General features: G+C 72.7%; 178 protein-coding genes, 1 tRNA gene and 4 pseudogenes. 104 read left to right on the top strand and 79 right to left on the bottom strand.

Features of this window, described 5'->3' with window-relative positions; genetic code table 11:
* The first annotated feature begins 235 nt into the window (after nt 1-235).
* The gene (locus ACFYWQ_RS10505; protein WP_389514777.1) at nt 236-1870 is read left to right on the top strand and encodes a PqqD family protein; all 1635 of its coding nucleotides are present in this window, start codon (nt 236-238) and stop codon (nt 1868-1870) included.
* A gap of 9 nt (nt 1871-1879) precedes the next feature.
* Complete coding sequence (locus tag ACFYWQ_RS10500) at nt 1880-2635, top strand: sulfite exporter TauE/SafE family protein (RefSeq protein ID WP_389514776.1); 756 nt, start codon at nt 1880-1882, stop codon at nt 2633-2635.
* Between the two features lie 70 nt (nt 2636-2705).
* On the opposite strand, the gene ACFYWQ_RS10495 is transcribed toward ACFYWQ_RS10500, so the two are convergent.
* Genes ACFYWQ_RS10495 through ACFYWQ_RS10485 form a run of 3 tightly spaced genes read right to left on the bottom strand, consistent with a single transcriptional unit; the run spans nt 2706 to nt 6354 of the window.
* Nucleotides 2706-3944, bottom strand: coding sequence for an acetyl-CoA carboxylase biotin carboxylase subunit family protein (locus ACFYWQ_RS10495; protein WP_389514774.1), 1239 nt, complete (start codon nt 3942-3944; stop codon nt 2706-2708).
* Entirely contained in the window at nt 3944-5245 is a 1302-nt protein-coding gene (locus ACFYWQ_RS10490) for an MFS transporter (RefSeq protein ID WP_389514773.1), read from the bottom strand. Before ACFYWQ_RS10490 ends, ACFYWQ_RS10495 begins: the two co-directional genes overlap by 1 nt.
* The gene (locus ACFYWQ_RS10485) at nt 5242-6354 is read right to left on the bottom strand and encodes an LLM class flavin-dependent oxidoreductase (RefSeq protein ID WP_389514771.1); all 1113 of its coding nucleotides are present in this window, start codon (nt 6352-6354) and stop codon (nt 5242-5244) included. Before ACFYWQ_RS10485 ends, ACFYWQ_RS10490 begins: the two co-directional genes overlap by 4 nt.
* Nucleotides 6355-6558: 204 nt before the next feature.
* Between ACFYWQ_RS10485 and ACFYWQ_RS10480 the strand changes: the two genes are divergently transcribed.
* Nucleotides 6559-7338 carry a thioesterase II family protein gene (locus ACFYWQ_RS10480; protein ID WP_389514769.1) on the top strand — a complete coding sequence of 260 codons (780 nt, stop codon included), beginning with the start codon at nt 6559-6561 and terminating at the stop codon, nt 7336-7338.
* A 194-nt stretch (nt 7339-7532) separates the two neighbouring features.
* Here ACFYWQ_RS10480 and ACFYWQ_RS10475 read toward each other — a convergent pair whose 3' ends face one another.
* On the bottom strand, nt 7533-8462 hold the full coding sequence (locus tag ACFYWQ_RS10475) for a nitrilase-related carbon-nitrogen hydrolase (protein WP_389514767.1): 930 nt from the start codon (nt 8460-8462) through the stop codon (nt 7533-7535).
* A 464-nt stretch (nt 8463-8926) separates the two neighbouring features.
* Between ACFYWQ_RS10475 and ACFYWQ_RS10470 the strand changes: the two genes are divergently transcribed.
* The 4 genes from ACFYWQ_RS10470 to ACFYWQ_RS10455 all read left to right on the top strand — a co-directional run bounded on the left by ACFYWQ_RS10470 (nt 8927) and on the right by ACFYWQ_RS10455 (nt 14161).
* Nucleotides 8927-10753 carry a gamma-glutamyltransferase family protein gene (locus ACFYWQ_RS10470; protein WP_389514765.1) on the top strand — a complete coding sequence of 609 codons (1827 nt, stop codon included), beginning with the start codon at nt 8927-8929 and terminating at the stop codon, nt 10751-10753.
* A gap of 92 nt (nt 10754-10845) precedes the next feature.
* Nucleotides 10846-11712, top strand: coding sequence for an inositol monophosphatase family protein (locus ACFYWQ_RS10465; protein WP_389514763.1), 867 nt, complete (start codon nt 10846-10848; stop codon nt 11710-11712).
* Nucleotides 11713-12193: 481 nt separating this feature from the next.
* On the top strand, nt 12194-13606 hold the full coding sequence (locus ACFYWQ_RS10460; protein WP_389514762.1) for a phytoene desaturase family protein: 1413 nt from the start codon (nt 12194-12196) through the stop codon (nt 13604-13606).
* A gap of 45 nt (nt 13607-13651) precedes the next feature.
* Nucleotides 13652-14161 (top strand): O-acetyl-ADP-ribose deacetylase, encoded by a 510-nt coding sequence (locus tag ACFYWQ_RS10455; RefSeq protein WP_389514761.1) that lies wholly within the window; start codon nt 13652-13654, stop codon nt 14159-14161.
* Nucleotides 14162-14387: 226 nt separating this feature from the next.
* Here ACFYWQ_RS10455 and ACFYWQ_RS10450 read toward each other — a convergent pair whose 3' ends face one another.
* The 3 genes from ACFYWQ_RS10450 to ACFYWQ_RS10440 all read right to left on the bottom strand — a co-directional run bounded on the left by ACFYWQ_RS10450 (nt 14388) and on the right by ACFYWQ_RS10440 (nt 16468).
* Nucleotides 14388-14969, bottom strand: coding sequence for a hypothetical protein (locus ACFYWQ_RS10450; protein WP_389514759.1), 582 nt, complete (start codon nt 14967-14969; stop codon nt 14388-14390).
* A gap of 261 nt (nt 14970-15230) precedes the next feature.
* Complete coding sequence (locus tag ACFYWQ_RS10445) at nt 15231-15755, bottom strand: ricin-type beta-trefoil lectin domain protein (protein ID WP_389514757.1); 525 nt, start codon at nt 15753-15755, stop codon at nt 15231-15233.
* A 92-nt stretch (nt 15756-15847) separates the two neighbouring features.
* On the bottom strand, nt 15848-16468 hold the full coding sequence (locus tag ACFYWQ_RS10440) for a sigma-70 family RNA polymerase sigma factor (RefSeq protein ID WP_389514755.1): 621 nt from the start codon (nt 16466-16468) through the stop codon (nt 15848-15850).
* A 258-nt stretch (nt 16469-16726) separates the two neighbouring features.
* On the opposite strand from ACFYWQ_RS10440, the gene ACFYWQ_RS10435 reads away from it, so the two are divergent.
* From ACFYWQ_RS10435 to ACFYWQ_RS10405, 7 genes are all read left to right on the top strand, one after another.
* On the top strand, nt 16727-17206 hold the full coding sequence (locus ACFYWQ_RS10435; protein ID WP_389514753.1) for an RICIN domain-containing protein: 480 nt from the start codon (nt 16727-16729) through the stop codon (nt 17204-17206).
* Between the two features lie 192 nt (nt 17207-17398).
* Nucleotides 17399-19741: a BTAD domain-containing putative transcriptional regulator gene (locus ACFYWQ_RS10430; RefSeq protein WP_389514751.1), complete on the top strand. Its 2343-nt coding sequence runs from the start codon at nt 17399-17401 to the stop codon at nt 19739-19741.
* A gap of 216 nt (nt 19742-19957) precedes the next feature.
* Nucleotides 19958-21970: an ATP-binding protein gene (locus ACFYWQ_RS10425; protein ID WP_389514749.1), complete on the top strand. Its 2013-nt coding sequence runs from the start codon at nt 19958-19960 to the stop codon at nt 21968-21970.
* 389 nt (nt 21971-22359) lie between these two features.
* Entirely contained in the window at nt 22360-26517 is a 4158-nt protein-coding gene (locus ACFYWQ_RS10420; RefSeq protein ID WP_389515925.1) for a molybdopterin-dependent oxidoreductase, read from the top strand.
* A gap of 164 nt (nt 26518-26681) precedes the next feature.
* Nucleotides 26682-30602 (top strand): glycoside hydrolase family 2 TIM barrel-domain containing protein, encoded by a 3921-nt coding sequence (locus ACFYWQ_RS10415; protein WP_389514747.1) that lies wholly within the window; start codon nt 26682-26684, stop codon nt 30600-30602.
* A gap of 163 nt (nt 30603-30765) precedes the next feature.
* The gene (gene lpdA / locus ACFYWQ_RS10410; protein WP_389514745.1) at nt 30766-32178 is read left to right on the top strand and encodes a dihydrolipoyl dehydrogenase; all 1413 of its coding nucleotides are present in this window, start codon (nt 30766-30768) and stop codon (nt 32176-32178) included.
* Nucleotides 32179-32291: 113 nt separating this feature from the next.
* A complete protein-coding gene (locus ACFYWQ_RS10405; protein WP_389514743.1) occupies nt 32292-32792 on the top strand; it encodes a hypothetical protein in 501 nt (166 codons plus the stop codon).
* A 26-nt stretch (nt 32793-32818) separates the two neighbouring features.
* On the opposite strand, the gene ACFYWQ_RS10400 is transcribed toward ACFYWQ_RS10405, so the two are convergent.
* The gene (locus tag ACFYWQ_RS10400; protein ID WP_389514741.1) at nt 32819-33187 is read right to left on the bottom strand and encodes an ArsR/SmtB family transcription factor; all 369 of its coding nucleotides are present in this window, start codon (nt 33185-33187) and stop codon (nt 32819-32821) included.
* A gap of 35 nt (nt 33188-33222) precedes the next feature.
* On the opposite strand from ACFYWQ_RS10400, the gene ACFYWQ_RS10395 reads away from it, so the two are divergent.
* The 3 genes from ACFYWQ_RS10395 (at nt 33223) to ACFYWQ_RS10385 (ending at nt 37264) form a co-directional block, all read left to right on the top strand.
* Nucleotides 33223-35184 carry a heavy metal translocating P-type ATPase gene (locus tag ACFYWQ_RS10395; protein ID WP_389514739.1) on the top strand — a complete coding sequence of 654 codons (1962 nt, stop codon included), beginning with the start codon at nt 33223-33225 and terminating at the stop codon, nt 35182-35184.
* Nucleotides 35185-35263: 79 nt separating this feature from the next.
* The gene (locus tag ACFYWQ_RS10390; RefSeq protein ID WP_389514737.1) at nt 35264-36760 is read left to right on the top strand and encodes an AlkA N-terminal domain-containing protein; all 1497 of its coding nucleotides are present in this window, start codon (nt 35264-35266) and stop codon (nt 36758-36760) included.
* A 9-nt stretch (nt 36761-36769) separates the two neighbouring features.
* Entirely contained in the window at nt 36770-37264 is a 495-nt protein-coding gene (locus ACFYWQ_RS10385; protein ID WP_389514735.1) for a methylated-DNA--[protein]-cysteine S-methyltransferase, read from the top strand.
* Here the strand turns inward: ACFYWQ_RS10385 and ACFYWQ_RS10380 are convergent.
* Nucleotides 37261-38004 carry an NAD-dependent deacetylase gene (locus ACFYWQ_RS10380; RefSeq protein ID WP_389514734.1) on the bottom strand — a complete coding sequence of 248 codons (744 nt, stop codon included), beginning with the start codon at nt 38002-38004 and terminating at the stop codon, nt 37261-37263. The two genes, ACFYWQ_RS10385 and ACFYWQ_RS10380, sit on opposite strands and share 4 nt — an antisense overlap.
* 244 nt (nt 38005-38248) lie before the next feature.
* On the opposite strand from ACFYWQ_RS10380, the pseudogene ACFYWQ_RS10375 reads away from it, so the two are divergent.
* From ACFYWQ_RS10375 to ACFYWQ_RS10355, 5 genes and pseudogenes are all read left to right on the top strand, one after another.
* Nucleotides 38249-38939 (top strand): annotated as a pseudogene (locus ACFYWQ_RS10375) (RNA-guided endonuclease InsQ/TnpB family protein); the annotation flags it as partial.
* A 161-nt stretch (nt 38940-39100) separates the two neighbouring features.
* A pseudogene (locus ACFYWQ_RS10370) lies at nt 39101-39315 on the top strand (IS5/IS1182 family transposase); the annotation flags it as partial.
* Nucleotides 39287-39703 carry a hypothetical protein gene (locus tag ACFYWQ_RS10365; protein ID WP_389514732.1) on the top strand — a complete coding sequence of 139 codons (417 nt, stop codon included), beginning with the start codon at nt 39287-39289 and terminating at the stop codon, nt 39701-39703. The pseudogene ACFYWQ_RS10370 and the gene ACFYWQ_RS10365, both read left to right, overlap by 29 nt.
* Before the next feature lie 82 nt (nt 39704-39785).
* Nucleotides 39786-41225, top strand: a complete 1440-nt coding sequence (locus ACFYWQ_RS10360) for an MFS transporter (protein WP_389514730.1) — start codon at nt 39786-39788, stop codon at nt 41223-41225.
* Between the two features lie 239 nt (nt 41226-41464).
* Entirely contained in the window at nt 41465-41851 is a 387-nt protein-coding gene (locus ACFYWQ_RS10355) for a hypothetical protein (RefSeq protein ID WP_389514728.1), read from the top strand.
* 213 nt (nt 41852-42064) lie between these two features.
* Here ACFYWQ_RS10355 and ACFYWQ_RS10350 read toward each other — a convergent pair whose 3' ends face one another.
* The 4 genes from ACFYWQ_RS10350 to ACFYWQ_RS10335 are packed head-to-tail and all read right to left on the bottom strand — an operon-like array spanning nt 42065 to nt 48166.
* Nucleotides 42065-42502: a hypothetical protein gene (locus tag ACFYWQ_RS10350; protein WP_389514727.1), complete on the bottom strand. Its 438-nt coding sequence runs from the start codon at nt 42500-42502 to the stop codon at nt 42065-42067.
* A complete protein-coding gene (locus ACFYWQ_RS10345) occupies nt 42502-44637 on the bottom strand; it encodes an integrase (RefSeq protein ID WP_389514724.1) in 2136 nt (711 codons plus the stop codon). The genes ACFYWQ_RS10350 and ACFYWQ_RS10345 overlap by 1 nt, the downstream gene beginning before the upstream one ends.
* Nucleotides 44634-46574, bottom strand: a complete 1941-nt coding sequence (locus tag ACFYWQ_RS10340) for a hypothetical protein (protein ID WP_389514721.1) — start codon at nt 46572-46574, stop codon at nt 44634-44636. Before ACFYWQ_RS10340 ends, ACFYWQ_RS10345 begins: the two co-directional genes overlap by 4 nt.
* Entirely contained in the window at nt 46571-48166 is a 1596-nt protein-coding gene (locus tag ACFYWQ_RS10335) for an integrase (RefSeq protein WP_389514720.1), read from the bottom strand. Before ACFYWQ_RS10335 ends, ACFYWQ_RS10340 begins: the two co-directional genes overlap by 4 nt.
* Nucleotides 48167-48209: 43 nt before the next feature.
* Here ACFYWQ_RS10335 and ACFYWQ_RS10330 point away from each other — a divergent pair.
* Nucleotides 48210-48533: pseudogene (locus ACFYWQ_RS10330) on the top strand (zinc ribbon domain-containing protein); the annotation flags it as partial.
* Between the two features lie 147 nt (nt 48534-48680).
* A complete protein-coding gene (locus ACFYWQ_RS10325) occupies nt 48681-48833 on the top strand; it encodes a DUF2191 domain-containing protein (protein WP_389515923.1) in 153 nt (50 codons plus the stop codon).
* Nucleotides 48834-48855: 22 nt separating this feature from the next.
* Here the strand turns inward: ACFYWQ_RS10325 and ACFYWQ_RS10320 are convergent, their stop codons facing one another.
* Nucleotides 48856-49353 (bottom strand): NUDIX domain-containing protein, encoded by a 498-nt coding sequence (locus ACFYWQ_RS10320; protein ID WP_389514718.1) that lies wholly within the window; start codon nt 49351-49353, stop codon nt 48856-48858.
* Between the two features lie 75 nt (nt 49354-49428).
* Nucleotides 49429-50505, bottom strand: coding sequence for an ADP-ribosylglycohydrolase family protein (locus tag ACFYWQ_RS10315; protein ID WP_389514716.1), 1077 nt, complete (start codon nt 50503-50505; stop codon nt 49429-49431).
* A gap of 196 nt (nt 50506-50701) precedes the next feature.
* On the opposite strand from ACFYWQ_RS10315, the gene ACFYWQ_RS10310 reads away from it, so the two are divergent.
* The gene (locus tag ACFYWQ_RS10310) at nt 50702-51820 is read left to right on the top strand and encodes a glycerate kinase (protein WP_389515922.1); all 1119 of its coding nucleotides are present in this window, start codon (nt 50702-50704) and stop codon (nt 51818-51820) included.
* Between the two features lie 672 nt (nt 51821-52492).
* Here ACFYWQ_RS10310 and pssA read toward each other — a convergent pair.
* The 9 genes from pssA to ACFYWQ_RS10265 all read right to left on the bottom strand — a co-directional run bounded on the left by pssA (nt 52493) and on the right by ACFYWQ_RS10265 (nt 63478).
* On the bottom strand, nt 52493-53311 hold the full coding sequence (gene pssA / locus ACFYWQ_RS10305; RefSeq protein WP_389515920.1) for a CDP-diacylglycerol--serine O-phosphatidyltransferase: 819 nt from the start codon (nt 53309-53311) through the stop codon (nt 52493-52495).
* 22 nt (nt 53312-53333) lie between these two features.
* Nucleotides 53334-53990 (bottom strand): phosphatidylserine decarboxylase, encoded by a 657-nt coding sequence (locus ACFYWQ_RS10300; protein WP_385076175.1) that lies wholly within the window; start codon nt 53988-53990, stop codon nt 53334-53336.
* Between the two features lie 171 nt (nt 53991-54161).
* Complete coding sequence (locus ACFYWQ_RS10295) at nt 54162-55367, bottom strand: acyl-CoA dehydrogenase family protein (protein WP_389514713.1); 1206 nt, start codon at nt 55365-55367, stop codon at nt 54162-54164.
* A complete protein-coding gene (locus tag ACFYWQ_RS10290) occupies nt 55364-55882 on the bottom strand; it encodes a MaoC family dehydratase (RefSeq protein ID WP_389515918.1) in 519 nt (172 codons plus the stop codon). Before ACFYWQ_RS10290 ends, ACFYWQ_RS10295 begins: the two co-directional genes overlap by 4 nt.
* Before the next feature lie 17 nt (nt 55883-55899).
* Nucleotides 55900-56862 (bottom strand): HpcH/HpaI aldolase/citrate lyase family protein, encoded by a 963-nt coding sequence (locus ACFYWQ_RS10285; RefSeq protein WP_389514711.1) that lies wholly within the window; start codon nt 56860-56862, stop codon nt 55900-55902.
* Complete coding sequence (locus tag ACFYWQ_RS10280) at nt 56859-58907, bottom strand: protein meaA (RefSeq protein ID WP_389514709.1); 2049 nt, start codon at nt 58905-58907, stop codon at nt 56859-56861. Before ACFYWQ_RS10280 ends, ACFYWQ_RS10285 begins: the two co-directional genes overlap by 4 nt.
* A gap of 17 nt (nt 58908-58924) precedes the next feature.
* Entirely contained in the window at nt 58925-60262 is a 1338-nt protein-coding gene (gene ccrA, locus ACFYWQ_RS10275; RefSeq protein WP_389515916.1) for a crotonyl-CoA carboxylase/reductase, read from the bottom strand.
* Between the two features lie 461 nt (nt 60263-60723).
* The gene (locus ACFYWQ_RS10270; protein ID WP_389514707.1) at nt 60724-61539 is read right to left on the bottom strand and encodes a TetR family transcriptional regulator; all 816 of its coding nucleotides are present in this window, start codon (nt 61537-61539) and stop codon (nt 60724-60726) included.
* A gap of 136 nt (nt 61540-61675) precedes the next feature.
* The gene (locus ACFYWQ_RS10265; RefSeq protein WP_389514705.1) at nt 61676-63478 is read right to left on the bottom strand and encodes a 3-hydroxyacyl-CoA dehydrogenase family protein; all 1803 of its coding nucleotides are present in this window, start codon (nt 63476-63478) and stop codon (nt 61676-61678) included.
* A 422-nt stretch (nt 63479-63900) separates the two neighbouring features.
* On the opposite strand from ACFYWQ_RS10265, the gene ACFYWQ_RS10260 reads away from it, so the two are divergent.
* On the top strand, nt 63901-64476 hold the full coding sequence (locus tag ACFYWQ_RS10260) for an adenylosuccinate lyase (protein ID WP_389514702.1): 576 nt from the start codon (nt 63901-63903) through the stop codon (nt 64474-64476).
* A 376-nt stretch (nt 64477-64852) separates the two neighbouring features.
* On the opposite strand, the gene ACFYWQ_RS10255 is transcribed toward ACFYWQ_RS10260, so the two are convergent.
* From ACFYWQ_RS10255 to ACFYWQ_RS10245, 3 genes are all read right to left on the bottom strand, one after another.
* Nucleotides 64853-65347, bottom strand: a complete 495-nt coding sequence (locus ACFYWQ_RS10255; protein WP_389515914.1) for a GNAT family N-acetyltransferase — start codon at nt 65345-65347, stop codon at nt 64853-64855.
* Nucleotides 65348-65514: 167 nt separating this feature from the next.
* Nucleotides 65515-67092, bottom strand: a complete 1578-nt coding sequence (locus ACFYWQ_RS10250; RefSeq protein ID WP_389514700.1) for an alpha/beta hydrolase — start codon at nt 67090-67092, stop codon at nt 65515-65517.
* 135 nt (nt 67093-67227) lie between these two features.
* On the bottom strand, nt 67228-68271 hold the full coding sequence (locus tag ACFYWQ_RS10245; protein ID WP_389514698.1) for an Rv2578c family radical SAM protein: 1044 nt from the start codon (nt 68269-68271) through the stop codon (nt 67228-67230).
* Nucleotides 68272-68452: 181 nt separating this feature from the next.
* Here ACFYWQ_RS10245 and ACFYWQ_RS10240 point away from each other — a divergent pair, with 181 nt between their 5' ends.
* The 3 genes from ACFYWQ_RS10240 to ACFYWQ_RS10230 all read left to right on the top strand — a co-directional run bounded on the left by ACFYWQ_RS10240 (nt 68453) and on the right by ACFYWQ_RS10230 (nt 72668).
* Nucleotides 68453-68896, top strand: a complete 444-nt coding sequence (locus tag ACFYWQ_RS10240) for an SRPBCC family protein (RefSeq protein ID WP_389514696.1) — start codon at nt 68453-68455, stop codon at nt 68894-68896.
* Between the two features lie 313 nt (nt 68897-69209).
* Entirely contained in the window at nt 69210-71753 is a 2544-nt protein-coding gene (locus tag ACFYWQ_RS10235) for a SpoIIE family protein phosphatase (RefSeq protein WP_389514694.1), read from the top strand.
* Nucleotides 71754-71942: 189 nt separating this feature from the next.
* Nucleotides 71943-72668 carry a methyltransferase domain-containing protein gene (locus ACFYWQ_RS10230; RefSeq protein ID WP_389514692.1) on the top strand — a complete coding sequence of 242 codons (726 nt, stop codon included), beginning with the start codon at nt 71943-71945 and terminating at the stop codon, nt 72666-72668.
* Between the two features lie 146 nt (nt 72669-72814).
* On the opposite strand, the gene ACFYWQ_RS10225 is transcribed toward ACFYWQ_RS10230, so the two are convergent.
* Complete coding sequence (locus tag ACFYWQ_RS10225) at nt 72815-75184, bottom strand: hypothetical protein (protein ID WP_389514690.1); 2370 nt, start codon at nt 75182-75184, stop codon at nt 72815-72817.
* A 3-nt stretch (nt 75185-75187) separates the two neighbouring features.
* The gene (locus ACFYWQ_RS10220) at nt 75188-76120 is read right to left on the bottom strand and encodes a hypothetical protein (RefSeq protein WP_389514688.1); all 933 of its coding nucleotides are present in this window, start codon (nt 76118-76120) and stop codon (nt 75188-75190) included.
* Between the two features lie 251 nt (nt 76121-76371).
* Here ACFYWQ_RS10220 and ACFYWQ_RS10215 point away from each other — a divergent pair, with 251 nt between their 5' ends.
* The 6 genes from ACFYWQ_RS10215 to ACFYWQ_RS10190 all read left to right on the top strand — a co-directional run bounded on the left by ACFYWQ_RS10215 (nt 76372) and on the right by ACFYWQ_RS10190 (nt 82690).
* Entirely contained in the window at nt 76372-76557 is a 186-nt protein-coding gene (locus ACFYWQ_RS10215; RefSeq protein ID WP_389514687.1) for a hypothetical protein, read from the top strand.
* A 322-nt stretch (nt 76558-76879) separates the two neighbouring features.
* Nucleotides 76880-77713 (top strand): M55 family metallopeptidase, encoded by an 834-nt coding sequence (locus tag ACFYWQ_RS10210; RefSeq protein WP_389514685.1) that lies wholly within the window; start codon nt 76880-76882, stop codon nt 77711-77713.
* Entirely contained in the window at nt 77706-79010 is a 1305-nt protein-coding gene (locus ACFYWQ_RS10205; RefSeq protein WP_389514683.1) for a M20/M25/M40 family metallo-hydrolase, read from the top strand. The genes ACFYWQ_RS10210 and ACFYWQ_RS10205 overlap by 8 nt, the downstream gene beginning before the upstream one ends.
* Nucleotides 79011-79026: 16 nt before the next feature.
* On the top strand, nt 79027-81018 hold the full coding sequence (locus ACFYWQ_RS10200) for a prolyl oligopeptidase family serine peptidase (RefSeq protein WP_389514682.1): 1992 nt from the start codon (nt 79027-79029) through the stop codon (nt 81016-81018).
* Nucleotides 81015-81935 carry an LD-carboxypeptidase gene (locus tag ACFYWQ_RS10195; RefSeq protein WP_389514680.1) on the top strand — a complete coding sequence of 307 codons (921 nt, stop codon included), beginning with the start codon at nt 81015-81017 and terminating at the stop codon, nt 81933-81935. The genes ACFYWQ_RS10200 and ACFYWQ_RS10195 overlap by 4 nt, the downstream gene beginning before the upstream one ends.
* A gap of 194 nt (nt 81936-82129) precedes the next feature.
* Nucleotides 82130-82690: a GNAT family N-acetyltransferase gene (locus ACFYWQ_RS10190; RefSeq protein WP_389514679.1), complete on the top strand. Its 561-nt coding sequence runs from the start codon at nt 82130-82132 to the stop codon at nt 82688-82690.
* Between the two features lie 36 nt (nt 82691-82726).
* On the opposite strand, the gene ACFYWQ_RS10185 is transcribed toward ACFYWQ_RS10190, so the two are convergent.
* Nucleotides 82727-83083, bottom strand: a complete 357-nt coding sequence (locus ACFYWQ_RS10185; protein ID WP_389514677.1) for a VOC family protein — start codon at nt 83081-83083, stop codon at nt 82727-82729.
* A gap of 10 nt (nt 83084-83093) precedes the next feature.
* Nucleotides 83094-83798, bottom strand: coding sequence for a hemerythrin domain-containing protein (locus ACFYWQ_RS10180; RefSeq protein ID WP_389514675.1), 705 nt, complete (start codon nt 83796-83798; stop codon nt 83094-83096).
* Between the two features lie 193 nt (nt 83799-83991).
* On the opposite strand from ACFYWQ_RS10180, the gene ACFYWQ_RS10175 reads away from it, so the two are divergent.
* The 15 genes from ACFYWQ_RS10175 to ACFYWQ_RS10105 all read left to right on the top strand — a co-directional run bounded on the left by ACFYWQ_RS10175 (nt 83992) and on the right by ACFYWQ_RS10105 (nt 96600).
* Nucleotides 83992-84465 carry a phage holin family protein gene (locus ACFYWQ_RS10175; RefSeq protein ID WP_389514673.1) on the top strand — a complete coding sequence of 158 codons (474 nt, stop codon included), beginning with the start codon at nt 83992-83994 and terminating at the stop codon, nt 84463-84465.
* A 51-nt stretch (nt 84466-84516) separates the two neighbouring features.
* The gene (locus ACFYWQ_RS10170) at nt 84517-85536 is read left to right on the top strand and encodes an SDR family oxidoreductase (RefSeq protein WP_389515912.1); all 1020 of its coding nucleotides are present in this window, start codon (nt 84517-84519) and stop codon (nt 85534-85536) included.
* Between the two features lie 601 nt (nt 85537-86137).
* Nucleotides 86138-88129, top strand: a complete 1992-nt coding sequence (locus ACFYWQ_RS10165) for an FAD-dependent oxidoreductase (RefSeq protein ID WP_389514671.1) — start codon at nt 86138-86140, stop codon at nt 88127-88129.
* 4 nt (nt 88130-88133) lie between these two features.
* Nucleotides 88134-89981, top strand: coding sequence for a transketolase (locus tag ACFYWQ_RS10160; RefSeq protein ID WP_389514670.1), 1848 nt, complete (start codon nt 88134-88136; stop codon nt 89979-89981).
* Nucleotides 89978-90916, top strand: coding sequence for a non-homologous end-joining DNA ligase (gene ligD, locus ACFYWQ_RS10155; RefSeq protein ID WP_389514668.1), 939 nt, complete (start codon nt 89978-89980; stop codon nt 90914-90916). The genes ACFYWQ_RS10160 and ligD overlap by 4 nt, the downstream gene beginning before the upstream one ends.
* A gap of 104 nt (nt 90917-91020) precedes the next feature.
* The gene (locus ACFYWQ_RS10150) at nt 91021-91479 is read left to right on the top strand and encodes a gas vesicle protein (RefSeq protein ID WP_389514666.1); all 459 of its coding nucleotides are present in this window, start codon (nt 91021-91023) and stop codon (nt 91477-91479) included.
* Between the two features lie 58 nt (nt 91480-91537).
* A complete protein-coding gene (locus ACFYWQ_RS10145) occupies nt 91538-91960 on the top strand; it encodes a gas vesicle structural protein GvpA (protein ID WP_389514664.1) in 423 nt (140 codons plus the stop codon).
* Nucleotides 91957-92712, top strand: a complete 756-nt coding sequence (locus ACFYWQ_RS10140) for a GvpL/GvpF family gas vesicle protein (RefSeq protein ID WP_389514661.1) — start codon at nt 91957-91959, stop codon at nt 92710-92712. Before ACFYWQ_RS10145 ends, ACFYWQ_RS10140 begins: the two co-directional genes overlap by 4 nt.
* Nucleotides 92713-92748: 36 nt before the next feature.
* The gene (locus ACFYWQ_RS10135) at nt 92749-93009 is read left to right on the top strand and encodes a gas vesicle protein GvpG (RefSeq protein ID WP_389514659.1); all 261 of its coding nucleotides are present in this window, start codon (nt 92749-92751) and stop codon (nt 93007-93009) included.
* Entirely contained in the window at nt 93006-93710 is a 705-nt protein-coding gene (locus ACFYWQ_RS10130; RefSeq protein ID WP_389514657.1) for a DNA primase, read from the top strand. The genes ACFYWQ_RS10135 and ACFYWQ_RS10130 overlap by 4 nt, the downstream gene beginning before the upstream one ends.
* Nucleotides 93707-94876: an SRPBCC family protein gene (locus tag ACFYWQ_RS10125; RefSeq protein WP_389514656.1), complete on the top strand. Its 1170-nt coding sequence runs from the start codon at nt 93707-93709 to the stop codon at nt 94874-94876. Before ACFYWQ_RS10130 ends, ACFYWQ_RS10125 begins: the two co-directional genes overlap by 4 nt.
* On the top strand, nt 94873-95214 hold the full coding sequence (locus tag ACFYWQ_RS10120) for a gas vesicle protein (protein ID WP_389514655.1): 342 nt from the start codon (nt 94873-94875) through the stop codon (nt 95212-95214). The genes ACFYWQ_RS10125 and ACFYWQ_RS10120 overlap by 4 nt, the downstream gene beginning before the upstream one ends.
* Nucleotides 95211-96047: a GvpL/GvpF family gas vesicle protein gene (locus ACFYWQ_RS10115; RefSeq protein ID WP_389514653.1), complete on the top strand. Its 837-nt coding sequence runs from the start codon at nt 95211-95213 to the stop codon at nt 96045-96047. Before ACFYWQ_RS10120 ends, ACFYWQ_RS10115 begins: the two co-directional genes overlap by 4 nt.
* Nucleotides 96044-96232 (top strand): gas vesicle protein, encoded by a 189-nt coding sequence (locus ACFYWQ_RS10110; RefSeq protein WP_389514651.1) that lies wholly within the window; start codon nt 96044-96046, stop codon nt 96230-96232. Before ACFYWQ_RS10115 ends, ACFYWQ_RS10110 begins: the two co-directional genes overlap by 4 nt.
* Nucleotides 96229-96600: a gas vesicle protein K gene (locus ACFYWQ_RS10105; protein WP_389514650.1), complete on the top strand. Its 372-nt coding sequence runs from the start codon at nt 96229-96231 to the stop codon at nt 96598-96600. The genes ACFYWQ_RS10110 and ACFYWQ_RS10105 overlap by 4 nt, the downstream gene beginning before the upstream one ends.
* Before the next feature lie 65 nt (nt 96601-96665).
* Here ACFYWQ_RS10105 and ACFYWQ_RS10100 read toward each other — a convergent pair whose 3' ends face one another.
* Nucleotides 96666-97487: a class I SAM-dependent methyltransferase gene (locus ACFYWQ_RS10100; RefSeq protein WP_389514648.1), complete on the bottom strand. Its 822-nt coding sequence runs from the start codon at nt 97485-97487 to the stop codon at nt 96666-96668.
* A gap of 354 nt (nt 97488-97841) precedes the next feature.
* Between ACFYWQ_RS10100 and ACFYWQ_RS10095 the strand changes: the two genes are divergently transcribed.
* A complete protein-coding gene (locus ACFYWQ_RS10095; protein ID WP_389514646.1) occupies nt 97842-98561 on the top strand; it encodes a histidine phosphatase family protein in 720 nt (239 codons plus the stop codon).
* Nucleotides 98562-98681: 120 nt separating this feature from the next.
* Nucleotides 98682-100301 carry an ABC-F family ATP-binding cassette domain-containing protein gene (locus ACFYWQ_RS10090; RefSeq protein ID WP_389514644.1) on the top strand — a complete coding sequence of 540 codons (1620 nt, stop codon included), beginning with the start codon at nt 98682-98684 and terminating at the stop codon, nt 100299-100301.
* A 245-nt stretch (nt 100302-100546) separates the two neighbouring features.
* Here the strand turns inward: ACFYWQ_RS10090 and ACFYWQ_RS10085 are convergent, their stop codons facing one another.
* Entirely contained in the window at nt 100547-101650 is a 1104-nt protein-coding gene (locus ACFYWQ_RS10085; protein ID WP_389514642.1) for a Vms1/Ankzf1 family peptidyl-tRNA hydrolase, read from the bottom strand.
* A gap of 58 nt (nt 101651-101708) precedes the next feature.
* Between ACFYWQ_RS10085 and ACFYWQ_RS10080 the strand changes: the two genes are divergently transcribed.
* Entirely contained in the window at nt 101709-102047 is a 339-nt protein-coding gene (locus ACFYWQ_RS10080; RefSeq protein WP_389514640.1) for a DUF6158 family protein, read from the top strand.
* 90 nt (nt 102048-102137) lie between these two features.
* On the opposite strand, the gene ACFYWQ_RS10075 is transcribed toward ACFYWQ_RS10080, so the two are convergent.
* From ACFYWQ_RS10075 to ACFYWQ_RS10065, 3 genes are all read right to left on the bottom strand, one after another.
* A complete protein-coding gene (locus tag ACFYWQ_RS10075) occupies nt 102138-102680 on the bottom strand; it encodes a type 1 glutamine amidotransferase domain-containing protein (protein WP_389514638.1) in 543 nt (180 codons plus the stop codon).
* An 81-nt stretch (nt 102681-102761) separates the two neighbouring features.
* Nucleotides 102762-103139: a DUF2795 domain-containing protein gene (locus ACFYWQ_RS10070; RefSeq protein WP_389514636.1), complete on the bottom strand. Its 378-nt coding sequence runs from the start codon at nt 103137-103139 to the stop codon at nt 102762-102764.
* A gap of 123 nt (nt 103140-103262) precedes the next feature.
* On the bottom strand, nt 103263-105068 hold the full coding sequence (locus ACFYWQ_RS10065; protein WP_389514635.1) for a thiamine pyrophosphate-requiring protein: 1806 nt from the start codon (nt 105066-105068) through the stop codon (nt 103263-103265).
* Nucleotides 105069-105354: 286 nt separating this feature from the next.
* Here ACFYWQ_RS10065 and ACFYWQ_RS10060 point away from each other — a divergent pair, with 286 nt between their 5' ends.
* The 4 genes from ACFYWQ_RS10060 to ACFYWQ_RS10045 all read left to right on the top strand — a co-directional run bounded on the left by ACFYWQ_RS10060 (nt 105355) and on the right by ACFYWQ_RS10045 (nt 110254).
* The gene (locus ACFYWQ_RS10060; protein ID WP_389514633.1) at nt 105355-106149 is read left to right on the top strand and encodes an RNA polymerase sigma factor SigF; all 795 of its coding nucleotides are present in this window, start codon (nt 105355-105357) and stop codon (nt 106147-106149) included.
* Nucleotides 106150-106356: 207 nt separating this feature from the next.
* A complete protein-coding gene (locus ACFYWQ_RS10055; RefSeq protein WP_389514631.1) occupies nt 106357-107646 on the top strand; it encodes a hypothetical protein in 1290 nt (429 codons plus the stop codon).
* 230 nt (nt 107647-107876) lie between these two features.
* Nucleotides 107877-109124, top strand: a complete 1248-nt coding sequence (locus ACFYWQ_RS10050) for an aminotransferase class I/II-fold pyridoxal phosphate-dependent enzyme (protein WP_389514629.1) — start codon at nt 107877-107879, stop codon at nt 109122-109124.
* Nucleotides 109121-110254, top strand: a complete 1134-nt coding sequence (locus tag ACFYWQ_RS10045; RefSeq protein ID WP_389514628.1) for an MBL fold metallo-hydrolase — start codon at nt 109121-109123, stop codon at nt 110252-110254. Before ACFYWQ_RS10050 ends, ACFYWQ_RS10045 begins: the two co-directional genes overlap by 4 nt.
* A 74-nt stretch (nt 110255-110328) precedes the next feature.
* Here ACFYWQ_RS10045 and ACFYWQ_RS10040 read toward each other — a convergent pair whose 3' ends face one another.
* Together ACFYWQ_RS10040 and ACFYWQ_RS10035 are read right to left on the bottom strand one after the other, a co-directional pair.
* Entirely contained in the window at nt 110329-110961 is a 633-nt protein-coding gene (locus ACFYWQ_RS10040; protein WP_389515910.1) for a DedA family protein, read from the bottom strand.
* 20 nt (nt 110962-110981) lie between these two features.
* Nucleotides 110982-111755 (bottom strand): MBL fold metallo-hydrolase, encoded by a 774-nt coding sequence (locus ACFYWQ_RS10035; protein WP_389514626.1) that lies wholly within the window; start codon nt 111753-111755, stop codon nt 110982-110984.
* Nucleotides 111756-111839: 84 nt separating this feature from the next.
* Between ACFYWQ_RS10035 and ACFYWQ_RS10030 the strand changes: the two genes are divergently transcribed.
* Together ACFYWQ_RS10030 and ACFYWQ_RS10025 are read left to right on the top strand one after the other, a co-directional pair.
* Nucleotides 111840-112241, top strand: coding sequence for a hypothetical protein (locus tag ACFYWQ_RS10030; RefSeq protein WP_389514625.1), 402 nt, complete (start codon nt 111840-111842; stop codon nt 112239-112241).
* An 84-nt stretch (nt 112242-112325) separates the two neighbouring features.
* Nucleotides 112326-114413, top strand: a complete 2088-nt coding sequence (locus ACFYWQ_RS10025) for a phage holin family protein (RefSeq protein ID WP_389514624.1) — start codon at nt 112326-112328, stop codon at nt 114411-114413.
* A gap of 6 nt (nt 114414-114419) precedes the next feature.
* Here ACFYWQ_RS10025 and ACFYWQ_RS10020 read toward each other — a convergent pair whose 3' ends face one another.
* Together ACFYWQ_RS10020 and ACFYWQ_RS10015 are read right to left on the bottom strand one after the other, a co-directional pair.
* On the bottom strand, nt 114420-116951 hold the full coding sequence (locus tag ACFYWQ_RS10020; RefSeq protein WP_389514622.1) for a VWA domain-containing protein: 2532 nt from the start codon (nt 116949-116951) through the stop codon (nt 114420-114422).
* A complete protein-coding gene (locus ACFYWQ_RS10015) occupies nt 116941-117711 on the bottom strand; it encodes a hypothetical protein (protein ID WP_389514621.1) in 771 nt (256 codons plus the stop codon). Before ACFYWQ_RS10015 ends, ACFYWQ_RS10020 begins: the two co-directional genes overlap by 11 nt.
* A gap of 211 nt (nt 117712-117922) precedes the next feature.
* Between ACFYWQ_RS10015 and ACFYWQ_RS10010 the strand changes: the two genes are divergently transcribed.
* Nucleotides 117923-118351, top strand: coding sequence for an OsmC family protein (locus ACFYWQ_RS10010; RefSeq protein WP_389514620.1), 429 nt, complete (start codon nt 117923-117925; stop codon nt 118349-118351).
* A gap of 301 nt (nt 118352-118652) precedes the next feature.
* Entirely contained in the window at nt 118653-120530 is a 1878-nt protein-coding gene (dnaK, locus tag ACFYWQ_RS10005) for a molecular chaperone DnaK (protein WP_389514617.1), read from the top strand.
* 30 nt (nt 120531-120560) lie between these two features.
* On the opposite strand, the gene narI is transcribed toward dnaK, so the two are convergent.
* From narI to ACFYWQ_RS09970, 7 genes are all read right to left on the bottom strand, one after another.
* The gene (gene narI / locus ACFYWQ_RS10000) at nt 120561-121283 is read right to left on the bottom strand and encodes a respiratory nitrate reductase subunit gamma (protein ID WP_389514614.1); all 723 of its coding nucleotides are present in this window, start codon (nt 121281-121283) and stop codon (nt 120561-120563) included.
* On the bottom strand, nt 121280-121774 hold the full coding sequence (gene narJ / locus ACFYWQ_RS09995; protein WP_389514613.1) for a nitrate reductase molybdenum cofactor assembly chaperone: 495 nt from the start codon (nt 121772-121774) through the stop codon (nt 121280-121282). Before narJ ends, narI begins: the two co-directional genes overlap by 4 nt.
* Nucleotides 121774-123369, bottom strand: a complete 1596-nt coding sequence (narH, locus tag ACFYWQ_RS09990) for a nitrate reductase subunit beta (protein WP_389514611.1) — start codon at nt 123367-123369, stop codon at nt 121774-121776. The genes narJ and narH overlap by 1 nt, the downstream gene beginning before the upstream one ends.
* On the bottom strand, nt 123369-127064 hold the full coding sequence (locus ACFYWQ_RS09985; protein WP_389514609.1) for a nitrate reductase subunit alpha: 3696 nt from the start codon (nt 127062-127064) through the stop codon (nt 123369-123371). The genes narH and ACFYWQ_RS09985 overlap by 1 nt, the downstream gene beginning before the upstream one ends.
* 246 nt (nt 127065-127310) lie before the next feature.
* Nucleotides 127311-128129, bottom strand: a complete 819-nt coding sequence (locus ACFYWQ_RS09980) for an SAM-dependent methyltransferase (RefSeq protein ID WP_389514607.1) — start codon at nt 128127-128129, stop codon at nt 127311-127313.
* Between the two features lie 44 nt (nt 128130-128173).
* Nucleotides 128174-129037, bottom strand: a complete 864-nt coding sequence (locus tag ACFYWQ_RS09975) for a helix-turn-helix domain-containing protein (RefSeq protein WP_389514606.1) — start codon at nt 129035-129037, stop codon at nt 128174-128176.
* Between the two features lie 79 nt (nt 129038-129116).
* Nucleotides 129117-130013 (bottom strand): helix-turn-helix domain-containing protein, encoded by an 897-nt coding sequence (locus tag ACFYWQ_RS09970; protein WP_389514604.1) that lies wholly within the window; start codon nt 130011-130013, stop codon nt 129117-129119.
* Nucleotides 130014-130189: 176 nt separating this feature from the next.
* Here ACFYWQ_RS09970 and ACFYWQ_RS09965 point away from each other — a divergent pair, with 176 nt between their 5' ends.
* From ACFYWQ_RS09965 to ACFYWQ_RS09955, 3 genes are all read left to right on the top strand, one after another.
* Entirely contained in the window at nt 130190-130495 is a 306-nt protein-coding gene (locus ACFYWQ_RS09965) for a 4a-hydroxytetrahydrobiopterin dehydratase (protein ID WP_389514602.1), read from the top strand.
* 41 nt (nt 130496-130536) lie between these two features.
* Complete coding sequence (locus tag ACFYWQ_RS09960) at nt 130537-131298, top strand: methyltransferase domain-containing protein (RefSeq protein ID WP_389514600.1); 762 nt, start codon at nt 130537-130539, stop codon at nt 131296-131298.
* 263 nt (nt 131299-131561) lie between these two features.
* Nucleotides 131562-133463, top strand: coding sequence for a rhamnogalacturonan lyase (locus tag ACFYWQ_RS09955; protein WP_389514598.1), 1902 nt, complete (start codon nt 131562-131564; stop codon nt 133461-133463).
* Nucleotides 133464-133548: 85 nt separating this feature from the next.
* On the opposite strand, the gene ACFYWQ_RS09950 is transcribed toward ACFYWQ_RS09955, so the two are convergent.
* Together ACFYWQ_RS09950 and ACFYWQ_RS09945 are read right to left on the bottom strand one after the other, a co-directional pair.
* Nucleotides 133549-136218, bottom strand: a complete 2670-nt coding sequence (locus tag ACFYWQ_RS09950; RefSeq protein ID WP_389514596.1) for a cellulose binding domain-containing protein — start codon at nt 136216-136218, stop codon at nt 133549-133551.
* A gap of 166 nt (nt 136219-136384) precedes the next feature.
* Entirely contained in the window at nt 136385-139300 is a 2916-nt protein-coding gene (locus ACFYWQ_RS09945; RefSeq protein ID WP_389514594.1) for a glycoside hydrolase family 48 protein, read from the bottom strand.
* 264 nt (nt 139301-139564) lie between these two features.
* Here ACFYWQ_RS09945 and ACFYWQ_RS09940 point away from each other — a divergent pair, with 264 nt between their 5' ends.
* The 3 genes from ACFYWQ_RS09940 (at nt 139565) to ACFYWQ_RS09930 (ending at nt 144107) form a co-directional block, all read left to right on the top strand.
* Entirely contained in the window at nt 139565-141097 is a 1533-nt protein-coding gene (locus tag ACFYWQ_RS09940) for a cellulase family glycosylhydrolase (RefSeq protein WP_389514592.1), read from the top strand.
* A gap of 145 nt (nt 141098-141242) precedes the next feature.
* Nucleotides 141243-142961 carry a glycoside hydrolase family 6 protein gene (locus ACFYWQ_RS09935; protein WP_389514590.1) on the top strand — a complete coding sequence of 573 codons (1719 nt, stop codon included), beginning with the start codon at nt 141243-141245 and terminating at the stop codon, nt 142959-142961.
* 153 nt (nt 142962-143114) lie between these two features.
* Nucleotides 143115-144107 (top strand): class I SAM-dependent methyltransferase, encoded by a 993-nt coding sequence (locus tag ACFYWQ_RS09930; protein WP_389514588.1) that lies wholly within the window; start codon nt 143115-143117, stop codon nt 144105-144107.
* 94 nt (nt 144108-144201) lie between these two features.
* Here the strand turns inward: ACFYWQ_RS09930 and ACFYWQ_RS09925 are convergent, their stop codons facing one another.
* The 3 genes from ACFYWQ_RS09925 to ACFYWQ_RS09915 all read right to left on the bottom strand — a co-directional run bounded on the left by ACFYWQ_RS09925 (nt 144202) and on the right by ACFYWQ_RS09915 (nt 148193).
* On the bottom strand, nt 144202-145038 hold the full coding sequence (locus ACFYWQ_RS09925; protein WP_389514586.1) for an aldo/keto reductase: 837 nt from the start codon (nt 145036-145038) through the stop codon (nt 144202-144204).
* A 130-nt stretch (nt 145039-145168) separates the two neighbouring features.
* Nucleotides 145169-146995, bottom strand: coding sequence for an AMP-dependent synthetase/ligase (locus tag ACFYWQ_RS09920; protein WP_389515907.1), 1827 nt, complete (start codon nt 146993-146995; stop codon nt 145169-145171).
* 289 nt (nt 146996-147284) lie between these two features.
* Entirely contained in the window at nt 147285-148193 is a 909-nt protein-coding gene (locus tag ACFYWQ_RS09915; RefSeq protein WP_389514584.1) for a LysR substrate-binding domain-containing protein, read from the bottom strand.
* Nucleotides 148194-148337: 144 nt separating this feature from the next.
* On the opposite strand from ACFYWQ_RS09915, the gene ACFYWQ_RS09910 reads away from it, so the two are divergent.
* Nucleotides 148338-149393, top strand: a complete 1056-nt coding sequence (locus ACFYWQ_RS09910; protein WP_389514582.1) for a bile acid:sodium symporter family protein — start codon at nt 148338-148340, stop codon at nt 149391-149393.
* A 320-nt stretch (nt 149394-149713) separates the two neighbouring features.
* Nucleotides 149714-150241: an isochorismatase family protein gene (locus tag ACFYWQ_RS09905; protein WP_389514579.1), complete on the top strand. Its 528-nt coding sequence runs from the start codon at nt 149714-149716 to the stop codon at nt 150239-150241.
* Between the two features lie 112 nt (nt 150242-150353).
* On the opposite strand, the gene fdhD is transcribed toward ACFYWQ_RS09905, so the two are convergent.
* From fdhD to ACFYWQ_RS09880, 5 genes are read right to left on the bottom strand one after another with little or no spacing between them, the layout of a single operon-like run.
* Entirely contained in the window at nt 150354-151202 is an 849-nt protein-coding gene (gene fdhD, locus ACFYWQ_RS09900) for a formate dehydrogenase accessory sulfurtransferase FdhD (protein ID WP_389514577.1), read from the bottom strand.
* A gap of 7 nt (nt 151203-151209) precedes the next feature.
* Complete coding sequence (locus ACFYWQ_RS09895; RefSeq protein ID WP_389514575.1) at nt 151210-152070, bottom strand: 2Fe-2S iron-sulfur cluster-binding protein; 861 nt, start codon at nt 152068-152070, stop codon at nt 151210-151212.
* Complete coding sequence (locus ACFYWQ_RS09890) at nt 152067-153884, bottom strand: NADH-ubiquinone oxidoreductase-F iron-sulfur binding region domain-containing protein (RefSeq protein WP_389514574.1); 1818 nt, start codon at nt 153882-153884, stop codon at nt 152067-152069. The genes ACFYWQ_RS09895 and ACFYWQ_RS09890 overlap by 4 nt, the downstream gene beginning before the upstream one ends.
* A gap of 4 nt (nt 153885-153888) precedes the next feature.
* On the bottom strand, nt 153889-155814 hold the full coding sequence (locus ACFYWQ_RS09885; RefSeq protein ID WP_389514573.1) for a molybdopterin oxidoreductase family protein: 1926 nt from the start codon (nt 155812-155814) through the stop codon (nt 153889-153891).
* Nucleotides 155811-156782 (bottom strand): 2-dehydropantoate 2-reductase, encoded by a 972-nt coding sequence (locus tag ACFYWQ_RS09880; protein WP_389514572.1) that lies wholly within the window; start codon nt 156780-156782, stop codon nt 155811-155813. Before ACFYWQ_RS09880 ends, ACFYWQ_RS09885 begins: the two co-directional genes overlap by 4 nt.
* 226 nt (nt 156783-157008) lie before the next feature.
* On the opposite strand from ACFYWQ_RS09880, the gene ACFYWQ_RS09875 reads away from it, so the two are divergent.
* From ACFYWQ_RS09875 to ACFYWQ_RS09860, 4 genes are all read left to right on the top strand, one after another.
* On the top strand, nt 157009-158355 hold the full coding sequence (locus ACFYWQ_RS09875) for an OFA family MFS transporter (RefSeq protein ID WP_389514570.1): 1347 nt from the start codon (nt 157009-157011) through the stop codon (nt 158353-158355).
* On the top strand, nt 158315-158494 hold the full coding sequence (locus ACFYWQ_RS09870; RefSeq protein ID WP_389514569.1) for a hypothetical protein: 180 nt from the start codon (nt 158315-158317) through the stop codon (nt 158492-158494). The genes ACFYWQ_RS09875 and ACFYWQ_RS09870 overlap by 41 nt, the downstream gene beginning before the upstream one ends.
* A gap of 196 nt (nt 158495-158690) precedes the next feature.
* Nucleotides 158691-159638 (top strand): beta-ketoacyl-ACP synthase III, encoded by a 948-nt coding sequence (locus tag ACFYWQ_RS09865; RefSeq protein WP_389514567.1) that lies wholly within the window; start codon nt 158691-158693, stop codon nt 159636-159638.
* 155 nt (nt 159639-159793) lie between these two features.
* Nucleotides 159794-160471 carry a GntR family transcriptional regulator gene (locus ACFYWQ_RS09860; RefSeq protein WP_389514565.1) on the top strand — a complete coding sequence of 226 codons (678 nt, stop codon included), beginning with the start codon at nt 159794-159796 and terminating at the stop codon, nt 160469-160471.
* Nucleotides 160472-160679: 208 nt separating this feature from the next.
* Here the strand turns inward: ACFYWQ_RS09860 and ACFYWQ_RS09855 are convergent, their stop codons facing one another.
* From ACFYWQ_RS09855 to ACFYWQ_RS09840, 4 genes are all read right to left on the bottom strand, one after another.
* Nucleotides 160680-162068 carry an OFA family MFS transporter gene (locus tag ACFYWQ_RS09855; RefSeq protein WP_389514563.1) on the bottom strand — a complete coding sequence of 463 codons (1389 nt, stop codon included), beginning with the start codon at nt 162066-162068 and terminating at the stop codon, nt 160680-160682.
* 123 nt (nt 162069-162191) lie between these two features.
* Nucleotides 162192-164336, bottom strand: a complete 2145-nt coding sequence (locus tag ACFYWQ_RS09850; RefSeq protein ID WP_389514561.1) for an acetate--CoA ligase family protein — start codon at nt 164334-164336, stop codon at nt 162192-162194.
* Between the two features lie 4 nt (nt 164337-164340).
* Entirely contained in the window at nt 164341-165570 is a 1230-nt protein-coding gene (gene frc / locus ACFYWQ_RS09845) for a formyl-CoA transferase (RefSeq protein ID WP_389514559.1), read from the bottom strand.
* A 12-nt stretch (nt 165571-165582) separates the two neighbouring features.
* Entirely contained in the window at nt 165583-167265 is a 1683-nt protein-coding gene (locus ACFYWQ_RS09840; RefSeq protein ID WP_389514557.1) for a thiamine pyrophosphate-binding protein, read from the bottom strand.
* 319 nt (nt 167266-167584) lie between these two features.
* Here ACFYWQ_RS09840 and sucC point away from each other — a divergent pair, with 319 nt between their 5' ends.
* The 10 genes from sucC (at nt 167585) to ACFYWQ_RS09790 (ending at nt 177280) form a co-directional block, all read left to right on the top strand.
* Nucleotides 167585-168715 carry an ADP-forming succinate--CoA ligase subunit beta gene (gene sucC, locus ACFYWQ_RS09835; RefSeq protein WP_389514555.1) on the top strand — a complete coding sequence of 377 codons (1131 nt, stop codon included), beginning with the start codon at nt 167585-167587 and terminating at the stop codon, nt 168713-168715.
* 14 nt (nt 168716-168729) lie between these two features.
* Nucleotides 168730-169626 carry a succinate--CoA ligase subunit alpha gene (gene sucD, locus ACFYWQ_RS09830; RefSeq protein ID WP_389514553.1) on the top strand — a complete coding sequence of 299 codons (897 nt, stop codon included), beginning with the start codon at nt 168730-168732 and terminating at the stop codon, nt 169624-169626.
* Between the two features lie 122 nt (nt 169627-169748).
* Nucleotides 169749-171314 carry an aldehyde dehydrogenase family protein gene (locus ACFYWQ_RS09825; protein ID WP_389514551.1) on the top strand — a complete coding sequence of 522 codons (1566 nt, stop codon included), beginning with the start codon at nt 169749-169751 and terminating at the stop codon, nt 171312-171314.
* 175 nt (nt 171315-171489) lie between these two features.
* A tRNA-Leu gene (locus ACFYWQ_RS09820) sits at nt 171490-171574 on the top strand.
* Nucleotides 171575-172022: 448 nt separating this feature from the next.
* A complete protein-coding gene (locus tag ACFYWQ_RS09815) occupies nt 172023-173192 on the top strand; it encodes an ATP-binding protein (RefSeq protein WP_389514549.1) in 1170 nt (389 codons plus the stop codon).
* Nucleotides 173189-173590: a roadblock/LC7 domain-containing protein gene (locus ACFYWQ_RS09810; RefSeq protein WP_389514548.1), complete on the top strand. Its 402-nt coding sequence runs from the start codon at nt 173189-173191 to the stop codon at nt 173588-173590. Before ACFYWQ_RS09815 ends, ACFYWQ_RS09810 begins: the two co-directional genes overlap by 4 nt.
* Nucleotides 173587-173964 (top strand): DUF742 domain-containing protein, encoded by a 378-nt coding sequence (locus ACFYWQ_RS09805; RefSeq protein ID WP_385069113.1) that lies wholly within the window; start codon nt 173587-173589, stop codon nt 173962-173964. Before ACFYWQ_RS09810 ends, ACFYWQ_RS09805 begins: the two co-directional genes overlap by 4 nt.
* The gene (locus ACFYWQ_RS09800; RefSeq protein WP_389514546.1) at nt 173939-174532 is read left to right on the top strand and encodes an ATP/GTP-binding protein; all 594 of its coding nucleotides are present in this window, start codon (nt 173939-173941) and stop codon (nt 174530-174532) included. The genes ACFYWQ_RS09805 and ACFYWQ_RS09800 overlap by 26 nt, the downstream gene beginning before the upstream one ends.
* 9 nt (nt 174533-174541) lie before the next feature.
* Complete coding sequence (locus ACFYWQ_RS09795; RefSeq protein ID WP_389514544.1) at nt 174542-175888, top strand: cytochrome P450; 1347 nt, start codon at nt 174542-174544, stop codon at nt 175886-175888.
* Between the two features lie 222 nt (nt 175889-176110).
* Nucleotides 176111-177280, top strand: a complete 1170-nt coding sequence (locus ACFYWQ_RS09790) for a tryptophan dimethylallyltransferase family protein (RefSeq protein WP_389514543.1) — start codon at nt 176111-176113, stop codon at nt 177278-177280.
* Nucleotides 177281-177606: 326 nt separating this feature from the next.
* On the opposite strand, the gene ACFYWQ_RS09785 is transcribed toward ACFYWQ_RS09790, so the two are convergent.
* A complete protein-coding gene (locus tag ACFYWQ_RS09785; RefSeq protein WP_389514541.1) occupies nt 177607-178893 on the bottom strand; it encodes a flavin-containing monooxygenase in 1287 nt (428 codons plus the stop codon).
* Between the two features lie 150 nt (nt 178894-179043).
* Nucleotides 179044-179856: a hypothetical protein gene (locus ACFYWQ_RS09780; protein WP_389515905.1), complete on the bottom strand. Its 813-nt coding sequence runs from the start codon at nt 179854-179856 to the stop codon at nt 179044-179046.
* A 478-nt stretch (nt 179857-180334) separates the two neighbouring features.
* On the opposite strand from ACFYWQ_RS09780, the gene ACFYWQ_RS09775 reads away from it, so the two are divergent.
* Together ACFYWQ_RS09775 and fusA are read left to right on the top strand one after the other, a co-directional pair.
* Entirely contained in the window at nt 180335-181072 is a 738-nt protein-coding gene (locus ACFYWQ_RS09775) for a DNA polymerase beta superfamily protein (protein WP_389514539.1), read from the top strand.
* Nucleotides 181073-181463: 391 nt separating this feature from the next.
* Nucleotides 181464-183563 (top strand): elongation factor G, encoded by a 2100-nt coding sequence (fusA, locus tag ACFYWQ_RS09770; RefSeq protein ID WP_389514536.1) that lies wholly within the window; start codon nt 181464-181466, stop codon nt 183561-183563.
* A gap of 63 nt (nt 183564-183626) precedes the next feature.
* Here fusA and ACFYWQ_RS09765 read toward each other — a convergent pair whose 3' ends face one another.
* Nucleotides 183627-184709: a hypothetical protein gene (locus ACFYWQ_RS09765; RefSeq protein ID WP_389514534.1), complete on the bottom strand. Its 1083-nt coding sequence runs from the start codon at nt 184707-184709 to the stop codon at nt 183627-183629.
* A gap of 192 nt (nt 184710-184901) precedes the next feature.
* Nucleotides 184902-185708 (bottom strand): N-formylglutamate amidohydrolase, encoded by an 807-nt coding sequence (locus ACFYWQ_RS09760; RefSeq protein WP_389514532.1) that lies wholly within the window; start codon nt 185706-185708, stop codon nt 184902-184904.
* 278 nt (nt 185709-185986) lie between these two features.
* Between ACFYWQ_RS09760 and ACFYWQ_RS09755 the strand changes: the two genes are divergently transcribed.
* Nucleotides 185987-187957, top strand: a complete 1971-nt coding sequence (locus ACFYWQ_RS09755; RefSeq protein WP_389514530.1) for a DUF262 domain-containing protein — start codon at nt 185987-185989, stop codon at nt 187955-187957.
* 142 nt (nt 187958-188099) lie between these two features.
* A complete protein-coding gene (locus ACFYWQ_RS09750; RefSeq protein WP_389514528.1) occupies nt 188100-189410 on the top strand; it encodes a hypothetical protein in 1311 nt (436 codons plus the stop codon).
* A gap of 311 nt (nt 189411-189721) precedes the next feature.
* Here the strand turns inward: ACFYWQ_RS09750 and ACFYWQ_RS09745 are convergent, their stop codons facing one another.
* The 4 genes from ACFYWQ_RS09745 to ACFYWQ_RS09730 form a co-directional block, all read right to left on the bottom strand.
* Entirely contained in the window at nt 189722-190987 is a 1266-nt protein-coding gene (locus tag ACFYWQ_RS09745; protein ID WP_389514526.1) for a hypothetical protein, read from the bottom strand.
* 100 nt (nt 190988-191087) lie between these two features.
* The gene (locus tag ACFYWQ_RS09740) at nt 191088-193235 is read right to left on the bottom strand and encodes a UvrD-helicase domain-containing protein (protein ID WP_389514524.1); all 2148 of its coding nucleotides are present in this window, start codon (nt 193233-193235) and stop codon (nt 191088-191090) included.
* 49 nt (nt 193236-193284) lie between these two features.
* Nucleotides 193285-194892 (bottom strand): protein kinase, encoded by a 1608-nt coding sequence (locus tag ACFYWQ_RS09735; RefSeq protein WP_389514522.1) that lies wholly within the window; start codon nt 194890-194892, stop codon nt 193285-193287.
* Nucleotides 194893-195001: 109 nt separating this feature from the next.
* The gene (locus ACFYWQ_RS09730) at nt 195002-195457 is read right to left on the bottom strand and encodes an ATP-binding protein (protein ID WP_389514520.1); all 456 of its coding nucleotides are present in this window, start codon (nt 195455-195457) and stop codon (nt 195002-195004) included.
* Nucleotides 195458-195578: 121 nt separating this feature from the next.
* Between ACFYWQ_RS09730 and ACFYWQ_RS09725 the strand changes: the two genes are divergently transcribed.
* Nucleotides 195579-196433: a helix-turn-helix domain-containing protein gene (locus ACFYWQ_RS09725; RefSeq protein WP_389514518.1), complete on the top strand. Its 855-nt coding sequence runs from the start codon at nt 195579-195581 to the stop codon at nt 196431-196433.
* Nucleotides 196430-196633, top strand: a complete 204-nt coding sequence (locus ACFYWQ_RS09720; protein ID WP_389514517.1) for a DUF397 domain-containing protein — start codon at nt 196430-196432, stop codon at nt 196631-196633. The genes ACFYWQ_RS09725 and ACFYWQ_RS09720 overlap by 4 nt, the downstream gene beginning before the upstream one ends.
* 62 nt (nt 196634-196695) lie before the next feature.
* Here ACFYWQ_RS09720 and ACFYWQ_RS09715 read toward each other — a convergent pair whose 3' ends face one another.
* From ACFYWQ_RS09715 to ACFYWQ_RS09700, 4 genes are all read right to left on the bottom strand, one after another.
* A complete protein-coding gene (locus tag ACFYWQ_RS09715) occupies nt 196696-199878 on the bottom strand; it encodes a type I restriction endonuclease subunit R (protein WP_389514515.1) in 3183 nt (1060 codons plus the stop codon).
* Nucleotides 199875-201113 (bottom strand): restriction endonuclease subunit S, encoded by a 1239-nt coding sequence (locus tag ACFYWQ_RS09710; protein WP_389514514.1) that lies wholly within the window; start codon nt 201111-201113, stop codon nt 199875-199877. The genes ACFYWQ_RS09715 and ACFYWQ_RS09710 overlap by 4 nt, the downstream gene beginning before the upstream one ends.
* On the bottom strand, nt 201110-203101 hold the full coding sequence (locus ACFYWQ_RS09705; RefSeq protein ID WP_389514512.1) for an N-6 DNA methylase: 1992 nt from the start codon (nt 203099-203101) through the stop codon (nt 201110-201112). The genes ACFYWQ_RS09710 and ACFYWQ_RS09705 overlap by 4 nt, the downstream gene beginning before the upstream one ends.
* Nucleotides 203102-203207: 106 nt before the next feature.
* Nucleotides 203208-205376 carry an N-6 DNA methylase gene (locus tag ACFYWQ_RS09700; RefSeq protein WP_389514510.1) on the bottom strand — a complete coding sequence of 723 codons (2169 nt, stop codon included), beginning with the start codon at nt 205374-205376 and terminating at the stop codon, nt 203208-203210.
* 254 nt (nt 205377-205630) lie between these two features.
* On the opposite strand from ACFYWQ_RS09700, the gene ACFYWQ_RS09695 reads away from it, so the two are divergent.
* The 5 genes from ACFYWQ_RS09695 (at nt 205631) to ACFYWQ_RS09675 (ending at nt 212416) form a co-directional block, all read left to right on the top strand.
* Complete coding sequence (locus tag ACFYWQ_RS09695) at nt 205631-206863, top strand: hypothetical protein (RefSeq protein WP_389514508.1); 1233 nt, start codon at nt 205631-205633, stop codon at nt 206861-206863.
* A 111-nt stretch (nt 206864-206974) separates the two neighbouring features.
* Nucleotides 206975-207598: a hypothetical protein gene (locus ACFYWQ_RS09690; protein WP_389514506.1), complete on the top strand. Its 624-nt coding sequence runs from the start codon at nt 206975-206977 to the stop codon at nt 207596-207598.
* Between the two features lie 170 nt (nt 207599-207768).
* On the top strand, nt 207769-209547 hold the full coding sequence (locus ACFYWQ_RS09685) for a hypothetical protein (RefSeq protein WP_389514504.1): 1779 nt from the start codon (nt 207769-207771) through the stop codon (nt 209545-209547).
* 272 nt (nt 209548-209819) lie between these two features.
* Complete coding sequence (locus ACFYWQ_RS09680; RefSeq protein WP_389514502.1) at nt 209820-210353, top strand: hypothetical protein; 534 nt, start codon at nt 209820-209822, stop codon at nt 210351-210353.
* Complete coding sequence (locus tag ACFYWQ_RS09675) at nt 210350-212416, top strand: Hsp70 family protein (RefSeq protein WP_389514499.1); 2067 nt, start codon at nt 210350-210352, stop codon at nt 212414-212416. The genes ACFYWQ_RS09680 and ACFYWQ_RS09675 overlap by 4 nt, the downstream gene beginning before the upstream one ends.
* A 522-nt stretch (nt 212417-212938) precedes the next feature.
* On the opposite strand, the gene ACFYWQ_RS09670 is transcribed toward ACFYWQ_RS09675, so the two are convergent.
* Entirely contained in the window at nt 212939-213661 is a 723-nt protein-coding gene (locus tag ACFYWQ_RS09670) for a tyrosine-type recombinase/integrase (protein ID WP_389514496.1), read from the bottom strand.
* 265 nt (nt 213662-213926) lie between these two features.
* Between ACFYWQ_RS09670 and ACFYWQ_RS09665 the strand changes: the two genes are divergently transcribed.
* The 3 genes from ACFYWQ_RS09665 to ACFYWQ_RS09655 are packed head-to-tail and all read left to right on the top strand — an operon-like array spanning nt 213927 to nt 217905.
* Entirely contained in the window at nt 213927-214439 is a 513-nt protein-coding gene (locus ACFYWQ_RS09665) for a GNAT family N-acetyltransferase (protein WP_389515903.1), read from the top strand.
* 7 nt (nt 214440-214446) lie between these two features.
* Complete coding sequence (locus tag ACFYWQ_RS09660) at nt 214447-215955, top strand: ABC transporter substrate-binding protein (RefSeq protein ID WP_389514494.1); 1509 nt, start codon at nt 214447-214449, stop codon at nt 215953-215955.
* 3 nt (nt 215956-215958) lie between these two features.
* The gene (locus tag ACFYWQ_RS09655) at nt 215959-217905 is read left to right on the top strand and encodes an ABC transporter permease subunit (RefSeq protein WP_389514492.1); all 1947 of its coding nucleotides are present in this window, start codon (nt 215959-215961) and stop codon (nt 217903-217905) included.
* A gap of 72 nt (nt 217906-217977) precedes the next feature.
* On the opposite strand, the gene ACFYWQ_RS09650 is transcribed toward ACFYWQ_RS09655, so the two are convergent.
* Nucleotides 217978-218769: a CDP-alcohol phosphatidyltransferase family protein gene (locus ACFYWQ_RS09650; RefSeq protein WP_389514490.1), complete on the bottom strand. Its 792-nt coding sequence runs from the start codon at nt 218767-218769 to the stop codon at nt 217978-217980.
* Between the two features lie 105 nt (nt 218770-218874).
* Here ACFYWQ_RS09650 and ACFYWQ_RS09645 point away from each other — a divergent pair, with 105 nt between their 5' ends.
* The 5 genes from ACFYWQ_RS09645 to ACFYWQ_RS09625 all read left to right on the top strand — a co-directional run bounded on the left by ACFYWQ_RS09645 (nt 218875) and on the right by ACFYWQ_RS09625 (nt 224859).
* Nucleotides 218875-219858: a zinc-binding alcohol dehydrogenase gene (locus ACFYWQ_RS09645; protein WP_389514488.1), complete on the top strand. Its 984-nt coding sequence runs from the start codon at nt 218875-218877 to the stop codon at nt 219856-219858.
* Between the two features lie 228 nt (nt 219859-220086).
* A complete protein-coding gene (locus ACFYWQ_RS09640; RefSeq protein ID WP_389514486.1) occupies nt 220087-220485 on the top strand; it encodes a 6-pyruvoyl tetrahydropterin synthase family protein in 399 nt (132 codons plus the stop codon).
* The gene (locus ACFYWQ_RS09635; RefSeq protein WP_389514484.1) at nt 220482-221708 is read left to right on the top strand and encodes a glycosyltransferase family 4 protein; all 1227 of its coding nucleotides are present in this window, start codon (nt 220482-220484) and stop codon (nt 221706-221708) included. Before ACFYWQ_RS09640 ends, ACFYWQ_RS09635 begins: the two co-directional genes overlap by 4 nt.
* Nucleotides 221709-222172: 464 nt before the next feature.
* On the top strand, nt 222173-223105 hold the full coding sequence (locus tag ACFYWQ_RS09630; protein ID WP_389515901.1) for an SAM-dependent methyltransferase: 933 nt from the start codon (nt 222173-222175) through the stop codon (nt 223103-223105).
* 428 nt (nt 223106-223533) lie between these two features.
* Nucleotides 223534-224859: a YbhN family protein gene (locus tag ACFYWQ_RS09625; RefSeq protein ID WP_389515900.1), complete on the top strand. Its 1326-nt coding sequence runs from the start codon at nt 223534-223536 to the stop codon at nt 224857-224859.
* On the opposite strand, the pseudogene ACFYWQ_RS09620 reads toward ACFYWQ_RS09625, so the two are convergent.
* Nucleotides 224832-225491: pseudogene (locus tag ACFYWQ_RS09620) on the bottom strand (creatininase family protein); the annotation flags it as partial. The gene ACFYWQ_RS09625 and the pseudogene ACFYWQ_RS09620 sit on opposite strands and share 28 nt — an antisense overlap.
* Before the next feature lie 45 nt (nt 225492-225536).
* Between ACFYWQ_RS09620 and ribA the strand changes: the two are divergent.
* A complete protein-coding gene (ribA, locus tag ACFYWQ_RS09615; protein ID WP_389514482.1) occupies nt 225537-226196 on the top strand; it encodes a GTP cyclohydrolase II in 660 nt (219 codons plus the stop codon).
* A gap of 110 nt (nt 226197-226306) precedes the next feature.
* Here the strand turns inward: ribA and ACFYWQ_RS09610 are convergent, their stop codons facing one another.
* Genes ACFYWQ_RS09610 through ACFYWQ_RS09600 form a run of 3 tightly spaced genes read right to left on the bottom strand, consistent with a single transcriptional unit; the run spans nt 226307 to nt 229705 of the window.
* Entirely contained in the window at nt 226307-227536 is a 1230-nt protein-coding gene (locus ACFYWQ_RS09610; protein ID WP_389514480.1) for a serine hydrolase domain-containing protein, read from the bottom strand.
* Between the two features lie 58 nt (nt 227537-227594).
* Nucleotides 227595-229115, bottom strand: a complete 1521-nt coding sequence (locus ACFYWQ_RS09605; protein ID WP_389514478.1) for an MFS transporter — start codon at nt 229113-229115, stop codon at nt 227595-227597.
* Nucleotides 229112-229705, bottom strand: a complete 594-nt coding sequence (locus ACFYWQ_RS09600) for a TetR/AcrR family transcriptional regulator (RefSeq protein WP_389514476.1) — start codon at nt 229703-229705, stop codon at nt 229112-229114. Before ACFYWQ_RS09600 ends, ACFYWQ_RS09605 begins: the two co-directional genes overlap by 4 nt.
* A gap of 140 nt (nt 229706-229845) precedes the next feature.
* Between ACFYWQ_RS09600 and ACFYWQ_RS09595 the strand changes: the two genes are divergently transcribed.
* Nucleotides 229846-230295: a PPOX class F420-dependent oxidoreductase gene (locus tag ACFYWQ_RS09595; protein WP_389514474.1), complete on the top strand. Its 450-nt coding sequence runs from the start codon at nt 229846-229848 to the stop codon at nt 230293-230295.
* Nucleotides 230296-230686 lie beyond the last annotated feature (391 nt).

Genomic DNA, 230686 nt, shown 5'->3' with positions numbered 1-230686 from the left:
GCAAGGTAACACGGTGATCACGACGCCTGGAAGTGTCTCTCTCAGAGAGTGAGACGGCTATTGCGTCGTCCCTGGTGGTGGCGGCTCACTGTGGACAGGGCTTGGTCAACATGCGTTATTCTCCGGCGCGTTGGCGGGACAAGGGCACGAGGATTCGGTGACCCTTTGTCTCGCGTTTGTGTATTCGGCGAGGGCCTGTAGGGTCGCGCCTTCCTGGGAACGGAAAGGAACACATTTGTCCGCCGTAACGGGCACCACCGCCAACGAGACAGCTGATACCGGGACAGTCGATACCGGGACAGCCGAGACAACCGAGACGGCCGAGACCTTCGCGACCGAAAAGCCGGACGGGCCCCGCACAACGCCCGCCGCCACCCAGGAATTGCGCGCCGCGACCCTGCGCGAGCTGCGCCGGTGGATGGTGTCCTCGGGGCACTGGGACGAGGTCGAGCGGTGCGTGCCGAAACTCCGCGCCCAGCTGGAGCGGATCGGCCCGCTGGACGAGCGCGTCGTCATGGTCGCCTACGGCGGGGGCAAGGACAGCGCGTACACCACCGCCTTCGTGCGGTCCATGCAGCTACGCCTGTTCGAACTGGCCGGAACGACCTTCCGGTTGCGCGTGGTGACGATGCGTCACGCGGGCACACCGGGCGCCGTGATGCGCAACATCGACCGCACCTACAACGCCCTGAACCTGCCGGCCGACCCCGACTGCGAGCAGTTCCTCATCGACGGCGACGAGATCACGCCGTTCCATGTCGACCTGCCGCAGCGCGACCACGTCATCGCCCGCAACCGCCTGGACGTCCTCGTCACCGGCCACCGCACGCTCGGCGACGGCCGTCCCACCTTCTGCAACGCCTGCAACCTCAGTGCCGCGCACGCCTTCGGCCTCGGGGCCGCGCACGACGGCGGCGTCGACCTCATCATCACCGGCGACTCCCCCTACGAGCAGCGCACCTACCTGGTGTGGATCCACCGCCTCGCCGAACGACTGGGCGTTGCTCCACAGGGCGCCGAACGCACCGGATTCCGCGGTGTGCTGAAGGCCACGGACAACATCGGGCGGGCCTGGTTCGAGGACATCTACGGCAAGGACGCCACGGACCTGGTCGAGGAACGCCGCGTCCACCACGACATCCCCGACCATATGCGCTTCTTCTCCATCTACGACGACACGGAGTACGCGTCCGGCGACCACTGGGAGCTGCTCACCGACTACCTGGGCTTCCAGTTCGACGATGTGGCCTTCAGCTTCTCCGAATCGGACTGCGGCAACCCGGCGCTCATGGCGCACATCCGCGGCCTCAAGTGCGAGCGCGTGTACGGCCGCAGCTACGCGGAGGGCCTCGACGAGTACGTGGCCTTCGGCAAGCAGCTGATGGTGAAGAAGGAGTTCCCCGAACACCTGATAGAGATGATCTCCGCTCGGTACGAGGGTGAGGGGGCCGTCGAGCGCATGCGGGCCGCCATGGACGCGTACGCCCTGGACAACTTCGGCATCACCGAGGAGCAGCTGGCCTGCATGGTGCGCTCGCCGTTCACGGACGGCGCGGCCGGCCTCGCCGACTACCTCAAGGCCGAGCAGCCGCACCTGGAGGGGGAAACGGGACGCCTGACCGAGCTGGTCAACGGCTCGGCGCCGCGGGACGACGCCGACGCGCGGCTGGTCGCCGAGCTGGAGCGGTTCAGCGGTCTGTCGCTCGCCCAGCTGGGCGTCCTGGCGACCAGCACCGGACGCCCACTCACCGGTATCGGCCAGTCGCAGCCGGTCGACCTCATCCTGGAGGGCGACCCGCACAAGCTTCGTATCTCCACCCGGCACACCCCCGACGGACAGCCCGTCGAGGAACTCATCTCCGGCAGGTAGGCACAGCACATGGACGTCGTGGAGGCGGGGGCCATCGGGGCCGCCGCGATCGCCGCGGGCACCGTCAACGCGGTGGTCGGCTCCGGAACCCTCATCACCTTCCCCACCCTGCTGGCCTTCGGCTACCCGCCGGTCCTGGCCAACGTCTCCAACAGCATCGGCCTGGTGCCGGGCACCCTCAGTGCCGCGTACGGCTATCGCCGTGAACTCCGCGGCCAGCTGCGGAGGGTACTGAGATTCGGGGCGGGCTCCCTGCTCGGCGGCGTGCTGGGCGCGCTGCTCCTGCTGAAGCTGCCGTCGGGCGCCTTCGACGCGGTGGTGCCCGTCCTGATCCTCGCCGGCTGCGTGCTCGTCCTGTTCCAGCCGCGCCTCAACGCGTGGCTGAAGAAGCGGGAGAGCGTCGGCGACGGCGACGGCGGGCTGCCGCTGTGGCTGGGCGTGTTCGGCACCGGCGTCTACGGCGGCTACTTCGGCGCCGCCCAAGGCGTCATCCTCATGGGCGTGTTCGGGACGTTCCTCAAGGACGATCTACAGCGTCTCAACGCGGTGAAGAACGTCCTCGCGTCGATCGTCAACGGCGTCTCGGCCGTCGTGTTCATCGCCGTCACCCACGTCGACTGGGCGGCAGCCGTGGTGATCGCGGTCGGCTCCACGGTCGGCGGCCTGGTCGGCGCCCGGGTGGGCCGCAAGCTGCCGCCGACGGCGCTGCGGGGGTTCATCGTGGCGGTGGGCATCACTGCGGCGACGGTACTGGCGCTCACGTAGCCGGTCGGACCACAGGGCCGGGGCGGTGCCCCTGCGGTCGTGCGACCACAGGGACACCGCCCCGGGTCCGTCACGCGGGCTCGGTCCGCAGCCGGAACGCCTCCGTGATCCGGTGGATGTCGGCTGTCACTCGGTCCTGGTCCTCGTGCAGCAGGATGTACCGCCCGGCGTGCAGCGCGTCATAGGAACCACCCGGCTCGAGGACCGACCCGACAGGCGGCACGAGTTCCCGCCACACCGTCGGCACCGCGTCCTTCAACGTGGTCACCTCGACGACCCGCGCCGGAAGCTCGGCCGGCTTCGGAATGACCAGCCAACCCCCGCTGGTCTCAGCGGCCTTGGCGGGCACGTCGATCCTCTCGCCCGCCAGTGAACGCAGCCACACCTCGTACAGATTGACCCCGAAGAGCCGGTTCACCACATACGGCACCTCGGAGCCGCCGACCCGTCCTCCGATCTCCAGGAAGACCAGCTCACCGGAGTCGGTCACGAACAGCTCCAGGTGGAAGGGCGTGGTGCGAAGGCCGAGAGCACGTACGCATTCACGCGCGAACTCCTCGATACGGAGGCGCAGGTCGCTCTCGTTCAGGACCACGGAGCCGAGCGGGGCGCCCGCACCGAAGGAAAGGCAGTCGTTGACGTACGCGGACGCCACCTGGAAAGGGACACCGCTCTCGTCGTCCGCATATCCGTCCACATGGTGGATGTGCCCGGGGACGAACTCCTCGATCTCGTACCGGCTCAGGTCGAGCGAAGGCAGCAGCTCCCGCAGTGCCGTCTCGTCGTCGACGCGGTGCACGCCGATGCTGGCCGCACCGTCGACCGGCTTGAGGATCAGCGGGTATCCGCAGCCGGCGGCGAAGGACAGCGCGTCCTCGGCGTCCGTGCAGCGCGCGAAGCGCGGCACCCGCACCCCCGCCTCGGCGAGGACCTCCTTCATACGGACCTTGTCGCGATAGACGGCCACCTCGTCCGGCGTCGGCCCGGGAATGCCGAGGTCCTGCCGCACGCGGGCGGCGATCTCCAGAGTGAACTCGGACAGCGCGATCAGCTGGTCGACGGGGCCGACCTTCTCCGTGATCTCGACGAGACAGGAGCGCAGCACCTCCACGTCGTTCACGTCGGCGACCCGCACCATGTGAGCGATCTTCGCCGGATCGACGAGCACGCCGTCCGCACCAGGACCGTCCACGACGTAACTCACCCGGTGGGCATCGTGGTTGATGAACTCCTCATAGCGGGTCAGCTCGTTGTCCCAACGCACCCCGTCCTGGAATCGGGGCCAGCGGTTGACGAGAACTATATGCATCAGTGCACCTCGGTTCCGATCGGTTCTTCGTCCGTGCTGCCGCCCTCGGCAGCTGTGCGCTCCTGGTCCGCGAGCGCCCGCCGGAAGCTGCTCATGGTCCAGGGCAGCAGCACTCCACCCACCACCGTGAGCGCGAGCGTGAGCAGCACGATGAGCCGCTGCGGCCCGACGCGGTCGCCGATGAGGCCGATGAGGACGCCGGCCAGCGGCATGGACAGCAGATTCAGGAGGTAGAAAGGGCCCATGACCTTTCCCAGGTGTTCCCGGGGAATGACCTTGATCCGCTGGGTACGGTTGAAGACGTTGTAGAGGGCGGCGCCGGTCATCGTCGCGACGTACGCGATCGCGTACACCACGAAGGAATGCGCGCCGCCCGTCGTGAGCAGTGCCGCGCACACGAGCGCGAAACCGGCGACGCCGAGGGCGTGCACATGGAATTTCCGCAGCACGAACGGAATCAGCGCGAGATTGATCAGTCCGATGATTCCGACGACCGTGTTCAGCATCCCGTACGCGGTGTCCGACGCCTTCAGCTCGCCGGTGGCGATGGCGGCGTTCGCGCTCATCATCGTGGCGACCACGAGATTGATGGCGAAGTTCAGGATTCCGATGAGGAACACGGGCTTGTTGTGCACCAGGAGGTGCCAGCCGAGACCGAGTTCGGCAAGGGTCGCGCGGGCGCCGCCGTTACCGCGCTGCCACTCCTGGCGAGGCAGCGGCAACCAGCAGACGGCGGCCAGCGCGAACACGAGGGCGGCGAGCGCGAGCAGCCACAGCTTGCCGAGGGTGACGACGGCGGTGGCGGCCAGCGCCGGGCCGAGCGCCATCGCGAGCAGTTCCATGTTCTGTACGAGGGACTGCGTCGTCGCGAGCTTCTCGCCCTGCGCCACCTGCGGCACCATCTTCTCGATGGACATCCGCACCGGCGCCACGAGCACGGACAGCAGAGCCCCGTTGACCATCAGGATCGCGGTCGTCCAGCCGGGCATCGCAAAGCACAGCGCGACGGCGCACAGCAGCACGAGCGCACGCCCCGAGGTGACCCGGGAGAACAGCCGCGCACCCCCGTCCCGGTCGGCGATCAGACCGGCGAAGGGGTACGCGATGAGGCTCGGCAGCCACTCCAGGGCGAACGCGAAGCCGAGCGTCGACACGTCCCGCGTGTCCTGGAAGATCAGCAGCGGCACGGCGAACAGCACCACCTGCTCGGCGATCAGGCCGAGCAGCACGCCGAGCCCGAACAGGCCGCGGTGCAGCCGCCGCGCGCGGGTCTCGGGCGCGGCGGCGGGGGCGGAGGTCACTTGTGCCCTGCCCCGGCCGGCCGCGCGTCACCGTCGGCCTCGTCGGACCCCTGCGCCGCCCGCTCCAGGTCCCGGATCAGCGGAAGCACCCGCGTATAGAAGGTCCGCATCTCGTCGCGCGTGGGCCACCCCGAGAAGATGAACTCGCTGATGCCGGACGCCTTGTACGCGTACAGATAGCGGGCCACCTCCTCGTGGCTGCCGACGACGCACAGCGCGGGCCCGCCGCGGTAGGCGACGGCGCCGGAGTACAGGTACGGGGACAACCAGTCGCCCTGCGCCTTCTCGGCGAGCCGGAAGGAGTTCTTCACCGCCTGGGAGTCGGACGCGGCGACGAAGCTCGTCACCCACGCCTTGTGGTCCTCGTCGGGGTCGCGCATCGTCTCGGCGAGATCGGCGAGCGCCTCCTCGCGGGTGTCGCGCGACAGGACGTGCATACGGGTACCGACGCGGCAGCCGCCCGCCAGGACGGGCGCGACGGCGTCCGCGAGGCCCTCCGGGGTGTCGCCGTAGCGCAGCCAGCAGTCGCCGTGCTCGATCGCGGTCTTCTGGGCGACCCCGGAGGCACCGCTGATGTAGATGTAGGGGCGGCCGCCGTCCTTGTAGCCGAGGCCGAGTTGCGCCTCGTCGATGCGGTAGTGCCTGCCGTGGTGAGTGAGGGGCTTCTCGCCCTTCCAGAAGCGGTGCAGAACGTCGAGGAATTCGTTGGAGCGTTCATAGCGCTCGTCGTGCGCCAGGTAGTCCCCGTAATAAGCCTGTTCGGCGGGGGAGATGCCCGCGACGAGATTCAGGGATATCCGCCCGTCCCCCATCCATGAAATCGTGTTCACGACCTGGGTGAACAGAGTGGGCGGAATGAGGCCCGGACGGTATGCCAGGATGAACTTGACCTTCTCGGTCTCCCGGACGAGGGCGCCGATCATCGGCAGAGGATCGGGCATGTGGTAGCTGATGCCCATCAGCAGGGAGTCGACACCGAGTTGCTCGGCTTCTTGTGCGAAGTCGACGATCCCGTCGAAGTCGAGCTCGCCCTGCCGGTATTTCTCGGTTGCCTTCTGCTGGCCACTGTCCAGGGGGGAACACCAGTGGAACTTCAGCGCTTCCTGCACACCTGATCCCGTTCTGATCCGATTCGTTGGATTCACGACAGCGAGGCTTGGGAGCCTGGCACGGCCCTGTAACGGGCGTCAAGATCGATCCACTATATGGGAGACTCCGAACTGCCCTGGCTTCATTGGCGGTTGGCGCGACGGCGTGCAATAGCATCGGCCGGAAATTGCCTTGTCCACCCGCTGCCCTCCGGAGGAGGCCACGTGACGTCCACCCCCGCCGGCCCGCTGTCCGACGCCTGGCTCAAGCGGTACCGTCCCGCCGTCGCCCCCCGTGCCCGCCTGGTGTGCCTGCCGCACGGCGGCGGCACCGCGGCCTTCTTCCGCCCCTGGGCGGAGCTGCTGCCCGCGGACGTCGAGCTGGTCGCCGTCCAGTACCCCGGCCGTCACGACCGCCTCACGGAGGACTGCGTCACGTCCATGGAAGCCATGGCGGACGCCGTCACCGCCGCCGTCGAGCCCGTCCTCGACCGCCCCTTCGCGCTGTTCGGCCACAGTATGGGGGCCACGATCGGCTACGAGGTGGTGCTCCGTCTGGAGGCGCGACAGGCCCCACCGGTGCGGCTGTTCGCCTCCGGGCAGCGTGCTCCGCGGGCGCGCCGCGCCACGGAACCGCGGCTGCACCTCATGGACGACTCCGCGATGCTCGCCGGGGTCGGCGCGTTCGGCGGCATGTACGAGACGCTGCTGGCCGACCCGGACCTGGCCGAGTTCATCCTGCCCTCGCTCCGGGGCGACCTGCGGCTGATGGAGACGTATCTGCCCGTGCCCGGACGGCAGGTATCGGTTCCGGTCACGGCGTGCACCGGGGACGCGGACCCCGGGGTGAGTGTCGCGGAGGCGGCGGCGTGGGAGCGGATGACGACGGGGGAGTTCGAGCTGAGGACGTACACGGGCGGCCACTTCTTCTTGATGGAGCATCAGAAAAGCCTCGTGGCGGACCTGTTGGCGGCTCTGACCGACCCCGCGTCGGCGGTCACGTGATGCGCCACGATCTGCGTGATCGGTGTCGTGTCGTTCCCTCCCCCCCCGTGGTGACGACTCCCCACCGGGCGATGGCCGTCAGGGGTACCGGTGACCGTGCTCGAACTCGTGTGATCCGCGCGGCCAGGTCGTGGAGCGATCACCACGCCCGGCACACTCGGTCGTCCAGGGCCGAGATCCGCTTCCGCGCGACGTCAGGCTTCCGAGGTGACGGTGGCGCGGGCCGATGCGTCGACGTGGAGGGTGAAGACGTCGGGGCGGGCGTAGTGGCCGGTCGGGTCGAAGTCGAAGCGGGCGCGGGCCAGGTCGTCGAGGTCGAGTTCGGCGGTCAGGATGCCCTCACCACCGCGCAGCGGACCGGCCAGGACCTCACCGAGCGGCGAGATGATGACGGAGCCGCCGGCGATCAGGACCGTGTCGGGTTCATCGCCCTGGACCGGGTGGAGGTCGTCGGGCAGGGCATCGCGGCGCATGTACTGGTTGGCGCTGAGGACGAAGGCGCGGCCCTCCAGCGCGACGTGCCGCATGGTGGCCTGCCAGGCGTCGCGGTCGTCGACGGTCGGGGCGCACCACAGGTCGACGCCCTTGGCGTACATCGCCGTACGGAACAACGGCATGTAGTTCTCCCAGCAGATGGCCGCGCCCAGGCGGACCGTGCCGGTGTCGATGACGGGGAGAGTGGACCCGTCACCCTGGCCCCACAGGTAGCGTTCGGCCGCGGTGGGCATCAGCTTGCGGTGCAGGCCCAGGTAGCCGGCCGGCCCGAGGAACAGTGCGACGCAGTACAGGGTGCCCCCATGGCGCTCGACCGCGCCGACGACAGCGTGACAGCCCAGTTCACCGGTGAGGGCGGCCAGGGCGGCGACCTCGGGACCGGGGATGTCGATGGCGGCGGCGTGGTAGCGGCGGAACAGGTCACGGCCGGCCGGGGTGCGGCTGCCGACGGTGATGCCGAAGTCCAGGCCCTTGGGATAGCCGCCGAGGAACGCCTCGGGGAGGACGACGACCTCGGCACGGTGGTCGACCGCGGCTTCCCGGATCAGTTCCTCGGCGCGGGCCAGCGCGGCGGGCGTATCGAACAGAGGGGCGGCGGCCTGTACGACGGCGGCGGTCACAGAGGTCATGCCATCGAGGCTAGGGCCTGTCCGGCGGACTGATCGCGTCACTGCGCGGCAGCTTCGGGGGAACAGGCCCGTCACCCCTGGCGGCATACCTCACGCATCGTCACGGCCAGCCGTCGGCCTGTGCCCGGAAAGAGTCCGGGTCGCTCTCCACAGGGAGGACGCACACCACATGACCGCCGGGCACTCGCAGCCCGCGGCATTCCTGCTACTGCCAGACCTGCTCGGCACCCGGAGCGATCAGGCCCGTGGTCTCCGCCTCGATGTCGTCGGTCTCGATGGCCAGGTGAGTGCCGTGCCTCCGGGGCGAGTCGGGTGCTCGTCCGACCGCGCGGGGCGATGATCGATAGCCTCCGGGGAGAGCGGATGGAGGACGGCTCCGGTCCGGACTCCCCAGATGTCCCACAGGACGTGTCCTGAGCGCCGACGCGCCTGGACGAAGCGCACACAGCGAGGTGAGAGGCCGTATGTTCACCACCCGACCCACGCTCCAGGGCACCTTCGGCATGGTGTCCTCCACCCACTGGCTGGCCTCCCAGACGGCGATGGCCGTCCTGGAGGACGGCGGGAACGCCTACGACGCCGCCGTGGCCGGGGCGTTCGTGCTGCACGTCGTGGAACCCCACCTCAACGGGCCGGCCGGCGAGGTCCCCATCCTGCTGGCCCCGGCCGGCGGCGAGGTGCGGGTGCTGTGCGGGCAGGGTGTCGCCCCGGCCGGGGCGACCGTCGCCCACTACCGCGGACTCGGCCTGGACCTCGTGCCCGGCACCGGGCCGCTCGCGGCCGCCGTCCCCGGCGCGTTCGACGCCTGGATGCTCCTGCTGCGCGACCACGGCACCAAGCCCCTCCCCGACGTCCTGAAATACGCCATCGGGTACGCCGAGGACGGGCACCCGCCCGTGGAGAACGTGGGCGCGACGGTCGAGACCGTACGGGAGCTGTTCGAGACGGAGTGGACCTCGTCGGCGCGGGTGTACCTCCCGGACGGCACGGCGCCCCGCCCCGGCCGGCTGCTGCGCAATCCCGCCCTCGCCGCCACCTGGCGGCGGCTGCTCGCCGAGACCGCCTCCGCGGGGGACCGGGAGGCACGGATCGAGGCCGCGCGGGAGGTCTGGCGGACCGGGTTCATCGCCGAGGCACTGGTCCGCCAGGCCGCCCGGCCCACCCTGGACACCAGCGGCGCGCACCACACCGGCACCCTCACGGCCGCCGACCTCGCCGGCTGGTCCGCCACGTACGAGACGCCCGCCACGTACGACTGGAACGGCTGGACCCTGTGCAAGGCCGGACCCTGGAGCCAGGGCCCGGCCCTCCTCCAGCAGCTCGCCCTGCTCCCGCCCGACCTGCCCGCGTACGGTTCCGCCGACTACGTCCACCTGCTCGTCGAGGGCTGCAAGCTCGCCATGGCCGACCGGGAGGCCTGGTACGGGGACGCGGCCGCGACACCGCTGGCGGAACTGCTGTCCGCGCCGTACAACACCGGCCGGCGCCGGCTGATCGGGGACCGGGCGTCCTACGAACTGCGGCCGGGCAGCCCCGGCGGGCGCGTCCCCCGGCTGAGCGCGCACGCGGACGTGGTGGTCGCCGACGAGCCCGGGTTCAGCCCGATGGGCACCGGCGAGCCGACGGTCGCCAAGGCGCCGACCTCGCCGGTGCCGGGCGAGCCCGACGTGAGCGCCGCGGGGGCCACCCGCGGCGACACCTGCCACCTGGACGTCGTCGACCGCTGGGGCAACATGGTCGCGGCCACCCCCAGCGGCGGCTGGCTCCAGTCCAACCCGGTCGTGCCCGAGCTGGGCTTCCCGCTCGGCACCCGGCTCCAGATGACCTGGCTGGAGGAGGGCCTGCCGAACTCGCTCACCCCCGGCCGCCGGCCCCGCACCACCCTCACCCCGTCGATCGCGCTGCGCGACGGCGTCCCGGTCCTCGCCTTCGGCACACCCGGCGGCGACCAGCAGGACCAGTGGCAACTGCACTTCTTCCTGGCCGTCGCCCTCCGCCCGCCCGTGCGCGGCGGACTCGACCTCCAGGGCGCCGTCGACGCCCCGAACTGGCACACCGACGCCTTCCCCGGCTCCTTCTACCCGCGCGGTATGCGGCCGGGCAGCGTGACCGTCGAGTCGCGCGTGCCGGACGGCGTCGTCGAGGAGCTGCGGCGGCGCGGCCACGACGTCACCGTCGGCGACCCCTGGTCCGAGGGACGGCTGTGCGCCGTCGCCCGCGACCCGGCCACCGGGATCCTGTCGGCGGCGGCCAACCCGCGGGGGATGCAGGGGTACGCGGTGGGGCGGTGAGCAGGCCCACCCGTGCCCGCTGTTCATCCTCCTTCCACCCGCCGTGCACGGCGGGGGCGGGCGATGTCAGGGCGGCGTGCTCTCATGGAGACATGATCGACGACAAGGAAACCATCGACGAGTTTCTCGCCCGCCACTCGGCCGACGTGGAGGAGGCGGTCCGCAAGGCCGCCGCGACCGAGATCATGCCCCGCTTCCGGCAGCTCGCCACGCACGAGGTCGACCAGAAGAGCGGCCCCCACGACCTGGTCACGGACGCGGACCGCAACGCCGAGCGGTACCTCACCGAGGTGCTCGCCGCCCTGCTGCCCGGCTCGGTCGTCGTCGGCGAGGAGGCGGTGCACGCCAACCCCGTGACGTACGAGGCGCTCCAGGGTGACGCCCCGGTCTGGATCGTCGACCCGGTCGACGGCACCCGGCAGTTCGTGCACGGCGAGGACGGCTTCTGCACGCTGGTCGCGCTCGCCCGGCACGGCGTCGTGCTCGCCTCGTGGACGTACGCCGCGGCCCGCGACCTGCTCGCCACGGCCGTGCGCGGCGCGGGTGCCTTCCTGGACGGCGAGCGGCTGTTCGCCGGGCCCCCGGCCGCCGGACGCGACCTGACGGTCGCCACCTCCCACCCCGACTTCACCACCGACGAGCAGAAGCACGCCCTGCTCGGCCTGCGGACGGCCGGCGTCGCGCCCCGCCCCTGCGGATCGGCGGGCCTCGAGTACCTGGCCGTCGCCCGGGGCGAGCTGGACTGCACGGCATTCTCCTGGGAAGCGGCTTGGGATCACGCGGCCGGCCTGCTCATGGTCGAGGAGGCGGGCGGCGCCCACCTCACCCTCACCGGCGAACCGTTCCGGATCACCGGCGGCAACAGCCTGCCGTTCACGGCGGCCCGGGACGCGGCGACGGCACGACGGGTCGCGGGCCTGCTGGCGGGGACGGGGGCGGGGACGGGGACACGGTCCTGACGGTGCCGGAGCTTCGGGTCCGCGGGTCCCGGGGCCTCGGGTTCCCTCGGGTCCGCGGGTTCCGGGGTCTCAGGCCCCCTCGGGTCCGCGGGTTCCGGGGTCTCAGGCCCCCCGCGGGCCCGCGGGTTCCGGGGTCTCAGGCCCCCGGGGCCCTGGGAGCAGCGTGGCCCGGGCTGCCGGGCATCATCGGCGGACCGAGCGGGCCGAGCGGGCCGAGCGGACCGGGCGGACTGAGCGGACTGAGCGGACCGGGCTGCCGGGCATCATCGGCGGACCGGGCGGGCCGAGCGGATGGTGTGGACCGGGCGGACCGAGCGGGCCGAGCGGATGGTGTGGACCGGGCGGACCGGGCGGACGGTGTGGACCGGGCGTCCGGATGAGCCCCCGGTGGTCCGAACCCCCCGGCGCCGCAGGCGCTGTCGTACCCCCGGCATATCCTGGCCCCGGAGGCCACCGGCTGACGAAGGGGTCCGAAGTGCCGATGCTTGATGTGGCAGTGGTGGGGGCGGGGCCGAACGGCCTGACCGCCGCCGTGGAGCTGGCCCGGCGAGGATTCTCCGTCGCCCTCTTCGAGGCCCGGGACACCGTCGGCGGGGGAGCCCGCACCGAGGAGCTCACCCTCCCCGGGTTCCGCCACGACCCGTGTTCCGCCGCGCACCCCCTCGGCATCAACTCACCCGCCTTCCGTGCCCTGCCCCTGGAGCGCTACGGCCTGGAGTGGCTCCACTCCGACCTGGCGATGGCGCACCCCTTCCCCGACGGCACGGCCGCCGTGCTGTCCCGCTCGGTCTCCGAGACGGCGGCGTCCTTCGGACCGCGCGACGCGGGCGCCTACCGCAGGCTCGTCGAGCCGTTCCTGGCGCGGTGGGACACGCTCGTCCGGGACTTCATGTCCCTGCCGCTGACCGCTCTGCCCCGCGATCCGGTGACCCTGGCCCGGTTCGGGCTCGCCGGCCTGCCCCCGTCCACCTGGCTGACCCGCCGCTTCCGCGACGAACCCGCCAAGACGCTCTTCGCCGGTCTCGTCGCCCACATCATGGCCCCCCTGGGCGGCCTCGCCACCGGCGCCGTCGGCCTGGTCTTCGCCCTCGCCGGGCACGCCCGCGGCTGGCCGGTGCCCCGCGGCGGCTCCCAGGCCATCTCCGACGCCCTCGCCGGCCACCTGAAGGACCTCGGCGGCGCCCTCCACACCGACTACGAGGTCAAGCGGCTCGACGACCTCCCCCCGGCCCGCGCCTACGTCTTCGACACCTCGCCCACCGCCCTCGCCCGTATCGCCGGCCTCGGCCGCTTCTACGACGGCTACCGGTACGGCCCCGGCGTGTTCAAGATCGACTACGCGCTGGACGGACCCGTCCCCTGGACCGCGCCGGAGGCGCGCGCCGCCACCACGGTCCAGATCGGCGCGGACAGCGCGGAGATCGGCGCCGCCCTGCGCGCCGCCTCCAGGGAGGGACGCGCACCGGAGCGCCCCTTCATGATCACGGTGCAGCCCGGCGTCGTCGACCCCACCCGCGCCCCGGCCGGCAAGCAGGTCTTCTGGGCCTACGCCCACGTCCCCAACGGCTGGACCGGTGACCTCACCGACGTCATGGAACGCCAACTGGAGCGGTTCGCCCCGGGCTTCCGCGACCTCGTCCTCGCCCGCGCGGTCGCCGGCCCCGCCGAACTCGCCGCCCGCAACGCCAACTACGTCGGCGGGGACATCGGCTCCGGCGCCGCCTCGGGCCTCCAGCTCCTGCTGCGCCCCCGGCTGTCCCTGTTCCCCTACTCCACACCCCACCCGGCCGTGTTCATCTGCTCCTCGGCCACCCCGCCCGGCCCGGGCGTCCACGGCATGTCCGGCCACAACGCGGCGAAAGCCGTTTGGCGGCGGCTGCGCCGACAGGCGTAGCGTCCGGTCCCCCGGCGCCGCGCACCGACAGAGAGGCAGCCCTGCATGACCACGATCACGCTCGTCCAGGGAGACATCACCGCCCAGTCCGTGGACGCCGTCGTCAACGCCGCCAACTCCTCGCTGCTCGGCGGCAGCGGGGTCGACGGCGCCATCCACCGGCGCGGCGGCCCCGCGATCCTCGAGGAGTGCCGCAAGCTCCGCGCCTCCTCGTACGGCAGGGGCCTGCCCACCGGCCAGGCGGTCGCCACCACGGCCGGCGCGCTGGACGCGCGCTGGGTCATCCACACCGTCGGCCCGGTGTACGAGGCCGACGGCGGCGATCCCTCGCTGCTCGCCTCCTGCCACCGGGAGTCGCTCCGCGTGGCCGACGAACTGGGCGCGCGGACGGTCGCCTTCCCGGCCATCTCCACCGGCGTCTACGGCTGGCCGATGGAGGACGCCGCCCGCATCGCGGTCACGACCGTGCGCGCGACGGAGACGGCGGTCGAGGAGGTCAGGTTCGTCCTCTTCGACGAGCGCGCGTACGCGGCGTTCGCCGCGCAGGTCGGCTGAGCCCCCCGGGCCCTTCCGGCCCCCCGGGCCCTTCCGGCCCCCCGGGCCCTTCCGGCCCCCCGGGCCCTTCCGGCCCCCCCGGGCCCTTCCGGCCCCCCGGGCCCTTCCGGCCCCCCGGGCCCTTCCGGCCCAGGGGGCGGCTCGTCCTTTCTCTAGGCGACGGTCAGGGTGAGCGCCCCGGTGTACGTGGAGCCCGGGGTGATGGCGGTGACGGTGCCGTCGACGGTCAGGGTGACGCGCTTGCCGCGCGGCGGCCGCACCGACGCGTCCTCGGCGAGGCGTTCTTCGCGCAGGCGTCGGTGAGCCGGCCGCCGCGTACGCCCGACAGCACCGAGTTCTCACGGCCCACGCCGGACGCCCCGACGTACAGGCCCTGGCGGAGGTGGAACGTCGCCCCGAAGAAGGTCTCCAGGTGGTCGACCGCCGGGGTGAGGACGACGTCCCCGCGATACGCGCCGGCCGGGATCACCGTCGCGTGACCGTACGTGCCGTCCAGGACGGACCCCGTCTCCACACCGTCCACGGTCAGCGTCAGGGTGTGGCCGTCCGGAGCGGTGAGGACGGCGCCGTCCTCCACGACGAGTTCGTCGAGCCTGGTGATCCCGGTGACCTCCCAGGTCTCGCCGGCGGAGACCGTCCTGCTCCGTCCGCCCGCACCGGAGGGCGTCGCCGCCCGGGCGGCGGCCGGTGCGATCAGGGAGGGCGCCGCGGCGAGGCCTCCGAGGGCGAGCAGCACCCTCACCCGGGTCCTCATCGTCACCTGCCGCTGGGCCGGCGTCTCGTCCACGGCCGATGTGCTTCTTGACATGTGCAACTCCTCAACAGCCCACGGACGTGCGTGGGTTGATCGGGTGGCTGGCGGTGTGAACGGGAGTGAAGCAGCGATGGCGGGAGCGCAGAAGGCGGTGACGGCTGTGAATCGTCGCGGGAGCCATGGCCGATCGGCATGCAAACCATCACGAGCGGCGTCCCGGGCCGCGGCGGGAGGAGCCCGGGGTTCTGGTTCCCGGTGCCGCCGGGCGGTCCCGGCGGAACGGCGCGCACGCGTCGCGTCCCGCCGGGACGGGCCTCAGGTCCGCGAGACCACGTTGAGCTGCCACTTCTGGTAGCCGCCGCCGTTGCAGGCCAGCGTGTAGGCCTCGTACGACCAGTTGCTGTCGAGGCAGAGGCCGGGCTCGACGGCGCTGCGCCGGGCGTCACCGTCCTTGACCCACTCGTCGCCGGGCACCTGGCCGCACCAGTCCGACGATTCCGTGAAGGCGTCACCTCCGCCCCACACGGCCCCCAGGCACCGGCCGGTGGCGACCTGGCGGATGGTGTTCGCGTACGTACCGGTGTAGGTGAACACCCACTGCTGGTACGGGTTGCTCTTGGTGGGGTCGCAGACCGACATGTACACGGAGCCGGCGGCGTTGCCGTCGAGGCACAGCCCGGTCTGCTTGTTCTGGTAGGTGCCCGTCACGGTGGTGTCGGCGGCGTGGGCCGGCGTGGCGGGCACGGCGAGGGCCAGCGCGCCGAGCAGGGCGGCCGCACCGGCCAGTCCTGCGCGGCCGCCGGCGCCGGCCGGCCTCCTGGCTGGCTTGGACAGTTTCATCTCGTACTCTCCGAAGAGTGCCGGCCGGGCGGGGGCGACCCGCTCCGGCAAGATCATTGCGTAGACAGCTACGAGGAGATCGGCGACTCGGTTCAGGCGTGGATCCCCCGGTCCCGCAGCGCGTTGCCCAGGGCCCGCACGGCGTAGTACGTGCGGGATTTGACGGTGCCCTGGGCGATCCCGAGGACTTCGGACGTCTCGGCGACGCTGTGGCCCAGGAAGTACATGTGATGGAGGATCTGCCGCTGCTGGGCGGTCAGGTCGTGCAGCGCGTCCGTGACGACGTGCCGGGTCAGGACCCGCTCGGCCCCGTCGCCGACGGGGATGACGACATGGTCGAGGGGGCAGGCGGTGACCGGCCGGACGAGGCTCGCCCGGCGTTCGTCGATCACCAGGTTCCGGACGACGGTGAACAGCCACGGGCGCAGGCCCCCGTCCTGCCGGCCGAGCACCCCGATGTGCCGCCAGGCCCGGACCGCGGCCTCCTGGAGGATGTCCTCGGCCCGGTCCCGGTCGCCGCCCAGCAGACGTGCCGCGAAACGCGTGAGTACGCCGCCGTACTCCTCGTAGATCATGCGGACGAAGCGTTCGCAGTCCGTGCCGGCGGGGTCGGTGGGGGCGGTGGGGTCGGCGGGCGTCCGGCCCCGGAGGTGCCTGGGGGCGGGTGCGACGGAGACGGGGCCGTCCTGCCGGGCATCCGTGGCTTGCCTCATGGCGCTGTGACTCCCCGTTCTCCGCCGTGCTCTACGCGCGTCCGACCCGCCCGTCGCCGGTCGGCGGGGGCGTCGTCAGTGTCGGGGCGGCGCCTTGGCCGGTTCTTGCCGACGCCTTGCCGCGGGACGGTGAACCGACGCGGGACGGTGAACCGACGCGGGACGGTGAACCGACGCGGGCGGTGGCTCGTGGTGACAGTGCCGGGTGCCGCTCCCGGGCCTGGTGCAGGCCGACGGCAGCCGGAGGAAAGGATGATCGTGCGCAAGTCGAGTTCCGTCCTGGCGGCCGTCGCCGCCCTGGGCGCTCTCACCGCGGCCGTGCCGACCGCCCACGCCGTGGACTTCCCCTCCCAGGCCCACACCTTCAGGAACCTCAGCACCGGCACGTGCATGGGGGAGTCCGGCAAGCAGCTCCGGCTGTACGACTGCTACGGCACCGACCCGATCACCTGGCAGATCCGGGAGACGGCCAGCGGCGACATGTTCAGGAACACCGCCAGCACCTCCTGTCTGGACACCGACGGCACCAACGTCTACCTCTCCGACTGCAACACCTCGGACCTCGGGCAGCGGTGGTACATCCGCGACTGCGGCGCCAGCGTCTTCAGCAGGCTGGCCGAGGAACGCGGTCTCGGCAGCTACCTGACCGGCTGGAACGCCGGCACGGTCTCCGTCACCGGCTACACCGGGAACAAGTCCTCCTGGCACACCAGCGGCTGGACCTGCGAACAGGGCTGAGCGGCACAGGACACGGCCCGGCCGGCCCGGCACGACCGCCCGCCGGGCCGGCCGGCGTCATGCCCCGAACGAGCACAAGTGAGCGCGGAATGAGCAGGGTTCGGTCTGTCGACCGGGCACCTGTGTACGTGAGGGTGGCACCGAAGCTAGAGAGGTGCCTCCGTGGAATTTCGGTTGCTGGGCCCTCTGGAAGTGCAGCGAGGCGCAGAGGTGCTCGACCTGGGGCCGCCCAAACGGCGTGCCCTGCTCCTGCGGCTGCTTCTGGAGAACGGCCACACCGTTGGTGTCGAACGACTCTGTGACGATCTGTGGGACGGCCGCCCACCCGCCGGTGCCGTGTCGTCGGTGCACGCGCACGTCAGCCGGCTGCGTGCCGTGCTCGAGCCCGGCCGGGCGCGCCGGGAGCCGGCCGAGGTGCTCCGCAGCGTCCCCACCGGTTACGCCCTGCGCCTGCCTCCCGAGGCGCTGGACTCGGCGCGGTTCGAGCGGGCCGTGCAGCACGCGCACGCGCTCGCGGCCCGTGGCCGCGCCGGTGAGGCCCTCCGGGAGACCGAAGGGGCGCTCGGCCTGTGGCGGGGCACCCCGCTCGTGGACGCCTCCCGCCACCGGTTCGCCGAGGGGGAGGCCGGCCGGCTCGAAGGGCTGAAGCTGTCCGCCGAGGAACTGCGCACCAGCTTGCTGCTCCAGGAGGGCCGGACCGCTCAGGCGATCATCGCCGCGGAGCGGCTCATCGAACGCGATCCCCTGCGGGAGGCGTCGTGGGCCGTGCTCATGAGGGCGCTGTACCTCGCGGGGCGGCACGCGGAGGCACTGCGACGGTACGAGACGGTACGCACCCTGCTCGCCCGCGACCTCGGCCTCGAACCGGGGCCCGCGTTGCGCGAGACCCAGCTGGCCGTACTCCGGCACGACACGACGAGGCTGGGGCCGCCGACCCGGCCCGGCACGCCCGCGGCCCCTGGCGCGCCTGCGGCAGTGCCCACGGCCCCTGCCGTACCTGCGGCGCCGGGTGTGTTTGCGGCGCGGGGTGTGCCCGCGGCGCCCGCTGTGCCTGCGGCCCCGGTTGTGCTTGTGGCGCCCGCCGTGCCTACGGCGCCGGGTGTGCCCACGACCTCCGCCGTGCCTGCGGCGCCCGCCGTGCCTGCGGCGCCCGCCGTGCCTACGGCGCCGGGTGTGCCCACGACCTCCGCCGCGCCTGCGGCGCCCGCCGTGCCTGCGGCGCCGGGTGTGCCCACGACCTCCGCCGCGCCTACGGCCCCCGCTGTGCCTATAGCCCCCGCTGTGCCCACCGCCCCCGCCGCGCCCGCGGCCTCCGCTGTGCCCCCGACCCCCGCCGCGCCCACGCCCCCCACCGTTCCCACAGCGTGGCCGGCCGGCACCCGTTGGTCGTTGCCGGGAAGGGAGCGGGACCTGGATCGGCTGGGCGGGATGTTGCGGGATGCCGCTGCCGGGCGGACCGGGTGGGCGGTGGTCTCCGGGGAGCCGGGGGCCGGGAAGACCCGGGTCGCCGAGGAACTGGCCCGGCGGGCGGCCGACACCGGGTACGAGGTCCGGTGGACGCGGTGCGCGGGGGAAGGCCACCGGGGGGCGGGCCTGCCGGCCGTCGGACTGCGCCCGCTCACCGGGACGACGGAGCCGACGGCCGAGGACGCGGCGCGACCCGCGCCCACGCTGTGCATCGTCGAGGACGTCCATCTGGCGTCCGCCGGGACACGGACCCTCCTGTCCTTCGCCGCGCGGACCCTGCGCGACGCCCCGCTGCTCGTCCTGTGCACCGTGGCGGACGAACCCGGCCCCGCCACCGAGCGGCTCCTTGCGGAGCTGGCGGGACGCGATGCCGAGCGGATACGGCTCGCCCCGCTGACGGAGGCCGCCGTACGGCGCGTCGTCCTCGCCACCGCGGACGACGGAGCCGTGGCGGAGGACAGAGCGCGGGAGTTCCTCGGCCTGAGCGGCGGGAACCCCTTCCTGCTCACCCAGTTGCTGAAGCAGGCCGTGGACCCCCGGGTCTCCCGGGCGGGGGGACGCGCCCCCGTGCCGCCGGCCGTGCAGAGCGTGGTCCGGGTCCGGCTCGCCGAGCTGTCACCCGCCGCCCGCCGGGTCGTCGACACCGCGGCCGTGCTCGGCGACCGGCCCGACATGGGGCTCGTGGCCCGGCTCACCGGGCTGCCGGCCGGCCAGGTGCTCGAACTGGCGGACCAGGCCGTCGCGGCGCGCCTGCTGTCGTGGAGCGAGGAGCTGCCGCCGTACGAGACGGGCGGCTACCGCTTTCCCGCCGGGGTGCTGCGGCGCGGCGTACTCGCCGACCTCGGACCGGCCCGCCGTCAGTCGCTGCACACCGAAGCCGCCCGCCTGCTCGCGGCGCGGACGGTCCGGAACGACACGGAGGGCCCGGCCGTCACGCCCGTCACGGCCACCACAGCCGGCCCGGTCCGTGCGGTGCCGACCGGGCCGGCCCTGCCCGCGGCGACACCGGGAAGGACCAGACGGCCGTTGTCTTGTACGGCGGGACGGAGAGCGGTCCGCGGCAGGTGACACGGCCCGGTGACACGGCCTGGGGAGTCGGCCGCCGCGGCTCCGGCGGCCGGGCCGGCCGGCCCCTGACCCACCGCACGCCGCGAGCCCGCCCCTGACGCATCGGCACCCGGTGCTGCTGCGAGCCGTCCGGGCCGGTGCACCTAGGATACGGCCGTGGAAACTCACTCCAGGAACCTGGCGAATCGTCTGCAGGCAGCGCGGAGCAGGACTTTCGTGGGACGGGCCCTGGAACTGGGCCGGTTCCGGGCGGCGCTCGGCGGCGATCCGGGAGCCGCCCCGGTCCTCTACGTCCACGGCCCCGGCGGGGTCGGCAAGTCGACGTTGCTCAGGCGCTTCGAGGACGAGGCGCGGCAGGCCGGCCGCAGGACCGCCTGGGTGGACGGCCGCCAGGTGAACCCGTCCCCGGCCGGGTTCGAGGCCGAGGCGGGCGAGGCCGTCACGGGCGCGGGCGTCGTGCTGTTCGTCGACGGCTTCGAACGCTGCCAGGGACTCGAGGGATGGCTGCGGGACCGGTTCCTGCCCGCACTGCGCGAGGACGCCGTCGTCGTCCTGGCGGGACGGCGCCCGCCGAGCGCCGAGTGGCTGTGCGACCTGGCCTGGAGCGATCTGCTGGAGGTGCTCCAGCTCGGCTCGCTGGACCCGCGGACGGCCGCCGCGCTGCTCGAGCGGCGCGGTGTGGCCCCGGCGCAGCACGAGGCCCTGCTCGCCTTCGCGGGCGGGCACCCGCTCGCGCTGAGCCTGGCGGCCTCCGTCTCACTGGCCGGCTCCGCCGACACGTCGGAGTGGACCCCCGGCCCCGACGTGATCGCCACCCTGCTCTCCGTGCTCGTCGGGGAGCTGCCGTCGCGCAGCCACCGGCTGGCACTGGAGACCGCGGCCCACGCCCTGACGACGACCGAGCCCCTGCTGGGCGCGGTGGTCGGGGAGAGCGAGGCCGCCGAGATGTTCACCTGGCTGCGCGAGCTGCCGTTCAGCGGGTACGGGAGGCAGGGCCTGTTCCTGCACGAACTGGTGAGCGAGGTCCTCGACCACGACTTCCGCTGGCGCGACCTGGACAACTACGAGCAGATGCACGTCCGCACCGGCCACTACCTGCTGCAACGGGTCAGGACCGCCTCCGAGGCCGAGGCCATGAACGCGGTCCGGGCGCTCACCTACCTCAAGCGCTACGGACCGATGGCGCCGTACTTCCGGAAGATCGACCGGGAGGGGGACGTGTACGAGGACGTCCTGCGCCCGGACGACCACGAGCAGGCCGTCCGGATGACCGTGGAGACCGAAGGAGAGCGCTCCGCGGACGTCGTCCGCTTCTGGCTCCGGGAGCAGCCCGGTGCGTTCCGCATGTACCGCAGCGCGCAGACCGGGGAACTCGTCGCCTTCATGCTGTGGCTCCGGCTGACCGACCCGGAGGTGGGCAGCGACCTGGACCCGGTCGTCGCGGAGGCCTGGGCCGGCGTGGCGCGGAAGGGTCCGCTGCTGCCGGACCAGCACATGCTGATGAGCCGCTTCATGATCTACCCGGGGGCGTACGGCCAGATATCCACCGTCGGCCACCTGATGCAGCTGCGGATCTGCGGGGACTGGATCCGCTCCCGGGGCCTGGCGTGGTCGTTCATCACCTCACCGGACGCGGAGCTGTGGGGCCCCCTGATGGACCACCTCGGCCACGAGGAGCTGTTCCGGACTCCCTGGGACCACGACCGCGTCTTCACCACGTACGCCTGCGACTGGCGGGTGACACCGCTGGAGATCTGGTTCGACCGCACCCAGCCCGGAGCGCTCACCGAGACGCCGTCCGCGCCGGCCGTGGACGGGCCGCCGCACAGGACGTTGTCGAGGGAGGAGTTCGAGACGGCCGTGCGCCAGGCGCTGCGGGATCTGCACCGGTCGGACGCCCTGCGCGCCAGCGCCCTGTTCGACAGCCGTCTGGCCGCGCGTTCCGGCTGGACGGAGCGGGAGGACGCGGCGGAGGAGCTGCGGCGCACCCTGGTGAGCGCGGTGGACGAGCTGCGGCGCGACCCGCGGTCGGGCAAGTCCCACCGGGCCCTCGCCACCACCTACCTGAGCAAGGCCTCCACCCAGGAGGCGGCCGCGGCCCGGCTGGGGCTCCCGTACAGCACCTACCGCCGGCACCTCGCCGAAGGGCACAAGCGCCTGTGCGAGGTGCTGTGGCACTGGGAACTCGGCGGAGCCCCGGTGGACGACGGCCGCCCCGCACCCGTGTGACCCGTACGCGTGCGACCGGCACCCGTGCGACCCGTACACGCGTGACCGGCACCCGTGCGACCGGCACCCGTGCGACCCGTACACGCGTGACCCGCGTCCGTGCCACCCGTACCCGCATGACCCGCACCCGTGCGACCCGGACACATGTGAACCGCCCCGCTCACACGCCCCGTCTCACACCCGCCCGCCCCCGGCTGTGCGCCCGCCTTAACCCCCGGCGACCCGTCCGGGAGACGCCTGCGTAATGCGCGGTTCGTACCGTCGCAGAGGCTCTCACCAGGCCGATCGTCAGAAAGGGGGCGCCCGTGGCCGTGCCGGACCCGCGGACCGACAGCGCGACGGAGACGAAGGTGCGCACGGTCTGCTCGTACTGCGGCGTGGGCTGCGGCATGCTCCTGGACATCCGCACCGGACCGGACGGACGCCGTACGGTCCTGAAGGCGTCCGGGGACAAGCAGCACCCCGCGAACTTCGGCCGGCTGTGCACCAAGGGCGCGACCACCGCCGACATGCTCGCCGCCCCCGGCCGGCTGACCACCGCCCTGGTCCGCCACGAGCGCGGGGAGGAGCCGGAGCCCGCCCCCGTGGCCGCGGCCGTCGCCGAGACGGCCCGGCGGCTGCGCGCGATCGTCGACGAGCACGGGCCCGACGCGGTCGCCCTCTACGTCTCCGGCCAGATGAGCCTGGAGGCGCAGTACCTGGCGAACAAGCTGGTCAAGGGGTATCTGCGCAGCAACCAGATCGAGTCGAACTCCCGGCTGTGCATGGCCAGCGCCGGCACCGGCTACAAGCTGTCCCTCGGCGCCGACGGGCCGCCCGGCTCGTACGAGGACCTCGACACGGCGGACGTCTTCCTGGTCATCGGGTCCAACATGGCCGACTGCCACCCGATCCTCTTCCTGCGGATGATGGACCGGGTGAAGGCCGGGGCGAAACTGATCGTCGTCGACCCGCGCCGCACCGCCACCGCCGCCAAGGCCGATCTCTTCCTCCAGGTCAGGTCCGGCACCGACCTCGCCCTCCTGAACGGCCTGCTGCACCTGCTGCACGCCGACGGCCACACCGACCCCGACTTCGTCGCCGCGTACACCGAGGGCTGGGAGGCGATGCCGGAGTTCCTCGCCGACTACCCGCCCGCGACCGTCGCCGAGATCACCGGCATCCCCGAGGCCGACCTGCGCGAGGCCGCCCGGCTGATCGGCGAGGCGGGGGAGTGGACGAGCTGCTGGACGATGGGCCTCAACCAGTCCACGCACGGCACCTGGAACACCAACGCCCTGGTCAACCTGCACCTCGCGACCGGCAAGATCTGCCGGCCGGGCAGCGGCCCGTTCTCCCTCACCGGGCAGCCCAACGCCATGGGCGGGCGCGAGATGGGCTACATGGGGCCGGGGCTCCCCGGCCAGCGGTCCGTCCTCGTCGACGCCGACCGTGCCTTCGTCGAGGAGCTGTGGGGACTGGAACCGGGCACGATCCGCGCCGACGGCGTCGGCAAGGGCACCGTCGAGATGTTCCGGAGGATGGCCGACGGCGAGATCAAGGCCTGTTGGATCATCTGCACCAACCCGGTCGCCTCCGTCGCCAACCGCAGGACGGTCATCGAGGGCCTGGAGGCCGCGGAGTTCGTCGTCGCCCAGGACGTCTTCGCCGACACCGAGACCAACGCGTACGCCGACGTGGTCCTGCCCGGCGCCCTGTGGACGGAGACCGAGGGCGTCCTCATCAACAGCGAGCGCAACCTCACCCTCGCCCGGCCCGCCGCCGACCCGCCCGGCGAGGCGACCGCCGACTGGCGCCTGATCGCCGGCGTCGCCCGCGCGATGGGCTACGAGGACGGCTTCGCCTACGACAGCGCGGAGGAGATCTTCGAGGAGATCAAACGCGCCCACAACCCGCAGACCGGCTACGACCTGCGCGGAGTGACCTACGAGCGGCTGCGCGCCACCCCGGTGCAGTGGCCCGCCGCCACCCCCGACGGCCCCGACCGCAACCCGATCCGGTACGTGAACGAAGACGGCTCGCTCACCTTCCCCACCGTGAGCGGCCGCGCCGTCTTCCACGCCCGCCCACACGTCCCGCCCGCCGAGATGCCGGACGACGACTACCCGTTCGTCCTCAACACGGGCCGTCTCCAGCACCAGTGGCACACCCTGACCAAGACCGCGAAGGTGGCCAAGCTCAACAAGCTGGACCCGGGCCCCTTCGTCGAGCTGCACCCCGAGGACGCCGCCGGGCTCGGGATCGCCGACGGTGACTCGGTGGAGGTCGCCTCCCGGCGCGGCCGGGCCGTGCTGCCCGCCGTCGTCACCGACCGGGTGCTGCCGGGCTCCTGCTTCGCGCCGTTCCACTGGAACGACCTGTTCGGCGAGTACCTCAGCGTCAACGCGGTCACCGGTGACGCCGTCGACCCGCTCTCCTTCCAGCCCGAACTGAAGGTGTGCGCGGTGTCGCTGACCAAGGTGTCCACACCGGTGACCGTACGGACCGCGACGGCGCCGGCCGCGGCGGCCGCACCGGGCCTACCGGGCGCGGCGGGCCTACCGGCCGCACCGGGCCTACCGGCCGCACCGGGCCTACCGGCCGCACCGGGCCTACCGGCCGTCGCGGCGCCGGCGACCGGCGCGCGGGTACTCGTCCCGACCGCCGTCCAGCCCGCCTCCTCCGCCGCCGCCGTCTTCGGCCTGGACCCCGCCCCGCCGCCCGTCCTGAGCGAACGGGAGCGGCAGTACCTGGTCGGCTTCCTCGCCGGCATCCCGGCCGGCGCCCCCGGCGTCCCCGTCCTCCCCCCGGACGCCCCGTTCAGCCCCGAGCACGCCCTGTGGGTCAACGGCACCCTGGCCGGCATGTACTCCCGCACCGCCCCCGACGCCGGCTCCGAGCCGCCCGCCGGGCGCCGGATCGTCATCCTGTGGGCGTCGCAGACCGGCAACGCCGAGGACTTCGCCACCACCACCGCCGAACGGCTCACCGCCGGCGGCCACAGCACCTCCCTCGTCGCCATGGACGAGGCCGACCCCGCCGCCCTGCCCGCGGGCGCCGACCTGCTGCTCATCACCAGCACCTTCGGCGACGGCGACGCCCCCGACAACGGCGCCGGCTTCTGGGACGGCCTGACCACCCTCGACGCCGGGCGCCTCGCGGGCCGCCGCTACGCCGTGCTGGCCTTCGGGGACTCCTCCTACGACGACTTCTGCGGGCACGGCCGCCGCCTGGACAGCCGTATGGACGAGCTGGGCGCGGTACGGCTGGCGCCGCGCACCGACTGCGAACCGGACTACGAGCCGCAGGCCGAGGCCTGGCTGGACCAGGTGCTCACCGCACTCAAGGACGCCACGGAACCGGCCCCGGCCCAGGTCCCGCCCTCCCCGGCCCCCGCCCCCGCCCAGGCGGCTCCCTCCCCGGCCCCCGCCGCGCCCCGCGCCAAGCGGCCCGCCCCCGTCGCCGCCCGCCTCACCGGCAACCGCCTGCTGAGCCTGCCCGGCTCCGGCAAGGAGGTGCGCCGCTTCACCTTCGACACCCGCGACAGCGACACCCCGCTCCTCTACGAGGCCGGCGACGCCCTCGGCGTACGGCCCCTGAACTCCCCGGCGCTGGTGGCGGAGTGGCTGGCCGTCACCGGCCTGGACGCGGACGCCGCCGTGCGGGTGAACGGCGTCGGCGAGGTCGCCCTCGGCGATGCCCTGCTGCGCCACCTCGACATCACCCGGATCTCCCCGGCCCTGCTGCGCTTCACCGCCGACCGCGCCCGCGACCCGCGCGAGCTGCGCAAGCTGATGCGCCCGGACAACAAGGACGAGCTGGCGAAGTGGTCCTGGGGCCGGCAGGCCGTGGACGTGGCCGCCGAGTTCGGCATCCGGGCCCGGGCGCAGGAGTGGACCGAGACACTGGGCCGCCTCCAGCCCCGTCTGTACTCCATCTCGTCCAGCCCGCTCACCGACCCCCACCTGGTCTCCCTCACGGTCTCGGTCGTCCGGTACGAGAACCTGGCCGGCCGGCCCCGCCAGGGCGTCTGCTCGCCCTTCCTCGCGGACGCCGGGCCCGGCACCGAGGTCCCGGTGCACGTGCAGCGCTCCCCGCACTTCCGGCCGCCCGCCGACCCGGCGGTGCCGATGGTGATGGTGGGCCCCGGCACCGGCGTCGCCCCGTTCGTCGGCTTCCTGGAGGAGCGCCGGGCGCGCGGGCACCGGGCGCCGAACTGGCTGTTCTTCGGCGAACAGCACCGGGCGACGGACTTCTACTACGAGCAGGAGCTGACCGCCTTCCTGGCCGACGGCACCCTCGGCCGCCTGGACACGGCCTTCTCCCGCGACCAGCGGGCCAAGGTGTACGTGCAGGACCGGATGCGCGAGCACGGCTCCCAGCTGTGGTCCTGGCTCCGGGACGGCGCCCACTTCTACGTGTGCGGCGACGCCTCCCGCATGGCCAAGGACGTCGACCGGGCGCTGCGCGACATCGCCGTCGTCCACGGCGGCCTGGGGGAGGAGGAGGCCGCGGCCTACGTCAAGCAGCTCGCCTCGGACAAGCGGTACGTGCGGGACGTGTACTGACGGGCGGGCGGGCGCCTTCCCGAGGCCGGTGCCAAGGGGTGGCACGCGTCGATATTCGGGCGTGTCCGGCGCGTCACTGTTCGGATGATCGACGGGGATGGACAAGATCTGACGCACCCTCCGTCCCGTGCAGTCGCACGGTTCACCCGAGGAAGGTCATGGTCATGTCGCACCCGCACGTGTCGTCCATGGACCGGCCGGACCGCCCCCAGCGGGCGGTCGTCAGCCGTCGCCGTCTCCTCGAAGGATCCGCCGCCGTCCTCGGCGCGCTCGCCCTCTCCGCCCCCTCCACCGCCCACCGGGCCGCCGCGGCGGACCCGGCCCCGGAGTGGAACGGCCGTATCGACGTCTTCCGCCTCGGCACCGAACCCCCGCACACCACCCTCATGCCGTACGCCGGCCTCGACCAGGCCCTCGCCGCCGACCGCACCCGCTCCCCGTACCGGCTCGACCTCGACGGGACCTGGAGATTCGCCTACGCCGAACGCCCCGACGAGCGGGACGCCGACTTCCACCGCACCGACCTCGACGACAGCTCCTGGGACACGATCCCCGTCCCCTCCGTCTGGCAGCTGCACGGTCACGACCGCCCCATCTACCTCAACATCACCTACCCCTACTGGGGCCCCAACGGCCTGGGCGAGGAACCGCAGCCCCCCGCCGCGCCCACCCGCTACAACCCCGTCGGCCAGTACCGGCGCACCTTCACCGTGCCCGGGGAGTGGGCCGGCCGGCGCACCTTCCTGCACTTCGAGGGCGTCAAGTCCGCGCACTACGTCTGGATCAACGGCGAGCTGGCCGGCTACCACGAGGACTCCTACACCCCCGCCGAGTACGACATCACCGACCGCCTCCGGCCGGGCACCAACCAGATCGCCGTGGAGGTCTACCGCTACTCCGACGGGGACTGGCTGGAGGACCAGGACATGATCCGGCTGAGCGGCATCTTCCGCTCGGTCTACCTGTTCTCCACCCCGCCCGTGCACCTGCGGGACTTCAAGCTGGACACCCCGCTCGGCGACGGCCACACCTCCGCGGAGCTGTCGGTCACGGCGAGCGTGCGGGACTACGGGCGCGGCGCGGGCGGCCCGGCGGGGGAGGGGGCCGGCGCGCGGTACACCGTCGACACCCTCCTGTACGACGCCGACGGCCATCCGGTGTGGTCCCGCCCGCTCCAGCAGCCCGTCGACCTCGCCCCCGGCGGCGAGACGACCGTCCGGGCGGCGAAGGCCGTACCCGCACCCCGCCTCTGGTCGGCGGAGCACCCGTACCTGTACACCGCCGTCCTGCGGCTGCGCGACCCCGCCGGCCGGGTCGTCGAGACGCTGTCGCACCGGGTCGGCCTGCGCGAGTTCGCCCTGAAGGACGGGCTGATGCGGATCAACGGCCGGCCCGTCTCCTTCCGCGGCACCAACCGGCACGAGATGCACCCGGCCCGCGGCACCGCCCTCACCCGCGCGGACCTCGTCGAGGACATCGGGCTCATCAAGCGCCTGAACATCAACTCCGTGCGCACCTCCCACTACCCCAACAACCCGCACTGGTACGAACTCGCCGACGAGTACGGCCTCTACCTCGTGGACGAGACCAACCTGGAGACGCACGGCATCCGCTCCCGGTACCCCGGCGACCACCCCGACTGGACCGCCGCCTGCGTGGCCCGCGCCCAGAACATGGTCCACCGCGACAAGAACCACGCCTCGGTCGTCCTGTGGTCCCTCGGCAACGAGGCCGGCGCCGGCCGCACCTTCACCGCCATGTACGACTGGATCCGCTCCCACGACCCCACCCGCGTCATCCAGTACGAGGGCGACGACAGCCCCGGCGTCAGCGACATCCGCTCCCGTATGTACGAGACACCCGCCCGGGTCGAGCAGCGCGCCGAGGACGCCACGGACACCCGCCCGTACGTCATGATCGAGTACTCCCACGCGATGGGGAACTCCAACGGCAACCTCAAGACGTACTGGGACGTCGTCCGCCGCCACGACGTCCTCCAGGGCGGCTGGATCTGGGACTTCGTCGACCAGTCCCTGTACTGGCCCACCCCCGTGCGCACCCTGTTCACCGAGACCGGCCCCGGCCGGCTGCGCGGCGAGCTGATGGCCTCCAGCGGCACCTTCGACCGGACCCGGGGGGTCTCCGGCGCCACCGTCTTCGCCCGCGACCCGAGCCTGGACCTCACCGGGTCCCTCACCCTGGAGGCCTGGGTCACCCCGCACGTCACCGGCTACCACCAGCCGATCATCGCCAAGGGCGACACCCAGTACGCGCTGAAGCAGACCGGCCGCACCCTGGCGTTCTTCGTCCACGACGGCAGCGGGTGGATCACCGCGAGCTGGGCCCTGCCCGACGACTGGACCGGCCGCGAACACCATGTCGCGGGCGTCTTCGACGCCGACGCGGGCACCCTCACCCTCCACGTCGACGGCGTGGTCCGGGCCACCCGCGCCACCGATCGCCGCCCCGCCGTCAACACCGCTCCCCTCGCGCTCGGCAACGACACCGACAACCACACCCGCGAGTTCAGCGGCACCATCCGCCGGGCCCGCGTCCACGCCCGCGCCCTCACCGCCGCCGAACTCGCCGACGACGGCCGCGGCCCCGGCGACGACGGCGTGCGGTTCTGGTTCGACGCGGCCACCGTCGCCGTGGCGGAGGAACGGCCGCGCGAGAAGACCTTCCTCGCCTACGGCGGCGACTGGGGCGACCTGCCCAACGACGGCGCCTTCGTCGCGGACGGCATCGTCACCGCCGACCGGGGCCACACCGGCAAGGCCGCCGAGGTCAAGCGGGTCTACCAGGCGATCGGCGCGGCACCCGTGCCCGGCCGCCCGGCGGGCACGGTCACGCTGACCAACGAGTACCTCTTCACCGACCTCAGGGACTTCCGCGGACGGTGGACCCTCGTCGCCGACGGCACGGCGGTGCGCCACGGCGAACTGACCCGCGGCCAGCTGGACGTGCCGCCCCTGACCGCCAAGGACATCACCGTCCCCGTACGGCTCCCGGCCGCCCCCGACCCCGGCACCGAGTTCTTCCTTACGCTCTCCTTCACCCTGCGGGAGTCCACCCCGTGGGCGCGGGCCGGCTTCGAGGTGGCCCGCCACCAGATCCCGCTCGACGCCGGCAGCCCGGCCGTGACACCGGTGCCCCTGGCGCGCGTCCCCGCCCTCACCCACCACGACGGCCCCACCGAGGTCACCGTCACCGGCCGGGACTTCTCCGTCACCGTCGACAAGCGCACCGGCGTCATCACCTCCTACGAGGCCGCCGGCACCTCCCTGATCGTCTCCGGCCCCGCGCCCAACTTCTGGAGGGCGCCCACCGACAACGACAAGGGCAACGGCCAGCACACCCGCAACCGGACCTGGCGCGACGCCGGCGCGCGCCGCACCGTGACCCACGTCGGCGTGCGCGCCCTGCGGGACCGGGCCGTGCAGATCACGGTCGCCGGCACGCTCCCGACGGCCGTGACGTCGGCGTACAGCACCACCTACACCGTTTTCGGCAACGCCGAGATCAAGGTCGACCACACCCTGCACCCGGGCGCCGTGAGCCTGCCGTACCTGCCGGAGGTGGGCAGCCTGCTGTTCCTGCCCGCCCGGCTGGAGCACCTGCACTACTACGGGCGCGGCCCCGAGGAGAACCACTGGGACCGCAACAACGGCACCGACGTCGGCCGGTACTCGGGGACCGTCTCCGGGCAGTGGACCCCCTACATCCGCCCGCAGGAGAACGGCAACAAGACCGACGTCCGCTGGGTCGCCCTCACCGACCGCGACGGTGTCGGCCTGCTGGCCACGGGCGAGCCCCTGCTGGAGGTCAACGCCTCCCACTTCACCCCCGAGGACCTGTCGGCCGGGGTCCGCCACGACTACCAGCTCACCCCGCGCGAGGAGGTCGTGCTGCGGCTGAGCCACCGCCAGATGGGCGTCGGCGGCGACAACAGCTGGGGCGCCCACACCCACGACGAGTACAAGCTGTTCGCCGACCACGACTACGCCTACACCTACCGGCTGCGGCCCCTGACCGACGTCGGCCGGGCGACGGCGCTCTCCCGCACCCCCACCGCGGGGGAGTGACCCCGCGTCCGCCGGTGCCGTTCCCCGTCCGTGGTCCGTGGTCCGTGGTCCGTGGTCCGTGTGACGCCGTCCACACCGGATGATCTCTGTGGCGACGGGAGGGGAAGAGCGGAACAATCCAGCACGGAACGGGTAACGGAATCGACGGAAGAGGGAACCTCCCATGGCCGAGCAGGACGAACGCTTCGACGTCGTGGTCCTCGGTGCCGGCCCCGGCGGCTACGTCGCCGCGGTCCGCGCCGCCCAGCTGGGCAGACGTGTCGCCGTCGTCGAGGAGAAGTACTGGGGCGGCGTCTGCCTGAACGTGGGCTGCATCCCCACCAAGGCCCTCCTGCGCAACGCCGAGCTCGCCCACCTCCTCACCCACGAGGCGAAGACCTTCGGCATCCGGTTCGACGGCCAGGTCTCCTTCGACTACGGCGAGGCGTTCCGCCGCAGCCGCAAGGTCGCGGACGGCCGGGTCAAGGGCGTCCACTACCTGATGAAGAAGAACAAGATCACCGAGTTCGACGGCCGCGGCACCTTCCTCGACCCGCACACCCTCCAGGTCGCCGGCTACGACGGCGAGACCCGCACGATCGGCTTCGACCACTGCGTCATCGCCACCGGCGCCACCCCCAAGCTCCTCCCGGGCACCCGCCGCACCTCCCGCGTGGTGACGTACGAGGAGCAGATCCTCGCCGAGGACCTCCCGGAGTCGATCGTCATCGCGGGCGCCGGCGCGATCGGCGTCGAGTTCGCCTACGTACTGCACAACTACGGTGTGAAGGTCACCGTCGTGGAGTTCCTGGACCGCATGGCCCCGCTGGAGGACGCCGAGGTCTCCGCCGAACTCGCCCGGCAGTACCGCAGGCTGGGCATCGACGTGCTCACCTCCACCCGCGTCGACGCCATCGACGAGTCCGGCCCCCGGGTCCGCGTCACCGTCACCGGCAAGGACGGCGCCCAGCACGTCCTGGAGACCGACAAGGTCCTCCAGGCGATCGGCTTCGCCCCGAACGTGACCGGCTACGGCCTGGAGAACACCGGCGTCCGCGTCACCGAGCGCGGCGCGATCGACGTCGACGGCCGCTGCCGCACCTCCGTCCCGCACCTGTACGCCATCGGCGACGTCACCGCGAAGCTGATGCTCGCGCACGCCGCCGAGGCGATGGGCGTGATCGCCGCCGAGACCCTCGCGGACGCCGAGACCATGGAGCTCGACTACGCCATGATCCCCCGGGCCACCTTCTGCCAACCCCAGATCGCCAGCTTCGGCTACACCGAGGCCCAGGCCCGTGACCTCGGGTACGACGTCAAGGTCGCGAAGTTCCCCTTCAGCGCCAACGGCAAGTCCCACGGCCTCGGCGACACCACCGGCTTCGTCAAGCTGATCAGCGACGCGACGCACGGCGAGCTCATCGGCGGCCACCTCATCGGCCCCGACGTCACCGAGCTGCTGCCCGAGCTGACCCTGGCCCAGCAGTGGGACCTCACCGTCCACGAGGTCGCCCGCAACGTCCACGCCCACCCGACCCTGAGCGAGGCCGTCAAGGAGGCCGTCCACGGCCTCGCCGGCCACATGATCAACATGTGAGGGCGGCGCGGCCGGGCCGTTCACCCGGACGGCCCGGCCGCGCTCGCACCCGACGGACGTCCGGGGTGTCCTGCAAGGGAGCCCACGGAGCCCCACGGAAGGGACGTCCGGCCATGACCTCCCACCCCGGCCCGAGCCCGGACCGCCCGAGCCCGGACCCCCCGGCCCCGGGCGCCGGCCCGCAGGGCGAGATCGGCACCGCCTGGTCCGCCCCGCGCGGCGGCCCCCGCCGGCCCTCCCCGCGCGACGCCCGGATCGCCGGCGGGGTCGCCTTCGCCGGCGTCCTGCTGCTGTGCGGTGGCGTCCTCTCCGTCCTCCAGGGCATCGCCGCGCTGGCCGGGGACGAGGTCTACGCCCGCATCGGCTCCTACGTCTACGCGCTGAGCCTCACCGCCTGGGGCGCCGTCCACGTCGTCCTCGGCGTCCTCGCCGCCGTCACCGGCGCCGGTCTGCTCAGGGGCGCCGCCTGGGCCCGCTACCCGGGCGTCTTCCTGGCCGCGCTCGGCCTGGTCGCCCAGTTCCTGTTCCTGCCCTACGAGCCGCTCTGGTCGATCGTGATCATGGCGGTGGACGTGTACGTGATCTGGGCGCTGACCGCGCGGACGGCGGGATAGGGCCGAGGGGGAGGGGGCGTCCGCCCCTACAGGTCCTCCTGCTCGGCGGTGTCGCTGATGCCCAGCCGCAGATGCTCCACGTGGTAGACGGCCTGGTCGAGGAGTTCGGCGACATGGTGGTCGTGCAGCGCGTAGACGACCGAGCGGCCGCGCCGCTCGCCCACCACCAGGCCCAGGTTGCGCAGCAGCCGCAACTGGTGCGAGCACGCCGACTGCTCCATCCCCACCTCGGCCGCCAGCTCCGTCGCGGGCAGCGGCCCTTCCCGCAGCCGGGCGAGGATCAGCAGGCGTGAGGGGGTGGACAGGGCCTGGAGGGTGGTGGCCACCTTGGCCGCGTTGCCCGCGTCCAGACGGACGCGCTCGGTGGCTGCGGGGGTGACGGCTCCATGACCCATGCGGGCCATCTTACCCATCGTATATGAACGAATGAATGACTCTTCATGTGTTCCTGTATCGTGGCCGCGTGCCCACCACCACCCTGACCTCCACCCTGACCTCCCCGCCGTCCACCGCGACCGCCCCGGCGCCCCCGCGCCGCCGCACCCGGATCCTCGCCCTCCCCGAGGCCCGCTGGGCCCTCGCCGCCACCCTCGCCTTCCTGCTGGGCCTCGCGCTGGACCTCGGCGGCGCACCGGCCTGGGCGTCCGCCGTCCCCTACGCGGTCGCCTACGTCACCGGCGGCTGGGAACCCGCCCTCGAAGGCCTGCGGGCGCTGCGCGGGAAGACCCTCGACGTCGACCTGCTGATGATCGTCGCCGCGCTCGGCGCCGCCGCCATCGGCCAGGTCCTCGACGGCGCCCTCCTCATCGTCATCTTCGCCACCTCCGGCGCCCTGGAGGCCCTGGCCACCGCCCGCACCGCCGACTCCGTCCGCGGCCTCCTCGACCTCGCCCCCGACACCGCGACCCGGCTCACCGACGGCGGCGAGGAGACCGTCCCCGCCGCCGAACTCGCCGTCGGCGACCTGCTGCTGATCCGCCCGGGCGAACGCGTCGGCGCCGACGGCCGGGTCGTCGACGGCGTCAGCGAGGCCGACCAGGCGACCATCACCGGCGAACCCCTGCCCGTCGTCAAGCGCCCCGGCGACGAGGTCTTCGCCGGCACCCTCAACGGCACCGGGGCCCTCCGCGTCCGCGTCGCACGCGACCCCGCCGACTCGGTCGTCGCCCGCATCGTCACCCTGGTCGAGGAGGCCTCCCGCACCAAGGCGCCCACCCAGCTCTTCGTCGAGCGGATCGAACAGCGCTACGCCGTCGCCGTCGTGACCGCCACCCTCGCCGTCTTCGCCGTGCCGCTCGCCTTCGGCGCGCAGCTCACCGACGCCCTGCTGCGCGCCATGACCTTCATGATCGTCGCCTCGCCGTGCGCCGTCGTCCTCGCCACCATGCCGCCCCTGCTGTCCGCCATCGCCACCGCCGGCCGCCACGGCGTCCTGGTCAAGTCCGCGGTCGCCATGGAACGCCTCGGCGAAATCGACACCGCGGCCCTCGACAAGACCGGCACCCTCACCGAGGGCGCCCCCGAGGTCACGGCCGTCACCCCGCTGCCCGGCTCCGGCGTCGACGAGGACACCCTCCTCGCCCTCGCCGCGGCCGCCGAGCACCCCAGCGAGCATCCGCTGGCCCGCGCCGTCGTGGCGGCGGCACGCGGGCGGGGCCTGCGGATCGCCCCCGCCGAGGACTTCACGGCGACGCCCGGACAGGGGGTCACGGCCCTCGTCGGGGGCCGCCCGGTCACCGTGGGCCGGGCGGACACCGGCCATGCCCCGGCAGGCCCCGGGGCGGAGGGGACCGCGGTCCTGGTGCGCGTCGACGGCGCCCCCGCCGGCACCCTCACCCTCACCGACCGCCTGCGCCCCGCCGCCCCCGCCGCCACCGCGGCGCTCACCGCCCTCACCGGCACCGCCCCGGTCCTTCTCACCGGCGACAACGCGCGGGCCGCCGCCCGCGTCGCCGACGCCACCGGCATCACGGACGTCCGCGCCGGCCTGCTCCCGCAGGACAAGGCCGAGGCGGTGCGGGAGCTCCAGCTCTCCGGCCGCAGGGTGCTGTTCGTCGGGGACGGCGTCAACGACGCGCCCGCGCTCGCCGCCGCCCACGCGGGCCTGGCCATGGGCCGGGCCGGTTCCGACCTGGCCCTGGAGACCGCGGACGCCGTCGTCGTCCGCGACGACCTCACCACCGTCCCGGCCGTCGTACGGCTGTCGCGGACCGCGCGCCGGCTGGTGGTGCAGAACCTGGTGATCGCGGGGACGTTCATCACCGGCCTGGTGCTCTGGGACCTCGTCGGCCACCTGCCGCTGCCGCTCGGGGTGGCCGGGCACGAGGGGTCGACCGTGCTGGTCGGACTCAACGGGCTGCGGCTGCTGCGGGACCGCGCCTGGCAGGGGTGACCCACGAAGGCCCCGGCCGGGGCGGCTCGATGTCGGATTCTCGCCAGCGCCGCCCCGGCCGGTGGCCGATGCTGAAGGCATGCGGAACGGGATGCACACCGACCGGGAGCGCTGCCTGCGCGCCGTGCGGTCGAAGGACGCGCGGTTCGACGGCTGGTTCTTCACGGCGGTCTCGACCACCGGGATCTACTGCCGGCCCAGCTGCCCGGTCGTGGCGCCCAAGCCGGAGAACATGACCTTCCACCCGAGCGCCGCCGCCTGCCAGCAGGCCGGTTTCCGCGCCTGCAAGCGGTGCCGGCCCGACACCAGCCCGGGTTCCCCGGAGTGGAACCACCGCGCCGACCTCGTCGCCCGCGCCATGCGGCTCGTCGCCGACGGCGTCGTCGACCGCGAAGGGGTGCCCGGACTCGCCGCCCGCCTCGGCTACAGCACCCGCCAGGTGGAACGCCAGCTCCTCGCCGAACTCGGCGCCGGCCCCCTCGCCCTGGCCCGCGCCCAGCGCGCCCAGACCGCCCGCCTCCTCATCGAGACCAGCGAACTGCCCATGGCGGACGTGGCGTTCGCCGCCGGCTTCGCCTCCGTCCGCACCTTCAACGACACCGTGCGCGACGTGTTCGCGCTCTCCCCGAGCGACCTGCGCGCCCGCGTCCCGAAGAAGAGCGGCGCCCCGCGCCCGGCGTCCCCCACCGCCGGGACGCTCCACCTCCGCCTGCCGTTCCGCGCCCCCCTCCACCCCGACAACCTCTTCGGCCACCTCGCCGCGACCGGCGTGCCCGGGGTGGAGGAGTGGCGGGACGGGGCCTTCCGGCGCACGCTGCGCCTGCCGTACGGGCACGGCGTCGTGGCGCTCACCCCGCACCCCGACCACATCGGCTGCCGGCTCACCCTCACCGACCTGCGCGACCTCACCGTCGCCATCAGCCGCTGCCGGCGCCTGCTCGACCTGGACGCCGACCCGGTCGCCGTCGACGACCACCTGCGCACCGACCCGCGGCTCGCACCGCTGGTCGACAAGGCACCCGGCCGCCGCGTCCCGCGCACGGTGGACGAGGCGGAGTTCGCCGTCCGGGCGGTCCTGGGCCAGCAGGTGTCCACGGCGGCCGCCCGCACCCACGCGGCCCGCCTGGTCACCGCCCACGGCGACCCCGTCGACGACCCCGACGGCGGCCTCACCCACCTCTTCCCCACCCCCGAGGCCCTCGCCGCGCTCGACCCCGCGACCCTGGCGATGCCCCGCACCCGCCGCACCACCGTCACCACCCTCGTACGGCACCTCGCCGAGGGGTCCCTGCACCTCGGCGTGGAGAGCGACTGGGCCGAGGCCCGCGCCCGCCTGCTGTCCCTCCCCGGCTTCGGCCCCTGGACCGCCGACGTCATCGCCCTGCGCGCCCTCGGCGACCCCGACGCCTTCCTCCCCACCGACCTGGGCGTCCGCCGCGCCGCCCGGGAACTGGGCCTGCCCTCCACCCCGGCGGCGCTCACGGCCCGCGCGGCGGCCTGGCGCCCCTGGCGGGCCTACGCGGTCCAGTACCTGTGGGCGACCGACAGCCACCCCATCAACCTCCTGCCCGTCTGAGGAACCCCGATGCACACCCCCACCACACGGCACACGCTCGTCGACAGCCCCTACGGCCCCCTCACCCTCGTCGCCGACGACGGAGTCCTGTGCGGCCTCTATATGACCGAACAACGCCACCGCCCACCGCAGGAGACCTTCGGCCCCCGCGACGACACCCTCTTCACCGAGGCCCGGCAGCAACTGGAGGCGTACTTCGACGGCGAGCTGAGGCACTTCACCCTCCGGCTCCGCCTGCACGGCACCCCGTTCCAACGCGCGGTCTGGGCCGAACTCCAGCACATCCCCTACGGCGAGACCCGCACCTACGGCGAACTCGCCCGGGCCCTCGGCACCCCGACCGCCTCCCGCGCCGTCGGCCTCGCCAACGGCAGGAACCCCGTCGGCATCGTCGTCCCCTGCCACCGCGTCGTCGGCGCCGACGGCAGCCTCACCGGCTACGGCGGCGGCCTCGCCCGCAAACACCGCCTCCTGTCCTTCGAAAGCGGCACGTCCCTCTTCTAGGTCCCGTCGTCCTGACCTCGGCCCAGTTCCCGCAGCAGCCTGGGCAGCGCGGTCCCGATCGGCTCCCGTACGACCTCGTCGGCGATCCCGTCGTACGGTGTCGGCTCGGCGTTGACGATGATCAGGCGGGCGCCGTGGTCGGCGGCGACGCCCGTGAGACCCGCCGCCGGATGGACCTGGAGGCTGGTGCCGACGGCGAGGAACACCTGGCACGCCTTGCTGATCGCGACGGCGTCACCGAGGACCACCGGGTCGAGGCGTTCGCCGAACATCACGGTCGCCGACTTCAGGATGCCGCCGCATCCGAGGCACGGAGGATCGTCCTCACCGGCCTCCACGCGCGCGAGCGCGTCCCGCATCGGCCCGCGCGCGTGGCACCGGGTGCACACCACGCCGTGCGCGGAGCCGTGCAGTTCGAGCACCTTGCGGGCGGGCATCCCGGCGCGCTGGTGCAGTCCGTCCACGTTCTGCGTGATCACCCGCACCGGCACCCCGGACCGTTCCAGTTCGGCCACCGCCCGGTGCGCCGCGTTCGGCTCGGCCCGCAGGGCGTGGCTCTCACGGCGCATCTGCCAGGACCGCCGCCGGATCTCCGGATCCCGCATGTAGTGCTCGTACGTGACGAGCTTCTCCGCCTCCGGATCCCGCCGCCACAGCCCGTCGGGCCCGCGGTAGTCGGGGATGCCGGAGTCCGTGGAGACGCCGGCGCCGCTGAGGAGGGCGACGAGGGGTTTGGCCATGCCGCCGAGGGTAGGGCGGCAGATCCGGCGTCGGCGAACGGATATCGGGCGGGCGGCGAGCGGTGCTACCCGGATTCATTCGCAGTGCTCCGGCCTTCAGGCCGGGGGTGAAGCGAATCTTGTGGTCGCGATGCGGAGCGTCGCGGTGGCGTTCCGGAGGAGCCGGACTCTGCTTCGTGACGGTGACGTGTCGCTCACATGTTCTCGGTGACGACGTGGGTTCGACATGCATAGTGTGATCGTCATGCAGCTCCGGTACGCCTTCAGGTTGTACCCCGACGCCGTTCAGCAGGCCGCGCTGGCCAGGGCCTTCGGGTGCGCGCGGGTCGTGTTCAACGACGCCGTGCGTGCCCGTGAAGACGCCCGCAGGGACGGGCGGCCGTTCCCGACAGCCGGTCAGCTGTCCAGGTGCCTGATCACGGAGGCCAAGCGGACGGCCGAGCGGTCCTGGCTGGGCGAGGTCTCCGCCGTCGTCCTCCAGCAGTCCCTGCGGGACGCCGACGCCGCCTACAAGAACTTCTTCGCCTCCCTCAAGGGCACCCGCAAGGGCCCGAAGCTCGGCGCACCCCGCTTCAAATCCCGCAAGGACAAACGGCAGTCGGTGCGGTTCACCGCCAACGCCCGCTGGAACATCACCGGCGGTGGCCGTCTGAGCCTGCCGAAGATCGGCGCGGTGAAGGCTGAAGAAGGCCCAGCGGGAGCTGTCCCGCAAGCAGATGGGATCAAAGAACCGGGCCAGGGCCCGCCTGAAGGTCGCCCGCGCCCATGCGAAGGTGGCCGATGCGCGTCGTGAGTTCCACCACCAGCTCTCCACCCGACTGATCTCCGAGAATCAAGGGATCGCTGTGGAGGACCTGTCGGTGGCGGGACTGGCCCGCACGAGGCTGGCCAAATCCGTCCATGATGCGGGCTGGGCGTCGTTCATCGGCATGCTGGACAATTCACTAGTCAAGTCCCCTGTCGGACATGGTGTTGTCGGATGCCGGGGACGTGAGGTGCTCGGCGACCCACTGGCCGGCGGCCGTGAGCAGGGCGGCTACGTCGTCGCCGGTGATGGACACGGTCTGGATGTTGCGGGCGTCGACCTTGATCTAATAAACGGCTGATCAGGTGGGCCGTGGACGGCACCTGGGAACGCATCCTCGCCGCAGTTCTGGCAGTAGCCGACGGTGCTGACGACATCGGCTGGACCGTGTCGGTGGACTCCACCGTCTGCCGGGCTCACCAGCACGCCGCCGGTGCCAGGAAAAAGGGGCCTCAGGCCGGGCTGAACCCGACGACCATGCCCTCGGACGTTCCCGAGGCGGCCTGCACCTTCGAGGAACGGTTCTGCGCGGCCACCGTGGGCCGGCTGTCGGCGGCGACCCGGTCCTGGCTGGACGACCTGATCGCCGAGGACACCGACACGGACGCGGACAGCGCGGGTGGCGGGGGCACGTTCTTCACCGAGCTGAAGGCGGACCCGGGTGCGCTGGGGCTGGACAGCCTGCTGGCGGAGGTGCACAAGCTCCAGCGGGTGCGCGGGCTTCACAGGCCGCAGCGACGCGTGAGCCCCGACACATGCTTGATATTTCAACTTTTCCGCGTAAGGTGGGAAGCGTCGAAAAGCCATGAGGTAGTCCTGCTGGTTCGCTTGGGCTTTAACGGGCGTGTGCGCCCACTACATGGCACGGGATTCTTCCTACGCCGCGACAGCTGACGACCTATCGAATCGATGGTCGGGCAGGCTGTTGCGGTCTCGCCTTTTCCGGGCCGTGCTCCTCCCGACCGAGGAGCACTTCATGCATCAAGCAACCGTTTCCCCTCCCGACCGGCAGGTCGGTGAAGCACGCCGATGGCTGCCCCTGACCGTGCTGCTGATCCCCGCGGCGCTCACTCTTCTCAGCGTCACGAGCATCAACGTGGCACTGCCCTCGATCCGTACCGGCCTGGACGCGGGCACCGTCGGCCAGTCCCTGGTCCTGACGGTCTACGCTCTCACCTTCGCGCTCGTCCTGCTCCCCGCGGGACGCCTGGGTGACCAGTACGGGCACAAGAAGGTCTTCGTCGCGGGCGTGGTCATCTTCACCATCGCGAGCGCCTGGTGCGCCCTGGCGCCGGACATCACCCAGCTCGTCGCAGGCCGCGCCCTCGCCGGCATAGGCGGCGGCCTGGCCATGACACCGGTGACCGCGCTGATCCAGCTCCTGTACAAGGGACCGGAGCGCGCTCGCCCCTTCGGCATCATGGGTGCCGTCTTCGGAGCGTCGAGTGCGGCTGGACCGCTGTTGGGCGGCCTGCTGATCCAGAGTGGCGGAGACATCGGCTGGCGCCTGGTCTTCCTGGTCAACGTCCCCTTCGGCATCCTGGCGGCGGCCCTGGGCGCCAATGTCCTGCCCGCCTCTCAGCCGCGGGGGGTCCGTGGCAGCGACCCGGTCGGCCTGCTGCTGTTCACCGCCGGCATCGTCGCCACGATGCTGCCGTTCTCGCTCGGTGACGGGATCACCCCGTTGAACGTCGTTCTGCTTGTGGTGGGTCTGGCCCTGCTGGCCCTCTTCGCCGTGGTGCAGCGGCGCCGGGAGCGTGCCGAGAAGTTCGCCGTGGTTCCTCTGCGTCTGTTCCAGCAGCGTGCCCTGCCGATCGGTGTCGCCACGACGTTCCTCGGCTTCGCGGGCTTCACCGCATCGTTTTTGATGCTGGCCATGCTGTGGCAGGACGCCCTCGGCCACGACGCGCTGTCGGCCGGGCTGCTGGTCATGCCCTTCGCCCTGGGCAGCGTGATCAGCGCGATCAACACCCAGCGCCTGACCCAGCGCTTCGGCATCCGCATCGTCACCGCGGGCCTCACCATGATCACCGCAGGTCTCGCGGCCGTCGGGATCCTCGTGCTCACCGTCCCCGCCGCATCCCTCGGCTTCGCTCTCATGCTCGTGCCGCTGCTGGTGACCGGTCTCGGTGTCGGCCTGTACGTCGGGCCCAACACCAACGCCTCCTTCGTCCAGACCGAAGGCCGCGACGCAGGAGTGGCCAGCGCACTGGTCACCACCGCCCAGCGCTGCGGCACCGCCGTCGGCATCGGCCTGCTCTCCGCCCTCTTCACCACACTGCCCGGCGGCCCCACCAACCTCCACAACCAGGCCATCGCAGCCTTCGTCACCGCCGGCTTCGCCGCAGCGGCAGCACTCCTGATGATCGCCACCCGACGCAGTTCACTGGCCCCGGGCACTCAGCAGACGCACTGAGGGCACAACGGCGCCCACCGCGGGACCCCCGACCGGTCCCCGCGCTCGGCCCGGCAGATACTCTGCCGGGCCGGCCGCGCCCCTCCCGCCGGCCTCAGCCCGCGATGCTCCCGGGGCAGCCGACGGGCGAACTTCGCCGCCAGTCCATTCAATGGAATACGACACCTGTGCCGACACGTACGGGAAGCGTGCGGACGCCGCAGGTGAGACCACCCCCGGCATGGGAAAGGACCATCCAGATGACGCGTGTCCTGCTGATCGGCCAGGTGCCCGAGACAGTGGACTTCACCGCCCCGGACCTGCCCTACGGATTCACCGTGGACACCATCAAGGACAGCCTCACGGTAAGCCTGAAACAGCTCACCGACCGCGGCTGGGACGGCGACCTGCTCCAGGTCATGCCCGACGAAACCGCCGCCCCGCGCATCGGGGAATGGCTCCAGGCTCACGAGCCATACGACTGCATCGTCATCGGCGCAGGCATCCGCCTGCCCCCCAAGAACCTGCTGTTCTTCGAGAACGTCATCAACGCCGTCCACCGATCGGCCCCCCACAGCACCATCGGCTTCAACACGCGCCCAGAAGAGACCGCCGATGCCGCAGCCCGGCTACTGGAACAGCAGTAACAGGGAGCCGTGCGGAGGGTGGCCCCGCATCGGGCGCGCGAGACACCCCCTTTTGCCTCGCGCGCCTCTCACCCCCTCGGCCACGCGGGCTCCATACGCGCGGGCGTTCCGCCGACAGCGGACCCGCCAGCGGGCCAGCACGCCGATGCGGGGCCGGTCGGCGTGCCCGTAGGTACCGAGCGGACGTCCGCTCCTGGGCTCCAGACGAGGTGGTCAGGAGCAGGTGAAGCCGTCCTGGCGCCGCCGCTCGGCGAGCGCAGTGACACCTCCCTGCCGACGACCGGGACTGCGAAGGGCTTCGTTCTCGATGGACAGCTCGGTGACGGCGCGGCGTAGGAACGCGGTGGTGCGGCGCTCGGCGGCCAGCTCATCCTTGGCCTGCTGCAGTTCCTCCCGTGTCTTCTCCAACTCGCGGGCCATGGCGGCCATCGCCTCGGGCACCGCTTCACGGGCCCGGACCTGAGCCTGGTAGGACTCCACGAGGTCGGCGTGCTGGTAGACGACATCACGGCGCAGTCCGGCTTCGACGGCGAGTTCGCTGGTGGTCAGCTTGCCCGTCCTGGAACGCAGCGGGGTGCCGGTCAGCAGCCGCTCGGCGGCCGCGGCGATCGCGGCCCGGTCGGCGGCTCCATCGCGGCGTTTACCGCCCATCAGATCGCTCCCGTCGTCGTGCTGCCCAGGTCTGTGCGGTCGGCCTGGTGCTGGTCGATGATGCCGCGGGTGCGGGTGGCCTGCGCCGCTGCTCTCTCCTGCCGCGGGCGCGGGACCAGCGGGTCGCCGGCCGCGGCCTCCTGACGGGCCAGGCGGTCGTACAGGACGTCGATGTCACGGTCGGTGTAGGCGAGGTTGGGGCATGCGGGCCGGCACTCGGCTTCGTCGGGGCCGTCGGAGGGCAGCCCGGCCTCCAGGCGAATCCGGCGGCACACGGCGGTCTCGGCACGGTAGACGCACGTCATGGCCCGGCCGTGGTGGATGGCGGGGTCGGCGCTGGCCAGGAGGCGTTCGACGTTGCGGACTGTGTTCACCACGCGGCCGGCGAACGGCGCCGCCCGGACAAGGCGCCGCCGGTACTCGTCGGCCGCAGGGCCGCTGACGTGCTCGCCGGCGTCGAGGGCTGCCAGGTCGTCCTCGATCTGGTCGATGACCATCTCCAGCCGCTCGACCGCCACGTCGTCGAGCCAGCCGGATTCAGCCTGGCCCGCGTAGCCGGCCGTTACCCGGGTGCGGACATGGCCGTACTGAAGGCCGCAGGCGATCAGGCCGCCGGGCTTGCGGACCACGAAGTACGCCAGCGTCCGCCGAAACCTTGAGGCGTGCAGGTTGCGTCCGGTGGGGTCCGGCGGGATCACCGGCTGACCGCCGGGCCGGTGGAAGGCGGCGTTGACCCAGTCGACAAACGCCTTCAGATTCCGGTTGAGGTCATGGGTAGTCGCGGCCCGCTGCTCACGCAGGCGTCGGGTCACCTGCCACCGCGCGGCGGGAAAGAGCAGCGGGTAGTCGGCGAGTTCCTCCAGCACACCAATCGCGGTGGCCACCGGCCCTACAACGGTCCATGTCCGCGTGACGGCCTCGGGCTCCTCAGGGTCGCGGCCGCCGCCCTTGCTGGGTCGGCCGTGCACGCTGAGGACCTCACCGTCGGTCGTCAGGCAGCCGCGGCGCAGACCGAGAGCCTCACCCGGGCGCATGCCCGACAGGTAGGCGATGACGATGAAGCACGCGGTCGCCAAATGCGTCACCATGTGGGACAGCTCGCGCACGCCGATCGGCTCGGTGCGCCACGGCGCCCCGTGCAAAAGGGCGGTGATGCCGCCGAGCGGGGCGTCCGGCGCGATCGGCACGCCGAGGTCTTGCGCGAGGTGGAGGATCCCGGGGGCTACCCGGCGGACGCGGTCCTTGTGGGTGCCCAGCAGCCGTGCGAGGTGAGGGACGTCGAGCACGATGCCGCCGTGCTCGCTTCTCTTGCCGGGCAGGCTGCCGCCGGATGCGGCCAGCTGCCGCATGTAGGCGTCGGCCCGTTCCGTGATGGGGGTGGCTCGTCCTGGGGTGAAGGAGTTCGTCACCGGGTGCGTGCCGTTCATGAGGTGGCGGTACTCGGTGAGCGCGCCGTGGATGTCGGGCGCGAAGTCCTCCACCATCCGCAGGGACCAGCCCAGCAGGGCCTCCATCGTCTCCGGTGGGATCAGCGGTGTGCGGTTGTGCCGGGTCTTCACCACGGCGTCAGCCAGTTCCAGGCTGGAGGCGGTGCCGAAGGGGCGGGGCCCCGAGATGCGGCACGGCGCCGGCAAATGGTCCTGGTACGCCCACAGCACGCGGACGGCATGCAGGAGATGGGCCCGCCGGCCGGGGCTGCGGGCCAGGTCGAGCACGTGGAGGCGATAGCGGTCGAGGTCGTCCTCGGTGATGTCGGACAGGGTCCGTACGCGCTGGGTGACCAGCCACTGGGTGAAGACCAGGAGGTCGTCCTTCCAACTGCGCAGCGTCCCCAAGGCGGCCGATTCTCCTGGCGGGCCCAGGGTCAGCACCGGGGGGCGAGGGTGGTCCAGCACGGCGAGAGCGAAGGCTTTGATGGGGCGCCGGAACCTGCGCGGGAACTTCGCCCAGTGCAGGCACCGCCCGACCCAGTGGTCATCGGTCTGCGCGTGGTCCAGCATCCAGACCTCGTCCGCGAAGCGGGACAGCTCGGCCCGGACCACCCCGGTCCGCAGCTTCCTGCCCCGCAGGACGATCGTGTCGGGAGCCGGCCACGGCACCCTGGCATCGGACGGCGCGGTGGGGGTGTCGATCACAGGTTCAGTCGTCCTTCCAGCAGGTCGTCGGCCAGGCGCCGGTCGTCCTCGGTGAGCTGTTCGCGGGCCCGGTCCCGGTCCGCGCCGGTGTAGTGCGGCGGCTCGAGCAGGTGCGTCAGCCGGGCGAAGGCGTCCCCGTACCGGAAGGCCCACACCTCTGGGTCCATGTGGCTGCGCAGCTGCCCGAGCCGGTCGTGGACGTAGACCTGGACGGGCAGGTGATGGGGCAGTGCGCGGGCGTTGCGGCAGCCCAGGCATGCGAGGAACGAGGCGGTGCACGGGTCGCCCGCCGGTGTGTCCGGGTCGTCGCGGTGGTCGGTGCAGCTCGCCAGAACCGTGTCCTGCTCGCCGGCGAGGACGCCCTTGAGTGCGGTGACGTCCACGCCCATCTCAGCTGCCGCTCGCTCCGGCTGCGCTGCGGCCATCGCCAGGAAGTCCGCACCGAACACCGGCACCTGCTGAAGGGCGCGGGCCTTGGCGACCTGCCCTTCCAGCGCGGACTGGACGATGGCGCGGCCTTCGCGCTGCACTGCGGGGCTGCGTTTGAGGTAGCGGTCGTTGAGGGTGCGACTCGAGTGCGCGACCGGGCGCCGCAGGCGCTCCAGCGCGGTCTGCCGCAGCCGCAGAACGTCCACGCTCGGCTTGCCCTCGCCTCCCTGGCCCGGGCAGGGCGCCGGGTGGGCACCGCTGGCCGGCGCCTTCTCCTCCTGGCCCGTGATGGATGAGTTGGCTCGGCGGCGGGGCAGCAACGGGAAGCCGCAGCCGGATGCCCAGTCGGTGGTGTGACCGGAGGTGACGCCCGCGGCCCACCGGCCGAGGCTTGTCTTCGACGTCCGCACGTAGCCGAATGCCATGCCGTGGCCGCCATGGCGCCGCGACAGCTCGGTCAGCTCCAGCAGCAGCAGGTAGACCCGCAGCGGGGAGCGGAACAGCCTCACCTCGCTGTCCTCACCCTCGACGAGCAGGCCGGCCAGGCTCTCGGGGAACTCCTCCACCGGCGTGACCATGTACTCGCGGTCCGGCCCGCGCCGGGGCTTGGTCCCCTCCACCAGCGCGAGCGGCGGGCCGTGCCCGGTGCCCCCGTCCGGGCGGACGTGCGCGGCCGGCCACGTGGCCAAGGTGCCGAAGTTCTCGCCGGTCATGTCGACCAGCAGCAGCGAGAACGCCGCCGCCTCCAGCCGGGTCAGGCACAGCCGGTGCAGCAATCCCGTGACGCCGCCGAACCGCGCCAGCCACTTCATCGGCTGCCCCGTCGCATCGCGGCGCGGCACATCTCCGGTCCGGTCGATCACGTCTAAGGCGAAGCCGAGCCGCTCCTCGGGCACACCGGCTGCGAGCTCGCGCCGGCGGTAGCGGCCCAGCAGCTCCTGGCTGGAGCGGATCCGGTCCCGGGCGGCGCGAACGTCGTGGCGGACGGCGGTCAGGATCTGCTGACGCTCGGCATCGCTGTACGCCAGCACCGCCTCCGTCTCCCGCTCCGGCAGCCTCCCCTGCAGGATCGCTGTCCGGACGGCCGCCTGGAGCCGGGGCGCCGAGCGCATCAGCGTGCGCAGCCGCCAGGCGGACGGCAGCTGGGACCCCGGAGTGAGCGACAGCTTGAAAGCGGAAATATGGACCGTGGAGATCTCCTCCGGCCGCTGCGGCGCATCGTCCCGCTTCCCCAGGAACGTCGCGAACCGCACCAGCATCGTGTAGTAGGACTCCGCCGTCTTGGTGCTCTTCACGCCGGTGCGCGGGCCGGTCGCCGCGGCGAACACCTCGGCCAGCCACCGCTGGAGCTCGCCCGCGACCGGCACGAACCCGAAGTCGAAGACCCGTGAGCGCCGGCCCTTCTCCTCCGTGAACCTCACCGTGCACTCGGTGTCGGTGACGACCAGCCGCTCGGGAGGTTGCCAGCCCGCGCCGGGTAGCGACGCGCGACGCCCGCGCCGGCTCACGACCGCACCTGCCCAACTCGCCGCCCCGAGGCATCCGCGCCGACCCGGCGCAGGACACGGTCACTCGTCGCGCCGATCCGCTCCGCCAGCCGGCTGACAGCGGCGTGCTCATCGTCGTCCAACAACGACATCAGATAGTCCCTCTCCAGCGCGGTGAAGGGCTCCAGATACCAGTCCTTCGTCGTCTGCGGGTTGGCATGTCCAAGGAGGCCGGCCAGCTGGAACCAAACGTCGCCGAACTGGTCCCGGAACTCCCGCAGCTCGGCCTCGGAGAAGCCCTCCACGCGCCGGTTCCACACCAGCGACAAGATCGAGAACCAGCGCAGGGCGAAGGAATGCCGGCACATGTGCGGGCGGCAGAACAGCGGCACCGTGCCCCGGCCGCCCGCACGCTCCCACGCCGCGGCGACGCGCTTGTTGGCCTCGGTGAACCGCTTCTCCCAGCTGTGCGCCAGCATCGGCATCCCGTTCACCCCCAGCCAGACCGCGAGCGGTTCCAGGCCCCGGGGCGTCTGCCGGAACAACAGCAGCCGCTCCTCCGCATCCAGCGCGTCCAGGGACAAGACGCTGCTGCCCTCGGCCGTCAGGACGGTCAGCGTCCGGGCCTGCGCACTGAACCGCGTGACGATCTTCAGCCCGACCACCCGCTCGTAGCGGCCCGCCCGCCGTGCCCGGCGGACCGCCTCCGCCCGGGAACCCTCGATCGGGTCCATGTAGCCCGCGACCGACTGCACGACACCAGCCGGAACCCGGTACTCGCGTCCCTCCCGCTTGCCCTTCGCACACGCACGCGCCAGGTACGCCCGGGGAAACCGGCCGACGGCGTCCACGGACGACAGCTCCACATCCAGCACGCTGCCCCACTCCGCCAGCCGCAGCCCCGTCCCGTACAGGCCGTCGACGAACGAACAGTCCCGGTCCTCATGGGCGCCCCGCCACCCGTCGGCCCTCAACCCGTCGAAGCCGTAGCCGCGAAACCCGATGTCCCGCCACTGCTCGAAGGCGCCCCGCAGCAGCCACTTCACCCGCCGACGGGTCGAGCCGGCCGGGCGCGCGGGGTCGCGCCGCCCCTGGGCGGGAGAGGTGTCGACCGGGTCGGCGGTGCCCAGGATGTCACCGGTCACCACCGGGTTGATGCAGCCGTAGAGAGGCCCCGCCCACGAGTAGAAGGAGTTCAGCGCCGCCCGGTCGGTGTCGAACGACGTGGGCTCGATGCGCTCGTCGTTGGAGACGTCGGTGATCCGCCAGAACTTGAAGTCCGTGTAGTCCTCGCCCGTCGCCTCGTCCCACGAGACGCCAACGGTGTCGAGGAAGCCGAGCCACACCGCGAGCGAGTAGGCGTACCGACGCCAGGTCGACGGCTGCTTCGAGACGATCTTGCTCTTACGGAAGTAGAGGTTGATCCGCGGATCGGGCAGCCGCTCGTCCGCCGGGATCAGAAACGGGGTCCGATGGCGAGCGCCGTTCCTCCGGGCCCGCGCTAGGACGTCGCCGACCTCGTCCGCCAGACAGTCACCAGCCGTGGGCAAAGGGCGCTTCAGGTCGTAGAACTCAACAAGCCAGCCACCACTCCCGACGCCCACCCAGGCCACCACCGCTCCTCGGAATCCGACAACTTCCGAGAGAGTAGAGAAGGAGTACAAAGCACAACGGTACGGCCGCACCCTGGTCACCATCGGCCGGTTCGAGCCGACGAGTCAGGTCTGTTCTGCCTGCGGCGTCAAGGACGGGCCCAAACCCCTGAACGTGAGGGAGTGGACCTGCAGTGCCTGCGGCACTGTCCACGACCGGGACCACAACGCCGCACTCAACATCAAAACGGCCGCCGGACTGGCGGTATCGGCCTGCGGAGCGCCGGTAAGACCAGGAGCGATCCCGGCACAGCGCGAAGAAACAGGAAGCCACGGATTCCCGACCGGAAACCGTGCCGCGATGGGGGCACCCCCTGCTCGAACGTAGTTGAGAGCTTGGGGGAGGCACAGCAACCAGTCAGGGAAGGCCAGAATCCTCGCCCTTCAGGGCGAGGAGCATGTCAACGTCCCGCCATGGCCAAGGTCGGTCGAGGTCGTCGCTGTCTCCCTCGATGCCGAGCTGGTCGTCGAGGTCATGGTGCTCACCGGCGTGGGCAACCCCCAGGACGCCGTCGAAGTCGTCGTGCGCGACTACATCGCCCGCGGGCACCGCACCGAGGCGCGGACGGCCACGCGGGACGAGGCGCTGCGGGCGGTGGACGCGAAACCGCGCGACGTGGAGGGCTGATCCTCCAGCGGTACGGCTACGGCTACGCCACCCGGTGGCCGTTCTCCAGCTCGGCCGTGCCCGAGCCGTCCGCCAGGACGTCCAGCGCGGCCAGCACGCGCAGGCCCAGCGAGCCCCGCAGGTGGTCGGTGATCTCCGCGCGCGGCACCAGCCGCCAGGACAGCAGCTCCTCCTCCTGCAACCGGATCGCCTTGAGGTCGTCGTCGGTGAGGACCCCGCCGTCGTAGACGTACGCCACCAGGGGCGGCCGGTTCGTGCCGTGCGCCCAGTCCACCGTGAGCAGCCGGCCGGGTTCGCGGTCCAGGCCGATCTCCTCCAGCGTCTCGCGGCGGGCCGCCTGCCGCGGGGTCTCGCCGTCGTCGGACTCGATCGTGCCGCCCGGCAGCGTCCACCCCTCGCGGTAGTTCGGCTCGACCAGGAGCACCCGCCCCTCGCCGTCCCGGAACAGCACCGCGGCGCCGGCCAGGACGCGGGGGAGGGAGGCGATGTAGGCGGCGAAGGAAGTCTCAGCAGTGGTCATCCTGGAAGGGTAACCAGGCCCCGCGCCTCCCACCCGGCTCACTGCGCGGCGCACGGGAGCGGGGGACGGCCCCGGTCACGGCGTGTCCGCCCCCACCAGCCGCAGCGTCCGTTCCGCCAGCTCACTGATCCGCACCCCGTCGAAACCGAACACCGCGCTGCGCACGGTGTCCTCCAGGGGTCCCGTCCACTGGCCGGGGATGGCCCGCGCGCCGGTCAGGACCCCGGCGACCGAACCGGCCGTCGCCCCGTTGGAGTCGGTGTCCAGGCCGCCGCGGACGGTGAGGGCGATGGTGCGCGTGAAGTCGCCGTCGCCGTAGAGGAGCCCGGCGGTGAGGACGGCCGCGTTGGGGACCGTGTGGATCCAGCCGAGGCCCGCCGTCTCCTCCGCGACCGTGGTCAGCGTGTCCTCCCAGGACAGGCGGGTGTCGTGCAGGGAGACGACACGGCGTACCGTGCGGGCGAGCCGGCAGCTCGCCGGGATCACGGCCAGCGCCTCCTCGACGGCGTGCCGGACCGTCGGCGCCGTGAACGCCGCCGAGACCAGCGCCGCCGCCCACATCGCGCCGTACACACCGTTGCCGGTGTGGGACAGCACGGCGTCGCGGCGCGCCAGCGCGGCGGCCCGGTACGGAACGCCGGGGCAGGTCCAGCCGTAGACGTCGGCGCGGATGAGAGCGCCGATCCACTCCTGGTAGGGGTTGTCGTACGTCGCCGTCAGCGGCGGTTTCAGCCCGTTGGCGAGGTTGCGGTACGCGGCCCGCTCCGCCGTGAACGTCTGGAGGTACGGCAGCCGCAGCAGCCACTGCTCGCCGACCCGCTCGGTGCTGAAGCCGAAGCCGTACGTCTCCAGCAGGTCCAGGCCGAGGATGGCGTAGTCGACGTCGTCGTCGCGGCAGCTGCCGTGGATGCGGCCGCGCACGCACTGCCGCCACTCGGGGCGCAGCGGCGCGTCGTCGTCCCCGGGGGCCGGCGCCGGCAGGTAGTCGGTGAGCGGCAGGGCGCCGGCCCGCCGCAGGTAGCGGTCGATGCGCTCGCGCGTCCACACGTCGCCCTGCTCGACCGGTTTGCCGAGCATGTTGCCGGCGATCCGGCCGAGCCAGCCGCCGAGGACGCGGTCGGCGAGCTCGTGATCGGTGCCCACTGGGGTCATGGCTGCGGAGTACCCGTTTCCGGCGCCGCCCTGCGCCGCCGTGCGGCTCCGTCGCTGTTCGAGGGCCGGGCGGGGCATGACGGCGGGGGTGTCCTGAGGTTAAGGTCACTGCGGCGCGACTGGTCCCGATGTGCGAGGGGCCCGGAGAGCAAGGGGATGCAAGGTGGCGGACGCTGCAGCGCAGGGCACGCACAGGGTGCTCGTGGCCGCGGACAAGTTCAAGGGCTCGTTGACGGCCGTGGAGGTCGCCGAGCGGGTGACGGCCGGGCTGCGCCGGGTCGTGCCGGAGGCCGAGGTCGAGGCCCTGCCGGTCGCCGACGGCGGCGACGGCACGGTCGACGCGGCGGTCGCGGCCGGATTCGAACGCCGGGAGGTGCGGGTCGCCGGGCCCCTCGGCCACGAGGTCACCGCCGCGTTCGCGCTGCGCGGTGACACCGCGGTCGTGGAGATGGCCGAGGCGAGCGGCCTCCAGCGCCTTCCGGCCGGGGTGTTCGCCCCGCTGACGGCCTCCACGTACGGCTCCGGGGAGCTGCTGCGGGCCGCGCTGGACGCCGGCGCCCGCACGATCGTGTTCGGGGTCGGCGGCAGCGCCACCACCGACGGTGGCGCGGGCATGCTGTCCGCGCTGGGGGCCCGGCTCCTGGACGAGGAGGGCGAGCCGGTCGCGCCGGGCGGCGGTGGCCTCACCGACCTGGCCCGCGTGGACCTGTCGGGCCTCGACCCCCGGCTGTCCTCCGTCGAGCTGGTCCTCGCCAGCGACGTCGACAACCCGCTGACCGGCCCGAAGGGCGCCCCCGCGGTGTACGGGCCGCAGAAGGGTGCTTCCCCGGACGACGTCGACACGCTGGACGCGGCGCTCGCGCGGTACGCGAAGGTGCTGGAGGCCGCGGTCGGCCCGAAGGCCGCGGAGTACGCCGCCGCGCCCGGCGCGGGTGCCGCGGGCGGGATCGGCTACGGAGCGCTCCTGCTCGGTGCCCGCTTCCGCGCCGGGATCGAGGTCATGCTCGACGTGCTGGGGTTCGCGCCGGCGCTGGAGCGGGCGGATCTGGTGATCACCGGCGAGGGTTCCCTGGACGCGCAGACCCTGCACGGCAAGGCGCCCGCGGGTGTCGCCGCCGCCGCTCGCGCGGCCGGCAAGGAGGTCGTGGCCGTCTGCGGCCGTCTCGCCCTGCCGCCGGAGGCGCTGGGGCGGGCCGGGATCCGGCGGGCCTATCCGCTGACGGAGGCCGAGCCGGATGTCGCCCGCTGCATCGCGGAGGCCGGGCCGATCCTGGAGCGGGTCGCCGAGCGGATCGCCCGGGACTTCCTGGTCTGACCCGCCAGGGGGCTCCGCCCCCTGGACCCCCGTCGGCCCTGAACGGGCCTCGTCCTCAATCGCCGGACGGGCTGGGTGGGGTCTGCCGGGCCCCGTCTCCCAGCGCCGCCGGACGGGGTGGCTCGGCGCGAATGGCCCCCTCTCTCCCAGCGCGGCCGGACGGGCTGGGTGGGGTCTGCCGGGCCTCGTTCCTCAGCGCCGCCGGACGGGGTGGCTCGGCGCGAATGGCCCCCTGTCTCCCAGCGCGGCCGGACGGGCTGGGTGGGTCCGGACGGGCCTCGTCCCTCAGCGCCGCCGGACGGGGTGGCTCGGCGCGAATGGCCCCCTCTCTCCCAGCGCCGCCGGACGGGCTGGGTGGGACCTGCCGGGCCTCGTTCCTCAGCGCCGCCGGACGGGGTGGCTCGGCGCGAACGGCCCTGTCTCCCAGCGCGGCCGGACGGGCTGGGTGGGTCCGGACGGGCCTCGTCCCTAGCGCCGCCGGACGGGCTGGGTGGGACCTGCCGGGCCCCGTCCCCCCGCGCCGCCGGACGGGGTGGCTCGGCGCGAACGGCCCTGTCTCCCAGCGCGGCCGGACGGGCCGGGTGGGTCCGGACGGGCCCCGTCCCCCCGCGCCGCCGGACATGCGAAGGGCCCCGGACCCCACCCGGGTCCGGGGCCCCACTCGGTTGAGCGTCAGGGCAGCTGTGCTGCCCGTGCCTCGCGTCGGTTGTCGCGGAAGTTGTTCACCCGGCGGGCCGTGGCGAACAGCGGGATGACCGCGCCCATGACCAGCTGGAGGGCGCAGCCCGTCTGGAGGAGGAGCTGGCCGCTCGGGGCGTCGAAGGCCCACCCCGCCAGCAGACCCATCGACAGGACGATCCACGAGAGCATCGCGCCGGCGAGGCGGCCCCGCGGCTTCGGGTACTCCACCCGGCTCACCATCAGCCAGGCGGTCCCCAGGATGGCCAGGAGCGTCGCCACGAAGGGCAGCTCCAGCAGCACGATCGAGACGACCGTCAGCGCGCCGAACGGGGAGGGCATGCCCTGGAACATGCCGTCCTTCATCGTCACGCACGAGAAGCGGGCGAGCCGCAGCACCACCGCCAGCAGCACCACGATCGCGCCGACCGCCGCCACCCGCTGGTGGGCGTCGTCGGCGACCATGCCGTAGACCAGGACGAAGTAGGCCGGGGCGAGGCCGAAGCTGATCAGGTCGGAGAGGTTGTCCAGCTCCGCGCCCATGGGCGAGGAGCGCAGCTTGCGCGCCACCAGACCGTCGAAGAGGTCGAAGACCGCCGCGCACAGCATCAGGATGACCGCCGTGGCCGCGCTGTGGCGGGCCATGCCGGATTCCTGGCTGCCGGTGAGGTGCGGGATCAGGATGCCGGTGGTGGTGAAGTACACCGCCATGAAGCCGCACGTGGCGTTGCCGAGGGTGAGGGTGTCCGCTATCGACAGCCGGAGAGAGAGGGGCATCTCCTCCTCTTCGTCCACCTCGTCGGCCTCGGGCACCCAGCCCGCCTGGGTCTCGGGGTCAATCACGGTCAATGCGAGTCACCCCAGCCACGGTCTTCTGCCCGACCTCGACCGCGATCTCCACGCCCTCGGGCAGGTAGATGTCGACGCGCGAGCCGAAGCGGATCAGACCGATCCGGTCGCCCTGCTCGACCTTCGTGCCCTCCGGGACGTAGGGGACGATACGGCGGGCGACGGCGCCGGCGATCTGGATCATCTCGATGTCACCGAGCTCGGTGTCGAAGTGCCAGACGACGCGCTCGTTGTTCTCGCTCTCCTTGTTGAACGCCGGCACGAACCCGCCCGGGATGTGCTCGACCGACGTCACCGTGCCGGCCAGCGGCGCGCGGTTGACGTGGACGTTGAGCGGGCTCATGAAGATCGCGACGCGGGTCCGTCCGTCCTTCCACGGCATGATGCTCTGCACCACTCCGTCGGCGGGGGAGATGACCCGGCCCTGCGCGATCTCACGCTCGGGGTCGCGGAAGAACCACAGCATGCCCGCGGCGAGAGCGGTGGCGGGTACGGCGACGGCCTTGGCGACACCCGAGCGGCGGGCGCGGACCAGGCTGACGGCTGCGGTGGCGACGGTCGGAAGGAGCCACGGCGATGCTCCGCGCGCAAGGCGTACGCCGGCCAGGCTGTCGCGAGGTGCAGAGGTTTGGCTGTGGGGCATGGATGACCTTCGTAGCGGATGATGCCGCGCTTCGACGGGGGGACGGCGGCTTTCCCGCGATCGTAGCGGTTCTGTGTGGCAACTGGGCAAGCCAGGAAGCCGAGTCGGCGGCGGGGACGAGTTGACGGGGTGTGATCTTCTTCTCGAAGAAAACACCCCCAACCCGGACATCTAGCCTTGGAACTTATACTCCTCGAGCAGCCTGCGCCCGATGATCATTTTCTGGATCTCGGCGGTACCTTCACCGATCAGCAGCATCGGGGCCTCGCGGTAGAGGCGCTCGATCTCGTACTCCTTGGAGAAGCCGTAGCCGCCGTGGATCCGGAAGGAGTCCTCCACGACCTCCTTGCAGTACTCGGAGGCGAGGTACTTCGCCATCCCTGCCTCTAGGTCGTTTCGTTCACCCGAGTCCTTTTTGCGAGCCGCGTTGACCATCATGGCATGGGCGGCCTCGACCTTGGTAGCCATCTCGGCCAGCTTGAACTGGATGGCCTGGTGCTGCGCGATCGGCCGGCCGAACGTGTGCCGCTGCTGGGCGTACCGCACGCCCAGCTCGAACGCGCGCTGCGCGACGCCGCAGCCGCGCGCCGCGACGTTGACCCGGCCCACCTCCACGCCGTCCATCATTTGGTAAAAACCTCGCCCCGTCACCCCTCCGAGCACGCGGTTCTCCGGAACCCGCAGGCCGTCCATGATCAGCTCGGTGGTGTCGACGCCCTTGTACCCCATCTTGTCGATCTTGCCCGGGATGGTGAGGCCGGGGCGGACCTCGCCGAAGCCGGGCTCCTTCTCCACCAGGAAGGTCGTCATCGACTTGTGGGGGGCGGTGCCCTCGGGGTGTCCTTCGTCACTGCGGACGAGGACGGCGACGAGAGAGGACGTGCCGCCGTTGGTCAGCCACATCTTCTGGCCGTTCAGGACGTACGCGTCGCCGTCCTTCACCGCCTTCGACGTGATCGCCGACACATCGGAGCCCAGAGCGGGCTCCGACATCGAGAACGCGCCGCGGACGTCCCCGGCGGCCATCCTCGGCAGGAAGTGGTCCTTCTGCTCCTGCGTGCCGTGCTGCTTGAGCATGTACGCCACGATGAAGTGCGTGTTGATGATGCCGGAGACGGACATCCAGCCGCGGGCGATCTCCTCCACGCACAGCGCGTACGTCAGGAGCGACTCGCCCAGACCCCCGTACTCCTCGGGGATCATCAGGCCGAACAGGCCCAGCTCGTTCAGGCCGTCGACGATCTGCTGGGGGTACTCGTCGCGGTGCTCCAGCTCGGTGGCGACCGGGATGATCTCCTTGTCCACGAAGTCGCGGACGGTGGAGAGGATCTCCTCCTGGACGTCCGTGAGACCCGCGGTCCGGGCGAGACGGCTCATTTCCGCTTCTCCTGCGTCTTCGGCTCGGGGCGGCCGGGCTGCTCTCCGCCGCGCTCCTTGATGTACGTCTCGGTCGGCACCATCACCTTGCGGCGGAACACGCACACCAGCGTGCCGTCCTGCTTGTGGCCCCGGGTCTCGACGTGGACGATCCCGCGGTCGTCCTTCGACCTCGACGGCCACTTGTCCAGCACGGTCGTCTCGCCGTAGATCGTGTCGCCGTGGAAGGTCGGCGCCACGTGCTTCAGCGACTCGATCTCCAGATTGGCGATCGCCTTGCCGGAGACGTCCGGGACGGACATGCCGAGCAGCAGCGAGTAGACGTAGTTGCCGACGACGACGTTCTTGCCGAAGTCCGTCGTCCGCTCCGCGTAGTGCGCGTCCAGGTGGAGCGGGTGGTGGTTCATGGTGAGGAGGCAGAAGAGGTGGTCGTCGTACTCCGTGACCGTCTTGCCCGGCCAGTGCTTGTAGACGGCACCGACCTCGAACTCCTCGTAGGTGCGCCCGAACTGCATCGCGCTCACGGCCCTTTCTAGTCGGCGGGGATCTCGAACGTGCTGGTGCGCCGCATGCCGGCGGCGCGTCCCTTGCCCGCGATGACCAGGGCCATCTTGCGGCTGGCCTCGTCGATCATCTCGTCGCCGAGCATCGCGGAGCCCTTCTTGCCGCCCGCCTCGGACGTGCAGTACTCGTACGCGTCCAGGATCAGCTCGGCGTGGTCGTAGTCCTCCTGGGAGGGGGAGAAGACCTCGTTGGCGGCGTCCACCTGGCCGGGGTGCAGCACCCACTTGCCGTCGAAGCCGAGCGCCGCGGCGCGGCCGGCCACCTCGCGGAAGCCGTCGACGTTGCGGATCTGGAGGTAGGGGCCGTCGATGGCCTGGAGGTCGTTGGCGCGGGCGGCCATCAGGATCTTCATCAGGATGTAGTGGTAGGCGTCCGCCGGGTAGCCGGGCGGCTGCTCGCCCACGACCAGCGACTTCATGTTGATCGACGCCATGAAGTCGGCGGGGCCGAAGATGATCGTCTCGGTGCGCGGGGAGGCCTGCGCGATCTCGTTGACGTTGTTCAGGCCCTGTGCGTTCTCGATCTGCGCCTCGATGCCGATCCGGCCGACCTCGAAGCCCATCGTCTTCTCGATCTGGGTGAGGAGGAGGTCCAGGGCGACGACCTGCTGGGCGTTCTGCACCTTCGGCAGCATGATGCAGTCGAGGTTCTGCCCGGCGCCCTCGACGACGGTCACGACGTCGCGGTACGTCCACTCCGTCGTCCAGTCGTTGACGCGGACCACGCGCGTCTTGCCCGTCCAGTCGCCCTCGTTGAGGAACTTGACGATGGTGTGCCGCGCCTCGGGCTTGGCGAGCGGGGCGCACGCGTCCTCCAGGTCGAGGAAGACCTGGTCCGCCGGGAGGCCCTGTGCCTTCTCCAGGAAGCGGGGGTTCGAGCCCGGCACGGCCAGACAGGAACGCCGGGGGCGAAGACGGTTGACGGTCGTCATGCGGGGACCTCCAGGGGGTCGAGCTTGTTCGCTTTCCGGATCTCGTCGACGATGCGGCCGATGATCCCGGTGATGTCGAAGTCCTTCGGGGTGAAGACGGCGGCGACTCCGGCGGCCCTCAGCTGCTCGGCGTCCCCCTTCGGGATGATGCCACCGGCGATCACCGGGATATCTGTGGCACCGGCCACACGCAGCCGGTCCAGCACGTCCGGGACGAGCCGGGCGTGCGATCCGGAGAGGACGGAGAGGCCGACCGCGTGCACGTCCTCGGCGAGGGCGGCGTCCACGATCTGCTCGGGGGTGAGCCGGATGCCCTGGTAGACGACCTCGAACCCGGCGTCCCGGGCCCGGACGGCGATCTGCTCGGCGCCGTTGGAGTGCCCGTCCAGACCGGGCTTGCCGACCAGGAAGCGCAGCTTGCCCACGCCGAGGTCGGCCGCCGTCCGCTCCACCGCGCGGCGCACCCCGGACAGGGCCGAGCCGTCCTGCGCGGCCACGGCGACCGGCGCCGACGACACGCCCGTCGGGGCCCGGAACTCGCCGAACACCTCCCGCAGCGCGCCCGCCCACTCGCCGGTGGTGACGCCGGCGCGGGCGCACTCCAGGGTGGCCTCCATGAGGTTGTCGGTGCCCTTGGCCGCCTCCTTCAGCCGCTCCAGCGCCTTGCAGGGGCGGGGGTGGTTGAACGGCGGCTGGTAGCGGGTGTCGCGCCAGTTCCGGAGCGAGGCGACGACACGGGCCTCGACGGCCGGGTCGACCGTCTGGACCGCGGTGTCGAGGTCGGCCGTCAGCGGGTTCGGCTCGGTCGTCTCGAAGACGTTGACGCCCACGATCTTCTCCTGGCCGGACTCGATCCGGGCCCGGCGCTCGGCGTGCGAGGCGACCAGCCGCGACTTCAGGTAGCCGGACTCGACGGCGGCCATCGCCCCGCCCATCTCCTGGATCCGCTCGATCTCCGCGAGGGACTCCTCGACCAGCCGGTCCACCTTCGCCTCGATCACCTTCGAGCCCTCGAAGAGGTCGTCGTACTCCAGCAGGTCGCTCTCGTGGGCGAGGACCTGCTGGATGCGCAGCGACCACTGCTGGTCCCAGGGGCGGGGCAGGCCCAGCGCCTCGTTCCAGGCGGGCAGCTGCACGGCACGCGCGCGGGCGTCCTTGGAGAGGGTCACCGCCAGCATCTCCAGCACGATCCGCTGGACGTTGTTCTCCGGCTGCGCCTCGGTCAGCCCGAGGGAGTTGACCTGGACTCCGTAGCGGAAGCGGCGGTGCTTGGGGTTCTCGATGCCGTACCGCTCGCGGGTGATCCGGTCCCAGATACGGCCGAAGGCGCGCATCTTGCACATCTCCTCGACGAAGCGGACGCCCGCGTTGACGAAGAAGGAGATCCGGCCGACGACGTCGCCCATGCGGTCCTGGGGCACCTGGCCGCCGTCGCGCACGGCGTCGAGGACGGCGACGGCGGTGGACATCGCGTACGCGATCTCCTGGACCGGTGTGGCCCCGGCCTCCTGGAGGTGGTAGCTGCAGATGTTGATCGGGTTCCACCTCGGCAGGTGGGCGACCGTGTACGCGATCATGTCCGTCGTCAGGCGCAGGCTCGGCCCCGGCGGGAACACATGGGTCCCGCGGGAGAGGTACTCCTTGACGATGTCGTTCTGGGTCGTGCCCTGGAGCCGCGTGAGGTCCGCGCCCTGCTCCTCCGCGACGACCTGGTAGAGCGCCAGCAGCCACATGGCGGTGGCGTTGATGGTCATCGAGGTGTTCATCCGCTCCAGGGGGATGTCCTGGAACAGCCGGCGCATGTCACCGAGGTGCGCGACCGGCACGCCCACCCGGCCGACCTCGCCGCGGGCGAGGACGTGGTCGGAGTCGTAGCCGGTCTGGGTCGGCAGGTCGAACGCGACCGACAGACCGGTCTGGCCCTTGGCGAGGTTGCGCCGGTACAGCTCGTTGGACGCCTCGGCCGTGGAGTGACCGGCGTACGTGCGCATGAGCCACGGCCGGTCCTTCTCCCGCTGCCCGTCGGCAGGCTGACGCTCAGTCATCGATGACCTCGGATGTCTCAGATGTTCCGGAAGCGGTTGATGGCGTCGACGTGCTGCGCGCGCTTCTCCGCGTCCCGCACGCCCAAGCCCTCCTCGGGGGCCAGGCAGAGCACGCCGACCTTGCCCTGGTGGAGGTTGCGGTGCACGTCGTGGGCGGCCTGGCCGGTGTCCTCCAGGGAGTACACCTTCGACAGCGTCGGGTGGATCTTCCCCTTGGCGACGAGGCGGTTGGCCTCCCAGGCCTCGCGGTAGTTGGCGAAGTGGGAGCCGATGATCCGCTTCAGGGACATCCACAGGTACCGGTTGTCGTACTCGTGCAGGTAGCCCGAGGTGGAGGCGCAGGTGGTGATGGTGCCGCCCTTGCGGGTGACGTAGACGGACGCGCCGAAGGTCTCGCGGCCGGGGTGCTCGAAGACGATGTCGATGTCCTCGCCGCCGGTCAGCTCGCGGATGCGCTTGCCGAAGCGCTTCCACTCCTTGGGGTCCTGGGTCCGCTCGTCCTTCCAGAACCGGTAGCCCTCGGCGTTGCGGTCGATGACCGCCTCGGCGCCCATGGACCGGCAGATCGCCGCCTTCTGCTCATTGCTGACGACACAGATCGGGGTGGCGCCGCCGGCGAGCGCGAACTGCGTGGCGTAACTGCCGAGTCCGCCGCTCGCGCCCCAGATGAGGACGTTGTCGCCCTGCTTCATGCCGGCGCCGTTGCGGGAGACGAGCTGCCGGTAGGCGGTGGAGTTGACGAGCCCGGGGGCCGCCGCCTCCTCCCACGACAGGTGGTCCGGCTTGGGCATCAGCTGGTTGGACTTGACCAGCGCGATCTCCGCCAGGCCGCCGAAGTTGGTCTCGAAGCCCCAGATCCGCTGCTCGGGGTCGAGCATGGTGTCGTTGTGGCCGTCGCTCGACTCCAGCTCGACGGACAGGCAGTGCGCGACGACCTCGTCCCCGGGCTTCCAGGCGTTGACGCCGGGGCCGGTGCGCAGCACGACGCCCGCGAGGTCGGAGCCGATGATGTGGTACGGCAGGTCGTGCCGCTTCGTGAGCTCGCTGAGCCTGCCGTAGCGCTCCAGGAAGCCGAAGGTCGACAGCGGCTCGAAGATCGAGGTCCACACGGAGTTGTAGTTGACCGAGGAGGCCATGACGGCCACCAGGGCCTCGCCGGGGCCGAGTTCCGGCACCGGCACGTCGTCCAGGTGGATCGACTTGCGGGGGTCCTTGTCGCGGGTCGCGAGGCCCGCGAACATCTCCGTCTCGTCCTTGTGCACGGTGATCGCCCGGTACGACTCGGGGAGCGGCAGGGCGGCGAAGTCGGCGGACGTGGAGTCCGGTGACTGGATCGCGTCCAGGATGTCCTTCACGGTCACGGTGTTGCCTCCGGCGATGAGCGCCCCGAGGGAAGGGCGCTGAGGGTTGCGTCGGTGCTGCTGAGGGGTGAGGGCGGGCCGTCGGTTCGGCGGGTGGTGCGGTCCGGCAGCGCGGGGTGGCGCGGGAGGGTGCCTGTGACGCAGGCGTCCGGGCGCGCGAGCCGTGGGCTTGCGGGGACAGCCGGCGTACGTCTGGTCTCTGCACGCCGGCCGCCCGGACACCTTCAACGTATGACACCGCGTGTCACCCCGCAAGGCACTGAGTGCCAAAAATCGCTCTCAGATGAAATCTTTACGTAACAAATGAGCGATGATCGATCGAACGGGCCCGGAAATCCGCGCGAAAACCTGCCCCGACATGCCAAAACGGCCACCCGGGCGGGTGGCCGTCGTCACAGTGACCGGCGGTGCCGGAGCGCCCTCAGCGCTCCGTCAGTGCTCTCTCAGAGCTCCCCTCAGCGCTCCTTGAGGGCCTGCTCGATGGTCCGCATCACCTCGTCCAGCGGGGCGTCGGTGCGGGCGACCGTCACCAGCACCTCGCCCTGCGCGGAGACCGCGGCGGGAGCCGTCCTGGGGGCCGCCGAGCCGCCCCGCCCGGCCCCGATGCCCGTCCCGAACGTCTTGCGGACGATCGCGAAGGCGTGGTCGAGCTGGGCCTCCACGTCGCCCTGGCCGCCGGCCCTGAGCCAGCGCCGCAGTACGTGGTTGTGGGCGGTGACCACGGCGGAGGCGGCGACCTCGGCCAGCAGCGGGTCGTCGTTGGCGTCGTCGTCGTGGGCGTGCTCGTCGAAGTGGCCGAGGAGGTAGCGGGTGAAGAGGCGCTCGTAGCGGGCCACCGACGCGATCTCGGCCTCGCGCAGGGTGGGCACCTCGCGCGTGAGCTTGTAGCGGGCGACCGAGATCTCCGGCCGGGCCGCGTACATCGTCATCACTTCCTTGATCCCGCGGCACACCGTGTCGAGCGGGTGCTCGTGCGCGGGAGCCGCGTTCAGCACCGCCTCGGCGCGGATCAGCGTGTCGTCGTGGTCGGGGAAGATCGCCTCTTCCTTGGAGCGGAAGTGGCGGAAGAAGGTGCGGCGGGCGACCCCGGCCGCGGCCGCGATCTCGTCGACGGTGGTCGCCTCGTACCCCTTGGTCGCGAACAGCTCCATGGCCGCGGCCGCCAGTTCCCGGCGCATCTTGAGCCGTTGGGCCGCCGCGCGGGAGCCTGCGGCACTTTCCGGCGCGTCGGGCGTGGCGGGGGTACGTGAGGACTTGGCGGGCTGGGACATGCCCTGAACGTACTGCATGTGCGCAGCTCGGCGCGCCTGTGCGCGGTTTCCCCCGCCCCGGGCGGGCGGGGCGGGGGCCGCCGGTTCCAGCAGGCCGCCCCAGTCCTCACCGGCCCGGAACCAGTCGCCGACGCCGTCAGCGGCGGGCATACTCGCGGAAGCCGCGGCCCGTCTTGCGGCCGAGGCAGCCCGCGGCCACCAGGTGCTCCAGCAGCGGCGCCGGGGCCAGTCCCGGGTCCCGGAACTCGCGGTGCAGGACCTTCTCGATGGCCAGCGAGACGTCCAGCCCGACCACGTCGAGCAGCTCGAAGGGGCCCATGGGGTAGCCGCCGCCCAGCCTCATCGCCGCGTCGATGTCGTCGAGGGACGCGTAGTGCTCCTGCACCATCTTGATCGCGTTGTTGAGGTACGGGAACAGCAGCGCGTTCACGATGAAGCCGGCCCGGTCCCCGCAGTCGACGGCGTGCTTCCCGATCTTCCCGCACACCTCGTGGACCGTCGCGTGGACGTCCTCGCCGGTCAGGACCGTGCGGACCACCTCGACCAGCTTCATCGCGGGCGCCGGGTTGAAGAAGTGCATGCCGATCACGTCCTGCGGACGGGAGGTGGCGCGGGCCAGGGCGACGACCGGCAGCGAGGAGGTCGTCGTGGCGAGCACCGCGCCGGGCCTGCACACCTTGTCCAGCGCCGCGAACAGCTGCCGCTTGACGTCCAGGTCCTCGGCGACCGCCTCGACGGCCAGGTCGACGTCGGCGAAGGCGTCGTAGCCGCCGGCCGGGGTGATCCGCTCCAGGGCCTGCGCGGCGGCCTCGGCGGTGAGCCGGCCCTTGTCGACGGAACGGGACAGCGACTTCCCGACGCGGGCCTTCGCGGCCTGCGCCTTCTCCTCGCTGCGGGCGGCCAGCACGACGTCGAACCCCGCCTTGGCGAAGACCTCGGCGATGCCCGAGGCCATCGTGCCGGAGCCGGCGACACCGACGGCGCGCACCGCGCGCCCGGGGACACCGCTCCCGTCCGGGGCGGGCGTCGACGCGTCCGGCACGACCGCCGCGCCGCCCGGCGCCTCGTACGTGTAGAAGCCGCGGCCCGACTTGCGGCCGGTCAGACCGGCCTCGCTGAGCTGCCGCAGGATCGGCGCGGGGGCGTGCAGCCGGTCGTGGGAGGCGGCGTACATGGCCTCCAGGACCGTCCGCGCGGTGTCGACGCCGATCAGGTCGAGCAGGGCCAGCGGGCCCATCGGCAGGCCGCAGCCCAGCCGCATCGCGGCGTCGATGTCCTCGCGGGAGGCGTACTTCGCCTCGTACATCGCGGCGGCCTGGTTGAGGTAGCCGAACAGCAGCCCGTCGGCGACGAACCCCGGCCGGTCGCCGACCGCGACGGGCTCCTTGCCGAGGTCCAGCGCGAGATCGGTGACGGCGGTGACGGCGGCCGGCGCGGTCAGCACCGAGGAGACGACCTCGACCAGCTTCATCGCCGGCGCCGGGTTGAAGAAGTGCAGCCCCAGCACCCGCTCGGGACGCGCCGACTCCGCGGCGAGCCGGGTGACGGACAGCGCGTTGGTCCCGGTCGCCAGGATCGCCCCGGGCCGCACGATCCCGTCCAGCTCCCGGAAGACCTGCTGCTTGATCTCGTACGACTCCGGCACCACCTCGATGACCAGGTCGGCGTCGGCCGCCGCGCCCAGGTCGGTGGAGGTGCGGACCCGGGCGAGGGCGTCCGCGCGCTCCCGCTCGGTCAGCCGGCCGCGCGCCACGGCACGGGCGGTGGAGGCCTCCAGGGCGGCGCCGCACCGCGCCGCCTGGGCCTCGCTGATGTCGATGCCGATCACCTCGCGGCCGGCCTTGGCCAGGACCTCGGTGATGCCGGTGCCCATGGTGCCGAGGCCGACCACGGCGATCGTCCGCAGCGGGGACGGGGCGGGGGACAGGGGAGTGGCCATCGCGGGACTCCAGAAAATGAGGGTGACGACGGGGAACGCGCCCGTGCGCCGAGGGCTCCGGGAACTCCGGAGGGGCCTGGGCGCGACGGGTGCGGAAGGAATGCGGGTGGAGTGCGGGTGGTGCCGGGCTACGAGCGCACACGCCCGGGGCCGTCGCTGCGGACGCGCACGCGTCCGAGCACGGTGATGACCGACCGGCCCTGTCCCGGGACCGGGTCGTACAGGAGGTACCTCGTACAGGAGGTACGAGGAGTACCGAACCGACTGCTCCCGTCGGCGGCTGCGTCACCAGGCCGCCACGAGGGGTTCCGCGAGTGGGTAACTCGCTCGTCTGAGCCTAACCGGCGGGTAACGAGCGCGCCAGCCCTCGGAGTTTGTGATGTACGTCCCGCCGCCGCGTGCCTGTGCCTAGGCTCGGGAGCATGGACGAGGAGTCGCGATCCCTCACGGAGCGTCTGCGGCAGGAGTCGGGGGACTCCGCCGAGTTCGGGCGCCTGGCGGCGACCGACGACCGCGACGCGCTCGCCGAGGTGCTCACCGCCGCCGGGCAGCCCCTGTGGGCCCGGGAGATGGCCGCGTTCCGGCTGGGCGTCGCGGGGGACCGGCGGGCCTTCGAGGCGCTCGTCCTCCTCCTCAACCACCGCGACCCGCCGCGCTGCGCCTCCGCCGCCCACGCCCTGGCCCGCCTCGGCGACCCCCGCACCGCCCGCGCCGCCGCCGCCCTCGCCACCAACGAACTGCGCGTCGCGTACGCCCTGCACCCGGTGCGGCTGCTGGTGGAGCTGCGCGCGCCCGAGTCGGTGCCCGCACTGATCACGACGCTGCGGCGCCGGCTGAGTCCGCACGACCCCTACCGGCGGGTGGCGCTCGCCTGCGTGGACGGCCTAGGCACCCTCGGCGACGACCGGGCCCGACCCGTCCTGACCGACGCCCTCGCCCATCCGGCCCTGGCGGAGGCGGCGGTACGGGCGCTGGCACGGATCGCGCGCCGGGGGTGAGGGGGGTTCGTGCGGGGTGTTGGTGGGCGGTGGGGTGGGCGGTGCGGTGTGTGGGGCACTGCGGGCCGTGGGGGCTGGTCGCGCAGTTCCCCGCGCCCCTGGGGGGTCGGGGTGGCGGTCCGTCAGGGGGCTGGGCGGGGTGGTGTGCTGGGTGGTGCGCTGCGGGTCGTGGGGCTGGTCGCGCAGTTCCCCGCGCCCCTGGGGGGTTGGGGTGGCGGTCCGTCAGGGGGCTGGCGGGGTGGTGTGCTGGGTGGTGCGCTGCGGGTCGTGGGGCTGGTCGCGCAGTTTCCCGCGCCCCTGGGGGGTTGGGGTGACTGTCCGTCGGAGAAGTGCGGGTGGTTCCCCGGGCCACTGAGCGGGTTGCTCTGGGGTTTGCTCAGAAGTCGATCACGTAGCGGACCTCCGGTACCGGCACGCCGTTCACCTCGGTGGGTTCCTCGGTGCCGTCGGGGTGGAAGCCGGCGTGGGTGTAGAAGGCGCGGGCGCGGGTGTTGGCGCGGAGGACCCAGAGGTACATGCGCCGGTGGCCGTCGGCCGTGGTCCGGCGTACCGCCTCGGTGAGCAGGGCCCGTCCGAGGCCGGTGCCGATGCGGGCGGGGTCGACGTAGAGCGCGTACAACTCGGCGTCCGACGTGCGGTGTCCGCCCTCGCGGTAGGGGCCGTGCGCGGCCCAGCCCACCACCTGGCCGGCCTGCTCGGCGACCAGGTTCACCACACTGCCGTCGCCCTGGGCGAACCGGGCCCGGCGCCGCTCGGCGTCCTCGGTGACGCTCAGGGCGTCCAGGTAGGACTGCGGCATCAGACCGCGGTAGGCGCTCCGCCAGCCGCGGACGCGGATCTCGGAGACGCGCGCGCAGTCGTCGAGCGTCATCGCGCGGACGAGCGCGGCGGTCACCGGCTCACCACCGCGAACGCCCCGGCGACACCGTCGGGGGCGGGGATCCTGGTCGGCTCACTCATGGGTGTCGGCTCACTCATGGGTTCATGCTGGACCAGGGCTCCGGCACCGCCCCCGGCGGGGCGCTGTGCGGTGGGTGTTCAGGGGCGGAAGCCGAGTAGTCCGTGGAGTGTTGCGCCGCGGGTCGAGCCCGTGGCGGCCTTCGCGCTCAGCGGCTCGGGGTCCGGCAGTGCGGCGCACACCGCGTCGACCGAGCCGGTGCCGTGCGGCACCGTGCCGTCCGTCAGGTACGCCGCCAGGTGCTTGTCCAGGCAGGTGTTCCCGCTCAGCGTGATGCCGTGGTTCCCGCCGCCCTCCTCGACGACGAGGCGGGAGCCGCGCAGCAGGGAACGGACCGTCGTGGCGCCCTGGTACGGGGTGGCCGCGTCGTCCGTCGCCTGGAACAGCAGGACCGGGGGCAGCTTGCCGTTCCTGATGTTCACCGGGCCCAGCGAGCGCGTCGGCCAGAACGCGCACGGCGCGTTGTACCAGGCGTTGTTCCACGTCATGAACGGTGCCTTCCGGTGCACCGCCCAGTTGTCCGAGCGCCACTCGTCCCAGTCCCGCGGCCAGGAGGCGTCACGGCACTGCACCGAGGTGTAGACGCTGTAGCCGTTCTCCCCGGAGGCGTCGACCGCGGCGAAGTTCTCGTACGCCTCGACCAGCGGGTCGGCGTCGGCGGTGGTGACGTACGCGGCGAACGCCTCGGCGAGGTAGGGCCAGTAGCCGTTGTAGTAGCCGCCCGGCAGGAAGGTGTCCTCCAGTTCGGCGGCCCCCACCTTGCCGCCCGCCGGCCGCTTCGCCAGCGCCGCCCGCATCGCGTACCACTTCGCCTCGATCGCCTCGGGGTCGGTGCCGAGGCCGTACGTGGCGTCGTGCCGGGCGATCCACGCCATCAGGGCCCGGTGGCGGCCGTCGAAGGCGACGTCCTGGGCGAGGTTGTCCTCGTACCACACACCGGTGGGGTCGACGACGGAGTCGAGGACGAGCCGCCGCACCCGCTCCGGGTACAGCTTGGCGTACACGGCGCCCAGATAGGTGCCGTAGGAGTAGCCGAAGTAGTTCAGCTGCCGCGTTCCGACGGCCCGGCGGATGGCGTCCATGTCCCGTACGGCGTCGAGGGTGTCGATGTACGGCAGCACGCTCGCGTACTTCTTGCCGCAGGACTCGGCGAACGACTTGGCGCGCTTGAGGTTGGCCCGCTCGACCGCCCCGGTGGCCGGCCGCGAGTCGGGGCGCACCGGGGTGAAGTGGCCCGGCGCGCAGTTCAGCGCCGGCGTGCTCCTGCCCACTCCGCGCGGGTCGAAGCCGATGACGTCGTACTGGGCCGCCACCTCCTTCGGCAGCGCCGACGCGACGAAGCCGGCGAGCGTCAGCCCGCTGCCGCCGGGCCCGCCGGGGTTCACCAGCAGCGGCCCCTGGTACGTCGTCGCGGTGTGCGGTACGCGGGACAGCGCCAGCGTGATCTTCTTCCCGCCCGGCTTGGCGTGGTCGAGCGGCACCTTCAGGGACGCGCACTGAAGCGTCGGGTAGTCGGTGGTGGCGCACTTCTTCCAGGTGAGCGCCGCCGTTCGGGCGGTGTCCGCGGGATGCGACGGGCCGGCGGCGGCGGGTGCGGCGGTGATCGTCCCGGCCACGACGGCGGCGGCAGCGCACAGCACGGCTGCGCGTTCTCTCATCAGGTCCTCCCAGGACGGAGGTCGACGGACCGCGGTGGTCACGGCCCTCGGCGCATCGTCCCGGAGAGAGCGCCCGTAAGAACCCGTTCTGCCGATTGTTGACCCGATTGCGTCGCGGGATGCCCCCGGACGCGCTCAGATCAGGCTGAGTTGGGTCGGCCCCGACCCGGCGGGCCGCTCCGCCGGTGCGGGCGGCCGGATCCTGCGGGGCAGGCCCGCGCGCGTGGGGCCGATCCCGTACTCCTCCGCCAGTTCGTGGACCTGACGGGTGATCCGGCGCTGGTACCACGTCGGGGCGTAGGCGCCGTCCGCGTACAGCCGCTCGTAGCGGCGCACCAGGTGCGGGTGGTGCCGCCCGAGCCAGGCCATGAACCACTCGCGGGCGCCGGGCCGCAGATGCAGCACCAGCGGGGTGACGGAGGTCGCCCCGGCCGCGGCGATCGCCCGGACGGTGTCGCGCAGTTGCGCCGGCCCGTCGCCGAGGAAGGGGATCACCGGCGCCATCAGCACCCCGCAGCCGATGCCGTGCCCGGCGAGGGTGCGCACGACGTCCAGGCGGCGCTCGGGGGACGGTGTGCCCGGCTCCACGGTGCGCCACAGCTCGGTGTCGGTGAAGCCGACCGACACGGAGATCCCCACGTCGGTCACCTCGGCGGCCTGCTTCAGCAGGTCGAGGTCGCGCAGGATCAGGGTGCCCTTCGTCAGGATCGAGAAGGGGTTCGCGCGGTCGCGCAGGGCCGCCAGGATGCCGGGCATCAACCGGTAGCGGCCCTCGGCGCGCTGGTAGCAGTCGACGTTGGTGCCCATCGCGACGTGCTCACCGTGCCAGCGGGGCGAGGCCAGCTGGCGGCGCAGCAGCTCCGGCGCGTTCACCTTGACGACGATCTGGGTGTCGAAGCCGACGCCGGTGTCCAGGTCCAGGTAGCCGTGGGTCTTGCGGGCGAAGCAGTACACGCACGCGTGCGTGCAGCCGCGGTAGGGGTTGACCGTCCATTCGAACGGCATGCGCGAGGCGCCCGGCACCCGGTTGAGGACCGAGCGGGCCCGCACCTCGTGGAAGGTGATCCCGCGGAACTCGGGGGTGTCGAAGGTGCGGGTGGTGACCGCGTCCGCACCGAACAGCGCGGCGTCCGCCGCCCGGTCGTGGCGGGACTCCACGGTGAGGTTCTCCCAGCGCATGACGCCTCCTCGGTAGCGCTGCGCCCACAATAGAACAAGTGTTCCCATGATCGTGCGACGGCCCTTTCCGACCGTCCCGCGACCGCTTGCGCAACCCCGATTTGGGCGGCCGGGACCCGGGGTGGTTGGCTTGCCCCCACACCCGAGGAACCTTGAGCACCACGGACCTGGAGGAACAGCAATGGCGCAGGTCGAAGCCACCACCGAGCGGGTCGTCGCGGCGGACCCGGAGACGGTGTTCGACACGCTCGCGGACTACAGCGGTACGCGTGCGAACCTGCTGCCCGAGCACTTCAGCGAGTACGAGGTGCGCGAGGGCGGCGACGGTGAGGGCACCCTCGTCCACTGGAAGCTCCAAGCCACCAGCAAGCGCGTCCGCGACTGCCTCCTGGAGGTCACCGAGCCCACCGACGGGGAGCTCGTCGAGAAGGACCGCAACTCCTCGATGGTCACCGTCTGGCGCGTCACCCCGGCCGGCGAGGGCAAGTCCCGCGTCGTCGTCACCACCACCTGGACCGGCGCCGGCGGCATCGGCGGCTTCTTCGAGAGGACCTTCGCCCCCAAGGGCCTCGGCCGGATCTACGACGTGCTCCTCGCCAACCTCGCCACCGAGGTCGAGAAGTAGCCCCATACGGTCGAGGGCCCGGCACGCCACGGCGGTCGGGCCCTTTCGCCGTTTCGGCCGTTCTCCCTCCGGACCGAACCGGACGCGACCGAACCGGACGCGACCGAACCGGACGCGACCGGACCGGACGCGACCGGACCGGACGTGACCGGACCTGATGGAACCGGACCTGACCGGACAGGGCCCCCTCTGTACCCGTCGTCGCCGCGGTGAAACCAATTCCAGGATTGCCGCACATGCCCGGCGACGTGCGCCGTACGGTGGTGGCTGCGGGGACGGATCTTGCACAGCTCTGGGGAGAGAGGTCTGGGCCATGGACCGTGGCACCGACAGGGGCACGCCTCCCAGCCGCGGAGCCGACAGCGGTACGGCGGCCGGTCCCGCCGATGCCGGACGCGTCCCGCTCGCCGTGGTCGTGGTCGACCGCGACGGCCTCGTCTCCCACTGGAGCAGCGGCGCCCGCCGCCTCTTCGGCGTCCCCAAGGACGAGGCGATCGGCCAGGACGCGATCGACCTCCTGCCCGTCTCCGGCGCCCTCCCCGAGGACGACGAGGACCTCCCGTACGACAGTGACCTCCCGTACGCGCAGGACGCGGCCGCCGACGGACTCGGCCCGGGGCTGGGCGACTCCCTCGACGGCGGATTCGGCTACCCGGCCGCGGGACGGGCCCGGCTGACGGTGCCCGGGCGAAGAAGCGAGACGGGGGTTCCCCCGCCCGCGGGGTGCGGGAGGGACCGCGTCGACGTGCTGTGGTGGGCGTACCCGCTCGTCGGACCGGGCCGGGAGCGGCTGCTCGTGCTGGCCGCCGACGCCCGGGCCCTGTACCACCGGGAACAGGCGGACGGTCCGCTCGTCGAGCGCATCGCACCCGGCTTCGCCCTGCACACCGACTTCCCCGGCGCCGCCGACCTCGCCCGCCGGCTCCCCGAGATCCTGCCCAGCATGAGCGTCGGCGAGAGCGCCCGCATCGTCGGCCAGGTCCTCGAACTCGGCTATCCCGTCCTGGAGTTCAGCCAGAACGACCGGGTGCCCGTCACCCCCGACTGGGGTGTGGCCCGGCGCGCCGAACGCAGGGCCCGCCGCGAGCGCGCCGCCCGTGCCGCCGCCGAGGGCCTGCCCGCGCCGGCGGACCTCGACGACGAGGGCGAGGACCTCGACGACGAGGGCGAGGACCTCGAACACGCGGCCGTCCGCGAACGCCTGGAGTTCCTCAACGAGGTCAGCGGCCGCATCGGCACCTCCCTCGACCTCTCCCGCACGATCGCAGAGGTCAGCAAGGCCGTCGTCCCCCGCTTCACCGATGTCGCCGGCACCTATCTGCGGGAACAGGTCGTCGCCGGCGAGGGCTTCCCCGAGGGGGTGCCGGACACCACCACCCTGTGGCACCGGGTCGCCGTGGAGCACACCGACGAACCCGGCCGCTGGGACGACGTGGTCCCCGTCGGCGAGGCCATGCCCTTCCCGGCGGACACCCCGTTCTTCCGGTGCATGACCACGGGCGAGCCGGTCCTCGTGCCGCGCGTCGGCGAGCGGATGGGCCACGCCATCGCCTCGCAGTTCGAGAAGCGCGACATCCGGCCCCTGATCACCGGCCGCTCCCTGCTCGTCGTCCCGCTCAAGGCCCGCGACGTCGTCCTCGGCTTCATGATCCTGCTGCGGCACCCCGAGCGCGCCGAGTTCGACGACATGGACCGGGTCACCGGCGCCGAACTCGCCGCCCGCGCGGGCCTCGTGCTCGACAACGCCCGGATGTACACCTACCAGGAGAGCGTCGCCGAGGCCCTCCAGGACAGCATGCTGCCGCGCATCCCGCCGCGCAGGACCGGCTGCGACATCGCCACCCGCTATCTGCCGGGCACCCTGCTCGGACGGGTCGGCGGCGACTGGTTCGACTCGGTCAAACTGCCCGGCGCCCGCACCGCCCTCGTCGTCGGCGACGTCATGGGGCACGGCCTCGACTCCGCCGCCATGATGGGCCAGTTGCGTACGGCGGTGCAGACCATGGCCGCCCTCGACCTGCCGCCCGCCCAGCTCCTGCGCAACCTCGACGACCTCGCCCAGCGCCTGGGCGACACCTACCTCGCGACCTGTCTGTACGCCGTCTACGACCCGGTCGCGGGCGAACTCCACCTCGCCAACGCGGGCCACATCCCCCCGGTGCTGGTCCGGGCCGGCGACGGCCGCAGCGAACTGCTCGACCTGCCCACGGGCGCGCCGATCGGCGTCGGCGGCGTGCCGTTCGAGGCGGTCCGCGTCCGGGTGGAACCCGGCGACCGGCTCGTGATGTGCACCGACGGCCTGGTCGAGGTGCGCGGCGAGGACATCGGCGTGCGCCTGGCGGCCCTGTGCGCGTCCGCCGCGCATCCGGCCGCCTCCATGGACGACGCCTGCGACACCATCGTCCGCGCCCTCAACCCGCGGGGCGGCCGCAAGGACGACGTGGCCCTGCTCATGGCACGCCTCAACGGCATCGCTGCCGGCGACGTCGCCGAGTGGACCTTCCCCCTCGACCCGCGCGAGGCGGCCCGGGCCCGCGCGGTGGTGCGCGAGCAGCTCCACGACTGGGGGCTGTCCGGCCTCGCGCACCCCGCCGAGCTGATGGTCAGCGAACTGGTCACCAACGCGCTGCGGCACTCCCACGGCCGGCCCGTCGCCCTGCGGCTCGTCCGCGGGGACACCCTGCTGTGCGAGGTGGACGACGACGACCACGAGCTGCCGACCCTGCTGAGCGCCGGGCCCGGCGACGAGGCGGGACGGGGGCTGCGCGTGGTGAGCACGCTGGCCCGCGAGTGGGGCTCCAGCCGCACGGCCGACGGCAAGTCGGTCCGCTTCGAACTGACGCTGCCCCGGCGCTGACGCCGGCCGGAGAGCGCCGAAGGCACGGCGGGCGCGCTCCGGCCTGCCCCCTGCACACCCCGGCGCGCTCCGGGCGTACGGGCGGGGCGTGGCGGATCACCTGGTGCGCTTGTCCGTGCTCCCGGGGAGCGATACACCGTACTGGCCCGTCACTACGGCGGATCGGCCTCGTATGCAGGGGAGTTGGGCATGAGCGTGACGCGTCGGTACCGGGAGGCCTGGGAGGGCTTCTGGCGCGAGGCCCCCGGGGAGGCGGGCGGGGTGTTCTGGGACGCCGACCCGGCGGTGACCGCCGCCCACCACCTCGCCCACTTCGAGCCCCGGCTCGTCGACCCCAACCTGCCGCTGATCGACCTGGGCTGCGGCAACGGCACCCAGACCCGCTTCCTCGCCGACCGCTTCCCCCAGGTCGTCGGCGCCGACCTGGCCGCCGCGGCCCTGGACCACGCCCGCCGCGCCGACCCCGCCGGGCAGGCGGCGTACCGGCTGCTGGACGCCGCCGAACAGGGCGCGGCCGAGGCGCTGCACGCCGAACTCGGCGACGCCAACGTCTACATGAGAGGCGTCCTGCACCAGTGCGAGCCCGACGACCGGCAGCCGCTGGTGGACGGGATCGCCACGCTCCTCGGCGGCCGCGGCCGGGCCTTCCTCGTCGAGCTGGCCGAGGCGGCCCGCCCGGTCCTCGCGAGCCTGGCCGAGGGCCCCGACGGACCGCCCCCGAAGCTGGAGCCGGTCCTCCGGCACGGCATCGCCCCCGGCGAGGTCGCCGACGACGCGGTGCCCGTCTACCTGGGCGCCGCGGGACTCTCCGTCCTCGCCGCCGGGGACCTCCCCCTCACCACCACGGAGTTCCTGCCCGACGGCACCCGGATAGCGCTGCCGTCGAAGTGGATCGTCGCCGGCCGGACGGCCTGAGGGGGCACCTCCCCGCGGGGTGCCCCTCGCCCGCCGACGGCCCCAGGCGACGGCCCCAGGCGACGGCCCCAGGCGGCGGCCTCGGGCGGCGGCCTCAGGTGGCGGCCTCAGGTGGCGGCCTCGGGCGGCGGCCCCGGGCGACGGTCTCAGGTGGCGGCCTCGGACTCCATGCAGTCCCAGGCGGCGCGCCAGCTGCGGAACGCCCCCGTCCGGTCGAGGGCGTGGAAGACCCTGCCCTGACCGCGGGTGCCTCCGCGCGGCGGCGGCACGGACACCCGGCCGAGGAGGCCGGCGTCCCAGTTGCGGGAACGCAGGTACCGGGTGGCCGCGACGGTGTCCAGTTCGATGCGGCGGAAGCCGTCGTGGACCGGGAGCGCCGCGTAGACGTCGGGGCTGGGCACGAGGTGGCCGAGGGCGGACAGTTCCGCGGCCGCGTTGTCGTCGCTCACCTCGACGGCCGGGATGCCGCCGTCGCTGAGGAAGCCGATCCACAGGGCGAGCTGGGTGGTCTCGGGGCCGTCGGCCTGCGCGGTGATCTCCGTGAGCCGCAGCAGTTCCCGGTAGGTGCCGAGGACGGCTTCCGGACCGAGGCTCGCCTCGGGGATCGGCGGCCCCGCCCGGTCCGCGCGCACCCCGGTGAGGTCGTCGACCGTGGCCAGCCCGGCCAGGAGGGCGGTGCGGGCGCCGAGCTGGGCGCGCAGGTACAGCCGGGTCGTCTGCACCAGCCAGCGCCGGGTGCTGATGCCCGGCCGGTCGCTCTCGTCCTCCGTCCACCAGACCTTCGTCCGGGGCAGCGGGCGGGCCGCGCCGAGCCGCTCCAGCCGGTGCCGGGTCCGCGCCGCCCAGTGGTGGGCGTAGCGGGCGTGCACCCAGGCGGGCGTGGCCAGCCGGTCGCCGTGGGCGAGCGCCTCCTCCAGCCACTTCACCCAGATCCCGGTGATGCACAGCGCGTGCTGGTGGCCCGCCTCCAGCAGCTCCAGCTCGTCGGTGACGAGGCCGGCCCGGCGGAGGTTCTCCAGGTCGAAGTGGCCCAGCATCGCCCAGTGGAGGGCCGTGTGCCGGTGGCCGTTCTTGTTGGCGGCGACGGCCTTCCCCCGGTGGCGGTGGGTGGCGTACCCGCGATGGGAGCCGCTGGGGAAGCGGGTGATCACCTGCTGGAGCCGTTCGAGCAGGCCCGCCTGTCCGCCCGTTCTGCCGGAGTAGTGGACGGCGTCCCACTCGACGCTCTGGTCGGCGCGGGCCAGCGCCCGCCGTTCGTGCGGGGGGAACGGGGAGTCGGGGTCGTCGAGCGGGCCGAGCTGCCGGCGGAGCTCGATGTACTGGGTGATGGTCCCGGACCGGAACAGGGGCTGGTTGCGGGAGAGGGTGGCCAGCTCGCACAGGGCGCGGACGGAGACCGGCCCGTCCAGCGCCCGCCAGTCGGCGGAGACGTTCCCGGGCCGGTCGAGCGTCGGCCGGGGCGGGGCGACCAGGTCGTGCAGGGCCTTCATCTCCGCCGCCGACAGGGTGAGCGCCAGGTCCTTGCGGGACCCCGCGCGGGCGGTGCCTCCCAGGACCGTGGTGGCGACGTACGAGGCGATCTCGCCCACCAGGAGGTCGGGGGAGCAGGTCAGCCGGTGGAAGGCCAGCGCCAGGGCGGCGGCCCCCGCCTCCCGGAACAGGTCGGCGCCCTTGAAGGCGGACGGGCGGGCCAGGACGGCGGGCGCGTCGGTGGCGCCGAGGAACAGCGCGGGCGGCCGCCAGGCGGCGACGACGTCGTGCTGGAGGAAGCTGCGCGCCCGGACGCCGTTCTTCAGCCCCGGTACGACGGCCGTCGCGCCGGCCTGCCGGACGAACCGGGTGAGATCCAGGTAGCGGTCCGCCTCCCGCAGCGCCCACGCGCGGCCGATGAGGGTCAGCGTCCGCGGGGTGACGGTCTCCCGGCCCCGCGGGGAGAGCCGGTCCATGACGCGTTCCGCCGCGTCCGTCAGGGCGCGCAGGTCCCACGGCGGCGGCCAGTCGGCGGGCGCGTCGCACCAGTACGGGTAGTCCTCCGCGGGCGGCGCCACGTGGCCGCGGCCCGCCCCGGCCCACTCCCGGTCGCACCAGCGCTGCACCTCCGTCAGGGCGACCGACGCGACCTTGGCCCGCCAGGCGGCGACGTTCCCGCTGTCGGTGCGCCGTTCACCGCCCTCCGCCAGGCGGTCCGGCACGGGGTAGTGGGACAGGCCGACGGCCGCCCGTACGGACGCGGCGACCGCCGGCGCCGTGTGCCCCTTGCGCAGGCCCGCCGCGTCGCCCCGGCGCACGAACCCGGCCACCGCCCGCTCCAGGCACCCCCGCACCCGGTGCAGGCCGTCCGCGCGCCAGCCCCGCGCGTCGACCAGCCCGATCGCGCACGGCCCGAGCCCCGCCAGCTCCGTCGCGGCGAGGCCCTTGCCGGCCATCAGGTCCTCGAAGACCCGCATCAGCCGTACGACGTGATCGGGTGTCACCCGCCCGGCGGCCGGTAACCGGCCGCCGTGTCCCGCTGTCATGCGTTACTCCTCCGCCTCGCACGCGACGACCAGGGCGTGGGCGGAGAGGATCGTGGAGCGCAGTTCCTGGAGGTACCAGGGAGCGTCGAAGACACGCCGCGACAGGTGCGGGGGCGTGCCGACGGTCTCGATCTCGCTGTGGAACGGCAGCCCCAGGACCCGTACGGCGTCCATGTGCTGGTACGGCGCGTAGATGTGGGTGGTGACCAGCAGCACCCGTCGGGCGTCCAGACGGACGTCCCGGGCGAACTGGCGGTAGGTGTCGGCCGTGTTGGCGTTGCGGGACGGGTCGCTGCTGCGGGCGGCGTACAGGCGCACTCCCGGCTTGCCCGGCCGCTCCCCGCGCAACTGCGCCAGGCGCGGGGCCGCCTGGGGGTCGCCGTCCACGGTGATGCCCCACGGCGCGGCCGGGGGGAACTCGGCGTCGGCGAGGGCCCGCAGCATGTCCACCTCGGTGCCGGCGCCCGGGGCGAACTCCCGGGCGTCGTCCCGCTCGCCCTCCAGCAGCGCCCGGAAGGAGCCCATGAAGCAGACCTCGTCGGCGGTGAGGGCACCGTGTCCCAGCAGGCTCGCCGCGTACTCGGCCCGGCTGCGGCAGCTGGTCGACAGCCCGCCCAGGACCAGGACCCAGTCGAAGTGGCCGCCGGTGACGGGGGCAGGCTCCACCAGTCCCAACTGTCCGGCGAGGGCCAGGATCCGGTCCGTGGGCAGCGTCCCGTCGTCGGCGGCGATCGCCAGCCGGCTGTCTCCCTTGCGGAGGTTCCAGACCTCCGAGAACGCCTCCAGGCTCGCCAGCCGTTCGCGCGGTCCGCCCCGGGCGGGCCAGTCGCCGTCGAACATCTCGACCAGTTCGCGCAGCGCGGGCGAGGCCAGCAGGTCGTGGACCGGGCCGAGCGGGTCACGGTCGGTGCGGTACACCAGTGCGGTCGTCGTCACAACTCTCCTTCTGCCGGCGCGGGCCTGCCGTCCGCGCGTCCCCGGCGGCCGTCCGGCCGCCGGGGCACAGTGTGGGCGCCCGGCCGGTGCGGATGGGCCGAAGCGGGAAAGAGGGGCGTGTTTCTCGGAACAAGGCCTCCCTGGTCCGCGGAACGGGCCGGACGATCTCCCGCGGCGTGAAAGGCGCCGCCGGGTGCGGGACGTTGCCTCCTGCCGGCCCCGACGCCGGCCCGAGTGGAGGGAAGGACCCCATGGAAGCCCACCGCCCCGACGGCGAACCGGCCGCGGTCTCGCTGTTCCTGATGACGATGACGGCCCTCGTCCTGCACCGGCAGGGCTGGAGCTGGGAGGAGATCCGCGCGGCCTTCGACGCGCTCACCGCCGCCGTGACGCTGTGGCTGACCACGCAGGACGAGCAGGGCGAGCAGGACACGTGAGCACCGCGGGCACCCGCCGTACCGGTACGGGCGCCCCGGCCCGGTGCGGGTGCCCCGGCCGGTTCGAGCGCCCCGGCCGGTTCGGTCGCTCCGGCCGGCCGGAGCGCTTCGCGCGGGTCCGGGTGCGCAGCGTCATGACGGCGCGTTCGGCCGGATGCGTCATCGGTGTCCCCCCGTGTGAGGCCGGTCACGGCTCGGAGGGCGAGAGTAGCGCCGACGGCGGGAAACGGGCCCTTCGCGTCTTCTCTTGGCATATGCCGATACAGGGGGCATGTTCCGGTGGACGCGGCACGGGCCCGCACATCACGTAACGTGACACGGCATGAAGATCCTCATCAGCGCCGACATGGAGGGCGCCACCGGCGTCACCTGGCCGGCCGACGTGCTGCCGGGGACGCCGCAGTGGGAGCGGTGCCGTGCCCTGTTCACCTCGGACGTCGACGCCGCCGTCCGCGGCTTCTACGACGGCGGCGCCGACGAGGTCCTGGTCAACGAGGCGCACTGGACCATGCGCAACCTGCTCCTCGAACGGCTCGACGAGCGGGCGCAGATGCTCACCGGGCGGCACAAGGCGCTGTCCATGGTGGAGGGCGTCCAGCACGGCGACGTCGACGCCGTCGCGTTCGTCGGCTACCACGCCGGCGCCGGCATGGAGGGCGTCCTCGCCCACACCTACCTCGCCAACTCCATCACCGGGGTGTGGCTGGACGGCGTACGGGCCAGCGAGGGGCTGCTCAACGCGCGGGTCGTCGCCGAGTACGGGGTGCCGGTGGTGCTGGTCACCGGGGACGACGTGGCCTGCGAGGACGCGCTCGGGTACGCGCCGGAGGCGCTGAAGGTGGCGGTCAAGGACCATGTGTCGCGGTACGCGGCCGTGTGCCGGACGCCGGCCCGCACCGCGGCCGACATCCGCGCGGCCGCGAAGGACGCCGCGCGGCTCGCCGTCCGCCACGAGCCGGTGCAGGCCGGGCCGTTCACGGTCGCCGTCGAGTTCGACGCCGAACACCTCGCGATGGCCGCCACCGTCGTACCGGGCGTCGCCCGGACCGGCGAGCGCAAGGTGGCGTACACCAGCGGCACCATGTACGAGGGGATCCGCACGTTCAAGGCCGTCACGACGATCGTCTCGGCCGCGATGGAGGAGCAGTATGGCTGACGCCCGGTCGTACGACGAGGTCGTGCGGTTCACCTCCGACCTCATCCGGATCGACACCACCAACCGGGGCGGCGGGGACTGCCGGGAGCGGCCCGCCGCCGAGTACGCGGCCGCGCTGCTCGCGGAGGCGGGCGTCGAACCGGTGCTCCTCGAACGCACCCCGGGCCGCACCAACGTCGTCGCGCGGATCGAGGGCACCGACCCGTCCGCGGACGCGCTGCTCGTCCACGGTCACCTCGACGTCGTGCCCGCCGAGGCCGCCGACTGGACCGTGCACCCCTTCTCCGGCGAGGTGCGCGACGGGGTGGTGTGGGGCCGGGGCGCGGTCGACATGAAGAACATGGACGCGATGATCCTCGCCGTCGTCCGCTCCTGGGCCCGCGCCGGCGTCCGCCCCCGGCGCGACCTCGTCGTCGCCTTCACCGCCGACGAGGAGGCCAGCGCCGAGGACGGCGCCGGCTTCCTCGCCGACGAGCACGCCCACCTCTTCGAGGGCTGTACGGAGGCCGTCGGCGAGTCCGGCGCGTTCACCTTCCACGACGGCGCCGGACGCGAGATCTACCCCATCGCGGCGGGCGAGCGCGGCACCGGCTGGCTCCGGCTGACCGCGCGCGGCCGGGCCGGGCACGGCTCCAAGGTCAACCGGGAGAACGCGGTGACCCGCCTCGCCGCCGCGGTCACCCGCATCGGCGAGTACGAGTGGCCGCCGCGCCTCACCCCGACCGTGCGGGCCGCGCTCACCGAACTCGCCGTCCTCTACGGCATCGACCCCTGCCTCGACGACGTCGACACCCTGCTGGACAAGCTAGGGCCGGCCGCCGAGCTGGTCGCGGCGACCGTCCGCAACAGCGCCAACCCGACCATGCTGGAAGCCGGTTACAAGGTCAACGTGATCCCCGGGGAGGCCGTCGCCCACGTCGACGGACGCTTCCTGCCGGGCGGCGAGGACGAGTTCCGCGCGACCCTCGACGACCTCACCGGCCCCGATGTCGACTGGGAGTACGTGCACCGCACGGCCGCCCTCCAGGCACCCCTGGACTCGCCCACGTTCGCCGGGATGCGCGCCGCCGTCGAGGAGTTCGCGCCCGAGGGGCACGTGGTGCCGTACTGCATGTCCGGCGGCACGGACGCCAAGCAGTTCTCGCGGCTCGGCATCACCGGCTACGGCTTCGCGCCGCTGCGGCTGCCCGAGGGCTTCGACTACCAGGCCCTCTTCCACGGCGTCGACGAACGCGTCCCCGTCGACGCCCTCCACTTCGGCGTCCGCGTCCTCGACCGCTTCCTGCGGACGGCCTGAGAGCGCGGGGGAGAGCGTGCAGATCCTGCCGTACGGCTCCTGGCCCTCGCCCCTCGACGCGGGCCTCGCCGCCGCGCACGACGGGCGGCCCGAGTACGTCGGCTTCGTCGGCGACGAGGTGTGGTGGACGGCGCCCCGGCCCGCCGAGGGCGGCCGGCGCACCCTCGTGCGCCGACGCGCCGACGGCGGCGAGGAACCGGTCCTGCCCGCGCCCTGGAACGTCCGCAGCCGGGTCATGGAGTACGGCGGCCGGCCCTGGGCCGGCGTGCCGCACGGGGAAGGGCCCCTCGTGGTGTTCACGCACTTCGACGACCAGCGGCTGTACGCCGTCGAACCCGGCGCCACACCCCGGCCGCTGACCCCGGTCTCGGCGGTGGGCGGCGGACTGCGCTGGGCGGAGCCCCGGGTGCTGCCGGAGCGGGGCGAGGTGTGGTGCGTGCTGGAGGAGTTCACCGGCGACGGGCCCACCGACGTCCGCCGCGTCCTGGCCGCCGTACCGCTGGACGGATCGGCCGCGGACGACCGGCGGGCCGTGCGCGAACTCACCGACGGGCGGCGGCGGTTCGTCACCGGGGCGCGGCTCTCCCCGGACGGCCGGCGGGCCGCCTGGCTGGCCTGGGACCATCCGTGGATGCCGTGGGACGGTACCGAGGCCGTCGTCGCCGAGGTCGGCGCCGACGGGACGTTCGGCCCGGAACAGGTCGTGGCGGGCGGGCCGCGGGAGTCGGTGGCCCAGGTCGACTGGTCGGCGGACGGCCGTCTGCTCCACACCAGCGACCGCACGGGCTGGTGGAACCTGTACCGCGACCACGAGCCGGTCTGCCCCCGCGCGGAGGAGTTCGCCGGTCCCCTGTGGAAACTGGGCCTGTCCTGGTTCGCCCCGCTGGACGGCGGACTCGTCGCCGTCCTCCACGGCCGCGGACCGGCCCGCCTCGGCGTCCTCGACCCGGAGACCGGCGAGGTCGTCGACGCGGCCGGGCCGTGGACCGAGTTCGCGCCCACGCTCGCCGCGTACGGCGAGCGAAGCGAGATGGGGGCACCCCCGCCCGGAGGGTGGGGGAGCGTCGTCGCCGTCGGGGCGAGCCCGCGCAGCGCCCACGAGGTGGTCGAACTGGACGTCCGCACGGGCCACACCCGGGTCGTCGGCGCCGCCCACGAGGACACCGTCGACCCCGCCTACTACCCCGAACCCCGGATCCGCACCTTCGCCGGCCCCGGCGGCCGGGAGGTCCACGCCCACGTCCACCCGCCCCACCACCCCGGCTGCGCCGCCCCGGACGCCGAACTGCCCCCGTACGTCGTACGGGCGCACGGCGGCCCCACCGACCGCTCCCCGCTCGTGCTGGACCTGGAGATCGCCTACTTCACCTCCCGCGGCATCGGCGTCGCCGAGGTGAACTACGGCGGGTCGACCGGCTACGGGCGGGAGTACCGGGACCGGCTGCGGGAGCAGTGGGGCGTGGTCGACGTCGAGGACTGCGCGGCCGTCGCCCTCGCCCTCGCCGAGGAGGGCACCGCCGACCGGCGGCGGCTGGCGATCCGCGGCGGCAGCGCCGGCGGCTGGACCGCCGCCGCCTCCCTGGCCGGCACCGACGTCTACGCCTGCGGCACCCTCGCCTACCCGGTCCTCGACCTGGTGGCCTGGGCGACGGGCGGGACCCACGACTTCGAGTCCCGCTACCTCGACACCCTCGTCGGGCCGCTCGCCGAGGTGCCCGCCCGCTACACCGAACGCTCGCCCGCCGAGCACGCCGACCGGATCGGCGTGCCGTTCCTGCTGCTCCAGGGCCTGGACGACCCGATCTGCCCGCCCGCCCAGGCCGAACGCCTGCTGGCCCGCCTCGCGGGACGCCCCGTGCCGCACGCCTACCTCGCCTTCGAGGGGGAGGGGCACGGCTTCCGGCGGGCCACGACGATGGTGCGCGCCCTGGAGGCCGAGCTCTCCCTGTACGCTCAGGTGTTCGGGCTGCGTCCGCCCGGCATCCCGACCCTGGAGTTCACGCAGTGAAGGACCTCGTGCGGCCCGCCCGGCTCGCCCCCGGCGCCCGGGTCGCCGTCGTCGCACCCAGCGGACCCGTCGCCGAGGAACGGCTCCAGGCCGGCCTCGACGTCCTGCGCGGCTGGGACCTCGACCCGCGGGCCGCCCCGCACGTGCTCGACCGCCACGGCACGCTCGGCCACCTCGCGGGCACCGACGCGGACCGGGCCGCCGACCTCCAACGGGCCTGGTGCGACCCGGCCGTCGACGCGGTCATCTGCGCGCGCGGCGGCTACGGGGCCCAGCGCATGGTCGACCTGCTCGACTGGGACGCCATGCGGGCGGCCGGCCCCAAGGTGTTCGTCGGCTTCAGCGACGCGACCACGCTCCACGAGGCGTTCGCCGTCCGCCTCGGCCTGGTCACCCTGTACGGGCCCGTCGCCGGCGGCGACCTGGCCAAGGACGCCCGCGCCCAGGACCACCTGAAGGCCACCCTGTTCGCCCCCGAGACCGTCCGCACACTCACCTCCTCCGGCATCGGCCTGGCACCCGGCCGCGCCCGGGGCGTCACCCTCGGCGGCTGCCTCACCCTGCTCGCCACCGGCCAGGGCACCCCGCACACCCGGCCCGGCGCCCGCGGCGGGCTGCTCCTGCTGGAGGACGTGGGGGAGCAGCCCTACCGCGTGGACCGGACGCTCACCCACCTGCTGCGCACCGGCTGGCTGGACGGCGTCGCGGGCGTCGCGCTCGGCTCCTGGGACCGCTGTGGGCCCTACGAGCACCTGCGGCCGGTCCTCGCCGACCGGCTCGGCGGGCTCGGGGTGCCCGTCGTGGAGGAACTCGGCTTCGGACACTGCGAGGGAGCGCTCACCGTGCCCTTCGGGGTGCACGCCGAACTGGACGCCGACGCGGGCACGCTCACCCTCGACGAGCCCGCCCTGCGGTGACCGAGGGCCGCGCCGCCCCGCAGGGCGGACGGGAGTCCGACGACAGGACCCGGGCCTGACGACAGGAGCCGGGTCTGACGACAGGACCCGGGTCTGACGACAGGAGCCAGGCCCGGCGACAGGAGCCAGGCCCGGCGACAGGACCCAGGCCCGGCGGCGGAGCGCCACGGCCGCCCCCGTCGTAGGCTGGGCCGGTGCCGCACACCGCTTCCCGCTACCTCGCCGAGGGCCCCCGCGTGGGCGTACGCCACTTCACCTACGCGGACGGTGCCGAGTTCACCGCGCGGGTCCGCGAGAGCAAGGACCTGCACCACCCGTGGCTGTTCCCGCCGGCCACCACCCACGCGTACACCGCGTACGCCGGCCGGCTCATCGAGGACCCCACGAAGGCCGGCTTCCTCGTGTGCACGCTGGACGACGACGCCATCGCCGGCTTCATCAACATCAACAACATCGTCGAGGGCGGCTTCCAGTGCGGTGCGCTGGGCTACGGCGCCTTCGCGCACGCCGCCGGACGCGGACTGATGCGCGAAGGGCTCGACCTCGTGGTGGGACACGCGTTCGGGCCGCTGCGGCTGCACCGGCTGGAGATCAACGTGCAGCCCGGCAACGCCGCCTCCATCGCCCTCGCCCGGGCCTGCGGCTTCCGCCGGGAGGGCTTCTCCCCGAAGATGATCTACATAGACGGGGAGTGGCGGGACCACGAGCGGTGGGCGCTCACCGTCGAGATGTGGACCTGCCGGCCTTCCGGCTGACCGTCCCGGCCCGGCCGGTCCCGAGCGCTGCCCGCGTCACGGCCGGCGGTCGGCGGTCTCGGCGTACTCGTAGACCGAACCGTCCGGGTGCAGGGCGATCAGATTGCGCCCCACCGGCGTCGCCAACGGCCCCGCGAGCACGTCCGCCCCCAGCTCGGTGAGCCGCTTGTACGCCTCGTCGACGTCCGTGACCGCGATCGTCGCCGTGACCTTGCGCAGCACCTCCAGCTCGCTCTCCGGCCCGCTCATCAGCAGGAAGCAGCCGACCGCCGCCACCTCCACGCCACCGCGCCCGAACCGCAGTGCCGGGGCGCCGGCCAGACGCTCGTAGAAGGGGACGGCGGCCTCGAGATCGTCGACGCAGACACGCAGCGTGGCTCCCAGGATGTCCATGGCGAGGAGCCTAGTGCGGGCGGCCCGCGGGGGAGGATCCTTCACGCCATCCCCGCGCCGTCCGGCCGTCCCGCGCACGCGGGCCGCCCGCCCGCGGCCCCGCGGCCGCCGCCGCGCGCCCGGGACCGGTGTCCGTGAGCCCGGGACCTGTGTCCGTGCCCGGACCGCCCCGCCCGCCGCCGGTGTCCGTGCCCCGGCCGCCCGGCGCGGGGCCGGCGTCCGGCTCCGGACCGCCTCGCGCGGCGCCGGTGACCGTGACCGGATGCGGCCGGGTGGGCACGAGCGCGTCGGCCGCGCGGACGGCGTGGGCCAGCGTCGCCAGCCCGCCCCCGTCCGCGACCTGGTCGAGCCGCGGGAACTCGTACCGCTCCTCGGCGGCGGCGTGCGCCAGCACCTCCCGGCGCAGGGCCGCGAGCAGACCGGGGAACGCGGGCGAGTCCGGCTCCACGGCGTCCAGGCGGGCCAGCGCCCGCCCGGCCCGCGCCTCCTCCGCGATCCGCCTCGCGGCGAGGCGCGCACCACCGCGCACATGTCTGCGCACGAACGGGTGGACGACCTCCTCCTCGACGGTCTCGTGCACCGCGAGCAGCCGGACCAGGTACTGGAAGGCGCGCCTGCGCTCCTCGCCCCCGGCCCGCGCCACCTCCTCGAACAGCTTTCGGATACGCGCGTGCTGCTCCACCAGCAGCTCCACCACGTCGCTTCGCTCGGACATCGACCTGGGCTCTCTCCTGAGACGGTGAACCGCGCCTGCCGGTGCGCACGGCGCACGACGCACGGCGCACGGCGCACGGCGCACGACGCACGACGTACGGCGCACGACGTACGGCGCACGGGCGCACCGGGCCGTCGGGTGCCCCCGCGGCCCGCCGGCGTTATGCGCCCGAGGCCCCGGGTACCCGCATTCCATGGAGCGCATCGATCACCTGGAGCATCTGGACAAGCATCTCGTCGACGAACTGGCGCAGGTGGCACGCGAGACCATCCGCGAGGAGCTGCGCGAGCAGACCCGCAAGCAGCGCCGCACGGCCATGCTGTACGCCGCGTCCGGCGCCCTCGCCCTGTACGCGGGTGCCGCCGTCGCGCTGGCCGTGGGGCTGGGGCTCGCCACGGGACTGCCGGACTGGGCCGCCGCGCTGATCACCGCGGCGATCCTCGGCGTCCTGGCGTACGTGCTGCGCGGCGCCGCCAGGCCGCACCGGCACCCGGCCCACCACGAGGCCGCGGCGTCGGCCGCGCACGGCCCCACGGCCGCCGGGGCGACCCCCACCGGGCCGGCCGGCGGCCTCGGCATGCCGTACCCGCCCATGCCGCCCACCCCGCCCGGCGCGGCACCGCGCCCCGGTGACACCGACCCCGAGTCGCCGCACCACCGGGCGTGATGCCGGGTGCGGACGCGCGGGACGACAGCGGCCGGCCGGGGACGGGCCGTGGTGGTGACCGGGGCCAGCGGCGGCGTCGGCCGGGCCACGGCCCGTGCATTCGCCGCGCGCGGCGACCGGGTCGCCCTCCTCGCCCGGGGCCGTGAGGGCCTCGCCGCCGCGGCGGACGACGTGCAGCGCGCCGGCGGTGAGGCGCTCGTCGTGAGCGTCGACATGGCCGACGCCAAGGCGGTCGAGGACGCGGCGCAGAAGGTCGCGGACGCGTTCGGCCGCATCGACGTGTGGGTCAACAACGCCTTCTCCGGCGTGTTCGCCCCCTTCACGGAGATCACCCCCGACGAGTTCCGCCGGGTGACCGAAGTGACCTACCTGGGCTACGTGTTCGGCACGCGTGCCGCCCTGCGCCACATGCTGCCGCGCGACCGCGGCACGATCGTGCAGGTCGGCTCCGCGCTCGCCTACCGCGGGGTGCCGTTGCAGTCGGCGTACTGCGGCGCCAAGCACGCCATCCAGGGGTTCAACGAGTCGCTGCGCTGCGAACTGCTGCACGGCGGCAGCCGGGTGCGTACGACGATGGTGCAGCTGCCCGCCGTCAACACCCCCCAGTTCGACTGGGTGGTGAACCGCATGCCGGGGCGGCCCCGGCCCGTGGCGCCCGTGTACCAGCCGGAGGTCGCCGCGCGGGCCGTCGTGCATGCCGCGGGACACGCGCGGCGGCGGGAGTACTGGGTGGGCGCCTCCACGGCGGCGACCCTGATCGCCAACGCCGTCGCCCCCGGGTTCCTCGACCGCTACCTGGCCCGGACGGGCTTCGACGCGCAACAGGAACCGCGGGACCGGCACGGCCGGGAGACCGAGTCCGCGGCCGGCGGGCCCGGCAACCTGTGGAACCCGGCCGACGGCCCCCACGGACACGACTTCGGCGCCCACGGCCGTTTCGACGAGGAGTCCGCCACCCGGGACCCGCAGGAGTGGCTCTCCCGCAACCGGAACCGGATGGGCGCCGGGCTGCTGGCCGCGGGCGTGGCCGCGGCACTCACCGCGAGCCTGCGGCGACGCGACCGGGCCTGACGCGCGGCACCCGGCGCGCGGCGCCCGACCCCCGTGGCGCCGGGTACGGGGCGCCCGGCCCCGTGGTGCCTGGTGCGTCGCGCCCGACTCGCGCGGCGCTCGGCGCGCGGCGCCCGGCCCCGTGGCGCCCGGTAGGGGGCGCCCGGCCCCGTGGCGCCCGCCACGACGTGCCCGTACTCCCGCGACGCTCGGCAGATGCCGCCTGAGCCCGTGGTGCCCGGTCCGCGCCCGACTCGCGCGGCGTCCGGCCCCGTGGTGCCTGCCACGAAGTGCCTGCCCGTACTCCTGCGGTGCCCGGCACGTGCCGCCTGGCCCCGTGGCGCGCGGTACGCGGCGCCCGCCCCACCCGCGGTGCCCGGCGCGCGCCCGACACCCGCCCCCGCCCGCCGTGGCCCGAACACCTCCGCCGATGTGCCGGTCGGCGCCGGGGCCCGGCCGGCGCCCCGGTGCCCGACGGCGCGGCCCGGAGAACCGGTGGGTGTGCGTCCCCGCGCCGGGGTCCCGGACGTTTGGCGGCCCTGGCCAGGGGGACGCGGAAAGCCTCGTACGACACGCTCCCCGCGCCGTGAGGGCGTGGGGAACCCCAGCCGGAGGCGAACCCGTGAGTCGACCCCGCATCGTGATCGTCGGAGCCGGTTTCGCCGGGTACCGGACGGCCCGCACCCTGACGCGGGCGGCCCGCGGCCGGGCCGACATCACCCTGCTGAACCCCACCGACTACTTCCTGTACCTGCCCCTGCTGCCCCAGGTGGCCGCCGGCATCCTCGAACCCCGCCGGGTCACCGTCTCCCTCACCGGCACCCTGCCGGGGGTGCGGCTGGTGCTCGGCGAGGCCGACCGCATCGACCTCGACGGACGCACCGTCGGGTACACCGGCCCCGAGGGCGAACCGGGCACGCTCGCCTACGACCGGCTGGTGCTCGCCGCGGGCAGCGTCAACAAGCTGCTGCCCATCCCCGGCGTCGCCGAGCACGCGCACGGCTTCCGCGGTCTGCCCGAGGCGCTGTACCTGCGCGACCACGTCACCCGCCAGACGGAGCTCGCCGCCGTCGCCGACAGCGCCGCGGAGTGCGCGGCGCGCTGCACGTTCGTGGTGGTCGGGGCCGGCTACACCGGCACCGAGGTCGCCGCGCAGGGGCAGCTGTTCACCGACGCGCTGGCCCGCGCGCACCCGCCGGCCACGGGGATGCGGCCGCGCTGGCTGCTCCTCGACGTCGCCGAGCGGGTCCTGCCCGAGCTGGACGAACGGCTCTCGCGCACCGCCGACCGGGTGCTGCGCGAGCGGGGCGTCGACGTGCGCACGGGCACCTCCGTGAAGGAGGCCACCCGCGACGGGGTCCTGCTCACCGACGGCGCGTTCGTCGACACCCGCACCCTGGTGTGGTGCGTGGGCGTACGGCCCGATCCGCTCGCCGAGTCCCTGGGACTGCCGATGGAACGCGGCCGGCTCCTCGTCGAGCCCACGCTCCGGGTGCCGGGCCGGCCGGAGGTGTTCGCCTGCGGTGACGCGGCCGCCGTGCCCGACCTGGAGAAGCCGGGACAGTACACGCCGATGACCGCCCAGCACGCCTGGCGGCAGGGCAGGGCCGCCGGGCACAACATCGCGGCCTCCCTGACCGGCGGAACGCTGCGGCCCTACCGGCACAAGGACAAGGGCTTCGTCGTCGACCTCGGCGGGGTCAAGGCCGCCGCCAACCCGCTCGGCGTCCCGCTCTCCGGGCTGCCGGCCGGCGCGGTCACCCGCGGCTACCACCTCGCCGCCATGCCCGGCAACCGCGTCCGCGTCGCCGCCGACTGGCTGCTGGACGCCGTCCTGCCGCGCCAGGCCGTCCAGTTGGGCCTCGTCCGCTCGTGGGCGGTGCCGCTGGACACGGCGTCGCCGGAACTGACCCGCGTCCCCGACCGGCCCGGACACCGTGCCTCGGCTTCCTCCGGACCGGGGGCCGCCCTCGCCCCGGAGGCGGGCGGCGACACGGGCACGGGGGGCGACGACGGCACCGCGGCGGTCGTCGCGCCGACCCCGGAACCGGCGAAGCACCCGACGCACGGGGAGCCCGTGCGGCATCCGGCACCCGGGGAGCCCGCGGGGCACCGGGCCGGCACGGGCCCGGCCCCCGGCGGTGAGCGGCCCGGTCCGGCAGCGGACCGGGACACCACCGCGGCGGAATCCGCTGCCGGCCCCGATTCCGCCCCCGGTCCGGGCCTTGATTCCGCCCCCGGTCCGGGCCTCGATTCCGCCCCCGGTCCGGGCCCCGACCCCGGCCCCGGCCCCGGTCCGGGCCCCGATTCCGGCCCCGGCTCCGATCTCGGCCCCGCCTCCGCGCCAGCCCGGCAGGCGGGCGGCGACACGGGCACGGGGCGCGACGACGGCACCGCGGCGGTCGTCGCGCCGACCCCGGAACCGGCGAAGCACCCGACGCACGAGGAGCCCGCCAGGCGTCCCCCGCACGAGGAGCCCCCGGCGCCGCGCCCCTCCGACAGCCGCCGGTCCGGGGCGCGTCCCGGCGGGCACGATCCCGCCCCCGGTCCCGTGCGCCGAGCCGACCCCGCCCCCGACGCCTCCCCGCGAGCCTCCTCGGAAGGAGACCAGTAACCCGATGGACACCGCCGAACTCACCGCCCTCGGACAGCAGTTGCGCGTGGACAGCGTCCGCGCCTCCGCCGCCGCGGGCTCCGGGCACCCGACGTCCTCCATGTCCGCCGCCGACCTGATGGCCGTACTGCTGGCGAACCACCTCCACTACGACTTCGACCGCCCCGCCCACCCGGGCAACGACCGCTTCGTCCTGTCCAAGGGCCACGCCTCCCCGCTGCTGTACGCGGCCTACAAGGCGGCCGGCGCCCTGGGAGACGACGAGCTGCTCACCTTCCGCACGCTCGGCAGCCGGCTCGAAGGGCACCCCACGCCGCAGCGGCTGCCCTGGGTGGAGACCGCCACCGGCTCGCTCGGACAGGGTCTGCCGGTGGGCGTCGGCATCGCGCTGGCGGTGCAGCGGCTGGAGCACTCCGAGGCGCGCGTGTGGGTGCTGTGCGGGGACAGCGAACTGGCCGAGGGCTCGGTGTGGGAGGCCGCCGAGCACGCGGGCCACGAGCACCTGGACAACCTCACCGCGATCGTCGACGTCAACCGGCTCGGCCAGCGCGGCCCGACCCGGCACGGCCACGACCTCGACGCCTACGCCCGCCGCTTCCAGGCCTTCGGCTGGCACACCGTCGAGCTCGACGGCCACGACGTCGACGCCGTCGACCGCGCCTACGGCGAGGCCCGGTCCACGAAGGGCCAGCCCACCGCGATCCTCGCCCGCACCCTCAAGGGCAAGGGCGTCGAGGCCGTCGAGGACCGCGAGGGCCTGCACGGCAAGCCGCTGAAGGAACCCGAGGAGGCGATCGCCGAACTCGGCGGCCCCCGTGACCTGCGCGTCCGGGTGCACGAGCCGTCCGCGGCCCGCATGCTGCACTCCGTCTCCACGGGCCCGCTCGACCTGCCCCGCTGGGAGCGGGGCGAGGAGGTCGCCACCCGCGACGCCTACGGCCGGGCCCTGGCCGCCCTCGGCACCGCCCGCTCCGACGTCGTCGCCCTCGACGGCGAGGTGAGCGACTCCACCCGCGCCGAGTTCTTCGCCAAGGACCACCCCGAGCGGTTCTTCGAGTGCTACATCGCCGAGCAGCAGCTCGTGGCCGCCGCGGTCGGCCTCTCGACGCGCGGCTGGGTGCCGTACGCGTCCACGTTCGCGGCCTTCCTGAGCCGCGCGTACGACTTCGTGCGCATGGCATCGATCAGCGGGGCCGGGATCAACCTGGTCGGCTCGCACGCCGGGGTCTCCATCGGGCAGGACGGGCCCTCGCAGATGGGGCTGGAGGACCTGGCGATGTTCCGGGCCGTGCACGGCTCGACGGTGCTGTACCCGTGCGACGCCCACCAGACCGCCCGTCTGGTCGCCGCCATGGCCGGCCTGGACGGCATCCGCTACCTGCGCACCTCGCGCGGCGACGCCCCCGTGCTCTACGGGCCCGACGAGGAGTTCCCGGTGGGCGGCAGCAAGGTGCTGCGCTCCTCCGGACGGGACCGGCTGACACTGGTCGCCGCCGGCGTCACCGTGCACGAGGCGCTGAAGGCCGCCGACGCCCTGGCCGGGGAGGACATCCCGGTGCGCGTGATCGACCTGTACTCGGTCAAGCCCGTCGACCGGGTCACCCTGCGGCGGGCCGCGGAGGAGACCGGCTGCCTGGTGACCGTGGAGGACCACCACGCGGAGGGCGGCCTCGGCGACGCCGTCCTGGAGGCCTTCACCGACGGCCGGCCGGTGCCCCGCCTGGCGCGCCTGGCCGTACGGACGATGCCGGGCTCGGCGAGCCCGGACGAACAGCTGCACGCGGCCGGGATCGACGCCGAGTCGATCGCCGCCTCCGCCCGGCTGCTGGTGGAGACGGCGGTCGTGCCGTGACGGCGGGCGACGGCCCCGGCATCCGCAGGGTGCGCGCGGGCCGCCGCACCGTCGAGGTGCACCGGCCGGACAAGGTGCTCTTTCCCGGCGAGGGGAACGCGAGGGAGTACACCAAGGGCGACCTCGTCGCCTACTACCGGTCGGTGGCCGCGTTCATGCTGCCGCACCTGCGCGGCCGGCCCCTGATGCTGGAGCGGCACCCCGACGGCGTCGACGGCCCGCGCTTCATGCAGAAGAACACCCCCGAGCACTACCCGGAGTGGATCACCAGGGTGGAGCTGCCGAAGGAGGACGGCACCGTCCTCCACACCGTCTGCGACGACTCCGCCGGCCTCGTCCTCCTCGCCGACCAGGCCTGCGTCACCCTGCACCGCTGGCTGTCGCGGGCCGGCCACCCGCACCGCCCGGACGTGATGGTCTTCGACCTCGACCCCGGGGGCGAGGACTTCGGCGCCGTCCGCGAGGCCGCCCGGTTGACGGGCGACCTGCTCGACGAGCTCCGGCTGCCGTCGGCGCCGATGACGACCGGCTCACGCGGCCTGCACGTCGTCGTCCCCCTCGACGGCCGGCACGACTTCGACGAGGTCCGCGCCTTCGCCCGGGACGCCGCCGGCCTGCTCGCCGCCGAACACCCCGACCGGCTGACCACCGAGGCCCGCAAGAAGGACCGCGGCGGCCGCCTCTACCTCGACGTGCAGCGCAACGCGTACGCGCAGACCGCCGTCGCCCCCTACTCCGTGCGCGCCCTTCCCGGCGCGCCCGTCGCCACGCCGATCACCTGGGAGCAGCTCGACGACCCCGCCCTCGGCCCGCGCCGCTGGACCGTCGCGGACGCCGTCGAGCAGGCCCGTACGAACCCGTGGTCGGGCGTGACCGGCCGCCGCGGCCGTGCCCTGGGGCCGGCCCGGCGCCGCCTCGACGCCCTGCGTGGTTGATACACCGACCGGCGGTACGCAGCCCGTCCGCCCGGCGGCGCAGACGCATGCGTTCGTGAAGGTTTGGCCAAGGACCTACCGGCCACCCGGAGGAAGAGGTGGTCATGGCGAACACAAGACACACAGGGCATTCGCAGACTGCACGGAAGCCGAACGACTCGGAACCGAACGACCCGGAGCCGAACGACTCGGAACGGGACGAATCGGAACCGGATGACTCGGAGTCGAACGACTCGAACGACTCGAACGACAACGACTCGAACGACAAGGACGAGGAAGTGGCGGACGACCGGCCCAAGCCCATGGAGATCCTGCGCGAGGCGCGCAGCCAGCTCACGGAGCTGACCGGCATGACCGCCGAGAGCGTCTCGTCCTTCGAGCAGACGGAGGACGGCTGGTCGCTGGAGGTCGAGGTGCTGGAGCTCGCCAGGGTTCCGGACACGATGAGCCTGATGGCGAGCTACCAGGTCGACCTCGACCCGCAGGGACAGCTCACCGGCTACCGGCGGGTCCGCCGCTACGAACGCGGGCGGGCCGACGCACATCGGCCCGGCGGCCGTTAGGCCGCACGCCCGCAGCCACACCAGAACACCATCCACAAGACAAGGAGGCGCGGTCGGTATGACCGTTGTTCCGGCAACACAGTCCGGCGGCGGGGGCGGCAGCAGCGGCCTCTACGACGTGCTGGAGCTCGTCCTGGACAGGGGACTCGTCATCGACGCGTTCGTGCGGGTCTCCCTGGTGGGCATCGAGATCCTGAAGATCGACGTCCGGGTCGTCGTGGCCAGCGTCGACACCTACCTCCGCTTCGCCGAGGCGTGCAACCGCCTCGACCTGGAGGCCGGCCCGCGCAAGAGCCCGGGGCTGCCCGACGTCGTCGGCCAGATCACCGAGTCCGGCGCGCGCGGCAAGTCCAAGGGCGCACTCTCCGGTGCCGCCGAGACCATCTCCGGCGCCTTCAAGCAGGCCCGTGAGGAGAGCCAGGCCGAGCGGCCGCGTGCCCGCCGGTCCACCTCCTCCCGCAGGAAGGAGGACGAGGAGTGAGCACGTACGTCTACGGCATCACCGCGAGCTCGCAGACGACGCTCCCCGAGGGGCTGGCCGGCGTGGGCGAGCCGCCCACTCCCGTGCGCGTGCTGACCGAGGGCGGGCTGGCGGCGATCGTCAGCGACGCGCCGGAGGACCTGCGGCCCAAGCGCAGGGAACTGCTCGCCCACCAGAACGTCCTCGCCGAGGCCGGCGCGGAGGGCTGTGTGCTGCCCATGCGGTTCGGCAGCGTCGCCCCCGACGACGCGGCCGTCACCGGGGTGCTCGCCGAGCGCGCCGAACACTACGAGGAGCGCCTGCGGGCCCTCGACGGCAAGGTCGAGTACAACGTGAAGGCCACCCACATCGAGGAGGCCGTGCTGCACCAGGTCATGGCGGAGAGCCCCGAGCTGCGGGCCCTCGCCGAGGCCAACCGGCAGGCCGGCGGCGGCACGTACGAGCAGCGGCTCCAGCTCGGCGAGATGGTGGCCGCCGCGGTGAAGGCCCGTGAGGCCCAGGACGCGGCCGAGGTGCAGCAGGCCCTGGAGCCGCTGGCCGCCGCCGTCAGCGTCGGCCCGGAGTCCTCGGGCTGGCTGGCCAACGTCTCGTTCCTGGTGGCACGGGACCGGGCCGCGGAGTTCGCGAACGCGGTGGAGGACCTGCGCAAGGAGCGGCCGCACCTCGACGTGCGCCTCAACGGCCCGCTGCCGCCGTACAGCTTCGTCGAGCCCGGCCCGGCCCAGCCCGCGGGGACGACGGCCGTGGACTGACACGGAACACGCACGGAACGAGCGGAGGTGCGGGAGATGGGGCTGATCTCGGAGGTGCTGCTGTTGCCGTTCGCACCGGTGCGCGGCAGCGGATGGGTGATCGGGCAGGTGCTCCGCGAGGCGGAGCGGATCTATTACGACCCTGCCACGGTCCGGGCCGAACTCTCCCGCCTGGAGGAGCAGTTGGAGGCCGGTGAGATCACGGAGGAGGAGTTCGACCAGAGGGAGGACGAACTCCTCGACCGGCTGGAGATCGCCACGCGCCGTAGCGCGGGAACGGACGGGACGGCACGATGAACCGAGTGGGACTGGGCCTCGCGATAGGGGCCGGATACGCCCTCGGGCGTACGAAGAAGATGAAGCTGGCGCTCGCCGTCGGCTCCATGGTGGCGGGGAAGCGGCTGAACCTGACCCCGCGGGCGGTGGCCGACCTGCTGTCGCAGCAACTGCGGGACAACCCCCAGTTCAAGGAGATCGGCGACCAGCTCCGCCAGGATCTGCGGGGCGTCGGCAAGGCCGCCTCCGGCGCCATGGTCGAGCGGCAGGTCAACGCGATCGCCGACCGGCTGCACGGCCGTACCGCCCAGGTCCGCGACCAGTTGTCGGGCGTCGTCCCGGACGTGCCCGGCACGCGCGGGCGGCGGGACGACGAGGACGAGTACGACGAGGACGACACGTACGACGAGGACGAGTACGAGGAGCCCGAGGAAGAGGAACCCGAGGAAGAGGAGCCCGAGGAAGAGGGGCCGGAGGCAGAGGAGCCGGAGGACGAGGGCGGTGAGCCGCCGCGGAAGAAGGCGGCGGCGAAGAAGGTCCCCGCGCCTCAGGCCCCCGAGAAGCGGGCTCCGGAGAAGAGGGCCGCCAAGAAGGCCCCGGCCAAGAAGGCCCCTGTCAAGAAGGCGCCGGCGCTGGCCGCGAAGAAGACCGCCGCGGCCAAGAAGGCGGCGGCGAGGACGGTCTCCCGCGCCCGAGGAGCGAAGGGAGGCGGTGAGCGATGACCGAGACCCTGGGTTCCGCGAAGTCCGCCGCGGGCAAGGCGACCGGCGGCAATCCGCTCGCCGGCGTCGCGCAGAGCGAGGCCGCCGAGCGGCTGAAGGCGGAGGTGCAGGAGTACCTCGCCGCCCAGGCCCAGCGCATGCTGGTCGGCGTCGGCCGCAAGCTCGGCGAGACCACCGGCAAGCTGAACGACATCGCCGAGGGCAAGAGCCCCGGCTTCGCCAAGCTGGCCCTGGACGGCGGCCGCAAGCTGGCCGAGGGCAAGGGCCCGCTGCGCACCGCGCTGGAACTCGGCGCCTCCCGCGCCAAGGACAGCGTGACCGGCGCGCTGAAGAACCTCGGCGCCGGCGGCAAGAGCAAGCGCAAGCGCAGCGCGGGCAAGAAGCCCACCGTCATCCTGGAGCAGATCGACGTCGGCGTGCCGCTGCGCACGGCCTACGACCAGTGGACCCAGTACCAGGACTTCAGCACCTTCGCCAAGGGCGTCAAGAGCGCGAGCCGCGCCGACGACACCACCAGCGACTGGCAGGTGAAGGTCTGGTGGTCCAACCGCAGCTGGAAGGCGAAGACCACCGAGCAGGTCCCGGACGACCGGATCTCCTGGGCCTCCGAGGGCGCCAAGGGCACCACGAAGGGGGTCGTCTCCTTCCACCGGCTGGCCGACAACCTCACCCGCGTCCTGCTGGTCATCGAGTACTACCCCACGGGGTTCTTCGAGAAGACCGGCAACATCTGGCGCGCCCAGGGCCGCCGTGCCCGCCTCGACCTGAAGAACTTCGCCCGCTTCATCACCCTGAAGGGGGAGGCGGACGCGGCCTGGCGCGGTGAGATCCGCGACGGCGAGGTCGTCCGCTCCCACGAGGACGCCCTCGCGGAGGAAGAGCAGGGCGAGGAGCGCGAGGAGGAGGAACGCGGCGGCAGGGAACGCGGCGAGGAGGAGGAAGCTCCTTACGCCGAGGAGGAGACCGGCGAGGCCGAGGAGGAGACCGGCGAGGCCGAGGAGGACGAGGGCGAGGAGTACGAGGAGGAGCCCGGGTCCGAGTACGACGAGGAGCCCGAGGAGGAGTACGAGGAGCGGGAGCCCGAGGGCGACGAGCGGTACGCCGAGGACGAGGAAGAGTACGAGGACGAAGAGGCGGCGCGTGAGAAGGGCGGGAGCCGTCGATGAGCATGCCGAGCCGGATGCCGGAGCCGTACGGCCAGGGCAGCGGGGCCAACCTCGCCGACATCCTGGAACGTGTCCTGGACAAGGGCATCGTCATCGCCGGCGACATCCGGATCAACCTGCTCGACATCGAACTGCTCACGATCAAGCTCCGTCTCATCGTCGCCTCGGTCGACAAGGCCAAGGAGATGGGCATCGACTGGTGGGAGACCGACCCGGCGCTGTCCAGCCGCGCCCGCCGCGACGAACTCGCGCGTGAGAACGCCGAGTTGCGTGAGCGGCTGGCGCGGCTGGAGGAACTGGAGCCCGGTCGGACCCGTGCGCGGGAGGAGTCCCCATGACCGCACTGCGGTACGTGTACGCCGTCTGCCGCCCCTTCGGCGCGCCCCTCCAGGCCGAGCTGACGGGGGTCGGCGGCGCGCCCGCCAAGCTGGTGCACCACCACGGTCTCGTCGCGGTCGTCAGCGCCGTGCCGGAGCGTGACTTCGCCGAGGAGCCGCTGCGCGCGCACCTGGAGGACCTGGACTGGCTCTCCGCGACCGCCCGGGGCCACCAGCAGGTGATCGACGCGCTCACGGCGGTCACCACGCCGCTGCCGCTCCGGCTGGCGACCGTCTTCCGCGACGACAGCGGCGTCCGCGTGATGATCGAGGAGCGCGAGGAGGACTTCCGGCGCACCCTCGACCGGCTGGAGGGCCGGGTGGAGTGGGGGGTGAAGGTGTACGTCGAGACCGGGAGCGACGCCCGGGAGGACACGGCGGCCCCGGCTCCGGCGAAGCCCGCCTCGGGCCGGGACTACCTGATGCAGCGCCGCCGGCGCGCCAGGGCGGACGACGACGCCTGGCAGCGGGCCGAGCGGTTCGCCGCCCGGCTGCACTCGCTGCTCTCCGAGCGGGCCGACGCCGCCCGTCTCCACCCGCCGCAGAACCCGGCCCTGTCCCGGGCCTCCGGCAAGAACGTACTGAACGCCGCCTACCTGGTTCCGCGCGGGCAGTCGGAGGAGTTCGTGGAGATCGTGGACCGTACGAAGGGCGAGGAATCCGGCATGCGGGTGGAGCTCACCGGACCGTGGGCGGCCTATTCCTTCGTGGACCCCGACGTCGCGGAAGGCGGCGGGAGCGGCGGGGAGAGCGGGACGGCCACCGACCGGGACACCGAGGAGGAGCGGTCATGACCGTCGTGGAACGGCGTGAGATCGCGCTCGTCGACCTGCTCGACCGGCTGCTGGCCGGCGGGGTCGTCATCACGGGCGACATCACCCTGCGCATCGCGGACGTGGACCTGGTCCGGATCGACCTGAACGCCCTCATCAGTTCCGTGAACAGGAACGTCGCGTCGCCCTGGGAGGAGTCGGCGTGACCGCTCCCGACACGCCCGACGCACCGAAGTCCCCGGGCACGCCCGACGGGCCCGGCAGGGGCGCGCCCGACGGGGCCGCTCCGGCGCGCCCGCGGCGCAACCGGCTCGACCTCGAACCCGACACCGTCGAGCGCGACCTGGTCAAACTCGTCCTCACCGTCGTCGAGCTGCTGCGCCAGCTGATGGAACGGCAGGCGCTGCGCCGCTTCGACGAGGGCGATCTGAGCGAGGAGCAGGAGGAACGCATCGGGCTCACCCTGATGCTGCTGGACGACCGCATGGCCGAGCTGCGTGACCGCTACGGCCTGCGGCCCGAGGACCTCAACCTGGACCTCGGGCCGCTCGGACCGCTGCTTCCCCGGGAGTGACACGGCCTCCCCGGGAGTGACACGGCCTCCCCGGGAGTGACAGGCCCCCGGGTCTCATCCGCGGATCAGACGTCTTTCCGGCACAGCACCTCTCCGTGCAGGACGGCGAACCAGCCGTCCTCCCGCTCTCCCCAGGCCCGCCAGGCCTCCGCCACCGCCCGCAGCCGCTCCTCGGTGGCGTGGCCGCCGCTGACGGCGCGCTCGGCGTAGGCGGAGGCGACGGTCCGGTCGGCCCACAGCCCGCTCCACCACGCCCGCTCCTCGGGGGTGCTGAACGTCCAGGTGCCCGAGGTGGCCGTGACGTCGGTGAAGCCGGCCGCCAGCGCCCAGGACTTCAGGCGCCGGCCGGCGTCCGGCTCACCGCCGTTGGCGCGGGCCACCCGCTGGTACAGCTCCTGCCAGTCGTCCAGGCCGGGCGAGGCGGGGTACCAGGTCATGGCCGCGTAGTCGGAGTCCCGTACGGCGACGAACCCGCCGGGCCGGGTGACGCGCCGCATCTCGCGCAGCGCCTGCACCGGGTCGCCGACGTGCTGGAGGACCTGGTGGGCGTGGACCACGCAGAACGTGTCGTCGGGGTAGTCCAGGGCGTGGACGTCGGCGACCGCGAAGTCGGTGTTGGTCAGGCCGCGCTCCGCGGCGGTGGCCCGCGCCCGGTCCAGGATGTCCGGGGCGTGGTCGACGCCGGTGACGCGCCCGTCGGGGACCAGGGCCGCCAGGTCGGCGGTGATGGTGCCCGGACCGCAGCCGACGTCCAGGATCTTCATGTGGGGTTTCAGCGAGCCGAGCAGGTAGGCCGCGGAGTTGGCGGCGGTTCGCCAGGTGTGCGAGCGGAGCACCGACTCGTGGTGCCCGTGGGTGTAGACGGCGGTCTCCCGTGCTTTCGGCATGGCTGTGCCCCTTCTCGACGGACCGGTCCCCGGGCTCCGGGGAGTCCGGGGGCGACACCGTCACCGTACGCGCCCAACCGAATGATGAGACAGCTTGTCCTGCAATATGGACTGATGGTGCCTCAGGTAAGCCTGACGGAACGTCAATTACGGTTGCTAGTAGGTTGGTTAAGCGTCAGCGTCTCGGGCGGCTCGGCGAGCGGCCGGTCGCCTGCGCGTGCTGGCCGGGGGCCGGATCCTGGGCCTGGGGCGGTCGGGCCGACGTCGGGGTGTCAGGGCGCGCGGGTACCCTGGGGTGGCCGTTTCCCGCCCGGCGACGCGGGGCGGCGCGCCGACGACCCGGAGGCCGACCGCATGCGCCTGATCCTCGTCCGCCACGGCGAGACGCCCTCCAACGTGGACCACCTGCTGGACACCGCCGTCCCCGGGCCGGGACTGACCGCGCTCGGCGAGCGGCAGGCCGCCGCGCTGCCCGAGGTCCTCGCAGGGGAGGACATCGAGGCCCTCTACGCCTCCACCCTCGTGCGCACCCAGCTCACGGCCGCCCCGCTGGCCGCCGCCCGCGGCCTCGACGTACGCGTGCGCGACGGGCTGCGGGAGATCTCCGCGGGCGACCTGGAGATGCTGCCGGGCGACCTCGGACACGGCGAGCTCTACCTGCGCACCGCCCTGGCCTGGGCCGCCGGGAACACCGGGCTGCACATGCCGGGCGGGGAGAGCGGCGCCGAGTTCCTCGCCCGCTACGACGCCGTCGTCGCCGAGGCCGCCGACAGCGGCGCCGCCTGCGTCGCCCTGGTCGGCCACGGCGCCGCCATCCGTACCTGGACGGCCGCCCGCGCCCACAACGTCGACATCCCCTTCGCCGCCGCCCGCCGGCTGGCCAATACCGGCGTGGTCGTCCTGGAAGGCTCCCCGGCCGACGGCTGGAAGGCCCTGACCTGGGCGGGCGCGACCGTCGCCCCCGAGGGCGAGCCCGGACCGACGGGCGAGCCGGTGGGCGACGGCGGACCGACGGGCGAGCCGGTGGGCGACGGCGGGCCGACGGGCGAGCCGGTGGGCTGGACGGGCGGATAAGCCTCTGCCTTCCCCCCCCCTCGCGCCGGCCGACGGCCTCCCCGTGCCGGCCGGTACGGGCGCGGTCCGCGGCCCTATGCGTTTGCCGTCGCCCGCGGGCGGCCCGCAGAATGCCTCTTCATGGGACATCTGGAAGCCGCGCACCTCGAGTACCACCTCCCCGACGGGAGGACGCTGCTCGGCGATGTGTCCTTCCGGGTGGGAGAGGGCGCCGTCGTGGCCCTCGTCGGGCCCAACGGCGCCGGCAAGACCACCCTGCTGCGGCTGGTCTCCGGCGAGCTGAAGCCGCACGGCGGTACCGTCACCGTCAGCGGCGGGCTCGGCGTGATGCGCCAGTTCGTCGGCTCCGTACGGGACGAGACGACCGTACGGGACCTGCTGGTGTCGGTCGCGCCGCCCCGCATCCGCGAGGCCGCACACGCCGTCGACCGGGCCGAGCACGCCCTCATGACCGTCGACGACGAGGCCGCGCAGCTCGCGTACGCGCAGGCCCTCGCCGACTGGGCCGAGGCCCGCGGATACGAGGCGGAGACGCTGTGGGACGTGTGCACCACGGCCGCGCTCGGCGTGCCGTACGAGAAGGCGCAGTGGCGGCAGGTGCGCACCCTGTCCGGCGGTGAGCAGAAGCGGCTGGTGCTGGAGGCGCTGCTGCGTGGCACCGACGAGGTGCTGCTGCTCGACGAGCCCGACAACTACCTCGACGTGCCGGGCAAGCGCTGGCTGGAGGAGCGGCTGAAGGAGACCCGCAAGACGGTCCTCTTCGTCTCCCACGACCGCGAACTCCTCTCCCGCGCCGCCGAGAAGATCGTCTCCGTCGAGCCGGGGCCCGCCGGCGCCGACGCCTGGGTGCACGGCGGCGGCTTCGCCACCTACCACGAGGCGCGCCGCGAACGCTTCGCCCGCTTCGAGGAACTGCGCCGGCGCTGGGACGAGAAGCACGCCCAGCTGAAGAAGCTCGTCCTGAACCTCCGTCAGGCCGCCGCCGTCAGCCACGAGATGGCCTCCCGCTACCAGGCCGCCCAGACCCGGCTGCGCAAGTTCGAGGAGGCGGGCCCGCCGCCCGAGCCGCCCCGCGAACAGGACATCACCATGCGCCTCAAGGGCGGCCGCACCGGCGTCCGGGCCGTCACCTGCCGGGGACTCGAACTGACCGGCCTGATGCACCCCTTCGACCTGGAGGTCTTCTACGGCGAACGCGTCGCCGTCCTCGGCTCCAACGGCTCCGGGAAGTCGCACTTCCTGCGCCTGCTGGCCGGGGAGGAGGTGGCGCACACCGGGGAGTGGAAGCTCGGCGCGCGGGTCGTCCCCGGGCACTTCGCCCAGACCCACGCCCACCCCGAACTCCAGGGTCGCACCCTCCTCGACATCCTGTGGCAGGAGCACTCCCAGGACCGGGGCGCGGCCATGTCCCGGCTGCGCCGCTACGAGCTCACCCAGCAGGCCGAGCAGTCCTTCGACCGGCTCTCCGGCGGCCAGCAGGCACGCTTCCAGATCCTCCTGCTGGAGCTGCGGGGCGCCACCGCCCTGCTGCTCGACGAGCCGACCGACAACCTCGACCTGGAGTCCGCCGAAGCCCTCCAGGAGGGCCTGGAAGCCTTCGACGGCACGGTCCTCGCCGTCACCCACGACCGCTGGTTCGCCCGCTCCTTCGACCGCTACCTGGTCTTCGGCAGCGACGGCCGGGTCCGGGAGACCCCGGAGCCGGTGTGGGACGAGCGGCGCGTGGAGCGGGCCCGCTGACCCCACGCCGCACGGGGCGGCGGTGCCACTGCCCCACGGGCCCCCGGGCGGAACGTCTCTTCCGCCCCCGGGCGGGACGTCACCTGCCCCACGGGCCCCCGGGCGGAACGTCTCTTCCGCCCCCGGGCGGGACGTCACCTGCCCCACGGGCCCCCGGGCGGAACGTCTCTTCCGCCCCCGAGCGGGACGTCACCTGCCCCACGGGCCCCCGGGCGGTACCTTCCTTCCACCCCCCGGACGGAACGTCACTTCCAGCGCAGCAGCGCGCCCAGGCCGCCCACCGGGGCCTCCTCGCCCGCCGCGGGGACGACGAGCACGGGCGCGTCGGTGGCGACCGCCGAGCGGATCAGCGCGTCGTCCGCCCGGGCCGCCCATGAGTTCTGCTCGCCGAGCGCCCTGAGCTCCGTGCGGCGCACGGCCACCTGGTCCGGGTCCTCGCCGATCCACACCTCGCGGTGGTTGTCCGGGCCGTCGACGCGGATCAGCAACTCGTCGATCCGGTGCTCCCGGGCCGCCTCGACCAGCGCGGGCACGCCCTCCACGGCCCCGGTACGCCCTTCGTCGTCCGGTGCGCGGGCGGCCAGGAACCGGTCCAGCTCGGCTTCCGCCCGCCGCCGGGTGTGCTCCGTCCGGGCCTGCTCGACGTCCTCGTCCAGCAGCCGGCTGCCCGCGCCGTGCCGGGCCTCGACCACGCGGTCCCGGAGCCGCTGCGGCAGCCGCTCGTGCACGGCCCGCACCTCCCGGTCGTCACCGACCAGGACCAGCAGGTCGGCCCCGGTCTCCTCCTGGCAGTCGGAGAGCGCGGCGGCGACCTCCCCCGCGTTGTGCTCCCAGGTGTTCTCCACCTTCAGCTGGAAGTGCCGCTCGGACCAGTCGGCGGTCGACGTGCGGTGCAGCGGGTGCTGCCGGCCGGCGACGGACCCCGCCTCCTCCCGGCCCAGCCCGCTGCGCAGCTCGAAGTCGGCGCCCCGGCGGTCGACGTACGCCACCACGCACACCGGGTCCTGCCCGGCCAGCTCCAGCAGCGGGGCCACCCGGGGCAGGGGCGCCCACTCGGCCGTGTCGCCCTGCGGGGGCCGGGCCAGCGGCGGGTCGAGGACGACGCGCCCGGCGCGGGCGAACAGCGCGCGCCCGTTCGGCTCGGAGGAGTGGCGCAGGTCGTCGATCGCGCTCTCCACGGCCCGGCAGGTGGCGTCGTCCGCGCCCTGCTCCGCGAGCCGCCGCGCCATCGCCGCGGCCGTGAGATGCCGTTCATGGGGGGTGCTCTCCGTGTGCCGGGAGGTGTCGACGTACACAGAGGCCCAGGGACCGGAATGTTCGTACAGTGGATGCAGGAATCGGAGATCCATGGCTCCCTCCCGGAGGCCGCTCGAGGGTCGGTGTTCCGCACGCGGGTACCCGAACCCCATGGACGAACACGACGAGTGGGGCACGACCATGACCGGAGTCGACCCGGACCGGCTGGACGACCAGCAGCTCATGAAGGAGCTGGAGACGATCCACCGCACGCGCCACGACACCCTGCTGTACGGCTCGAACGACGCGCTGCGCGCCCACAACGACCGCATGGCCCAGCTGGAGGGCGAGTACCTGCGCCGGAATCCGCGCCGCTCCGTCGCCGCGAGCCGCACCCGCGAGGGCGCCCGGGAACGCGACGCCGCCGACGCCCCGGCCGACGCGGGCGGTGGCCGGACCCCGGTCGGCAAGTGGGGGCCGGGCAGAACGGACGGCCCCGGCGGGGCCTGAGCCCACCGGGGCCGTTCCGGCAACCGATCCATATCCCCCGGCCGGCCAGTCGGCCGGGGGACCGGGACCGGTGGGCGTACGCGTACGCCCTCAGCCGGCCTCCCGCGCGAACACCTCCAGGTACGTCTCGCAGAACGCCTTCAGGTCGTCCGGCTTGCGGCTGGTCACCAGCTTGTTCGGCCCGTGGTCGCACACCTTGACCTGCTCGTCCACCCAGGTGGCGCCCGCGTTGCCGAGATCGGTGCGCAGGCTCGGCCACGAGGTCAGCACGCGGCCGCGGACCACGTCCGCCTCGACGAGCGTCCACGGGGCGTGGCAGATCGCCGCGACCGGGCGGCCCTGCTCGAAGAAGTCCCGGACGAACGCCACGGCCCGCTCGTCGGTGCGCAGGAAGTCCGGGTTGGCGACACCGCCCGGCAGGACCAGCCCGCCGAAGGAGTCCGCGGAGGCCTCGCCGACGACCTCGTCCACCGTGAAGGTGTCCGCCTTGTCGAGGTGGTGGAAGGCCTGCACCTCACCGGAGGCCGTCGACACCAGGACGGGCTCGTGGCCGGCGTCCACCGCGGCCTGCCACGGATCGGTCAGCTCGACCTGCTCGACGCCCTCGGGCGCGGTCAGAAACGCGATACGCATGATCGTTCAACGTCCTTTCCTGGCGTGCCGGGGGCGGTGACACCCCCGGCACGGTGCTTCCTGTGGCCCGGTCACGGCCCGTCAGCCGCCCCTGACCAGCGTCTCGGACAGCTCCTGCACGTTCGCGAAGCGCGGCTCGCGCGGCAGCCGCCGTACCGCCGCCACGAGGGCGTCCGGCGCGTTCTTGCGGCGCAGGATCCGGGCGAGGTCCTCCGCGCCCGCGGGGAAGGAACTGCGGCCCAGGATGCGGGCCAGCTCCAGCCGTACGGTCTCCAACGACGCCCGGGGGGTTCCCGGCACCACCGGACCGCCCCAGACCTCCGGGTCGTCCTCGGCGGACGGCTCCGGGTCGTGCCACTCCTCGGACCGCGTGGGGTGCCCGGACCTGAGCAGACCCTGCAGTTCGTGCTTCATCTCGTCGTCCCGGTGGACGCTCAGCCGGTCACTGCCTCGCTGCATGTCTCCCTCCAGACCTTAGGGGTCGGCCCCCCGCGTACCCGAGGGGCGGCGGCCGACACCGGATGCGGCCCGCCGATGTCCCCCGCGCCCCGTCCCCCGTCCCCGTGCCCGGGTGGGGGACGGCTACCGCTTCTCCCGGCCCGCGCTCGGCAGGAACTCCTGCACCTTCGCCTTGAGGCCCTGCCTGATCACCGGGCCCCGGTCCGCGTCGCCCCTGAGGAGCGACGTGGCCGTCGCCTCCATCTGCTCCCAGGTCGCGTGCGGCGGGACGGGCGGCACGGCCGGGTCGGTGAGGAACTCCACGACCGCGGGCCCGTCCGCCTCCAGCGCCGTCCGCCAGCCCGCCTCGACGTCCTCCGGCCTCTCCACGCGTACGCCGGTCAGGCCCAGGGAACGGGCGAACGCCGCGTACTGCACGTCCGGGAGCCGCTGCGAGGGCAGGAAGGACGGGGCGCCTCCCATGGCGCGCATCTCCCAGGTGACCTGGTTGAGGTCGCGGTTGTTCCACACGGCGACGACCAGCCGCCGGTCCAGCCAGCGGTCCTTGTACTTCGCCGCCGTGATCAGCTCCGCGAGCCCGTTCATCTGCATCGCCCCGTCCCCGACCAGCGCGATCACCGGCCGGTCCGGGTGCGCGAACTTCGCGCCGATCGCGTACGGCACCGCGCAGCCCATCGTCGCGAGCGTCCCGGACAGCGAGCCGCGCATCCCGGCCCGCAGCGTCAGGTGCCGCGCGTACCAGTTCGCCACCGAGCCCGAGTCGCAGGTGACGATCGCGTCGGCCGGCAGCAGCCCGTCCAGCGTCCGGGCGACGTACTCCGGGTTGACCGGGTCGGCCGACAGCTCCGCCCGCCGCTCCATCACCTCGCGCCAGTGCCGTACGTTGTCGCACACCGTCTCGTACCACTCGCGGCCGCGCTCCTCGCCCGACGTCAGCATCGGGATCAGCCGGCGCAGCGTCTCCCGGGCGTCGCCGACCAGGTTCACCTCGTACGGGTAGCGCATCCCGACCATGCGCGGATCGATGTCGATCTGGACACCGCGCGCCCTGCCGAACTCCGGCAGGAACTGCGTGTACGGGAACGACGAGCCGATCGTCAGCAACGTGTCGCAGTCCCGCATCAGCTCGTACGACGGGCGGGTGCCGAGCAGCCCGATCGAGCCGGTGACGTAGGGGAGTTCGTCGCCGACGACGTCCTTGCCGAGGAGCGCCTTGGCCACGCCCGCGCCGAGCAGTCCGGCGATCCGCTCCACCTCCGCGCGCGCCCCGGCCGCGCCCTGGCCGACCAGGATCGCCACCTTGTCCCCGGCGTCGAGGATCTCCGCCGCCCGCCGCAGCGACTCCTCCGACGGGACGGTCGTCCACTCGCTCCGGTCGAGGCTGGAGGGAACCATCCTGAACGCGTGCGTGGGGGCCGAGTAGTCCAGTTCCTGGACGTCGCCGGGGATGACGACGGCGGTCGGGCAGCGGCGCGCGTACGCGGTGCGGATCGCCCGGTCCAGCACGTTCGGCAGCTGCTCGGGGACCGTGACCGTCTCCACGAACCCCGCGGTGACGTCCTGGAACAGCGTGTGCAGGTCGACCTCCTGCTGGTAGGAGCCGCCCATCGCGGTGCGGTGCGTCTGGCCGACGATCGCCAGCACCGGCACATGGTCCAGCTTGGCGTCGTACAGCCCGTTGAGGAGGTGGACGGCACCCGGTCCGGACGTCGCCGCGCACACCCCGAGACGGCCGCTGAACTTGGCGTATCCGACCGCCTGGAGCGCCGACATCTCCTCGTGCCGCGACTGCACGAACCGCGGCCGGTCGTCGGCCCGGCCCCAGGCGGCGAGCAGGCCGTTGATGCCGTCGCCGGGGTAGCCGAAGACCTGCTCCACGCCCCACGCGCGCAGCCGTCGCAGGACGTGGTCGGAGACCGTGGTGCTCATGGACGGGACCTCCCGGGCATCGGGAACGAGGGCATGGGGGCGTACGGCGTGACCCCTGTCGGATCACCCGCCGGGCCCTCGGAAAACCTCGGCGGTGTGTGAGGGCGGGGGCCTCGGCGGTGTTTGCGGGCGGGGGCGCAGGGCAGGCGCACACCCAGTGCTTCGGACCGGAGGCACGTCCGGGGGCCACCGCGAGGCCGCGGCCCCGGCAGGCCCGTCCGGCCGCTGTCGCGCGCTCCCGCGCCGACCGGCCACCACAGAGCACTTCAGGGAGTTGCTACGCATCATGCCGAACCGAGCGAGCGCGAGGCACCACCCGCACGACGACGCCCCCGACACCGACCGGGCCTTCCGCCGGCTCGCCGCCCTGCCGCCGGGCCCCCCGCGCGACACGCTGCGCGCCGAGATCGTCGAGGCCTGGCTGCCGATGGCGGACCGCCTCGCCGGACGCTTCCGCAGCCGCGGCGAGAGCTACGAGGACCTGCGGCAGGTCGCCGCCCTCGGCCTGGTCAAGGCCGTCGACCGCTACGACCCCGACCGCGGCCACGCCTTCGAGAGCTACGCCGTCCCCACCGTCAGCGGGGAGATCAAGCGCCATTTCCGGGACCACCTGTGGACGCTGCACGTCCCGCGCCGCGTCCAGGACCTGCGCAACCGGGTCCGGGTCGCCTGCCAGGACCTGTCCCAGACGGTCCCCGGACGCCGCCCCACCGACGCCGAGATCGCCGAGTGCGCGCAGCTGAGCGAGGAGGAGGTGCGGGAAGGGCTGGAGGCGCTGGAGAGCTTCACCGCGCTGTCCCTGGACGCCGAGGTGCCCGGCGGCGACACCGGCCACTCCCTGGGCGACGCGCTGGGGGAGCCCGACCCCGCCCTCGACACGGTGGTCGACCGGGAGGCCGTGAAACCGCGCCTCGCCGCGCTGTCGGAGCGCGAGCGGACCATCCTCTACCTGCGGTTCTTCGGGGACATGACGCAGAGCCGGATCGCCGAGCAGCTCGGCATCTCGCAGATGCACGTGTCCCGGCTGATCAACCGCTGCTGCGCCCGGTTGCGGGAGCAGGTCCTGAAGGACGCGGCGTAGACGACGCGGCATAGACGACGCGGCATAGACGACGCGGCGTGGACACGGACACGGGTCCGCCACGGTTCCGCACGCAACCTCACCCGGTCGGCGGGCCCTTCTCCCGCCAATGGCGGGCGGCCGCGCGCGGCGGCGGGCGGTGCGGGCTGTCATGGCCGTGGGGCATGGACGTCGTGTCCCGCAGCCGCAGGCCGAAGGAGCCGCCCCATGCGCCGCACCGCCCGTGTCCTGTCCGTCGCCGCCCTCGCCGGTGCCGTGCTGGCCGGTGCCGCCCCGGCCGTCTCCGCGGATCCGACGGCCGGGACAGGACCGGCCACGGCCGCCCCGGACGGCAGCGTCACCGTCTCCGTCTCCGTCACCTGCGACCCCCTCGGCGCTCCCGCCCCCGCCACCCTGGCGGCCACCTCGGACGCCTTCGCCGAAGGCACCGTCCGGCTGAGCCTCATACCCGGCAGCGGCGAACCGACCGGCCCCGTCTACCGCGGCACCGCCCGGATCGCCTCCGCCGGCGCACCCGACGCGCCGGAGGAGACGGCCTCCGCCGGCACCGCCCGGATCGCCCGCGCCGGCACACCCGACGGGCCGGAGGAGACGGCCTCCGCCGGCTCCGCTCGGATCGCCCGCGCCGGCGCACTCGACGGGCCGGAGGAGGCGGCCTCAGCCGGCTCCGCCCGGATCGCCCGCGCCGGCACACCCGACGCGCCGGCGCAGACGGCCTCCGCCGGCTCCGCCCGGACCGTCCACGGCACCTGCCCGGCACCACCCGGCGGGCAGCCCGCGCCGTGGAGCGCCACCCTCGACGTCACCCGGGCCGAGAGCGGCGACGAACCGGCCTGCACCCCGTCCCCGGACAGCGCCTGCGACACCACCGAGCAGGCCTGCACCCCGTCCCGGGACGGCGCCTGCGACACCGGGCCGGCCTGCGCCCCCTCCCAGGGCGCCGACTGCGACAGCGGCGCCAAGGCGGGGTGCGCCCCGTCCCAGGGCGAGGAATGCGAGATCGGCGGCAAAACGGCGTGCGCCCCGTCCCAGGGCGTCGACTGTGACAGTGGCGGCGAGCCGGAGTGTGCCCCCGCCCAGGGCGAGGAATGCGAGATCGGTGGCAAACCGGCCTGCGCCCCGTCCCAGGGCGCCGATTGCGACAGTGGCGGCGAGCCGGAGTGTGCCCCCGCCCCCGCCCCCGCCCCCGTCCGTGGCGCGGAGTGCGACGGCGGCACGGCGTGCGCGGCGCCGGAGCACGGCACCTCGTGCGCACCGGACGACCCCTGTGCGAAGGGCCACGACGAGGGCTGTGCCGGCGCGGAACCCTCCTGCCCGCGCGGCCACGACGACCCCTCCTGCGGGCCGCCCTCCGTCCAGCACGGCGTCCGGGCCGGGGCCGGCGGCGCGTTCGGCGTCTCCGTGCCCGCCCTGGCCGCCGGAGGGCTGCTGATCGCCGGCGCGCTCGGCGCCGCCGGGCACCGGCTGTGCCGCCGCGGCCCGCGGGAGGACGCCTGACACCGCGTGCGGGCCGCCCCGCGCCGCGCTGTGACCGGCGCGACCCCGGCCGACGGTCATGGGCGGACGCCCCGCGGGGTACTCAGAGCCCGAGAGCACACCCGGCCCCGTCCGGGACGTCACGCACCACCCGGCACGCGGGCCGGCGGACGGTCCCCGCGCCGAGGGGCGGGACACCCACCGGCCGGCGACAGTACAGGGCACCAGGGACGGACTGCGCGGAGGACCACATGCGGCGGACGGAACCGGGAGGGCACGGGCCCGTCCGCTACGGCCCGCAGCTCCCCCCGGACGGACTGCCCGTACCGCCCGGCCTCGCCGAGGTGCTCGCCGCCTCCGCCACCCGCGCCGAAGGCGAACCCGTCGGCGGCGGGACCGCCCTGCGCGAGGCCGCCTGCGGCTACTGGGAGCGGCGCGGCACGCCCACCGTCCCCGGGCGGGTGGTGGCCGGCCCCGGCGCCCCCGCGCTGCTGCTCGCGCTGACCGCCGCCGTCGGCGGTGACGTCCTCGTGCCGAGGCCCTGCGCGGCCTGGTGGGTGCCGGACGCCCGTCTGCTGGGAAGACCCGTCTTCCATGTGGCGACGCCCGCGGAGTGCGGAGGCGTTCCGGACCCGTTCGCCCTGCTGGAGACCGTGCGCCGGGTCCGGGAGGAGGGCGGTGACCCGCGGCTGCTGGTGCTGTCCGTCGCCGACGACCCCACCGCCACCGTCGCCCCGCCCGAGGTGCTGCACGAGGCCGTGGAGGCCGCCGCCGAGGAGGGCCTGCACCTCGTCAGCGACGAGACCTGGCGCGACACCCTGCACGCCCCGCACGACACCGTGCTGGTCAGCCCCGCCGAGATGCTGCCCGAGCGGGTCACCGTCGTCAGCGACCTCGCCGGCGCCCTGCTGCCCTCGGGCTGGCCGGCCGCCGTCGCCCGCTTCCCCGGCACGGCCGACGGGGACGCCCTCCACGCGCGCGTGCTCGACGTCCTCACCGCCCTCGACGCCCGCGTCGCCGCGCCGGTCGCCGCGGCCGCCGCCCACGCCCTGACCGAGCCGGAACCCCTCACCGCGCGCGTGCGGGACGCCGTACGCCTGCACGCGCGCGTGGCCGCCGCCGCGCATGCCGCCGTGGAGGCGGCGGGCGCCCTCGCCCGGCCGCCGCGGGCCGGCCGGCACCTGTACGTCGACCTCGCGCCCCTGCGCCCGGCGCTGTCCGCGCGGGGCGTCGGTGACGCGCAGGACCTGGAGGACCTCCTCACCGCCCGGCTCGGCATGCCCGCGCCGGGCGGTCACCGCTTCGGGGACGACCTCGGGGCGCTGCGCGTCCGGCTGTCCACCGGCGACCTGCTGGGCGGCACGGACGCGGAGCGCGCGCGCTGCCTCACGTCGCCCACCCCGTGGGAACTGCCCCACGTGCAACGCGCGTTGACCCTCCTGAGGTCGGTCTTCGACGATCTCCGTGACGAAGCTCAGCGATGGGAGCCTCCTCGATGACGCAGCAGTCCGAGTCGACCACCACCACCCCGGGTGCCACGGCCACGGGTCCGACCGCCACCGCGAGCACCACCGTGGTGACCGCGCCCGTACGGGAAGCCGGCCCCCCGGCCCCGGCGAGGCCCGGGCACCCGGGGACCGTCCCGCCGGCGTCCCCCGTCCCGCCGCTCGCCGAGCCGCGCCCGCTGGGCGAGCCGCGGATGTGGCCGCGCACCTTCCACGACCGGTTGACCGCACCGCTGCCCGGCCTCAAGTCCCTCGCCCGGTTCGCCCGCGAGGGCTCCGTACGCCCCGGCAAGGAGGGGCTCGCCGACATCTCCCGGGTGCCGGTCGCGCCCGGCCCGCTGCCCCGCGTGGACGCCCGTACCGTCGCCGTCACCTGGGCCGGACACGCCAGTTGGGTGGTCCGCGTCGGCGGTCTGACCGTCCTGACCGACCCGGTCTGGTCCCGCCGGATCCTCGGCACGCCGGCCCGCATCACGCCCGTCGGCGTCCCCTGGGAGGCGCTGCCGCCCATCGACGCGGTCGTCATCAGCCACAACCACTACGACCACCTGGACGCGCCCACCCTGCGCCGGCTCCCGCGCGACACGCCCCTGTTCGTGCCGGCCGGGCTCGGCCGCTGGTGCCGGCGGCGCCGCTTCACCCGCGTCACCGAGCTCGACTGGTGGGAGGCGGCCGAACTGTCCGGCGTCCGCTTCGACTTCGTCCCCGCCCACCACTGGTCCAAGCGCACCCTCACCGACACCTGCCGCTCGCTGTGGGGCGGTTGGGTGCTGACCGCCCCCGACGGGCGGCGCGTCTACTTCGCGGGCGACACCGGGTACGGCCACTGGTTCTCCCGCATCGGCCGGCGCCACCCCGGCATCGACCTCGCCCTGCTGCCGATCGGAGCCTACGACCCCCGCTGGTGGCTCAGCGACGTCCACTGCGACCCGGAGGAGGCGGTGCGGGCGGCGCGGGACCTGGGGGCGCGCCGGATGGCCCCCATGCACTGGGGGACGTTCGTGCTCTCCGCCGAGCCGGTCCTCGAACCCCTCACCCGGGTGCGGGCCGCCTGGGAGGCGGCGGGCCGGGCCCGCGAGGACCTGTGGGACCTGCCGGTGGGAGGCTCCCGGATCCTGGACTGAGAGTTCCCCGTCCAGACCTGCCGTTCCCCGTCCAGGCCCGCCGTTCCCCGTCCAGGCCCGCCGTCCCCTCCCCCTCAGGCCGCCTTCGTCCTCCGGACCCGGCGCCACACGCTCGGGGCCGCGCTGATCAGCACGGTCAGCGCGACCGCGGCGACCACGCCCTCCCACGGCTCGGGGAACAGCGAACCGCCCAGGATGCCGATCAGCTGGTACGTCACCGTCCAGGCCAGACAGGCCGGCAGGTTGCCCCGCGCGAAGCGGCGCAGCGGCCACTCGGCCAGCAGGCAGGCCAGCATCACCGGTATCCGGCCCGCCGGCACCAGCCGGGACAGCACCAGCACCGCCGTGCCGTGGCCGGCGAGTTTGGCCTGCGCCTGTCCGAGGCGCTCCTCCGGCGCCCGCGACCGGATCGCCTCCAGCCAGCGCGAGCCGTTCTTCGACGTCAGCCCGCGCCGCCCAAGCCAGTACAGCGCCACGTCCCCCAGGAAGGCCGCCAGCGACGCCGTCAGGAACAGCAGCGCCAGCGAGAACGGCGCCGTCTGGTGGAAGGCGACCACGGCCGCCGTACTCACCAGCGCCCCGGTCGGCACCACCGGCACCAGCGCGCCGATCAGCACCAGCAGGAACAGTGACGGATAGCCCAGCGCCTGCTGCGTGGACTCCGTGGGGATGACGGTGACGACCGACGCCGACGCCGATGCCGATATCGATACCGACAGCGACGGCGTCACGACGCGGCCTCCAGGCGCACGCTCTCCCCGTGCCCGAGCCGGTGCACGGCCACCTCCGGCGCCCGCTGCGCAGCCCGGCGCACGAACTCGTCACCCGGCGCATGGAATTCATGGGGGCGCACGGCGTCCAGCCCGATGGGCCAGTACGTGCCGTAGTGCACCGGCACCGCGCTCCGCGGCGCCAGCCGGGCCAGCGCCTCGGCCGCGCGCCCGGCGTCCAGGTGCCCCTCCCCGAGGTACGGCCCCCACCCGCCGACCGGCAGCAGCGCCACGTCGACCGGGCCGACCTCCTCGGCCATGTCCTCGAACAGTCCCGTGTCGCCCGCGAAGTACGTGCGGGCCGCGCCCTCGACGACGTACCCGAGGGCGGGGCAGCGGTGCGGTCCCACCGGCAGCCGCCGTCCGTCGTGCAGCGCCGGCACGGCCCGTATCCGCACGTCACCGACGGACGTCTCCTCGCCCGGCGCCATCTCGCCCAGCCGCAGGTGCGTCAGGCGCCGCAGACCGGGCACGGCGCGCGGCGCGCCCCGGGGCACCAGCAGGCGCGTGCCCGGCGCGAGGCGCGCCAGCGAGGGCACGTGCAGATGGTCGGAGTGCAGGTGCGACACGAGCACCACGTCCGCGCGCCGGGCGTCGGGCGGCGGCAGCGCACCCCGGCGGCGGCGCAGATGCGCCAGCCTGCGGGCGAACAGGGGATCGGTGAGCACACGGACGTCCGAATCCTCGACCGTGCAGGTGGCGTGACCCCACCAGGTGACCTCCACCGGCACCTCTTTGCCTCCTTCGCGCGACTCCCCCGAAGCCTACGGGCAGGGGTAGGGTCGGCGGCGAAACCTGGAGGTGAGGGGGACGCCATGGGACCTGTGCGGGTCACGGCGATCGCGAGTCTGACGCCGCTGGAGGAGCTGGACGACGATCCCTTCCTGGTGGACTCCCGCGGCCAGCACGCGATGTGCGCGCGGTGGGCCGCGGAGCGCGGCTACGCCGTCAGCCGCGAACTGCTCGTGCGGGGCCTGCGGGCCGACCACGACGTGCTGTGGGACGGCGTCCGGCCCGGCGTCGACCTGTTCGTCGCGCCCAGCCGGCGGGTGCTGGAGAGCGCCCTGTCCTCGGTGGAGGAGTTCCTCGCGGAGTGCGCGCGGCGCGGGGTGCGGGTCGAGACGGTGGGCTGCGCGGAACCCGCCTACGACGCGCAGATGAAGGCCCGGGTGCACCGCAGGCTGTCGATGCCGACGGCCGGGTACGACGGAGGCTGACCCCGCCCGGGACGGCCACGGCGGTGTGGCAGGGTGGAGACGGCCCCCGCGCGTGACGGGGCCGGATGGCGAGGTGTTCGGGGCGTGGGTGCAGGGCGTTGGCGGCGGGCGGTCGGTCAGGCCGGGCGGAGCGTCGCGGTGTGGGGGGTGTCCACGGTCACGATGCTCGTCCTCGCGGGGATCCTCCCGGACTTCAGACTCCAGTCGCCCGACGGCGACAGCGCCACCACCATCGCCGTCACCGCGGCCGCCGGCGCGGGCGTGTTCGGTCTGCTGTCGGCCCTGGTGTGGCCCCTCCTGGTCCGCCTGCTGCTGCTCGTGCCGGCCCTCGTCCTCGGCCTGCTGGTGTTCTTCCTCAACGGCTCGCTGCTCCTGCTCGCCCTGCGGCTGAACCCCTCCGGGCAGAGCGAGGCGGCGCCCGAGACCGCCGTCATCGTCGCCGCCGTGATGTCCGCCGTCGCCTCCGCGACCGGGGGCGCCCTCGCCGTCCGCGACGACGACGCCTACCGGCACCGCCTGTACCGCCTCGCCGACCGCCGCCGCCGGGGCGGCCCGGCCTGCCCGGCCGCCCCCGGCACCGTCTTCCTCCAGCTCGACGGCGTCGGCCACGACGTCCTCCTCACCGCCGTCGGCAAGGGGCTCATGCCGACGGCCGCCCGCTGGCTCGGCCACAGCCCGCGGCAGGGCCCGCCCGCCCGGCCCACCCACCGCCTCACCCCCTGGCGCACCGACTGGTCCAGCCAGACCGGCGCGAGCCAGCTCGGCATCCTGCACGGCAGCAACCACGACGTGCCCGCCTTCCGCTGGTACGAGAAGGACACCCGGGAGGTGATGGTCTGCAACCGCCCCACCAGCGCCGCCGAACTCCAGCGCCGCGCGGTCGAGCGCACCGGCGACGGCGGACTGCTCTCCGCCGACGGCGCCAGCCGCGGCAACCTCTTCGGCGGCGGCGCGGGCGAACAGGCCCTGGTGCTGTCCATCGCGGCCCGCCGGCGCTCCCGCGCGACCCGCTCCCGCGCCGGCTACTTCGCGTACTTCTCCGACCCCGCCAACGCCGTCCGCACCGCCCTGTCGTTCGTCGCGGACGTCGTCCGCGAGATCGGCCAGTCCACCCGGGCCCGGCTGCGCAAGGAGCGCCCGCGCGTCGCCCGCGGCGGGCTCTACCCCTTCGTCCGCGCCTTCGCCACCGTCGTCGAACGGGACGTCGTGGTCGCCGCCGTGACGGGCGACATGCTCGCCGGCCGCAGCGCCGTCTACGCCGACCTCGTCGCCTACGACGAGGTCGCCCACCACTCCGGCCCGCTCGGCCGCGACGCCGAGCAGGTCCTCACCCGCCTCGACCGGGCGCTGGCGCTCGTCGAGAAGGTCGCCGAGCACGCGCCGCGGCCGTACCGGATCGTCGTCCTGTCCGACCACGGCCAGAGCCCCGGCGAGACCTTCCGCTCCCGCTACGGCCTCACCCTCGCCGATCTGGTGCGGGCCGGCTGCGGGCTGCCCGTGCCGCGCCGGGCGGAGCGCACCCGCAGCGGCGCCGAGGCGCGCGCCGCGGTCCGGGCGGCCCTGCGCCGGCCGGTGGAGGAGGGCGGTGAGCAGCACCGCCCGTCCCGCCGCTCGGAGCCGGTCGTGCTGGCCTCCGGCAACCTCGGCCTGGTCTCCTTCCCCGACGTGCCGCACCGGATGAGCAAGGAGGAGATCGACGCCCGGCACCCCGCCCTGCTCTCCACGCTCGCCAACCACCCCGGCATAGGCTTCCTCCTCGTCCGCAGCGAGGAGCACGGCGGCGTGGTGCTCGGCGCGCACGGGGCGCAGATCCCCGTGGACCGGCTCGACGAGGAGCCCGGTCCGCTCGCCGTGTTCGGCCCCGGGGCCGCCGAGGCGGTCCGGCGCACGCACTCCTTCCCGCACGCCGCCGACATCATGGTCAACTCCTTCCACGACCCCGCGGACGGCGAGGTCCTCGCCTTCGAGGAGCAGATCGGCTCCCACGGCGGTCTGGGCGGTGCCCAGGCCAAGCCGTTCCTGCTGTCCCCGCTGTCCCTGTCCGCCCCGGTCACCGACGGCGAGGACCTGACCGGCGCCGAGCACGTCCACCGCGTCCTGCGCCGCTGGCTGCGCGAGTCCGACGGTCCCCAGGTGCCCCTGCGCACGGTCCGGGAGGAGCGCGCCGCCTGAGGGGACTCAGTGGCGGGCCCGGTGGCCGGAGCGGACCCGCCCGAAGGCGTTCATGACCTGGACCGCGGGTGCGGTGCCGCCCATGGCGGAGTCGGTGAACGCGATCGTGCTGCCCAGCGAGTCGGCCAGCGACATGAACTTGCGCAGGGTCACCTTGTCGTCCCGGAACTCGGGGGCGGGCAGGTGGGAGTAGGCGGCGTCCAGCGCGCGGAGATGGCCCTGGAGCCGTGCCTTGGCCGCCTCCCTGTCGTGCTCGTACAGGTCGTCCAGCGCGTGGAAGGTCACCTCGCTGGTCCACAGGCCGACCCCGTGCACCAGCACCGTCTCCGGCGCCAGGGTGGCGTCCAGCGCCAGGTCGATCTCGTGCCGGCGTCCCTGCCGGGCGAGGGTGTCCACGTACTGCACGGTCGCCCTGCCGAGGGAGGCCGTCTCCCGGTCCGCCGGTACCCGCACCTCCAGGACGACCCAGTACGTCTCGTCGAAGGCGAGGTCGGGCGCGAAGATCCTGATGCCCTTCTCGCCGGTGATGATGTCGGGCAGCGCCTCGGCACCGTAGTCGCTCCGGGCCCGGTCGGCGGCCTGCCGGGCCTCCTGGAACACCGCGGCGCGCTCCCGCGGATCGGTCACCGGGTCGTGCGCGTACACGTGCCGGATCTCCACCGCCGGGTCGATGTCCAGACGGAGCTGGAGGTCGATGGCGGCGAGATGGTCGCGCCGGTTCAGATCCCCCAGCAGGTCGGCCCGCACCTGCTCGGGCCGGGTGACGAAGGCCGAATGGCCGCCGGCCAGGCCGGCGAGCGCCGCCAGCTCCGGCATCCGCGCGTCCGAGCCGAAGCCGAAGCAGGACAGGGTGAGGTCGCCGCGGATCTTCGCGGCGATGTTGGTGCGGATCCTCACCCAGTCCCGTTCGCCCGACGTCGGATCGCCGTCGGAGAAGAGGTACAGGCAGTTCACGGAGCGTCCGCTCACCGCGTTGCGGCTGATCTCGTCGATGCCGTACTGCACCCCGAGGTTGATGTCCGTGCCGCCCTCGGCGTAGAGGGCGGACACGGCCGAGGTGAAGCGGCCGGAGCGTTCCAGCTCCTCCTTCGGCGCCGCGGGCAGCAGGGTCCGCACCCGGTGGTCGAAGGTGATGATGCCCAGGCAGTCGGCGGGCCGCAGCTGGGCGTAGATGGTGTGCAGGGCCGATCTGACGGTGTCGAGCTTCTCCCCGTGCATCGAGCTGCTGGTGTCCACGACGAAGACGAAGTTGACCGGCAGCGGCTGGGCGGCGGGGGCCGGGTCCGTCGGCGTCGGACCCGCCCTGAGGGCGACCTCGACGAAGTGCGTCGTCGCCTCGTTCGCCTTGAAGCCGCCGGTCACGGCGGCGAGTCCGTGACTGACGCCGAGGGCCTCTCCCGGCCCGGGGCCGGGCACCCCCGCGTCCCGGGACACCAGGAAGTCGTCGAACCGGATCTGGTCCTGCCCGACGATCACCCCCTGCTCGATGAGCTCCTTCACCCCGAGCACGGAGCGGGTGCCGAAGGCGTTGTTGCGACGGACGTAGAGGCCGTCGTGGGGGAGGGGGCGGGAGGTGTCGCGGGGGGCGGGGGGAGGGGTACGGGGAGGGGAACCGCCGATCCTGAGCGCGTCGAACGAGGGGGAAGGAGCGGAACGGCCGATGGAAGACCGGTGCTCCAGGGCCGCCGGAGGAGCCTGCAAGCGCTCTTCGTGCTCACTGCCGGGGCGACGCATCAGCCTGTCCCCCACCTTCCGCATCTTCGGCGCCGCCTCGTCGCCTGCCGTCAGCGGGGTGGTGTCGCCCAGGATGCGGCGGGAAAGGACGGGGAGATCGCCGTGCGGGCCGAGGACCATGTGACGTCGCGGCGGCCACCACGGGCGCAGGACGAGACCCTGCCGCAGCCAGTGCCAGAGCAGGGCGTCGGAACTGCCCGCGGGCGGAGACGTGAGACGGGGATGGACGACGACCGTGGGGACGTCCGGCGGACCGAGCCGCGCCGTGCTGAGGGCGCGGAGGCGCCAGACCTGGTGCATGCCCGTGATGACTTCCGTGCGGTGCAGACCCTGCGCCTGGGCGAACGCCAGGCAGTCCGCCTCCCGGGACCGGTGCCGGAGGCGCGGGAGCCGCACCCGCGCCTCCGGGCGCGGCCAGTCGGCGAGCAGGAACGCCGGCTCGGCCGGCGGCGGTCCGGGCACCGGCCTCGGCGCGGTCCCGTCGGCCTCGCACATCACCAGGACGGTCCGGGCGCGCAGGAGGTGCCACAGCACACCGTCGGGCTGCGGGGCCGTCGCCGGGGGTTCGTCGCCGGCGTGGACGAGGACCGCGGCGCCGGGGTGCGCCGCCAGGTGGGCCTCGACCTCCTCGGGCGTCCGGGCGATCACGGGCGGGGCCGGTAACCCGGGCCACAGGGGATGCCGCAGCGCCGCCGGACCGCTCGCGTCGAACGTCGCGGCATCGATGTGCGGCCCCACGTACAGCACCGCCGGTCTCGTGGCGGAGCCGCCGCCCCCGCTCCCGTCCCCCGTCTCAGTCCGCATGAACATCCTCCGTACTCCGTGTGGGAAGCGGACACCGCGTCTCGAAGCGGGTCCGGGTGAGCATCCCGTCGTCGAACATGTTCTCGGCCCGCAGGCGGCGCAGCCATGCGTCCAGGTCGGCGCTGAGTCCTGTGTTCTCCTCCGCCAGCCGCACCGCCCGGTCACGCCGGACCGGGTCGTTGGCGAGCAGCAGGAGCATGATCTTCAGGGCGAGGCCGTGCGGACTGCGCGCGTCGAGCGTCAGGGCCTCGTCGGTGTACCCGGAGGCCACCTGGAGGTTGCCGCGGGCCAGGGCGATCCGGGCTTTCCAGTACCAGAACGCCTCCGACTCCCGGTCCAGGTGCGAGGCCTCCAGCGCGCGTTCCGCCGCGTCCGGCTCACCCCGCTCCACATGCCTGCGGACGGTGGTCAGCGACCGCACGGCACCGTCGGCGGGGGCGGGCCGGGCGCCGCCCCGGGTCATCCGGGCCGCGAGGAAGAGCACGGCCAGCAGGAACAGCAGGAGCATCCCGACCAGCACGACGAACTGCCGGACGCCCTTGCTCTCGGCCAGCGTGGCGAAGATTCCGAGGATCGCGACGGCGAAGGTGAGCACGATGACGGCGCCGAAGAGCGCGGTCGCCTGGGTCGCGGTGAGCGCGCGGAACATCCGGTTGCGGATGATGTCGCGCACGAAGTCCCGGTAGAGCAGGTACAGCACACCGAGTGCGACCCCACCAAATCCCGCGATCCCCCCGAGGACTTGGAAGAGTTCGAGCATGGAAGGGACTGTAGGGCCTCGCCGCCGTGCCCGTCAGGAGTTCCGTCGGCTGTGATCCGTCGGTGGCTGTGATCCGTCGGTGGCCGTGATCCGTCGTCGTCGCGTCCGGTGTCCGTGGCGTGCGGCGGGCCGAGGTGTGATCGGATGGGGCCGGGCACCCGGCGACGGGACCGCCCGGCCGTCATCGTCCGTCTGGGAAAGGAAATCCGCCGTGGCCACCACGCGCTCCGCACACACCGTCTGGGAAGGCAGCCTGACCGAGGGCAACGGTGTCATCGCCTTCGACTCCTCCGGGGCCATCGGCGAGCAGCCCGTGACCTGGGCCGCCCGCAGCCAGGAGGCCAACGGGAAGACCAGCCCCGAGGAGCTGATCGCGGCCGCCCACTCCAGTTGCTTCTCGATGGCCTTCTCGCACGCCCTCACCGGCGCGGGCAACCCGCCCACCAAGCTCGTCACCTCGGCCGACGTCACCTTCCAGCCGGGTGAGGGCATCACCGGCATCCACCTGACCGTGGAGGGCACCGTGCCCGGCCTCGACGAGGAGGCGTTCGTCGCCGCCGCCGAGGACGCCAAGGTCAACTGCCCGGTCAGCCAGGCCCTGAAGGCCGTACCGATCACGCTGTCGGCGAAGCTCGCCTGAGCCGGTCCGGCACGGCATCCCCCGGGGGGGGGGGGGGGGGGGGGGGGGGGGGGGGGGGGCCCCCCCCCCCCGCCCCCCCCCCCCCCCCCCCCCCCCCCCGCCCCCCCCCCCCCCCCCCCGGGCCCCCCGGCCCCCCCCCCCGCCCCCCCGCGCCCCCCGCCCGGCCCGCCCCCCCCCCCCCCCCCCCCCCCCCCCCCCCCCCCCCCCGTCCGGGTTCCCGCCCGCTCCCATTGACAGGAGCCCGCGCACGTTCTGTGCTGGAAGTCCAGAGCGCGGGGCTCCCTGGCGGAAGGGGACAGCGATGGGACGTCCGGTCGGTGTCGATCTCGGCACCACGAACTCGGTGGTGGCCGTCCTGGAGGGCGGCGAGCCCACGGTCATCGCCAACGCGGAGGGCGCCAGGACCACACCGTCGGTCGTGGCCTTCGCCAAGAACGGCGAGGTGCTCGTCGGCGAGGTCGCCAAGCGGCAGGCCGTGACCAACGTCGACCGCACCGCCCGCTCGGTCAAGCGCCACATGGGCGACGCGCACTGGCGCTTCCCGGACCGGGGCGACGTGGACGGCACCCGGTACCGCGCCCAGGAGCTGTCCGCCCGCGTCCTCCAGAAACTGAAGCGGGACGCCGAGTCCTACCTCGGCGAGGACGTCACCGACGCGGTGATCACGGTGCCCGCCTACTTCGACGACGCCCAGCGGCAGGCCACGAAGGAGGCCGGGGAGATCGCCGGCCTGAAGGTCCTGCGGATCATCAACGAGCCCACCGCCGCCGCCCTCGCCTACGGCCTCGACCGGGGCGAGGAGCAGACCGTCCTCGTCTTCGACCTCGGCGGCGGCACCTTCGACGTCTCCCTCCTGGAGATCGGCGACGGCGTCATCGAGGTCAAGGCCACCAACGGCGACACCCACCTCGGCGGGGACGACTGGGACCAGCGGATCGTCGAGCACCTGGTGAAGAAGTTCAAAGGACAGTACGGCATCGACCTCGGCACCGACCGGATGGCGCTGCAACGGCTGCGCGAGGGCGCCGAGAAGGCGAAGATCGAGCTGTCCAGCTCCTCCGAGACGACGATCAACCTCCCCTACGTCACCGCCACCGCCGAGGGCCCCCTCCACCTCGACGAGAAACTGACCCGCGCCCAGTTCCAGGAGCTCACGGCCGACCTGCTGGACCGCTGCCGCAGGCCCTTCCACCAGGCCGTCGAGGACGCGGGCGTCAAGCTGTCCGCGATCGACCACGTCATCCTCGTCGGCGGCTCGACCCGGATGCCCGCCGTGACGGAGCTGGTGCGGGAGCTGACCGGCAAGGACCCGCACAAGGGCGTCAACCCCGACGAGGTGGTGGCCGTCGGCGCCGCCCTCCAGGCGGGCGTCCTGCGCGGCGACGTCAAGGACGTGCTGCTCCTCGACGTCACCCCGCTGTCCCTCGGCATCGAGACCAAGGGCGGCATCATGACGAAGCTGATCGAGCGCAACACCACGATCCCCACCCGCCGTTCGGAGATCTTCACCACCGCCGCCGACAACCAGCCCTCGGTCGGCATCCAGGTCTACCAGGGCGAACGCGAGATCGCCGCGTACAACAAGAAGCTCGGCGTCTTCGACCTGACGGGCCTGCCGCCGGCCCCGCGCGGGGTACCGCAGATCGAGGTGGCCTTCGACATCGACGCCAACGGGATCATGCACGTCTCCGCCAAGGACCTCGCCACCGGCCGGGAGCAGAAGATGACGGTGACCGGCGGCTCGGCGCTCCCGAAGGACGACATCGACCGCATGATGCGGGAGGCCGAGCAGTACGCCGAGGAGGACCGCAAGCGCCGGGAGGGGGCCGAGACCCGCAACCAGGCCGAGCAACTCGTCTACCAGACGGAGAAGTTCCTCCGCGACAACGCCGACCGGATCCCCGCCGACACCCGGTCCGAGGTCGAGTCGGCCGCCGCCGAGCTGAAGGCCCTGCTGGAGCGGAACGCCGACACGGCGGCCCTGCGCGACGGCGTCGACAAGCTCGCCACGGTCAGCCAGCGCATGGGCCAGGCGATGTACGAGCAGGCCGGGCGGCAGCCGACGGCCGACGGCACCGGGCACGGCGGCCCGCCCCGGGACGAGGACACCGTCGTGGACGCGGAGATCGTCGACGACGACAAGGACACCGGCCGGGACGCCCGCGGCCCGGCCGCGTAGCAGCCGGCCGGCCGGCCCGGAGCCGGGCTCCTACGACCCGGCCCGCTCCCAGCCCCGCCGGTCCGGGCGCGGCCCCAGCCGCTCGGGGTCGCGCGAGCGGTAGACGACGTACGGCCGGAACAGGTACTGCACCGGCGCGCTGAACATGTGCACCAGCCGGGTGTACGGCACCAGCGCGATCAGCACCATGCCCACCACGGCGTGCACCCGGTACAGCACCGGCACGCCCGCCATCGCTCCGGTGTCCGGGCTGAGCGTGAACAGGCTGCGCGACCAGGGCGCGAGGGAGGTCCGGTAGTCGTAGCCGGTGCCGGAGGAGTGGGCGAGCTTGGCGGCCATGCCCAGCACGATCGCGGCGAGCAGCACCAGGTACATGAGCTTGTCGTTGGCGGTCGTCGCGCGGAACACGGGCGCGTTCGTGCGGCGCCGGTAGACCAGGGCCGCGATCCCGGCGACCGCGAGCGCCCCGGCCGCCGTGCCGCCGTACAGCGAGAACAGGTGGTAGGCCCGCTCGTCCACGCCGAGCGCGTCCGTCCACGACTCCGGCACGAACAGCCCGATCAGATGGCCGGCGAGGACGAACAGGATGCCGTAGTGGAACACCGGGGAGGCGATGTTCAGCAGCTTCGACTCGTACACCTGGGAGGACCGGCTCGTCCAGCCGAACCGGTCGTAGCGGTGCCGCCACACCAGCCCGGCGACCAGGAGCACGAACGCGACGTAGGGCAGGACGCCCCAGAGGAAGAAGGTCATCGGCGGGCTCCGGCGGGTGCGGGCGGCAGGGTGGCGCACACCGCGTCCAGCACGCACGCGTACGGCGTGCCGGCGGCGGTGAGCCGGGAGCGCAGCCGCTCCAGGGCGTCGCGGTGCTCGACGAGCGGCCCGGTGTCGCCGGTGCGCGAGGTGAACTCCAGGACCGCGGGCAGGAAGTCGGGCAGTTCCTCCCCGGTGAACTCCAGGCCGTGGGCCCGGTAGAGGTCCTTGAACCGGACCAGCGACATCCCGCGCCGCCGGGTGTCGCCGTCGCTCCACCAGCTCAGGTACAGGCTGTGCCGGTTCCTGAAGTCGAAGACCTCCACGTAGTGCGCCTGGAGGTCCCGCTGCGGCGTCACGGCCGCGTGGTCGGTGAACCCCCGCAGCTGCGGGGCCGCCTCGCGCAGCAGCGGCAGCCGGGCCCGGAAGTCGTCGTCCGGGTAGGTCAGGCAGAGCGCCGCCGCCTGGTACAGCACCTCGAAACCGGGCATCAGACCTCCCTCTCGTCGTCCGCGGTCTGCCGTCTGCGCAGGATGTGGAAGTTCTCCACCGGCACCAGCGGCAGCCTCCTGCGTCCGGAGTCCTGCCCGAACGGCCCGTCGCCGCCCATGCCGGGCCCGCCGTCGTGGTCGAGGCTGCACGCGTCGGGCAGCGCCGACTCCTCCAGCCGCCGGGCGTCGCCGACGGCCGCGGTGGGGATCACGTACCGCTCGTCGTACTTGGCGATGGCCAGCAGCCGGTACATGTCCTCGACCTCCTCGGGCCGCATGCCGACGGCGGCCGCGACGCCCGGGTCGGGCTCCTCGCCGAGGTTGACCGCCCGCATGTGGGAGCGCATCGCGGCGAGCTTCTCCAGACAGGCCCGCACCGGGGCGGTGTCGCCCGCGGTGAACAGCTCCGCCAGGTACTCCAGCGGGATGCGCAGCGTGTCGATCGCCCCGAAGAGGTTGCCCAGGTCCTCGCCGTCGTGGCCGGTCTCCGTCAGCGCGTCCACCACCGGCGACAGCGGCGGGATGTACCAGACCATCGGCAGGGTCCGGTACTCCGGGTGCAGCGGCAGCGCCACCCGGTACGTGGAGACCAGCGCGTGCACGGGGGAGCGGCGGGCCGCCTCCAGCCAGTCGTACGGGATCCCCGCCCGCTCGGCGGCCCGCCGCACGCCCGGATCCTCCGGGTCGAGGAACACGTCCAACTGGGCCCGGTACAGGTCCTGTTCGTCCGGGACGGACGCGGCGGCCGTCACCTTGTCGGCGTCGTACAGCACCACGCCCAGGTACCGCAGCCGCCCCACGCAGGTCTCCGAGCAGACCGTCGGCAGGCCCGCCTCCAGACGCGGGTAGCACAGCGTGCACTTCTCCGCCTTGCCGGTGCGGTGGTTGAAGTACACCTTCTTGTACGGGCATCCGGTCACGCACATCCGCCAGCCCCGGCAGCGGTCCTGGTCGACCAGGACGATGCCGTCCTCGGTGCGCTTGTACATCGCGCCGGACGGACAGGACGCCACGCACGACGGGTTCAGGCAGTGCTCGCAGATGCGCGGCAGGTAGAACATGAACGTCTGCTCGTAGGCGAACCGCACCTTGTCGGAGGCCTGCCGGCGGGTGCGCTCGACCATCGGGTCCAGCTCGCCGTACGCGGGGGCGCCGCCGAGGTCGTCGTCCCAGTTCGACGACCACTCGATCTCCATCGGCCTGCCGTCCAGCTGGGAGACGGGCCGCGCGACGGGGTAGTCGTCGCCGAGCGGGGCGTCGGTGAGGGTGCGGTAGTCGTACGTCCAGGGCTCGTAGTAGTCCTTGATCTCCGGGAGCCTGGGGTTGGCGAAGATCCCGGCGAGCTTGCGCAGCCGCCCGCCCGCCTTCGGCCGCAGCGCACCGCGCCGGTTCAGCTCCCAGCCGCCGCGCCACCGCTCCTGGTCCTCGTAGCGGCGCGGGTACCCCTGGCCGGGGCGGGTCTCGACGTTGTTGAACCAGACGTACTCCATGCCGCGCCGGTTGGTCCACGTCTGCTTGCAGGTGACCGAGCAGGTGTGGCAGCCGATGCACTTGTCGAGGTTCATCACCATCGCGATCTGGGCCATCGGGCGCATCAGTACTCGACCTCCTGGGTGCGGCGGCGGATCACCGTCACCTCGTCGCGCTGGTTGCCGGTCGGCCCCAGGTAGTTGAACGCCCAGGACAACTGGGCGTAGCCGCCGATGAGATGGGTCGGTTTGAGCAGGAGGCGGGTGAGCGAGTTGTGGATCCCGCCGCGCATCCCGGTCGTCTCCGCGCGCGGGACGCCCACCGTGCGCTCCTGCGCGTGGTGCATGTACACCGTGCCGGCCGGCATGCGGTGCGAGACGACCGCGCGGGCCACGACCACCCCGTTGCGGTTGACCGCCTCGACCCAGTCGTCGTCCCGCACACCGATGGCGTCCGCGTCCCGCGGGGACATCCAGATGTTCTGGCCGCCGCGGGACAGGGAGAGCATGAACAGGTTGTCCTGGTACTCGGAGTGGATCGACCACTTGCTGTGCGGCGTGAGGTAGCGGACCGTCACCTCGCGGTGGCCGTCCGGACCGAGACGGGGTTCGCCGAACAGCCTGTTCATGTCCAGCGGCGGCCGGTACACCGGGAGCGCCTCGCCCAGCTCGTGGATCCAGTCGTGGTCGAGGAAGAAGTGCTGCCGTCCGGTGAGGGTGTGCCACGGCTTGCCGTGCTCGGTGTTGAGGGTGAACGCCGTGTACCGGCGGCCGCCCGCCTCGCTGCCCGACCACTCCGGCGACGTGATCACCGGTACCGGCGCCGCCTGCGTGTCCGCGTACGTGACCCGTCGGCCCTCGTGCTCGGCGGCCAGGTGGGCCATGTCCCGTCCGGTGCGCTCGGCCAGCGTGCGGAAGCCCTGGACGGCGAGGCGGCCGTTGGTCGTGCCCGACAGGGCGAGGACCGTGTTCGCCGCCTTCACCGCCGTGTCCAGCAGGGGGCGTCCGTCGGCCGGGCCGCCGCGCACCGCGCCGTTCAGCTCCCGCAGCCGCGCGACCTCCTCGTCCGGGCGCAGGGTGACGCCCTTGGTGGCCAGGCCCAGCTCCTCCGCCAGCGGTCCCAGCGCCGCGAACTTCGCGCCCACCGCCGTGTAGTCCCGCTCCACGACCGTCAGGTGCGGCAGCGTCCTGCCCGGCACCGGGTCGCACTCGCCGCGCTTCCAGTCCCGGACGACCCCGCCGGGCTGGGCGGTCTCCCCGGGGGTGTCGTGCTGCAACGGCGACGCCACCAGGTCCCGGCGCACGCCCAGATGGTCCACGGCCAGCTCGCTCAGCCGCTCCGCCAGCGCCTTGAACGTCTCGAAGTCGGTGCGCGCCTGCCACGGCGGGTCCACAGCGGGGGTGAAGGCGTGCACGTACGGGTGCAGGTCGGTCGACGACAGGTCGTGCTTCTCGTACCAGGTCGCCGCCGGCAGGACCACGTCCGACAGCAGCGTGGAGGAGGTCTGCCGGAAGTCCAGCGACAGCAGCAGGTCGAGCTTGCCCTCGGGCGCCTCCTCGCGCCAGGTCACGTCCCGGGGCCGCACCGCCTCGGGCGCCTCCTCGGCGCGCAGCGAGGAGTGCGTGCCCAGCAGGTGCCGGGTGAAGTACTCGGCGCCCTTGGCCGACGAGCCGAGCAGATTGGCCCGCCACAGGGTCAGCACGCGCGGCCAGTTCTCCGGCGCGTCCGGGTCCTCGCAGGCGAACCGCAGCGTCCCGGCGCGCAGCCCGGCCACCGCCCCGGCCACCGGGTCGCCGGACGCCTCGCCCAGCTCCAGCGGGTTGCGGTCGAACGTCGGGTACGACGGCATCCACCCCGCCCGCGCCGACAGGGCGACGCAGTCCGCGGCCGTCATGCCCCGCAGCCGCCCCTCGCCCAGCGGGGAGGCCAGCACGTCGGCCGTGAACCGGTCGTAGCGCCACTGGTCGGTGTGCAGGAACCAGTACGCGGTGCCGATCATCTGCCGGGGCGGGCGCGCCCAGTCGGAGGCGGCGGCCAGCGTCGCCCAGCCGGTCAGCGGCCGGCACTTCTCCTGGCCCACGTAGTGCGCCCAGCCGCCCCCGTTGCGGCCCTGGCAGCCCGTCAGCTGGAGCAGGGCGAGGAAGGCGCGGTAGATGGTCTCGGAGTGGAACCAGTGGTTGGTGCCGGCGCCCATCAGGATCATGCAGCGGCCCTTCGACCGCTCCGCCGTGCGCGCGAACTCCCGGGCGATCCGCACGCAGGCGGCCGCCGGGACGGAGGTGTGCGCCTGCTGCCAGGCGGGGGTGCCGGGGGCGTCCGCGTCCTCGTACGACGCGGGCCAGCGGCCGGGCAGACCGGGCCGTCCCACGCCGTACTGCGCGAGCAGCAGGTCGAAGACCGTGGTGACCAGGGGACCGTCCGGACCGCCGAGCCGCACGGCCGGCACCCCCCGCCGGACGACGTCCCCGCGCCCCTGCCCGTGCTCCCCGCCCTCGGTGTCGAAGCGGGGCAGCAGCACCTCGACGCCCTCGGCGCCCTCGTGGCCGAAGAGGCTCAGCCGGGGCCGGACGTCCCCCAGGCCGAGGTTCCAGCGGCCCTTGCCGGCCTCCGTCCAGCGGAAGCCGAGGGAGCCGTTCGGGACCACCGCCCGGCCGGTCGCGCCGTCCAGGACGACCGTCTTCCACTCGGCGCCCTCCTCGCCGTCCCCGAGGTCGGCGGCGCGCAGGAACTTCGCCGGCACCCACGCGCCGTCCCGCCCGGTCAGCGTCACCAGGAACGGCAGGTCCGTGAACCGCTCCACGTACTCGGTGAAGAACGGCGTCTCGCGGTCGACGAAGAACTCCTTGAGGACCACATGGCCCATCGCCAGCGCGAGCGCCCCGTCCGTGCCGGGGTGCGGGTGCAGCCACTCGTCGGCGAACTTGGCGTTGTCGGCGTAGTCGGGCGCCACGACCACGACCTTCTGGCCGCGGTACCGGGCCTCCGCCATCCAGTGCGCGTCCGGGGTGCGGGTCACCGGGACGTTCGAGCCCCACATCACCAGGTACGCCGCGTCCCACCAGTCGCCCGACTCCGGGACGTCCGTCTGGTCGCCGAAGACCTGCGGGGAGGCGACGGGCAGATCGGCGTACCAGTCGTAGAACGACAGCATCGGCGCGCCGATCAGCGCGTGGAAGCGGGCGCCGGCCGCGTGGGAGACCATCGACATCGCGGGGATGGGGGAGAACCCGGCGATGCGGTCGGGGCCGTACGCCTTGATGGTGTGGACGTGGGCGGCGGCGACGAGTTCCACGGCCTCGTCCCAGTCCGCCCGCACCATGCCGCCCTTGCCGCGCGCCCGCTGGTAGTGGCGGCGGCGCCCGGGGTCGCTCTGGATGTCCGCCCAGGCCAGCACCGGGTCTCGCAGCCGCCGCTTGGCCTCCCGGTACATCTCCAGCAGCACGCCCCGCACGTACGGGTGGCGGACCCGGGTCGGCGAGTAGGTGTACCAGGAGAACGCGGCGCCGCGCGGGCAGCCCCGGGGCTCGTACTCGGGCCGGTCCGGGCCCACCGACGGATAGTCCGTCTCCTGCGTCTCCCAGGTGATGATGCCGTCCTTGACGTACACCTTCCAGCGGCAGGAACCGGTGCAGTTCACGCCGTGCGTGGAGTTCACGACCTTGTCGTGGCTCCACCGGTCCCGGTAGAACGCGTCCGCCTCCCGGCCGCCGGCCAGCCCGACGCTGTGCAGGTCGGGGGCGGTCGTGCCGGGCCGGAAGAACCGGCCGAGGCGCAGCAGGGCCGCGCCCGGCTCGGCGGGCGGTGTCCGCGTGTCGGTCACGTGCGCTCCCTTGCTCGCCCCGTGTCTCGAACCTAGGGGCGGGCGCGGGAGCGCACCCGTTCACGGCGCCCGTACGGGTCACCCGGCAGGGGCGCGCCGAGGGCACGCGGTACCGGGCGCGTCAGGGCACGCGGTACCGGCGCCCGTACGGGTCACCCGGCAGGGGCGCGCCGAGGGCACGCGGTACCGGCGCCTCTGCGGGTCACCCGGTACCGGCGCCCCTACGGGTCACCCGGTACCGGTGCCTCAGGGCTTGCGGGCGACCCCCGCGTACACCGGCACGATGCCCTCGGCCTGGACGGCCACGTCCTCCGGCTCCGGCCGCCAGCCCGAGACCGGGATGACACCCGGGCCCAGCAGCTCCAGGCCCTCGAAGAAGCGGGAGAACTCCGCCAGCGAGCGCGGGTGGAAGGGGGTGCCGCTCTGCCGGAAGCTGTCCGCCGCCTTCGCGATGGCCTCCGGGTTCAGATCGGGGGTGACCTGCGACAGGATCAGGTGACTGCCCGGCGCGAGCGCCGCCACGTACGTCCGGAGCAGCCCGTACACGTCGTCGCCGGCCGGGTCGTCGTCCAGGTAGTGGGTGAGCGCCACCAGCGACAGGGCGACCGGCCGGCCGAGGTCCAGGGACTCGGCCGCCCGGCCCAGCAGGGTGTCCAGGTCGCGGACGTCGGCGTGCACGTACCGGGTGGACCCCTCGGGGGAACCGTGCAGCAGCGCCTCCGCGTGCCGCAGCACGATCGGGTCGTTGTCCGCGTACACCACCCGCGACTCCGGGGCCACGCCCTGCGCCACCTGGTGCAGGTTGGGCTCGGTGGGGATGCCGGTCCCGATGTCCAGGAACTGGCGCACCCCGGCCTCGGCGACGGCCCGCACGGCCCGGTGCATGAACCGGCGGTTGGCGCGCGCCCCGCGCACCACCGTGCCGTCCACGGCGAGGATCCGCCGGGCCAGCTGCTCGTCCACGGGGTAGTTGTCCTTGCCGCCCAGCCACCAGTCGTACACGCGCGCCGGATGCGGCCTGCTGGTGTCGACGCGGACGGGTGCTGCGGACTCGGATCCGGTCATGCGCGGTCTTCTCCTGGTGGTGGGGTCGGTGGTGACGGCCGTGCTCACACGCTTCCGCGGAGCTCCCGCAGCAGCGTGACGGTGCGCTGTGTCGACGAGGCGTGCGCCGTCATGTGGTCGAGGACCTCCAGGTGCAGGGAGACCTCCTTGCGCGAGTCGAGGTACAGGGCGCCGGACAGGTACTCGGTGACGACCATGTCCGGCAGCTCGGGCTCGGCGAAGCGGAAGAGCGAGAACGGCGCGGACGTCCCCGGGTGCGGGCCGTCGGCCAGCTCGGCGACCTGCAACGTGATCCGGTCCCGGTCGGCGAACTCCAGCAGCTTGTCGAACTGCTCGTACATCACCGAGGGGTCGACGCCCACCGGGCGGCGCAGCACGGTCTCGTCCATCACCACCCACAGGTGCGGCGGGTTCGGGCCGTCCAGCAGCCGCTGCCGGGCCATGCGCAGCGACACGTGCCGCTCGATCGCCTCCGGGCTCCTCCGCCCGACCGTCCCGGCCTCCAGCACGGCCCGCGCGTACGCCTCGGTCTGCAACAGGCCCGGCACGAAGTGCGGTTCGTACGAGCGGATCATCCGTGCCGCGCCCTCCAGGCTCACGTACAGGCTGAACCACTCCGGGAGCACGTCGTGGAAGCGCTGCCACCAGCCGGGCCGGTTCGCCTCCTCGGCGAGCGCGACGAACGCGGCGGTCTCCTCCTCGGACACCCCGTACGTCTCCAGCAGCACCTGCACGTACGGGATCTTCAGCGCGACCTCGGCCGTCTCCATGCGCCGCACGGTCGCCTGGGCCACGCGCAGCGCGCGGGCCGCCTCGTCCCGGCCGACACCGGCCGCCTCGCGCAGCTCCTGAAGCCGTCTGCCGAGTACCACCTGGCCCACTGTGGGCGCGGGCCGTCGTTCACTCACGCCACGTCTCCCCTACGTGTCGAGGCACGCGGGCCAGTGTGCCATGCCGCGGCGGCGCTGCCACACGAACCACGGCGGCTCAGCCGGACAGCGCGCGCAGGTACGCGGCCGTCGCCGGGTCGGCCGGGAGGAACGTCTCGATGGCCAGTTCGGCGACGGTCACGTCCATGGGGGTGTTGAACGTGGAGATGGAGGAGACGAACGACAGCGTCCGCCCCCCGTGCTCGATCCGCAGCGGCAGCGCGACGTACGGCACCGGCCCGTCCGGCCCGTCCGGCCCGTCCGGCCCGTCCGGCCCGTCCGGCCCGTCCGGCCCGTCCGGTTCGCACGGGTCGGCGGTCTCCGGCACCGGGTAGGCGGCGACCTCCTCGTACAGCTCCCGCAGCGGGGCGGAGCGGCGCAGGGCGATCTGGCGCTCCATCTGGGCCAGCAGGTGCCGCCGCCACTGCGGCAGGTTGCGGATGCGGGGCGCGAGGCCCCGCGGGTGGAGGGTCAGGCGCATCGCGTTCAGCGGCGGCGTGAGCAGGGACTCGGCGACGCCCTCCAGCAGCATGGTGATCCCGCGGTTGGCCGCCTGCACGGTGTACAGGGCGTCCACCACCAGCGCCGGGTACGGCTCGTAGCCCCGGAGCAGGCGCTCCACGCCCGCGCGCAGCCCGTGCAGCGCCGGGTCGTCCCACGGGGTCTCGCGGTAGCGCGGGGCGTAGCCCGCCGCCAGCAGCAGCGCGTTGCGCTCGCGCACCGGGACGTCGAGGTGCTCGGCGAGCCGCAGCACCATCTCCTCACTGGGCCGGGAGCGGCCGGTCTCGACGAAGCTGATGTGCCGGGCCGAGGAGTCCGCGCGCAGGGCCAGCTCCAGCTGGCTGAGCCGCCGCCGTTCCCGCCAGGCCCGCAGCAGCGGACCCGCGCCCAGGCCGGACGGGACGGCGGGGGAGGAGGCGGCGGGGGAGCCGGTGCCGGTCTCGACGGTCGTCATGCCGGTGACCGTAGCCGAGGGGCGGCGTCCCGTACGAGGCGTACGGGACGGCCCGGCCACGGCGCCGACGGGCAGGCGTGGCCCGCCGGACGTCCGGGAACCCTCTGACCAGGGCCGCCACGCCTCTCCTGTGGCAGGCTGGACAGGTACGCGACACCCCTGAAGGGAGCCGGCGCATGGCCGTGGAACCGCTGTCGCAGGAGGAGATCGAGGACCGGCTGGCCGAGCTGCCCGGCTGGTCCTACGACGCCGGCCGCCTCACCCGCGCCTACCGGCTCGCCTCCCACTTCGCCGCCGCCGCCCTGGTCGTCCACGTGGCGCAGGTCCAGGACGAGCTCGACCACCACTCCGACCTCACCCTCGGCTACCGCACGGTGTCCGTCGCCGTGCACACGCACAGCGCGGGCGGCGCCGTCACCGAGCTCGACTTCCGGCTCGCCCGCCGGGTGGAGGACCTCGCCCCGGGCCACGGGGCCCACTGACCCGCGCGACGGACCGGACGGAGCGGAGACGGGGAGCGGGCGTGCTGGACTACGAAGAGGAAGCCGGACGCTACGACGCCTCCCGCGGCGGCGAGCCCCGGGCGGCCGCCGCCGCGGAGGCCGTCCTCGGCCTGATCCCGGCCCCGGCCCGCAGTCTGCTCGACGTCGCCTGCGGCACGGGCATCGTCACCCGCAGGCTGGCGGCCGGACGCGACGGCCTGCGGGTGACCGGCGTCGACCTGGCGTCCGAGATGGTCCGCCAGGCCGCCGTACGCCTGCCCGGCGCCGTCGTCCGCTCCGACAGCCGCCGACTGCCCTTCCGCGCCGACGCGTTCGACGCGGTCAGCAGCGTCTGGCTGCTGCACCTGCCGGAGGCCGACGCGGACGTGCGCCGGATCGTCGGCGAGTGCGCCCGGGTGCTGCGGCCCGGCGGTGTCTGGGTCACCACGGTCGACAAGGCCGCCGCGCACAACGTCGGCAGCGACATCGACGCCGTCCTCGCCTCCCGGCCGCCCCGGGCCGCCCGCGACGAGGCGTCCCGCGTCGAGGCCCACGCCGTCGCGTGCGGCCTGGTCCCGGCCGGGCGGGCCCGCTTCCCCGGCCGGGGACAGGGCCGCTCGCCGCGCCGTACGGTCGCCGACCTGCGGCGCGGCTGGTTCGTCACGCTGCCGCCCGGGGAGCCGCTGGCGGACCGGTTCGCCGAGCGGCTGGCCCGGCTCCCCGACCAGGACCGCCCCCGCCCGGACCCCGTGTTCACCCTCCGCGCGTTCCGCAAACCGGCCGCGCAGCCGGACGAGGCCTGACCCCGGTGCCCGGCGCCCCGCGGAGTGTTCCGGGCCGCCGGTTGCCGCACGGCGGGCTCTCGTGGAGTGTTCCGGCCGCCGGTTGCCGCGCCGCCAGGCCCCGCGGAACGCTCCGCCCCCACCTCGCCGTGCCGCCGGCCCCGACCGGCGCGACGGCACCGTCACCTCCCGGACGGCAACCCGCCGTACCCCGGCAACCCCGCGCCCCCCGGCGGCAACTGACGGGTGACAACCTGTCCGCCCCCCGCCGGGAGGTACCCCCCGTGCAGCACCCGCACCCGCACCCGCCGCCGCGTCCGGTTCCGCACCGCAAACGGCGCCGCGGCGCGGTCCTCGCCGCCGCGGCCGCCGTGACCGCGCTGGTCGCGGCCGGTCTCACCACCCTCTCCACGGACATCGCCGAGGCGGCCACGGCCCGCCAGGTCGAGGCCCTCGACCGCGGTGTCGTGAGCGTGCACACCGACAGCGGCAACCTGGTCAGCTGGCGCTGGCTGGGCACCGACCCGGACGACATCTCCTTCAACGTCTACCGGGCCGGCACCAAGGTCAACTCCACCCCGATCACCGGCTCCACCAACTACTTCCACTCCGGCGCGCCCGCCCAGGCCGACTACACGGTCCGCGCGATCGTGGGCGGCGTGGAACAGTCCGACTCCGTGCACGCGGTCCAACTCCGTTCCGGCTACACGGACGTGCCCATCACCGCCCCCACCGGCGGCACCACCCCCGACGGCGTCGCCTACACCTACGAGGCCAACGACGCCTCCGTCGCCGACCTCGACGGCGACGGGGCACTGGACTTCGTACTGAAGTGGCAGCCGACGAACGCCAAGGACAACTCGCAGTCCGGCTACACCGGCAGTACCGTCATCGACGGCATCAAGCTCGACGGCACCCGCCTGTGGCGCATCGACCTGGGCCGCAACATCCGCTCCGGCGCCCACTACACGCAGTTCCAGGCGTACGACTACGACGGCGACGGCAGGGCCGAGGTGGCCATGAAGACCGCCGACGGCACGGTCGACGGCACCGGCGCGGTCATCGGCAGCTCGTCCGTCGACTACCGCAACTCCAGCGGCTACGTCCTGTCCGGCCCCGAGTACCTGACCATGTTCGACGGGGAGACCGGCAAGGCCCTGGGCACGGTCGACTACGTCCCGGCCCGCGGCACGGTCTCGTCGTGGGGCGACTCCTACGGCAACCGCGTCGACCGCTTCCTCGCGGGCACCGCGTACCTGGACGGCGTCCGCCCGTCGCTGATCATGGCGCGCGGTTACTACACCCGCACGGTGATCGCGGCCTGGGACTGGCGGAACGGCGCCTTCACCCGCCGCTGGACCTTCGACACCAACTCCTCCACCAACACGGGCAAGGGGTACGACGGCCAGGGCTCGCACAGCCTGTCCGTCGGGGACGTCGACAGCGACGGCAAGGACGAGATCGTCTACGGCGCGATGGCCGTCGACGACAACGGGAACGGCCTGTGGACCACGAAGACCGGCCACGGTGACGCCCAGCACCTGGGCGACCTGGACCCGTCGACGTCGGGCCTGGAGTACTTCAAGGTCTCGGAGTCGACCTCCCAGCCGGCCGAGCTGTACATCGACCCGGCGACCGGCGCGATCCGCTGGCAGCTGTCGGCGTGCTGCGACAACGGCCGGGGCGTCGCCGGCGACATCTACGCCGGCAACGACGGCGCCGAGGTCTGGTCGGCCTCCGACACGTACATCCGCGACGAGGCCGGCGCCACCAAGGGCCGCGAGCCGTCCTCCGTCAACTTCCTGTCCTGGTGGGACGGCGACACCGTGCGCGAACTCCTCGACGGCACGAACATCGACAAGTACGGCACCTCCTCCGACACCCGCCTGCTGACCGGCTCCGGCGTCCACTCCAACAACAGCACCAAGGCCACGCCGTCCCTCTCCGGCGACATCCTCGGCGACTGGCGCGAGGAGGTCGTCTGGCCGACGACGAACAACACGGCCCTGCGGATCTACTCGACCCCGATCGAGACCAGCACCAAGATCACGACCCTGCTGCACGACACGATGTACCGCACCGGCCTCGCCTGGCAGAACACCGCCTACAACCAGCCCCCGCACCCGAGCTTCTTCCTCGGCGACGGGATGGCCACGGCCCCGCGGCCGGCGGTCTACACCCCCTGACCGCACAGGGGCGCGTGCCGCATCCGGCACGCGCCCCCTTCGGGTCGGCCGACCGTGCAGGGTCAGCAGACCAGACCCTGCACGGTCAGCTCACCGTGCAGCTCTGCTCGCCCAGCTTGAACGCCGCCGGTTCCGCGTTCGTCCCCGACCAGCTCCCGGTGAAGCCGAAGCCCACCGACGAGCCCGCCGCCACGTTCGCGTTCCAGCCGACGTTCGTCGCCGTCACCGCCGCACCCGACTGGGTGTGCGCGGCGTTCCAGATCTGCGAGACGGTCTGCCCGTTCGGGAACGTCCAGCCGAGGCTCCAGCCGGACCACGCGCTCGTCCCCGTGTTGGTGAGCTTCACGTCCGCCTGGAAACCGCCCGACCACTGGTTGACGATGCTGTACGTCACGGCGCAGGCGCCCGTCGGCGTCGGATCCGTACCGCCGCCGCCGTCCCCGCCGCCGTCCCCGCCCCCGGTGTCGGAGGTGTCGCCGTAGACGACGCCGCGGCCGTTGGTCGAGACGTAGACCCGGCCGTAGACCCTCGGGTCGCCGGTGATCGCCGCGCCGGTCCAGCCCCACTGGTGGGCGTCGTCGTTGATCCTGGTCCAGGTGGCGCCCTGGTCCGTGGAGCGGAAGATGCCGCGCACGCCGGCGATCTTCGCGCTGGTGTAGAGGGTCTGGTAGGACGCCCCGGACGCGGCCTTGCCGAAGCCGATCGTGTCGGCCTGTTCGACGTTCGACAGCTTGGCGAAGGTCGCGCCGCCGTCGGTGGAGTGCCACAGCCCGTACGCCCCGTCGCTCGCCCCGCCGGCCAGCCACACGTCGCCCTCCACCCCGGGCAGCGCCTTGAACCGCACGCTGTCACCGCTGGGCAGGCCCGTCGCCGAGGACGCGGTGAAGGTCGCGCCGCCGTCCGTGCTGACGTAGAACTTCCCCGACTTGAAGCCGTAGAAGGTCAACGGGTCGACGCGGTCCGACTCCACGGTCGCGCCGGCCGGGATGCCGCTCGACGCCGACCACGACGAGCCGAAACCGGTGGTGTACTGGACGCCCGTGCCCGCCGGGCTCCACACGAAGCGGCTCCCGTCCGCGGCCGCGGCCACGGTCCCGCCGCCGCTCACGCCCGAGGGGTCCGTCCCCGCGAACCAGTTGGCGCCGTTGTCCGTCGAGAACGCCACGTGCGGTCCCGAGTCCAGGTTGCCGACCCGCACCACCGTGTTCGGGTTGGACTCGGCGAAGTCCAGGCTCGTCGTCGACGTGAAGTTCGGCGAGGTGAACATCATCGACGGGACCGTCGTCAGGTCCGTGTGCCGGAACCCGCCGACGTCACCGAGGGCGCTCAGCAGCGGCGCCCCGGACGGCGGGGAGGCGAGGTCGTTGACCGCGGTCTCCTCCAGGCCCCGCACCATCGGCTTGATGGTGAACTGGGAGCCGCTGTCCCAGTTCGTGAGGTTCTCCGTGCCGTAGACCGTCGCCCCCGTCCCGTACATCATCCGGTTCGAGTCGAACGGGTCGATCTCCAGCGACTCCGTCATCCACCCCAGCTTCGGCGTCTGCTCGGGCGGCGAGGGGTTCGCGCCCCAGGTCAGCCAGGGCGAGGAGGAGACGTCCATTGTGTAGCGGTTGGCGCGGTTGGGGTACGAGGTGTAGTCCCACGCCTTCGTCCAGGTGCCGCCGCTGTCCGTGGAGCGGAAGATCTGGGTGTCCGGCCACCAGGAGCTGTAGGCGGTGGCCATGACGGTGCCGGGGTTCTGCCGGTCGACGGTCAGCCCGCTGAAACCGTAGTAGGTGTCGGCCTCCGCCACCGGGCTGATGTCCGTCCAGGTGCCGGTCGCCGTCGCGTACCGGAACAGCCGGCCCTTGCCGCCGTCGTAGGGGCCGCCCTTGTCGCTGTAGGCGAGGTAGAGGTAGCCGTTCTCCGCGTCGAGCACGCCCTTGTGCGCCAGGTAGCCGGTGGGCTGACCGGCCAGCCTGCTCCAGGTCGCGCCCCCGTCCGTCGACCGGTACACCGCGTTCTGGAGGTCCGCCACCCCGACGTAGATCGTCTGCGTGGCGGTGCCGGAGCCGCCCGTGGACTCGTCGAAGGTGACCCAGACGATGCCCTGCTTGTCGCTCGCGTAGCCGGAGGTGTCGGTCGCGTCCTGGACGTAGTTGCCGACGTTGGGGAAGTTCGTCACCTGCGACCAGGTGACGCCCGAGTCGGTCGACCGCCACAGGCCCTTGCCGCTGGGCGCGCCCAGGTAGAGCACGCTGTTGCGGTTCGGGTCCACCGCGAGCCGCTCGCCCATGCCCCGGCCGGGCATGTTGCCGCCCAGCTTGAACGGCAGGTCCGTCTTCTGCCAGCTCGCGCCCCGGTCGGCGGAGCGCAGCACGGCGCCGTTGCCCGGGTCCCAGCTGTTGGTGTACGTGCCGACGGCGGCGTAGACGTTGTCCGGGTCGACGGAGTCGGAGGCCAGGCTCACCACGCCCGTGTGCCCCCAGTCCGCCCAGCCGACCGAGTCCAGCAGCGGTGTCCACGTCTGGGTCGACTCCGCCCAGCGGTAGGCGCCGCCGATGTCGGTGCGCGCGTAGGCGAGGTCCTTCTCGGTGCGGTTGAAGACGATCCCGGGGACGAAGCCGCCGCCGTCGATCCGGGCGTTCTTCCAGGTGTACGACTCTGCCGCCACGGTGACGTCCGGGCCGGTGTCGGCCGCCAGTGCGGGCGGGGTGCCCGCGAGCAGGCCGGCGGCGAGCGCCAGGACGGCGGTCAGGATGCGGGTTCTTCGCACGGTGGGGTCCTTCCTCGTGAGGCCATGTGGAGCCATGGGGGGAGGAGGTGCGGGGAGGAGGTGCGAGGAGCAGGTGCGCCGAGCGGGTGCGGGGAGGAGCGACGACCGGGCGGTCCCCTGTGCGGTGGGGACCGCCCGGCGCGGTACGCGAAGCCTTAGCGGGGGCTTATTCGAGAAGCTCCGCGTACGAGCCCATGGCCAGGGCGATGTCCGCCTGGGCCCAGAACCGGTGGTACGTGAACACGGGCGCGGCTCCGCCCGCGAGATAGCTCTCGATCGTCGACCAGTTCGGGTCGTCCTCGTAGAAGGACCTGATCGAGTCGAAGGTCGAGGAGGAGTTCACCGCGTCGCCGTTCGGCATGGTGCCGGTCCAGCCGCTCGGGACGTACACGGCGTCGTCGAAGCGGTTGTAGTCGGCGCGGGTCTCCGGGACGGCGATGCCCAGGCTGTCCTGGTGGTTGTCCCACATGCCGTCGAGGAGGGCCTTGGCCGTCGTCGCGGCCTCGGTGTCACCGGAGCGGTCGGCGTAGTACGTCAGGGTCTTGGCGTACGCGGCGGCCACACCGACGTCGTTGGTGTAGTCGGCGACGGTGACGTGCAGCCCGCTGTTGGCCCCCGGGCTGGCGGCGTTCCAGGTGTCGGGCTGGCCCGACCACTGGAGCGTGGAGGGGATCAGATAGGTGCCGTCCGGGTTCACGGTGGTCTCGGACAGCGCCCAGTCGACCCACTTGTCGAGGACCGTCTTGGCGTCCGCGTCGCCGGTCTGCTGGTAGTACTCGGCGACCCGCTCCATCGACCACGCCTGGAAGCCGAACCACTGGTTGGACGGCGGGTCGTGGTAGACGGGCTGCTGGTCGTAGTACATGCCGTAGAACGTCGACGTGCCGGCCGGCGGGGTCGCGTAGCGGCCCGCCCAGCTGTTGGTCGCGCCGCCCGCGATGGCGCCCTCGGACGACTGGAGCCAGCGGTAGAACTCCAGCTGCCGGTCCAGCGACTGGGCCCAGTCCGCCTGGCCCGTCGCCGACTTGGGCTTCAGGTCGGCGTAGCTGCTGAGCGCGTAGGCGGCCAGCGGGTTCTGGTAGCCGCCGTGGGTGTGGCTGGAGCCGATCCGCCAGGCCCATCCGGCGCTGGTGTCGGTGGCGCCGCCCCAGGCGTAGTACCAGGACAGCAGGTAGTGCGAGGCGTCCTTGCCGGTGCCCGCGGGGCAGGCGGAGGTGCCGACGCAGTTGCCGACCTTCTTGAAGTACTTGTCGTACATCGCGTAGCGCAGGTAGTCGCCCATCTTGGCCGCCTTGGCGACGGTGGCCGAGACCTGGCTGCCCTGGCCCTGCTGCTCGGCCCAGACGTCCGCCCAGTACGCGGCCTGCACGGCCCGGGCGTCGGCGTCCGGCGCGTTGGTGAACTTCCACTGCTTGGCGTAGGAGGCGTCACCGGTGAACAGGTCCAGGTACCCGTTCGTCCCGCCGTACGTGAAGTTGTCGCAGGTCGGCTGGGGCACCGTCTCCCACACCGACTCCTGCGCGCCGCGCTGGAAGGTGTTGATGTAGGAGGGGCCGGTGTCGGAGGGACCGGCCTCGCACTTGCCGGGCGAGTTGCCGTAGCCGTAGACGTTGTCGACGTCCTGGAGCCAGTGCATGCCGTAGACGTCGTCCGTGCCGTACGCGGTCTCCAGCTCGGCGGCGATCGGGTCCGTGCCCACCGCCACCGTCCCGTCCAGCTGCGCCGGGTACTCCTGCGGCGTGTCCAGTTCCGGCGCGTAGGTCGCCGGCTTGGACGCGTTGTAGAAGGAGTTCGTCGGCTGGTCGGCGTGGGTGGGGATCATGTACTTCTCCATGATCTCCCAGGCGCCGTTGAACCGGGTCCAGTCGCCCGTGACCTTGCCGTACATGGCCTGGAGCCACAGCAGGTAGCTGTAGGCCTCCGAGGTGGTCTCGTGACCGTGGTCGGGGGCCTCGACGATCAGCGTCTCCACCGAGTGGTAGGGGATGCCCTCGGGGGAGAAGTAGCCGTTCGCCGGGTCGGTGATCTTGCCGTAGAGCTCCAGGAAGCGGGCGTCGTACTCCTGCGACGCGGCGATCTGGGTGACGGTGACCGAGGCCTTCGCGTGCCCGGTGGCCGTCGACTCGAAGGTCGCCGAGCCGGTGCCGGACGCGTCGCCCGTGATGGTCACCTTCTGGGCGGTGCTCCAGTTCGACGGCGTGAAGGTGAGGCTCGCGCCGCCGGTCACCGTCAGGCCCGTGTTCCCGCTCGTCCGGGCGGTCGTCACGGTCACGTTCGCCGACGGCTGCGTCGACAGCTTCACCTCGTACGAACCCGTCGCGCCCTGCTGCACGGCGAGCTGGGTTGCCGAGGCGACCACGGCCGGTCCCGAGGCGACCGTGATGCCGACCGGCGCGGAGGACGCGGACGCGCCCAGGCTGTCGTACGCCTTCGCCAGCAGGGAATGACTGCCCACGGTCAAGCCAGAGGCGGAGAGCGAGAACGGCGCGCTGGTGTCGGTGCCGAGCAGGGCCGTGTCGTCGTAGAACTCGACCTTGGTGACGGTCGCGCCGTCGGCGGCCGCCGCGGTGGCCGCGAGCGGCACCGCGTCGCCCTGGGTGTAGACGGCACCGGCCGCCGGGCTGGTCAGCACGGTGACGGGGGGCTGGTGGGCGCCGGTGCACACGGTGCCGTTGACGGAGAAGCTCGTGGGAGCGGCGTTGGTGCCGCTGTAGGTGAACTGAGCGCCCGCGGTGACCGCCGCGCCGGCGGCGACCGTCCCGTTGTACGAGGCGTTGTTCACGGTGATCTGCTGACCGGACTGCGACCAGGTGCCGTTCCAGCCGTTGGTCAGCTTCTGGTTGCCCGTGTAGGCGTACGTCAGGGTCCAGCCGCTGATCGGGTCCGTGCCCCGGTTGGTGAGGGTCAGTTCGGCGGTGAAGCCGGAGCCCCAGTCGTTGGTCTTGTAGTCCACGCTGCACTGGACCGCCGCCGCCTGGGCGGGGGTCGTGCCGGTGGTCAGCATGGCCACGGGAAGCGTGAGGGCCGCCACGACGGCGGTCCACAGGCGCCGCGCCGCGCGGCGTCTGCGTGAGGGATCCATGGTGCTGGTTCCTCCTTGCGGCTCGGAGAAGGGGGAGGAGCAACAAGCCTTGAACCAGTGGGAGCGCTCCCATAGTGGAGAGGGGGTGGAGTGCGGTCAAGGTGCTTGAAGAGTCGAAAAGATTCGACGGAAGGAAGTTGAGGGAAAGTCAGCACCTCCCTTGTTCTTTGCCGACGCTTGGCGCTAGCTTCATTGACACCAGTGGGAGCGATTCCATCAGTCGGCGCGTCCGTCACGACGTGCCCGAGCTGCAAGGAGTCGCTCATGCGACACCCCCCGCGTTCAGTACTTTTAGCCGTCACCGGCACGGTCGCCCTGAGCCTGGGCGCCACCCTGCCGGTCGTGACGGCACAAGGAGCCACGCCCGCGTGCACGGTGGAGTACTCGGTCACCGGCCAGTGGGACGCCGGCTTCCAGGGGGCCGTGACCGTCACGAACAACGCGGCCGCCGTGAGCGGTTGGAGCCTCGGCTTCGACTTCGCGAACGGCCAGACGCTCACGCAGGGCTGGAACGCCAAGTGGTCCCAGTCCGGCACGACCGTCACCGCGGTGAACGAGAGCTACAACGGCACGCTCGGCACCGGCGCGAGCGTCAGCGCCGGGTTCCTGGCCACCTGGTCGGGGACCAACGCCGTACCGACCGCGTTCCGCCTCAACGGCACCACCTGCAACGTCGACACCGACCCCACACCCACACCCACCTCCACCTCCTCCTCCACGTCCACCCCGACCCCTACCCCGACCTCCACCTCCACCCCGACCGATCCGCCGGACACCGGTGACGAGCCGCCCGTGCTGCGCGTCTCCGGGAACCAGCTCGTGGACGCCGACGGCACCACCCGTCGTCTGCTCGGCGTCAACCGTTCCGGCGGCGAGTTCATGTGCGTGCAGGGCCGCGGTATCTTCGACGGCCCCGTCGACGACGCCGCCGTCCAGGCGATCGCCGACTGGAACGCCAACACCGTCCGCATCCCCCTGAACGAGGAGTGCTGGCTGGGCCTGTCCAACATCCCGACCGAGTACGGCGGGGCGCGGTACATCGCCGCGGTCGAGGACCTGGTGGCCCGTGTCGAGGCGCACGGCATGACACCGATACTCGAACTGCACTGGTCCTGGGGCCAGTACACGGGCAACTCGGCCGGCTGCTCCGACGTGCACGCCTCCTGCCAGAAGCCGATGCCGAACATGCAGTACACACCGGCGTTCTGGACCTCGGTGGCCGACACCTTCAAGGACGACCCGGCGGTGGTGTTCGACCTGTTCAACGAGCCCTACCCGGACCGCGCGACGGCCACGACCGCCGAGGCGTGGCAGTGCTGGCGGGACGGCGGCACCTGCTCCGGCATCGGGTACGAGGTCGCCGGCATGCAGGACCTCGTCGACGCCGTACGGTCCACCGGCGCCACCAACCTGATCCTCGCCGGGGGACTCGCCTACTCCAACGACCTCAGCCAGTGGCCGGCCCACCGGCCCACCGATCCGGCGGGCAACCTCGCCGCCGCCTGGCACGTGTACAACTTCAACTCCTGTGCCAGTGAGAGCTGCTGGAACTCCACGCTCGCCCCGGTCGCCGCCCAGGTTCCGCTGGTGGCGGGGGAGATCGGGGAGAACACCTGCTCACACGGTTTCGTCGACCAGGTCATGCAGTGGTTCGACGACCGCGACCTGTCGTACCTGGGCTGGACCTGGAACACCTGGGACTGCTCCTCGGGTCCGTCCCTGATCTCCGACTACGACGGGACGCCCACGGCGTACGGCATCGGGCTGCGCGACCATCTGCGCGCCCTGAACGGATGACACACCCGTACGGCACGAGATCCGCGCCGCACGCCATCCGCACCACCCGCACCTCCGCACCGCACGCGCACCTGCACACCTGCACATCCGCACACACGCATATCCGCACCGCACGAGATCCGCAACGAGAGGGAAACCCGCACTCATGAGCCGCAGCAGAACAGCGATACTCGCCGCGCTGGCGCTGGTCGCCGGTGCCTCCGGGACGGCACTCGCGGTCGTCCCCGGAGACGTCGGCATCGCCGCCGTCCCCTGCTCCGTCGCCTACCAGGTGCAGAACGACTGGGGCAGTGGATTCACCGCCAACGTCACCGTCACCAACAACTCCACCGCGAAGTCCAGCTGGTCGGTGAACTGGTCGTACGCCGGCAACCAGAAGATCACCAACGGCTGGAACGCCAAGATCACCCAGTCCGGGACGGCCGTCACCGCCGCCAACGAGAGCTACAACGGCGCCCTGGCGACCGGCGGGTCGGTCAGCTTCGGCTTCCAGGGCACCTACAGCGGCACCAACGCCGTCCCGACCACGTTCACCCTCGACGGCGTGACCTGCAACGTCGACGACGGCGGCACCGACCCCACCGACCCCACGGACCCGACCGACCCGACCGACCCCGCCGACAACCCCTACACCGGCGCCAAGGTGTACGTGAACCCCGAGTGGTCCGCGAAGGCCGCCGCCGAGACGGGCGGCAGCCGCATCTCCAACCAGCCCACGGGCGTGTGGCTCGACCGGATCGCCGCCATCGAGGGCGTGAACGGCGGCATGGGCCTGCGGGACCACCTCGACGCGGCCCTGGAGCAGCAGGGCTCGGACGAGGAGGTCGTCCAGCTGGTGATCTACGACCTGCCTGGCCGTGACTGCGCCGCCCTGGCCTCCAACGGCGAGCTGGGCCCGACGGAGATCGACCGCTACAAGAGCGAGTTCATCGACCCGATCGCGGAGATCCTCGCCGACCCGGCGTACGCCTCGCTGCGGATCGTCACCACCATCGAGATCGACTCGCTGCCCAACCTGGTCACCAACACCGGCAGCCGGGCGACCGCGACCGCGGCCTGCGACACCATGCTGGCCAACGGCAACTACGTGAAGGGCGTCGGCTACGCGCTGAGCCAGCTCGGCGCGATCCCCAACGTCTACAACTACATCGACGCCGGTCACCACGGCTGGCTCGGCTGGGACGACAACTTCGCGCCGTCCGCCCAGCTCTTCTACCAGGCCGCCAACGCCGAGGGCGCCACCGTCGACGACGTCCACGGCTTCATCACCAACACGGCGAACTACAGCGCCCTGAAGGAGAACAACTTCACCATCAACGACACCGTCAACGGCACGTCGGTGCGCCAGTCGAAGTGGGTCGACTGGAACCGCTACGTCGACGAGCTGTCGTACGCGCAGGCCTTCCGCAACCAGCTGGTGACGGCCGGCTTCGACTCCGGCATCGGCATGCTGATCGACACCTCCCGCAACGGCTGGGGCGGCACCGCCCGGCCCACCGGCCCGGGCGCCACGACCACCGTCGACACCTACGTCGACGGCGGCCGCTACGACCGCCGCATCCACATCGGCAACTGGTGCAACCAGGCCGGAGCCGGCCTCGGTGAGCGTCCGCAGGCCGCCCCGGCGACCGGGATCGACGCCTACGTCTGGATGAAGCCGCCGGGCGAGTCCGACGGCTCCAGCACGGCGATCGAGAACGACGAGGGCAAGGGTTTCGACCGCATGTGCGACCCGACGTACACGGGCAACGCCCGCAACGGCAACAACCTCTCGGGCTCCCTGGCGGGCGCCCCGCTCTCCGGCCACTGGTTCTCCGCGCAGTTCCAGCAGCTGATGCAGAACGCCTACCCGCCGCTGTCCTGACCGGGTGACAGCGGGCGGAGCTCCCGCCGGAACCGTCACCGACGGTCCGGTGGGAGCTCCGCCCCCGTTTTTTTGCCGTAACGGCAACAGCGGTGGCCTCCGCCCGGTGCGTCGGCGCACGCTGTCGGCACACCGGAGGAGAGGCTGACCACCATGGCGCACCAGCAGCACGGACACCACTGCCACCACGGCCACCAGGGCGACGCCGCCCACGGCCCGGACCACCCGGACCGGCCGGAGGACCACCCGGACCGGCCGCACGGCGGGCACGGGCACCACCACGGGCACGGCCAGGACACCGACATCGACTGGGCCGAGATGGCCGAGCACCTGGAGACGCAGGCCGAACTCTTCACGCCCCTGTACGAGCGGGCCCTGTCCTGGCTGGGCAGGGAGGTGACCGAGCCGGGGCTGATCGTCGACGTGGGCAGCGGCCCCGGGGTCGTCTCGTGTCTGTTCGCCGAGACGTTCCCCGGCGCGCGGGTGGTGGCCGTCGACGGTTCGGCGCCGCTCCTGGAGCGGGCCCGGGCGCGGGCCGGCCGGCTCGGCCACGGGGACCGGTTCGACACCCTGGCCGGTGACCTCCCCGGTGTCCTCGCCGAGCTGGACTACCCGGCCGACCTGCTGTGGGCCGGCCGCAGCCTGCACCACCTCGGCGACCAGCGCGCCGCCCTCGCCGCGTTCGCCGAGCGGCTCGCGCCCGGCGGCACGCTGGCGATCATGGAGGGCGGGCTGCCGTCCCGGTTCCTCCCCCGCGACCTGGGCATCGGCCGCCCCGGCCTGGAGGCGCGGCTCGACGCGCTGGAGGCGGAGTGGTTCGCCCGGATGCGGGCCGACCTGCCCGGCTCCGTCGCGGTGACCGAGGACTGGGCGGCCCTGCTGGGCGCCGCGGGTCTGAAGCAGGCCCGCTCCCGCACCTTCCTCCTCGACCTGCCCGCCCCGGCCTCCGACCGGGCCCGCGCCTACATCGCCGCCTCCCTCGGCCGGCTGCGCGACGGCTTCGGCGAGGTGCTCGACGCCGACGACCGCGCCGTCCTGGACCGGCTGCTCGACCCGGCCGACCCCGCGGGCCTGCACCGCAGGCCGGACGTGTTCGTCCTGGCGGCCCACACCGTGCACACGGCGGTCAGGCCGGTCCAGGGCTGAGCGACCGGTCCGGGGGGTGCGCCGGACGCGTCCCCGGACGACCGGTCCGGGGGCGCGCCGAACACGTCCCCCGGACCGGTGGTGGCGGGTCCGCTCAGACCACGTCGAACGCGGCCGGGTCCGGGCCGATGCGCCGGTCCTCGTTCAGCGCGCTGATCGCCGCCAGGTCCTCGGTGTCCAGGCTGAAGTCGAACACCTCGATGTTCTCCTTGATCCGGGACGGGGTCACGGACTTGGGGATCACGACGTTGCCGGTCTGGAGGTGCCAGCGCAGCACGACCTGGGCCGGGGTGCGGTCGTGCTTCCGCGCGATGGCGACGATCGCCGGGACCTCCAGCAGGCCCTTGCCCTGGCCGAGCGGCGACCAGGCCTCGGTGGCGATGCCCTGCTCCGCGTGGAACTCCCGCGCGGCGTGCTGCTGGAGGTGCGGGTGGAGCTCGATCTGGTTGACGGCCGGGATGACCGACGTCTCGCCGATCAGCCGCTCCAGGTGCTCGGGGAGGAAGTTGGAGACGCCGATGGCCCGGACGCGGCCGTCCGCGAGGAGCTTCTCGAACGCCTTGTAGGTGTCGACGTACGTGCCCCGGGCCGGCAGCGGCCAGTGGATCAGGTACAGGTCGACGTAGTCCAGGCCCAGCTTCTCCAGGGAGGTGTCGAACGCGCGGAGCGTCGCGTCGTAGCCCTGGTCGCTGTTCCAGAGCTTGGTGGTGAGGAAGATGTCCTCGCGGGGCACACCGGAGGAGGTGATCGCCTTGCCGGTGCCCTCTTCGTTGCCGTAGATCGCCGCTGTGTCGATGCTGCGGTACCCGGCCTCCAGGGCGGTGGTGACCGCCCGCTCCGCCTCGGCGTCCGGCACCTGCCAGACGCCGAACCCCAGCTGGGGCATCTCGACGCCGTTGTTGAGGGTGATCGGGGGGACCTTGCTGCTCACGAGCTCTCGATCCTTCGGTTGTCCGTCAAATGTTCCTCCCATCGTCAACGATCACGAGGCGGGATGCATTCCTGACCCCCGGATTCGTCGCCGTGGCGCGTGTCGTCCCGCTCCTCGCGCCCGCGGGGCCTCAGGTGCGGTACAGGGCGTCGACCTCGGCGGCGTAGGTGTGCTCGATGGCCCTGCGCTTCAGCTTCAGGGACGGGGTGAGCAGACCGTGCTCCTCGGTGAAGGGCTGCGCGAGGATACGGAAGGTGCGGATCGACTCCGCCTGGGAGACCTGGGTGTTGGCGGCGACCACGGCGCGGCGCACCTCCGTCTCCAGGTCGCGGTCGCGCACCAGCTCGGCCAGCTTCATCCGCGGCTTGCGGCGCATGTGGAGCCAGTGCTCGACGGCCTCCTGGTCGAGGGTGACCAGGGCGGCGACGAACGGCCGGTCGTTGCCGACGACGATGCACTGGTTGACCAGCGGATGGTCGCGGACGCGTTCCTCCAGCAGCCCCGGCGAGACGCTCTTGCCGCCGGAGGTGACGAGGATCTCCTTCTTGCGGCCGGTGATGGTGAGGTAGCCGTCCTCGTCGAGGACGCCGAGGTCGCCGGTGGCCAGCCAGCCGTCGTGCAGGGCCTCGTCGGTGGCCTTGGGGTTGTTGAGGTAGCCCTGGAAGACGTGGTCGCCGCGCAGCCAGATCTCGCCGTCGTCCGCGATGTGCACGGCCGTGCCGGGGATGGCCCGGCCGACGGTGCCGTAGCGGGTGCGGCCGGGCGGGTTCGCGGTCGCGGCCGCCGTGGACTCGGTCAGGCCGTAGCCCTCGTAGATCTGCACGCCCGCGCCGGCGAAGAACAGCCCCATCCGGCGGTCCATGGCCGAGCCGCCCGACATGGCGTGCCGGACCCGGCCGCCCATCGCCGCGCGGACCTTGGAGTAGACGACCTTGTCGAAGAACTGGTGCTGCATCCGCAGCCCCGCCGACGGGCCGGGCCCGGTGCCCCACGCCTTCGCCTCCACGGCCTCCGCGTAGTCCACCGCCACGTCCACGGCCTTCTCGAACGGGCCCGCCCTGCCCTCCCGCTCGGCCTTGCGGCGGGCCGCGTTGAACACCTTCTCGAAGATGTACGGCACGGCCAGGAAGAACGTCGGCCGGAACGCGGCGAGGTCGGGCAGCAGGGCGGCCGCGTGCAGCTGGGGCTGGTGGCCGAAGCGGACCTTGCCGCGGATCGCGGCGATCTGCACCATCCGCCCGAAGACGTGCGCGAGCGGCAGGAACAGCAGGGTCGCCGCCTCGTCGCCCTTCCTGGAGTGGAACACCGGCTCCCAGCGCTCGATGACGGTGTCCGCCTCGAACATGAAGTTGCCGTGCGAGACGACACACCCCTTGGGCCGGCCGGTCGTGCCGGAGGTGTAGATGACGGTGGCGACCGAGTCGGGGGTGACCGCCTCCCGGTGCCGGTGCACGACGTCGTCGTCGATGGCGGCGCCCGCGTCGTACAGCTCCTGCACGCAGCCGGAGTCCAGCTGCCACAGGCGCCGCAGGCCGGGCAGCCGGTCGATGACGGTGGCGATGGTCATCGCGTGGTCCTCGTGCTCGACGACCGCGGCCGTGACCTCCGCGTCGTGGAGCATCCAGAAGCACTGTTCGGCCGAGGAGGTCGGGTAGACGGGGACGACCTGGGCGCCGATGGTCCACAGCGCGAAGTCGAAGAGGGTCCACTCGTAGCGGGTACGGGACATGATCGCGACGCGGTCGCCGAACCGGATGCCCTGGGAGAGCAGGCCCTTGGCGAGGGCGAGGACCTCGTCGCGGAACTCCGCCGCGGTCACGTCCCGCCACTCGCCCCGTTCGTCCTTGCGGCCGAGCGCGATGTGGCGGGGGTCGTCCTGGGCGTGCCGGAAGACCACGTCGGCCAGACCGCCCACCGGCGGTGCCGACGCCGTCGCAGGAGTGGTGAACTCGCGCAAATCCCGCACCCCGCTTCCCATGGCCCCGCAGCGCCGTGAAAGCTACCCCACGCCGGGTCGGGGCGGGAGGGGTGCGGACGGTGGACGGCGCTCTCGTCGGCGCTGGTCAGTGCAGGAAAAAGGGCTCACATGCGGAAGGGTCGGACAGAAAACTGACCGTTGAGTAAGGTTCGGGGCCGTAATCTCCACCGAATCTGCCCGACCCGGTCACCGGGCCCGACGCCCCTCCGGAAGGGCCCGCGCCGCGCACGCCCCCGCTCCCCGAACAGCGCGGGAACGCCCGATTCCGTCACGGCGGCCCGGACCGGCCCGGTGGGGCGGTGCGCGGGCCCGTACCCCGCCGGTGCAGCCGGTCGCCGCCCGCCAGGACCGCCGCCGCCAGGGCGTCCGCCGCGCCCTGCGCGGACGTCCGGCGCCGGCCGTGCACCAGGACGAAGTCCACCCGGCCCAGCTCCGGCAGCCCCGACCGCTCGGGAACCCGGACCAGACCGGGCGGGATCAGCCCCCGCGTGTGCGCCATCACCCCGAGGCCCGCCCGCGCCGCCGCGACCAGACCGTTGAGGCTGCCGCTCGTGCACGCGATCCGCCACGCCCGCCCCTGCCGCTCCAGCGCCTCCAGCGCGCGGGCCCGGGTGATGCCCGGCGGCGGGTACACGATGAGCGGCACCGGGCGGTCGGCGTCCAGCCGCAGCCGTTCCGCGCCGATCCACACCAGCTCGTCGGTCCGGACCAGCTCCCCGCGCGGGTCCTCGGGCCGCCGCTTGGCCAGCACCAGGTCCAGCTTCCCGGCCGCCAGCTGCTCGTGCAGCGTGCCGGACAGCTCCACCGTCAGCTCCAGGTCGACCTCGGGATGGTCGTGCCGGAAGCCCTCGAGGATCTCCGGCAGCCGCGTCAGCACGAAGTCCTCGGAGGCGCCGAACCGCAGCCGGCCGCGCAGCCGCGTACCGGTGAAGAACGCTGTGGCCTGCTCGTGCACCTCCAGGAGCCGGCGTGCGAAGCCGAGCATCGCCTCGCCGTCCTCCGTCAGCTCCACCGAGTGCGTGTCGCGCGTGAACAGCGTCCGGCCCGTCGCGTCCTCCAGGCGCCGCACGTGCTGACTGACCGTGGACTGGCGCAGCCCGAGCCGCCGCGCGGCCTGCGTGAAGCTCAGGGTCTGCGCGACCGCCAGGAAGGTGCGCAGGTGGGAGGGGTCGTACACACCGACCACCGTACTCGCTCATCGCGGGCGGCGATAACAGTCAGAGCGGTATGACGGATTCCCGATCACGGCGGCGAGGAGCACGATGGAGGGGGGCCCTCCGGGCCGCCGCACCGATGGCAGCGAACGAGCAAGTGGAGCACCGTGAAACGCCTGGGATGGCCGAGCTGGATGCCGATCGACCCGTACATCCTGCTGCTGCTCGGGACGGTGGGCCTCGCCGCGCTCCTGCCGGCCCGCGGCACCGGCGCCGACGTGGCCTCCGGCGCCTCCACGGCCGCCATCGCCTTCCTCTTCTTCCTCTACGGCGCCCGCCTGTCCACCCGGGAGGCGCTGGACGGGCTGAAGCACTGGCGGCTGCACGTCACCGTCCTCGCCTGCACCTTCGTGGTCTTCCCGCTGCTCGGGCTGGCCGCCCGCGGCCTCGTCCCGGTGTTCCTCACCGAGCCGCTCTACCAGGGACTGCTCTTCCTCACCCTCGTCCCCTCGACCATCCAGTCGTCCATCGCCTTCACCTCCATCGCCCGCGGCAACGTGCCCGCCGCGATCTGCGCGGGCTCCTTCTCGTCCCTCGTCGGCATCGTCGTCACCCCGCTGCTCGCGGCCGCGCTGCTCGGCAGCACCGCCGGCGGCTTCGCCGCGGACTCCCTCGCCGAGATCGTGCTGCAACTGCTCGTCCCGTTCGTCTCCGGACAGCTGCTGCGGCGCTGGATCGGCGGGTTCGTCGCCCGGCACAAGAAGGCCCTCGGCTACGTCGACCGCGGCTCGATCCTCCTCGTCGTCTACACCGCGTTCAGCGAGGGCGTGGTCCAGGGCATCTGGCATCAGGTCCGCCCCGTCCGGCTCGCCGGACTCCTGGCCGTCGAGACCGTCCTGCTCGCCGTCATGCTGGCGCTGACCTGGTACGGGGCCAAGGCGCTGCGCTTCGGCCGGGAGGACCGCATCGCGATCCAGTTCGCCGGTTCCAAGAAGTCCCTCGCCTCCGGGCTGCCCATGGCGAGCGTTCTGTTCGGCGCGCACGCCTCCCTGGCGGTGCTGCCGCTGATGCTCTTCCACCAGATGCAGCTCATGGTCTGCGCGGTGATCGCCAAACGCCGCTCGCACGACCCGGCCCCGGACCCGGCCCCGGAATCCGGCTCCGCCCCACCCACGGCCACCGCGCCACGCCCCGCGGTCGACGCGGGCCCCCGCCGCGGCTGAGCGGAGCCCGGCGGCCGCCGGATCCGGCCGTACGGTCACCCCGTCCCGGCGACCGTGGCAGCCGGTCCGGCCGTGCGGTCACCCGATTCCGGCGACCGTGGCGGCAGGCGGGAGGACACCGCCCCAGGGGCGCGGGGAACTGCGCGACCAGCCACCCACGACCCGCACCCGCGCGCGACACGACCACAAGCCCCCCACACCTGGCGATCGACAACGGCGGCCCGCCGGAGGCCAGTGCGCGCCCGGCGCGCGCGCCCCGTTCACGGACCCGTCGGGCACGATTTCCCGTACGGACGGCTGACGGCGGATAACGTTCCGTCATGACCGCACCCCACGCGCTCGACCCCACGCGCACCGCGCTCGTCCTCGTCGATCTGATGGACCGGATCGTCGCGCTGCCCCTGGAGCCCCGCAAGGGCACCGACGTGCTGGACGCCGCCGGGGAACTGGCGGACGCGTTCCGGGCGGCCGGCGCCCTCGTCGTCCTCGTCCGCGTCGAGCGCCCCGGCGTCGCCGACCAGCCGCCCGGCAGCGACCTGGTGCACGGGCTGCTGCGCGACGGCGACGTGGAGGTCGTCAAACGGACCGTCGGCGGCTTCCAGGGCACGGGCCTGGACGACCGGCTGCGCCGGCGCGGCGTCACGACCCTGGTGTTCGGCGGCATCGCCACCAACCTCGGTGTCGAGTCCACCGCCCGCGCCGCCGCCGACCTCGGCTACGGCCTGGTCTTCGTCGAGGACGCGATGGCCGCGCTCACCGCTGCCGAGCACGAGGCGTCCGTACGGCTGGACTTCCCCCGGCTGGGCACGGTCGTGCGGGCCGGAGAGGTGCGGTTCACGGCCCGCTGAGGGCGCCGCCGACCGGTCCGGCGGGGTTTGCCGGGGCCGAGACGGGGCCCCTGCGGCGCAGGGGGCGCTCCCCGCCGGTCGGGGCCCCGCCGCCGTGCCGCGGGCGGCCGCCTCAGCCCCGTGCGGCCGCGGTCCGCAGGGCGATGCGGTCCTCACCCGCGTACACGTTCATGGAGCTGCCCCGCAGGAAGCCCACCAGCGTCAGCCCGGTCTCCGCGGCCAGGTCCACCGCCAGCGAGGAGGGCGCCGAGACCGCCGCCAGCACCGGGATGCCCGCCATCACCGCCTTCTGCGCCAGTTCGAAGGAGGCCCGCCCCGACACCAGCAGGATCGTCCGGGACAGCGGCAGACCGCCGTCGCGCAGGGCGCGCCCGACCAGCTTGTCGACCGCGTTGTGCCGGCCGACGTCCTCCCGGACGTCCAGCACCTCGCCGTCCTCGGAGAACAGGGCCGCCGCGTGCAGCCCCCCTGTCCGGTCGAAGACCCGCTGGGCGGCGCGCAGCCGGTCGGGGAGCTCCGCCAGCAGCTCCGGCGTGACCCGGACCGGGGGCGTGTCGGCGATGGGCCAGCGCGCCGTCGTACGGACCGCGTCCAGGCTCGCCTTGCCGCACAGGCCGCAGGAGGACGTGGTGTAGACGTTCCGTTCGAGGGTGATGTCGGGGAGCGTGACGCCGGGGGCGGTCCGTACGTCGACGACGTTGTAGGTGTTCACGCCGTCCGCCGTCGCCCCGGCGCAGTAGACGATGTTCAGGAGGTCGTCCGCGGAGGCCAGGACGCCCTCGCTGACCAGGAATCCGGCGGCGAGGGCGAAGTCGTCACCGGGCGTGCGCATGGTGATGGCGAGCGGTTTGCCGTTGAGCCGGATCTCCAGCGGCTCCTCCGCGACGAGCGTGTCCGGCCGGCTGGAGACCGCCCCGTCGCGTATCCGCAGCACCTTGCGTCGTTCGGTGACTCGTCCCATGTCGTGATCAGCCCCGGTTCTGTACGTGCTGGTAGCCGAAGCGGCCCTTGATGCAGAGATTGCCGTGGGTCACCGGGTTGTCGTGCGGTGAGGTGACCTTCACGATCTCATTGTCCTGCACATGGAGCGTGAGGTTGCAGCCCACCCCGCAGTAGGCGCACACGGTGGTCGTCCGGGTCTGCGCGGATTCATCCCAAGTGCCCGCCGCCCGTCGGTCGAACTCCGGCTTGGACGACAGCGCCCCCGTCGGGCAGACCTCGACGCAGTTCCCGCAGTAGACGCACGCCGAGTCGGTCAGCGGCGCGTCGTGCTCGACGGCGATCCGGGCGTCGAAGCCACGCCCCGCGACGGAGATCGCGAAGGTGTTCTGCCACTGGTCACCGCAGGCGTCGACGCACTTGTAGCAGAGGATGCACTTGTCGTAGTCACGGACGTAGAGGTCGTTGTCGACCCGGGGCTCCTCGTTCAGCCGGGCCGCGTCCGGACCGAACCGGTCCGGCTTCGCCTCGTACTCCTTCACCCATTCCGCAACCATTGGTGTCGTGGACAGGTCGACCGACGAAGCGAGGAGTTCGAGGACGATCCTGCGGCTGTGCCGGACGCGTTCGGTGCCGGTGCGGACCTCCATGCCGGGCTCCGCCCTGCGGGAGCACGCCGGGACCAGGGTGCGCGCGCCCTCCACCTCCACGACGCAGAGGCGGCAGGCGTTCTTCGGCGTGAGCGTGTCCCCGTGGCAGAGGGTCGGCACGTCCTTCCCGGCCGCCCGGCACGCGTCGAGGATCGTCGCGCCCTCGGGCGCGCGCACCGGCTCGCCGTCGAGGGTGAACTCCAGCAGCCGGCGCGGGATCCCCAGTGGTGTCACGGTCATTCGTACGCCCCCAAGCGGTCGATGGCGGATTCCACGGCGTTCCACGCGGTCTGGCCCAGACCGCAGATCGAGGCGTCCCGCATCGCCCGGCCGACCTCCCGCAGCAGGGCGATGTCGTCGGCGGCGGCCGCGCCCGTGCGCTCCACGATCCGGTGCAGCGCCTCCTCCTGGCGGACGGTCCCCACCCGGCACGGCACGCACTGCCCGCACGACTCGTCCCGGAAGAACTCCGCGATGCGCAGCAGCAGCCGGGGGAGCGGGACGGTGTCGTCGAAGGCCATCACCACCCCCGAGCCCAGCGTCGTGCCCGCCTCCCGCGTGCCCTCGAACGTGAGCGGGACGTCCGTCTCGTCGGGCCGTACGAAGCCGCCGGCCGCCCCGCCGAGCAGCACCGCCCGCAGCCCGTCGCGGACACCGGCCCGCGCCAGCAGCTCGCCCAGCGTCGCGCCGAACGGCAGCTCGTACACGCCCGGCCGCCGTACGCTGCCCGACACGCAGAACAGTTTGGGGCCGGTGGACCTCCCCGTGCCGACCGCCGCGTACGCCGGCGCGCCCATGGTCAGCACCGGCAGGACGTTGACCAGCGTCTCCACGTTGTTGGCCACCGTCGGCTTGCCGAACAGGCCCTTCTCCACCGGGAACGGCGGCTTGGAGCGCGGCTCGCCCCGCCGGCCCTCCAGGGAGTTGAACAGGGCGGTCTCCTCGCCGCAGATGTAGGCGCCCGCGCCGCGGCGGATCTCGATGTCGAAGGCGTAGCCCTGGCCGAGGACGTCGTCGCCGAGCAGTCCCCGCTCCCGCGCCCGGTCGACGGCGTGCCCCATGCGCTCGATCGCCCGCGGGTACTCGCCGCGCACGTACAGGTAGCCCCGGTGCGCGCCGACCGCGTACCCGGCGATCGTCATCGCCTCGACGAGCGCGTACGGGTCGCCCTCCATCAGCACCCGGTCCTTGAAGGTGCCCGGCTCGGATTCGTCGGCGTTGCACACCACGTAGTGCGGGTGGTCCGGCTGGGACGCGGTGGCCTGCCACTTGCGGCCGGTGGGGAAGGCGGCGCCCCCGCGCCCCACCAGCCCCGAGTCGGTGACCTCCCGGATGACGCCGGCGGGACCGAGCGCGAAGGCGCGGCGCAGCGCCGCGTACCCGCCGTGGGCGCGGTAGTCGTCGAGGGAGGCGGGGTCCACCACGCCGACGCGGCGCAGCAGCACCAGCCCCTCCTCGCCCGCCTGCGGGACCGCGGCCCGCGCGGGCGGCTCCTCGGGCGCGGAGTCCGGCGCGGTCGCGGCGAGCACGGCCTCCCGCACGGTCGCCGGTGCCGACACCGCCGTACGCGCCGGGTCGCCCGCCCTGATCGCGAGGGCGGCCGGGGCGCGTTCGCACAGGCCGAGGCAGGGGCTGCGCTCGACGTGGACGTCCGGGCCGAGGGCGGACTCGGCGCCGGCGCACAGCTCGCGGGCGCCGGCGGCGGTGCAGGCGAGGTCCGTGCACACGTGCAGGACCGTCGCGGGGCGGGGCCGGACGGAGAACATGGCGTAGAAGGTGGCGACGCCGTACGCCTCCGCGGGCGGTACGGTCAGACGGCGGCAGAGGTAGGCGAGGGCGCCCTCGCTGATCCAGCCGACCCGGTCGTTGATCGCGTGCAGCCCCGGCAGCAGCAGGTCGCGGCGGTCGCGGGCCGCCCGCCCGCCGCGCGCCCACCGGAGGTCCGCGTCGGACCGGTCCGCGCCCTCCCACGACGAGCCGGGAGGGCCCAGCAGGGCGTCGACGGCCGCCCGTTCGTCGTCGGTCGGCTTGCTGTCGCCGAAGTGCAGGTCCACCGCGTCACCTCACACCGTTCGGGGCCGGGAGCTTCTCGATCCGGATCGCCGACGCCTTGAACTCCGCCGTCCCCGCGATCGGGCAGTTCGCCTCGATCGTCAGCCGGTTGGTGTCCACCTCGTCCGGGAAGTGCATGGTCATGAAGGCCAGTCCGGGCCGCAGCGCGGTGTCGATCCACACCGGCGCCACCACGGATCCGCGCCGGGACGTCACCCGCACCCGTTCGCCGACCGCGACACCGAAGCGCTCCGCGTCCTCCGGGCACAGCTCGACGAACTCGCCGCGCCGCAGCGGGGAGGCGTAACCCCCGCTCTGCACCCCGGTGTTGTAGGAGTCCAGCCGCCTGCCGGTGGTGAGCCGGACCGGGTACTCCTCGTCGGTCAGGTCGACCGGCGGATCGTGCCGCACGAGCCCGAACGGCGCCCGCGGGCCGCGCTGTGCGGGTTCGGACTCCCACAACCGGCCGTGCAGGAAGGTCGGTTCGAGCCGTTCGGTGCTCGGGCACGGCCACTGGATGCCCTGGTGCTCCTCCAGCCGCTCGTACGTCATGCCGTAGTGGTCCGGGGAGACCGACCGCAGCTCGTTCCAGACGGTCTCGGCGTCGGCGTACTTCCAGTCGTGGCCGAGCCGGGCCGCCAGGTCGCAGAGGATGTCGATGTCCTCGCGCGCCTCGCCGGGGGGCGTCACGGCGCGGCGCACGCGCTGCACCCGCCGCTCGCTGTTGGTGGTCGTGCCCTCGGTCTCCGCCCATCCCGCGGTGGCGGGCAGCACGACGTCCGCCAGCTCGGCCGTCCTGGTGAGGAAGATGTCCTGCACGACGAGGAAGTCGAGGGCGTTCAGCCGCCGTACGGCCTGCTCGCTGTCGGCCTCCGACTGCGCCGGGTTCTCGCCGATGCAGTAGACGGCCCTCAGCGAGCCCTCCTCCATCGCCTCGAACATCTCCGTCAGGTTCATCCCGTAGTGCGGCTCGATGACGGTGTCCCAGGCCGTCTCGAACTTCAGCCGGGCGTCGGGGTCGAGGATGTCCTGGAAGCCGGGCAGGCGGTTGGGGATGGCGCCCATGTCGCCGCCGCCCTGCACGTTGTTCTGGCCGCGCAGCGGCTGGAGTCCCGAGCCGAGGCGCCCCACGTGCCCGGTGAGCAGGGAGAGGTTGATCAGCGCGCGGACGTTGTCGGTGCCGTTGTGGTGCTCGGTGATGCCGAGGGTCCAGCACAACTGGGCCCGCTCGGCCCGGGCGTAGGCGTGCGCCAGCTCCCGGATCGCGGCGGCCGGGACGCCCGTCACCTTCGAGGCCAGCGACAGCGTCCACGGCTCGACCAGCGCCCGGTACTCCTCGAAGCCGCTGGTCGCCCGCTCGATGAACGTCCGGTTCGCCAGACCGGCGTGGATGATCTCGCGGCCGATCGCGTGGGCCATCGGGATGTCGGTGCCGACGTCGAGGCCGAGCCAGCTCTCCGCCCACTCGGCGGTGGACGTCCGCCGCGGGTCGACCGCGTACATCCGGGCGCCGTTGCGGATGCCCCTCAGCACGTGCTGGAAGAAGATCGGATGCGCGAACCGGGCGTTGGAGCCCCACATCACGATGACGTCCGTGTGCTCGATCTCCTCGTACGACGACGTCCCCCCGCCGGAGCCGAACGCGGCCGACAGACCGGCGACGCTCGGCGCGTGACACGTCCGGTTGCAGGAGTCGACGTTGTTGGTGCCCATGACGACCCGGGCGAACTTCTGCGCCACGTAGTTCATCTCGTTGGTGGCGCGGGCGCAGGAGAACATGCCGAACGCGCCGCGCGCGGCGGCCAGGCCGCGCGCCGCCCGGTCCAGCGCCTCCTCCCAGCTCGCCTGCCGGAAGGGCTCGTCGCGGGAGTCGCGGACGAGCGGGTGGGTGAGCCGGGCGTAGGTCTTGGGGGTCCGGTCGCGTTTCCTCATGCGGCGCTCCTCAGCGCGAGCAGGTCCGAGATGGCGTGCACGGTGCGCAGGGTGGGCACCTCCACGCCGGTGATCTCCGCCAACTCGACGACCGCCGCGAGGAGGACGTCCAGTTCGAGCGGTTTGCCGCGCTCCAGGTCCTGGAGCGTGGAGGTGCGGTGGTCGCCGACGCGCTCCGCGCCCGCGAGCCGGCGCTCGATGGAGACGCCCACCTCGCAGCCGAGGGCCTCGGCGACGGCGAGCGTCTCGCGCATCATCGTCTCGATGACCCGCCGGGTGCCGCCGTGCAGGCACATCTGCCGCATGGTCGCGCGGGCGAGCGCGCTGATCGGGTTGAAGGAGATGTTGCCGAGCAGTTTGAGCCAGATGTCGTTGCGCAGGTCGGGCTCCACCGGGCACTTCAGCCCGCCCGCCGTCATGGCCCCGCTGAACTCCAGACAGCGCGCCGAGACGCTGCGGTCGGGCTCGCCGACGGAGAACCGGGTGCCCTCCAAGTGCCGTACGACGCCGGGGGCTTCGAGTTCGGTGGCGGCGTACACCACGCAGCCGACGGCCCGTTCGGGCGCGAGCACCGCACTGACCGCGCCGCCCGGGTCCACGCTCTCGACGCGGTGGCCGTCGTGGGGTCCGCCGTGCCGGTGGAAGTACCACCAGGGGATGCCGTTCTGGGCGGCGACCACCGCGGTGGTGCCGTGCAGCAGGGGCTCGATCAGCGGCCCGCACGCCGCGTACGAGTGGGCCTTGAGGCCCAGGAGGACGAAGTCGGCCGGGCCGATCTCGGCCGGGTCGTCGGTGGCGTGGGCGCGGGCGGTGAAGTCGCCCCGCTCGCTGAGCACCCGCACCCCGTGCCGCCTCATGGCCGCGAGATGCGGTCCACGGGCGACGAGGTGCACGTCGGCGCCGGCGCGATGGAGCGCGGCACCGACGTAGGCGCCGATCGCACCGGCGCCGAGGACTGCGACTTTCATGACGGTGGAGCTCCGTTCGGTCGAGGGTACCGAGGAACTGCCGAACGCTGTCGACTGAATATTGTCTACAGTATGGCGGTAGGGGCGGCAAGGGTCGGCGCAGCACCTGGGGAAAGCTTGGAAACCGGCCGGTCCGACCGTTCGGCGCACCCGGGGTACCGCTCACCGCACCCGCCCGACGCGCCTCCTTCTCAACTGCCGGAATCCTTCCTACCGTTCCGGACTCATGAGTCCCCCCGTCGCACCGCCCGGCTGGAGCCGCTGGCTCGTCCCCCCGGCCGCGCTCTCGGTCCACCTCTCCATCGGGCAGGCCTACGCCTGGTCCGTCTTCAAGCCACCGCTGGAGTCCGCGCTCGGCCTCACCGGCACCCAGAGCGCGCTGCCCTTCCAGCTCGCCATCGTCATGCTCGGCCTGTCCGCCGCGTTCGGCGGCACCCTCGTCGAACGCAACGGCCCGCGCTGGGCGATGACCGTCGCCCTGGTCTGCTTCTCGTCCGGCTTCCTGATCTCCGCGCTCGGCGCCGCCACCGAGCAGTACGGGCTGATCGTCCTCGGCTACGGCTTCGTCGGCGGCATCGGCCTGGGCATCGGCTACATCTCACCCGTCTCCACCCTGATCAAGTGGTTCCCGGACCGGCCCGGCATGGCCACCGGCATCGCCATCATGGGCTTCGGCGGCGGCGCGCTCATCGCCTCCCCCTGGTCGGCGCAGATGCTGGAGTCGTTCGGCGCCGACCCCTCCGGGATCGCGCTGGCCTTCCTCGTCCACGGGCTGGCGTACGCGGTCTTCATGACCCTGGGCGTGCTGCTGGTGCGCGTCCCGCGGGCCGCCGAGCCGGCCGCCGGCGCCGGGGCGGGCGCCCCGCGAGGCGTGCAGGTCTCGGCCCGCAGCGCCGTGCGCACCCCCCAGTTCTGGTGCCTTTGGGTCGTGCTCTGCACGAACGTGACCGCCGGCATCGGCATCCTGGAGAAGGCCGCCCCGATGATCACGGACTTCTTCGCCGACAGCTCCACCCCCGTCTCCGTGACGGCCGCGGCCGGCTTCGTCGCCCTGCTGTCGGCGGCCAACATGGCGGGCCGCATCGGCTGGTCGTCCAGTTCCGACCTGATCGGACGCAAGAACGTCTACCGCGTGTACCTGGGCGTCGGCGCCCTGATGTACGCCCTGATCGCCCTGTTCGGGGACTCCTCCAAGCCGCTGTTCGTCCTGTGCGCGCTGGTGATCCTCTCCTTCTACGGCGGCGGCTTCGCCACGATCCCCGCCTACCTCAAGGACCTGTTCGGCACCTACCAGGTCGGCGCGATCCACGGGCGGCTGCTCACCGCCTGGTCCACCGCGGGCGTCCTCGGCCCGCTGATCGTGAACTGGATCGCCGACCGGCAGGAGGAGGCCGGCCGGCACGGCGCGTCCCTCTACACCCTGTCCCTGTTCATCATGATCGGGCTGCTCGCCGTCGGCTTCGTCGCCAACGAACTCGTCCGGCCCGTCCACGCCCGCCACCACCACGTCCCCGCCCCGAGAGAGGCCGCCGATGCCGCCCGAGCCCAGCCCCAGCAGCCCGAGTCCGCCTGACCTCCCCGGCTCCGGACCCCGCCCGGACGGAGGGACCCCCCTGCCGCTGGTCGCCTTCGTGTGGCTGTGGGTGGGGGCGCCCCTCGCCTACGGCCTCTACGAGCTCGTACGCAAGGCGACGCAGCTGTTCACCGGGTAGGCGGGCGGCGGGCAGCGGGCGGCGGGCGGCGGCCGACCGTCGCCCGTTCGGGGGATGGACTGATCGGGTGTCCGACGGTTATAGGGAAGCCGACAACCCGGACGCCCGTTTCCTGTCGCTTCACGCGCCCTCGTACCCGTGAGTCACTGATCAGACTGGTGGATCCCGCTACCCGAGGCACCGAGGGGATCACCCAATGACTGGCTCGCGCATCGCCGCCGTCGGCCACTACCAGCCCGCGAGGATCCTCACCAACGAGGACCTGGCGGGCCTGGTCGACACCAGTGACGAGTGGATCAGGAGCCGGGTGGGCATCCGCACGCGCCACATCGCCGGCCCCGACGAACCCGTGGACGAGCTCGCCGCGCACGCCGCCGCCAAGGCCCTTGCGGCCGCCGGGCTCACGCCCGCCGACATCGACCTGGTGCTGGTCGCGACCTCCACCGCCGTCGACCGCTCACCCAACATGGCCGCCCGGGTCGCCGCCCGCCTGGGCGTGCCGAGCCCGGCCGCCATGGACGTCAACGTCGTGTGCGCCGGGTTCACCCACGCGCTGGCCACCGCCGACCACACCGTACGGGCGGGCGCCGCGAGCCGGGCGCTGGTCATCGGCGCCGACAAGATGTCCGAGGTCACCGACTGGACCGACCGCACCACCTGCGTCCTCGTCGGCGACGGGGCCGGCGCCGCCGTGGTCGAGGCCTGTCCGGCCGGCGCCGAGCCCGGCATCGCCCCCGTGCTGTGGGGATCGGTGCCCGAGATGGGACACGCGGTGCGCATCGAGGGGCAGCCCGCCCGGTTCGCCCAGGAGGGACAGAGCGTCTACCGCTGGGCCACCACCCGGCTGCCCCCGCTCGCCCGCGAGGCGTGCGAGCGCGCCGGACTCACCCCGGCGGACCTCGCCGCCGTGGTCCTGCACCAGGCGAACCTGCGCATCATCGAACCCCTCGCCGCGAAGATCGGCGCCGTGAACGCCGTCGTCGCCCGGGACGTCACCGACTCCGGCAACACCTCCGCCGCCAGCATCCCCCTCGCCTTCTCCAAGCTGGTCGAGCAGGGCGCGATCTCCACCGGCGACCCCGTGCTGCTGTTCGGCTTCGGCGGGAACCTGTCGTACGCCGGGCAGGTCGTGCGCTGCCCGTGAGCGCGGGGGGCCGCCACCGAGGGGCGCACGGCCCGGTGTGACGAGGGCGACTGTTCCCGGCCCTGGCTACAGTGAGCCGTAGACTGTAGACGAAAGACAATCGATACTGGCTTTCCGGCCGCCGGCCCCGGCGCTGCCCAGGAGGGGGACCGACGATGTTGTCGACAGGACTGCCGCAGGGTGCGGTGCCCAGGCTCGAACGCCCCGGCCCGCTGCGCGAGCGCGTCTACGAAGCCCTGCTCGAACTCATCACCACCCGCGCCCTGCAACCCGGCCAGCACCTCGTCGAGAGCGAACTCGCCGGGCACCTCGGCGTCTCCCGCCAGCCCGTGCGCGAGGCCCTGCAACGGCTGAACACCGAGGGGTGGGTCGACCTGCGGCCCGCCCAGGGCGCGTTCGTGCACGTGCCCACCGAGGAGGAGGCCGACCAGCTCCTCACCGTGCGCACCCTGCTGGAGGCCGAGGCGGCCCGGCTCGCCGCCGCGCACGCAGACCCGGCCGGCGTCGACGCCCTGAACGAACTGCTCGCCCAGGGCATGGGAGCCGTCGCCTCCGACGACGTGGACGCCGCCGTCGCCCTCAACGCCCGTTTCCACGCCAAGGTGATGGAACTCGCGGGCAACGCGGTCCTCGCCGAACTGGCGGCGCAGGTCGACCGGCGGGTCCGCTGGTACTACACGCCCGTCGCCCGGCAGCGCGGACAGCAGTCCTGGGAGGAGCACCGCGACCTCATCGCCGCCATCGCGGACGGCGACGAACAGCGCGCCACCCGGCTCATGCGCGAGCACACGGAGCACACGCGCCGCTCGTACCACGCCCGCCAGGAGGCATAGCCCGGCGGACGGGCCCCCGCCCGCCGGGCTACACGCCTCGCGGGCGGGCCCCCGCCCGTGCCGACGCCCTCGAGGCGGCCCTCCCCGTGCCCGGGGGAGGGCCGCCTCGAGGGAACGGCCGTGCCGGTCTCAGCCGGACCGGTGGTGGGGACGGTGCGCGGCGACGGGGTCCGCCGGCGGTCCGTTCGCGACGGGACCGTACGTCATGTCACGCGGTCTCCTCCCCGAGCGGCTGCGGGTTGGGGACGACCTTGCGGGCCTGCGGCCGGCCCGGGGCCTTCAGGAAGAGCGCCAGCACCGCGGAGGCCAGCCCGATCGAGCCGGCGATCACGAACGCGCCCTCGTAGTCCCACGCGCCGACCACGACCGCGCCCATGCCGGAACCCACGAGACCCGAGATGAGCTTCGAGCTGTAGACCATCCCGTAGTTGGAGGCGTTGTTGTTCTCCCCGAAGTAGTCCGCCGTCATGGCCGCGAACAGCGGGAAGATCGCGCCGCCCCCGAAGCCGGACACCATGGAGCAGAACAGGAAGAACGGCATGCTGCCCATCTGCCCGGAGACCAGCACCCCGAACTGGGCGGTGCCGAGCACCAGACAGACGATGATCAGCGTGTTGCGGCGGCCGAACCGGTCGGAGATCCAGCCGATCACCCCGCGCCCGGTGCCGTTGACGATCGCCTTCAGGGACATCGCCGTGGCCACGATCCCGCCGGCGAAGCCCATGTCCTTGCCGAACGGCACCTGGAAGGCGATGCCGAAGATGTTGATGCCGGCCGTGCACAGCAGACAGAACCACATCATCCACAGGACGGGGGTACGGGAAGCCTCCCTCGGGGTGTACTGCTTGACCGCCGGCGGGTTCTTCTCCAGCGCCCGGCGGATCTTCGGGTCGTCGGTCATCCGGAGCGGATCGACGTGCGCGGGCCACCAGTTCTTCGGCGGGTCCTTGAAGAACCAGCCGGCGACGGCGACGACCGAGCAGCAGATCAGACCGACCGTCACCAGGACGCCCTGGTAGTTGCCCAGGTCCATGTACGAGGTGAACAGGAACACGAAGGGCACCGAGCCGTAGGCGAAACCGCCGTTGACCATGCCGGTCTTGCCGCCCTTGCGTTCCGGGTACCACTTGCCGACCATGTTCACGCAGGTCGCGTAGACGAGGCCGGCGCCGATGCCGCTGAACATGCCGAAGCCTATGTAGGCGACGATCACGTGCGGCGCGAACGCCAGCGACAGATAGCCGCAGACCGTGCCCAGCGCGCCCAGCATCATCGCGTACCGGGCGGGGAGCCTGCCGCTCTCCCGCAGCTGCCCGGCGGGGAAGGCGACGGCCGCCTGGAAGAAGACCCAGACGCCCATCAGCCAGAAGATGTGCCCGCTGTTCCACAGGTGGGCCTCGTGCAGGGTGTCCTCGGCCGAGGTGAACGCGTACTCCGAGGAGCTGATGCCCAGCATGCCCATCCACGGGAAGAGCACCATGGTCCAGCGCGGCCGTCCCATGATGTCCCGGTCGGTCTCACCGATCCGGTACACCCGGCCGTTGCGGTCCGCCACCTCCCGGTAGGGAAGTGACGTCGAGAAGTCGGTGGTTGTCATGTGTGTCGCACCCCTTGCGTCGAAAGATCTGGCCAGCGCCCCCTGTCCCATGCCTTTCGTGTGCGCACTGGGTCCCGGGGCCGGCCGACGCGCACCGTCGGCCGGCCCCGCACCGTGATCACGTCATGAACCGCCCCCCAACAACCCCGCCGCGCGCGCCCACCGGTACTTGGCGCCGAGCACGGCCACCGGCTTCTCGGTCGTGTACGGGTACGCGACGACGCCCCGCTCGTACAGGTACTGGCAGGCCTCCTCGACCTCCACGTCCCCCGCGAGCGACGCCACCACGGGCTTGACGACGCCGCGCTCGCGGAACTCGGCCACCACACGCGCGGTGAGCTCCGCGAAGACCATCGGCGGGGTGACGATGGTGTGCCAGTAGCCGAGGACGAGCGCGTGGACGCGCGGGTCCTCCAGGCCCAGCCGGATCGTCGCCTCGTACGTCGACGGCGGCTCGCCGCCCGTGATGTCGACCGGGTTGCCCGCCGCCCCGAACGGCGGGATGAACGCCCGGAACGACGCGTCCAGGTCCGGCGGGATCTCCATCAGCGTGAGGCCGTTGTCGGTCACCGCGTCGGACAGCAGCACCCCGCTGCCGCCCGCGCCCGTGATGATCACGACGTTGTCCCCCCGGGGGGTGGGCAGCACCGGCAACGCGCGCGCGTACTCCAGCATGTCGTTCAGGCCGGGCGCCCGGATGACACCGGCCTGCCGCAGGATGTCGTCGTACACGGCGTCGTCGCCCGCGAGGGCCCCGGTGTGCGATCCGGCGGCCTTCGCCCCCGCCGCCGTGCGCCCCGCCTTCAGGACGACGACCGGCTTCCTCGGCACGGTCGCCCGCGCGGCCTCCACGAAGGCGCGCCCGTCCTTGAGGTCCTCCAGGTGCATGGCGATGCACTCGGTGCGCGGGTCCTCGCCGAACCAGGTCAGCAGGTCGTCCTCGTCCAGGTCCGACTTGTTGCCGAGGCCCACGATCGCCGACACGCCCGTCTTCGTGGTCCGCGCGAACCCCAGGATGGCCATCCCGATGCCACCGGACTGCGAGGTCAGCGCCACCCCGCCCTTGACGTCGTACGGCGTGCAGAACGTGGCGCACAGGTCCTGCCAGGTCGAGTAGTAGCCGTAGATGTTTGGCCCGAGCAGCCGGACGCCGTGCCGTTCGGCGATCGCCACGATCTCCGCCTGGAGCCCGTGCTCGCCGGTCTCCGCGAACCCGGAGGGGATCAGCACGGCGTTCGGGATCCCCTTGCGCCCCACCTCCTCCAAAGCGGAGGCCACGAACCGGGCGGGGATCGCGAAGACCGCCACATCCACCTCACCGGGAACGTCGGTGACACTCTTGTACGCCTTGCGGCCGAGGATGTCATCGGCCCGCGGGTTCACCGGGTGGATGTCCCCGGCGAAACCGCCGTCGACGAGGTTGCGCATCACCGAGTTGCCGATCTTGCCCTGCTCGTTGGAGGCGCCGATCACGGCGACCGACGACGGCTGCATCAGCCGGCGCATCGAGGTGAGGATCTCCTCGCGCGAGTACGTCCGCCGCGGCTTCGGAACGGACCGCGCGAGGATGACCCGGATGTCGGCGGCGACCGCCCCCTCCGGCGTCGCGATCACCGGGTTGAGGTCCACCTCCGCGATCTCCGGGAAGTCCGCGACGAGTTGGGACACCCGCCGGATCTGCTCGGCGACCGCCCACCGGTCCACGGCCGGCGCGCCGCGCACCCCGCGCAGGATCTCCGCCGACCGGATCGAGTCCAGCATCGACAGCGCCTCGTCGGCGTCCACGGGCGCGAGCCGGAACGTGACGTCCTTGAGGACCTCCACCAGCACCCCGCCGAGCCCGAAGGCCACGACCTTCCCGAACGTCGGGTCCGTCACCGCGCCGACGATGACCTCCTGCCCCCGGGGCAGCAGCTCCTGCACCTGGACGCCGTCGATCCGGGCGTCCGCGTCGTACGCCCGCGCGTTCTCCACGATGCGGTGGAACGCCGCCCGTACGTCCGCGGCCCCCTCGACCCCGACGATCACACCGCCCGCGTCGGTCTTGTGCAGGATGTCCGGTGAGACGATCTTCATCACCACGGGTCCGCCGAAGCGCGCCGCGGACGCCACGGCCTCCTCGACGTCCCGCGCCAGCTCCTCGCCCGGTACGGCGATCCCGTACGCGTCCGCGACCACCTTGCCCTCGGGCGCGGTCAGCGCGGTCCGCCCCTCGGCGCGCACCGCGTCGAGCAGTGCGCGCACCCGCAGCACCCGGTCCTCGGCCATCACGTCAGATCACCCCGTTCGACTTGAGCAGGCGCAGTTCCTCGTCCCCGAGGCCGAGTTCGCCGACGTAGACCTCTTCGTTGTGCTCGCCCAGCAGCGGCGAACCGCTCACCTCGACGGGGGAGTCGGAGAGCTTGAGCGGGCTGCCGACGGTCACGAACTCGCCCCGCTGGGGGTGGGGGACGCGCACCACCATCTCGTTGGCGGCCAGCGACGCGTCCTCGATGATCTCCTTGGTGGACAGGATCGGCCCGCACGGGATGTCGTGGGCGTTGAGCCGCTCCAGCACCTCCCACTTGGGCAGCGTCGAGGACCACTCCTCGATCAGCTGGAACATCTTGTTCAGCTGGGGCAGCCGGGCCTCCGGCGTCGCCCACTCGGGGTCGTCGGCCAGTTCGGGCCGGCCGATGAGCTCGCTGAGCGGCCGCCAGCCGACGGGCTGCACGATGACGTACACGTAGTCGTTCGGGCCGCCCGGCGCGCACTTGACCGCCCAGCCGGGCTGGCCGCCGCCGGAGGCGTTCCCGGACCGGGGGACCTCGTCGCCGAAGTCGTCGTTGGGGTACTCGGCGAGCGGGCCGTGGGCCAGGCGCTGCTGGTCGCGCAGCTTCACCCGGCAGAGGTTGAGCACGGCGTGCTGCATGGCCACGTTGACCCGCTGGCCGCGCCCGGTGCTCTCGCGCTGGAACAGCGCCGCGAGGATCCCCGCCACGGCGTGGACACCCGTGCCCGAGTCACCGATCTGCGCCCCCGTCGCCAGCGGCGGCCCGTCCTCGAAGCCGGTGGTCGCCATCGACCCGCCCATGGCCTGCGCGACGACCTCGTACGCCTTGAAGCCGGTGTACGGGCCCTCGCCGAACCCCTTGATGGAGGCGTAGACGATCCGCGGGTTGATCTCCCGGATGCGGTCCCAGGTGAAGCCCATCCGGTCGACCGCGCCCGGACCGAAGTTCTCCACCATCACGTCCGAACGCCGGATCAGCTCGGTGAGGATCTCCTTGCCGCGCTCGGTCTTGGTGTTGAGGGTGATGCTCCGCTTGTTGCAGTTGAGCATCGTGAAGTAGAGGGAGTCGACGTCCGGGAGGTCGCGCAACTGCTTGCGCGTGATGTCACCGGAGGGCGCCTCCAGCTTGACGACGTCCGCGCCGAGCCAGGCGAGCAGCTGCGTCGCCGACGGCCCGGACTGGACGTGCGTCATGTCCAGGACGCGGATGCCTTCGAGGGCCTTGGTCATGACCGGCGCTCCTCACTTGTACATGGTCTGGTTCATGGTTCCGGGGGCGTACGCGTCGGGGTCGACCCAGACGTTGATCAGCGAGGGCTTCCCGGACTCGCGGGCGCGCCGCAGCGCGGGGCCGATGTCGGCGGGGTCGCGGACCTCCTCGCCGTGGCCGCCCAGCATCCGTGCGAACTGGTCGTAGGGGACGTCGCCGAGGGTGTTGCCGACCCGCTCGCGCTCCTTGCCGTACTTGGCGGCCTGGCCGTAACGGATCTGGTTCATCGAGGAGTTGTTGCCGACGACGCCGACGAACGGCAGGTCGTAGCGGACGAGGGTCTCGAAGTCCCAGCCGGTCAGGGAGAAGGCGCCGTCGCCGAAGAGGGCGACGACCTCCTTGTCGGGCCGCGCCTGCTTGGCGGCGAGCACGAAGGGGACGCCGACGCCGAGGGTGCCCAGCGGCCCCGGGTCCATCCAGTGGCCCGGCGACTTGGGCTGCACGACCTGCCCGGAGAAGGTGACGATGTCGCCGCCGTCGCCGATGTACACCGAGTCCTCGGTGAGGAAGTCGTTGATCTCGCTCACTAGGCGGTACGGGTGGATGGGGGAGGCGTCCGACCTCAGCTGCGGCAGCCGCTTGTCGAGCGCGCTCTGCTCGGCCGCGCGCAGCTCGTCGAGCCACTCCTTGCGCTTCGACGCGCCCCCGTCGATCCGCCCCGAGGCCGCCTCGGTCACCGACTTCAGCACCAGTCCGGCGTCGCCGACGATGCCGAGGTCGATGTCGCGGTTCTTGCCGACGGTGCGGTAGTCGAGGTCGATCTGGACGACGGTCGCGTCCGGCGACAGCCGCTTGCCGTAGCCCATGCGGAAGTCGAAGGGCGTGCCGACGACGACGATGACGTCGGCGTTGGCGAAGGCGTACCGGCGGGAGAGCTGGAAGTGGTGCGGGTCGCCCGGCGGCAGCGTGCCGCGGCCGGCGCCGTTCATGTACGCGGGGACGTTGAGCGTGCGGACCAGCTCGACGGCCGCCTCGGTGCCGCGGGTCGTCCACACCTGGCTGCCCAGCAGGACGGCCGGCTTCTCGGCGTGCACCAGGAGGTCGGCGAGCCTCTCGACCGCCTCGGGGTCGCCGGGCGAACGGGTGGAGGCGCGGTAGGCGCCGGGCCGCGGCACGCGTGCCTTCGCCGCCGGCACCTTGGCGTCGAGCACGTCGCGCGGGATCTCCAGGAAGGAGGGGCCGGGCGCGCCGTGGTAGCACTCGCGGAACGCCATGGACACCATGTCCGCCGCGCGGGCCGTGTCCGGCACGGTCGCCGAGAACTTGGTGATGGGCGCCATCATGTCGACGTGCGGCAAATCCTGGAGCGACCCCATCTTGTGCTGGGTGAGCGCCCCCTGACCGCCGATCAGCAGCATGGGGGACTCCGCGCGGAAGGCGTTGGCGACGCCGGTGACGGCGTCGGTGGTGCCGGGGCCGGCCGTGACGACCGCGCAGCCCGGCCTGCCGGTGATGCGCGCGTAGCCGTCGGCGGCGTGGGCGGCGACCTGCTCGTGGCGGACGTCGACGACTTCTATGCCCTCGTCGACGCAGCCGTCGTAGATGTCGATGATGTGGCCGCCGCAGAGGGTGTAGATGCGGTCGACCCCCTCGGCCTTGAGCGCCTTGGCAACGAGATGACCACCGGAGATCACGTCCTGGGTGTCGTCGGGCATGACGAAGTCCCGTCCCTTCGTAGGGGTTGGAGGGGCTCACGCGGTACGTTCGTACATTGCATACAGTCGACGAATACTGTATGAATCTCGTTATCCCGCATCCGGTGGGAGGTGTCCAGGGGGTGCGCGGCACTTTCGGTCGGCTTGACTCCGGCTTTGACATCGGGCTTCGGCAGCGCTTCGGCGCCGGCTTGGGCAGGGCTACGACGTCGGCTTCGGCGTCGGCCTCGGCAGGGGCTTCGGTGTCGGTTCCGGCGTCGGCATCGGCGCTTCGGCATCAGCTTCGGCATCGGCTTTGACTTCGCAGACGGGAGCCGGGATGGACCTGTACGAACACCAGGCAAGGGACCTCTTCGAGCGGCACGGCATCGTGGTGCCGGCGGCCGAGGTGACCGACTCGCCCCGCCGGGCGCGCGAGATCGCCCGCCGGCTCGGCGGCCGCGTCGTCGTCAAGGCGCAGGTCAAGACCGGGGGGCGCGGCAAGGCGGGCGGAGTCAAGCTCGCCGCCGACCCGGCCGCCGCCGAACTCACCGCCCGTCAGATCCTCGGCATGGACATCAAGGGGCACACGGTCGGCACGGTGATGCTGGCCCGGCCCGTCGACATCGACAGCGAGTTCTACGTCTCCTACGTCCTGGACCGCGCGGCCGGCCGCTTCCTCGCCATCGCCTCCGCCGAGGGCGGCACGGAGATCGAGGAGGTCGCCGCGACCCGGCCCGAGGCCGTCGCCCGGGTGCCGATCGACCTGGCGGAGGGCGTGACCTCGGCGAAGGCGGCCGAGATCGCTGCCGCGGGGGGCCTGCCGCCGCAGACCGTCGACGTCCTGGTCCGGCTCTGGCAGGTCCTGGTGCGCGAGGACGCCCTCCTCGTCGAGGTCAACCCGCTCGTGCGCACCCCGCGGGGGCAGCTCGTCGCCCTGGACGGCAAGGTCACCCTCGACGACAACGCGGCCTTCCGGCACGCCCGCTGGGGCGGCGACAGCACCGGGCCCACGGACCCGCTGGAGGCCGCGGCCGCCGCCAAGGGGCTCCACTACGTCAGGCTCGACGGCGAGGTCGGCGTCATCGGCAACGGCGCCGGCCTGGTGATGTCGACCCTCGACGTGGTCGCCGGCTGCGGCGCCCGCCCCGCGAACTTCCTCGACATCGGCGGCGGGGCGTCCGCCCGGATCATGGCCGACGGACTCTCGGTCGTCCTGTCGGACCCGGCCGTGAAGTCGGTCCTCGTCAACGTCTTCGGCGGCATCACCGCCTGCGACGCGGTCGCCGAGGGCATCGTGCGCGCCCTGGACACCGTACGGCTGACCCGGCCGCTCGTCGTACGGCTCGACGGCAACAACGCGGCCGAGGGGCGGGCCGTCCTCGACGCCCACCGGCACCCGCTCGTCGAGCAGGCCACCACCATGGACGGCGCCGCCCGCCGCGCCGCCCACCTCGCCACCACAGCCTGAGGAGACCGCACACCATGGCCATCTACCTCACCAAGGAGAGCAAGGTCCTCGTCCAGGGCATGACCGGCGGCGAGGGCATGAAGCACACCCGGCGGATGCTCGCGGCCGGCACCGACGTGGTCGGCGGGGTCAACCCGCGCAAGGCGGGCCGCACCGTCGGCTTCGACGAGCGGACGGTCCCCGTCTTCGGATCGGTCGCCGAGGGCATCGAGGCGACCGGCGCGGACGTGAGCGTCGTCTTCGTCCCGCCCGCCTTCGTCAGGCCGGCGGTCACCGAGGCCGCCGACGCCGGGATCGGGCTCGCCGTCGTCATCACCGAGGGCGTCCCGGTCCACGACTCCGTCGCCTTCACGGCGTACGCCACGGCGCGCGGCACCCGGGTCATCGGCCCCAACTGCCCCGGCCTGATCAGCCCGGGCCAGTCCGACGCCGGCATCATCCCGGCCGACATCGCCAAGCCCGGGCGGATCGGACTGGTCTCCAAGTCCGGCACGCTCACCTACCAGCTCATGTACGAACTGCGGGACGTCGGCTTCTCCACGTGCGTCGGCATCGGCGGCGACCCGGTCGTCGGCACCAGCCACATCGACTGCCTGGCCGCCTTCCAGGACGACCCCGACACCGAGCTGATCGTGCTCATCGGCGAGATCGGCGGCGACGCCGAGGAACGGGCCGCCGCGTACGTCCGCGACCACGTCACCAAGCCGGTCGTCGGCTACATCGCGGGCTTCACCGCGCCCGAGGGCCGGACAATGGGCCACGCCGGCGCGATCGTCTCCGGGTCCTCGGGGACGGCGCGGGCGAAGAAGGAGGCGCTGGAGGCGGCCGGCGTGCGCGTGGGCGACACACCGACGGAGACCGCCCGGCTCGTCCTCGCCGCACTGGCGGAGGGGACGCCCCCGCCCGCGTGACGCGGGGCCGCGCCCACCGCCGGTTCCATCGTCGGCCGACGCCCGCGTCCTCTCTCCGGTCGGCCGACGCCCTTGTCCTCATTTACGTCCTCTCGACCGTGCACCGAGAGCGGAGCATCCCCATGGCCACCACCTCCACCCCCGCCCCCGTCACCACCCCCACCCTCAAATCGGGCACGTCCTGGGCCGACGCCTGGCGCCGCTGCCTCGCCGCGGCCCCCGAGGCCTTCCGTGACGACCGGGTCCTCAACCTCTGGAACGGCACCTGGCAGGCGGACGGCCGGGCACTGCCCGCCACCAGCCCGGTCGACGGACGCCCCGTGGCCGGCCCGCCCCGCCTGGACGCGGCCACGGCCCACCGGGCGGTCCGGGCCTCCCTGGACCAGCACCGCGCCTGGCGGCACCTCCCCCTCGCGGAACGCCGCGCCCGCATCGCGGCCACCCTGGACGCCCTCGCCGCCCACCGCGAACTCCTCGCGCTCCTGCTCGTCTGGGAGATCGGCAAGCCCTGGCGGCTCGCGCGGGCCGACGTCGACCGGGCCGTCGACGGGGTGCGCTGGTACCTCGACGGAATCGAGGAGATGCTCGCCGGGCGGGCCCCGCTGGACGGCCCGGTGTCCAACATCGCCAGCTGGAACTACCCGATGAGCGTGCTCGTGCACGCGGTACTGGTCCAGGCGCTGGCGGGCAACGCGGCCATCGCCAAGACCCCGACCGACGGCGGTGTCGCCTGCCTGACCCTGGCCTGTGCCCTCGCCGCCCGCGAGGGCGTCCCCGTCAGCCTGGTCAGCGGCGGCGGGGGCGAGCTGTCGGAGGCGCTGGTGCGGGCGCCCGAGATCGGCTGCGTGTCCTTCGTCGGCGGCCGCGACACCGGCGCCGCGGTGGCCACGGCCGTGGCCGACCTCGGCAAGCGCCACATCCTCGAACAGGAGGGACTCAACACCTGGGGCGTCTGGAACGTCTCGGACTTCGACGCCCTCGCCGCGGTCGTCCCCAAGCTCTTCGACTACGGCAAGCAGCGCTGCACGGCGTACCCGCGCTTCGTCGTCCAGCGTGAGCTGTTCGACTCCTTCCTCGCCGCGTACCTCCCGGCGGTGCGCACGCTGACGGTCGGACACCCCCTGGCGGTCGAACGGCCGGACGACCCCTTCCCGCGGCTGGACTTCGGGCCGCTCATCAACGCGGCCAAGGCGAAGGAACTGCGCGACCAGGTCGCCGAGGCCGTCGACCGCGGTGCCGTCCCGCTGTACCGCGGGACACCCGACGGAGCCCGCTTCCTGCCCGGCCAGGACACCTCGGCCTACGTCCAGCCCGTCACGCTCCTCGAACCGCCGCCGTCCTCCCCGCTGCACCACGCGGAACCCTTCGGCCCGGTCGACACCATCGTCCTGGTCGACACCGAGGCGGAACTGCTGGCCGCCATGAACGCGTCCAACGGCGCCCTCGTCGCCACCCTCTCCACCGACGACCGCGCCACCTACGACCGGCTGGCCCCGCAGATCCGCGCCTTCAAGGTCGGCCACGGCACCCCCCGCTCCCGCGGCGACCGCGACGAGCTCTTCGGCGGCCTCGGCGCGTCCTGGCGCGGTGCCTTCGTCGGCGGCGAGCTGCTGGTGCGGGCGGTCACCCGGGGGCCGGCGGGGGAGCGGCTGCCGGGGAACTTCCCGGAGTACCGGTCGATGCCCTGACCGCGCGGGCGGCCCCGCCCCCCCCGGCACCCCGTCCCCGGCAGCGGGGTGCCGGGGACGGGGCGTCCGGGGGCGGGCCGCCGGGGCGGCGGATACGCAGGTGAAAGGCACTCCCAAAGCTTGGTATTGTTGTCCATGTCGCCGCGGGGAACACCCGAACGGCGGCAGACACCTGGTCCGGGTGGCGGAATGGCAGACGCGCTAGCTTGAGGTGCTAGTGCCCTTTATCGGGCGTGGGGGTTCAAGTCCCCCCTCGGACACTCATCACTCACCGTATCCAGCGGATCCCGCTCGGTGAGCGCGATGCCGACTGGTGGACGCGACCCGTATCCGGGATTACCGGATGCGGGTTCTGTCGTCTCTGTCCTCTGTATGTCCTCTGCATTTCCTGAGAAGAGTCCGTACGTCTCGGTTGCCCCCCGAATGTCGCCGAAGCGCGTTTATCGCTTGTCCCGTCGGCGACCGTCGTGACCTCTGTCGACGCGTTCACTGACAGGCCGTCAATGTTCATCTTTCACGCCCATGTTGGCGATCGGTGGCGTCATGGTGTGGTGATACGATCACCGCGCTTGTAGAGCGGGCGGATGGGTGCAGGACATCCCCGACTACGGGGACGGTCCGGGCGGTGACCCCGGTGCGGGCGTCCGCCGGTCCACCCGCATTGACGGGAATGCAGCAACTGGCCGTCAGTCGCCTGAAGAGAGTCTTATGACTGATTACATACAGAACCCGGTACTCTGGGCTCTCCTCGTCGCCGTGTTCGTCGCAGTCGCCCTCATTGTTCGTCAGCGCAGGGCGACGCGGACGTTAAGGCAGGAGTTCGCAGATCTCCGGAATCGGCACACCGAGCTGGAGAACGGGTACGCGAAATCCGTCGAGGCAGCGCAGGAAAGAGCCGAAGAGGCAACGAAAACAGTCCTGAAATCCGCCATGCGGACGCTTCAGGGCCTCGCCGCGGAGCAGCAGTTGATTGTCTCCCGGCTCCAGAACAAGTACGGCGAGTCGGTCATTCTCCAGGACCTTCTGGAGATCGACCACACGAACTCCCAGTTCGGTCGCCGTGCCCAGTCCATCGCCGTGCTCTGCGACGGCTGGCTGGGCCGCCAGCGCGATGTGGCCTCCGTCTACGACGTGGTCCGCAGCGCACAGGGCAGAATCCGCCATTACCGGCGGGTGGAAATTCTTTCGCAGGTGGACTTCGGCATCACGAGCCGCGCCGTCGAACCGGTGGCGCTGGCCCTCGCCGAACTCCTCGACAACGCCACCAGCTATTCCAGCCCGGACACCGTCGTCGAGATCAACATCCGCACCGTGCCCAAGGGCATCTGCATCGTCGTCGACGACGCCGGTGTCGGAATGAACGACGAGGAGCGGGCCCGCGCCGAGAAACTCCTCTCCAGCGAACGCGTCTCCGGCGTCTCCGGACTCGGCAACCCGCCGCAGTTCGGTTTCGCGGTGATCGGCGTGCTGGCCGAGCGCTTCGGCTTCGAGGTGTCCGTGGACTCCTCCTCGCCCTACGGCGGTGTGCGGTCGGTCCTCCTGCTCCCGCACGACCTGCTCACCAACGCGCCCGAGCAGAAGGAACCCGCCGCCCCGGTCGTCACCCACGCCACCCCGGTCCACGGCGGCCCCGAGCCCGCGCCGGTGGCGACCACCACCACCGACGGCCTGCCCAGGCGGCGCCGCAAGCGGCCGATGGCCATCGTGCCCGGCAGCGCGTCGAACGCCCCCGCCCCCGCCCGCACCGGCGCGGAGACGGCGGCGATCATGGGCGCCTTCCAGCGGGGCACCCGGTCGGGCCGGGCCACGCATGCGGACCCCGCGGAACAGTCGAGCAGCACACGTGGTGCAAGCAGCGAAGGGCATGAGATCTCGTGAACGACGATCTGTCATGGATGCTGGACAGCGCCCTGGAGATTCCCGGGGCCCTGCACGCCGTCCTGATCTCCGCGGACGGCCTGCTGATGGCCCGTACGCAGGACTTCGAGAAGGACGACGCGGACCGCGTGGCCGCCGCGATGAGCGGTGTGCAGTCACTCAGCCGCTCGCTCGCCTTCTTCTGCGAGGACGCCAGTCAGCGGTGGCGGCAGACGGTCGTCGAGTTCGACGGCGGCTGGGTCTTCCTGATCTCCGCCGGTGACGGCGCCTACCTCGGCGTCTCCGCCGCGCCCGACGTCGACATGCAGGACATCACCTTCCGGATGCAGCAGCTCGTCGGCCAGCTCGGCAAGGCGCTGACGACCCCGCCGCGCGAGAACCTCGGCGTCCGCTCATGACCGGCTACGACGAGCTGGAGCCGCAGACACCGGAGTTAGTGCGACCGTACGTCATCACCAAGGGCCGCGGACTCCCCGACGAGCAGCAGCTCTCCCTCATCACGCTGGTCACGGCGTCCGCCGACACCCAGCAGCGGCCCACCCGGCTGTCCCCGGAGGAACAGAGCCTGCTCGACCTGTGCTCGGCCGGCTACCTGTCGGTCGCCGAGATCGCGGGGCACACCCAGCTGCCCCTCGGTGTGGTGAAGATCCTTCTCGCCGCCCTCACCGAGGGCGGCTACCTCATCACCCGCCCGCCCGTACAGCGGGCCCCCCTCGCCGACCGGGAGATCCTGGAGGAGGTGCTGAATGGTCTCAGGGCCAAGTTTGGATGAGCAGGACTACGTCCGCGGCGGTGCGACGCAGACCGCCGTGAAGATCCTCGTCGTCGGTCACTTCGCCGTGGGCAAGACCACGTTCATCGGGGCGATCTCCGAGATCCAGCCGCTGTCCACCGAGGAGACGATGACCCGCGCCGCGGAGTCCGTCGACGACCTCAAGGGCGTCCAGGGCAAGACCACCACCACGGTCGCCATGGACTTCGGCCGCCTCACCATCAGCGACCGCGTCGTGCTGTACCTGTTCGGCACCCCCGGCCAGCAGCGCTTCGTGCAGATGTGGGAGGACATGGCCCGCGGCGCGCTCGGCGCCCTGGTCCTCGTCGACCCCGAGCGGCTCGCGGACTCCTTCGCCGTGATCGACCTGATCGAGCAGTACGGGCTCGACTACGCCATCGCCGTCAACCACTTCGACGGCACCCCCCTGCGGGACGAGCGGGCCCTGCGCGAGGCACTCGACCTGCTCGACGACACCCCCGTCGTCACCTGCGACGCGCGGGACGAGCAGTCGTCGGCCGCAGCGCTCATCACCCTCGTCCGCCACTTGCAGGACCGTGCCCACTAGGAGCTACACATGGAACGACCCACGGCTCCCGTGCCCCCGCCCGGGTGCCCGGCGCACCACACCGGCGGCCGCGTGCCGCTGTACGGCCCGGAGTTCGCGGCCGACCCGCAGGCCTACTACAGCTACCTGCGCCACTACGGGCCGACCGCGCCCGTCGAACTCTCCCCCGGGGTCGAGGCCACCCTCGTCACCGACTACGCCACCGCGCTGCAACTCCTCCAGGACTCCGTCTCGTTCCGCAAGGACGCCCGCCGCTGGCGGGACTTCAACGAGGGCCGGGTGCCCGCCGACAGCCCGATCGGGCCCGTCCTCGCCTACCGGCCCAACTGCATGTTCAGCGACGGCGCCGAGCACCTGCGCCTGCGGCAGGCGGTCACCGACAGCATGGCCCGCGTCGACTCGCGCAAGCTGAGCCAGAGCACCGAGCAGGTCTCCGACTACCTCATCGCCCAGTTCGGCGCGCGCGGCTCGGCCGACCTCCTCGGCGACTACGCCAAGCAGCTGCCGCTGTTCGTGTTCAACGAACTCTTCGGCTGCCCCGCCGACATCGGCGACCGGGTCGTCTACGGCATCACCGGCATGTTCGACGGCGTCAACGCCGAGCGGGCGGTCGAGGTGCTGTTCGGGGCGGTCGGCGAACTGGTGGCGCTCAAGCGGGCCAAGCCCGGCGACGACGTCACCAGCTGGCTGATGCAGCACCAGGCGGCACTGACCGACGAGGAGATGGTGCACCAGCTGGCCCTGCTGCTGGTGGCCGGCAACGAACCGCTGCGCAACCTCATCGGCAACACCCTGCACCGGCTCCTCACCCACGACGCGTACGCGAACCAGGGCGGTCTGATCGACGAGGCGATCGACGACACGCTGTGGGAGAACCCGCCCATGCAGAACCTCGCCCCGCACTACCCGGCGTCCGACATGGACTTCGCCGGCCAGAAGCTCCAGGCGGGCGACCTGGTACTGGTCAGCTTCGCGGCCGCCAACACCGGCCCGGCGCTCACGGCCGCGCGCAAGGCGGGCAGCAACCGCGCCCACCTCGCCTGGAGCGCCGGCCCGCACGCGTGCCCCTCCAAGGACCCGGCCCGGCAGATCACGGTGACCGCCATCGAGAACCTGCTCAACAAGCTGCCCGACGTCGAACTCGCCGTGCCCGAGGACAGCCTGACCTGGCGGCCCGGTCCCTTCAACCGGGGTCTCGTCGCGCTGCCCGCCCGCTTCACGCCCGTACAGACCGTGCGCCGGCCGGCCGCCCCGGCCCCCGCCGAGACGGCCGCGCGGTCCGAGAACGCCCAGCAGGCAGGGCGCAAGCCCGAACGCGGTATGTGGAGCCAGTTCCTCAACTGGCTCACGAGGTGATCATCACAACACCAGCCAATTTCGTTCACCTGTATGAGTGTTCTACCTCAGGGGTAGTGAGCCATGCGGTAACCCGTGTTGCTCACGAGCCTAAGGAGGTGCCGTGGACCTCATGTCCACCGACGCCGTCTTCATACAACACCCCACCGTGTTGACCCTCCCGATACCCGCCCTCGCCGGCGGGTATCTTCTTGCCCGCTCCGCCCCGCGGCGGGAGGGCCGGTGACCGCCCGCCGGACCGGCTCCCCGGACGGCCCCGGCACCGACACGGTGGGCGGCCGCACGGCACGCCAGCTGCTCAGGCTCTGCGACGTCGCGGGACTGGACAGCGCGGACGCCGACCTCTACGCGCGTACCCTGACCGACATGCTGGGCGGCGTGGCCGCGCGGCCGCTGGACCTGCCGCCCGTGACACCGACGTTCCTGTCCGACGACCACACCCCGGTGGAGTTCTCGCTCGCCTTCGTCCCGGGCGCGGCACCGACCCTGCGGGTCCTGCTGGAGCCGGGGTGCGGCGCCGGCGGCCTGGCGCGGAGCGGACGCGCCGGACTGCGCACCGTCCGGGAGGCGGCGGGGCGCTGGGGCGTCCCGACGGACCGGCTGGACGAGCTGGAGGACCTCTTCTTCCCGGCCGAGCCCGAGGGCCCGCTGGCGCTGTGGTGCGCGCTGGAACTGCTCCCCGGCGGCGTCCCCCGGGTCAAGGTGTACCTGAACCCGGCGGCCTCCGGGCAGCGACGGGCCGCCGACACCGTACGGGAGGCACTGCGCCGGCTCGGACACCGGCAGGCGTTCGACGCGCTGCCGCCGAGCGACCGCCACCTGTTCTTCGCCCTGGACCTGGGCGACTGGGAGGAGCCCAGGGTGAAGGTCTACCTGGCGCACCACGACCTGACGGCGGCGCAGGCCGGCGCGCTGTCCCGCACCGGCGACGACCTCGGCGCCGCGCAGACCGAGGCGTTCTTCCGCGTCGCGGCCGGCCAGGACGACGCCCCAGGTGTCGGCCACGACGACGTGGCCGGTGCCGTGGACGGCCCGAGGCCGGTCCGCCGGCCCGTCCAGTCCTGCCACGCCTTCACCGAGACCGCGACCGGCCTGCCCAGCGGCTTCACCCTCTACGTCCCGGTCCGCGACCACGTCCGGCACGACGGCGAGGCCCTGGCCCGCGCCGTGGCCCTGCTCGACCGCCAGGGACTGGACTCCGCCCCCCTCGAGCGCGCCCTGGCCGCGGTGACCTCACGGCGGCCGGAGGACGGCGTCGGACTCATCGCCTACCTGGCGCTCGCCCACCAGCGGGGCCGTCCGCCCCGCGTGACCACGTACATCTCCTCGGAGGCGTACCAGGTGCGTCCCCCCGCGGGCCTGCTGCCCGCCGTGGCCGCGAACGCCGGATAGGGGCGCGGCGCCAGGACAGGCCCGGGGAGCCGTACGCCGACGTCGCCGGACTGCTCCCCCCCCGCTCCACAGCGACGCCGGACCGGGGGTGACGCTCGCGGCGCGCCCGTCTGGCCCCTGGCCCCTGGCCGCTCACGCGACGGCACGGCGGGGCGGCGACCGGCCGGAGCCGGCGGCGGGACGCTCCGGCGTGCACGACCGCCCCGCGTCCCTCCCCGCGACCGCCCCGCGTCCGCACGGCGGCCCCGCGCGCGCACGACCGCCGCGCGTCCGTACGATGGCCCCGCCCGCCCCTCTGCCTGATTGGGCATCAGCCGCGCAAGGTCTCAGGCCGCGTCGAGCTCCTGGAGGTAGGGGGCCACGTTCACCTGGATCGACGCGCTCTCCGCCTGCCCGTACTGGCCCGCGATGCCGCTCAGGTACGTGGCGATCTCCTTGCGCATGACCTCGGGCTCCGGCAGGACCGCCGCACCCGTGACGATCCGGGTGATCCAGCGTGCCTGCGCCTCCACGAGGCGGGTGATGGAACCGTGCGGGCGGACCAGGCCGACGAAGTACAGGCCGGGGTGGTCCGCCGCGACGACGCGCTTGTACAGCTCGACCGAACCCCCCGGCCCGATCGGGCAGTCGGGGGGCAGGAACGGGAAGGACATGTGGTACCCGGTGCAGTACACGATCGTGTCCGCGGGCACGGAGGTGCCGTCGGTGAACGCCACCCGGCCGCCGTCGAGGAAGTCGATCGCGGGCTTGGGCGTGACCCCGCCGTGGCGGATACGGCTGAGGATCTCGTCCGAGATGGTCACGGCCGAGGAGAAGACCCGGTGGTCCGGTTCGGGCAGGCCGTAGTCCGAGAGCCTGCCCCGGGCGACGAGCAGGGACTGCTCGATCAGACGGCGCTGCTCCTCCAGGGACATGCTCGTCCACCACGGCGCCTCGGCGACCTCGTCGAGCGGCATGCCGAAGAGCTGCTTGGGCAGGACGTGCAGCCCCCGCCGCACGGACAGGTAGGTCCGCGCGGCGTACCGGGAGACGTCCACGGCGATGTCCACGGCGGAGGCGCCGAGCCCGACGACGACGACGTTCCGCCCGGCGTGGTCGCTGCCGTCACGGTAGTCGATGGCGTGCAGGGCCGTCCCGGTGAACGTCTCGGAACCGGCCGGCGGCGCCGGGAGGGAGGGCTCCGTGTTGTGTCCCGAGGCCACGATCACGTGGGCGAAGCCGCGGGATGAGCGCCGGCCGCCGGCGTCCACGCTGACGACCGTCCAGGAACCGTCGGGCTCCCGACGCACGGACTCGACGGACGTCCCCAGCTCGACGTGGTCGAGTATCCCGGCCCACTCGGCGAACTCGCGGAGGTAGGACGCCATCTGGCTGTGCCGGGGATAGACCGGGTACGAGGCCGGCATCGGGTGGTCGGTGTAACCGGTGAGCTGCTTGGTGGTGTTGAGGTGGAGGGAGAGGTATCCCGGGCCGCGCTCACCGGCCTGCGGCCGGCGCCAGATGCCGCCGACGTCCGGCGCCTGCTCCAGGCAGACGAAGTCGATGCCCGCGGTCTTGAGGGCGTGTGCCGTGGCCAAACCCGAAAGGCCCGCACCGATGAGACACACACTCACGGTTTCCCCCACAGGAGAGACATCATCTTTACCGGACACGCGCAGTGCCTGCCCAACCGGAACTCCGTCCAACCAGCGACAAAGATCACAGGCGGGGTGGGCGCGCGGGCGCGGGGCCGTGAGCCGGTGAGCCGATGCGTGCGGAAAGGCTCAGTTCATTTCGCTCGGGGTGGCCTTCGGGGACCGGCCGGCCAGGACGTCCTTCAGCCGCGAAGCCCCCTGCTCCACGGCCGTTCTGGTGCTGTCGTGGTCGGCGCCGTCGAGTCCGCCGTTGGTCACCGTGATCGCGTCCGCGCCGACGCGTACGGCGGCGACGTCGAGGGTGAGCGTCACCGGATCGCCGCCCGTGGTGCCCTTCACCGTCACCGTCACGGCCTGCCGGGCGTCGCCCGACTCGGGCAGCGAGGCCTCGACGACCTGGACGGTCCTCTCGCCGCTGTCGCCGCCGGTCACGGTGAACTGGTCGCAGGTGTCGGGCAGCGACGCCATCCAGTCCCAGGAGTCGTCCAGATCGGACTTCTCGTAGGCGGCGACCTGGTAGAGCAGCCGGGACCGGCCCTCCTGGAACCCGGTGAGCGCCGACGTCCCGGACGGATCGCCCAGCAGGTTGTCGTCGTAGAGCGCGTCGAGGAGGCGCTGGCAGTCCGCCGCCTGGGTCTTGCCCGTGAGGAAGTCGGCCGTGTCCACCTGCCCGATGAGCAGCGAGTCCCGCCAGCTCGCCGCGTCGTCCACCTGGTTCCAGTCGTCCTCCAGGTCCGCCTCGGTGATCAGCGCGGTCTTCGCGGCGGCCTCGGTCAGGCTCGGGTACGCCGACGGGGTGGTGGTCTGCCGCGCGAGCGGCCGTTCGACGACGGGCCGTTCGGCGACGGTCGTGGCCGCGTCCGTCGTGACCGTCGCGGAGTCGGTCCCCCCGGCGCAGGCCGCGGTGGCCAGCAGCGTCCCGGTGGCCACGGCGGCGGCCAGGACACGGGCGGGGCGTACCGTACGGGCGGCCGTGCGCGCCGTGCGCGCCGTGAGCGCCGTACGCGCCGTACGCGAGGCGCGTGCCCTGTGCGTCGTACCTGCCGTACGGGCCGTGGCCGTCGCGGGGTCCTGGTGGGACGGGGACTGGGACGGGCGGGCGGTGGTCACGAGTGCCTCCTGAGGACGGGACGGACGGGACGGACGGGATGGACGAGACGGATGGGATGGACAGGACGGGCGGGACGGATTCCCGGCGCGTGCGGGCCCCGGGCAGCTGCCCCCCTGCTCTCCTCCACCGCACCACCGGCCCGCTCCCGCGACCAGTGCAAGCAGCCGGACGGGTGACGCCGGGAACGGGACGGAGAGGGGCCCGAAGGCGCCCGCGGGGCCGAAAATGCGAGGTGGCCGGTCCGGCGGCCGGGGCATCATGACGGTTCCGCCGCCCGCCCGCGGCGGCAGACCACCACCGGGGGCTCCTGTGACCGTCACCGTCCAGAACATCCTGCTGTCGGGGATCGTCGGCTCGACCGCCTACGGGCTCGCGCACGCGCACTCCGACATCGACCGCCTCGGCCTGTTCGCGGCTCCCACCGAGTCGTTGCACGGTCTGCACCCCCCGAAGGAGTCCCACGTCAGCACGGCACCGGACCGCACCCTGCACGAGGCCGCGAAGTGGTGCCGGCTCGCCCTCGGCGGCAACCCCACCGTGACGGAACTCGTCTGGCTCCCCGACGACCTGTACGAGGTGCGCACCCCGCTCGGCGAGGAACTCCTCGACATCCGCACCACGTTCCTGAGCGCCCACCGGGTCCGCGACGCCTATCTCGGCTACGCCACCCAGCAGTTCAGGAAGCTGCGCAGCCGCGGTGACGGCACCTTCTCCGCCGACGTACGCAGGCGCACCACCAAACACGCACGTCACCTCAAGCGGCTGTGCGACCAGGGCTACCAGCTGTACGCGACGGGAACGCTGACCGTCCGGCTCGACGACCCGGACGGCTACCACCGGTTCGGCGAGGAGGTGGCCGCGGACCCCGAGGCCGCGCTGCCGCTGCTGCGCCGCGTCGAGGAGGCGTTCGCGCGGACCCGCAGTGTGCTGCCGGAGCGGCCCGACGAGACGGCCGCCGACGCGTGGCTGCGGCGGGTGCGGCGGCACTTCTACGGCGCGGAGGAAAAATCCCGTGCCGTTCCCCGTCAGGCCTCCCTACACTCATGACACGACCTGCGCCGCCCACGACACGGGGGCAGCGCGGCACCGCGACGAACGACGAGGGGAGCCCGGCCATGCGTGACCACACCGCTGCCGCCGCTCCCCGTTCCCGCTACGAGGTGATCCTCGTGTCCTCGTCCGTCCGGTGTCCGCTGCGCGGCCGGCACCGGATGATCCGACGAGCCGTCAGTCACCGGCTGGGATGAGCAGCCCGGCACCGCAGTCCTGAACCATCCTGGACCGTCCCGGACCACATCCAGCTGACCCGGCACCGCGGCCGGCATCCCACGACCTCGACCCGTCGTCGAGCGCGGGACGCCGGCGCCGCGCCGGTACTGCCGCTCGCCGTCCATCGCGCCGCCCGTTCACGGAGAGACACCCCGAAAGGCCAAGGGCCGTGCGCAACGACCTCCACACCCCCGACCGTCACCTCGCCGCCGTGCGCAACCTGGGCATCCTCGCCCACGTCGACGCCGGCAAGACCACCGTCACCGAGCGGATCCTGTACGCCACCGGGACCACGCACAAGCGCGGTGAGGTCCACGACGGCACCACCGTCACCGACTTCGACCCCCAGGAGCGCGACCGTGGCATCACCATCTTCGCCGCGGCCGTCAGCTGTGCCTGGAACGGCCACCGCGTCAACCTGATCGACACCCCCGGCCACGTCGACTTCGCCGACGAGGTGGAGCGCGCGCTGCGGGTGCTCGACGGGGCGGTCGCCGTGTTCGACGCCGTCGCGGGCGTGGAACCGCAGAGCGAGTCCGTGTGGCGGCAGGCCGACCGGCACGGCGTGCCGAGGATCGCGTTCGTCAACAAGATGGACCGGGCGGGCGCCGACCTCGACACGGCCGTGGCGTCGATCCGGGACCGGCTCCACCCGGTTCCGCTGGTCGTCCAGCTGCCGATCGGCGCGGAGGACACCTTCACCGGCGTCGTCGACCTGGTCCGCATGAGGGCGCTGACCTGGGAAGACGGTGCCGAGACCGCCGTAGAGAGGCCCGTTGTGGGGGAGTTGCGCCAGGAGGCGCTGCGTCGGCGCCGGCTGCTGGAGGAGGCCGTGGCGGAGCGGCACCCGGCGGCGCTGGAGGAGTTCTGCGACGGGGAGACGCTGTCCGCCGAGACCCTCACCACCGCCCTGCGCGACCTGACGCTCAGCGGCGACGGTGTGGTCGTGCTGTGCGGCTCCGCCTACCGCAACCGGGGCATCGAGCCGCTCCTCGACGCGGTGGTGGACTGCCTGCCGTCACCCCTGGACGTCCCGGCCGTACGCGGCACGCGGGCCGCCGCCCACGGGATGCGGGAGGTGGCCGACGAGCGGCGTCCCGCCGACCCGGCCGCCCCGTTCGCCGCCCTCGCCTTCAAGGTCAACGCCACCGCCACCGGCCGGCTCACCTACCTGCGGGTGTACTCCGGAACGGTCGAGAAGGGAGACACGGTGTGGGACGCGACCGCGCGCCGCACGGAGCGGATCGGCCGCATCCTGCGGGTGCAGGCCGACCGGCACGCCCCGCTGGACCGCGCGGTCGCCGGGGACATCGTCGCCGTGGTGGGCCTGAAGTCGGCCCGCGCCGGTTCGACCCTGTGCGCGCCCGGCGCCCCGATCGTGCTCGAACCGCCCGGTGTCGCCGAGCCGGTCGTGTCCGTCGCGGTCGAGCCGCGCCGCGGCGCCGACGCCGAACGGCTGGTGTCCGCACTCGCCCGGCTGGCCGAGGAGGACCCGTCGCTGACCGTACGGACCGACCCCGAGACCGGCCAGACGGTGCTGTCCGGCATGGGCGAACTGCACCTGGAGGTCGCGGTGGAGAAGATCCGCCGCACCCTCGCACTGGAGGTCAACGTCGGCCGCCCCCGCGTCACCTACCGCGAGACGGTGGCGCGCGGAGTGTCCGGGCTGGTCTTCCGGCACGTCAAACAGGACGGCGGGGCAGGTCAGTTCGCCCATGTCGTCCTGGACGTGGAGCCGTCGGAGGAGGACGGGTTCGCGTTCCGGTCCGCCGTGGTCGGCGGGCGGGTGCCGCAGGAGTACGTACGGGCCGTCGAGGCCGGCTGCCGTGACGCCCTCGCCGAGGGTCCCCTCGGCGGGCACCCGGTCACCGGACTGCGCGTCACCCTGACCGACGGGGCGACCCATGTGAAGGACTCTTCGGAGACTGCCTTCCGCACGGCGGGCCGGCTGGGCCTGCGGGAGGCCCTGCGGGCCTGCGCGATGACCCTGCTGGAGCCGGTCGCCGAGGTCACGGTGACCGTGCCCGAGGACGCCGTCGGCACGGTCCTCGGCGACCTCGCGGCCCGCCGCGGACGGGTCACCGGCTCGGCGGTGCGCGGCGGCGCGGCGGTGGTGACCGCCACCGTGCCACTGGCCGAACTGTTCGGCTACGCGACCCGCCTGCGCAGCCGCACCCAGGGCCGGGGCACCTTCACCGCCCGGCCGACGGGGTACGCGCCGGCACCGGCGGCGGTGGCGTCGGCACCGGCGACGGTCGGGATGCCGTAGACGATCGCGGCGCAGTGACCGGTGGGGAGGCCCGACCTCCCCACCGGTCCTGCTCGCGTCCGGTCACCGGACCAGGACCAGGACGAGGACCACGAGGGCGACGACGGCCGCCGTGATCAGCGAGACCTTCCACCTGCCCTCGTCCGACAGCCGCCGCACGGTTCTCAGACGTCCGTCGATGCCCCGGAAGATGTAGAACTCCAGGTGGCGGGAGCCGGGAGAGCTGGCTTTGACGACCGTCAGACGCCGGAGGACGACCTGCCGTTCCTTCTCGTCCTTGCGGCGCCGCAGGTACGGCTCGACGGCCGTGCGGTGGTCGGGGGAGAGGTCGCCGGGAAGAGGGTCGTCCAGGCCGAGGAGATCCTCCCGCCAGCCGCCCGCGTCCAGGTCCGCCCCGATCCGCCGGGGCCGTGGGACGGGCGGAGGCACGACGTCGGACCGCCGGGTCCACTCGATCCGTCCCGCCGTCCAGGACGTCAGACTCCCGTGCCCCTTGCAGGTGGTGCACTCGGTGGTGCCGGTGCGCCCGCACGGCGCGCAGGGGATGCGCCCGGTCGTCTCGCACTCCGGGCACCTGACCTTCCCCCAGCCCCGGCAGCCGGGGCACGCGCTGTCGGGCGTGTGGCACCCCTCGCAGGTCACCCGTTCGTCGGGGCGGTCGGCGCTGCCCTGCTTCGGAGGCCGGGGCGGGGTGCTGGGCAGGCCGCCGTGCTTGAGGTACTGCGTGCACGCGGTGACGCCCTGGCAGACGACGCACACCTGCGCGGGCTCACAGGGCCGGTACGTCATGCCCGCGCAGTCGGCGCACTGCCGCCGGCCGTTGCCGCAGTCGCAGGACCTGAGGTGCACCGAGCCGCGTCTGACCAGGTCGAGCGGCCGGTCGAGGGGTGACTCGCGGGAGCTGAGCTTGTAGTCCCGCAGCACGTCGTAGGTCGGCCGCTCCGAGAGGGAGACGGCGCCGGGCAGGTGCCGCGTCTCCTCGGTGCGGTACTCGATGTGACGGGTGACCGTGCCTTCGAGCAGGTGCAAGCGGGTGAGGAGGAGATCCTCCAGGTCCGGGGCGGGGCGCTTCCCCCGGCCGGAGCGCGCCAGGTACGCGCCGATCGCGGCACGCACCTCCTCGTCGGACGGATCCTCTGCTGCCACGACGGCACTCACTCCCCCCAGTCACGCCCCTCCCACCCGGGTACGGGCGGGAACCGGTGCCGAGCGGCACCAGTGTGGCGGGAGCGGGCCCGTGGCAAAAGGGCGCGGGGGTGGTGCGGGGACGCGCGGGGTCTCCCGGAACATGACGATCGAGGCCGGCCGGCCGCGACACCGCGTACCGGCCGGGGCCCGTCACACCGAGCCGATGGCGTCCACCAGCTCCGCGAGCGCACCGGCGAGCGCGCCCAGCCCGGGTCCGTCGGCCGGGCCGCCCGGCTCGGTCATGTAGACGTCGCGCCGGATCTCGATCATCAGGGCGCCGACCCGGGGATCCTTGCCGTAGTACTCCAACGGTACGTAAGCCCCGGCGAAGGGGCTGTCGACCCCCGTGCCGCCGAAGCCGGCGAACGCCCGCTCGGCGCGGGACAACAGCTCCGCCGGGGTGTGGAAGCCGTCGCTGCCCAGGCAGATCGGCGGACGGGGACCGTCACCGTGCAGTTCGTACGGCAGGCGCTCGGTCGGGTACGAGTGCACGTCGACGACCACCGCCCGCCCCACGGCCGCCAGCCGCTCGGCGACCGCGTCGGTCATGGCGGCGGCGTACGGCTCGAAGTACTCCCCGACGAGCGCCCGCCCGTCGAAACCCGCCGGACGCAACTCCTCCTTGTGCGTGGTCCGCGTGTACACCGCACCCATGCCGACCGACAGCATCTCCTCCCGCTCGTCCGGGAACCGCTCGGGGTCGACGACCAGCCGGGAAAACCGGTTGACGAACCGCCAGGGCGCGACGGAGCAACGGGCGGCGGCGACCGCCGCGATCTCCGCGGTGTGCGAGTCGGTGATGTGGTCCAACTCCCGCTCCAGCGCCACGTCGTCGAGCACGATGCCCTGCCGCACCGTCGCCGGTATCGCCCGCGAGGAGTGCGGGACGTGGAGGATCACGGGGGAGTCGGGGGCTCCGGGGAGGAGCTGGAAGGAGGGGGACGACGCGTCGTTCATCTGCGGTGACCTCGCTGCGTGTTGCCGTGGATCGTACGTCGGGGGGCATGCGGGCCTCCCGCCTGGCCGGTCGGACAGGGTGGCTGCGCCGCCCGACCGTGCCCCGTGAGTGTATACGACTCCTCTCCTGCGCAAGGGAGTTAACCAACGCTTTCATTGTCTTCTGGGGGCGGGTTGCCTCTTGCGTCTGACCCGTGAACGCCATCGTCCTGACATCGCCGTTGCGGCAGAGGCCAGGGAGGCGGATGTGTGCAGGGTGGGCCCGCCCCGTTCGCCCCATGACTATCGTGTGTGCGGTAGATCACTCGCGCGATGGGGGCGGCATGGGGCTGGCAAACGAAAAGATCATTTCTCAGGTCGAGGACCTGCTGCAGGGCAGGGTCGTCATTCCTTCCATCCAACGAGATTTCGTCTGGATGAGGCCCGATGTCCGTGATCTCTTCGACTCCCTGTACCGGGGTTACCCGGTCGGCGCCCTCCTGCTGTGGAAGACCGGTCTCACCGTCCCCTTCAAGACGGCTGCCGTCGTCCAAGCCGCGAAGTCGGCGCACCAACCCCTCTATCTGCTGGACGGGCAGCAGCGGTTGACCTCCCTCGCCTGGGTGTACCGTCCGGAGTCGAAGGCCGACGGCCGGCTCATCGACCTGCGCTTCGACGTGCGCACCGAGGAGTTCGTCAACCCGAGCGCTGTGCAGCGGAAGGACCTGCTGCTGATCCCGGTGTCGACGCTGCTGCAGGAGAACGTGCAGTTCTACCAGGTTCTGCGCAAGGCGGGAGTGTCGATCGACGACCCGAACTTCGACTCGTGGATTCAGCGGTTGCAGAAGGTGAACAACATCCGGCAGCACCAGATCGCCGTGATCACCTACGAGTCCGATGACTACGAGGAGGTCGCCGAGCTCTTCGCCCGGCTGAACAAGGGCGGCCGACGGCTGTCGAAGGGCGATCTCGTGTACAGCGCCATCGCGGCCCGCTGGTCCGACGGCCTGGACACCATGGACTCCTTCCACCAGGAACTGCAGGACAGCAACTTCGCTCTGAACAGGGAAGCCGTCCTGCGCCTCATGAGCCTCCTCGCGGGAACCGGCGCCCATCACATCAAGCTCATCGGGGCGGACGTGGACGAGGCCGCACTGAAGGAGGCCTGGCAGGCCACCGAGAGGGCTCTGCGCTTCGCCATCGACTTCCTGAAGGGCGAGTGCTCCATCCCCCGGTCCGAGATCCTCTCGTCGCCGAACGTCACCATCGTGCCCGCTCTGCTGCTCCACCACCGGGACGGCAAGCTGCGGCCGGGAGAGACCCAGCTACTGCGCCGCTGGGTGTACACGGCGATGGCCTTCAGCCACTACTCCTTGCAGGTCGAGGGCAAGCTCGACGCGGAGGCCAGACTGATCAAGTCCCGTGCGGGAGAGGATCTGTTCGCGGAACTCATCCGCAGGGCCTCCGGTACCCGATCCCTGGACAGTGCTCTCCACCCGAGGGACCTGGAGCAGAAGTACTCCACACATCCCTTCTTCAAACTGCTCTACATCGCTGCGCTGCGTGGCACGGCGCGGGACTGGGCGACCAACATCGCCATCAGCGACCAGCCGATGAACAGCGGCGCCAAGATCGAATTCCACCACGTGTTCCCCCGCGCCCGGGTCCAGGGGACGTACGCGAAGGAGGAGTGGAACAGCCTCGCCAACCTTGCCTTCGTCACCGGCCAGACCAACAAGATGATCTCGTCGAGGCTGCCCGAAGACTACATGTCGGGCATCGCTCCGGAGCGCTTGGCCGAGCAGTGGATTCCAGATGACCCGGAGCTGCGGTCCATGGACCGCTTCCCCGACTTCCTGGCCGCACGTAGGCGCCTGCTGGCCAACGTCCTCAATGATCTGCTGGGACTCCCGGCCTACGACGGTCGGACGGGCCACCGCGACACCGAGGAGCTGCCCGCTGACGAGGAACTGCTCGCGGAGGGTCCGGCCGCGCCCACACTGGTCGGCGACGGCGTGCGAGAACTGCGCACGGAACTGGGCGTCGAGATTCACGCGGTCTACGAAGGCCGTCGCATCACCGCCTACTACGACCCTTCGTCCCGCACCGTGACGATCCCCTCCGGTCCCGGCCGCGGCGAGTACGAGACTCCGAGCGGGGCGGCGGTGGGCATGGTGCACGCCCTCAATCCGCACGTCAATCCGAACCGCAACGGATGGTCGTTCTGGACGGTCACCGCCACCGGCAATCTCTTGCAGAGCATCCGGTAGCGGGACAGCGGGCCAGGCACTCCGCGCACCGACACGTGCGGGGGCCGATCCGGAGGGGTGAGGCGTCGAACGTCTGCCTCGACGGCACGGGAGGCCTGTCGGACGTCAGCCGTAGGCTGTCGTCGGAGAACAAGGGGAGACGATGACTGACGACCGCAAGGCAATCGTTCCGGTGTGGACGCTGGCGACCGGCGACGTCCGGGTGCCCGCACTGGCCGGAGACGAGCCGATGACGGCTGAGCGCCTGGTTGAACTGCGCAGTGTGCTGGCGGCCCTGGCCGACGAGCCCATCGCCACACTTGAAGTACATCCGTTGCCCGACGAGTTCGACCGCGGCCGAGGTATCCCGCTCGACGCCGTGAGCCCCCTGGCTCAGCACCTGTCGCAGCTCATCACGCAATCGGCGGGAAGTTCCTCCGCGGCGGCCACGGCGACCGCCGCAGGCGAAGGCCTGTACCGCATGGTGGTTCCGGCGAAGGTCGCCGCCCAGTTCGCGCAGGGCGTCGTTCGCCCGATGGCGGCGAAGGGGGTGGCCGGTGGCATCCGCGGTGCATTCGTGCAACCGACGGGCCGCATCGCCGCCGGCGCGGCGTTCGTGCCGGTCGGCAGAGCGGCAACAGCGGGCGCGGTCGGTGGAGCCGGTGCGACAGCCGGCGTCGCGGCCGCCGGCAGCGCGGCGCTCACCGTGGCCGCGCCGCTCGTGCTCATGGCCGTGGCGGTGGGGGTGAGCGCGCACGCCGACCACAAGCGCCAGCAGGCCATCGAACACATCACGGAACTGCTGGAGCAACTGCACGACGAGAAGCTCGACGACGAGCGCAGTGAACTCGACGGCTGCCGCGACGCCATCGACAAAGCCACCGCCATCCTGCTCGACCAGGGCAAGATCGGTGTCTCACTGGGGCTGGACTCGGCAGTGCATGCCATCAGCAAGGCGCTGGCCGCCGCCGACCGCCGCCTCGCCCAATGGCAGAGCGCACTCGACAAGCTGCCCGACGGCAAGGCCGTCGAGATCGGCACGCTGACCAAGGCGTTCCCCGGCGTCGACGAGGACGGCGGCACGTTCCGCACCCACCTCCAACTCGCCGCCTTGGCCATCGCGCTGAAGCGGCGGGTCATCGTTCTGCAGGCGGTCGAGCATGCCCAGACCGACGCCGGCAACCTGTTCGAGAACTTCGTGCGCGCACTCAAGGCCGACCAGCAGCGCCTCGACAAACTGGAGTCGGACATCGCCACTGTCCTGGGACGCCTGTCGGCGCTGGAGCTGGCACGCCCGCAAGGTCTGCGGCCCGTCTTCACGACCGGTGAAGTCGATCGCCTGATGCGCGCGGCGAACCGGATCCACAGGCTTGGCGACGGTGTCATGGCCGACAGCCGCGCGACGGACGTGGCGATCGAGATCGCCCGCGACAAGGACGGCTCGGTGGTCGTGTTCCCTGCGCTGCCCGCGTAGGCGTAGGCGTGCTCGCATTCACTTGGTCAGTGGTGCGGGTGTGCCCGATACCTCGACGCGTTGGTGGTTCTTCGCCCTGTTCCGCACCGTGACCGAGGGCAGGGCGATCCGCCGGATGCTCACCGAGGGGCGCCCGGCGGATCACTCGACGCGGTGCCCACCACCGCCCACACGGACTTGCGGGGCCGGAGCGGCGGTCGGTGACGCCCCGATCGTCGGTGAGGGCGAGTGACGAGGAGAAGGCCGCGACCGGGACACGTGTCGATCCGCATCGCAACGGATGGTCGTACAACCTCGTACTGCGCCTCCGGCTACTTGCCGCCACGCTGGTGGGGCCTGACGTAGGTGTGGCCTTCCGGGAGTTTGTGGGACCCGGCCAGGCCGGCCCTGCGGTGTGCCTCCGAGTACGCGGTCTGCGCCGTGTCACTGGCCTGCTTGCCCAAGTGGTCGATCCTCATCAGGTGCCCGGCCACTCCATGCCGCGAGGAGGCGCTGGGCAGATGCACCACCCGCTGGGGCCCGTTCTCGTGCTTGGGCAGCGCGAAGGGCCTATAGCAGACGAGTCTGATTCTCTTCTCGCCCGGCCGAGCTGGGAAGTTGAGGATGCCGCTCGACCCGTAGCTGCCTGTTTCCCAGGTGAGCCGCTTACTGCCCATGAGTCTGTTCACGGCTGCCCGGACGGCATCGCTCATGTGCTGTCCGGAGCCGTGAAGCCTGCGGACGTTGCTGATCAGGTTGTCCAACGGCAGGAGCGCGCGGCCGTGCTCGTCGAGGTAGCCGAGCTTGCGAACCGTCTCCTGCACCAACCCGTCGAGCGAGGTGACGTCACCGGTCCGGGACCGCGCCTGACTCGCGGGGAGGTCACGGACGACGACCCGAGGGTCGTACTCGAAAAGGAACCTCCTCCTCGCGATCAGGACCGGACGTGGCAAGGGGCGTAGACAGAGCCTCAGTTGTCCGTTGCTCAACGTGGCCGTGACCCGTGTGCCCGGCATGATCTGCGTCCGCGGCCATCGAACACCGCGGACATGCTCCTTGGCGGTCTTCTTGTGCAGAGAAGCCAGCAGCACCGTCGGGAACGCGCGGCCGTCGTGGAGCTGCACCACCTTCGCTCTTCGCACGCGCCCCGCGGCTCGCGAGGGCATCGGACACAGGCCGTCGTCGAGATGGCGGCTCCGGAGCACGAACGTCCACTGGATCTGTGACTTCGTCTCGATCACGTCGTGCGGCTCACCAGGGTCCGGCTGCCGGATCACCACTGTCCGACCGGGGTCGGCGGCAGGCTCGTCCTCGCTTGGGATGCCCTGGGGCACGGAGACGACGACTGGCGCGGTGGCGCGTGCTTCGGAGGCGTCCGTATCACCGGCGGTCTGTCGGCTGCGGCAATCCGAGCAGTACACCACGGTGGTGCCCATGTCCACGGTCCCGACGGCGACCTCGGCGGCCACCGTCGTCCGGTGACAGATCCCGCAGACGAAGGAGATGGGTGCGGCGAGGCGCAGCAGCGTCCAGCCGAAGCGGTCCGGGGTGCGTTCGAGTATCTTCGCCCCTTGCAGCGCTGACCCCTGAGCCCTCATGAGCTGCCCTCCTGCCGACATCACACACCGATGACCACTGCCTGCCACTCGCGGACGGCCACGGCCGTCTGCCCGTGGCCGTGCACGCGGTGCTCCGACCTCACACACCCGCCTCCACGAGGAACGGGCTGGGCTTGCCGGACCAGGAGACGTACAGTCCGTCGCGGGCCCTCGTGCAGGCGACGAACAGCAGGCAGCGTTCGGACATCATGTCCGTCTCGTGCTGCTGCGCATCCACGTCGGCGGGCGTGACGGCCTTCGCGAACGGCAGTGCGTCCTCGTTGACGCCGACCACGGCGACGCAGCGGAACTCCAGCCCCTTGAAGGAGTGCATGGTTCCGACCCGGACGGCTTCAGCGTCCTTCGCGGGATCGGCTGTCCGCAGCGGTACGGCGGGGAGGCCGGCGGCCTTGAGGTGCGCCACCGTCTTCGCACACGTCTTGTTGAAGCGGGTGCTGACCCCTATCTCCCCGGCGCCGACGCCTGCCTCCAGCCACGCCCGTATCCGAGCGACGAGCGCGTCGAGTTCGGCTTCCTCGGTCGCCGCCGTGTGCACGGTGGGCCCGTCACCGTGGAGCGCGGAGCGGTACCCGAGCAGCGTGTCGTCGCGGCCCTCGTCCTCGAGCTGGGCGATGGGGCGTCCGACGAGCAGGGCCGTGGACCAGCGCAGGATCTCCTGGGTGCTGCGGTAGTTCTTGCGCAGCTTCACCGACCGCCCGGTCACCTTGATGCCGAGCGACTTCAGCGACACCTTCGCGTCATAGATGCGCTGGTGCGGGTCACCCGCGATGAACAGGTCGTCCGGGCGGGCGGGTACGGCCGCGCGCAGCAGACGCCACTGCGCCGGATGCAGGTCCTGCGCCTCGTCCACCACGACGTGCCGGTACGGCGGCCCCTTCTCCTCCAGCAGCCGGGCCGCCTCCGCGCATGTCTGCAGCCAGGTGCGGGCCCCGTCCTCGGCCAGGGCGGTTTTGAATCGCTCGACCGTCTCCCACACCAGGGGCCGTTGTGCCGCCGTCAGCCGGCTTCCGCGGCCGCGCCGGTCCGCCGCCTCGTACTCGGCCAGGTTCCTGATGCCCTGGGCCAGGATGACGTGCCGGTACTCCTGGGCGAGGAACTGCGGGCTGCCGGTGAAGCCCGTGGCCTTCGCGGCCTTGCCCCAGCGGCTCTCCTCCTCGTTGTTCATCAGCGGCCGCAACGTCACCGCGCCCGGTGCCTCCGCGACGACACGGCTGGCGAAGCCGTCCACCGTGGAGATGTCCACGCGTCCGCGCAGCTCCGGATCCTCCACCAGGGACTCCAGACCGGAGCGGAGAGCGTTGACGAGTGCGTTCGTGTACGTCGTGAGGAGGATGCGGTCCCCGTCGCGCAGGTGCCCGAGCAGATGCTTGACCCGGTGCAGCGCGACGACGGTCTTGCCGGTGCCCGGCCCGCCGGTGACCTGGGCGGGCCCGGAGTAGGACGCCCGGTAGGCCACCTTCCGCTGCGAGGGGTGCAGGAAGACCCGCCAGGCCGCGAAGGGCTTCTCCAGGATCTCCCGCAGCTCCTCGGACGCCGTGACCAGCGCGATGCGGGCCAGGCTGTGCCGGATCGCCGTGTCGTAGTCCTGGGTGTCCACGGGCTGCGACGACGCCTGAAGGGCCGGCGCGACGATGTCCTGCCAGACCTCCTCGACCGTGCAGCCCTCCGCGAGGTACTGCAACACCTCCCGCTGGTCCTGCGGCAGCAGCGGCGCGAAGACCTCGAGCTGCTCCTTGTCGACGAGCGACCGGGCCTGCCGCAGCGTCTCGGCGTCGATGCCGAGGGCGGTCAGGTCGCCGTCGGAGAACTTCGCGAACAACCGCTCCTTCGGCGAGGCCCGCGCCACCTGCTCGTACGCCGGCGTGATCTCGTCCAGGGTCGCCGCGTCCCGGATCTCGACTGCCCGCGTCACCTCGTTGATGCTGGCCTTCTGCTTCTTCGCCCAGGCGATGGCCTTGTCGTGCGGCATGACCCGCAGCAGGAGGAACGTGTCCCCGGAGGCCGGGGCGAGGACCACACCGCGCCAGAACTGTCCGATGCGGATCGTCCGGATCTGCTTGTCCTGCGCGTTCGTCAGACTCTCCAGCTTCAGCCCCGGATCCTTGAAGAGCTGATCGAGGGTGAGCCGGTGGAACTTCTCCCAGGCCTCCAGGACGCCCTTCCTGACCGGCGGCTGGAGCTTGGGGAGTTCGGCGAAGAAACCGATGTCGAAGGCGAGCTGCGGCATGAAGGGATCCTAAGGGCCGGGCGGGGTGCGGCGGAGAGGAAGAGCCAGGTCAGGTGCGCGAACCGGCAGGGCCGCCGTCGAGATCCAGACGGATCACCGCCAGCGTCTCGGCCACCTCGGCCGTGAGTTCGTCGTCTGGCCCCCACACCACGCACAGATCGGCGTGCAGCGGGTCCAGGACGTCGAACGCGTCCGCCGCCCGCCCCTGCGCGAGCAACAGCATGCCGATGTCGCGGCGCAGTTCGACGGCCTCCTCGCTCACGTCGCCGTCGACGGAGCTGACGACGTCGAGGACGCTGTGCAGGCCGGCGAGCGCCTCGGTGACCTGGCCGAGTTCACCGCGGCAGCGAGCCGCCTGGGCACGGCTCTCCCGGGCGTCCTCGCTGCTCGGGCCGCTGACGCGTCCGTACGCGTCGGCGAGCGCCTCGAACTCGGGCAGTGCGGCACGGTGGTCACCGCCCAGCTGACGGCTGACCGCTCGGAACATGCGCAGTCGGAGGACCGCCTTGTTCTCCGAACCCAGGGCGCGCGCGGCCGGCTCGATCACCTCGTCCACCACCTCGGCCGCCTGCGCGTACCGCTCCTCCTCCATCAACGCCCGGTAGTGCTCGTGGACCTCGCGGATCTGTTCCCGCAACGCCTCCCGCTCGGCCTCGGGAACGACGGGCGGCGCCGCTGCCCCGGGGGTGGGTGCGGCGGGCCGTGCGCCCGCGGCACCGACACGCGAGCGCGGCGCGTAGGGGCGGCGGAAGACACCGGTCGGATCGGGTGCCCCGGCTGGCCCCGCCCCCTCCGGTACGGCCTCCTCGCCCGGCGCCGGCAGGAAGGGCCGCAGCCGCTCGTACACCTCCTGCACGTCCGCCGGACGCGCCTCGGGCGCCTTGCGGAGCAGGTGCAGGACGAGCTCCTCCAGCTCCTCCGGTATATCGGCCCGCAGCTGCCGCAGGGGCGTCGGTGCCGCGTTGACGTGCTGCATCATCAGGTGGAACTCGCCGTCACCGCTGAACAGCAGCCGTCCGCACAGCAACTCGTGCAGGACGCACCCCAGCGCGTACAGGTCGGTGCGTGGCGTGACCCGCCCGCCGCGCACCTGCTCCGGCGCCATGTACTGGTGCGTCCCGATGGGGCTGCCCGTCGCGGTCAGCCTGGTGACGTCCGTCTGCAGGATGGCCGCGATGCCGAAGTCGAGCACCTTCACGGTGCCGTCCCGCGCGACGAGGATGTTGCCCGGTTTCAGGTCGCGGTGCACCACGGGCACGTCGTGCGCGTACGACAGCACGGTCGCGACCTGCGCCGCCACGGCCACCGCCCAGCTGACGGGGAGCGGTCGGTCCGGGTGCACGTACGCGCTCAGCGGCACGCCGTCGACCAGCTCCATCACCAGGTACAGATGCTCGTACGACTCGTCGAGCACCGCGTCGTACACCTGCGGCACGCCCGGGTGCTGGATCCGCGCGGTGATCCGCGCCTCGCGCCGGAACCGCTTCGCGAACTCCTCCGCCAGGTGAGGCGACGTCACCGCCTGGGGCCGGATCAGTTTCACGGCGACCGGCCTGTCCAAGACGGCGTCGTAACCCCGCCACACGTCCCCCATGCCACCGTGGCCGAACTGCTCCAGCAGTTCGTAGCGTCCCGCGATCCGCCGTACGTCCGGCACCTGGCCCCCGCCCCCGTCGAGTGTCCGAAGTGGTCTTCGATGTGCTCGGGGATCAGTGTCGCTGGTGGGGGTTCGGCGCGTCCAGACAGCTCGCGGGAGGCCCGTGGCGTCAGGTCAGGCCGGGAGCGGCGTACTCCGCCCAGACGGTCTTGCCCGGACCGCCCTCGGTGCGTGCGGTGCAGCCCCAGCGGTCGGCGAGCGCCTCGACGAGCAGCAGCCCGCGGCCGCTGTCTCCGGGAGCGCCGTGCTCCGGTGCGGCGGAGGGGATGCGGGGGAGGCGTTCACCGCGGGTGTCGCCGACTTCGATCCGTACGGTGCCGGTGGCCGGGTCGGCGGTGAGGAGGACGTGGAAGTCCCGGCCGGCCACGTGCCCGTGCCGTACGGCGTTCGCGCACAGCTCCGCGGCGATGAGGGTGACGGCGTCGTGCGCGTCACTGCCGTACCGGACGCCCCAGGCGTCGAGCCGGTGCCCGCACAGCCGTCGGGCCAGGCGGGCGCCGCGTGGGGTGGAGCTGAAGCGCATCGTGAACCGGTGGGTGGTGGGGGGTGGTTGTGTTGCGGTCATGCACTCACGGTGGCGTCTCGTGGCGTAGCGTGACCAGTGGTGACGCGCTGACGTTGATCCTTCGTACGGCGCGTGCGCGGGCGCTGTACCTGGCGGTACGCAGGGGAGAGGCGGCAAGACGGTGACCGTACGGGACGAAGAAGCGGGGCAGCGGCAGCAGCGGCGGCCGGAGGACGATCCGGGGTCGGGTGTCGTGACCGCGTTCGGGCGGCAGTTGAAGTTGCTGCGGACGCGGGCGGGGCTGGAGCGGGCGGAGTTCGGCAGGAGGCTCGGGTACTCGGCGGACACGGTGGCGTCCATCGAGCAGGGGCGGCGGATTCCGCAGGCCCGGTTCATCGAGAGGGCGGATGAGGTGTTGGGGGCCGGGGGTGTGCTGACGGCGCTCAAGGAGGAGGTGGGGAGGGCTCAGTATCCGGCCTACTTCCGCGACGCGGCTCGCTTGGAAGCCAAAGCTACGGCGCTGAACCTGTACGCGGTCTTCGCGGTGCCCGGCCTGTTGCAGACGGAGGACTACGCGCGGGCCGTTTTCCAGATGCAGCGCCCCTTGCTGCCCGACGAGGTCATCGAGCAGCGCCTTGACGCTCGCCTGGCTCGGCAGCAAGTGTTCAGTCGGCGGCCCGCGCCGCTGATGAGTTTCGTGATCGAAGAGGCGGTGCTGCGGAGACCGTTGGGCGGCCGGAAGGTGATGCGGGAGACGCTGGAACAGGTTCTGCTGACAGCTCAGTTGAGGCATGTCGAGGTGCAGGTCATGCCGACCGATCGCGAGGACAACGCTGCGTTGGGTGGTCCGTTCACGCTGATCGACACGGACAGGGGCCAGCGCATCGCGTACGCGGAGGTACAGGACGACAGTCGGCTGTACACCGAGGCGACCAAGGTGCGTGAGTTGGAGGCCAGGTATGGCATCCTCCGATCACAGGCCCTGACGCCGAGCGAGTCATCCGCCTTCATCGAGCAACTGTTGGGAGAGTCATGAGCGTTCGCATAGCGCACGCCGTGCCAGAAGCCGCCTGGCGCAAGAGCAGCTACAGCACTGGTGGCGGCGGCGAGTGTCTGGAAGTCGCTGCCGTTCCGGGGGCCATCCTCGTCCGGGACTCCAAGCGACCGGAAGGAGACCGGCTGGCCATCGGGGCCGAGGCTTGGGCCGGGTTCGTGGAGATGGCCGCCGGACGCTGAACCGGCGGACGTACGATCGGCGGGGCCCGGTGCGCGACTTGCACCGGGCCCCGCCGGCGTCGTCAGAAGTCCTCCAGCCCCTCCTCCCGGCGGATCATCCGCCAGGCGGCCCGGCGGGCGCTGCGGTCGAGGTTGGACTTGAAGTCCCGATCGGCGCCGAAGTACCGCTTGCCGAGGGTGTCGATGGTGGATACGTGATCCATCATGTTCTCCTCGAACTTCTTGTCCCAGACGATGCCGAAGTTCTCCTCGTCGTTGACGAGGGCGGCTGCCCGGACCTTCGGGTCCTCCTTGGTGGCGTTGAACGCGGGGAGGACATCCTCTTCGCTGAACTCCGTGCCGAACTTGGCGTTGAACCTCTCGATCAGCTCGGACAGCAGTGACTTCTCGGCGTCCTTGGCACCGCCGACCCCGTCGCCGAAGCCCGTGAGCTCGGCCGCGCCCTCGGGGTTGAGGGAGACGTCGTGCTCGCCGGTCTTCTCCACCCGCAGGTGACTGAGATCCACCTCGCCTATGTCGACTCCGCCGTCGGCGAGACGGGGGAGCCGGTTGAGCAGGTAGCGCCCGTAGAGATACAGGCGCTCCAGCTCGGCGTCCTGGTACGGGACGATCTGCGCGAGGAAGCCGTACTTACGGACGTAGTCGTTGAGGTTGGCCCGGAACTCCTCGGCGGCCTCGACGTCGTCCTCCTCCTCGCTCTCCAGGAGGGCGGTGAAGCGGGTGACGGCGGGGGACAGGAGCCGGTACAGCTCGGCGTGCAGCTTCTCCCACTTGGACTGGGAGCCGGCCGCCTTCTCCTGCGCCGCCAGGTACGCGGCGACGAACTCGTCCATGTCCTGCTCGGAGATGACCGGGGCGGACATGACGCGGCTCTGGGCCGTGTAGAGCAGGTTCGGATCGGAGGGCAGGGTGTGCGCCTCCTCGAAGTACGGGCGGAAGGCGTCCTGGATGTCCTCGGCCTCGTTGACGAAGTCCAGGACAGCGAGGTCGGCTTGGGACTTGCGTTCCGCGGTGCGGTTGAGGCGGGACAGGGTCTGTACGGCGGCGATGCCGGTGAGCGTCTTGTTGACGTACATCGTCGTCAGCAACGGTTGATCGAAGCCGGTCTGGTACTTCTCGGCGACGACCAGGATCCGGTACTCCTGCTGGCCCTTGCCGCCGGCCTTCGCGGCCTTGTCGTCGGCGCGGGTGTAGCCGAAGGCCTTGGGCAGTGCGCTCTCCGAGAGACCGCCGTTCTCCTTGCTCTCGGTGGTCTCCTCGCCGTCGATGGTGAGGGAGCCGGAGAAGGCGACCAGGACGCCGAGGTCCGGGTACTTGGTGTCGTACTCGACGTCGGCGATGTAACTCCGGATGGCCCGCGCCATCTGGACGGCGGAGTGACGGGAAGCCGTGACCACCATGGCCTTGGCGCGTCCGCCGAGCCGGCCGCGGGTGTGGCGGACGAAGTGCTCGACGATCACCTGGGCGTGCTGGGACACCGTGTGCTCGTGCATGAGCGCGAACCGGGCGAGCAGGCTGTTCGCCTTGGAGGGGTCGACCTCCTTCTCGTCGTGGTTGAGGTTCGCCAGCTTCCAGTAGGTGTTGTACGTGACGTAGTTGCGCAGGGGGTCGAGGATGAAGCCCTCCTCGATGGCCTGGCGCATGGAGTAGGTGTGGAAGGGGCGGTAGACGGGCTTGCCGTTCTCCACGCCTTCCGTGCCGAAGAGTTCGAGCGTCTTGGACTTGGGCGTGGCCGTGAAGGCGAAGTAGGAGAGGTTGGCGGCGCGGGAGCGTTCCACCGCCTTCGCCTTCAGCTTGTCGTCCACGGTGAGCGTGGTCGCGCCCTCGTCGTCCGAGTCGGCGTCCAGGCCGAGGTCGCGCAGGGCCGACTTCACGGCGGTGGCGGCGTCGCCGGACTGAGAGGAGTGCGCCTCGTCCACGATGATCGCGAAGCGGGTGCCCTTGATCTCGGTGGGGTTGCGCTTGATGTAGTCCAGCAGGGCCGGGAACGAGTGCAGGGTGACGGTGACGATCTTCCCGGTGTCCCGGGAGAGGGCCCGGGCGAGCTGCTCGCTCTTCGCGCCGTGCTTCTCGTCGACCTTCACGACCAGGCCGTCCGTCTGGGAGAAGCTGCCGACGGTCGCCGAGAGCTGTGCGTCCAGCGCGCGGCGGTCCGTGATGACGATGACCTTGTCGAAGACCGGCTCGCCGGGCTTGAGGCGGCCGTCGGCGAGGGCATCGGGGTTGAGAACGTGCGGATCGCGGCGGGCGTGCAGGTCGCTGAGGCGGTGGGCCAGCCAGCCGATGGTGTTCGACTTGCCGGAGCCGGCGGAGGCCATGACGAGGTAGTTCTGGCCGGCGCCGTGGACGGACGCGTGCGCGGTGAGCTTGCGGACCACGTCCCACTGGTGGAAGCGGGGGAAGATCGTCGACTTCGTCGTGCCGCCGCCGGGCGTCTTGTGCTTCTGCTGATGCACGAATCGCTGGAGGAGGTCGAGCCAGTTGTCCCGCTGCCAGACCTGTTCCCAAAGGTACGAGGTGGCGTAGGTGCCGTGGGCCGTCGGCTCCGGGTTCCCGGCTCCGCCGGGCTGGCCGGGGCCGTTCGAGCCGGTGTTAAAGGGGAGGAACCGGGTTGCCTTACCGCGCAGTTGGGTGGCGACGAAGACCAGGTCCGGGTCGACGGCGAAGTTCGCCAGGACGCGTCGCGTGAAGATCAGCTCGGTCGGGTCGCGGTCCGTCCGGTACTGCTCCTTGGCCTGCTCGACGCCCTGCCCGGTGAGCGGGTTCTTCAACTCGGCCGTGGCGACCGGGATGCCGTTGAGAAACAGGGTGAGGTCGAGCTCGTGGCCCCAGTCGGCCTGCTTGGTGGCGTACCGCAGTTCCCGGACGACGGTCAGGCGGTTGGCCCGGTAGCCGTCGAGGACGGAGTCGGCGGAGATGAGGTTGGGCTTGAAGGAGGCGACACGTAGACGGACGCCTCGGTCCTTGACGCCGTTGCGGAGGACGTGGAGCAGTCCGTCATCGGCGATGGCCCGGTCGAGCCGCTGGGCGAAACCACGCTGCGCTTCGTTCGGGTTGCCGCCGTAGACGGTGAGGAGTTCGTTCCACTCGTCGCGCTGCGTGGCGCGGATGAAGTCGAACAGCTCCTTGGTGTCGAGTCCGAGGTCGGGGCGGTAGTCCTGCGGGTTCGCCTCCCGCCAGCCTCGCTCGCAGAGGGCGGCGACGATGGCGGTCCCGAAGGAGGACTCGTACTGCACGGGGCTCATACGGTGACTCCTTCGGCTACGTTACGGCCGCTAGCGGTGGTCACGTCGAATTGTCCGGTTACGGCGGCGGTGATGAGCACTTGTCGGCGTTCCGCCAAGAGGGCCATTTGGCGATTCATGGCCCCGCTCAAGTTGGCCATGCTTGCATCGATCTGCTCTAGATGAGTAACGACCTTCCGCTGATCGCTAAGAGGAGCATAGGGGATTTGCAAACTGAGCAAATTCTCCTCGTTGAGATTTGGGATTGTTGCGGCGAGCGAGTTCTTGAGTAGCTGAGAGCGAATATGCATGGATCGAAGAAGGCAAGCAGTAAATTCCGGAATCACGCGTGTGGAGGGAATCGTGAGGGTGATGCTGTCGCTCCCGCAGATCCAGCCTTCCTGATATTCTTGAACTAGCGCGGACCGTCCTAGGTGACGTTTTCTCGCAATTACGATGTCGCCTGTTTTGAGGCGATGTCGAGAAAGTCTGTTTGCCGTTTCCCGGGAAACCGCATGGTGTGGATCAGGGGTGATAATCCCGTCTCGAATGTGAGCCGTATTGATCATCGGAATTCCGTGAGGCTTGTAGTCCGAGGCGCTGAATTGTGTACCGAACGGTCCGGTTGTTACCCTTGCGTCCAGTCGGCGCAACTGTGTCCAAGGGGCATCAATGGCGGAAATTACGCTGAAGTATTCTGCCTCATGGCGTTCCCGCAGCATCGCCTGCTGTTTCATGCGCAACTCGGAGAGTAGCTCGATGTGTGCGGTCTCGGCATCGAGGAAGTCCGCGACGCGGCGCTGCTCATGCAGGGACGGCAACGCCATGAGTAGGTGAGTAATGTCTTCCGGTGCCACCCTTTGGTGGCTGCGGGTTACAGATTGAACCTGTGAGTCCAATGTCTGGCGTGTTGATTCAGACTGGAGAAAATATGCAAGAAAACGAAGTTCGAGGTCACGGCCCGGAGTCAGTCCAACAAATTCGGTGGAGGAGACGATCGGCAGCGTTGACTCTGCGACAATTACAACCCTACTCTTTCGCGGGTTGAGCTTACTGACCAGCACCTCTCCACCGTGCAGTCGGAGCTTTGCAGACTTGATGGAGTCGGTTGCCTCGACTTGGGCAGTTCCAGTCGCGTCAACGGCTGGGATGCTGTAATGCGCCACCCGATCGCCGAGCTCATAGGGCTCGACGGATACACGAGTTTCGGAGGCGAGTGACCAGAGTGGAACGGTGCGCCAAGTTCCGCTCTTCATTCCGTAACCTCCCGCAGCAGCCCCTGGATCTCTGCCTCCAGTGCCTTCAACTCTGCGTCGATCTCTGCGAGCGGTCGAGGCGGCTCGTACACATAGAAGTGCCGCGTGAACGGGATCTCGTACCCGATCTTCGTCTTGCTGTGGTCGATCCACGCATCCGGCACGTGAGGGTGAACCTCCCGCTCCAGGTACTCCTCGACGTCCTCACCCAGCTGCACGTTCTCGTAGTCCCGCAGCTCCGCGTCCGGCTCGGGCTGCCCCTTGACGAGCTGGACCTCGCCCTCCGGGTCCCGCACCCCGACCACCTCACGCAGTGCCTTGTTCAACGGCGCCCCCGTGGGCCACGTCCCACCGGCCTGCACCACCGCGTCCTTCAGAGCGAGCCAAGCCTCCTGCTTCGTGGCCCAGCTCGTGCCCATCAGTGACTTGAAGGCGTCCGCCAGGGCCGAAGCCTGCGGCAGCTTCTGGATGACCTTGGACGCCTCCAGCGCCGCCAGCGTCTCCTCCGTGACCTCGAACCGCAGCTTGAGCGGCCGTTCCACCGTGATCCGCTGGTACCCGAAGTCCTCGTTCCAGAAGACCTTCACCTTGCCGTGCAGCGGGTGCTTGGCGTCCCCTGCCACTGCCAAGGCCTCGCCGTACAGCTTGACCACCGTCGCGATGTGGTCCTTGCCCAGCTCCTTGCGCTTGTCGCCGAGCGACTTGCGCATCTTCTGCCACTGGTCGCGCGCGTCCAGCAGCACGACCTTGCCCTTGTGGTCCGGGCTCTTCCGGTTCGTCAGGATCCAGAAGTACGTCGAGATGCCGGTGTTGTAGAAGAGCTGGTCCGGCAGGGCGACGATGCCCTCCAGCCAGTCGTTCTCCAGAATCCAGCGGCGGATCTCCGACTCTCCGGAGCCGGCCGCGCCCGTGAAGAGCGGCGAGCCGTTGAAGACGATCGCGATGCGCGAGCCGCCCCCGCCGTTCACGTCCACCGGCTTCATCTTCGAGATCATGTGCTGGAGGAACAGCAGCGAGCCGTCGTTGATGCGCGGCAGCCCCGCACCGAAGCGGCCGGCCTCGCCCAGCGCCTTGTGCTCGTGCTCGACCTCGTCCTTGACCTTCTTCCACTCCACGCCGAACGGCGGGTTGGCCAGCATGTAGTCGAAGGTCTTGCGTGCGTGGCCGTCGTCGGAGAAGGAGTTGCCGAAGGCGATGTTCTCCGGGTTCTGGCCCTTGATCATGAGGTCGGAACGGCAGATCGCCCACGACTCGGGGTTGAGTTCCTGTCCGTACACCTCCACCGTGGCGTCCTCGTTGAACTCGGTGATGAGGTCGTCCATCGCGGAGAGCATGCCGCCCGTGCCGCAGGCCGGGTCGAGGACCGTGCGCACCGTACCGGGAAGCTGGAGCGCGTCACCGTCCGGGGCGACGAGCAGCCGCACCATCAGCTGGATGACCTCGCGCGGCGTGAAGTGCTCACCGGCCGTCTCGTTGGACTGCTCCGCGAAGCGGCGGATCAGTTCCTCGAAGATGTAGCCCATGTTGTGGTTGGGCACGATCTTGGGACGCAGGTCCAGGTCCGTGAACTTACCGATGACCTTGTAGAGGAGCCCCGCGCTGTCCAGCCGCTTGATCTGCTGGGCGAACTCGAAGCGTTCCAGCACGCCCCGCGCGTTGTCGGAGAACGCCCCCACGTACACCTGAAGGTTCTGCGCCGCGTTCTGCGGGTCGTCCGCGATCTTCTTCAGGGTCAGGCCGGACTTGTTGTAGAAGGAGTGACCCGAGGCCCGCCGCAGGAAGCGGTCCGGGTCGATCCCGCTGTCCTCGTGCTGCGCCGCGATCTCCGCGACTTTCTCGCGCGTCGGTTCGAGCACGCACTCCAGGCGCCGCAGCACCGTGAACGGCAGGATGACCTTGCCGTAGTCGGACTGCTTGTAGTCCCCCCGCAGGAGGTCGGCGACGGACCACGCGTGGTTCGCCAACTCCGTGTGCTTACTGCTGTTCAACTGGATCCCCGGATTCCTTCCGAAATGTCCCAACCCCACCGCCCGAGCCGATTCGGCAGGCCGGGGCGGTCCGACAAGTGTGGTCTATGTGTGAGGGCCTGCGTGCCTAATGGGACGAATCGCCGTCCCGGCGGCCGCGCACCTCAGCTGTCTCCTGTGGCGGCAGCAGTTGCCCGCCCGTGAGCCCGCCCGCCAGCAACCGCGCCGTCTCCTCCGCCAGCCGCGTCGCCCGCCGCGCATCCGCCCGAAGCTCGTGCACGTGCCGGAACGCCTCCCCGTAGCGCCGCTGATCCTCCAGCGGCAGCAGGGGCACGCGCAGCCTGCCCGGGTTCACCGTGAGGACCGTGCTGCCCGTCGACGCGCCCGCGATGTTGTCCTCCGCGCCCATGAACCCGGCCAGGAACCAGGCGTCCAGGCGCTTCGGGTCCGGCCGGAAGAGGTGGACGTGAGGGCCGAGCAGTGCGCCGGCGTCCTCATCGCCCGCGACCCGGGCCATGGGGCCGGCCCCGCTCGCGACCGCTCGGACGAGGACGTCCCCGGCGGCGACCAGGGGCGCCACGACGCTGCGCAGCTCCGCCGGGTCGCCCGTGGGACCCGAGCCGCGCGCGATGTCCGCGCCGGTGAGGACCGGGCGGCCCCCGGTCTCCTCTGCCTCGCCCTCCGCGCGGGCCCGCACACCCTCCGGCACCGTTCGCAGCAGGGTGAGCGCCCCGCCGCGCGAGAGGTCGGCCACCGTCGCCGTCCGCCACTCGCGTGCCGTGGCTCCCGCGGCGTTCCAGTTCTCGTGGGCGGCCGTCCGAGCGAGGGACTCCGCGGCCTCGACGAGGTCGCGGCGGGCGGCGTCGGCCTCCGTCGCCAGTTCCGCCGGATCGATCTCGGCCCTTGACGCCCGTACCAGCCGGGCCGGGGTCAGGTCCACCACGTCGTCCAGCAGGTCCACCACACCGACCGCGTGCGCGACACCGGGCTCGCCCTCGAACGTGTCCGGGTTCTCCGTGAACGCCTGCCACGCGCCGAGGACCCGCGCCGTGAGCCCGGCCCAGTCCAGGGACGCGGACCGTCCGGCGCCCCGGGTGTGGGCGGCGCCGCCGCGTCCGGCAGTCGCCGTCGGCGTCTCGACCGTGTCCACGAACAGCACCGACTTGCGCTCCGGGCCGCCCGGCTCGGGCCGTTGCAGCACCCAGATCTGGAGACCCACGTGCAACGGCACCGACGCGCCGACCGGCAGCGCGATCACCGCGCGCAGGGCCCCGCTGCGGACGAGCTCCGCCCGTACCCGGCGCCCCGACGCGCGGCCCGCCGTGGCCGGCGGCAGGATCAGGGCCGTGTAGCCGCCGGAGGTCAGGTGGGCGAGCGCGTGCTGCACCCACGCCAGTTCCGACTCGGCGCGGGGCGGGACGCCGTACGCCCAGCGCGGGTCGTACGCGAGCTCGTCGTGCCCCCAGTCGCGGACGCCGAACGGCGGGTTGCACAGCACCGCGTCGGCGAGCAGGTCGGGGAAGGCGTCCGCGCGCAGGCTGTCGGCGGCGCGCACGGTCACCGTGGCCTCCGGAGCCGTCAGCATCAGGCTCACGGCACTGCGCCGGGCCTGCACCGGAAGCGTGTCCTGGCCGTACAGCTCGCGGGCGCCCCGGCGGGCGGCGGCCGCCAGGAGGGTGCCGCTGCCGCAAGCCGGGTCGAGGACACGGGCCGGGGAGCCGGGGACCAGGCCCGCGAGCAGATCCGCCAGCTGCGGGGGCGTCCGGTACGCGCCGGACGCGGCACTGTCCTCCAGCTCCCGCTCCGCGAGCACGCCCAGCGCGGCCTGCCCGCCCTCGTCGCGTACACACGTGTACAGCGCGCGCAGCACCGCCGCGTCCCCGGTCCCGAAACGGACGGCGTCCGCGCCCGGCACGACGTCGGCCGCGGCGGACGCCTCACGCTGCGCGCGGGCGACGAGGTCCGCGTCCGGCAGCCGGGTGGCGGCCGTCAGCTCCTCCGGCGCGCGGGCCGCCGCCGCGAGGACGAGGAGCAGCAGATCCGACGTGCCGCCGCCCTGCGCGTGCAGGCGCAGCGTCGTGCGCAGCTCTTCCGACGGGCTCGACGCCGAGGTGTGGCCGCGCGAGGCGAGCCAGGCGCGTACGGACTCCAGGTCGTACAGCGGACTGCTGTCCGTGCCACCGGACGGCGCGGGAAAGTCCTCGTGCCGGCGGCGCCAGTTGCTGACCGTGGCGCGCGTGACCCCGGCGATGCGGGAGATCTCGGCGGCGGTCACCTGAGCGGATGAGGGTGGCATGGGCGGAATCCTGGGCCTCTCGACAGCGGACGTCAACAACTTACAGCAGGCGTCAAATCCGTCAAGCTGTTTGACGGTGCTTTCAGTCTCGTGCTTATCTGTTGGTGCTTCCGGTGGGAAGCGGCCGTCCTACAGGTCTGTGGCCGGGGCGCGCCGTCGAGCCGTGCCGTGCCGCTCTGCCGCGCCTTCCCGGCCCGGTGAACCGCCGTGAGCGCCGTCCGTGATCGTTCCGAACACACTCCGGGGGGAGTCCCATGCGCCTCACCATGCCGACCGGCGTCATCGAGGGGACCCAGCTCACCGTCATGCCGTTCCGCGACGACGCCGTCGTGGGCACGCTGTCCGTGCCCACGCTCGTCCAGCTCGTGCCGTCGCCGCGCGCCGAGGAGGACCCGCGAAAGCTCAAGGCCGCCTCCGGCCTGGTTCGCCGTCACGCCGAGCTGCGGGCGACCGTGCAGCGGACGCTGAAGTCGTCGCAGAAAGGCAGGAACGTCGGGCCGTACGCCGAGTACATCGCCGCCGGACTCAAGGGCGAACTGGGCGCCGCCTGGTCCACACCGCCGATCACCCTCTGGCACGCCGGACCGCTCGCCGCCATCAGCGACGAACTCGTCCCCGGCAGCGGCCTGCGCACGCTGACTGTCGCGCCGGGCACCATGGTCGTCGCAATCGACGGCGAGACCCAGACCACCGCCTGGCACGACCTGTACGACGACCCCGAGACCTACGGCCTGACGTACCCCGAACTCGCCCGCGTGCGCATCCCCTTCGAGCTGTACGTCGATCTCGCCCCGGCGGACGCCCGGCAGATCTTCTACGACCGCAACGTCCAGGGCGTGGCCGTCGCCAAGAACCTGGCCATGTCCATGGACCAGCGGGACTTCGGCACCCGGCTCGCGCACGTCGTCGCCGACTCCGTGAAGGTCGAGGTCGACGGGCAGCGGATGCCGTTCGGCCGGCTGGTCAACTCCAGCAAGCGGCAGGTCTCGGCCGGCGACCGGGAGGTCGTCACCCTCTCCGCGCTGCGCGCACTCGTCGTCACCACCCTCTACGGCAGGGCCGGCCTCGCCCGCTCCGCCGAGTCGGTGCACGAGGACGAACTGCCCGCCGGGGTGCCGGCCGAGGAGGCCGAGGCCATGGTCGTGCCGCTGCTGGCACGGCTGATCTCCGAGCGGTTCCCCGCCTTCGCCGCGCGCAGCGCCCTCACCGCGCCCGCCGTGCTCGCGGGCGTCGGCATCGCCGCCCACCACGCCATGCCGTGGAGCGAAGCGGCCTCCCGCATCGGCGTCGAGGACCTGGACCGGCTGCTCGACGGCATCCGCTGGGAGCGCGAGGCGGCCTACTGGAACGGCGTCGCCGCCAAGGCAGGCACCTCCGGCCGCCTCAACTTCAGCGGCGGCGTCAAGGACTCCGGCGGCCGCGTCGCCGACGCGATCCTCTACCCGGCCACCGAGGCCGGACGACGGATCCGGGGACTCCAGGCCTGACAGGGCCTCGCCCGACCGGGACTTGCCCGACGGACCGCGCCACGACCGCGAGCAACCTGCTGAACCCACCGAACGAGTCCCGAACCGACCCACGCAGAACGGAGCTCCACCATGACCGCTCAGCCCCCGAACCCCGGCAGTTTCGGTCCCTCTCCGGCCTCCGGCGGCCAGGGCACCCCGCCCGGACACGTCCCGCACCACCAGAACCCCTGGGGCACCCCGCCCCCGGCGTTCCCGCCGGGCCGGCCCACCGCCCCGGCTCGCCGCAGAGGCTGGCTCGTCTACGGCGTCATTCCCTTCGTGGCACTCCTCGTCGGAGTCGGCATCGGTTCGAGCGGCGAGGACGGCACGACGGACGGCGGCACGTCCGGGACCAAGGCCGCCCCGGGACCGACGGTGACCGTCACCAAGGCGGCGAAGAACGGGGCCGAGCCCGGCCCCACCGTCACCGAGACAGTCACTGCCAAGCCGAAGGAGACCAAGGAGGCGGGCCCGGCGACCAGCTTCTCGGGCGAGGGCGAGTACCTCGTCGGCGAGGACATCAAGCCGGGGACGTACAAGACGGCCGGCCCCGAGGACGAGTTCGGCTGTTACTGGGAGCGCGCCAAGGACGCCAGTGGTGAGTTCGACTCCATCATCGCCAACAACAACCTCAACGGTCCGGGGCGCGTGACCCTCAACAAGGGCGAGTACTTCAAGACCAACCGGTGTCAGGAGTGGAAAAAAGTGGGATGACACGGTCCGGTGCGGTGGATCGGTCTCCTCCTTGGGCAATCCTGCTGGTGAGGTGTGGCCGATGACTACGAGTGCGGCTATGTCCTGCCTTAATATCAGGTCGCTCACCGTGTCCGGGCCGATCAAGGAGGAAGTCGGGCGTTCACGGTGAGGGGGGAGGGATCGAGTACATGGCGATCGAGCCGTCCGCCTCGGGCGAGTTGGAGGCGCTGAGGCTTGCGGAACTGGAAAGACGTGAACGGCTGCGCCAAGACCGGGAGGGCGGCGTACGCGCTCCTTTGCGCGCTCGGCGCCGCTCTGCCGCGATTGGTCGTCTGTCGGACCAACCAGGTGCGTCCGTGCTCGACGACCAGCTTCCGCAGTTCGTCCCGCTGCCCGGCCGCATCGAGCACAGCCTGCGAAGGGTCGCGGAGGAATTGGGCGAGGACGCCACCTTTGTCGACCATATGAGGCAACGGGCGACCCATGCAGCGAACCCTCTTCGGTCGGTCGCCTCGGACACTCTCGAACTGCTGAGCCGGATGGCTCCCCTGTCCGCACTGGGCCATCTCGAGGATCTGACGGCCGACGGACTTCCCTTCCTCGAGGACGACGAGCGCTTTCGTGCCGAAGCGCTCCGTTCCGGGCGCCTGCCTGCCCCGGAGGGGGACCTCGGCCCCGTCGACGCATGGCAACTGCACGCGGAGGCCGTTGAGGCGCGAGGACGTGCGGTCCTGTCGACCACTGCCTGGCAGCGACTTGTCGCCCGCCTGCCTCTACCAGTCGTCGATGACCTGATCGACATGGGCGCCCTCACCAAGAGCGTGATCGGTGACACCTGGCAGGAAGTGGACCACGATCGCGCACGCTACGTGACAGCGCGTCTGGACCCTGACGTGTTGACCGATGCCGAGGTGAGAGCCCTTGCCTGGCGGGACGAGGAGTGCCGCCGGATCCTTGAAACAGGCGGCACGGTGGCACCGGTCGACGGCAGGCACGATGAGTGGAGTCTGCGCTCGGCGCTGTTGGACGGAGATGTCTCCTCTCTGGACAGGGTCCGAGCAGACCAGGGTCCGGACCTGCCGCCGGAACTGTTCCACCTCGTACGGTCCCTGTTGGACATACGACAAGGTGCGACGGTGGACGGCCGCCTGGGACGGGATCGGTCGCTCTTCGGACTGATGGAGGACTGTGTCCCGGAGGGGCGGCTCATCTCGGGCACTACTTCCTTCCACTTCTGGGCCGGAACACGGCGCATGTACCGCATTCTGGATGACATGCACTGGGCCATGGCCTGCGAACCGGAGCGAACCGAGCACGCCGTGCGCGCAGCCCTGCAACAGGCAGCCGTGTTGCGCAGCGGGGAAACCCACGGTGCCGCCGGGGCAGCAGACCGGGAGGCACGGGTCGTGCAGGCCTATCTGATTTTCCTGCACGCTCGCCCCGGCGATCGAGACCGTCTCGACCAGGGTGTAGGACTCCTTGAGGACGTGCTGAAGCGAGGAGGCAGACGGCGCGGGGGCGTCGGCGGTGTGCAGCGGCGCCGTTTGAGAGCCCTCAGTGAACTCCTGCAGTCGCTGCGGCTCAAGTCGAAGCCGCACGATGTCCTCAACCCCTACCTCGCTCTGTGTGTCCAACACGACTCCACCGAGTGGGGCCAGGGATGGCGTGACCTGCGGCGGCAAGTCGCCGCGGAGCAGATCGAGTACATCAACGGAGCCAAGGACCGCATCCGACGGATCGAGACCGCACGACGCGTGGGGGAGGGAGCCGAGCTCCTCTACGAGCTCCCGTTGCACGAACGATTCCTGTGGGTGCCCGACGACCGGAGCGAACTGCTCCAGCCGTGGCCGCGCCCCCTGGCCCGCGGCACGCGGCCCAGCACCGAGCAGGAAAAGTCGTGGACCGCCACCGAGGCGGCCCGGGAGATCATCGGCCGCTGTGTCGAGAGACTGAGGAACGATCACTGATGCCCGCCAAGAGAGAACCCCGTAAGCCGGCGGCAGAACCCCGACGCATCCCGGAGTTCGAGGGGGTGCGCAGCAAGCCGGCCAAGAAGGCGGCACGGCGTGTCCCACCGCGAGACGCTGCGACTCCTCCTCCCCGCGACGGCCAGGCGGCAGCATCCAGCAGCAGCCCAGCGGGACGAGCACGAGCCGAAAAACCTCAGAAAGCCTCCGGCGACAGTAGCGGCGCCGGCGCCGACGCGCCGTTGCTCGATCCTCGCGCGGACCCCGAGGTCATGTTCCGTATCCTCAGCGACAAGATCGCCGCGAAGGTGGACCGGGCGGCCATGAAGGCGGGAGCGAGCGCCGCTCAGGAGGTCGGCCGACGACTCACCGCGGAACTGGACGCTGCCATCGCCGGAGCACAGTCCACCGCGGGCAAGATGGGTTCCCTCGTGCAGCAAGCGGTGCAGGCAGCAGTGGACGAGGCCTTGCGGACCGCCGTTCTCAACGCGACGCGTGTGCACGAGGAGCACCTGGCGCAGCTGGCATTGATCGACCGTACGGCTCAGACGTCGCAGGACATCGCCGCCGTGCGACTTCGTGTCGAGGAGGAGATGCGGCGTTCCGGGCTCACCAGGATCACCGAGGCCGACCCCGATGCTTTCAACCTGGTCAACCCCGACGCTCACAAGGGCAGTTCTTCCTACGAGGTCCTGGCACCTGCCTACGCGGACCAGCGCACGGGACGCATCATCCACCGTGGTGAGATGAGACGCCTGCCGTCGACATCCACCGCTCACGTGACCGACCAAGGAGCCGACCGATGACCTTCGGCATCGACTTCGGTACGAGCAACTCTGTCGTCGCCCGCTGGACCGGGAACGGTACCGAGGTGATCCGGGTGGACAGCGCCGCCCTGCCCGCCGAGTGGAACAGGCCAGGATTCGACGAACTCTTCCCGTCCGTCGTGTCGCTGCGCGACATCCAGCGAACCCTGTGCTTCGGATGGTCCGCCAAATGTGAGACGGCAGAACCCCGCGATGCGGTTAAGCGCATGCTCGCCTCGCGCCCGAGGGGAATGGACACGGCGAAGTTTCCGCGGACCGGCGCGGTACCCGAGGAGCACGAGGTCTGGCTCGGCGACGAGCCGTACCGGAGCACGGTCGTGGCGGCAGCTCTCTTCGATCAGATGAAGGTCGGCGTGCGTCGCAACCTCCGCGAGATGGATGCGGCGGTGGTGACCGTACCGGCCAACGCCACAGGCGCCGCCCGCTATCGCACCAGGGCCGCGGCCCGCCTTGCGAAGATCAAGGTCAAAGCCTTGATCAACGAACCCACGGCGGCTGCGATCAGCTACGCCCACGACTTCCCCGGTGAGGGCCGATTCCTCGTCTTCGACTGGGGCGGCGGCACCATCGACGTCACGGTCCTTGAACACTACGACGGCATTTTTGACGAGATGGCGTCACGCGGTATCACCGCGCTCGGCGGCCTCGAATTCGACGAGGCGCTCGTGAAGCTGGTGCTCGCCAAGCTTGGCAGCCACCCGGAGCGACTGACACGACTGGAGGCACGTCGCTGGAGACGGCATGTCGAGCTGACGAAGATCGTGCTGTCGCAGCCCGGCACGGATCAGGTGCTCTTCGAACCGCTCGGCGGACATGCTCCAGTCGTCATTCGCAGGGAAGAGTTCGAGGAGGCGGTCCAACCATTGGTCCGCCGCGCGCTCGTCCCGCTGGAGGAGTGCCTCCAGGACGTGGGCCTGACCGCCCATGACTTGGACGCCGTACTGATGATCGGGGGTACGTCCCAGATTCCGCTCGTACGCCGAGAGGTCGAGCGAGTGCTGGGTAAGGCCGTGGTCGACGCCCGGCTGTGCAAGCCGATGACGGCTGTCGCACGGGGCGCCGCCATCACGGCGGCGGAGATCGATGGCCTTCTCCCTGAGACCACGATCTCGGTCGCCACCAGTCATGACCTGGGCCTTTCCTTCAATGCGGGTGGACGACAACGAGGTTTCGCCACCGTGATCCCGCGCTACTCGACGCTCCCGGCGCGTGGGACCCGCAGTGCCATGCCTGCGGTCCGCGGAGCGTCCAAGGTTGTCCTGGAGATCGTTGAGGGCGACGGTAAGCGTGCTGCGGACGACGAGCGGACATTCCCCCTGGTGAGGCTCGAACTGCCGGTGCCACAACCGAGTGCCGAGCCGTCGGACAACGTCTTCGACGTCGATTACCACTACGATCGGAGCGGCATTCTCAAGGTGCATGCGAAGACCCGCCACACCGGTGCGGTGATCCTCAGCGAGGAAGTGGACTGCTTCGGGCCGGACGGTACGCCCATTGCCCAGGGGCTTGATCGCGAACTCGAACGACTCCTCACCCGCATGGTCGAGCCCGCCGTCGATCAGGCGATTCGGAACCCCACGCCAGCCGAACCCACCGGAACTTCCCTTGAGCAGGTGCTGGCACAGGATGAACCGGAAGGCGACCGGACGCCGAGTCTTGTGGTCGACGGACGCGGCATCATGACGGCGGGACGCACGGCGGCGTCGCCGCGTCCACCGAGCGTTCGTCTGCTCGGCTCCGCGCTTACCGCGATCAGACGCCGCTACCCCGACCATCGCGTGGTGACCGTGCTGGGGACGGACATCGTTGACGCGGTCGAGTATGAGGACAAGGACATCGTCGAGAAGGCCGTGGACGAGGGCAGTATCGTGACGGTGCCATCGACCTCCCCGCAGTCGGTACTCAACGTGGCGCAACAGCTCGACGCCGTCGTGGTGTCGATGGGTAACATGACGCGCTTTCGGACGCCACATCCGTGGTTGGCGGAGCAAGGGCGTTTCGTGAAGCTGGCGTTGGTCGATCGCAACTGGGTGTTTATGTAGAGGGGCGAGCGGCGGGCACCGGCCCGCTTGGGTACTCGTAAGAGGGGGGCACCGGTGTGACGCCCCCGCCGCCTGAGGAAGAGAGGCCGGCGTCGGTACCGACCCGCCGTCCAGCAGCCCCGCAGCTCCGTCGACTGGTCCAGCAACTGTGCCCGCGCCGAGGCGAACAGTCCGTGGTTCTCACCCCGGTGCGCGCCGGGGCTGACGCCGCTACGCGGTGGGAATTTGAGGGCCTGACCGCCCTGGACGTCAGCGGCGCCGCCACCGGGCGCCGAGCAGTGGAGTCCACGGCGTGGCGGTGCATCGTCGTCCAGTCCTGTACACGGGCGTCGACTGTTTCGCGCGGGAGGTTCAGCGCGTGACTGGTTGCCGTCCTCCAGCTCGCCCTGGGGCAGCCGCGTGCGGCCGAGCGGACCCAGGAGTAGTGGACGAGGTGGGTGAGGAGGTCGTAGCCCGGCTCCTCCCTGAGGAAGGTCACGCCGAGGGCGGAAGATGGATGCTGTCGTGTGCATGCGTGTGCGTTCACGTGGTGCTCGAGGCCCGCAGCACCCCCGTCTCCTCAGCCACCCCCCGCAGCAGATCCGAGAAATACCGCCGTGGCACCCTGGTGCCGGCGCGGGCTGTGAAAAGAGGGCCGCCCTGGGGGGTGTCGCGAGGCCGGTGGCGGCGTGTGAGGTAGGTGGCGACGGCGTCACGGACGACGGGTGGGAGGGGGACCAGGCGGTGGCCGCCTCCCGGTTCCGGCAGGCGCAGGGTGTCGGGGCCGCGGGCGACGTCCCTGTCGGAGACGAGGTCGTCCAGGGTGAGCGCGACGAGCACACCGGAACGCAGGCCCAGGCCGAGTTGCAGATAGCCGCAGGCGCGGTCCTGGCTCGTCCGCCGGTCCACCGCTGCCAGGAGGACGGCCGTCTGCCAGGGGTCCAGGCCGCTGGGGGTGAGCTGGGCGGCGTTGGTGAGGCGGGGGCGGCGGGCGGCGGGGTTGTAGACGACCGCGTCGTGGGCCAGGGCGTACGCGTAGAAGGAGCGCACGGCGGAGACGCGGCGCGCGGTGGCGCTGTGCGGTGCCCCCGGGCGGTGGGCCCACAGGGCGATGTGCTGGGCGGCGACCTTGTCCCATGCGAGACGCGTGTGACGGCAGGTCCGCAGCCAGTCGGACGTGCTCGCGCGGTACGCCTCGCGGACGCGCTCGGGGTACGTGACCGACGCGAGCCACCCCTCTGCCAGTTCCTGCGGATCCCAGCCCACGTGCGTGCCTCCTGGCGTGTCCTCGGCGTCTGGAACGGGATCACGCTAGCCAGGCCGGTTCCCCTGCGAAGGGCGTTGTCACTCGATCGGGTGGCCGACCAGCAGCCGCTTCCGCGGGTGAGGTGTGGTCACCGTCATATCCGCGGGGCGCAACGCAGGTGATCAAGGCGATCCGCTTAATGCATATGATGTGCAAGTGCATGAGTTTCGCGAGTATCGCGTAAGGCCCGCCCGCCCCTACGACCTCGACGCCGCCCGCGCCGTCATGCTGGACACCGTCTACCACGACTTCGGCACCGGATACGTGCCCCGTTGGCACGGGGACATCATCGATCCGGCCGCCGCGTACCTGGTGCCGGAGCGCCACACGCTGCTGGTCGCGGTCGACGAGGATGGTGAGGTGGTCGGGACCGGGGCGCTGGACTCGCGTGGTCCGCTGCACCCGCCCAACCCGTGGCACGTGGCCGAGCGTTATCCCTCCGGTGCGACCGCGCAACTGCGCCGGATCTACGTCCGTCCCGCGCACCGCCGGCGCGGGATCGCCCGGCGGCTGGTCGCCGAACTGCTCGCGTTCGCCGTCGCGGACGGCGGATACCGGTCCGTGTACCTGCACACCGACCCTGCCGTGGAGGGCGCCGAGGGGTTCTGGCGGTCGGTCGGCACCGTCGTGCACGACGAGCGCGACGATCCCGGCGGCGGGCAGGGGATCGTGCACTTCGACGTCCCCCTCGACGCCCTCCTCCCCTCCGCCGTCTTCCCCTACCTCATAGGCCGGTAAGTCCTCCATGCCCCCCATGTCCTTCCTCCGCCGTCCGCGGCTCCTTCCCGCCCTCCTGCTCACCCCGCTGCTCGCCGGCTGTTTCTCATCCGGCGGCGGCAACGGCGAGGCGGCCGACGCCGGGGACGGCTCCCGGCTGCGGGTCGCCCTCGCCTTCCCGCCCGCCGAGAACCTCTCCCCGTACGGCGCCGACGCCACCCTCCTCAGCCGTCTCGGTGTCACCGAGGGCCTGACCGCCCTGGACGCCAACGGCGCCGCCACCCCCGCGCTCGCCTCCTCCTGGCGCCGCGAGGACGACCGGACCTGGCTGTTCACCCTGCGGGAGGCCGAGTTCCAGGACGGCACCGACGTCACCCCGGCGGCGGTCGCCGCCGCCCTCACCCACGCCACCGAGGCCGAGCCCGCCCCGACCGCCCTCTCCGGCGTCACCCTCACCGCGACGGCGGAGGGCAGCACCGGCGTCCGGATCACGACCGGCGCACCCGACCCCGTCCTGCCCCTGCGCCTGTCCAGCCCGAGCCTCGCCGTCCTCTCCCCGACGGCGTACGAGAAGAAGGACGCCGTCGATCCGGTCGGCACCGCCACCGGGCCCTTCGAACTCACCGGGGTCGACGGCAGCACCAGCGCCGGCCTGGACCGCTTCGACGACTACTGGGGCGGCCGCGCCCAGGCCTCCGGCATCGACGCCCGTTTCATCTCCGACGGCACCGCCCGCGCCAACGCCCTGCGCACCGGCGAGGTCGACATCGCCGAGGCGATCCCGGTCTCCCAGGCCGCCTCCCTCGACGCCGACATCCGCCGCGAGACCGCCACCACCCGCACCACCAGCCTGCTCCTCAACACCAAGTCCGGCGCCTTCAAGGACTCCTCCCTGCGCGCCGCCGCCCGCGCCGCCCTCGACACCTCGGCCCTCGCCGAGGGCGTCTACGAAGGACACGCGGACGCCGGCACCGGCCTCTACGGACCGGCCGTCACCTGGGCCGACGGCAAGCGCGTTTCGCCCGCCGGGCGGGCGAAGGCCGGGCGGCCCGACGGCGTCCCGATCACCCTCGCCACCTACGACAACCGGCCCGAACTCCCCGAGGTCGCCCAGGTGGTGAAGCAGCAGCTGGAGAAGGCCGGGTTCAAGGTGACGCTGGAGGTGCGCGAGTACGCGCGGCTGGAGAGCGACGCGCTGGCCGGAGAGTTCGACGCCTTCATCGGCGCCCGCAACAGCCTCCTCGACACCGGCGACCCCGTCTCCCTCCTCGCGAGCGACTTCACCTGCGACGGCGGCTACAACCTCGCCCTGCTGTGCGACAAGGGAGTCGACCGGGCCGTCGCCGAGGCCCAGGCGGTGGCTGACACCGACGGGCGGCAGGACGCCGCCATGGCCGCCGAGGCCGCGATCCTCGGCACCGACGCCGTCGTGCCCCTGGTCCACCAGCGGGTCGTCACCGGCGTCGCGGCCTCCGTCGACGGCGTGCTGCTCGACCCCTACGAGCGCACCCTCGTCGGCATCGGGACACGGCGCTGATCCATGGGTCGCAGGGTGGGCGCGCTGCTGTGGCGTGCCGGACTGGCCGCGCTGCTGGTGTGCGGGACCGGGCTGCTGCCGTGGCTCTCGCACACCGACCCGGCGCTCACCGTCCTCAAGTCCCGGTCCACCGACCGCGATCCGACGCCGGAGGCGCTCGCCGACATCCGGGCCGGACTCGGCCTGGACGACGGCCCCCTGCACCTGCTCGGGCAGTGGCTCGCCGGGCTGCCGCGCGGGGACGCCGGACGGTCGTGGCTCTCCGGCACCGAGGTCGCGCCCGCCATCCTCCAAGCCCTCGGCGTCTCCCTGCTGCTGATGGCGGTGGCACTCGTCGTCGCCGCCGGCACGGCCGCCGCCGTGTGCGCCCGCACCCTGTACCTCGGCGCCCGCCGCCGGCTGGGCGACCGGCCCGCCGGCGGTTCGGGCTCGGCCGTGCTCGCCGCGCTGCCCGAGTTCCTCACCGCCTCCGTCCTCGCCACCGTCGTCGGTGTGCACCTGGGCTGGCTGCCCGCGCTCGGCTGGTACGGCCCCCAGTGGACCGTGCTGCCCGCGCTCGCCCTCGGGCTGCCCGCGGGCGCGGTCCTCGGGCGGCTCCTCGACGACCAGCTGCCCGGCGCGTTCGCCGAACCCTGGGCGCGGGCCGCCGCCGCCCGCGGACTCACCGGCCGCCGCGTCGCCCGCCAGGCGCTGCGGCGCTGCGTGCCCGGACTGCTGCCCAACCTGGGGCTGTTCGTCGTCGGACTCACCGGCGGCTCCGTCGCCGTCGAGCAGATCTACGACATCCCCGGCCTGGGCCGCACCACCCTCCAGGCCGCGATCGCCCAGGACCTGCCCGTCCTCCAGGCCGGCACCCTCCTCCTCGTCGCGCTCGCCGCCGTCGCCACGGGCGCCGCCCGCCTCACGGCCCGCCGCCTCATCGGCCCCGCCCTGCGCGACGGCGCCCTGCACACCCTGCACCGGCCGGCGCCGCCCGCCCGCACCGTCTCCCCGTGCGTCCACGCCTTCCTGCTGTGCGCGGTGATCGCCCTCGGCCTGCCCCGCGACCCGCTCGCCCTCGACACCGGCGCCCGCCTGCGCCCGCCGTCCACCGCGCACCCCTTCGGGACCGACGCGCTCGGCCGGGACGTGCTCGCCCGGGTCGCGCACGGCGCCCTCGACACCCTTCTCCTCGCCCTCGCCATCAGCGCGCTCGCCCTGGCCACCGGGGTGCTGCTCGGATGCCTGCCCCGGCTGTCCGGGCCGCTCGTGGACACCGTCAACGCCGTTCCGCCCGTCCTCGCCGCCCTCCTCGTCACCGCCGTCCTCGGCAGCGGCACCGCCACGCCCGTCGTCGCCGTCGCCGTCGTGGCCTGGGCGCCGCTCGCCGCGCACACCTCCGCGCTGCTGCGGCACGAACGCGCCACCGTCCACCTCACCGCGACCCGCGCGCTGGGCGCCGGTCCCTGGTACCTGCTCAGGAACGAACTGCTGCCCGCCGTCCTCCCACCCGTCGCCCGCCACGCCCTCGTACGGCTGCCCGGCGTCGCCCTCGCCCTGGCCTCCCTCGGCTTCCTCGGCCTCGGCGCCCAGCCGCCCTCCCCCGAGTGGGGCCTGCTGCTCTCCGAGAACCAGCCCTACGCCGAACGCGCCCCCTGGGCCGTCCTCGCCCCGGCCGCCGTCCTCGCCCTGCTCGGCGCCCTCGCCGTCTCCGCGGCGGGCGCCGGGAGGCGGGGGTCCGTGCGGCTGGTGGCCCGGAAGGGGCCGTGGCGGCCGTGGACGCCATGGACGCCATGGACGCCATGGACGCCGTGGCCGCCACGGCGCCGTACGGTCCGACCGGCGGCCCAGCCGGCGGAGGGGCCGGCGGGCGGACCGGCGGATGGACCGGTGGACGGACCGTCCGGGCTGGCGGATGGACCGGCGGACGGACCGCCCCGGTCGGCGGACGCGCCGACCGCCGTTCCCTGAAACCGCCCGCCCCGGCCGGCGGCGAGCCGACCGCCCTTCCCTGAACCCGCCCTTTCCGCACCGGAGTTCGGGTCAACGGCCCGCCAGCTCCAGCTCCAGCTCCAGCGCCGGCACCGGTGACACCGGAGCCCGCCGCGTCCCGGTCCGCGAGGTCCGCCACAGCCACAGGACGTCCCGGCCGAAGGACCACACCAGCAGGGCCAGGGCCAGCAGGACGACGCCGGCGTTCGCCGCGTACGGCAGCAGGTCCGCGCCCGCGACGAGCAGGCAGACGCCCTGGAGCGCGGCGACCGTCTTGCGGGCGGTGCTGGGCCGCAGCGGCGCGTTCAGCCAGGGGGCGACACGGGCCACCGCGACGAAGGCGTACCGCATGGAGCCGATCAGCAGGACCCACGGGCCCAGCGCCGTCGACACGTACACGCTGAGCACCAGGATCAGGAACGCGTCCACCTCCATGTCGAAGCGCGCGCCCAGCGCCGTCGACGTGCCCGTGCGGCGGGCGACCTTGCCGTCGACACCGTCGAGCAGCAGCGCCACCGCCGTCAGGCCGACCAGCAGCGAGACCGGCGGCGCGCTCACGAAGGAGTCCGCGACCAGCGCCGTCACCCCGCCGACGAGGGTGGCCCGGCCGAGGGTGACCCGGTTGGCCGGACCGAAGGACCGCAGCCCGGAGCGGTGCAGCGCCCGCGCGAGCACCGCCCACAGGGCGACGGCGAAGACGAGCCCGGTCACCCAGCCCGCCGGCCCCATGCCGATCGCCGTGCCGAGCAGGGCCAGCACCAGGATCTGCACGCCCGCTCCCACAGCGGTCTCCTGCTGGACCGGCCTCGCGTCGTGAGCGTCGTAAAAGTCGTTCAGGGCCACCGCACATCCTCCGGCCTGGTGACAGAGTCGATCAGTGCCGCGTACTGTGCGCGGCCTGTGCACCTCGGTACGTGAGCAGTTCCCCGATCGTTCAGGAGGAGGCCGATGAACCGCGCCGCACGTGCGTTCTGGATCGGTGCGCCCGGTCACGGCGAGATCCGCGACGTCACCCTGCCGGACCCCGCCGACGACGAGGTCGTCGTCCGCTCGCTGTACTCCGGCATCAGCCGCGGCACGGAGACCCTCGTCTTCCGCGGCGGAGTGCCCGTCAGCCAGCACACGGCGATGCGCGCACCGTTCCAGGAGGGCGACTTCCCGGCGCCGGTGAAGTACGGCTATCTCAACGTCGGCGTCGTGGAGGAGGGCCCGGACGCGCTGGCCGGCCGTACGGTGTTCTCCCTCTTCCCGCACCAGACCCGCTTCGTCGTCCCGGCCTCCGCCGTGACGGTCGTCCCGGACGCCGTGCCCGCCGGACGGGCCGTCCTGGCCGGCACGGTGGAGACCGCCGTCAACGCCCTGTGGGACGCGGCCCCGCTGGTCGGCGACCGGATCGCGGTGGTCGGCGGCGGCATGGTCGGCTGCTCGGTCGCCGCGCTGCTCGCCCGCTTCCCCGGCGTACGGGTGCAACTGGTCGACGCCGACCCGGCGCGGGCGGACGTCGCCGCGGCGCTCGGCGTCGGATTCGCCGCCCCCGAGGAGGCGTCGGGCGGCTGCGACCTCGTCGTGCACGCCAGCGCCACCGAGCAGGGACTCGCCCGCTCCCTGGAACTCCTCACCGCCGAGGGCACCGTCGTCGAACTGAGCTGGTACGGCGACCGGCGGGTCTCCCTGCCGCTCGGCGAGGCCTTCCACTCCCGGCGCCTGGTCATCCGCGGCAGCCAGGTCGGCACCGTCTCCCCGGCCCGCGCCCACCGCACCTACGCCGACCGGCTCGCCCTCGCCCTCGACCTGCTCGCCGATCCGGCGCTCGACGCCCTCGTCACCGGGGAGAGCGCGTTCGAGGAACTGCCCGAGGTGATGCCGAAGCTGACCTCCGGTGAGCTGCCCGCGCTCTGCCACCGCGTCCGGTACGCGCCCGAGGCCCACTGACCGGCCACTGTCCCCGCGGCCCACTGACCGGTCACCGTCCCCGAGGCCCACTGACCCGGCCGCCGTCCCGTGGCCCGCGAACCGGTCACCCTCCCCGCGGTGGAGCGCCTGACCTGAGAAAAGAGTGCGAGCCGTCTGAACACGGGGAAGCGAAGAGCCGTACTACACGGCATCCTCCGGCGGCAGACGGCCGGGGGACCAGACGCGCCGCACCTGGAGGGTCGTCCGTTGTTCAGTGTCACCGTCCGCGATCACATCATGGTCGCCCACAGCTTCCGCGGCGAGGTCTTCGGACCCGCGCAGCGCCTGCACGGAGCGACGTTCCTGGTGGACGCCACCTTCCGTCGCGAGCAGCTGGACGACGACAACATCGTCGTCGACATCGGACTGGCCACCCAGGAACTCGGCGCCGTGACCGGCGAGCTGAACTACCGGAACCTGGACAACGAGCCCGACTTCGCCGGGATCAACACCTCCACCGAGTTCCTCGCCCGGGTGATCGCCGACCGGCTCGCCGAGCGGATCCACCAGGGCGCGCTCGGCGAGGGCGCCCGGGGCATCGCCTCCCTCTCCGTCACCCTGCACGAGTCGCACGTCGCCTGGGCGAGTTACGAGCGTGCCCTGTGACCGACGTGACCCTGGAGAAAGCCGTGCAGACCGTGCAGACCGTGCCGCAGACCCCGCTCACGTACGTGCCCGCGCAGACCGCGCCCGCACGGGCGGCGGTCCCCCAGAGCGGCGGGATCATCCCCATGTCCCTGCGTTCCGTGCACTTCGTCATGCCGGGCGGTGTCGACGACCCGGCGAACCCCAGCGGCGGCAACGCCTACGACCGGCGGGTCTGCCTGGACCTGCCCGGCTTCGGCTGGCAGGTCCACAAGCACCTCGTGACCGGTGAGTGGCCCCGCCCCCGGGCCGCCGCCCGCGCCGAACTCGCCCGCACCCTGGCCGCGTTGCCCGACGGCACCGTGGTCCTCATGGACGGGCTCGTCGCCTGCGGCGTCCCCGAGGTCGTCGTGCCCGAGACGCAGCGCCTGCGGCTCGCCGTCCTCGTCCACCTCCCGCTGGGCGACGAGCGGGGCCTCGCCCCCGAGGTGGCGGCCGAACTCGACGCCCGGGAGCGCGAGGTGCTGCGCGCCGTCCCCGCCGTGATCGCCACCAGCGACTGGGCGGTCCGCCGCCTCGTCTCCCACCACGGCCTCGCCCCGCAGACGGTTCACGTCGCCGCCCCCGGCGCCGACATCGCCCCGCTCGCCTCCGGCACCGACGGCGTCTCCCGTCTGCTGTGCGTGGCCTCGGTCACCCCGCGCAAGGGCCAGCACCGGCTGGTGGAGGCCCTGGCCGCGGTGACCGACCTGCCGTGGAGCTGCGTGTGCGTCGGCGGTCTCGGGCAGGACCCCGCGTACGTCGCCCGTCTGCGCGCCCTCATCGAGCGGTACGGCCTCCAGGACCGGCTGGAGCTGGCGGGCCCCAAGACCGGCGCCGCACTCGACGCCGCCTACGCCGACGCCGACCTGATGGTCCTCACCTCCTACGCCGAGACCTACGGCATGGCGGTCACCGAGGCCCTCGCGCGCGGCATCCCCGTCCTCGCGACGGACGTCGGCGGGCTGCCCGAGGCGGTCGGCCGCGCCCCCGACGGCGGTGTCCCCGGCATCCTCGTCCCGCCGGAGGACCCGGCCGCCCTCGCGGCCGAACTGCGCGGCTGGTTCGGCGAGGCCGACGTACGGCGCCGGCTGAAGGCCGCCGCACGCGGCCGCCGGGCGGCCCTCAACGGCTGGGCGTCCACCGCCCAGAGCCTGGCCGGCGTCCTCGGCCGGCTTCCCGACGAACCCCGGAGGGCGGCATGAGGAAGACGACGGCGACCCCGGCGGACGTGGCGCGCGTGGTGGGACACATCCCGGCCCAGCCCGGCCCGAGGAACGACACCGGCCCGAGGAACGACACCGGCCCGAGGAACGACACCCGGGACGCCGGGCCCCCGGCCGTGGGGAAGGGCGCTGGGCCGTCGGCTGTCGTGGGGGGTGGCGGGTCGTCGGTTGTCGGCGAGGGCGCTGGGCTGTCGGCTGTCGTGGAAGGTGCCGGGTCGTCTGCCGTCGTGGAGGACGCCGGCCCGTCGGCCGTAGGGAAGGGTGCCGGGCTGTCGGCGGTCGCGGAGGGTGCCGGGCCGTCGGCCGTCATCGAGGACGCCAGGCCGTCGGCCGTCGTGGAAGGCGCCGGCCCGTCGGCTGTCGTCGAGGATGCCGGCTCGTCGGCTGTGGGCGAGGGCGCCGGCTCGTCGGTTGTCGGCGAGGGCGCCGGGCCGTCGGCCGGCGTGGAGGACGCCGGCCCGTCTGCCGTCATCGAGGGCGCCGGGCCCGTGGCCCGCCCCGGCGAGCGGGCCACCGTACGGCTGCGCGGGGACGACGACGCCGACGAGCCGCCCCGCTACGCCCCCGAGTGGCTCCAGTTGCGGGAGCCCGCCGACGCCGCCGCGCGGTCGGTGGACCTGCTGGACCCGCTGCGGATCCGGCTCGCCAACCTGCCCGGCCGCTGCGGCGGACTCGCCGTGCACGACCTGGGCTGCGGCACCGGCTCCATGGGACGCTGGCTGGCGCCCCGCCTCGACGGCGCCCAGCACTGGATCCTCCACGACCGCGACCCCTACCTGCTGCACTTCGCGGCCGTCGCCTCCCCGCGCGCCGCCGCCGACGGCAGCCGCGTCACCGTCGAGACGCGCCGCGGCGATGTCGCCCGGCTCACCCCGGACGCCCTGGTCGGCGCCTCGCTGGTCACCGCCTCGGCCCTGCTCGACGTCCTCACCCGCGACGAGGTCGAGACCCTCGCCGCGGCCTGCGCGGGCGCCGGCTGCCCCGCCCTGCTGACCCTGTCGGTCGCCGGCCGCGTCGAACTGACCCCGCACGACCCCCTGGACGACGAGATCGCCGCCGCCTTCAACGACCACCAGCGGCGCGGCGGCCTCCTCGGCCCCGACGCGGTCACCGTCGCCTGCGAGGCGTTCGCCGAGCACGGCGCCACCGTCAAGGTGCACCCCAGCGCCTGGCGGCTCGGCCCCGACGAGGCCGCCCTCACCGAGCAGTGGCTGCGCGGCTGGGTCGGCGCGGCCGTCGAACAGCGTCCCGGCCTCGCCGACCGCGCCCGGACCTACCTCACCGCCCGGCTCGCCGCCTGCGCGGCCGGCGAACTGCGCGTCACCGTCCACCACAGCGACCTGCTCGCCCTCGCGCGGCCGACGGGCGGCGCGTGATGGGCGCGGAGGCCGTGCACACCGCGGACGCCGTGCACACCGCGGACGCCGTGGGCGCCCCGGCGTGCACGGCGCCGTCCGTGGCACGTGCCGAGGGCGCACCGCCGTCCGTGACACGCCCCGAGGGCGCACCGCCCGCCCGCCGCCGTCCGGCCGTGCCGCCCCGGCGCGGCACGAGCCCGGCGGGCACCGGCACCGTCGTGTGCCCGTCCCGGGCCGTGGAAGTGGAAGCGGCGGACGCGGTACCGACGGGACCGTACGCCGGACCTGGGACCGCTCCCGGTGCGGGCGTCGGCGCCGGAGCCGCCGCGGGACCCCGTGCCACGGCCACCGGAGGCCGGGGCACGCCCACCGGAGTCCGTGCCGCGGACACCGGACCCTGCGCCACTGCTGCCCGGACCGGCACCGGCACCCCGGGCACCCCGGGCATCGCGAGGCGCTCGTGGGTCGGGCGGGTCGTCCGGGGCGGTCGCGCGCACTTCGGGACGCTCGCCGGGGTCGCCGTCCTCGCCGTCCTGGTGTGGCGGATGGGAACCGGCGTCTTTCTGGAGGGGGTGCGCCGGATCGACCTGGCCACGCTGCTGGTGGCCCTGGGCATCGGGGCGGTCACCACCGTGTTCAGCGCGTGGCGGTGGGCGCTGGTGGCGCGCGGTCTGCGCATCCGGCTGCCGCTCCGGCCGGCCGTCGCCGACTACTACCGTTCGCTCTTCCTGAACGCGGCCCTGCCCGGCGGCATCCTCGGTGACGTGCACCGCGCGGTACGGCACGGGCGGAGCGCCGGTGACGTGGGCCGCGGGGTGCGGGCCGTGGCGCTGGAGCGCACGGCGGGGCAGCTCGTGCTGGCCGCCGGGGGAGTGACGGTCCTGCTGGTGCTGCCGTCCCCGGTCAGGGCCGACGTACGGCACGTCGCGCCGCTCGCCGCACTCGGTGCGGTGGGCGCGCTCGCCGTCGTCCTCGCCGTACGGATGAACTCCCCGGCGGGGCGGCGCGGCGGGCGGGCGCGGGCGGCGCTGGCGGAGGCGCGCGAGGGGCTGCTGTCCCGGTGCAACGGGCCCGGTGTCGCCCTGTCGTCCGTGGTCGTCCTCGCCGGGCACGTCGCGACGTTCGTCGTGGCCGCCCGGGTCGCCGGCAGCACCGCGCCCGTCCTGACGGTGCTGCCGCTCGCGGTCCTCGCCCTGCTCGCGATGAGCCTGCCGCTGAACGTCGGCGGCTTCGGCCCCCGGGAGGGCGTCACCGCCTGGGCGTTCGGCGCGGCCGGACTCGGCGCGCAGACCGGACTGGCGGTCGCCGTCGTGTACGGGGTGCTGAGCTTCGCGGCCGCGCTGCCGGGCGCCGTCGTCCTCGTCGTGCGCTGGTACGAGGGTCTGCGGAGCGGGACGGCGGCGGCAACCGGTTCGACGGCGGGCGCGGGCGGGGGCGCGGCCGGGAGTGCCGTGTCGGACGCCGGACCCGGCCACGCGCCCGACGGGCCCTACCCGCGCTCGCCCCCCGCGGCTCCGGTCCCGGCGGCTCCGATTCCCGCTTCGGCCGCGGCACCGACTCCGGCACCGACTCCGGCACCGGATCCGGATCCGGGTTCGGCTCCGGCTCCGGCTCCGGCTTCGGTCTCGATTTCTTCCGGATCGGCGGTCCCGGCCGGTTCCGTCAATATCGAGAAATACGCGCCGAAGGAATCCGCCAGGCTCGCCAGGAGTTCCTTCCCCTTTTCCGCGGACCCCAGGGAAGGACGGCCGATGACGCCCGAATCGGTATAGGCGGACATTCCCAGCGTGAGCAGATGGCGACGGTCGTCCGCGGTGAGATCGGCGGACTCGTAACCGGGCCGGACGAGTTCCGGATGGGCGTGCAGCAGGATCGAGGTCTCGATCTCCCCGGCGTGCATGTCGGTGAGCAACGAGGTCGACACCCCGGACCGCTCCCGCGCCGCCTCCCAGTCCTCCGGGGCCGGGAAGAGCGCCATCCGCTCGCCGCGGGCGGACGACTCCTGGACCGCGTTGCCCAGGACGTAGTTCCCGCCGTGCCCGTTGACCAGTACCAGGGCCTCGACGCCCGAGCGGCGCAGCGACGCCGCGATGTCCCGTACCACCGAGTGAAGGGTCACGGAGGAGATGCTGACGGTCCCCGGCCAGGCCGCGTGCTCGTGCGAGCAGGCGATGGTCACCGGCGGCAGCAGGTGCACCGGGTACGCGGCGGCGATCTCCCGGGCGATGGCGCACGCGACGAGCGTGTCCGTGGCCAACGGCAGGTACGGGCCGTGCTGTTCGAAGCTGCCGACGGGCAGGACCGCCACCTGCGTCGTGAGGCCCGCGCCGCGGGCGCGTACGTCCTCCGTGGTGTCCGCCGGCAGCGGCCCGTACACGTCCGTCCGTATTCCCGAACCACTCATCATTTCCCGGCCTTTCGTCTCCGCTCAGAAACCAGGAACCAGATCATGACAGAAAAAATCGGCGTCCTCGGCAAGAAGTCCCCGCAGCGCAGCGGTGTGGAGCGTGTGGTGAATGCGCCGCTGCCCACGGTGTACGGGAATTTCCAGGCGGTCGGCTACCTCGACCATGACCGCGGTGACGAGCAGGTGGCCCTGGTGTACGGCCAGATCGGCACCGAGGACGTGCTGACGCGGCTGCACTCGGAGTGCCTCACCGGCGACGCGTTCGGCTCCCAGCACTGCGAGTGCGGCGACCAACTGGACGCGGCGCTCCGGGCCGTCGTCGCCGAGGGGCGCGGGATAGTGGTCTACCTGCGCGGGCACGAAGGGCGCGGTATCGGACTGCTCGGCAAGCTGCGGGCGATGGCCCTCCAGGCGGAGGGCCTGGACACCGTCGAGGCGAACCTCGCCCTCGGACTGCCGGTGGACGCCCGCGACTACGGCGTGGCCGCCGGGATCCTTAAGGACCTGGGGGTGCGCTCGGTCCGTCTGATGTCGAACAACCCGCGCAAGCGCGAGGCGCTGGTGGACAACGGCGTCGAGGTCGCCGAGCAGGTGCCGCTGCTGATCCCGCCGTGCGAGAACAACATCACGTACCTGCGCACCAAGCGGGAGCGGCTGGACCACCACCTGCCCCACCTGGACGCGGTGGCCCACTGGTCCTGACGCCCCGTCCGTCCGCCGCCCGGTCCACGGGCCTCGCGCCCCCGGTGCTTCCGGCGCCCCCCGGGTGCCGCGGTGCCGCCGCGGGCCGGCCGGGACGACCCCGGCCTCCGTCAGTCCGTGACCGCCTCGTGGACCAGGCGCTTGAGGTCGGGGTACAGCTTCAGCGACCTCCTCGGCCTCACCTGTGTCAGGAACTGCACGGTCAGGTCGCGGCTCGGGTCGACCCAGAACGTCGTCGTGGCCACCCCGCTCCAGCCGTAGGTGCCGAGTCCGGACGGCGCCTGGGTGCGCTCCGGGTCGATCACCACGGAGACGCCGAGGCCGAAGCCGACGCCGTCGTTGCCGGGCTCGTCGTGCGCCGGGCGGCTGCCGACGGCGCGCAGGTCGGCGCCACCGGGCAGGTGGTTGCGGGTCATCAGGTCCACCGTGTCCGGCCTGAGCAGACGGGTGCCGTCGAGTTCGCCGCGGCGGCGCAGCAGTTCCGCGAACCGGTGGACGTCGTACGCGGTCGCGACCATCCCGCCGCTGCCGGACAGGAACCGGGGCCGCCCGGACAGCGGCAGGCCGGGGATCGGCTCCAGGCCGCCGTCGTCGGTGTCCCCGTACAACTCGGCCAGCCGGCCCGCCTGTTCGCCGTCGACCTGGAAGCCCGCGTCCGGCAGGCCGAGCGGGCGGAAGATCCGCTCGGTGAGGAACACGTCGAGGGGCTGTCCGGAGACGACCTCGATGATCCGGCCGAGGACGTTGGTGGCGACCGAGTAGTTCCACTGTGTGCCCGGCTCGAACTGGAGCGGCAGACGCGCGTACGCCTCGACGGTCTCGGCCAGGTCCGAGCCCGGCAGCACCGCCGACTCCAGGCCCGCCTCGCGGTAGAGGGCGTCCACCGGGTGGCAGTGGTAGAAGGCGAAGGTCAGACCCGCGGTGTGGGTCATCAGGTGCCGTACCAGGACGGGCTGTCCGACCGGACGGGTCGTCATGTCCGCGCCGGAGCCGGAGACATGGACGCGCTGGTCGGCGAAGGCCGGGAGGTGGGCGGCGACGGGGTCGTCGAGGGAGAGCCGGCCCTCCTCCACCAGCATCAGCGCGGCGACGGAGGTGAACGGCTTGGTCATCGAGTAGATCCGCCACATCGTGTCCGGTGTGACGGGCAGCCCGGCGGCGATGTCGCGGTGGCCGTGGGCGGTGAGGTGCGCGACACGGCCACCGCGGGCGACGGCCACGAGGAAGCCGGGCAGCCGCCCCTCGTCGACCAGGTGGGCGACGTGCTGGTCGAGGCGGTCCAGGGCCTTCGCGTCCAGCCCGACCTCGCTCGGGTCGACCTCTTGTCGCAGCTGTGCCATCGCTCTCCTCCGGTACGTTCGTTCGAGGTGCGGTCCGGCATACCCCGCCGGAACGACCTCAGACCTCATGGTCGCGCAGGGACGGCGGGAAAAGGTCTTTTTCGACGCCGTGAGAGGTGTGCTCCGTGTCGCTCCGACCGGCAGGTCCCGGGGGAGGGCCCGCCGGTCGGCCTGCCGGACGGACCGCCGGTTGGACCGCCGGGTGGACCGCCGGTTGGACCGCCGGGTGGACCGCCGGGAGGTCCGCCGGGAGGGCGTCGGGGCCGGGACGCGACCGGCCCGGGAGCAGCCGGCAGACGGGGACCGCCGCCACGGCCGCCACGGCCAGCGCGACGAGCGGGGTCCGGGGCCCGGCCTGCCCCATGAGCACGGTCGCGGACGCCACACCGAGCACCGGTCCGACGTTCATCGCCGTCTGCTGCAACCCGCCCGCCACCCCGGCCCACCGGGCGGGAGCCTGCCGTACGACGACATGGCCGGCCGCCGTCATGACCGTGCCGAAACCCGCTCCCACCAGCGCGAACCCGAGGCAGAAGCCGCCCGGTCCGGACGCTCCGGCGAGGACGAGGAGACCTGAGGCGAGGACGGCCACCGCCCCGGCGACCGTGGGGCCCGCGCCGGCCCGGCGCAGCAGGACCGCGGAGGCCGGCGCCGCGGCGATCAGCAGCGCGGCCAGCGGCATGCTGAGCAGGGCGGTGCGCAGCGGGGTGAGCCCCAGGCCGTCCTGGAGGACGTAGACACAGGCGAAGAGCGCGCCGTTGAGGGCCGCCGACGTGGTGACCAGCAGGGCGAGCGCCCCGCCCACCGCGGGGACGCCGATGACGTCCGGGGGCAGCAGCGGGGAGGGGGTGCGGCGCTCGTGCGTCACGAAGGCCGCGCCGGTCAGGACGGCCACCGCGGCCACCGCGGCGCCGGGTGCGGCGGTCACGGCGAGCGGCGCGACCAGGGTGTGCACCAGACACGCCAGCGCCACCGCGAGCAGCAGCGCCCCGGGCACGTCCAGGGCCACGGCGGGCCGCGTGTCCGCGCGCGGCCGTGTCCCCGGGGCGAGGGCGAGCACCCCGAACACCAGACAGGGCACGACGTTCAGCAGGAACACGGCCCGCCAGCCGAACCCGGTCGTCAGCGCCCCGCCCACCACCGGCCCGGCGGCGGCCGCCAGGCCGATCGCGGCCGTGCGCACCGCGAGCGGTCGCCGCAGCCCGTCCGCCGGGTACGCCGTCCGCAGCATGGCGAGGGTCGCCGGCTGCAACAGTGCCCCGAACAGGCCCTGTACGACGCGCAGGGCGATCACCCAGCCCACGCCGGGCGCCACCGCGATGCCCGCGGAGACCGCGCCGAAGCCGAGCATGCCGACCGCGAACGTGCGCCGGTGTCCGCACCGGTCGCCGAGCCGCCCGGCGAACACCAGCAGGCTCGCCACGGCCACGAGATAGCCGGTGCCGGTCCACTGGACCTGGGCGACGGAGGCGCCGAGGTCGTGCCGGAGGGTGGGCTGGGCGACCGTGAGGACGGTGCCGTCCAGGGCGACCACCACGGCCCCCGCCACACTGCCCGCCAGGACCGCACGGCGGTTCACCGGCCGGCCTCCGGCCCCAGGTGCGCGTCGAGAGCGGTCCGCAGCAGCGGTACGAAGTCGTCGGTGCCGGTGGCGAACTGGAGACTGCCCCAGCGCCACAGCTGGGCGATGCCGTGCAGGTTGGCCCAGAGCGCGCCCGCGACGGCGCGGGCGTCGGCGGCGGGGCGGACCCGCCCGACCAGGTCCACCAGCACGCCGAACAGCGGCAGGCTGGTGTCCCGCAGCCGCAGGTGGCCGCTGCGCAACAGGTCGTGCCGGAACATCAGCTCGTACATGCCGGGGTTGTCCAGGGCGAACCGCAGGTAGGTGATCCCCAGGTCGCCGACCTGCTCGCGCGCCGGGGCGGTCCCGTCGCCGAGGGTGGTCGTCACCCGCCCGGCCAGCTCGGTGAAGCCCCGGCGGGCGATGGCCGACAACAGCTCCAGGTGCGTGGGGAAGTAGCGGCGCGGCGCCCCGTGCGAGACACCGGCCCGCCGCGCGATCTCCCGCAGCGTCAGCGCCCCGGCACCCTCGCGGGCGACCAGCTCCACCCCCACGTCCACGAGCCGGACCCGTAGATCCGGGCCGGGCTTCCCCACGTCATCGCTCATGGACAGTGTCTACCAAGATTTCGTAGACACTGTCTACCGATCTGACGGGGATGCGGGGGACCGGGCCTCGCGGCCTGAGGCGCGCAGGGGGCGCAGTGGCGGAGGGAATGCCGGCGGGGCGTCCGCCGGTTGTTCCGGACATGACTCAGGACACCAGGCAGCACGCCCTGCTGGCGCTGCTCTCCGAGGGCCGCGACGGCGTACTGGTCACCCTCAAGCGCGACGGCCGCCCCCAGCTGTCGAACGTCACCCACCACTACGACCCGGACGAGGGCGTGGTGCGGATCTCCGTCACGGACGACCGCGCCAAGACCCGCAACCTCCGCCGGGACCCCCGGGCGTCGTACCACGTGTCCGCCGCCGACCGCCGCGCCTACACCGTCGTCGAGGCCACCGCCGAGCTCTCGCCCGTCGCCGAGCACCCCTACGACGAGACCGTCGAGGAACTCGTCCGCCTCTACCGGGACGTCCTGGGCGAGCACCCCGACTGGGAGGACTACCGCGCGGCCATGGTCCGCGACCGCCGCCTGGTCGTCCGGCTGCGCGCGGAGCGGGCGTACGGCATCCCCAAGGGAGCGGACGGACTCTGACGCGCCGGACCGTGCCACCGGCCACCGGCCACCGTCCACCGGCCACCGGGCGCCGGCCACCGGCCACCGTCCACCGGCCACCGTCCACCGGCCACCGGGCGCCGGCCACCGGCCACCGTCCACCGGCCACCGGCCACCGTCCACCGGCCACCGGGCGCCGGGCGCCGGCCGCCGGGCGCCGGCCGCCGGCCGCTGGCCGCCGGGCCCGGACACCCCGGCCCGGACCGCCACGGCGTCCGATGCTCCGCCCCCCCGCCGAATGCTCCGGACCCGGCCCGGAGTCCTCAGGGCCGGATCGGCCCGGAGTCCTCAGGGCCGGATCGGCCCGGAGTCCTCAGGGCCGGATCGGCCCGGAGTCCTCAGGGCCGGATCGGCCCGGAGTCCTCAGGGC

The organism is Streptomyces sp. NPDC003247, assembly GCF_042888135.1.
Lineage (GTDB): Bacteria > Actinomycetota > Actinomycetes > Streptomycetales > Streptomycetaceae > Streptomyces.
This window is presented reverse-complemented; position numbering and strand designations above follow the sequence as displayed.

Coding starts and splice junctions, on each gene's coding strand:
- lpdA (WP_389514745.1), top strand. CDS start 30,766: ATGGCCGAGCAGGACGAACGCTTCGACGTCGTGGTCCTCGGTGCCGGC.
- ACFYWQ_RS10175 (WP_389514673.1), top strand. CDS start 83,992: ATGGAGCGCATCGATCACCTGGAGCATCTGGACAAGCATCTCGTCGAC.
- ACFYWQ_RS10075 (WP_389514638.1), bottom strand. CDS start 102,680: ATGCGTATCGCGTTTCTGACCGCGCCCGAGGGCGTCGAGCAGGTCGAG.
- sucC (WP_389514555.1), top strand. CDS start 167,585: ATGGACCTGTACGAACACCAGGCAAGGGACCTCTTCGAGCGGCACGGC.
- ACFYWQ_RS09715 (WP_389514515.1), bottom strand. CDS start 199,878: ATGAGCCCCGTGCAGTACGAGTCCTCCTTCGGGACCGCCATCGTCGCC.
- ACFYWQ_RS10365 (WP_389514732.1), top strand. CDS start 39,287: ATGCCCTCGGACGTTCCCGAGGCGGCCTGCACCTTCGAGGAACGGTTC.
- ACFYWQ_RS10115 (WP_389514653.1), top strand. CDS start 95,211: ATGACCGCACTGCGGTACGTGTACGCCGTCTGCCGCCCCTTCGGCGCG.
- ACFYWQ_RS09720 (WP_389514517.1), top strand. CDS start 196,430: ATGAGCGTTCGCATAGCGCACGCCGTGCCAGAAGCCGCCTGGCGCAAG.
- ACFYWQ_RS10270 (WP_389514707.1), bottom strand. CDS start 61,539: ATGTCCCAGCCCGCCAAGTCCTCACGTACCCCCGCCACGCCCGACGCG.
- ACFYWQ_RS09940 (WP_389514592.1), top strand. CDS start 139,565: ATGCGACACCCCCCGCGTTCAGTACTTTTAGCCGTCACCGGCACGGTC.
- ACFYWQ_RS10120 (WP_389514655.1), top strand. CDS start 94,873: ATGAGCATGCCGAGCCGGATGCCGGAGCCGTACGGCCAGGGCAGCGGG.
- ACFYWQ_RS09595 (WP_389514474.1), top strand. CDS start 229,846: ATGACTCAGGACACCAGGCAGCACGCCCTGCTGGCGCTGCTCTCCGAG.
- ACFYWQ_RS10130 (WP_389514657.1), top strand. CDS start 93,006: ATGAACCGAGTGGGACTGGGCCTCGCGATAGGGGCCGGATACGCCCTC.
- ACFYWQ_RS10020 (WP_389514622.1), bottom strand. CDS start 116,951: ATGCGGACTGAGACGGGGGACGGGAGCGGGGGCGGCGGCTCCGCCACG.
- ACFYWQ_RS10285 (WP_389514711.1), bottom strand. CDS start 56,862: ATGACGACCGTCAACCGTCTTCGCCCCCGGCGTTCCTGTCTGGCCGTG.
- ACFYWQ_RS10225 (WP_389514690.1), bottom strand. CDS start 75,184: ATGACAGCGGGACACGGCGGCCGGTTACCGGCCGCCGGGCGGGTGACA.
- ACFYWQ_RS10135 (WP_389514659.1), top strand. CDS start 92,749: ATGGGGCTGATCTCGGAGGTGCTGCTGTTGCCGTTCGCACCGGTGCGC.
- ACFYWQ_RS10050 (WP_389514629.1), top strand. CDS start 107,877: ATGCGGCGGACGGAACCGGGAGGGCACGGGCCCGTCCGCTACGGCCCG.
- ACFYWQ_RS10160 (WP_389514670.1), top strand. CDS start 88,134: ATGGACACCGCCGAACTCACCGCCCTCGGACAGCAGTTGCGCGTGGAC.
- ACFYWQ_RS09660 (WP_389514494.1), top strand. CDS start 214,447: ATGCCCCCCATGTCCTTCCTCCGCCGTCCGCGGCTCCTTCCCGCCCTC.
- ACFYWQ_RS09675 (WP_389514499.1), top strand. CDS start 210,350: ATGACCTTCGGCATCGACTTCGGTACGAGCAACTCTGTCGTCGCCCGC.
- ACFYWQ_RS10060 (WP_389514633.1), top strand. CDS start 105,355: ATGCCGAACCGAGCGAGCGCGAGGCACCACCCGCACGACGACGCCCCC.
- narJ (WP_389514613.1), bottom strand. CDS start 121,774: ATGCCCGGTTTCGAGGTGCTGTACCAGGCGGCGGCGCTCTGCCTGACC.
- ACFYWQ_RS10055 (WP_389514631.1), top strand. CDS start 106,357: ATGCGCCGCACCGCCCGTGTCCTGTCCGTCGCCGCCCTCGCCGGTGCC.
- ACFYWQ_RS10445 (WP_389514757.1), bottom strand. CDS start 15,755: ATGAAACTGTCCAAGCCAGCCAGGAGGCCGGCCGGCGCCGGCGGCCGC.
- ACFYWQ_RS10095 (WP_389514646.1), top strand. CDS start 97,842: ATGCGCCTGATCCTCGTCCGCCACGGCGAGACGCCCTCCAACGTGGAC.
- ACFYWQ_RS10240 (WP_389514696.1), top strand. CDS start 68,453: ATGGCGCAGGTCGAAGCCACCACCGAGCGGGTCGTCGCGGCGGACCCG.
- ACFYWQ_RS10325 (WP_389515923.1), top strand. CDS start 48,681: ATGGTGCTCACCGGCGTGGGCAACCCCCAGGACGCCGTCGAAGTCGTC.
- ACFYWQ_RS09745 (WP_389514526.1), bottom strand. CDS start 190,987: ATGAGGGCTCAGGGGTCAGCGCTGCAAGGGGCGAAGATACTCGAACGC.
- ACFYWQ_RS09700 (WP_389514510.1), bottom strand. CDS start 205,376: ATGCCACCCTCATCCGCTCAGGTGACCGCCGCCGAGATCTCCCGCATC.
- ACFYWQ_RS10320 (WP_389514718.1), bottom strand. CDS start 49,353: ATGACCACTGCTGAGACTTCCTTCGCCGCCTACATCGCCTCCCTCCCC.
- ACFYWQ_RS10265 (WP_389514705.1), bottom strand. CDS start 63,478: ATGGCCACTCCCCTGTCCCCCGCCCCGTCCCCGCTGCGGACGATCGCC.
- ACFYWQ_RS10405 (WP_389514743.1), top strand. CDS start 32,292: ATGACCTCCCACCCCGGCCCGAGCCCGGACCGCCCGAGCCCGGACCCC.
- ACFYWQ_RS10355 (WP_389514728.1), top strand. CDS start 41,465: ATGACGCGTGTCCTGCTGATCGGCCAGGTGCCCGAGACAGTGGACTTC.
- ACFYWQ_RS09740 (WP_389514524.1), bottom strand. CDS start 193,235: ATGCCGCAGCTCGCCTTCGACATCGGTTTCTTCGCCGAACTCCCCAAG.
- ACFYWQ_RS09875 (WP_389514570.1), top strand. CDS start 157,009: ATGAGTCCCCCCGTCGCACCGCCCGGCTGGAGCCGCTGGCTCGTCCCC.
- frc (WP_389514559.1), bottom strand. CDS start 165,570: ATGACCAAGGCCCTCGAAGGCATCCGCGTCCTGGACATGACGCACGTC.
- ACFYWQ_RS09870 (WP_389514569.1), top strand. CDS start 158,315: ATGCCGCCCGAGCCCAGCCCCAGCAGCCCGAGTCCGCCTGACCTCCCC.
- ACFYWQ_RS10180 (WP_389514675.1), bottom strand. CDS start 83,798: ATGTCCGAGCGAAGCGACGTGGTGGAGCTGCTGGTGGAGCAGCACGCG.
- ACFYWQ_RS10360 (WP_389514730.1), top strand. CDS start 39,786: ATGCATCAAGCAACCGTTTCCCCTCCCGACCGGCAGGTCGGTGAAGCA.
- ACFYWQ_RS09855 (WP_389514563.1), bottom strand. CDS start 162,068: ATGACAACCACCGACTTCTCGACGTCACTTCCCTACCGGGAGGTGGCG.
- ACFYWQ_RS10400 (WP_389514741.1), bottom strand. CDS start 33,187: ATGGGTCATGGAGCCGTCACCCCCGCAGCCACCGAGCGCGTCCGTCTG.
- ACFYWQ_RS10090 (WP_389514644.1), top strand. CDS start 98,682: ATGGGACATCTGGAAGCCGCGCACCTCGAGTACCACCTCCCCGACGGG.
- ACFYWQ_RS09860 (WP_389514565.1), top strand. CDS start 159,794: ATGTTGTCGACAGGACTGCCGCAGGGTGCGGTGCCCAGGCTCGAACGC.
- ACFYWQ_RS10110 (WP_389514651.1), top strand. CDS start 96,044: ATGACCGTCGTGGAACGGCGTGAGATCGCGCTCGTCGACCTGCTCGAC.
- ACFYWQ_RS10215 (WP_389514687.1), top strand. CDS start 76,372: ATGGAAGCCCACCGCCCCGACGGCGAACCGGCCGCGGTCTCGCTGTTC.
- ACFYWQ_RS10395 (WP_389514739.1), top strand. CDS start 33,223: ATGACTCTTCATGTGTTCCTGTATCGTGGCCGCGTGCCCACCACCACC.
- ACFYWQ_RS10065 (WP_389514635.1), bottom strand. CDS start 105,068: ATGAGCACCACGGTCTCCGACCACGTCCTGCGACGGCTGCGCGCGTGG.
- ACFYWQ_RS09750 (WP_389514528.1), top strand. CDS start 188,100: ATGACTGACGACCGCAAGGCAATCGTTCCGGTGTGGACGCTGGCGACC.
- narH (WP_389514611.1), bottom strand. CDS start 123,369: ATGCGCCCGATGGCCCAGATCGCGATGGTGATGAACCTCGACAAGTGC.
- ACFYWQ_RS10235 (WP_389514694.1), top strand. CDS start 69,210: ATGGACCGTGGCACCGACAGGGGCACGCCTCCCAGCCGCGGAGCCGAC.
- ACFYWQ_RS09610 (WP_389514480.1), bottom strand. CDS start 227,536: ATGGCACAGCTGCGACAAGAGGTCGACCCGAGCGAGGTCGGGCTGGAC.
- ACFYWQ_RS10475 (WP_389514767.1), bottom strand. CDS start 8,462: ATGACCTCTGTGACCGCCGCCGTCGTACAGGCCGCCGCCCCTCTGTTC.
- ACFYWQ_RS09795 (WP_389514544.1), top strand. CDS start 174,542: ATGGAACGACCCACGGCTCCCGTGCCCCCGCCCGGGTGCCCGGCGCAC.
- ACFYWQ_RS10315 (WP_389514716.1), bottom strand. CDS start 50,505: ATGACCCCAGTGGGCACCGATCACGAGCTCGCCGACCGCGTCCTCGGC.
- ACFYWQ_RS10420 (WP_389515925.1), top strand. CDS start 22,360: ATGCTCCTGGACATCCGCACCGGACCGGACGGACGCCGTACGGTCCTG.
- ACFYWQ_RS09645 (WP_389514488.1), top strand. CDS start 218,875: ATGAACCGCGCCGCACGTGCGTTCTGGATCGGTGCGCCCGGTCACGGC.
- ACFYWQ_RS10260 (WP_389514702.1), top strand. CDS start 63,901: ATGGACGAGGAGTCGCGATCCCTCACGGAGCGTCTGCGGCAGGAGTCG.
- ACFYWQ_RS10455 (WP_389514761.1), top strand. CDS start 13,652: ATGACCACGATCACGCTCGTCCAGGGAGACATCACCGCCCAGTCCGTG.
- ACFYWQ_RS10280 (WP_389514709.1), bottom strand. CDS start 58,907: ATGACTGAGCGTCAGCCTGCCGACGGGCAGCGGGAGAAGGACCGGCCG.
- ACFYWQ_RS09805 (WP_385069113.1), top strand. CDS start 173,587: ATGACCGGCTACGACGAGCTGGAGCCGCAGACACCGGAGTTAGTGCGA.
- ACFYWQ_RS09965 (WP_389514602.1), top strand. CDS start 130,190: ATGGCCGTGGAACCGCTGTCGCAGGAGGAGATCGAGGACCGGCTGGCC.
- fdhD (WP_389514577.1), bottom strand. CDS start 151,202: ATGGGACGAGTCACCGAACGACGCAAGGTGCTGCGGATACGCGACGGG.
- ACFYWQ_RS09865 (WP_389514567.1), top strand. CDS start 158,691: ATGACTGGCTCGCGCATCGCCGCCGTCGGCCACTACCAGCCCGCGAGG.
- ACFYWQ_RS09710 (WP_389514514.1), bottom strand. CDS start 201,113: ATGAAGAGCGGAACTTGGCGCACCGTTCCACTCTGGTCACTCGCCTCC.
- ACFYWQ_RS10415 (WP_389514747.1), top strand. CDS start 26,682: ATGTCGCACCCGCACGTGTCGTCCATGGACCGGCCGGACCGCCCCCAG.
- ACFYWQ_RS10030 (WP_389514625.1), top strand. CDS start 111,840: ATGGGACCTGTGCGGGTCACGGCGATCGCGAGTCTGACGCCGCTGGAG.
- ACFYWQ_RS09690 (WP_389514506.1), top strand. CDS start 206,975: ATGACCGCTCAGCCCCCGAACCCCGGCAGTTTCGGTCCCTCTCCGGCC.
- ACFYWQ_RS10495 (WP_389514774.1), bottom strand. CDS start 3,944: ATGCATATAGTTCTCGTCAACCGCTGGCCCCGATTCCAGGACGGGGTG.
- narI (WP_389514614.1), bottom strand. CDS start 121,283: ATGACCTTCTTCCTCTGGGGCGTCCTGCCCTACGTCGCGTTCGTGCTC.
- ACFYWQ_RS09755 (WP_389514530.1), top strand. CDS start 185,987: ATGACTATCGTGTGTGCGGTAGATCACTCGCGCGATGGGGGCGGCATG.
- ACFYWQ_RS10500 (WP_389514776.1), top strand. CDS start 1,880: ATGGACGTCGTGGAGGCGGGGGCCATCGGGGCCGCCGCGATCGCCGCG.
- ACFYWQ_RS09815 (WP_389514549.1), top strand. CDS start 172,023: ATGACTGATTACATACAGAACCCGGTACTCTGGGCTCTCCTCGTCGCC.
- ACFYWQ_RS10210 (WP_389514685.1), top strand. CDS start 76,880: ATGAAGATCCTCATCAGCGCCGACATGGAGGGCGCCACCGGCGTCACC.
- ACFYWQ_RS10380 (WP_389514734.1), bottom strand. CDS start 38,004: ATGGCCAAACCCCTCGTCGCCCTCCTCAGCGGCGCCGGCGTCTCCACG.
- ACFYWQ_RS10125 (WP_389514656.1), top strand. CDS start 93,707: ATGACCGAGACCCTGGGTTCCGCGAAGTCCGCCGCGGGCAAGGCGACC.
- ACFYWQ_RS09760 (WP_389514532.1), bottom strand. CDS start 185,708: ATGAACGACGCGTCGTCCCCCTCCTTCCAGCTCCTCCCCGGAGCCCCC.
- ACFYWQ_RS09730 (WP_389514520.1), bottom strand. CDS start 195,457: ATGACCGCAACACAACCACCCCCCACCACCCACCGGTTCACGATGCGC.
- ACFYWQ_RS09685 (WP_389514504.1), top strand. CDS start 207,769: ATGGCGATCGAGCCGTCCGCCTCGGGCGAGTTGGAGGCGCTGAGGCTT.
- ACFYWQ_RS10070 (WP_389514636.1), bottom strand. CDS start 103,139: ATGCAGCGAGGCAGTGACCGGCTGAGCGTCCACCGGGACGACGAGATG.
- ribA (WP_389514482.1), top strand. CDS start 225,537: ATGACAGAAAAAATCGGCGTCCTCGGCAAGAAGTCCCCGCAGCGCAGC.
- ACFYWQ_RS09935 (WP_389514590.1), top strand. CDS start 141,243: ATGAGCCGCAGCAGAACAGCGATACTCGCCGCGCTGGCGCTGGTCGCC.
- ACFYWQ_RS10230 (WP_389514692.1), top strand. CDS start 71,943: ATGAGCGTGACGCGTCGGTACCGGGAGGCCTGGGAGGGCTTCTGGCGC.
- ACFYWQ_RS10350 (WP_389514727.1), bottom strand. CDS start 42,502: ATGGGCGGTAAACGCCGCGATGGAGCCGCCGACCGGGCCGCGATCGCC.
- ACFYWQ_RS10100 (WP_389514648.1), bottom strand. CDS start 97,487: ATGCCGAAAGCACGGGAGACCGCCGTCTACACCCACGGGCACCACGAG.
- ACFYWQ_RS09655 (WP_389514492.1), top strand. CDS start 215,959: ATGGGTCGCAGGGTGGGCGCGCTGCTGTGGCGTGCCGGACTGGCCGCG.
- ACFYWQ_RS10295 (WP_389514713.1), bottom strand. CDS start 55,367: ATGAGCCGTCTCGCCCGGACCGCGGGTCTCACGGACGTCCAGGAGGAG.
- ACFYWQ_RS09825 (WP_389514551.1), top strand. CDS start 169,749: ATGGCCACCACCTCCACCCCCGCCCCCGTCACCACCCCCACCCTCAAA.
- ACFYWQ_RS09665 (WP_389515903.1), top strand. CDS start 213,927: ATGCTGGACACCGTCTACCACGACTTCGGCACCGGATACGTGCCCCGT.
- sucD (WP_389514553.1), top strand. CDS start 168,730: ATGGCCATCTACCTCACCAAGGAGAGCAAGGTCCTCGTCCAGGGCATG.
- ACFYWQ_RS10150 (WP_389514666.1), top strand. CDS start 91,021: ATGGCGAACACAAGACACACAGGGCATTCGCAGACTGCACGGAAGCCG.
- ACFYWQ_RS09930 (WP_389514588.1), top strand. CDS start 143,115: ATGGCGCACCAGCAGCACGGACACCACTGCCACCACGGCCACCAGGGC.
- ACFYWQ_RS10450 (WP_389514759.1), bottom strand. CDS start 14,969: ATGTCAAGAAGCACATCGGCCGTGGACGAGACGCCGGCCCAGCGGCAG.
- ACFYWQ_RS09695 (WP_389514508.1), top strand. CDS start 205,631: ATGCGCCTCACCATGCCGACCGGCGTCATCGAGGGGACCCAGCTCACC.
- ACFYWQ_RS10255 (WP_389515914.1), bottom strand. CDS start 65,347: ATGACGCTCGACGACTGCGCGCGCGTCTCCGAGATCCGCGTCCGCGGC.
- ACFYWQ_RS09885 (WP_389514573.1), bottom strand. CDS start 155,814: ATGAGGAAACGCGACCGGACCCCCAAGACCTACGCCCGGCTCACCCAC.
- ACFYWQ_RS09980 (WP_389514607.1), bottom strand. CDS start 128,129: ATGACCGGATCCGAGTCCGCAGCACCCGTCCGCGTCGACACCAGCAGG.
- ACFYWQ_RS10045 (WP_389514628.1), top strand. CDS start 109,121: ATGACGCAGCAGTCCGAGTCGACCACCACCACCCCGGGTGCCACGGCC.
- ACFYWQ_RS10460 (WP_389514762.1), top strand. CDS start 12,194: ATGCTTGATGTGGCAGTGGTGGGGGCGGGGCCGAACGGCCTGACCGCC.
- ACFYWQ_RS09800 (WP_389514546.1), top strand. CDS start 173,939: ATGGTCTCAGGGCCAAGTTTGGATGAGCAGGACTACGTCCGCGGCGGT.
- ACFYWQ_RS10080 (WP_389514640.1), top strand. CDS start 101,709: ATGGACGAACACGACGAGTGGGGCACGACCATGACCGGAGTCGACCCG.
- ACFYWQ_RS09880 (WP_389514572.1), bottom strand. CDS start 156,782: ATGAAAGTCGCAGTCCTCGGCGCCGGTGCGATCGGCGCCTACGTCGGT.
- ACFYWQ_RS09970 (WP_389514604.1), bottom strand. CDS start 130,013: ATGACGACCGTCGAGACCGGCACCGGCTCCCCCGCCGCCTCCTCCCCC.
- ACFYWQ_RS10440 (WP_389514755.1), bottom strand. CDS start 16,468: ATGAGGCAAGCCACGGATGCCCGGCAGGACGGCCCCGTCTCCGTCGCA.
- ACFYWQ_RS09850 (WP_389514561.1), bottom strand. CDS start 164,336: ATGGCCGAGGACCGGGTGCTGCGGGTGCGCGCACTGCTCGACGCGGTG.
- ACFYWQ_RS10085 (WP_389514642.1), bottom strand. CDS start 101,650: ATGGATCTCCGATTCCTGCATCCACTGTACGAACATTCCGGTCCCTGG.
- ACFYWQ_RS09895 (WP_389514575.1), bottom strand. CDS start 152,070: ATGACCGTGACACCACTGGGGATCCCGCGCCGGCTGCTGGAGTTCACC.
- ACFYWQ_RS10470 (WP_389514765.1), top strand. CDS start 8,927: ATGTTCACCACCCGACCCACGCTCCAGGGCACCTTCGGCATGGTGTCC.
- ACFYWQ_RS10015 (WP_389514621.1), bottom strand. CDS start 117,711: ATGCTCGAACTCTTCCAAGTCCTCGGGGGGATCGCGGGATTTGGTGGG.
- ACFYWQ_RS09680 (WP_389514502.1), top strand. CDS start 209,820: ATGTTCCGTATCCTCAGCGACAAGATCGCCGCGAAGGTGGACCGGGCG.
- ACFYWQ_RS10145 (WP_389514664.1), top strand. CDS start 91,538: ATGACCGTTGTTCCGGCAACACAGTCCGGCGGCGGGGGCGGCAGCAGC.
- dnaK (WP_389514617.1), top strand. CDS start 118,653: ATGGGACGTCCGGTCGGTGTCGATCTCGGCACCACGAACTCGGTGGTG.
- ACFYWQ_RS10300 (WP_385076175.1), bottom strand. CDS start 53,990: ATGCCCCACAGCCAAACCTCTGCACCTCGCGACAGCCTGGCCGGCGTA.
- ACFYWQ_RS10250 (WP_389514700.1), bottom strand. CDS start 67,092: ATGAGAGAACGCGCAGCCGTGCTGTGCGCTGCCGCCGCCGTCGTGGCC.
- ACFYWQ_RS10245 (WP_389514698.1), bottom strand. CDS start 68,271: ATGCGCTGGGAGAACCTCACCGTGGAGTCCCGCCACGACCGGGCGGCG.
- ACFYWQ_RS10185 (WP_389514677.1), bottom strand. CDS start 83,083: ATGGACATCCTGGGAGCCACGCTGCGTGTCTGCGTCGACGATCTCGAG.
- ACFYWQ_RS10290 (WP_389515918.1), bottom strand. CDS start 55,882: ATGCAGTTCGGGCGCACCTACGAGGAGTTCGAGGTCGGTGCCGTCTAC.
- ACFYWQ_RS10385 (WP_389514735.1), top strand. CDS start 36,770: ATGCACACCCCCACCACACGGCACACGCTCGTCGACAGCCCCTACGGC.
- ACFYWQ_RS09905 (WP_389514579.1), top strand. CDS start 149,714: ATGACCGCACCCCACGCGCTCGACCCCACGCGCACCGCGCTCGTCCTC.
- ACFYWQ_RS09945 (WP_389514594.1), bottom strand. CDS start 139,300: ATGGATCCCTCACGCAGACGCCGCGCGGCGCGGCGCCTGTGGACCGCC.
- ACFYWQ_RS10390 (WP_389514737.1), top strand. CDS start 35,264: ATGCGGAACGGGATGCACACCGACCGGGAGCGCTGCCTGCGCGCCGTG.
- ACFYWQ_RS09840 (WP_389514557.1), bottom strand. CDS start 167,265: ATGCCCGACGACACCCAGGACGTGATCTCCGGTGGTCATCTCGTTGCC.
- ACFYWQ_RS09600 (WP_389514476.1), bottom strand. CDS start 229,705: ATGAGCGATGACGTGGGGAAGCCCGGCCCGGATCTACGGGTCCGGCTC.
- ACFYWQ_RS10205 (WP_389514683.1), top strand. CDS start 77,706: ATGGCTGACGCCCGGTCGTACGACGAGGTCGTGCGGTTCACCTCCGAC.
- ACFYWQ_RS10465 (WP_389514763.1), top strand. CDS start 10,846: ATGATCGACGACAAGGAAACCATCGACGAGTTTCTCGCCCGCCACTCG.